This is a genomic window from Alphaproteobacteria bacterium PA2 (assembly GCA_002256425.1).
Taxonomy (GTDB): Bacteria; Pseudomonadota; Alphaproteobacteria; order Caulobacterales; family Caulobacteraceae; genus Phenylobacterium.
Map to the genome: position 1 here is coordinate 843,276 of NKIZ01000001.1, position 228,121 is coordinate 1,071,396.

Here is a 228,121-nt window from a genome sequence, read left to right on the forward strand (position 1 = left end):
GCAAACACACGACTCGCCGTCAGATCTGCGGCGTTGCTGAAGCCAGGTGACGCTCCAGCCCCGCCCGGCGAATGGCTGATCCGCCTTATGCCCAGCGCTTGATGAGTACAAGGGGCGACCAAGGGATCCGAGCCGATGTTTTGCTCAGGACGCCAGGCCCCGGCGCCCTGTCGCAAGGGCCGTTGGCAATTTTTTCAGGCAGGCATTCCGCCTGATACCCCAATCACCTGCCCATGCATGGGTATCCGACCTGCGCCAAAACGAACCTGTTGACCTCAGGCAGACAGGGGCCTCTATTCCGCCCCAAGAAAATACAGGGGGAGAAACCACAATGTTGAACACCATTTCGCGTCATCGCGCCTTGAAGACCGGGGCGAGCCTTGCCGCCCTGGCCATGGCCGCACAAATTCTGCCGGCCACGAGCGCCATGGCTCAAGCCGCGGCAAGCCCATCGGACACCGCCGTTGATGAGGTTGTCATCACCGGAACCCGCCTTCAGCAGAGTGGATTCCAGGCGCCTACGCCGGTGACGGCCACGGCGGCTGAGGACCTCAAGCGCGCAGCTCCGCGCAACCTGGCCGACGCCCTGACACAGTTGCCGACCTTCAATGCCAGCACGCGGTCAGAAAACCCGACGACGGCGGCCACCGGCGGCACCAACGGCCAGAACCTTCTGAACCTGCGCGGTCTGGGTCCCAACCGGAACCTGGTCCTGCTCAATGGCCACCGGCTGGTGGCGACCAATTCGTCGGGATCTGTTGACATCAACATCCTGCCCCAGGGCCTGGTCCAGCGGGTCGATGTCGTGACGGGCGGCGCCTCTGCAGCCTATGGCTCGGACGCCGTGGCCGGGGTCGTCAATTTCGTGCTCGACACCCGCTTTGAAGGCCTCAAGGGCGAAGTTCAGGCAGGGGTTTCAACCTATGGCGACCTGCCCAGCGGACAGGCCAGCCTGACCTTTGGTCGCAGCTTCATGGACGACCGTCTCCACTTCGTGGCCAGCGCCGAAGTCGCCAGCCAGAAGGGTCTCGGCCCGACTGAAGATACTGGCCGCGACTGGTTCGAAAAGGCCGCCGGACAGCTTCCCAACCCGGCAGGCGGCTCGCCCGCAGTCCTGGTGGTGTCTGACATACGTAACGGCGTCGCCACCTATGGCGGCCTCATCACCAACAGCACACTGAGGGGGACCCAGTTCCTGCCCGGTGGCGCGACCTCGACCTTTGTGCCCGGCAGCATTGTGGGAACCACCTTCCAGAGCGGCGGCGACGGCGCCCGGATCAATATCGGCTTCAGTCCCGACCAGTTCCGGGCAAATGCCTTCGGTCACCTGGATTTCGAACTTACCCCCAACGTGAAACTGTTTGCGGAGGGAATGCTTTCGAATTCCCACGTGACGTCAGACAATTTCGTGAACCTGCACACCGGTTCCGCCAGCCAGTTCACGATCTTCCGGGACAATGCCTACCTGCCGGCCGCTGTCCTGGCGCGCATGGTGTCTGGCAATATCCAGTCCTTCACCATGGGGCGTTACGAGCGTGACTTCCCCGTCGTGCAGATTGAAACCATCTCGGACATGAAGCGGTTTTCCTTCGGTTCCGAAGGGAAGATCACTGATGACTGGAAGTTCGACGCCTATGTCACCTATGGCCGCACCGAACAGGAGCTTCGTGAGAACAATCTGACAATCAACCGGCGTCTCTATGCCGCGGCCGACGCCGTGGTGAACCCGGCCAATGGTCAGATTGTCTGCCGGTCCACCCTGTCCGGACTTGATGCAGGCTGCGTGCCCCTCAACCTCTTTGGCGAGGGTTCTCCGAGCGCTGCGGCCATCAGGTATGTGATCGGCGACTCCGTAAAGTACCTTACCCTTGAGCAGACTGTTGCGGCGGTGAACTTCAGCGGAAATCTCGGCGAGACCCTCAATTTCGGAGCCGGCCCGATTGAGGTCGCCTTTGGTGGTGAGTATCGCAAGGAGACTGCTGACCAGACCGTCGACGCCCTGTCGCCCCTGGTCACCGACGTGACAGGCATTCGCGGAGCGCCCGCCTCCCAGCAAGGGCGTCCGGGCTCGTTCAACTTCTTCAATCCCCTGCCCCTGGCCGGCAGTTATGATGTGAAGGAGGCCTATACCGAAGTCGGCGCTCCCCTCCTGAAGGACAGGCCTTTCGTCAAGGAACTGAGCCTGAGCCTTGCGGCCCGCTATGCTGACTACAGCCAGTCCGGAGGCGTCACGACCTGGAAGTATGGCCTCAACTATGCGGTCAATGACCAGATCCGTCTGCGCCTGACAAAGTCCCGGGATATCCGCGGCCCGAACATTCTGGAGCTGTTCAACTCAGCGACCCAGAACAGCAACAACCAGATCTACAAGGGCAAGACGACCCAGGCCCTGACCATTTCGTCGGGCAACCCGGATCTGAAGCCTGAGCGGGCGACCACCCTGACCTATGGGATCGTCTACCGTCCGGATTTCGTGCCCGGCCTTCAGGCCTCCCTCGACTACTATGAGATCTCCATCGAGGACGCGATCGGCAATCTGACCGCCCAGCAGACCCTCGATCAGTGCGCTGCGGGTAACCAGCTGCTGTGCAACCAGTTCTCCGTGACCCCACAGAACACCCTGCTCATCTATACCCGTCAGTTGAACCTTAGCGTTCAGGAGACGGCAGGCTTCGACTTCGAAACAGCCTATCGCCATGAATTCATGGGAGGCGAGGCCTCCATCCGCCTGCTGCTGAACAAGTCCATTCAGGGCATAAGCCAGGCCCCCGGATCACCCCGCAACACGTCTCTGGGGACCGCCAACTTCCCGAAATTGCGGGGCTCACTCCAGGCTCGCTATTCCAAGGACAACTGGTCGGTGTTCGTGCAGCAGCGGTACATTTCCGAGGCCCTGTTCGATCCGGACAAGGTTGAGGGCAAGGATACCAATGACAACCGTTCTCCGGCCATCGGCTATGTCGATGCAACGGCGACCTATCGCCTGAAGCTTATGGGCGGTGACCAGGAAGCTTTCCTGTCGGTGACCAACCTGCTCGACCAGGATCCGCCGGTGGTGACGAGCAACCCCACCAGCTTCTCCTCTCCCACCAGCACCGCCTTTGACCGGACCGGCCGTTACATTTCAACGGGTCTTCGGTTCCGCTTCTGATCGGTCTCAACCAGGCCGGGCCCGGCGTAATGTCCGGGTCCGGTCCAACTTCCCAGCATTGTTCAGGCGCCTCCATGTCAACATCCCTGCCCGTTATGAGACGTGTCCTTGGTATGGTCCTGACAGGGTCGGCCCTGTTGGCCAGTCATGCCATGGCGGCGCCCCTGGTCTGCGAAACAGCAGGGTTCAGCCCGGGTGACGGATTTGAGGTCAGCAAGGGCCCGGAAGACGTAACCCTCCAGTGGAGTGGTGAGGCGGGTCAGACCGGCCGACTGAAGCTGCAGGTCGTCGCCGGAGAGCCGCGAATTGCGGAACTCGCACTCAGGAAGGACGGGGGAGACTGGGTCGTGGTCGGGTCCGACCTGCGTCCCGAATTCAGCGTTGTCAGCGGCGTCCGCCGCATGAGCAACCAACAGCTTCAGCCCCTGCGGGACCTGAAGGTTCCCATCACCCAGGAGGTCCTGGACAAGTATCGCTGGGACCCCTTCTGGGATGCGCCGCTGGATCTCGCGGTCCCGGTTCCAGGCCGGCAGATGAGCGGCAATCCTCCGCCCGGAGCAGGTCTTCCGGGGACAGACCAGGCGGGCCTTCCGCGCTCGGCGCAGGAAATCAAGCGCGCAGCCATCGAGTACCGCATCGAAAACTGTTCTGTCCGCCGTGATGGCGGCCGGATCGTCGCGTCATTTCCTGGCGTAAAACTCGGGGTCTTTGACGGGCGTCTCGAGATCACTGTCTTCAAGGGCACCAATCTGATCCGTCAGGAAGTGATCGCCTCAACCCAGGAAAAATGGGTCGCCTACAAGTTTGATGCGGGTCTCTCCGGATTCCGTTCAGGCCCGGAGGCCTCAGTGACCTGGCGGGACACGGCGGGCGATCAGCAGGCCTATCGGTTTGGCGGGGCGCCAAACAAGGGGCCAGTCGCCCTCGAGGCAGCCAATCGCATCATCGTTGCAGAGCAGGGTGCGAGCGCCATCGCAGCATTTCCCACGCCTCACAAATTCTTCTGGGCGCGGGAGGTGGCGATCAACATGGGCTACAACTGGTACCGCAAGGACAGCGAAGCCAGTTTCAGCATCGGCGTCCGCCAGAACGAACACGAGGATCCAAGCGAGGCCCAGGCCAACTGGGCGCTCTACAGCGCCCGGCCAGGTACGGATCAGCTGATGACGCTCTTTCTCTATCCGAGTCTTGCGGGAGGGCAGGGCGCCAGAGAGGCTGCAATGAGCTTCACCCATGGCGACCGCTACAAGCCGCTGGCGGGCTACCAGGTGATGAACCACCACTATCACATGGATCTCGGGCAGAGGCTCCTGGATGCCGGAAGCCCTGACGAAAAGGTTCCTGATCTGGTCGCCCTCAAGGCCCTGGGGATCAATATCGTCAGCCTGATCGACTCCGTCTTCTTCCAGCCGCCCAATGCCCCGCCGCCGACCGGGCGGGTGCGCCCCGATCAGCTGCCGATCACTGCGTCTTCGATCAAGGGAGCCCAGATCCATTCGGACAAGGACTTCCTCGTCATGGCCAACCAGGAAGTCTATGGCAGCCCTCTGGGCGGGCACACCGACCTGCTCTTCAGCCGTCCGGTTTACTGGGACAGCCGCAAGTCAGGTCAGCCCTTCAAGGAAGCGCATCCGACCTATGGAAACGTCTATCACATTGGCGATGCCGCCGACTTTCTGCAGATGGCCAAGGAACAGGACATACTGATTTCCATGCCCCATCCCCGGACCAAGGGGTCAACGGGGTATCCTGACGCCATCCGGGAAGAGTCCTATTTCAACGACCCCCACTATCACGGGGTCGGTATGCGCTGGGGTATGGGGCTGGATGGCTCCGAAAGGCGTTTGTGCGAACTCAGGTGCTGGCCCCTGCTGGACGATATGAGCAACTGGGCCGTAGACCGTCCAATGCCGCTCAAGTTTGTCACCGCCATTTCCGAGGTCAGGTACATGGCCCCCGGCGATGACATCTATGGCAGCCAGCCTGTGAGTTATCTTCGTTTGCCGACCCTCCCGCCGGCCACTGACCCCAGTCCCGTGATCCAGGCCCTCGCCCGTGGCGACAGCTTCTGGACAACTGGCGAGGTCCTGATCCGGAACCTGGCCTTGCAACCTGCCAAAGGCGGCCAGCAGCTGTCTGCAGAGGTCGAATGGACCTATCCGCTGGAATTCGTCGAAATGGTTTGGGGCGATGGCAAGACGACACGGCGTACGGTCATCCCGACCCGTGATCTGGCGCCCTTCGCCAGCCACAGGTTCGAGTTTCCCATCCCGGCCAAGGGCGCCAAGTGGGTCCGGTTTGCGGCCTGGGACATCGCGTCCAATGGGGCTGTCAGCCAGCCGATGCGTACGGGCGCCATGCCGGGGAAGGCCAAATAAGCCACAGCCCGGCGCCATTGGGGATCTTGTCGAAGGACTGTCGCGCGCGTCGCAAATTGGCAAGGATGATTTCCTAGACGGGTTCTGCGATACGAAAAGGTGTGGAGCCGCCCCGATCTGCGGTTCTGTGGGGCAGTCAGGGAGACCCAGAAATGCGTGGCTTCGATTCCGATCCTTCGGTGGTCGTCAGTGGACCGCTGGGGCAACTGACCCACCGCCGCAATCTTGAACACAGTGCACGACTGGCCAAGCAGTTCTATGCCGTGCGGCCAGGTGTCTGGACCTTCGTGGGCAACGGGCTTTCCAACCAGACATTTGTGGAAGGGCCCGGGGGGATCATCGCTGTCGACACCGGCGAGAGCATCGAGGAGATGCGCGCCGCCCTGGCTGAGTTGCGTCAGCAGACCCAGGCGCCCGTGGTGGCCGTGCTCTATACCCACTTCCACTATATCGGCGGAACACGGGCGATCCTGGATGAGGCTGGCGCCGACATCCCCATTCTTGGTCACGAGCGGATCCCGCTCAATCTTGCCCGCGTCTCGAGCGAAATCGGACCGGCCTATTCCCGTGGCCTGATCCATCAGTTCGGATTGAGGTTGCCCGAGGAGGGGCCCGACGCCCTGGTCAATGAAGGGCTGGGTTCGCACTTCCGCAACCCGGAACACGCCCCGTTTACGCCGGGCTATGTCCCGCCGACGGCGGTCTTCAAGGGCGGCGAGCGGCTGAACCTTGCGGGGTTGACCGTCGAGATCACCCACGCCCCATCCGACGCCGACGACTCCGTCACCTTCTGGTTTCCCGATCTCGACGTTTGCATCCAGAATCTCGTCTGGCCGACCCTGTTCAATATCTTCCCCATTCGCGGCGAGGCCTACCGCGATCCGCAGGTCCTGCTGCAAGGGATCGACCATATTGTCGGCCTCCAACCCGAGCACCTTCTCGGGGCGCATGGCCCGCCGATCTCTGGCAAGGCCCAGACCGTGGCCCGCGCGACAGCCTATCGGGACTCCATCCAGTTCCTCTGGGATCAGACGGTGCGCGGCATGAACAAGGGTCTGACCGCCGATCAGATGGCCCACGCCATCGTCCTGCCCGCCAGTTTCGATGACGACTATCTCACCTCGGAATTCTACGGGGTCGCCGAGCACCATGTGCGGCAGATCGCGGCCGGTGTCAGGGGTTGGTTCGACGATGACACCTCGCGCCTCTTTCCCCTGGAGCCGGTCGAGCGCGCTGGCCGCCTGATCGCCGAACTCGGTGGAGCCGAAGCCGTCCGTGGCAAGGTCACGGCGGCGCGGGCCTCGAACGATCTGCGCTGGGCGCTCGAGCTGGCTTCGTGGCTGAACACCCGGGCCGGCGCCGAGACAGCGGACCGTGAACTGCTTGCGGGCGTGCTGCGCGATCTGGCCAGCCGGACCACCGCCATGAACATCCGCAACTGGTGTCTGACCCGGGCCCGGGACCTTGACGGGTCAACGGACCTGTCCAAGTTGCGCGAGCACAGACTCCGTGCTTCGCAGCTGCTGGGCCAGTCGCCCTTTGAAACCCTTCATCTCCTGCGGGTCCTGCTGGATCCGGAACGGGCCAGCGGAATTGATCTGCATGTCGGGTTCAGGTTCCCCGATGCCGAGGCTGCCGGCCTTCATATCCGCAATTGCGTCTCGGTCGCCACATCGGGCAAGGGTGCGGCTAACACCCTCGAAATCACCTATGCCGATCTTGTCCGTGTACTGACCGGCACTGCGAATCTCTCTGATCTTCTCACCACAGGTGGCGCCAAGGCCGAGGGGGACGCCGAAGGACTGCGGCGCGCCCTGGCGAGCTTTGATGTCCCCGGCCTGCGTTAGTGACAAGGGCCGCTGACTGACTCGACCCTCGACGGGCCGGCCAGCATGGATCGCATCAGCTGCGGGTATAGGTGTTGAACCACTCGATCATCCGGGTCCAGGCCTGGGGAGCGGTCACCTTGTTGTATCGTTCCGGTGTGGCGTCGTTGAAGAAGCCGTGGACGGAATTGGGCCAGAGATGGCCCTCATAGCGGATATTGTTCTTTTTCAATTCGGCTTCCTGCGCCGCATAGCCGGCGGCCAGGGCTGAATCCAGGGCGCCGTGATTGATCAGAATGGCCGCCTTGATCCTGGGAACATCCGCCGCCGGGGTCGCAGAGCCGTAGAACGGCGCCGCCGCGGCCAGGTCTTCGCCGAGGATGGCCGCCAGGGCATTGGATTGTCCGCCCCCAAAGCAGAATCCGGTGGCCGCGATCTTGCCCGTGCAGTCGGGGCGGTCCTTGAGCCACCTCGCCGCAGCGACCAGATCTTCAGTCATCTTCGCCCGGTCGATCTTGGCGAACATCTGGCCCCCCTTGTAGTCGTCACCGGGATAGCCGCCCAGGGAGGTCAGGGTGTCAGGGGCAAAGGCCATGAAATTCTCCAGGGCGAACCGGCGGGCCACATCTTCAGTATGAGGATTCAGGCCCCGGTTTTCATGGATCACGATGACGCCCGGCAGCTTGGCCGGGGTGGCGCTTCGGGTGTCTGCACTGTTGGGACGGACCAGATAGCCGCGAATGGATCCATTTCCATTGGGCGAGGGTATGGTCACATAAGAGGCCTTGATCCGTTCATCGTCCTTCCGGACCTGCTGCCCCAGGGCATAATTGGGCATCAGGGCGTTGATGATCGTCGCTGCCGTAAGTCCGCCAACCGCGTGCTTGCCGACTCCGCTGACAAAGGCGCGACGGCTGATCTCGCCGTGGATGAAGCGGGTGTAGAGATCAACGGCCTCGGCAGGAATTTTGCGGCCTTCGGTCATGGCGTTCTCCCACTACAGCCCGGCCTGATGTCGGGGCCTTCCAGTCCTGCCAAGCTAAGGAAAACGCTAGCCCATTCAAGTGGGTAGTTCCGGAGCAAGGCTTTGGTGGAGTCCTGCGGAAAAGCTGGGCAATTGCGTGCCTTTGTCAGGCGTCACAGTCTCATTCCAAAGCGCCTGGTTTCGCGGAAATCGGCCGGCGCCGTCGATCCTGCCTGGAGACCCCGACAGCGTCGCAATGTATGCTGCCCCATTGCAATCGCCTTGCGATCGTCTCGAAGTCCATTAGGCAAGGCAAGCGGCGCTGCACGGAGGCGGCGCTCTGGATTCAGGAGTGCCCGATCAATGACAAGTTTCCAGGCCGCCTTCGAAGAAGCGCCTCTTGTCGCAATCCTGCGGGGGGTCCGCCCCGATGAAGTGGCGTCCATCGCCGAGGCGCTTTTTGCTGCCGGACTTCGTCTGGTCGAGGTGCCTCTCAATTCCCCCCAACCGCTCGAAAGCATTTCAGCCCTTCGACAGATGGAAGGGCGGATGATCTGGGGCGCGGGTACGGTGCTCACTCCGGATCAGGTTGACGCGGTCGCAGGGGTTGGAGGGCGAATGATCGTCAGTCCGAATACAAGCCCTGCGGTCATACTCCGCACGGTCGAACTGGGTCTGGAGCCACTGCCAGGGTTCGCAACCGCGACCGAAGCCTTCGCCGCCCTTGACGCCGGCGCCAGACGGCTGAAGCTCTTTCCTGCGGCCAGCTATGGTCCTGATCACCTCAAGGCCCTGAAGGCTGTCCTTCCGGTCGAGGCCGAAGTCATTCCTGTTGGAGGAGTGGGGCCAGACCAGATGGCGGCATGGAAGGCGGCGGGCGCCCGGGGTTTCGGTCTCGGGTCGGACCTCTACAAGCCCGGCATGACAGCCGATGAGGTCGGGCGCCGTGCTTCGGCCGCATTGACGGCCCTACGTGCGGCGTAAGAACAATAGCTCAATCGTCCCCGGGAATTTCCAATGCGTTTCAGTATCTCTTTCGCCGCCCTGGCCATGGCGGCCGCCTTGTCCTCCCAGGCCCTGGCGCAGGATGACCTGCCCGAGGGACCAGGCAAGGTCGCCATCCAGGAAGACTGCGCCCAGTGTCATGACCTAGGCACCGCCATTGGCCAGAAACGTTCACCGGACGAATGGGTCGAGGTGGTGGACCGTATGACTGGTTTTGGACTGACCCTCACCGACGCCAGGCGGACCGAGATACTGCAATATCTCAATGCCAATCGCAGTACGGCGCCTGCTGTGGCCGCCCCGCCAGCGACAGGCGGGGCGCATGCCTCCAAAACGCCCTGACCGAATAGTTGGACCTGTTTCTGGAAGGTCCGACCTAGACGCCCACCACCAGGCTGACCGAGGTTGTGGCGCTGCCGCCAACATTGAAGGTGGCGAAATTCCTGGCGCCTTCCACCTGATAGTCGCCGGCATTGCCTGAAACCTGACGCCAGGCGTCCAGGGCCATGCGCACGCCGGTTGCGCCCACCGGATGGCCCAGGCCGATCAGTCCGCCTGACGGATTGACGGGCAGGCGGCCGCCCAGGGCGATGGTGCCGTCTTCAACAGCCCGCCAGCTCTGGCCTGGGGGCGTTATGCCGAAGTGGTCAATGGCCATGTATTCGGTGATCGAGAAGCAGTCGTGCACCTCTACCCCGTCACAGGCATAGATATCCTCCATGCCGGCGCGACCCAGGGCGTCCATCATCGCCTTGCGCACGGTCGGGAAGACATAGGGCTGTCCACGGCTGGCATTCACCTTTGTAGAGTAGAGCAGAGGGGCGGTAGCGTGGCCCCAGCCCTTGATGCGCGGAATGCTCTCCAGCGCAATGCCACGCCGCTTGGCGTACTGCTCTGCCACCTCTCGGGAGGCCAGGAAGATGGCTGCCGCGCCGTCGGTCACCTGACCACAATCGGCCTTGCGCAGGCTGCCCTCGATGTGCGGGTTCAGCTCGTCATTGTCGGTGAAGTGGTCAGGAGTGATCGCCCACTTGCGCGTCTGTGAGTTGGGATTCTTCTTGGCGTTGGCGAAGGCGATTTCGGAAATGCCCCGCAGATGGGCCCGGTCGAGGCCGAAGCGCTCCTCATATTCTTCGGCGACGTTTGAGAACATGTAGGGCCAGAGATAGCGGGCGTCCTGCGCCTCCTGCCCGGCCCAGGCGGCTGATCCCAGATACTCCGCTGCGCGCTGGCCAGGCACATTGCGCATGAGCTCAATGCCCAGCACCAGGGCCAGACCATACCGTCCAGCCTCGATCTCGGCGCTGGCCGCCAGAATGGCGATGCTGCCAGACGCGCAGGCCGCTTCATGGCGCGAGGTCGGAATGCCTGCCATGTCGGGGTGCACATGGCCGAAGAATCCGCCCAGCTGACCCTGACCGGCAAACAGCTCTCCCACGAAATTGCCGACATGGGCGGTCTGGACCTCACGGGGCTCAATTCCCGTAGTGGCAAAGGCCGCCTCGGCGGCGTCGCGGAAAAGCTCGAACATGCCACCGCCTTCGCGCTCGATATTCCGGGCAAAATCGGTCTGGGCGCCGCCCAGAATGAAAACTTCAGCGGCCATGTCAGTCTCCTTTGTCGATCCCCGCCAGGGAGGGCGCATGAACACTGATGCGCATCACCTTGCTGGTCGTTGAGCGCGGCAGGCCTTCGGAATGGAAAGGCCGTCCATGTGGGTGGAAGACTGCCAAATCCTTCGGGGTTTGTCAGGACAAATGTATCGGTCGGCGATCGGCCCCTGCCTTGAGGGCGGCCACCTCAATTCCCGACAAGATCCGCCAAACGGGTCCCCGATAGCCAGGCGGCCTCGACCCGTGGCCCCAGCAGCCAGTCTCCGCAGAGACCCAGGCAGCGCCTGGGGTCCCAAAGGGCGCCAGACCCCTGGGTCCCAGATCTGGCATATCGCCAGCGGTGGGCGCTCTGGGCGATCGGGTGTGCAGGACTGATGGCAAGGGAGTCGAAAAGGGCGCCGAGCAGGGCCGGGATGACCTCTTCAGCCGATGCCTCAAGATGCGTGCGTGACCATGCGGGAGAGGCCTGCAGAACCCAGGCCTCGGGGCCTGTGCGTCCGGGCTTTGACGAATTGCGTGCGGCCCAGACGAGGGGGGAGGCCTCATCACCACGCCAGCAGTCGATCCCTGTTTCCAGCCTTTCGCTGAACGCCGCCATGACGGTCCAGCACGGATCAGTCGGTGTCGCCTCCGCCAAGGCTGAGAAGTCAGGTGAAACCGACGCCGTCAGTTCAGCCGCCTGTTCGGCCGGAAGGGCGACCACGACGGCGGCCACTGCCTGTGAGGCGCCATTTTCCAGCACCACCCGCCACCCCGCTCCGTCGGGCGCCAGTTGCATGACCCTTGCACCCCAATGAACCTCAAATCTTCCCGCCATTTCGCGCAGGGGTGCGTTCATGCCTGGCGTGCCGACAAAGGCGTCTTCTCCGGCCGCAGGCCAGGGTGCAATCAGGCCTGCCCGGATCCAGGCCTCGGCTCTGGCCTGAAAGCCCGGGTCCCGAACGGTGAAATACTGGGCGCCGTGGTCGAAGGCGGCTTCTCCCATCGGAGTCTCTGTCCGGCGAACCGACATCCGGCCGCCGGCGCCGCGCCCCTTGTCGAAAAGCAGGACCTTGTGACCGGATTCCGCCAGGCGTTCGGCGCACGCCAGGCCCGCCATGCCTGCACCTATGATCCCGATATGCATTGGTCTCTACGCCCTGCGACTCACGAACTGTATCGGGCGCCAGTCTAGGTCCACCCGCCTGATCAGGTCTTGATCGGATTTCCGACGACCGTGAATCGAGGGTCTTCAGTCAGGCCTGGGCAGAGCCAGCCATGACCGCTGACGAGGGCTCGGCCTCCTGCCTGCCGGAAACATCAGGGCGCATGGCCTCATCAATGGCCGCGAAAAGCGCGCTGACTTCCAGAGGCTTTGCGACGTGTCCGTCAAAGCCCAGGGCGCCATACTCCGCAACCTGATGGGCCAGGGCGTCTGCAGTAAGGGCGAGAATGGGTGTGCGGGCCCGACCTGTTTTCAGCTCCAGCGCCCGGATCTGCCGGGTTGCTTCGATGCCCCCCATGACGGGCATATTGATATCCATGAGCACAAGGTCCCAGTCCCCGGAGGCGAAGGTTTCGACCGCTTCCATGCCGTTGGACGCCAGGGTGGGGGTAAAGCCGCCATGACCCAGCAGGGTTCTGAGGACAAGCTGGTTTATCTCATTGTCCTCAACGGCGAGGATGCGAGGGGATCTGGAGTTTTCAGCCTGTTCGACAGGTTGAGCGTCATCCGTGATCGCCTCATGCTCTCCCTGAGCCACGGCTCCGGAGGCGCTGACCGGAACGCACGGGATCGACAGGGTGAAGACCGACCCCTCTCCCTGGGTGCTCCGCACGGCAATGTCGCCATCCATCAGCCCTGCCAGCCGGCTGCAGATGGAAAGTCCCAGGCCCGTGCCGCCAAAATTACGGGTCGTAGAGGTTTCAGCCTGGGTAAAGGGCTGGAACAGGGCGCCCAGCCGGTCAGCGGGGATACCGATACCCGTATCGGCCACGCTCAGCCGCAGGGTTCCGTCCTGATAGTCTGACGCCAGGGTAATACTGCCCGCCGGGGAAAATTTGATGGCGTTGGAGATCAGATTGTAGAGGATCTGCCGAAGACGCGTGGGGTCTCCCAGATAGCTGCCAGCCGATCCCTCGCCCAGCTGAACGGCTAGCGTCAGGCCCTTGGCGGTCGCCAGGCGCTCAAATGGCGCAGTCGCGCTTTCCAGAAGGGCCGTGAGATCAAACTCGACAGATTCCAGCGTCAGCATGCCGGCCTCGATCTTGGCCTCATCGAGTATGTCGTTCAGGACCGTCAGCAGGTTGTCCCCGGACTCCTTGATCACATTCAGCCGTGCGCGCTGCTCCTGGGAAAGATCGCCCAGGGTCATGGCCTGCGCCATGCCAAGAATGCCGTTCAGTGGGGTACGGATCTCATGGCTCATGGTCGCCAGGAAGCTCGACTTCGCTTCGCTCGCCAGGCGGGCGGCCTCTGCAGCTCGCGCCAACTCTTCATTGGAACGCATCAGCTTTCGTTCGGTGGCGTTGAGAATGAAGGAATTCAGCAGGATGGTTCCACAGGCCCCCAGGGTCGCCAGGCTCGCGGCCAGGGCGACGAACGGCGTTGCATGCGCCGATAGATAGGAGATCAGCAGGTAGGACAGGGTCGTCAGTTGGGGCAGGATCAGGGTGAGAAACAGCTTGCGGCTGTAGTAGGAACCCAGCGCCGCAAAGAACGACACGGACATCAGGTTCATCACTGCAGCAATATGGGTCACCATCCCGCCCACATTCCACAGCAGGAGGGCATGGGTGATCCAGATCAGCGAAGATGCTAGCGCATTGGCGTAGATGGCCCGGCTGTACCTGAAGTTTCCGGAGGCGAACCGCCTGCACAACCAGTATCCAGCGGCCTCGTTGACAAGCAATGCGGCCAGCCAGGCCACAGCAATCGCGGGCGAGAGGTAGGCGTAGAGGAAACTGGAGATCAGCAGGCCGATCACCGGGCGAACCATCGCCCTGGAGCCTTCTGCCCTTGCATAGTTTGCCAGGCTCTTGCGTTCTTCTGTTTCCAGAGCCCGGTCGAACACAGACAGCTTTGATCCTGGGGCCAGCATCAGGACCCTATACCCACAATAGGTTTGAGGATGTCCTAACCGTCCGACACTGATCAGCCTGGGACAGCTGCGTATTGTGTCAAAACCCGTGACGAAGGCAGGCATAGCGTCGATAGTCACGCGACGCAGGAGCATAAGACATGATGAAACTCTATTCCGGGGACCTGAGCCCCTATTCGGCCCGGGTGCGGATGCAGATCTACGCCAAGGGCCTGACCGACATCAGCATTGAGCGCCCCGCCCACTTCGGAACACCGAAGTTCCGGGAGGAATTTCCCATAGGCCGCATTCCGGTCCTGGATATCGACGGCGACATGATGCCGGAGTCCGAGGTCATCGCCGAATATCTGGAAGAGATGTTTCCCACGCCTTCCATGCTGGGCGCCAGCCCTCGGGAGACCGCCCATATCAGGACCATCGCCCGGGTGGGGGACATCTACATATTGAACAACATGTTCATGCTGTCTGGCCAGTCCCGGGCCGAGACCCGCAACCAGGGGATCATCGACCTGCTGGGTGGGCAGGTGGTGCGCAATATCAAGGCCCTGAACAAGATGATCGGTCAGGATGGCTATGCCTGCTGCGGCCGCCTGACCATGGCTGACTGCGCCCTCGTGCCGGCCCTGTTCATGGTCGAGAACGTCCTGCCTTCCACGGGCATGGAAGACCCTATCCCGAAGGCGGCCAATGTCGCGGCCTACTGGGCTGCGATCCAGCAGAACGAACACGCGGCAAAGACCCTGGTGGAGCTGCACCGGGGTCTCGAAGAGCGGCGGGAGATGATCCGCAACGGCACCTTCGCCAAGATGATGGCCAAGGCCGCCGCGGCCATGGCGGAGGCTGAAAAGGACTGATCCCTCAGGGCGCCTTCGCCAGATCGTCCGACACGGGCAGTACGACTGCCGATGGCGCCTTTGGACTGTGATGAATGCTCTGGGTCGCCTTGCGGTAGTCGCCGGGACGGGCGTTGAAGATGTTGGGCACAAAGGTCTGCGGATTGCGGTCATAGAGCGGGAAGAGGCTGGACTGAACCTGCACCATCAGCCTGTGTCCAGGCAGGACCACATGGTCCACATTGGGCAGGTTGAAGCGGTAGAGCTCGACCTTGCCGGGGGTCAGGGTCTTGGGATCCGACAGGCTGTGCACATAGCGGCCGCGATAGATCTCGATCCCCACCGGCAGTTCATAGCCCGCCATTTGCGGCTTCTCGGTCTGTCCGTTTTCTGGCGAGGTGTTTGGGTAGACATCGATCAGCTTGACCACCCAGTCTGAATCCGTTCCCGAGGTTGCGGCGTAGAGCTCGACCTGCGGCGCGCCCTTGATGTGGACAGGATGGTCCAGGGGGGCGGTCTGATAGGACAGGACGTCCGGACGGTCAGTGACAAACCTCTGATCGCGGACCAGCCAGGTCTTCCACTGATTTCCGTCCTCCATGTCGATCGGCCGGGGCAGGAAGGGCACAGGCTTGGCGGGGTCAGACACATAGTCGTCATGGTCGCTGGCCTGGGCGCCTGGCGCTTCGAAGGAAGCCTTGAACCCATCGTGCAGGTAAAGCCTCACGGGCTTGCCGACCGGCCAGTGGCTTGAGGTTTCCCAGCGGTTGATGCCGGTTGCGTATGTCAGGACCGGCGGGGTGTGCGGGTCGGGGGCGTCCTTGAGATAACGGTCGAAGAAGGGCTTCATGTATCGGACCCGGAATTCCAGGGCCGTATCTCCCGTGAAGGCCAGGGGTCCAAGGCCCATGCCATAATGGTTGACCCCGGAATGCCGCCACGGGCCGATCACCAGGAACACCTTGTCATTGGCCTTGTCCTTGGGCTCCATGGCCCGATAGACCGCAGGGGCGCCATAGCTGTCTTCCTGGTCCCACTGACCCACCACCAGCATGGTCGGGACGGTCAGGGGCTGGTCTGCCATCCACTTGTCCACCGCCTGCAGGGACCAGAAAGACGTATAGGCCGGGTTCTGCAGGAGCTTCTGGTTGGACGGATAGTGTTCGACCCCCCACTTGCGCATGTAGTCGCCGCTCGAGCCGGCCTCCAGGTAACGGGTGTAGTCGTCGCCAACACCGCCGGCGATGTTGGCGCCCTCGGCCTTGGCCGTGCTCTGGCCGACCACAAAGCCGATGGTCGGGTTGCGGAAGGCGCCATTGTGGAAATCGTCATCACCGATCCAGGTGTCGACCATGGGACTCTGCGGCGCCACCGCCTTCAGGGCCGGATGCGGATTGATCGCGGTCATCAGGGTGGTGAACCCAAGGTAGGAAGATCCGACGACGCCCACCTTGCCGTTGGATTCCGGCGTGTTCTTCACCAGCCAGTCTATGGTGTCCCAGGCGTCGGTCGACTCATCAATACCGGTCGAGTTCAGGGGTCCGACAATCGGTCGGGTCATCACGAAGTCGCCCTCGGAGTTATGCAGGCCCCGGATGTCCTGATAGACGCGGATGTAGTTATCTTCGACGAATTCCGTGTCCATGATCGGCAGGATTTCGGTTATGGACTGGCTGGGGGTGCGATGCACCGAGCCCTTGGCGTCATAGGGCGTCCGCGACATCAGGATGGGGGCGCCGGTGGTCCCCTTCTTCATGACAATGACCGTGTAGAGCTTCACCCCGTCGCGCATGGGGATCATCACTTCCCGCTTGATGAAGTCCGCCTCGGGTCTGACCTGTTCGTACTTCGCCACCACATCGGGGGTCATGGGGGTGACGGGCGCAGCCAGGGCGGGGAGGCTGAAGGCCGCACCGGCGAGCAGGGCGATGGCCAGGCGGATCGGGAAATGTGGACGGGTCATGCAGGCGCTCATGCGAGGTCGGGCGGAAGGACCGTTGGCGCAGGCGGGCTGAACCAGTTGGGACCTGGGCGTGTTGAATGCAGGATCATGCGGCGATTGCCGAAAGACCGCAAACTGCCGGGCGGGATCTAGCTGCCCTTGACGGCCTTCTGATCGAGGATCCGGGTCATTTCCCGCCGCTCAATCCGCCACCCGTCCGGTGTCTTGCGGTAGTGGTCCCGATATTCGGCCACCAGCTCCACGCCGCCAGGAGAGATCGGATAGGGGAGGGGCCCCTGGCGGGCGGGGCCATCGACCACGAGGCCGATGCAGAAACCCTCGGCGCGATCGGGGCCCAGGACCGTGACAACCGGGTTCTGCAACATGTGCCGGCGGATCTTTTCCCGTGGAAGCCGCTCGGCGACCTTGCGGATGGCCCCATGCCCCTTCACCTCGAATGAGGGTTCGGTGGTCTGCCCCCAGACGGCGTCTTCTGTGAAGACTTTGACGAAGCTCTCATAGTCCTCGGCATCCAGCGTGACATTGTACCTCGCCATCAGTTTCAGGCAGGCGTGCTCGATCATGAAGGTTTCCAGGTCGGTCATGACTTGTTCTCGATTCCGTCTCGGGCCGCCGCTTCGGCATAGCTGGGATTGCGCGAAGACCTCAGCAGGGGCTCCGGATCGAGGAAGGCGGTGTCCGGGACATCCTGAAACGCCGCAAGCACAGCCCTTTGGCGTTCTTCCACCAGCGGCAGGTATTCCGGATGAGTGATCACGTGAAGCCGGTCCTCGACAATCGCTTCAAGGACCCTCTGTCCGACATCTTCAGCGGGCATGAGGATGACCCCGGCTGGATTGACCACCTTTGCCGGGCGACCCGCTGCCAGGGCGTGGCGGGACTCTGAATTTGCACTGAGACGGCTTTCGACCCCGCCCGGACAAAGTATCGAGACCCCGATGCCCATGGACGCCAGTTCCGCCCGGAGGCTTTCGGACAGCGCGACGACCGCAAACTTCGAAGCCGCGTAGGCGCCAAGGCCGGCGGGGGCGATCAGGCCGGCCATGGACGCCGTATTGACCACGTGACCGGGCCGACCGTCAGCCAGCATGCGGGGAACGATTTCGCGGACCCCCAGGAAGACGCTGGTGGCGTTGGTTTCCATTACCAGACGCCAGGTCGACTCCGACATGTTGATCAGGCCCGGCGCGACCCCTTTTTCCCTTTGCCCCTGTCCGACGCCCGCATTGTTGCAAACGATGTCCAGCCGTCCGAACCGTGCCCAGACCCGATCCGCGGCCTGCTTCCACGAGGATGCGCTTGTGACGTCCAGATGCACGGGAAGGCAGGTGACGCCTTCTGCCTCGAGAGTCCGTTGCGCGGAGTTTAGGGCTTCGGGGTCGATGTCAGCGATGGCGATGGCCAGGCCCTGGCCGCCAAGGGCCCTGGCGATACCGAGGCCAATGCCACTTGCGCCCCCGGTTATCAGGGCGACCTGATCAGACTTCAGCTGCATGCCCTTGCGCTCCACTTCCTGTAACGCGAACGCCAGTGCTGGCTCCGGCCGCGCACTCTATGACCCTTTGACGGGAATCGGGAAGGCGGCGGGGGAGAATATTGATCCAGGGCGGCAGGAGAGATCCTGGCCGACCAGCACCTGTCTGACGGGGTTTCAGGCGATAACCATCCAGCTATAAGTCCACGTTGGCAAAACTGCCGGTGACAGCCTTGAAAGGGAAGGGAAGCATGTCCGGAACCTTGGCCGCAGCGCCCATGATCTCCTTCTTGATCTGGCTTCTCGCCGCAGGCTCAGCCTTCGCGGGTCCGCTCGAAGATGGACGAGCAGCCTGGGCGAAGGCCGACTACGGACGCGCCATGACCCTCCTGCGACCGTTGGCGGACAAGGGTTCGGCCATGGCCCAGGGTCTCGTCGGACGGATGTACGATGATGGCCTGGGCGTGCCTCAGGACAAGGCCAAGGCCGTCGAATACTACGAAAAGGCTGCGGCGCAGGGCGACTCAACCGCAAGAAACAACCTCGGCGTCATGCTTCAGGCGGGTGACGGCGTTCCAGCCGATCCCGTCAGGGCCGCCAACCTCTACGAGGCCGCGGCGGCTTCGGGAAATGCTACGGGTCAGTACAACTTCGGCTGGGCGTTGGTGCACGGCATGGGGCGTACTGCGGACCCTGAGGCAGGTTATCGCTATTACCGGCTCGCGGCGGCGCAGGGCCATGTGGCGGCCGGAGACAGCCTGCCAAACCCTGACCTGCCTGACGGAGATCGCATCTCCCTTTCCGACTTCACGGTGACTGTAGAGCCCGGAAATGGGCAGCCTCTATACAAGCTGACACCCACGCGCACGCTTCCGGACATCCATTTTCCGGGCAAGGCCGATCCGCGCGTCTCCCTGATCCTCGACCTTGGCAAGCCGACAAGGACCATGGGCGATTTCATTGATGTCTATCTCAAGTGGGACGAGCGGCGCCTCCCGACATCCCGGTTGAATTACGCCCTCGTCACCATTGAGGTTGACTGCAACCGTCACAGGTTCCGGGAAACCGTCGTCTACAATCTCTTCAAGGCGTCAGCAGGCGGCGGCGGCGGTATCGGCGCCCCCGACCATCCGGACTGGAGTTGGCCCGCCAAGGGCGGACCTTACGATCTGGCCATGACCAGGGCCTGCCAGTTCAAGGCCTTCATCGGCCCCAACCTGGAAGCCATGGCCGCCAAGCCGGCGCAAGCCCCGGCATCAGAGGTTGGAGAGCCCAAAGACGCCGAGCGTACGAAGCGCTGACCCTGTTCAGCGACATCCCCCTTCGCTAGCGCTGGCCGGGCCATAATAGAGCCCGTTGAACAGGAACCGGAAGGCGGCGTGGGACTGGGCGCGCTGGTTTACCTCCGGTCCCATGAGGACCAGGCGGCCCTTACCGACGCAGGCGTCGACAATGGCGCCGGCGCCTTTCAGCTGTTTCTGGCCGAGGGCCCAGCCGCTCATGAGCGGGTTTTCACTGTCAAAGGACGCGACCACTTTCACGCGGGCCGTCCCGGTCGCCTTGAACACCGGGCTTGAGTCAAAGAACAGGGCCACCTTGTCTGGCGCGCCAAAGGCCAGGGGATTGGCGGTGTCGACACTGGCCTGGACCACAGAGCCTGGAATGTAGAACCGTGTGTTTGGCAGGGCGCGCGTCTTGCCGTCGACGGTCTCGGTCAGGGGATTGGTCAATGGCAGGCCCAGCATTTCAGCCAGGCCTGTGGAGTCCCCCACCGCCAGGACGGTTCCGCCGGCCTTCATGAAGGCGTCCAGTTGAGGCGCCGTCTTCTCGGCCGTGACGGCGCCGAGCAAGGCGCGGTATTGCGGTGGAATGTCCTCGGCCCGGGGCTGTCCGGGACCCCGACGCACGGCCTTCACATTGTGGGCCTCGATGCCGATGCTGTCGGGCAGGATCAGGACGTCAAAGTCCCGGCGCAGGGCTCCCGCGTCCAGACGTTGGGGATAGACGACGGTGTAGGGGAACTCGAACTGCTCCAGCAGCCAGCGGTTCCAGCCGGAGGCCATGCTGCCTCCATAGATATCGGCCAGGGCGATCCTGGGCGCTTTCAGGGCGATCAGCTTGCCAGTCGGCGCCTTGTCGACACCATGTGCCGGGACCCCAAGGCGGGCTGCAGCGGTCTCAACGATCTGCCGGGATTTGGGGCTGGCGGGGATCCAGAGGGCCCCGCGACCCAGGTCCTGGCCGCCTGCGGTCGTCGGACCATCGATCCAGTAGACCGGCAGACCAGCTCTGGTCAGGCGGTTGGTCAGGATGAAGCTGTCATTGATCTGATGGCTGACCAGATAGCCGGCGCCGACATGGCCGACCACGGCTGCAGGGGGCGGGGCGATTTCGTCCGTCACCGGCTGGAAGGGACCAGTAAAGCCCTCGAGGACCCGGTCGAACTTCACGCCCATCTGATAGGCCAGGGTGTAGCCGGTGGTGTCATAGGGCCGGATCGGCGGGCCGCCGGGATATTCGAAATCCTGGGGGTGATCCTGCGGCTCGAACATGTCCAGCACATGGGGCCGATAGGCCTGGGCGGTCAGCACCACATAGGACCCTGCAGGATAGGTCTTGCCCTCAACGGCGAAGCTAGCGGTCGCTTTCTGGACGGTCACTCCGGTCTTGACCAGGGTGTTGAGGAACTTCACCGCCGTAGGGAAGTCCGGCTGATCTGCCGGGAGGATATAGCCCCGGGCGTCGCGCTTGGCCGGATCGCGCAGGACCTGGGCGTAGAGGGCGGGATCTATGCCGCCCTGGGGCGGCGGAGCCTTGCCCTTGGCGGCGACATCCAGGGCCTCGATGTCATGGCTGGTGATGGTCCAGCTGTCGGTTGAACCCCTGGCGATCTGGTTCGCGCCCATCCTGTAGATGTTGAACAGCAGGCGTTCGCGGTTACGGCTGGCATAGTCCAGCAGGCTGCGGTTCATCGACAGGGAGTAGTCGATGGACTGACGGAAGTGCCAGGTCTGCGGTGCGACCGGCAGGGGGATGTCGTTGCGGGGCAGCTGGTTGCGGGCCACCAGGGGCACCGGCATGGGGGTCGGATTGCCGATGATCTCGGTCAGTATGCCGATGGCGTTGTGGAAGTAGGAAATGGTCCGCAGGGAGCCGTTGAACCATGTGGAATAGGTCGCGCCGCTGCGCATGGTCGAACCGGGCTTGCCCTCGGCCACCAGTCGACTGTGCATGGCCGCGCCGGCCTCGCTCAGCTCGGTCATGATCAGGGGATCATAGTTGTAGTTAAACGGGTCGCGGAAGGGCGGCATGAAGACGATCGCGCCCTGGGGCCCGGTCTGGTGGTGGTTGTAGATGATCTGCGGAAACCACTCCCGGAAGTTCACCCGGTTGATGTTGGTGCTTTCCGGCTGGGCCGACATGTAGAAGTCGCGGTTGTTATCGTGGCCGATGTACTTGTGATAGAGGACCGGCGTGTTCGCCAACGGGTTGGGCACGGTCGAAACCCCGCCGACCCGCTTCAGGGGATCGGTGTTGCGCATGTACCAGTTGGCCAGCAGTTCCTGGCCGTCGGGATTGTCCTGGGCGAACAGGATGATGTTGTCGTCGAGGATCCGCATCCATTCCGGATCCGTATCGGTCAGGCCCTTGTAGACGGCGAGCATCAGGGCCTGGGCTGGTTCGACCTCGGAGGCGTGCAGGCCGCCGTCAATCCATACCACCGCCTTGCCCTCCCGCGAGAGTGCGCGGGCCTCGTCTTCGGAAAGCCCTTCGGCCCTGGCCAGTCGCGCGGCAATCGCCTTGTACCGGTCAAGGTTCTTCATGTTCTCCGGCGAGGACACGATCATCATGTACTGGGGGCGGCCTTCGGCGGTCTTGCCGATCTCTACAAGCCGGGCGCGGTCGGACTGGGTGGCCAGGGTCTTCCAGTAGGACTCAAGCTGGCTGTAGGTCGCCAGGAAATAGTCCTCTCCCAGGTCGTGACCCAGGGCCTCCCGTGGGGTGGTGATGTGCGCGGCGGGCTGGGCGGCCAGTGGCGCGGTCTGCAGTGAGAGGGCCGCGATAGCCAGCAGGACAAGGCGCTTGCGCATGAGGGGCTCCGTCGGCTCGGGACGCTGGGTTGAAGTGCAGACCCGACCCTAGCAGCCCCTCCTTCAGTCGGCCATCTTGCAGGCATCCGGGTAATCGCGACCTTCCCGTCAGGGATAGCAGGCCTAGTCTGGAATCAGGGCCAGGCGAGCGCTGCCATATGGTCGATACTGGAGAACCTGTCTTGAACGTGTCCGAAGCCCTGGAGAGTCGCTTTACCTGCCGGGCCTTCCTGCCCGATCCCGTGGCCCCTTCGACAATTGCGGCATTGCTCGAAGCCGCCCGGCGGACGCCCTCCGGCGGAGACCTCCAACCCTGGTGGGTCTGGGCCCTGACCGGAGAAAAGCTGAAGGCGCTGACGTCCATTGCGACGGGGGAAGTTGCGGCCGGAAGGCTACTGGCGGACCCCGTGGAGTACGTGATCTATCCCCCCGAGAAAGAACCCTATTCCGGACGCCGGTTCAGGACGGGCGAGGCCATGTACGAGGCCATTGGTCTTGCCCGGGATGACTGGCAGGGGCGCATGCAGCAGACGTCCCGCAATTTTGAGTTCTTCGGCGCGCCTGTAGGCCTGTTCATCGCCATTGACCGGACCATGCTGCCGCCCCAGTGGGCCGACCTGGGCATGTTTCTCCAGTCCCTCATGCTTCTGGCCCGGGAGCATGGACTGCATACCGCCCCGATCGAAGCCTGGTCTTTCCAGCACAGGACGGTCCGGGACTTCCTGGGCATGCCCGAAGATCTGATCCTCTGGTGCGGCCTGGCGATCGGCCATGCGGACCCCGCAGACCCGATCAATGCCTTTCGCGCCGAGAGGGCTTCGCTGAGCGAATTCGCCTCACTTATTGGGTTCGAATGAGCTGCAATTCACTTATTGACGGTTTATATAATAATGGATCTACTGCCTTCGGTTTCAGGGAGGAAGCCGAATGGACAGGATAAGCGACCCCAATGACGGGGACTGGACCCTTGACCCCGAGGTGCTCGCCCTGCGCGCCCACCTCGAGGCCAATAACGGCATCAAGGGCCTGGATATCCTCGACGCCAGTGATGTCGGCCATGCCCCCGAACTGTTCCTGAGGGACGGGTTTGTGGTCATCGCAAACGCCCTGACCTCCGAGCAGACCGACTTCCTGGCCAAGGGCTGTGATGAGGTGATGGCCGGGATCCTGGCCCTCGACGAAGACCGCAAGGGCAATCGCGGATCGCACCGATATTCCTTTGGCGGCTCCAGCCTGACACGAAGCCAGCTGCATCGCCCGGAGTGGCAGATGCTGCTGGACATTCCGGTGGTGACGCAGGTCGTGACGTCGATCTTCCAGTCTTCGAACTATGTCCTGCGGGCGGCCAGCGGGGACTTCTGCCTGCCTGGCGCCGTGGGCTATCAGCCCCTGCACTCCGACGTCCAGGACTGGCGTGACGACAGCAAGACGCCCTTCAGCGCTTTTCACGATCCCCGGCGGCAGCTGACCATCCGCGATCTGCCCTGTCCCTATGTCTGCGTGAACTTCCTGCCCCAGGACGTCACCCGCCTGAACGGGCCCACCCGCCAGATCCCCGGCACCCAGCATTCCCGCACCCGTATTCCGTCCCTGGACGACGAGCCGGAATGGATGCGCCTCAGCACGGTCTGTCCGGCGCCGGCGGGCGCCATCATGGTCCGGGACGTCCGGGCCTGGCATGGCGGAACCCCCAATATCTCGGACAAGGCCAGATCCATTCCCAATCTGGAATTCTACGCCCCCTGGTTCAGGGAACCCATGGTCCCGGGCATCTCCCATGCCGACTACAGGAAGCTCTCGGATCATGCCCAGCGGCTGGTGCGCCATTGTGTGGCGGACTCCAGCGAAACCCTCCAGACTGGCCCCACCCTGCGCGCGCCGTAGGTCCGGGGAAGGACCCTCATGAAGTATCGTCAACTTGGCCGGTCGGCCCTGAAGGTCAGCGAAGTCTGCCTGGGCACCATGAATTTCGGGCCGCGCACTTCGCGTGAAGACTCCTTCGCCATTCTGGATGCGGCGGTTGGGGCAGGGGTCAATTTCATCGACACCGCCAACCAGTATGGCGGCCATCTGGGTGTCGGGACCACAGAGACCCTGCTTGGAGAATGGCTGGCGCAGGATCGCGCCCGGCGGGACCGGCTGGTCCTGGCCACCAAGGTCCATGAGCCCATGTCCGACGACATCAATGACCGGGGCCTATCGGCGCGCCACATCCAGATGGCCTGCGACGCCAGCCTCAAGCGGCTGCAGGTGGACCACATCGACCTCTACCAGATGCACCACATTGACCGGTCCGCGCCGATGGACGAGATCTGGCAGGCCATGGATCGGCTGAGGGCCCAGGGCAAGATCACCTATGTCGGCTCGAGCAACTTCCCGGGCTGGAAGATCGCCCAGGCCAATGAGCGGGCCATGGCCGCCCGCCAGCTGGGCCTGATCTGCGAGCAGAGCCTGTACAATCTGGTGGAGCGGCGGATCGAGCTTGAGGTCCTGCCGGCCTGTCAGGAATACGGGGTCGGGGTGATCGCCTGGAGCCCCCTGGCCGGTGGGCTGCTGGCTGGACCTTCACAGGATGCTTCCGGGCGTCGCAGTGCGGGAAATATCAGTGAGGCGGCGTCAAAGCGCGCCGGTCAGCTGGCGGCCTATGCAGACCTCTGCAGCAGCCTTGGAAAGTCGCCAAGTCTGGTGGCCATTGCCTGGTTGCTGCACCAGAAAGGCGTGGCCTCGGCCATCATCGGCCCACGGACCCTGGATCAGTTTACATCCCTGCTGGCGGCCCCGGACCTGCAGATGGACCCTGATGTCCTGGGCAGGCTCGACGCCATTTTCCCGGCCTGCGGTCCGGCCCCGGAGGCCTACGCCTGGTGACCTGGACCAGCGGGCTTGTCGACGTCACGGACGGTCAGCTGGCCTTTCACCGGACCGGCGGACCGGGCCCGGTCCTCGTCCTTTCCCATGGCCTCACCGACAATGGCCTGTGCTGGAAGCGCTTTGTTGCGGCGGTGGAGGACCGGTTCGACACCATCATGCTGGACGCCAGGGGCCACGGTCGCAGTTCGAGGATTGCCGATGGCCAATCCTTTGATCCAGCCCGGGACATTGCGGACGCACTTGTCGGTCTGGGGATTTCCGGCGCCATCGTCATGGGTCACTCGGTCGGGGCGCGGGCGACAATGGACATGGCGGCCGCCCGGCCGGATCTTGTTTCAAGGGTCATACTCGAGGATCCGCCCCTCATGCCGCTGCTGGATGGTCCGGCCCAGGAGAAACGCCGCACCGGGTTCCGACGGCAGGTGGATGCCTATGGCCAGATGACGGGGACCGAACTCCTGGCCCTGGGCCGCAAGTCCCATCCGACCTGGGGCGAGGATGAGTTTCCCGCCTGGGCACAGGCCAAGAGCCAGGTCGATCCCAACGCCTTGCCGAACTACCTCATCCCCTGGCGGGACTCCCTTGCGAAGATCCAGGCGCCGACCCTCATCGTTCACGGCGAGGCCGGGATGGGCAGCCTCGTTTCGTCAGACCTTACGCTGGAGGCCAGGGGGCTCAATGCCCTTGTGGTGACGGCTGAGATCGCCGGCGCGGGACACAATACCCGCCGCGAGAATTTTGAAGGCTATCTGGACGCTGTATCGCCGTTTCTGGACGCAGCCTGACTATTCCGACGACGGCTTGCTCGCCACTAGGTCAATGAGGGCTGACATGCCCTCGTGACCGACACCTTCGTGGATGGGTGTGTCGTGGCTCTTCAGGGTGACGATTTCGAAGTCATGGAAGGCCTCCCGAAGCATGGCTTCGGTATAGAGGTGGTCGGGTTGTTGCGGACCGCCTGTGCCATTGGCGATCTGCTCTGGTCTGTATCCCTGCAGGAGCAGCAATCCTCCAGGCTTCAAGGCGACTTTGATGTTCCGGAAGATTTCGGTCCGCAGTTCCGGCGGCGCGAACTGGATGAAGATGGCGACGACGACATCAAAGGCCTCCTGCGGCCATGTCCAATGGGCCAGGTCGACCTGCTCCAGGTCAATTCTGACGCCTCGACTGTCCGCCAGCTTGCGCGCCTTTTCCTGGGCGACTGCAGAGTTGTCTATGGAAAGGACAGAGAGGCCCTGTTCCGCCAGCCAGACGCCATTGCGGCCTTCACCATCGGCCACGGCCAGCGCCCTCTTGCCAACCTTGAGGTAGGAGTTGCACTGGGCGAGGAAGGCATTGGGCTCGACACCAAACAGGTAACCCTCCTGGGCATAGCGCTTGTCCCAGGGGTTCTGATGCTCGCTCATCCGTTCAGCGCCTTCCAGGCTACAAAGGCGGCCACGATCAGCACCAGGCCTGCGAAGGCCCGCCTGGCGAACAGGGTATGGCTCGCCATCAGGCCCGCGCCCCTGACGCCCAGGGCCCCGCCTGCGACCCCGCCGATGATGAAGATCACCGCCACCGGCAGGTTGATCAAGCCCGAAACGCCATAGTTCACCGAGGTTGCAGCGCCGAACAGGGCCACAGAGACCAGGGAGGAAGCCGCCGCATTGGCAAGGGTCATGCCGGTGGCCGCCATGAGACCCGGGACGATCAGGAAGCCGCCGCCAATACCGAAGAATCCGGCCGCCAGACCGGTCAGAACTCCGACCGGCGCCAGCCGCATCATCAGCCGCATGTCGATGTGAACATCGGGATCCCCTTCTGACTTCGGCTTTGCGAACATGGACAGGGCGATCGCCGCCATGGCGAGGGCGAAGAAGACCAGCAGTTTCTGGCCATCAACGCTCTTGGCTATGCTGGACCCGAGAAGGGATCCGACAAGGCCGGCGCTGGCGAAGACAATGGCGCAGGGCCATTTCACCCGGCCATTGCGCCAGTGGCCCACCAGATTCAGGGCGGCGTTCACCGAAACGGCCGCAGCAGAGGTCCCGATGGCCACATGGGGATCGCGGACCCCGACGACATAGAGCAGCAGGGGCGTGGCCAGGACGGAACCTCCACCTCCGAACAGTCCCAGGAGCGCACCCACGAGGGCGCCGCTCAGGAGCGATGAAACGATCATGTAGGTCGTCATGAACTGCCGCCGATCACGCTTGAATATTCATATATTCGCATATATGTTATTTACGCCATCATCAAGCTGAGAGTTTTCCGATGAGTTCCCCCGTCGACAGTGTTGTTTCCCGCGCCAGCGCCCTGATTTCCAATGGGCTGACCGATCCGGGGCAGCGCCCGCTGGTCAAGGCGTTCTTCGATGAAGCGACCTTCACGGTCAGCTATGTGGTCCGGGATCCTGGATCATCGGCCTGCGCCATCATCGACAGTGTTCTGGACTATGACGCTGCTTCAGGACGCACATCCTACAGGTCTGCGGATCAGATCAGCGCCTTCATCAAGGAAGGTAACCTCGATGTGGTCTGGCAACTGGAAACCCATGCCCATGCCGACCACCTGTCAGCAGCGCCCTATCTCCAGAGCGCCCATGGCGGTCGCCTGGCGATTGGCGGCCTGATCACCCGGGTGCAGGAAACCTTCGGGACCCTCTTCAACGCCGGCCCGGACTTCGCCCGCGATGGCAGCCAGTTTGACCACCTGTTTCAGGACGGCGATGCCTTCGGGATTGGCGGCCTGAAGGCCATGGCCCTGCATGTGCCCGGTCATACACCGGCCTGCATGGCCTATGTGATCGGCGATGCGGTCTTTGTTGGCGATACGCTCTTCATGCCTGACTATGGGACCGCCCGCTGCGATTTTCCGGGCGGAAGCGCCAGCACGCTCTTCCAGTCCATTCAGCGCCTTCTCTCACTGCCGCAGCAGGCCCGCGTCTTTCTCTGTCATGACTACAAGGCCGAGGGACGCGACACCTTCGCCTGGGAGACAACAATCGGGGATCAAGCTCGCGACAATGTCCATCTCGCCGCCGGGACCACTGAGGCCGAGTTCGTCGCCCTTCGCCAGGCGCGCGACAGTCAGCTGGGCATGCCCCGTCTCATCATGCCGTCCGTGCAGGTGAACATGCGTGGGGGACACCTGCCAGAGGCGGAAGATAATGGGGTGCGCTATCTGAAGATCCCGCTGAACGCTGTCTGAGTACGGGACAGTCTGGCCTGCGGTGGCATATCGCCAGCCGCAGGCCGGCACTGCTATTTGAAGGCTACACCAGGGGCGATCCCCAGCTTCTTGAAGACGATCGCCGCCGGGCAGAACCCGGTGACTGAGGTCTGGAGCGCATTCAGTCCTGCAAAGATGGTCAGCCCGATCCACCAGGGATGGACATAGTGCGCCAGGGCGACGCCCAACAGGATGACGCATCCCAGGAAGGCAAAGACAGCTCGATCAAGGGTCATTCGGGCATCTCCATATGTGCTGGCGTCAGACGCCTGCGAGGGCCTGGCGCGTCCTGGCGACGATCTGTTGGGTGCTCATCAGGCCAGCCGACCTTGCGATTGGCTTGCCGTCCCGAAAGAGCAGAAGGGCCGGGATTCCAGAGACGCCGAGGTCCGAGGCAGCCTGGGGCTCGGCCTCTGAATTCAGCTTCAGCAGACGGACATCGGGTTCGAGCACCTTCGAAGCAGCAGCGAAGTTGGGGGACATGGCCCGGCATGGGCCGCACCAGGGCGCCCACACGTCCACGAGGACCGCCGCACCCTTTGTGGACGCCCGATGGGCGGCCAGACCCTTGCCGGTGACCTCGACCGGTTGGCCGCTGAAGACCTTTTCCCCGCAGCGACCACACTTGGCGGACAGGGGATCTCTGTCTTCAGGCGACCTGTTCGCCGTACCACAGGCCGGACAGACGAACTGGCGCATGACTACTCCTTGATCTTCCGCAGACCCATGACCTCCAAGGCCAGCTTTTCATAGAAGGGTTCGCTCTCCCCGCGCTTGATCTTGCCCAGGAAGTATTTTTCGAACCCGACCTTGGCCAGGTGGACCCACTTGCCGCTGGCCGACCAGTTGACGTTCCGCGGCGGGATCTGGGGCTGGGCGACAAAGGCGACGCCGCCGTCTCCGAAGTCTGCCAGGCAGAAGGCGTTCCAGGTAGCCTCATGGGTTGGCGCCTTGCCGTCCAAGATTTCACCCATGTTGTGGGCGATGGCGGTCACCATGCTCTCGATCATGAAACCCGTCTTGGGAACTCCGACCGGGACAGCGGTCTTGCCGGTTGGAGCGATCGCTACACAGACGCCGAGACCGAAAACGTTCGGGAAGGTCGGATTGCGCTGGTGTTTGTCGATGATGATGAAGCCACGAGGATTGGTCAGGCCTTCCACACCCCGGACAGCCCCGACGCCGCGAAAGGCCGGGAGCATCATGGAGTAGGCGAAGGGAAGGTCGTGGGTCTGCTTGACCGATCCGTCTTCATTGATTTCCTCGGCATGCATGACGCGGGCCTCGACCGAGGTGACCTTGGCGTTTGTCACCCACTTGATGTGCCGCTCGCGCATCTCGCTTTCGAGCAGGCCCTTGGTGTCGCCAACGCCGTCCAGCCCGAGGTGGCCCACATAGGGCTCAGACGTAACAAAGGTCATGGGCACCTTGTCGCGGATCTTGCGACGCCGAAGCTCGGTGTCGAGGATCATGGCGAATTCATAGGCTGGCCCGAAGCATGAGGCGCCCTGCACAGCGCCCACGACGATTGGGCCGGGAGATTGCACGAATTTGTCGAAAGCGGCCGCCGCAGACTCCGCATGATCCACATGACAGATGGACTGGGTAAAGCCGCCGTTTGGCCCGAGGCCCGGGATTTCATCGAAGGCGAGATCCGGCCCGGTGGCGATGATCAGGTAGTCATAGTCGACGGTCGCGCCATCATTCAGGATCAGCTGGTTCTTGTCGGGGACAACCTGCCTGGCGCCAACTCCGCTGAAGGCGACTCCCCGCTTCTGGAAGACCGGGGGCAGCTTGACCTCGATAGCGTTCCGCTTGCGCCAGTGAACCGCAACCCATGGATTCGAGGGAACAAAGTGAAAGGTGTCACCCTGGGACACGACGCTGACCTCGGCCTTGTCGCCGACAGCGTCCTTGACCTCGAAGGCTGCAATCGCTCCGCCCAGACCAGCGCCCAGGATCACAATTCTTGGCTTCGACATGGCTTGTCTCCTTGCTCGCTGGCCCCGGCCCGACGGGCGGTCTTGCCTGGGGCCCAGATCGGCTAACGCTCCACCGTGCGAAAAGGTCCGATGTCACACCGACATTGCTTGACTTAATATGTGCATACATGAATATACGCAACTATGAAATTAGATGCTCTCGCCATGAAGGCTTCGGCGGATGACGCCTGCGACCTGTTGAAGGCCCTGGCCAACCCGCACAGGCTTATGATCGTCTGCACCCTGATTGAGGGAGAGCAGTCCGTCGGCGCCCTGGCGCAAATGCTGGGGGTACGGGAGACCCTTGCCTCACAGCATCTCGGTCTCTTGCGCCGGGATGGCGTTGTCGCCGCCCGCCGGGACGGCCAGACCATCTATTACGGACTTCAGTGCGGCCAGGCCCGCGCTGTGGTCGAGACCCTTTCAAACCTTTTCTGTGCGGTCCCTGACCTCGCCCAAGCCTGAGGAGCAATCAACATGTTCGGCGCCCCCAAGACCAAGGATCTCACCCCCCAGCAGGTTCAGGCTGGCCTTGATGCAGGACAGATCCTGCTGATCGATGTGCGCGAGCCCGACGAATTCGTCGCCGAACGCATTGCGGGTTCAGTGAACGCGCCCCTGTCGCGGCTCGCGCCGGCAGACCTCCCAAAGGCCGACGGCAAGACCGTTGTCCTGCAATGCGCCGGTGGCAAGCGTTCGGCCATGGCGGTGGAAAAGTGCTGCAAGGCCGGTGAGTTGATCGAGACCCATCTGGCCGGCGGTCTCGCGGCCTGGAAGGCCGCTGGTTTGCCGACGGTCAAGGGCTAGGCGCGGCAAGTCGTAACGGATCGGGGAGAAGCGTCATGGCGTCCAGGCTTGGACTGTTCAGCGCCTTGGGCGCTGTCCTGCTGATCGGCGGCTGTGGCGAGGCCCGCGCTCCTGCGCCTGCAGTAGCAAAGGCCGCGAAGGCAGATCAACTGACTGTCCGCAGCCAACGGGTCGGGGACTACAAGCCCGTGCCCGCCACCCTGACGACCCGGGACATGGCTGAGGCCCGCGCCCGGATCTCCGGGATACTGGTCAGCCTCGATGTGAAGGAGGGGGACCTTGTCCGCCAGGGTCAGGTGATCGCACGGGTCAAGGACGACCATCTGACCCTTCAGACCGGCGCCTTCGACGCGCAGGTCAACGCCGCTGCTGCTGAGGCCGCCCGCGCCCAGGCAGATCTGGCTCGGACCCGCGCCCTGTTCGCTCAGGGCATCTACGCCCAGGCGCGCCTGGACCAGGTGGAAGCCCAGGCCAAGGCCGCCAGCGCCAATCTCGCCTCTGCCCGCGCCCTTCGTGGAGCAAGCGCCGAGCTGGGCGCCCAGGGCGCTGTGCTGGCGCCTGCAGCGGGCAGGGTGCTGGTCGCCGACGTCCCTGTGGGGTCGGTGGTCATGCCGGGGCAATCCCTGGCCAGGATCACCGCCGGTCCCATGATCATCCGGATCGAGCTGCCGGAAGGCCAGGCCCGCGCCCTGAAGGTCGGCGACAGCGTTGAGCTTGAGCCTGAGGACCTCCGCGGTCTGGCCCGGCGTGGCGTCATCATCCAGGTCTATCCGTCCATCACCGGTGGCCAGGTGACCGCCGACGTCAGTGCTGAAGGACTGCCGCAGGACCTCATCGGCCAGCGGGTGCGGACCCGGGTCAAGGTCGGCGCGCGACAGGCGATGGTCATTCCCCGCAAGTATGTGTCGACCCGCTATGGGATCGACTATGCCCGCCTGGTCCGCGCCGACCAATCAGTGTCCGAGACGCCGATACAGACAACGGCCGGACCCACCGATGACACCCTGGAGGTGCTGTCAGGTCTTCGGGCCGGCGACGTCCTGACTCCGGTCGGAGCTGCCAGATGAACCTTGGCCTCTCGGGCCGGCTGACCCGGGCGACCATAGGTTCGCCCCTGACGCCCCTGTTCCTGCTGGCCGCCATTGCTGTCGGCTTGCTTGCCCTGGTCTCGATCCCGCGGGAAGAAGAACCCCAGATCAGCGTGCCCATGGTCGACATCATGGTGGCTGCACCCGGCCTGCGTGCGCCGGACGCAGTTGAACTGGTGGGCAAGCCCCTTGAGACCATCGTCAAGAGCGTGGCGGATGTGGAGCACGTCTACACCTTCGCCGACGACAACCAGGTCATGGTGACCGCCAGGTTCAAGGTCGGCGTCGATCCTGACGCCGCCGCCGTGCGCATCCACGAGAAAATCCGCGCCAACTATGACCGGATACCCGACGGCATTCCCGAGCCCCTGATCCAGACCCGGGGCATCAATGATGTGCCCAGTCTTGTCCTGACCCTGTCCCCCAAGCCCGATGCGGCCGGACAGTGGACCGATCAGGCGCTCTTCGACCTTGCGGGCAAGCTGCGCAACGAGGTGTCCAAGGTCGATGATGTGGGACTGACCTTCCCGGTCGGCGGCCGCCCCCAGGAAATCCGCATAGAACCTGATCCCGCCCGGCTGGCCCAGCACGGGGTGTCCCTGGGCGCCTTGATGGATACGGTCCGTCAGGCCAACCGCGCCTTCCCGGCCGGTCAGGTCCGCAATGGCGGTGAAGCCGTCGATGTCATGGCCGGGCGCACCCTGGCCAGCGCGACCGAGATCGGGCTCATCGCCCTGCCTTCGGTCCGCGGCGAGAGCGTCTACGTCCGCGATGTCGCCAAGGTAATCGAGGCGCCCCGCGAGGATCAGGCGAGGGCCTGGCGTTATGCCCGGGTCGGTCAGGCCTGGAGTGAGACCCCCGCCGTCAGCCTGGCCATCGCCAAGCGCAAGGGCGCCAACGCCGTCGTTGTCTCCCAGGCAGTGCTGGCCCGGGTTGAGGCCCTGAAGGGGTCTCTCCTGCCTGACAGCCTCGACGTAGCCATAACCCGCGACTATGGCGCGACGGCCAATGAGAAGGCCAATGAGCTGCTCTTCCACCTGGGTCTGGCGACCCTCTCCATCGTCGTCCTGATCGGATTCGCCATCGGCTGGCGGGAGGCGGCTGTCACGGCGGTGGTCATTCCCACCACCATCCTCCTGACCCTCTTTGCTTCGAACCTGCTGGGCTACACCATCAACCGGGTCAGCCTGTTCGCCCTGATCTTTTCGATCGGCATCCTGGTGGACGACGCCATTGTGATGATCGAGAACATTGCCCGGCACTGGGCCATGGCCGATAACCGCAGCCGGGTCGACGCCGCTGTCGACGCCGTCGCCGAGGTCGGAAATCCCACCGTTGTCGCCACCCTGACGGTGGTTACGGCCCTGCTGCCCATGCTGTTCGTTTCGGGTCTGATGGGCCCCTACATGGCGCCGATCCCGATCAACGCCTCAGCCGCCATGGTGTTCTCATTCTTCGTCGCCGTGGTTATCGCCCCATGGCTGATGGTCCGCTTCGCCAGAAAGACCCTCAAGGGCGGCGCCAGTCATCATGATGAAGGCAGGCTCGGCGCCATCTACCGCAAGTTGGCGGCAAAGGTTATCGGGACCCGTAAGGCGGCCTGGACCTTCCTGATCGGTGTAGGGGTCGCGACCCTGGTGGCCTGCGCCATGTTCGCCACAAGGACCGTGACGGTGAAACTCCTGCCCTTCGACAACAAGTCCGAGCTGCAGGTGGTGCTCGACATGCCGGAGGGAACCTCGCTGGAAGCGACGCAGAGAGCGCTTTCGGACGCGGCGGTCATGGCCCGATCCCTGCCTGAAGTCACAGCGATCGACGCCTTCGCCGGGACGGCCTCACCCTTCAACTTCAACGGTCTGGTCCGCCACTACTATCAGCGTAACCGGCCGGAGATGGGCGATCTCTCTGTCGGTCTTGCGGCCAAGGATCAGCGCCGCAGATCCAGCCATGCCATAGCTCTCGACCTTCGCAGCAAGCTGGCTGGTGTCGTCCTGCCATCCGGCGCCGCCATCAAGGTGGTTGAGGCGCCTCCCGGCCCGCCGGTCATGGCGACCCTGCTGGCTGAAGTCTACGGACCAGACGCCCCGACCCGCCGCGCCGTGGCTGAACGGGTGAAGGCCGCCTTCCACGCTGTGCCTTACATTGTCGATATCGATGACAGCTATGGCCAGCCCAGGCCGAGCCTGCGCCTGGTTCCCGACCGTGACCGACTGGAAGCCCTGAAGGTCAGTGATCGCGATGTCTATGACTCCATCGCTGTCGCCCTGAACGGCCAGGTCCTGGGCTATGCCCACAGGGGCGCAGGTCGTGATCCCCTGGAAATCTCGGTCAGACTGCCCCAGTCAGCGCGCAGCTGGGGGGAAGGTCTCTCCTCCCTGCCGGTCGCCGTTTCGCAAGGTGGGGGACGTCTGGTCTCCCTCGGCGAGGTCGCAACAGCGACCACCGAGCCCGGCTCCACCCACATCTTCCGACGGGATGGTCGGGACGTCGATATGGTCATGGGCGAACTGGCTGGCGCCTATGAGGCCCCCATCTACGGCATGATGGCTGTCGACAGGATCCTGAAGCAGGCCGACTGGAAGGGCGCCGAAAGGCCGGCCATTCTCATGCACGGCCAGCCGACTGACGAGAGCAAGCCTTCGGTCCTGTGGGACGGCGAATGGGAGATCACCTGGGTGACCTTCCGCGACATGGGCGCCGCCTTCGGCGTGGCGATCCTGGGGATCTATGTCCTGGTGGTGGCCCAGTTCAAAAGCTTCCGCCTGCCCCTGGTGATCCTGACGCCAATCCCCCTTACCCTGGTGGGCATCGTCATTGGTCACATCCTGTTCCAGGCGCCCTTCACGGCCACCTCCATGATCGGCTTCATCGCCCTGGCCGGGATCATTGTGCGAAATTCCATCCTGCTGGTGGACTTCATCCGTCACAGCCAGGGTGACGGCCGCCCCCTGCGCGAAGTCCTGCTGGAGGCCGGGGCCATCCGTTTCAAGCCGATCGTGCTAACCGCCGCCGCCGCCATGATTGGCGCGGCCGTCATCCTCACCGACCCGATCTTTCAGGGTCTGGCGATTTCGCTTCTGTTTGGTCTGGCCTCATCGACCCTGCTGACCGTGCTGGTCATTCCGGCGATCTATGTTGTGCTGCGTGATGACGGCGTGGCCCTGCCGGTCCAGGGGAAGTAGTAGGCCCACGGCAAGGGCCGGCCCCAAATCTTGATCCTCAATGCGTATCTTCTACACTAGGCATATGACCACCATGCTCACCGGGCGCCCGACGCTATCTGAAATGGCCGAGCTGGCGGATAGCGCCAGTTCTGCAGCGCGGCTGCTCAAGCTGCTGGCCAGCGAGCAGAGGCTGCTGCTTCTGTGCCGACTGATCGAGGGTGAAACCTCGGTCGGCGACCTTGCTGAACATGCCAAGCTGGCCCAGTCCGCGGCTTCCCAACACCTTGCCAAGATGCGGGCCGAGGGCCTGGTCGCCACCCGAAGGGAGGCGCAGACCATCTATTATCGCCTGGCTGATCCAGCTGCGGTCCGAGTGCTGGACACACTTTGCGACATCTATCGCAAGAAATAGCGACCCCATGACAGACCTGACCCTGCCCATCCGGGTCGCGGCGCTCTACCGGTTTGCGGCTATTGCCGATTGCGTCGCCCTGCAACAGGACCTGGAGGCTGTCTGCCGTCAGCACGAGGTGCTGGGCACCTTGCTCGTGGCGCCGGAAGGGCTGAATGGCACGATAGCAGGAACGCCGATTGGCGTTGACGCCGTCGTCGCCCACATCAGGCGCCTGCCCGGGTTCGATCGGCTTTCCGTCAAGTTTTCAGGGGCGCAGACCCCGCCTTTCTACCGGATGAAGGTGCGGCTCAAGCGCGAGATCGTCACTATGGGCCAGCCCGATATCGACCCGCTCAAGGATGTCGGCCAGTACGTGGCGCCGGCGGACTGGAACGCCCTGATCAGCGACCCGGACACCATTCTGATCGACACCCGCAACGCCTATGAGGTCAAGGTCGGCGCCTTTGATGGCGCCATTGATCCGCAGACGGATAGTTTCCGTGAATTTCCTGAGTGGTTCCGCGCCCATCGTGAGGAATTGCTGGCCGGCAGGTCATCGCCGAAGGTCGCCATGTACTGCACAGGGGGCATTCGCTGCGAGAAGTCGACGGCCTTCCTGAAGTCCGAGGGCATTGAGGCCGTCTACCATCTGGACGGCGGCATTCTGAAGTACCTCGAGACAACGCCTGAGACGGAAAGCCTGTGGAAGGGCGAGTGCTTCGTCTTTGATCAGCGGGTGTCAGTGGGGCACGGACTTGCCCTCGGGACCCATGGCCTCTGCCATGCCTGCCGAATGCCGGTCAGTCCTGAGGATCGGGCCTCGGCGGTCTATGAGGAGGGTGTCAGTTGCCCCGCCTGCCACGATCAGCGGGATCCCGAGCGGCGGGCCGCCTACAGGGAAAGACAGCATCAGGTGGAGCTCGCCTCCGCCCGTGGTCAGTCTCATATCGGCGCCCGCCTGAAACCGACGGACGAGGCCTAGAGCGCGCTCCCTTTAGACGGAGTCGTCTAAAGGGTAAAATTGCGCTCTGACTCAACAGCTTAGAGCACGCTTGTCGCGATAACCGGGTCCCACTTATCGCGGCGGGCTCTAGCCGACCGCCGCCCGCTTTCCGGTGTCCGTCGGCGTTATCGGAGCGATGGTGTCCCGCTCACCGGGACGTAGCTGCAGGGCATCCCAGCAATCATGCCGCCTGAGGGTGGCCTCCAGGTCCTCAGCGCCGTCCGTAATGGCGTCCGCCAGGGCGACCTTGAGGGCGCCAAGGCACCGCGCCTTGTATGGATTGGTCCGGGCCACAAAGGGCATATGCCGCAGTTCAACGGAAACTGACTTTTCCTCCGCCTCCACACTCCTGGCGTTTGCGGCCAGGTAGGGCAGATAGACCTCGCCGATCAGCTTGAGCAGCCTTTCCACGCCCGGGCCGATGGGCGAGGCGGGGTTCCGCCAGTCGCCCTCAATGCCTGAAGCATCATCCATATCCTGGACCCACTGGAAGGTGCGCACGGCGTCCCGGCGCATGATCGCCGAAGTTGACGGGTCAATGGCGCACTGGAACAGCTGGGCATAGAGCCCGATATCGCCGATGGATGGCCTGCCGCCGAAAAAGAAACGGCTGACCTCCAGCTGGGCTTCAACGGCCTCGAGAACCTCTGGATAGGTGGATCTCAGCAGGGGACGGTTCAATTCGCGGTCCCCAAGGCGGGCAAGGACGCCGGTCTGCCGCGCCCGGAATTTACGGACCACCTCGTCAAATTCCACATTCGGCATGGCGCCCAGCCAGCCCGCCATCTGCCGCCGGGAACAGAAGTCCTGATCAAGTTCCGCGTCCCACCGATAATCAAAGAAGGGCAGGACCAGCCACTCGTCCGCGAAATCCTCGATCAGCAGGGAGAGGAAGCGGTCCCCGGGATTGTCAGGCAGCAGGCTCCGGACGCCGGGATGCCGGGTTTCAAGCGCCAGGATCATGGGTGTCGAGTCCGCCCAGTAGTCGCCTTCCGGAATCTGCATGACTGGAATCATGCCCTTGGCGGCCGCATTCAGTTCGGCGCTTTCGCTCAGGTAACCCTGGGGGACGATCCAGTCGTGGGGAATACGCCGGCACCGCAGGACGGCGCGCATCTTCAGGGAAAAGGGTGATCCCGGCCCGCCCAGCAGGCGGTAGCGGTCATTGGCTTTGTCGGCCATTTCGAACATCTCCCTGGAGCAGGGCCTGACCTCTTGCTCGGCGGCCTCTGCGGTATTTTCGGAAGTGGTTTCCCGAAGATCATCGACTTTGGCAAGGTCCCACTTGAGCCGGCGGGCGACTTGTGGAACTCGGGAGGCCGAACGAAGCCCGGAACAGGATGAAGTGATGGTCAGCGACAGCCAACTCCAGGTCACCCACCTCTCGTGGGGCGTCAAGCAGAGCTTTCGGGGCTATGTGGAAGGCGCTGGCGGTACGATCACCATCGACGGCGGCGTCGAGCGCACTGCCGAAGGCGGCTTCATCTTCCCCGTGGACGAGGCGGCATTGACCCTGAACGCTGAGGGGCAGCTCGAGGGCCGCGCGACCTTCAGGGGCGAAGTCGGCTTCGAGGCCCACGGCGGCATGCTCAACGTCTTCCTGGCTGAACCGATCCTGGAGATCATCAGCGGTGAAGCGAAGATCACGGTCGCTGACACGCCGTCGCGCAAGTATCGCACCGAGGTCGCACGGATGGATCTAACCGCCATGGTCCGGGATGAAGCCGGCGCCCTGACCCTGCCGACCACCCTGTCCATGGACGGCATACAGTGGCTGGGCGATCACTATCCCCTCCGGGCGCCCCTGGACCCGGCGACACTGGCGCTCGGCTAGGCGCCCGGCCGGCGGCGCCTTCATTGCAGGCCGACCGACCTTGTCAGGACGGCAGGGCTGTCTAGAGTCTCCGAAAGTTTTGCGGGGCTCCCATGCGTAAATCCTTCTCCTTCCTGACCGCCGCGTCCATTGCGGCCCTGCTCCTGGCCGCATCGCCGGCCGCCCGCGCGGCGGACCCGGCGCCGGCCTCCGCCATGACCCCGGCCGCGTCCGAGGACGCCCGGTTCACGGCCTTCCTTGACGGGGAGTTCGCCCAGGAGATCCAGCTGCGTCCCCAGCTGGCCACCCGCCTGGGTCTCAAGGACGGTCAGGACAGGCTGGACGATATCAGCGACGCCGGCCTGCTGAAGCGTCTGGCCTGGCGCCGTGGAAGCGTGGCGAAAATGAAGGCGCAGTTTGACCGCTCAAAGCTGTCGGCCACCGCCCAGGCCAATTACGACATCTGGTCCCAGGAACTGGATCGCGCCGAGCTGACCTACAAGTACCGCCGTTATCAGCCGCCCTTCTATTCCTTCCTCTATTCGGTCCATTCCGAGCTGCCGAACTTCCTGATCAACACCCACCTGGTGCAGTCAGCGTCAGACGCCCATGCCTACACCTCCCGCCTGAAGGCCATGCCGGCCGTTCTGGACACCGCCATCGGCCAGAGCCGCCTGGCGACGGCCAAGGGTGTCCACGCGCCGAAGTTCGAGATCGAGCGGGTTATTGCCGGCAGTCAGGTCCTCACCAGCGGGGCGCCCTTCGACAAAGGGCCCGACTCGCCGATCTGGGCCGACATCAAGGGCAAGATCGGCAAGCTGCAGGCGTCCGGCAAGGTTTCGGAGGCAGAAGCCACCGCCCTGCTTGAAGAGGCGCGGCTCGCCCTTCTGGGCGTTTCCCCTGCCTATCAAAGGGTCATCGCCTGGGCCCAGGGCGAACTGCCCCGGGCGCCTTCTGGCCGCACAGGCGCGGTCTCGCTTCCAGGCGGCGCAGCCTGGTATGCGGCGGCTCTGAGACTGAACACCACCACCGACATGACAGCCGCGCAGATCCACCAGGTGGGCCTGGCCGAGGTCACCCGCATCGAGGCGGCCCAGGACGCCCTGGCCCGCCAGGCCGGGTTCAAGGATCGCGAGGCCTATTCCGCAGAGCGGGCCCGGCTCTACCCGCCCACCCTCTGGACCGACCAGGCGCGGGCGGACTATCTCCGCCTCGCCAATGACACCATCGCCCATACCCGGACCCTGCTGCCGCAATGGTTTGGCGAATTGCCCGCCTATCGGATGGAAGTCCTGCGTGAGCCTTCCTTCAGCGAGGTTGCAGGCGGCGCTGCGCACGCCGGCGGGCCCAGCCCCGATGGCGCCCGGCCCGGGCGGGTCTATGTGCACCTGCTCGGCAATACCGACGACCCGGCCGACGTCTACAACCTCATGTGCCATGAGGGCGTTCCGGGCCACGTCATGCAGGGGGACATCCAGGTTCGCCAGAAGGACGCCCCGAAGTTCCGCAAGACCTATGGCTATGTGGCCTACAACGAAGGCTGGGCCCTCTACACCGAAGCCCTCTGCAAGGAGATGGGGGTCTATCCCGACATCGCCGCAGACTTCATGCGCCTGGACGCCGAACTGTTCCGCGGCGCCCGGCTGGTGGTGGACACCGGCATCCACGCCATGGGTTGGACCGAGGATCAGGCGGTCGACTACATGATGAAGACCGGCCGCCGGCCAACGGATCAGGCCCGGTCAGAAGTCCGCCGCTACATCACCCTCCCAGGCCAGGCGACGGGCTACAAGATCGGCATGCTCAAGATCATGGAGCTGCGGAAGAAAGCTGAAGCGGAGCTGGGTCCGAAGTTCGACCTGCGCGGCTTCCATGACCTCGTGGTGGGCGCCGGCTCCATGCCACTTCCGGTGCTGGAGCGCCGGGTGAATGACTGGATCGCTGCGAGGCGATAGTCGGGAAGCCGACAGCCGATCGGCTGGGACAAAGGGGAAACATCGCACAAACCCTTGTGGGCGGCCCGATGTTCTCCACTGTTTCTAGCGGTTGGCGATTCGTTCAGGTTGCTGACTGAAAACCGTCGTTTCCGGGCCTGCCAGGATTGCCGTCATGCACCGCGTCTTTGTTGCAAACGCCAGCTTTGACCGCCTGGACTACTGGCTCCACCATCCCAGGTCAGTGGCGGATCTCGAGGCCATGGGCGAGGCCCTGCGTCCAGGGGTCCGGGTCATCCTGTTCGGGTCAGGGAGCCAGGAGCAGCCTGCCCGACTTGAGTTTCAGGAAGAGGTCAATTGCTGGGTCGCCTATCCCGTTTGACCGGCGCGCGCCCAGGTCCCGGTCTATTTGCGAACCAGCTCCACCATGGCCTTGTCGGCGTCGGCGATCATGGCGTTGACCTCGGCGGCATAGCCCTCGGGGTCCTTGATGTCAGCGAAGAACCGGAACTGGAAGTCGGCGCCAGGATTGAACAGCCCGCCCTGACTGCTTGAGGATCGCAGGCTGAAATGGTCGGTGCCGCCTTCAATGGACTGGGCCAGTCGCACCACGACATCTCCGTCCTTGGCCGGGGCGGGCTTCATATAGGACACCTTCTGCCACTTGGCGTTTCCGTCTGCGGTGCGGAAGCTGATCCGGGTCTGGTCAGCCAGCAGGCCAACCTGGGCCAGGGCCTGACCCTTGGCGTTCTCTTCAATCCTGTAGCCCCCCAGGGTGCGCTTGCGGCTGGTCGCCGTCTCGCCAAGCGTGACCACATAGGTCGCCTTGACCACGTGGGCGTTGAGCGCCTTGGCCAGCTGGACCTCCTGGGAAGGCAGAGCCCAGATCCGTCCGATGGAGACCATGCTTGGGCCGCCGGGGGTGGTGCTGGCGCCACCCATCCGCGACAGATAGCCGATATAGGACTTGGGCTGTTCGAACTGGCTGCCTTCCGCAGCATAGGGCAGGTATGGGGTCAGGGCGGCCGGGCTCACCAGCATGGCGTCCCCCAGGGCGTTTCCGAACTTCGTCGGGTTCGGAAAGCCGGCGGTCTTGGTGATCTGCTGGTAGACCGGGCTGGCGGTGACCTCCCCTTCGCTGAGGACCTCATATCCCGCCGCCGTCAGATCGGCCTTCAGTCGGGAATAGGCCTGCTCGGCGATTTCCTGCTGCATGACGGTGTCCGCAACCGGCATGGCCAGGACGGACTGGGAGGATGTCTTGTCGGCGAACATGCCGCTGCCGCCCTGCTTGGTGGCGGCGACCGAGGACTGGAAGGATACGATGACGCTGGTGATCGCCACCCGGCGATTGGCGCCGAGCCCCGTGACGGCGGAATCCGTAAAGGCGGCCTGGGCCGGGCTTGCGGTCTGCGCCAGGCCTGAAACGGGAAGGCTCGCACAGATCAGAAGGGAGAGGGCGGTCAGCCCCCGACGGGCCTGGGCCGGGAAAATTTTCATGGGTCATGCCTTCTGGAAAGAACGAGCACAAAACCCAAAATGCCAATCGGCTGTCTGATATCGCGGGAAAATCAGCAGGTTGGGGACTGTAGCGTCACCCTAGCCGCTGATCCTCGCCCCCGCATGGCGCAAACGGACTACGGCGACAGCATGCCGCCGCAGTCGGTCTGGTTGCCACTAGCCCTGGAAACGCCGGTTCAGCTTGCGCATGCCGCCGATCCAGCGGCCATAGTCGTTGGTCTTGTTGCGCATATAGTCCAGCACCTCGGGGTGGGGCAGGATCAGGAACTCTTCCTTCTCCAGCGACTTGACCACCACCTCGGCCAGGAAGTCGGGCTCCATCATGCCGTCAATGCTGGCCACCCCATCGGGATTGTTGGCGGTCATGGCCGTGCGAACCGCCTGCGGGCAGAGGACCGACACCTTGATCCCCTGGTCGCCGTGGGTGATGGCCAGCCATTCGGCCAGGCCCACCGCGGCGTGCTTGGTCACCGCATAGGGCGCCGAACCGATCTGCGACAGCAGGCCCGCCGCCGAGGCGGTATTCAGCAGATAGCCGCCGCCCCGGGCCGCCATCAGGGGCACCAGGTAACGGGCGGCCCAGACATGGGCCATGACATTGATGTCCCAGATCCTCTGCCAGTCGGCGTTCGGGGTCTCGGCCCCGCCACCCGTGCCGATCCCGGCGTTTGAGCAGAAAAGGTCGATGGGACCATGGTTGGCCTCCACCGTGTCGATCAGGCCCTTGATGTCGTCCTCGTTCGAGACGTCGACCTTGAAGGCGATCCCGCCCATCCCGGCCGCCGTGGCCTGGGCGCCGGCTTCGTCCCGGTCGGCGCAGACGATCAGCTTGGCGCCTTCCTTGGCAAACCTATGGGCCATGGCGCGGCCGATGCCGCTGGCGGCGCCCGTAATGACGATGATGCGATCCTTGAGGTCCATGGTCCCCTCCCTTTGTGGGTCTGATTGGCTTTGAACCTGTTTAGCGCCAGAAGGCGGGCCCTGTCTGCACCGACCTTGATCCCCGGGACGGGCGAAACCGCCGCCTCAATATTGGGCGCCGGACCCCAGCGGGAGCAGGGCGCCCGGTTTCCGCTGGCGCCCCAACGGGCAGGCCCCTAGCAAGGGTCACCATCCAGACCGGGAGCGCCCTCATCATGCAAAGCCGCCGCAATCTCATCTCCGGCTTCGCGCTGTCAGCGGGTCTTGGCCTCGCCACGGCCCTCAAGCCAAAGCGCGCCGTGGCCCAGGCGGCCACAGGCGGTGGTCAGGCCATGTGGGGCGGGCGGTTCACGGAAAAGCCCGGCGCCCTGATGCAGGAGATCAATGTCTCCATCGATGTGGACCGCCGGTTCTGGCGCCAGGACATCACCGCCTCCCAGGCCCATGCTTCCATGCTGGTGAAGCAGAAGATCATCACCGCCGACGACGGCGAGAAGATCCAGGGCGGCCTGAAAACCATCATAAGCGAGATCGAGGCCGGGACCTTCCCCTTCCGCCGGGAGTTCGAGGATATCCACCTCAATGTCGAGGCAAGGCTGGGCGAGCTGATCGGCCCAGCCTCGGGGCGTCTGCATACCGCCCGCTCGCGCAATGACCAGGTGGCCACCGACTTCAAGCTCTGGGTCCGCGACGCCCTCGATGACATGCAGCTCAAGGTCAAGGACCTGCAGCTGGCCCTGGTCACCCGGGCCGAGCAGCACGCCGACAGCCTCATGCCGGGCTTCACCCACATGCAGCCGGCCCAGCCCATCACCCTGGGCCACCACCTGATGGCCTATGTGGAAATGTTCGCCCGGGATGTCTCGCGCATGGCCGACGCCCGGACCCGGATGAATGAGTGCCCCCTGGGTTCCGCCGCCCTGGCCGGCACCTCATTCCCCATCGACCGGACCATGACCGCCCAGGCCCTGGGCTTCGCCCGCCCCATGGCCAACAGCCTGGACGGGGTGGCCGACCGCGACTTCGCCCTGGAGACCCTGTCCTGCTTCACCCTGTGCGCCGGTCACCTGTCGCGGCTGGCCGAGGAAATGGTCATCTGGTGCAATCCGCAGTTCGGCTTCATCGCCTTATCGGATTCCTATTCCACCGGCTCGTCCATCATGCCGCAGAAGCGCAATCCCGACGCCGCCGAGCTGGTCCGCGCCAAGTCCGGCCCGATCAGCGGCGATTTCCTGGCCCTCAACACCGTGCTCAAGGGCCTGCCTCTGGCCTATGACAAGGACCTTCAGGAGGACAAGCCGCCGGTCTTCCACGCCTTCGACGCCCTGGACCTGGCCATCCGCGCCATGACCGGCATGGTGCTGGACTTCAAGGCCAACACCGCCCGCATGGCCACCGTCGCCGCCGCCGGCTTCTCCACCGCCACCGATCTCGCCGACTGGCTGGTCCAGAACCTGAAGATCCCCTTCAGGGAGGCCCACCATATTGCAGGCGCCGCCGTGAAGCTGGCCGAGAGCAAGGGGGTGGAGTTGTCCCAGCTGACCCTCAAACAGTACCAGGGCCTCAATCCCGGCATCACTGCCGACATCTACCGCGTCCTCACCGCCCGGGCCTCCTGCGAGGCCCGCACCTCCTATGGCGGCTCGGCGCCTTCGCAGGTGCGTCTGCAGATTGCACGGTGGAGGGGGCTGCTGACGGCGAAGGGTTAGCTCTCGGGGGAGTCGTGCTTTTCAGGCCAGGAGGTGGCGTTACGCCGGTAACTCAACTCGATTGTCGGGCGCACTTCACCGGTGTCGATGAAGGCTTCCATGTCGATCACGAGGGCCTTGGCCTTCTCGATCTGGTCGGCGACTGGATCTTCCGGCAGAGGCGGTGGAGGGGGCGGCTTTTCGAGACCGAGCAGTCTCTTCCAGAAGGGTATGTAGGGGACCCTGTAGAAGCGTCCACCCTGCACGATCCCCCGATGTTCTTCCGTGCTGAAATCCTCGATGTAAAATCCGGGCGCGACCCAGACATCAGGTGAGCTGGAATAGTCGAACCAGAATCGGCAGTTGTAGACCCCGATCCTGCGGTAAAAATCGAAGCCGTTACCCGGGCTGTCCGCTGCGAAAACGGTCTGTTCCTTCCAGCCGCGGGCCAGCATGAAGGGGATCAGCTCCTTCTTCATCTCGGCGCGGAGGGAGGCCTTTTTTCCGGTGCGTGGCTTTGGGGTGGCAGTTTTCAAAGTCAGTTGAGTCCATTCCGCCCGGGATTCTCCATCGGGCCGAAATCCGCAGATGGCGACTGACAGATCGAGGGCCAGATCAAACATCCAGTCCACCTCATCAGTTCCTTCCGCCTGCACCTGCTTGGTCAGCTGCGCCTGAAGTTCAGAAAAAGGGTCTGGGGGAAGGCCCTCAACTTCCACGCCCTCGAGATCCACATCGGGATCGTGAACGACTGACCATGATGGCCTTCCATCCTCGTAGCCATGGAGCTGACTGACCATGACTGTTTCGCTCATTTCGCCGCCTATGGCAGAGCGCCCGGCCGACACAGACTTGAGGGCCTGGCTCAGGACAAATGTGCGGTCATTGGCGACGATCACAAACCATCCGTTCGGCAGTTCTGCGCAGGCATAGTCGCCGGTCAGGCAATCGCTGCTGTCTCCGATCTCGGTGAGCCCAAGGGTCTCCAGAACCGCCTCACGGTACTGTCCCTGCAGGGCAATCCAGCTGGCTGATACACCCATCTCTATTTCCTCCGCGGTTGGGGTTTGGCTGTAGGTAGCGTTTGTTCCCGGCCCCTGTGGCTGCGGCCGATCTGGGCCATGTGCAGGCCGAAGGCGGCGCCTAAGTCCTGGGGCAGGAAATGATCGACACGATAGTTTTCGACAGCCCCTGCATATGCCGCCCTCTGACCTGTGCTCAGCCTTGCTGTCGGGCCAAACTTGGCCTCGACGACATTCGCCCTCTGCCCGGCTCTGTCCGTGCTGATATGATCCGGGATGGTACGGCCGCCTGGAACGTCGTGCGGCGCTCTTGCTCCGTCGCCTGTCATGATCCTTTGTCCGCGGGCCCGGCTGCGCAGTTTTGAAAGCTCCTCGCCCAATAGGCCCTTGTCCCGGATGGTCTGGGAGCTTGACCACTTGCGCCCGGCATATCCGCCCAGCGCGCCAAGTGTTCCCCCGACCAGCGCCGCCTCCCGGGCGCGGTCTATGGACTGGGCGGACAGCCGACGATTGAATGTATCCTGGGCAAGCGAGGTCACGCCGCCATCGATCGCGCCTGCCCTGCCGCCCATCCCGGACCTAACTGCGAGCGCTCCGGTCGTTCCGCCAAATGCCGCTCCAGCATAGTCGCCCAGGGAGCCCAGATTGCGGCTTTGCAGGTCCGAAAACGCCTGACCTCCGATCCCGCTCGCCCCGCCGGCCGCACCAATCACAGCCAGCTCCCGCGCGATCAATGGGGCGGCCTCGGTCATCCTGGCCCCCGCCGCAATCAGACCTTCAGCCGGGCCCAGGGCCAGGATTTGGGCCCCGGTTCCTGCAATCTGTCCGGCCGTTCGCGCTGTTCTGAAATGCTGCTCGTCATACCGGTCCCGCGCCCGCTCTGAAGCTTCCCGTTCGCGATAGGCGCGTACCAGATCCTTGCCCTGAATGGCGTCGCCAATTGCGTTCCCGCCCGCCCAGACCTTGTCGCCCAGGCCGAAGGTGAAGGCGTCCTGCGCGCCCCGCGCGCCAGCCAGTGTCTGGTCCAGCACCGCCTGGCCATCAAGGCTTCGCCTACCTCGCACCGACGGGTGACGCTTCGGCCCGTGAACCTGCGTATTACGCGCCAACATCCAGTCGTTGATGTCCGGCCCAGCCCGCTGTTGTCTTCCCCGTTCCGCCATGAATCCCTCTGAACCCTTTACGACGATATCCCCATAGCTCTACCATGAGGCGCATTCGTTGTAAAGAACAAAAAGAGAACGCATAGCCAGCGATTGGCCTAACTCCCCATCCTCCCGATCGCCTCCGCCCTCAACCCCATGAACTGGGCCGCCAGGTCGTGCAGCAGGTAGACCTCCCGCGACCGGGTCCAGGCCTGGCCGGACTGGGGGTCATAGTCGGCGGGCAGGGGGATGTCGGCGGCGACGAAGGCGTCCATGCCGGCGGCCCGGGAGACCTTCACGCAGCGCTTGGCGTGGTCGCGGTGGGCGACGACGGCGACCTTGCCCAGGTCTCCGCCTCCCGCAGCGAGGGCCGCTGCCGCCACTCCGTCCGTACTCAGATAGATCACCTGGCCGTCGGGGCCCAGGACCGGCTCGATGGAGACGGCGTCGGTCAGGCCGTGGCGGGCATTCAGGAAATGGGCCACCTCCCACTGGGCGAAGATGCGCGCTGGACGGATGGCGTGGAATTCGGCCACCGCCCGGGCCAGGGCGGCGTTGACTGGCCCCGGCTCATCCAGCCTGTCCATCAGGGGCGCGTCATTGGGCGGGGCTGGCCCCTGTCTTGGCCGGTTGCCGAAGGCATAGGCGATGATGCTGTCCGCCTCCGCCATGGGGACGATGGGCGGACGCCAGTTGGCGCCCGCCTCCAGCAGATGGGCCGCCATCCGCCCGGCCAGGGCTTCATCGCCCAGTTGATCGGCGAGGATGGCGGCGAGCTGGTCCTGAAGTTCACTCACAGGACGCCTAGAGGGCGAAGGTGAAGCCGCCATTGACCGGATAGACCTGGCCGGTGATCCAGGGCGAGGCATCCGAGGCCAGGAACTGGACCATGTTGGCGATGTCTTCCGGCTGGCCCGGGCGGCGGATGATGTACTTCTCCATCTGGCGCTTCAGGCGCTCCTGATCGCCTTCCAGGGTGCGGCGGACCGCCGGGGTGGCGGTCAGGGCGATGGCGATGCAGTTGGCGGTGATCTGGTGGCGGCCCACGGTGCGGGCCACCGAGCGCATGAAGCCCGCGGCCCCGGCCTTGGAGGCGGCGTAGATCTCCATGCTGGCGTCCCCCCACCGTCCGGCGTCGGAAATGATGGTAATGATCCGGCCGGGCGCCTGGCGCTCGATCATGCCGGGAATGACCGCCGCCGTGCAGTTCATCACCCCATAGAAATTGACGCCGATGAAGCTCTGCCAGACATCGGGTCCGGTTTCCCAGAAGGGCTTGGCCAGTTCCGGCGAGGGATTGGCCCCCGCATTTCCGGCATTGTTGACCAGCACGCCGATAGGCCCCAGGGCGGCCCGGCCCTGGGCCACCATGTCCTTCACGTTGGCCAGGTCGGAAACGTCGGCCTGGATGGCCACGGCCTTGCCCCCGGCGGCGCGGATTTCCTCGGCCACGGCCTCGGCGCGCTCCAGCACATAGTCATTGACCACCACGCCGCCGCTATTCAGGGCCGCGCTCAGCTGCAGGGCCGTCTGACGCCCCACCCCCTGACCGCCGCCGGTCACCAGGGCCACGCGCCCGCCAAGGTCCAGAATGTCCGTCATGTTTCCTCTCCCGTTTTGAGCGCCTCTTTGGGGCTTGAGGAAATCAACGCCGGGCGGGGGGAAGTTGCAAGGGGGCTGGGCCAGAGCCGCACTCAGGCGACGCAGAATTGTCGTCTGTCGTCGGTATTCATTGACCGCCGCGGTCAGGGTCACCACTAATCAGGCCGAGGGCAGGATTTCACACCACACACGGAGGCGACGATGGGCATTTTCAGCTCGATCATGAACAAGATTTTCCACCACAAGGATGAGGCCAAGGCCGCCCCGGCGGCGCCGGTCGCTGAGGCGGCTCCGGTGGCTGCGGCCCCAGCACCGCCCCCCGCGCCGGTGGACGTGGAAGCCGTTCTGACGGCCCTGTCCGCCAGCAAGGGCGGCGGCCTCAACTGGCAGACCTCGATCGTCGACCTGCTGAAGCTGCTCGACCTCGACTCCAGCCTCTCGGCCCGCAAGGAACTGGGTGATGAGCTGAACATCCAGGTGGGCGCTGACGGTTCCGCAGAGCAGAACATCGCCCTGCACAAGGCCGTCATGCAGAAGCTGGCCGAAAACGGCGGCGTGGTTCCAGACAGCCTCAAGGGCTGATGGCCGGCCTCAAGGACAAGCGCGGCTTCATCGACAAGGACCGCCTGGATCTCTCCGAGCGCCAGGCGGTCGAATACTGGATGAAGCGCTGGGGCGTGACCCGCGACCAGCTGACCACGGCCCACCGCAAGGTGGGCCGGATGGTGAAGGATATTGCCGCGGAGCTGGGCAAGAAGCGGTGAGGGGGTTTGTCGGTGGGCCGGGCTTGATCATTCCGGGCCCGGGCGTGAACATCCTCACAAACGGGCTGCGAGGCTTTCGTGCCCAGCCACCCCAACTCCGTAACTCCAGAGAGAGGACGTGAAATGGCCTATATCGATGGTTTCGTGATCGCGGTGCCGACCGCCAACAAACAGAAGTTCATTGACCATGCGGCGATGGCGGACCCCATGTTCATCGAGATGGGTGCGACACAGGTTGTTGAAGCCTGGCAGGATGATGTGAAGGACGGCAAGGTCACCGACTTCCGCCGCGCCGTGCAGGCAAGGGACGACGAGAGCATTGTCTTCTCGTGGATCACCTGGCCCGACAAGGAAACCCGCGACGCCGCCAACGCCAGGATGATGGCGGCGGACTTCAAGGATCCCCGCATGGACCAGGAAGCCAACCCCATGCCCTTTGACGGCATGCGGATGATCTATGGCGGCTTCAGCCCGGTGGTTGAGCTGGGCGGGAAGTGATAGGGCCGGCCATAATGGCGGTTTAGGCTGGTAGGGAGTTGAGGAGATAGTTCAGGAGGTAATGTTGTGTTGTGCCGCCTGGAGGGTGGAATCAAAAGAGCTCCAGAGTTTCGTACACTGACACCGTCATTCCAGGGCAGATCAATATCGTACTGAGTCACTGCAGTTCTGTTTTCACGTTGCGTGTGGGTGGCAAGGTTAAATCCTCTAAGCACAGAGGTTACCATCACTTATCGAATGCCGGGGTTCGCCACCTGTGACGACGCTTTCCAACTACCCTCGCGAGCTTCAGCGCAGGATTCTAAGCGCTTGGCGACCCAGGAGCCCATATTGGCTATTTCGCGATTCTCGGAGCCTAAATCGTCGTGCCCAACACGAGGTTGAGGTGAGGATCAACCTTCCGAAAGAGGCATTTCCAAGCATTACGCAGATCGAAGGCTGGGAAATCGCAAACAGCAAGCCCGAAGATGGAATGCTGTTTCTTCGCCGAAAACAACCACTGACGAATTATGCGCTGCGGCGGCTTTTCCGAGACGCGATAGTGTTCGCCTATTGTCACGAAGGAGGGTTTCACTCGTGGATGCACAAGCCCGACTTGAGCGATTGGGAAAAAGCTAACCGAGAATTACCCTAAACCGGAGTTGCGGTGGCAGTGCATGAAACAGATCAGGCCCATTGGGCCATTTGGCTCCAATGGTATAGGCCGATTTCCGGCGCGGCCGACCAAAACTCTAAGTCGTTGAAAATTAACCTGTTTCACGTGAAACAAAACAGGAACATTCGCGCTAGAACCAGCCCCTGATCCCGACCACCACCCCGGTGCTCGTCACCTCATGCCCGCCCGCCCGGGCGAAGTCGGCGGTGCGGCCATAGGCGCGTTCCCAGGTCACGCCGACATAGGGCGCGAATTCCCGGCGGATTTCGTAGCGCAGGCGCAGGCCCAGTTCGGCCTTGGAGAGGCCAGAGCCGGTCTCCTGCCGGGGCATGTCCCGGGCGGCGAAGTTCAGTTCGGCCCGGGGCTGGAGGATCAGGCGCTGGGTCAGGCGCAGGTCATAGCTGCCCTCGGCCCGGGCCAGCAGGTCGCCCTTGGTGGAAAGATAGAGCCCGCCCTGGGCGTGGATCCAGTAGGGCAGGAGGGTCTCGACGCCCACCGCCGCATAGGTACGGGCCGGGCCGGGGCTGAAGTCCTGACGCAGGCCCGCCTGCAGGTTGGCGTAGGGACCGACGGCGCGGGAATAGAGGGCCTGGACCTCGGCGGCCTCGACGCCGTCCTGGACCCCGCCTTCGCCCTCGGTCTTCACCACCAGCCGGTGGATGTCGCCGCCATACCAGGCCTCGCCTTCCCAGCGATAGCCGTCCTCACCGGAGCGGGCCTGGTATTCGAAGAGGTCGGCGCCGACCCTGGACATGGGCATGCCGCCATGTTCGTAGCGCAGGACCTGCCGGGCCCGGGCCATGGCCTCGGCGCCCCAGGCCAGGTCGGCGGACCTCTGGTTGGCTGGGTCGATGGCGGGGTCGGCTGTGGGCGGCGGACCTTGCGTCTCGGTCGGGGCCGGCATGGCCATGCCCGGCATGTGGTGATGGCTGTGGTCCTGGGCCGCCGCCGGGCTGGCCAGGAGGGCGCCGATCAGGGCGCCTGGCAGGGTGAGGGACAGCCTCATGCGGCGGCCTTCCGCACGGCGAAGACCTGAAACATGCCCGAATGCATGTGATAGGCCATGTGGCAGTGGATGGCCCAGTCGCCGGTCTCGGCCGTGAAGTCAAAGCTCACCTTGCCGCCGGGCAGGACCAGGACGGTGTGCTTGCGCGGATGGCGGCCGTCGGGCCCGAAGGCCAGCTCGAAGAAGTGGCCGTGTAGGTGGATGGGGTGGGCCATCATGGTGTCGTTAATCAGGGTCACCTGCACCCGCTCCCCGGCCTGGAAGGCATAGGGCGGCGGCCCTTCGGCATAGCTCTTGCCGTCAAACCCCCACATGAACCGTTCCATATTGCCGGTCAGGTGGATGTCCAGGGTCCGGGTCGGCGGTCTCGTGTCAGGGTTGGGGTCGCGGGCGACGAGGTCGGTATAGACCAGCACCTTGTGGCCAGCGGTCTCCAGCCCCTGGCCCGGCTCGGCGCTGCGGTCCATGGGCATGGGCGACAGCATCTGGACGCCGGGGCCCATCTTCACGCCAGGCGCGTTGTCGGGATTGCGCATGGACATGTCCATGGTGTGCCCGCCACCCCCATGCATGCCGCCCATATGCATGCCGCTCATGTCCATGCCCATGTCGCGCATGGTTCCCAGGGGCCGCTCGCGCAGGGGCGGGACCTCGGCGGTCATGCCCAGACGCGGCGCCAGGGTGGCGCGGCCCCTGCCGGAACGGTCAACGGCTTCGGAGACCAGGGTATAGGCCTTGTCGTCCATGGGCTGGACGATGACGTCATAGGTCTCGGCATTGGCGATCTGGAATTCGTCCACCTCCACCGGCTCGACATTCTGGCCGTCGGCGGCGACCACAGTCAGTTTCAGTCCGGGGATGCGGACGTTGAAGATGGTCTGGGCCGCGGCGTTGATGAACCTCAGACGCACCCGCTCGCCGGGCTTGAACAGGCCGGTCCAGTTGTCCTTGGGCCCATGGCCGTTGATCAGGAAGGTGAAGACGTTTCCGGTGACGTCGGAAATGTCGGTGGGGTCCATGAGCATCTTGGCCCACTCCCGCCTCTGGGCGAAGGTCTGGTCCTTGCCGCCCAGCAGGCCACCCACGGTCTGCTTCTGGAAATTGAAGAGGCCGCTCTGCTGCTTCATCTTCTGCATCAGGACGTGGGGATGCTGGCGGCTGTAGTCTGACAGCACGACCACATGTTCGCGGTCATAGGCTATGGGGTCAGGCCCAGCCGGGTCGATGATCAGCGGGCCGTAATGGCCCATGGGCTCCTGCATGCCCGAATGGCTGTGATACCAGTAGGTCCCCGACTGGATCAGCGGGAACTCATAGGTGAAGGTCTCGCCCGGTTTGATCCCCGGGAAGGTCAGGCCAGGCACCCCGTCCATCAGGAAGGGGACCAGCAGGCCGTGCCAGTGGATGGAGGTGTCTTCGTCCAGGGTGTTGGTCACCCGGATCCGCGCCGTCTGACCCTCCTTGAAGCGGAGCAGTGGGGCCGGGACCGTGCCGTTCATGGCCACGGCATGGCCAGGCTTGCCGTCGATCTTCACCCGGACATGGCCAACGGAGATATCAATGTCAGGGCCGTTCAGGGTGGTCTGGCCCGGCCCGGCGCCCTCCGTCCCGCTGATCGCCCAGCCGGGCAGGAGGCCGTTGAGGGCGACGCCTCCGGCCAGGACTGCGGAGGCCGAAAGGAAGTTTCGCCTGTCCAGTTTCGAAATCTTGCGGGTCATTGACCGTCTGCCTGTGTCGCCGGAATAGGCGGGTCACGATCTGCGCCTGTCAGGTCGGATCGCAACGAACTCATAATGGGGACGGACATGTGGATCAGCCATCCCCGATCAAGGGCTGGTGGCATTTAAATCTGTATACGAAATCCCCGGCCCGGCGTTACGTCACAGCGATCTCGCAGGGAGAAGAATGTGTCCAGTCCAACTGACCTGCCGCAAGCTGATCCCGTGGCGACCGTGAAGGACCCGGTCTGCGGCATGAACGTCAATCCGCTGACGAGCGCCCACCGGACCACTCACGGCGGCCAGGACTTCTTCTTCTGCTGCGCCGGTTGCAAGACCAAGTTCGAGGCCGATCCCGGCAAGTACCTCAACAAGGTTGAGGCGCCGCCCCCGCCGCCCGCCCCGGCCGGAACCATCTTCACCTGCCCCATGGACCCTGAAATCCGGCAGGAGGGGCCCGGCGCCTGCCCGATCTGCGGCATGGCCCTGGAGCCGGAGCTGGTCACGGCTGAGGCCGGCCCGAACCACGAACTCATCGACATGACCCGGCGGTTCTGGATCGCCCTGGTGCTCACCGCGCCAGTCTTTGTCCTGGAAATGGGCGGTCACCTGACCGGGATCATGGCCTTCATGGGCCGGACCTCGACCCTGGTCCAGATGGCCCTGGCGACCCCGGTGGTCCTCTGGGCGGGCTGGCCCTTCTTCCAGCGGGGCTGGACGTCGATCCGGACCGGCCGGTTCAACATGTTCACCCTGATCGCCATGGGGGTCGGGGTAGCCTGGACCTACAGCATGGTCGCCGTCCTGGCGCCCGGCCTCTTCCCTGCGGCCTTCCGCAATCACGAGGGCGTGGTCCCGGTCTATTTCGAGGCTGCCGCCGTCATCGTCGTCCTGGTCCTGCTGGGCCAGATGCTGGAGCTGCGGGCCCGGGACCAGACCGGCGGCGCCATCCGCGCCCTGCTGAACCTGGCTCCCAAGACCGCCCGGCGTATCCGGGCTGACGGGTCAGATGAGGATGTCGCCCTCGACCAGATCCATGTAGGCGACCGTCTGCGCCTGCGACCGGGGGAGAAGATCCCGGTGGATGGCGAGGTGCTCGAGGGCCGGGTCTCCATCGATGAGTCCCTGGTCACCGGGGAATCCATGCCCGTGACAAGGGAGGTCGGCGGCAAGGTGATCGCCGGCTCGATCAACACGACGGGCTCCTTCATCATGCGGGCCGAGAAGGTCGGCGCCGACACCCTGCTGTCGCGGATCGTCCAGATGGTCGCCGAAGCCCAGCGCAGCCGGGCGCCGATCCAGCGCATGGCTGACCGGGTGGCGGGCTGGTTCGTGCCCTCGGTGGTGGCTGTCGCTTTGGTCGCCTTCGCGGTCTGGGCCCTGGTCGGTCCAGAGCCGCGCTTCACCTACGCCCTGGTGGCCGCCGTCTCGGTCCTGATCATCGCCTGTCCCTGCGCCCTGGGTCTGGCGACGCCCATGTCGATCATGGTCGGGGTCGGTCGCGGCGCCCAGGCCGGGGTGCTGATCAAGTCCGCCGAAGCCCTGGAGCGTCTGGAAAAGATCGACACCCTGGTCATCGACAAGACCGGCACCCTCACCGAAGGCCGCCCGTCGGTGACCGCCCTTCGCCCCATGCCGGGCTTGGACGAGGCGGAACTCCTGCGCCTGGCGGCCAGTCTTGAGCGTGGCAGCGAGCACCCCCTGGCCGAGGCCATACTGCGGGCGGCGAAGGATCGCGGCCTCACCCTGTCAGAGGCTTCAGACTTCAACTCTCCCGTCGGCAAGGGGGTGCTGGGGACAGTTGACGGCAAGGCCATGGTCCTGGGCGGCGCCCGGCTGATGGCCGAGCAGGGGATCGACCTTGGACCCCTGGAAGCCGAGGCCGAAACCCTGCGCCAGGACGGCGCCACGGTGATCTTCGCCACGGTGGACAAAGCCTTGGCCGGCCTGATCGGCATTGCCGACCCCATCAAGGCGACCTCAACGGCGGCGGTGAAGGCGCTCAAGGCAGACGGCATCCGTCTGGTCATGATGACTGGCGACAACCGCACAACGGCCCTTGCGGTCGCCCGACGCCTGGGCATTGACGATGTCGAGGCCGAGGTCCTGCCGGAAGACAAGGCCAGGGTGGTCCAGAAGCTTCGGGCCGAGGGCCGCGCCGTGGCCATGGCCGGCGACGGGGTCAATGACGCCCCGGCCCTGGCCGCCGCCGAGGTCGGGATCGCCATGGGCGCCGGGTCTGACGTGGCCATCGAAAGCGCCGGGGTGACCCTGCTAAAAGGCGATCTGCAGGGCATTGCAAAGGCGCGGCGCCTGTCCCGCGCCGTCATGGCCAATATCCGGCAGAACCTGGTTTTCGCCTTCGTCTACAATCTGGCTGGCGTACCCATTGCAGCGGGGGTTCTCTATCCTGCTTTCCACCTGCTGCTTTCGCCACAGATCGGCGCCGCGGCCATGGCCCTGTCCTCGGTCAGCGTAATCAGCAACGCCCTGCGCCTGCGCTCCGCCGTCCTTTGAGGGCGGTCAGGGCTTCAGGGCGTCCACGTCCAGCAGGTCGTCGAAGAACAGGCTGACCAGGGCCGCCTGGCTGGAAACCCCGGCCTTGGCGTAGACGCGGGTCAGCTGGGCGCGGACCGTGCCTTCGGCCGTGCCGCGGATCGCAGCGATCTCGTTGGCCGTGCAGCCTTTCAAAGCGAAGAGGGCGACGTCGGCCTCGCCGGGGGTCAGGTTCCAGGTGGCGAACTTCTGGCGGACCAGATCGGCCAGGGCGCCGGACGCCACGGCCAGGGCCTCATCCCGGCGCCTGGCCTCGGCCAGAATGACCTTCACCGACAGGGCGCCGAACACCACCCCGGCCAGTAGCGAGAAGGCCACCAGACACTCGATGGCGATGTGCAGGCCAAGCCCGTCGCTGAGGATGTCGCCCACCGCATCGGCCACGAAGAAGACCGCGCCCAGGGCCTGGATCACCACGATGGCGGCGACGGTCAGGGCCCTGCGGCCGCTGTCCTCCAGAACCGGTGGGCGCGGTGGGGTCATGGCTGTTTCGGTTTGCCGCCGGGTATCATGGCAGTGATGATTTCACGTCCGCTGCGCCGTGTCTCGAAGACAACGCCGCCAAGATGCAGGGCGATCAGCAGGTAGAGCAGATAGACCGCCGTTTCGTGGACCTCACCAAGGACGCCGCCTTCTTCTTCCTCGCCTTCGCCCCCTTCGCCTTCCTCACCCTCGCCGGCTTCCTCGCCCCGCGCTTCAGGAGGGGCGAGGGGAGCCTGGCCCTGGCGCGGCGTCATCTCTTCGCTGTGCTCCCGCCGGGCGGTCGGGTCAGCTGGGGGCGGTCCTGACATGGCGATCCCGCTGCCGATGACCACCAGCAGACAGGCCCAGATCGCATAGACCATCAGGGCGCCCAGGGGATTGTGCGACCTGTGCCTGGTCACGTCTCCGCGGCTGATCTCGCCAATATGCCCGATCGCCCGGGACGGACTGGGCGGAAAGGCCGAGAACCGCGCCTCGGCGGGGCCGATGAATCCCCACAGCAGGCGAAGGGCCAGCAGGGCGGCCAGGCCATAGCCGACCCAGATATGCCAGCCAGATCCTTCCTTGGTGACCAGGGCGTTGCCGATCACGGCGACGACTATGCCCCAGTGGGTCAGCTTGACGATGGGATCCCACCGCCGGGGGGTTGGGGCAGAGGGTTGAGCGATTCCAGACATGAGGACTCCTGATCAATGTCAGTCAGACCTGGGACTTGCCCCATGCTTTCTCAATCGGCGAAATGCGGCCTCCCGCCCTGATAAGCATGTGCTTAGGGCAGGGTCCCTGTCTTCGGCACTGCCGGACCCAAATGCGCTCGCCTCGGTGGTGCAGTGGCTTCGCAAAACTGAAACAAAAGTCTCACAATTCTTAGTCCAGATTTGTCTACGCGGGTTCCTTCCGAAGTCTGGGGGTTCCATGAAAATCTGTAAGGCCACTCTGCTGGGCGCGGTCTCCGCCCTCACCCTTTCAACGGTCGCCAACGCCCAGTCTGCGGCGACAGCCAGCGTCGTGGAGGAACTGGTCGTCACGGGCCGTCAGCCCCTGGCCGAAAGCGTCGCCGCCGCACTGGCGACCCAGCGGGCCTCGGACTCCCTGGTCAGCGTCCTTTCAGCTGACTCAGTGGGCAACCTCCCCGACCAGAATGTCGCCTTTGCGGTTGGCCGCCTCCCCGGGGTCGCGGTTCAGCGCGACCAGGGTCAGGCGCGTTACGTGAACCTGCGCGGCGCGCCGGTCTACTGGACCACCCTGTCCTTTGACGGCCTGAGCGTGGTCAGCCCGCAGGGCCGCGACTCGCGCTTCGACAATATTCCTTCGGCCATCGCCAGCCAGATCACGGTTGAAAAGGCCATTACGCCGAACATGGCTGGCGCCTCGGTGGCCGGCAATGTGGACATCCGCACCCGCCGCGCCTTTGATTTCAAAGGCAGGACCTTCACCGGCAAGCTTGGCTATGGCCATGTGGAGCTGGGCGGCGGCAAGGAAATCGACAGCGCCCTGGTCTATTCCGACATCTTCGCCGACGGCAAGTTGGGCATTGTCGCCCAGGGTTCCTATTACAGCCGCGAAATGGCGACGGATAACTGGGAAACCGACCCCTACCTGACCAATACGGTGGATCCGACCAAGCACTTTGCCCGCGAGCATGAGAACAAGCACTACCGCCTGACCCGGGAAAACATCTCCGGATCACTGCGCGCTGACTACATCATTGACGACAACAACAAGCTGTTCGCCAGCTCGATCTACACCCAGTACCACGACGATGAACTGCGCGATAACTTCATCTTCCGGCTGGACCAGGGCACGGACGCGGCTGGCAACAGCTATACCAGCACAGCGTATATCAACGCCAATTCGCCCACCTCCGGCACGTCCTACGGCGCCCGGATCAACGCCCGCATCGACTACCGGGACTCCCTGGAAGAGATGTCGACCACGACCTTTGGCGGCGAGCATGTGATTGCAGGCTGGGACGCATCATGGCGGGCCAATTACACCTATACCTCTGATGGTCGCGACACGCCGGTGACGGCAGCCTTCCAGAGCCCGTCCAGCTTCCTGCTTCGCCCGACCGTGGACTATGATCTGCGCAATGGCGACGTGAACACGGTGAAGTTGTACCAGACCCTTGGCGCGACAGCCGCCCGGGTCCGCGGCGCCCAGGTGACCAATATCGAGGACTTCCAGTTCCCGATGCAGAGCATCGGCAATCTCTACGGCGGTGACATCACCCAGGCCGTCACCCTGAAATTCGACGTCAGCCGTGAAGCCGATTTCATGGGTCATTCGACCAGGTTCGCCTTCGGCTCGCTCTATACGGACCGCAAGAAGAAGTCCCGCGAGAGGTCCTTCACCAAGGCCTATTCCACAGGGACGATCCCGACCTGGGGTCAGTTCGCCACCAACCTCGGTTATCTGGGCACCCAGAACCTGAACTACACCTTCCGCTATACCAACCAGGGCTTCACCACGGACTTCATGAACGCCCTGGTCACGGCCGGGGACGGGGTGCGGAACAATACCGTCGCCAACTATTATCTGGTCAGCGAGGAAATTGTCGCCGCCTACGCCATGGCCACAACGGACTTCGACTGGGGCAATATCGTCTACGGGGTCCGCGCCGAGCAGGTTAAGAATACCGGCCAGGCCTATGTGAACTTCCCGGCGGTAGGCACGACCCCTGCGGCGACCCGTCTGGTCACGTCCAGCAGTGATGACGTGCTGTTCTATCCCAGCGCCCACCTGAACTGGAACATTACCGACAGCGTCAAGGCGCGCTTTGGCCTGACCACTTCGGCCTCACGTCCTGATTTCGACGACCTGCGCCCGAACTTCACCATCAGCGACTCCACCCAGTCGATCTCCGGCGGCAATCCTGACGCCAAGCCAGAGAAGCAGGTGGGCCTGGACGCCTATGTCGAATGGTACATGTCCCGTTCGGGATTCATGTCCGCGGGGGTCTTCTACAAGAAGATCAGCGACGTTCTGGTCAAGCGGTCCAGCCTGTTTGGCCAGACCGAATTGAACCTGCCGGGCCTTGATCGCTCGGGCTATGCATACTCGGCGATCGGCAATGGCGGCGATGGCCATCTGCAGGGCCTGGAACTGGCCTATGTGGGCACGATCGAGCAATTCGCCCAGGACAATAACTGGCCGGAATGGACCGAAGGCTTCGGGGCCAATCTGTCGGCGACCTTCACTTCCTCCGAAGTGGATCTGCCCGCCAATAACGGCGTCGCAGCCCGTACCATCAGCCTGCTAGGCAGCTCGGACAGCGTCTACAATGTACAGGCGACCTACGAGAAATACGGCCTGTCAGTCCGCCTCGCCTATCAGTATCGCACGCCCTGGGGTGAATCGGTGGGCGACTACCGGGTCATCAATGGCGGCGTCTATCCCGTCGACAATGGCGACATCTTCTGGGATGCCGACGAAGAGCTGGACCTGTCCATCCGCTATCAGGTCAATGACAAGCTGGAAGTCTATCTGGACGGAGTGAACCTGACCAACCAGGGCGCCCGCCGCTTTGGCGACCAGAGCCGCTATCCCATCGAGTATGAGAAGTTCGGCAAGCGCTATATCGGCGGCGTCCGCTTCAAGTTCTAGGTCAACCGCCGCCAGAAAGCCTCCCTCGCCGGGCGTGAAGCCGGGCGGGGGAGCTTTGTATTCAGACCACGGAGAACCGCTCATGCTGACCAATCTCCCCGGACGAGTGGCGATCCTGGCCCTGACACTTTCTGTGGCCGCCTGCGCAAGTCTTGATCCCGAGGCCCAGTCGGATTCCGGCAAGCTTCTGGTCGGCGTCGGGACGCCAGTCCCCGCCGCAGGTGAAACCCAGGCTGTCGCCACAGAGCGCGGTGATGCCGCTGATGATCCCGAAATCTGGGTGGACCCCAGGGATCCTCAAAGGGTCGTGATTTTCGGCACTGACAAGCAGGCGGGGCTCTACACCTATGATCTGGCCGGCAAGCCAACCGGTTTCATTCCGGATGGTATGCTCAATAATGTCGATCTGCGCAGCGGTCTGATGACCCATCAGGGTGAGCGGGTGCTGGTGGGGGCGTCTGATCGGGGCCGCTTGGGCGCAGCGCTCTATCTGATGGACCCCGCAACGCTCAAGGTCAGCCCCTGGGGTCTCGCCAAACTGGACCTGGCCGAGCCCTATGGCTTCTGCATGGGCCGGCGAGGGGAGGCCTTCATCGCCATCATCAACGGCACGGACGGTCAGGTCCGTCAGGTCCGCATTTCAGTGGATCCTGCGGGCGCCATGGTCGCGACCGAGGAGCAGCGTTTCGCCCTGGGCAGCCAGACAGAGGGCTGTGTCGTCGATGACCAGAAGGGCGTTCTCTATATCGGCGAGGAGAATGTCGGCGTCTGGCGGTTTGATCTGGACCCGGCCTCAAAGACACCCCGCGTCCTGATCGCTCCAGCGCCGTCTGAAATGCTGAAGCCGGATGTCGAGGGCATCACCCTGCTGCGAGACGCCGGAAAGACCTGGCTCATCGTCTCCAGCCAGGGCGACAGCGCCTTCGCCGTATGGCGGGTAGATGGCGCTGACCCCGTCTATGGCGGCCGCTTTTCGGTGGTGTCCGCCGCCGGTGTCGACGGCGTCACGGGAACGGATGGGGTCGCTGCGGTTGGCGGACCCGTCGGACCCTATCCTGAGGGTCTGGTGGTCATGCAGGACGACATTGATGACGTCGGCGAGGTCGTGACCACCAACCGGATCCGGCAGAACTTCAAGCTGGTCGACTGGCGGTCGGTTAAGCTGGCTCTGAAATTGGATGCCGCACCTTCACATTGAGGCGGAGGATCTCTCAGTTGGCCTGAGGCAGGTCTCCACCTTCGCAGAACGCTGCTGACAGCAGCTCATAGGTCAGGCCCTGCCCTTGCCAGATCTCGCCGAAGTCAACGGTGGCGTCATTGGTGAAGACGGCCAAGGCGCGGCCTTGCCCCGGGGCCAGGATATTTCGCACCTGAATACCGCCGAGATCGCCCCTTCGCTCCACAAGATCAACTGGCCCTGAGCAGCCACGAAGCTCAGCCTGGAAGGCCCAAACGCCGAGGGCCTCATAACCAAGGGTCGGGTCGCCGGTCCAGGCCAGGGCCTTTTCCTGGGCCTTTAGAAGGGTGTCTCCCAAGAGCGCGCGATCAAACCTGACCATATCGGCGGCGCTGCCCTGCATGGCCGCCGATGCGCCGAAGGTTGACGCGTAGATCCGTGGATAGGGTTTCGCCCCGTCATATCCCTTCACCTTTGGTGCGTCCGGCTTGGCGAGACCGACGGATTTGAGACCCAGACCCTGATTTAGTTTCTGTTTCACAAGGGTTTCGAAGTCCTGGCCGGTGACCGCTTCCAGGGCCGCGCCGAGAACCAGATAGTCGCAATTGTTATAGCAGAATTCGCGGTTGGGGTTTGTCTTGCCAGGCCCGCTGCAAAAGCCCTTGGCGGCCATCTGGTCCGTCTTGTCGGTCACGACTCTGAGATGGAAGGCCGGGTCATTCTCTCAATCCGTGAAACGCTTCCTGCCTGGAGGATAAGCGCCTGCTTACGGTCACACCGCGCCCCGTTGCTTTCCGGCCGCGGTCGAACAATGGTCCGCGCCAAAGGAGATCCCATGAAAACCTGCCGTCCTGCCATCACCGCCCTGTGCGTCCTTTCCAGCCTTGTCCTGGCGCCTACCCTGGCCAAGGCCGCGCCGGAAGAGATCCAGGTCTATATGGATGAGCTGGGGCCCAAAGGCGGGTACGGGCTGGACGTCCACATGAATTACACGGCCGACGGCCGCAAGGCGCCGACCTATGGCGGGGAAATGGCCTCGGACAATCGCTGGCGGATCACGCCGGAGTGGGCCTACGGGTTGACCGACAATGTGGAGCTGGGCCTCTACCTGCCCCTGGCCACCATCGACAACAGCGGCAAGCTGGAGCTGGGCGGTGTCAAGGGCCGGATCAAGTACATCGCCCCTCGGGCCGAGGGGCAGAACTGGTTCTGGGGGACCAATTTCGAGATCGGCCGGGTCCGCAAGAGCTATGACATCAATCCCTGGAATGCCGAGCTGAAAGCCATAGCCGGCTATCGCGCCGGCCCCTGGACGGTGGCGGGCAATCTCAACATCGGCTGGATGGTCTCGGGGCCTGACCACACGCCGGTCTCCTACACCCTGGCCACCAAGGTCGCCTATGCGGTCAGCGACAAGACCAGCCTGGGCATCGAAAACTACAACGAATTCGCCGACGCCTCAGGGGTGGGGCGTCTGGGCGACCGCGATCAGCAGGTCTTCGCCGTGATCGACAGGACCATGGGCGACTGGGACCTCAATCTGGGGGTCGGCTATGGCTATGGCGCGCCGGAGGACCGCTGGGTGATCAAGGCGATGGTGGGCGTGCCGTTCGGGAAGTAAGGCGCGGACGGCTTCAGGCGCCCATGGCGTTTGCAGTCAGCCACTCCGCCAGGTCCGCCACAACCTCATCCCGGTTGATCTCGTTCAGCATCTCGTGCCGGCCGCCGGGGTAGACCTTGAAGGTCACGTCCATGCCGGCAGCGCGGTAGTTGTCGATCAGGGGCGTCACGGCGGCCAGGCGGTTGTTGATCGGGTCCTCATCACCCACGAAGACATAGACCGGAAGGCCGGGCTTTACGCCGCTGAGGTCGGGATTGCCCATGGCCTTTGCGGCGACGCTGCGGAACGAGGCCTGGGAAGTCGGCGTAAAGCTGATGCCGCTCAAGGGGTCAGCGATGTACTTGTCCACCTCGGCATCATCCCGGCTCAGCCAGTCATAGTCCGTACGCGGATTGGGGAAGGCGCTATTGGCTGGGCCTTCACGACGGGGGCCGGGGCCAGAGGTGCCCGACAGGACCAGGGCGTCGATCAGGGCATGGTGTTCGGGCAGGAAGGCCTGGGCGAACATGGCGCCCATGGAATGGCCCATGAGGGTGAGGGGAAGGCCGGGGTTCTCAGCTTTGGCAAGCCTGGCCAGGTCGGCCATGTCGCTGACACAGGCCTCTGCGCCGCCTGGCCCGAAGTCGCCGAAATGGCTCATGCCCGAGGTCAGGCCGTGGCCGCGGTGGTCGGCGGCGTAGATCAGGAAGCCGGCCTCCGTCAGGGGCGCAAGACGCTCGCGGTAGCGGCCGGCGTGTTCTCCGGCGCCGTGAGCCAGTTGAAGCAGTGCCCGGGGTCGGGTTTTGCCCCGCCAGACAAAGCCGGCGAGGGGCACGCCGTCGGCGCCATGATAGCGGAACAGGGTCTCGGCGACGGGCATGGACAGTTTCCTCGGGCCAGGGCGGCCTCAGGCTATCTAACGGGGTGATAGCACCCGCGGCAATTGCTCAAGTCCGTTGACAGACCGGGGGTCATGCCCAAGACTTCATCCATATTTTAAGCAGAGTTTGGCGCAGCAAGACGCCGGGTCTGGGGGCGAGGGCCGCCAGCCGCAAATCGGGAAGAAAGCCATGAATATCGCCGTTAAGACGCCGAGTGTAGACATCGCCGCCGAAATCGCCGCGACGCCCCTGGATCAACTGAACCCCGCCCGGGTGGACCGTTTCGCCAACGACACCATCTGGCCGGTCTTCGAGCGCCTGCGCCGGGAAGACCCGGTCCACTTCACCCCCGACAGTGAGTACGGTCCCTACTGGTCGGTGACCAAGTGGAACGACATCATGGCGGTGGACACCAACCATGAGGCCTTCTCTTCCGCTGACGGCATCGGCCTGGCCAATCTGGCCGCCGTGGCCGAGCAGGAAAAGGTCATGGGCGTGCGGCGTCGCGGCGGCGCCGGCTTCATCACCATGGACGAGCCCGAGCACGGTCCGGCCCGCAAGGCGGTCAGCCCCACCGTGGCGCCGAACAACCTGCACAATATGGCCCCCCTGGTCCGTGAGCGGGCCGGCCTCATCCTCGACAGCCTGCCCATCGGCAAGGAATTCGACTGGGTGGATCTGGTGTCCAAGGAACTGACGGCCATGACCCTGGCCACCCTGTTCGACTTCCCCTTTGAGCAGCGCCGCAAGCTGCCCTACTGGTCGGACATGATCATGAACCAGCCTGGCCATGGTCCCGTGGAAACCTGGGAGCAGAAGGGTGCGGCCCTGTTTGAGTGCTTCAACGCCTTCCAGGAGCTGTGGAACCAGAGGGTAAACGCCGAGCCGGCCAACGACCTGATCTCCATGCTGGCCCACAATCCGGCCACCCGGAACATGCCCATGGAGACCTATCAGGGTAATGTCGTCCTGCTGATCGTCGGCGGCAATGACACCACCCGCAACACCATCACCGGTTCGGTCTATAACCTGAACAAGAACCCCGATCAGTACGCCAAGCTGCGGGCCAATCCGGACCTGGTCACCTCCATGGTGTCGGAAACCATCCGCTTCCAGACCCCGCTCGCCCACATGAGCCGGGTCGCGACCCGCGATGTGGAGCTTAACGGCAAGACCATCCGCAAGGGCGACCGGGTCGTCATGTGGTACATTTCCGGCAATCGCGATGAAGAGCACATCGAGAACCCCAACGCCTACATCATCGACCGCGAACGGCCCCGCCAGCACATGTCCTTCGGCTTCGGCGTCCACCGTTGCGTGGGCAACCGGGTGGCCGAACTGCAGCTGACCATCATCTGGGAAGAAATCCTCAAGCGCTTCCCCGAGATCAAGGTGGTCGGCGAGCCGGTCCTGAACTGGTCGCCCTTCGTCCACGGCTTTGAAACCCTGCCGGTGATCATCCCGACCCGGAACTAAGCCGGTTCCCATGGCGGGAATTTCAGATTGATTCCCATGGCGGGAATTGATATCCACAGTCCATGCGGCTGATCGCCCGATCTTCATTGGCGGCGTTCTGGGAGAAGCACCCTTCTTCCAGGGCCTCGCTTGAGCATTGGGTTGCGGTCGTCTCAAGGGCAAGCTGGCGGACAACCGCAGAGGTGCAGGCCGCCTTCTCGAAGGCCCGGGTGCTGAATGGGGAGCGGGTGCGATTTGAAGTGGCCGGGGGCGATTACAGACTGATCGTCGCCTTCAAGTTCGAGGCGCAGATCGCCTTTGTGAAGTTCATCGGCACGCACAGGCAGTACGACGCCATCAATGCGCTGACCGTCAGCATTTTCTGAGGACCAGGAAAATGGACATCTTTCCGATCAGAACCGACGAAGACCATCGCAATGCCGTCCGTGAAATCGAGCAACTCTGGGACGCACAGGAGGGGACGGACGAGTTCAACCGGCTCGACATCATCGCGACCCTTGTCGAGGCCTATGAGGCACGGCGTTGGCCCATCGCCGACCTGGATCCGGTCGACACCATCAAGGCTGAGATGGAGCTGAATGGCCGGACCCTCACCGATCTGACCAAGGTGATCGGCAAGAGTCGCGCGACAGAAATCCTCAAGCGTCAGCGCCCCCTGACCCTCGCCATGATCCGCAAACTCCATGAGGCCTGGCGCATTCCCGCTGACCGATTGGTCGGGGAGTACAAGCTCTCATCCTGAGGCCCATTGTCCCGCCCTATCGCATTGACCTTCAGACCCGGGTCAGTGAGCATGGACCATGGCTGAAATTCCCGTTCGCGACGTCGTTCCCGCCCACCGTTTTGACGAGGCCCGCCTCGCCGCCTGGATGGCGGAGAACGTCGAGGGCTTCAAAGGTCCCTTGAAGGTGCAGCAGTTCCAGGGCGGCGCCTCGAACCCGACCTTCCTTCTGACCGGCGGCGACGGCTGGCTCTACGTCCTGCGCAAGAAGCCGCCGGGCCAGCTGCTGTCCAGCGCCCATCAGGTGGACCGGGAGTATCGCGCCATGAAGGCCCTGGCCGGGCATATTCCCGTGCCGGTCATGCGCGCCCTCTGCACGGACCCCGAGGTCATCGGCACGACCTTCTATGTGATGGACTATCTGGAAGGCCGGATCTTCCGGGACGCCGCCCTGCCGGGTCTTTCGCCTGCCGAGCGTTCAGCCATCTATGACGAGCTGAACGCCACCCTGGCCAAACTCCACGCTGTCGATTTCGAGGCCGCAGGCCTCGGCGACTATGGCCGTCCAGGCAACTATTTCGAACGTCAGGTCGCCCGCTGGACCCGTCAGTACCGGGACGCCGCCTCCGAAACCATTCCGGCCATTGAGGCCCTGATCGCCGAGCTGCCCGGCCGGATCCCGGCCGATCAGTCGGTCAGCATAGCCCACGGCGACTACCGGCTTGAAAACGTCATGTTCCATCCCACCGAGCCGCGCCTGATCGCCGTGCTGGACTGGGAGCTCTCGACCATAGGCCACCCCCTGGTGGACATTGGCTACAACGCCTTCCTCTGGCGGTCCCATTCGCTCAGCTGGGGCAGTCTGGACGGGGTGGACTTCGCCGCCAGCGGCATTCCCACCGAAGAGGACTATGTGGCGGCCTATTGCCGAAGGACGGGTCGGGCAGGGATCGAGGACTGGGCCTTCTACATGACCTTCGGCATCTTCCGTCTGGCTTCCATCAGCCAGGGCGTCTACCGCCGGGTTCTGGCGGGCACAGCCGCCACAGAGGGCCGTGAGGCCGTGAATGGAACCCCGGCCCTGGCCGAGCAGGCCCTGGCGATACTGCGGGGCGGTTGATCCTCCGGCTGGCCTGTCTGCAGGCAACTGAAACTCACTGAGATCGGTTCATCAAACGCTGTGATCGCGGACTGGCATGAGATTGCCGTCTTGACATAGTCCCAAATCGAACTAACTAGTACGAAATCGCACTAGATGGAGATCTGCCATGAACCGCCGCAATTTCATTCGCATCGCCGGGGGCGGAGTGGTTCTGGCCGCAGCAGGCGCCGGGGCCTACGCCTGGGCCGACCGGACGCAATTCACCGTCCCGGATTCAGCAACCGCCGCCTGGCGCACGGCCGGGGACGCCGCGGATCTCAGGCGTCATGTCCTGTCCTTCGCGATCCTCGCCCCGAACCCCCATAACCGGCAGCCCTGGATGGCGGACATCTCAACGCCGGAAGAGATCTCCATCAGCCTCGACACCGCGCGTCTCTTGCCAGCGACCGACCCCTTCGGGCGGCAGATCCTCATGGGACTGGGCGCCTTCCTGGAATTGCTGGCCATGGCGGCGGCGCAGAAGGGCCATCGCGCCGACATTGAAGTCTTCCCTGAAGGCGAGCCAGGCAGGTACCTGGACGGGCGAAGGGTGGCCAGGATCACCCTGGTCCCGGACCCCGCCATCGCCCCCGATCCCCTGTTCAAGCAGGTCCTGAACCGCCGGACCGACCGACGGCCCTATGATCCGGTCCGTCCCGTCGCGGATGCGGAAGTCGCCGCCCTGGCCCAGGCGGCCAGTTCCAGGCCGGTGGCGTTTGGTGTTGAAACAGCAGCCGCCCGCATCTCGAAAATCCGGGACATAGCCCGCCGCGCCTGGGGCCTTGAACTGGCGACGCCGGAAACCATGATGGAGTCCGTGCGCCTGATACGCATCGGCGGACCCGAGATCGACCGTTATCGCGACGGCATATCGATCTCTGACCCGATGCTGGTTACCCTGTCGGCCGCAGGTCTGTTTGACCGGACCAAGCCGCCAGCGCCCGGATCTCCCGCCATGACCACCCAGATCAAGGATTTTGACCAGATCACCGCTTCGACCCCGGCCTATCTTTGGATTGTCACGGACGGCAACCGTCGGGATCAACAGGTCGAGGCCGGTCGCGCCTATGTCCGGGCCAACCTCGCCGCCACCGGACTTGGCCTTTCCATGCAGCCCAACGAACAGTCCCTGCAGGAATATCCGCAGGTGGCCCGCGAGTATAAGGACATCCATGGCCTCCTTGCGCCAAAGGCCGGACACACCGTCCAGATGCTGGCCAGGCTGGGGCGACTTCCCGCAGGAACCGGCGCCCTCGGCCCTGCGCCGCGGCGGGGCATGTCGGCCCTGATTACCCGAACATGATCACCCGGACCTGAGCATGACCGTAGACCGGAACCTGTACTTCGCCCTGATGAACGAAATCGGGATCATCGCCCAGCTGGGTCGAACCCTGATGGAATCCCGTCTGCCGGAAGGGTTGAACCAGCCGCAGTTCTCGGTCCTCAACCATCTGGCGCGCCTGGGCGATGGCCGCACGCCCCTGTCCATGGCCAGGGCCTTCCAGACCCCGAAGACCAGCATGACCCACACCCTGGCCGTTCTGGAGGCCCAGGGTCTGGTGGAGCTGCGGCCCAATCCCAGGGACGGACGCAGCCGCTGCGTCTGGCTGACGGCGAAGGGTCGGGACTGCCGTGATCAGGCCATCGCCAGCCTTGACGCCGACTTCGCCCAGATGGCTACGAGGTTCAGTCCGGACGTCATAACCGGGGCCATGCCCTTCCTGACCGAGCTGCGGAAGTATCTGGACGAAGCCCGGGACAGCTGAGCGGTCGACACGCCCCTTTGATCCGGCTATGCGCGTCCGGCGGACCCGGTTTCCGCCAACAGACGTAGAAAGAAGTTTCAGGGGTTGGATATGCAGTTTGACGACGTGATCCTCGGCCGCCGCAGCATTCGCGGTTACAAGCCTGACCCGGTTCCGCGGGAGCTGATCGAGGAAATCCTCACCCTGGCCACCCGGGCGCCGTCTTCGATGAACACCCAGCCCTGGAACTTCTACGTCATCACCGGCGAGCCCCTCGACCGGATCCGCAAGGGCAATACCGAGCGCAATATCGCCGGGGTTCCGCAATCGCGGGAATTCCGCACCGGCACCGCTTTTGAAGGCAAGCACCGGGACCGCCAGGTGGGCGTGGCCAAGCAGCTGTTCGGCGCCATGGGCATTGCCCGGGACGACAAGGAGGCCCGGACGGACTGGGTCCTGCGCGGCTTCCGCCAGTTCGACGCCCCGGTCTGCATCATTGTCACCTATGACAAGGAACTGAACACCAGCGACGACACCCCCTTCGACTGCGGCGCGGTGACCACCGCCCTGGTCAATGCGGCCTGGAGCCGGGGCCTGGGCGCGGTGATCAACAGCCAGGGCATCATGCAGTCACCCGTCGTGCGCGAGCATGCCGGCATAGCCGACGACCAGGTGATCATGAAGAGCATAGCCCTGGGCTGGCCCGACGAGACCTTCCCGGCCAACGCCGTGGTCTCCGAACGCCGCCCGGTGAAGGAAGCTGCTGTCTTCGTCGGCTTTGACGGCTAGGATATTTTGAGGCCAGATGGGGGTCTCACTTCCCCATCTGGATCCCGCTGTGACTGACCAACCCGTCAAAGGCCCGGCCTCCTACTTCCCCTCCATCGAGAAGAAGTACGGCCAGCCCATCGCTCACTGGAAGGCCCTGGTGCGCAACCGCTATCCAGGCAAGCACATGGAACTGGTCGCCTTCCTGAAGGACGAGCACGGCATGGGCCATGGGCACGCCAATGCGGTGGTCGCGCATACCCTCGGTGAAGACAAGGCCTAGCTTCCTGGCTGCGCTGACATGGAGCAAGTGGCGCAAGGGCCGGTCAGGACCCGCTCTGTGATACCGTTGGCCAGCCGACGGCCGGGTCTGGACCGGGCCTCGCAACCCTCAGTCAGGTAGACCCAGTATGCGGCCACGGCTGCCCAGGCCTCCATCGCGTCGTTTGAGTCGACAGCTCTGGACTGGGCGTGGCGGGCCCTGGATTGGCAGTATGTTGAGGTCGCCATAGGCCAAGGGCGCACGCTTCAGGTTGGTTGTATTTGCGGCAGATCAACTTCCGGGGTCCAGGCCAAGTTGACCTAATGACACTATCCGTGCCACAAAATCCGGCATCGTCGCTTTTCGGGCCTGGAGTTCCATCATGCTGCAGTTGAACCGATGGGCCGGGAGGGTGGCCGTTGGTCTGTTGCTGACCACACTGCCTGGCGCCCCGACCGCGGAACCCACCGCAAAGGCTCCCACCCGACCCAATGTGGTGATGATCCTGGTGGACGACGCGGCGCTGATGGATTTCGGGGCGTTCGGGGGCGAGGCCCGCACGCCAAACATAGACCGGCTGGCCGCCCGCGGCGCCATGTTCACCTCCTACCACACCTCGCCCCTGTGCTCGCCGTCCCGGGCCATGCTGCTGACCGGCGTCGATAATCATCGGGCCGGTGTGGCGACCATCGAAGAGGTTCTCCCGGCATCCCAGCGAGGCAAGCCAGGCTATGGCCTGCACATTGAGCCCGGCGTCCTGACCGTGGCCGATCGGCTGAAGCAGGCCGGCTATCGCACCTTGATGGCTGGCAAGTGGCACCTCGGACATGGCGAAGGGCAGTTACCCAACCACCATGGCTTTGACCGCTCCCTGGCCCTGGACGCGTCGGGCGCCGACAACTATGCGGCCAAGCCCTACATGCCCTACTACGCTGACGCGCCATGGTTCGAGGATGGTGTCCGCGCCAGCATGCCGGCCAACTATTACTCCTCTGACATGCTGGTCGACCGGATGATCAGATACCTGGACGAGAAGCCGGCCGGGTCCCAGCCATTCCTGGCCTATCTGGCGTTTCAGGCTGTGCACATACCGGTTCAGGCGCCGCGTCAGTTCTCCGACCATTATCGCGGGCGCTTCGATGCAGGTTGGGCGGAACTCCGTCGCCAGCGCGCGGTCCGCGCTCGCGAGCTGGGCATTCTGCCGCCCGACGCCAAGGTGCAGGACCTGCCGAAATCCGCCAGGGACTGGGCCAGCCTGTCCGAAGCCGACCGCCGCATCTATGCCCGCAGCATGGAAGTCTATTCCGGCATGCTGGAGGCCATGGACGCCAGCATCGGGCGGCTGATCAGCCATCTCGGGGCGCGGGGAGAGCTTGAGAACACCCTGTTCGTCGTGACCTCGGACAATGGACCAGAACACAATGACCCCGTCCACGCCCCCGGCATGGACCTGTGGATGGCGCAGCATGGCTATGACCGGAAACTGCAGACCCTGGGGGAGCGGGGCAGCCTCAACTATATCGGGCCGGACTGGGCGTCTGCGATCTCTTCCCCCGGGAGTCTGTACAAGTTCTACACCTCCGAAGGCGGCATACATGTGCCATTGATCCTGTCCGGCCCCGGGATTGCCCCGGCCACGCGGGTATCCTCGGCGACCTTCGTGACGGATGTAACGCCCACCATCCTCGATCTTGCCTCAGCACCGCCTGCCCCGGAGAGGGCAGTGTCCCCGGACGGGCGAAGCCTGCGGTCCGTGCTGGCTGACGGCGGGACGGTCGCCCATCCCGCCGACGAGGCGGTGGGCATGGAAGTTTCGGGCAATGCGGCCCTGTTTCGGGGGACCTGGAAGATCGTGCGCAACATGCCGCCGGTTGGCGACGGGCAGTGGCGGTTGTTCGACATGGCCGCCGATCCTGGAGAGACCCATGACCTTTCCAGCGAACAACCCGCGGTATTCAAAACCATGCTGGCTGACTACGCAGCCTATGAACGCCGGGTCGGGGTGCAGCCTCTACCCGAGGGCTACAACTCCATGAAGCAGGTGGCCATCAACGCCATTCAGCGTCAGGTCGGCTTCGCCCTTCCTGCCATCGGGGCCATCATTGCGGGACTCCTGGCCCTGCTTGGCGGCTGGGTCTGGCTCAGGAAAAGGAAGCAGGCGGCGTGACGGATCAGGCCTATGAGCTGCACGGTCTGAAGCTCTCCTACTTCACCGGCAAGCTTGAAGCCTATCTGCGGGCCAAGGGGGTCGAGTTCCGGTTCGTTGAGATGGACACTGCCGACTTCCGGCGATGCGCCAGGGAAACCGGGGTGGCCCAGATGCCGCAACTACGCACCCCGCAAGGCGCGTGGCTCACCGACACCACGGCGATCATCGCCCTGTTCGAGGATCAGGCGGCCGAGCCGAGGTTTCGCCCTTCGACCGCCACAAGCGCCTTCCTGAGCCGTCTGCTCGAAGACGCCTTCGACGAATGGCTCTGGCGTCCGGCGCTCTATTATCGATGGGCGTTCGCGGAAGACTCGCGACTGATGGGCCGCCAGATTGCGCGGACCATGCTGCGCGATCTGCCCATACCCCTGTGGTTCCGAACCCTGGTGATCACAGCGCGGCAGAAGCGGGAATATCTGCGGGCCGACGGCGTCACCCGTGAAAATGCTCCGGCGATTGAACGCCACTATCTGGCGGTGCTGGACATGCTGGAGCCCGTCCTGACTGCGCGGCCCTTCCTGTTTGGGGATCGACCCTGCGAGGCGGATTTCGGTCTGTTCGGCCCGATGTTCCGGCACTTTTCCGATGACCCGACCCCGGCGGCGATCCTGCGTGAGCGGGCGCCACATGTCCTGGCCTGGACGGCGCGACTGTGGGCAGCGACACCGGAGAGTCTGTCCGGCAGCGACAGGGTCGGAGATCCGCCCGCCGACCTTGATCCGCTCCTCCAGAGCATAGCCGAGGACTATCTGCCCTATCTTCAAGCCAATCTGGAGGCGGTCGCCAGCCATGCCCCAAGGGTGAGCTTCGGGAGTTTTGGCGCGCAGTTTGAAATTCCGGCCTCCCCCTATCGGGCGGCCTCCTGGCTGGATCTCCGGCGGCAGTTCTCCGCCCTCTCGCCGGCAGAGCAGACCGCGGTGTCCGCGCGCCTTGGCGGCGGGACCGGCCTGGGCGGCGCCGCGCCCGAGCCGGGTCTGTCGGCGCCCGGGTCAGGTGGCCGGGTCGCGAACCGCCATTGGAGGTGATGGCTGGGCCCGGCCTCTGCGCGGGCTCACTGAGCCGCGAACCGCCATGGCAGGTTTTCGCCGGCATGAAACGGGACGATCTCGGTGGATGAAGCCGCCAGTCGGTCGGGGACCTTCACATCCTGTCTTTCCATGACGACCTGGCCTTCATTCAGGGGAAGGCCGTAGAATTTCGGCCCGTTCTCCGAAGCAAACGCCTCAAGGCGGTCCATCGCCCCTTCTTCCTCGAAGGTCTTTGCATAGCTTTCCATGGCGAAGGGCGCGTTGAACACGCCGGCGCAGCCACAGGCGGCTTCCTTGTCGCCGACCGGGTGTGGCGCAGAGTCCGTACCCAGGAAGAACTTGGCGGATCCTGAGGTCGCGGCCCTGCGCAGGGCCAGTCGATGGGGTTCCCGCTTGGCGATCGGCAGGCAGTAGAAGTGGGGGCGGATGCCGCCCTCAAACATGGCGTTGCGGTTGATCGCCAGATGGTGCGGCGTGATGGTGGCCGCCAGGTTGGGGCCGCTGGCCTCAACGAAGGCCACGGCGTCAGCGGTCGTGATGTGCTCGAACACCACCTTGAGCGCCGGGAAATCTGCGATCAGCTTGCCGAGGATTCGGTCGATGAAAACGGCCTCCCGGTCAAAGATATCAACATGGCTGTCCGTCACCTCGCCATGGATCAGCAGCGGCATGCCGATCCGCTGCATGGTCTCAAGCACCCGATGGATGTTGCGGATATCCGTGACGCCGTGACTGGAATTGGTGGTCGCATGCGCCGGGTAGAGCTTGCAGGCGGTGAAGACGCCTTCGACAAAGCCGCGCTCGACTTCTCCGGCATCCATGGAGTCGGTCAGATAGCAGGTCATGAGCGGCTCGAAGGCGAGGCCCGGCTCAACAGCCGCGAGGATGCGGTCGCGATAGTCCCTGCCGGCCGCGACCGTTGTGATCGGCGCAGGGAGGTTGGGCATGACAATGGCCCGTGCGAACTGCCTGGCGGTATAGTTGACGACGGAGGCCAGCATGGCGCCATCACGGAGGTGCACATGCCAGTCGTCGGGTCGCCGGATCGTCAGACGTCGCCCTGCCGAAAGGTCTGCGCCAGCATCGGCGACCGGACTGTCTGAGATCGTCATGTTTGGTTCCTTGGCAGGCGCGGCTGGCAATCAAGAGGCGACGGGATAGGTCGCTGCGCCCACTTATCTTGTCAACACGTCACCGGAGTTCCGAAATTTTGAGCGGGACGGAATTCGGCGGGTGGGGCATGTCCTCATTGTATATAATTTTTGACATGTAAAAAATATTCGACTAAGACCCCGCACGAAGACAACGGGGTTTCCAATGGCAGTGCGTGAAATTGTAGCCTGGGTAATGGTCGCCCTGTTTGGGGTCGTCGGAGCGTCCTGCCTGATGTCGATCCTGAGCGTCGGCCTTGCGGCAGCGCCCCAGAAGTCGGTGATCTCCGCCGCCCAGTTCACGGTGACAGGCGTGGTCGCTTTAGAGATTGCGCTCGCGATCTTCTTTCCGCGGCAATCTGCAGCGCCGCCGGATGAACGTGAGCGGCTGATCGTCGCCAGGGCTGGCCATTGGGCCGGATTGATCTTCCTGTTCGGCGTCCTGCCCGCACTTGGGCACTATGCGGTGCATGGCAATGGCAACATCATGTTCCATGTGATCGTGATCGCCCTGTTTGTCTCGGGCGTGGCCGAATATGGCGCCCAGATCATCCTCTTCCGGCGATAGGGCTGCCTTGCTTGCTTAAACCTCCACCCATCACCAACCGCGTCCGGGAGCTACGGGAGCAGGCCGGCGGCATGAGCCAGGCCGCATTGGCCGATGCCATCGGTGTGACGCGACAGACCGTGATTGCGATCGAACAGGGACGGTATTCCCCCTCACTTGAGAGCGCTTTCCGGATCTCCCGCGTGTTTGGCGTGGGCGTTGAGGATGTGTTCGGGTGGCAGAGCGACGGGCGTGGCGCGCCTTCAAAGGGGACCATGAAGTCATGACGGTGCATGAGAACGCCCAGCCCGCCCCGCCCCGGAGACCGCGGCGGACCCTGCTGTGGATCAGCCTTACGGCTGTGCTGCTGCTGATCAGCTGGACCGCCCTGGTCGGCCTGGGCCTGCTGCAGGGATGGTCACACAGACCCCTGGCGCCTCGAGGCGACGCGCCTGCCTTCGCGACGGCCGCCCGCGCGCAGATTGACCAGGCAAGAGCAGGCAATGCCGCCTTCGTCCTGATCAAGGAAGGACATGTTGTCGCCGAACACTTCCGGTCAGCTGGCGAGCCGGTTGACCGCGATACCCTCTTTCAGGTGGCGTCCCTCAGCAAGTGGGTGACGGCCTGGGGGGTGATGACCCTGGCGCGGGATGGCCGCATCGACCTGGACGCCCCGATCTCCACCTACATCAAGCGCTGGCGCCTGCCGGACGGACCGTTTGACGAGACCCGGGTCACGGCGCGGCGACTCCTGAGCCATACCGCAGGCCTCACCGACGGTCTGGGTTATGGAGGCTTTCCCCCTGGCCAACCTGTCCAGCGGCTCGAAGAGTCTCTGACGCAGGCCAGTGATGCGTCTCCGGGCGCCGATGGTCGGGTTCGCGTCGGGGCGGAGCCCGGAGAAGACTTCCGCTATTCCGGTGGCGGCTATGCCCTCCTGCAATTGCTGATCGAGGAGGTGTCGGGGGAATCCTTCAACGCCTACATGCAGCGCGCCGTGCTGACCCCCCTTGGGATGACCCGCTCGACCTTTGTCCTGCCCGATGGCGCAACCAACCTTGCGCAGTCCTTCAACCAGAGCGGTGAAGAGGTGGCTCTGGACAGGTTCTCAGCGCCATCGGCGGCCTCGCTCTATACCTCGGCGGCTGACCTGACCCGCTTCCTGCAGGCCAATGTCGCCGGCCCGGGCGGTGCGCTTCCGGGCCGCAGTGTCCTGACGCCCGGGGGTCTGGCCGAAATGCGCCGGCCCCATGCCTACCAGTACGGCGCTGAGATCTGGGGACTCGGAACAATCCTTTATGCGCCAAACAAGGCGGGCGGCTTCGTGGTCGGTCACGACGGCGACAATACCCCGGCCATCAACACCACGGCGCGCATCGACCCTGCGACCGGCGACGGACTGGTCCTGCTTGAAACCGGCAGCCCCCGTCTCGCCACCAGGATCGGCAGCGAGTGGGTGTTCTGGAACACCGGGAATGTCGACATCATGATGGTGTTGGCCGATGCCAAGGGCGCATCCTACCTGCTGATCGCCGGGTGGGTCGCGATCCTCATCGGCGCAATCGGATCCAGCGGCTTTGTCGTGTTTCGACGCAGACAGAGACGTGCTGGTTAATGCGCAAGGAGGGTATACCCAAGGGAGACAGCCGCCCCGGCCCTACTGCTCAATGGGAGGCAAGGTGCGGCCCGCTGCAAGTGTCCAAGCGTCAAGGCAGTTCTGGAGGATCGCAGACAGCGGGCGCTTGGTTCCGTCTGTGAGGGTAACGATCATCTGCTCAGCTCCGTCATAGACGCCCTCGCAGAACTCCCCTCCGCCATACCCTGTTTCCGAGGCGAGCACCGCCTTCTCCGAAACAACCCGGCGAGGATCTTTCCGGGGGTTTAGTTCTATGTGTTTGAGGGCGTTCTCGATATCGTCGAGCAAGTCCAAGTCTGTGCTGAGAGCGTTGCTCCTGAGGCGACGACAATAATGCTCCTGGACCCACCACCGGACGGCTGCGGCTGTGAGTAAGCCCTCAGGGAGCCAAACCGGCCTCTCAAAGTGGACTGCGTCCGTCAGCCGGTGCATCTCCGCCGAGGCTTGTCGGGCCGCTAGCATGGCTGCAGAGCGGGCCACATTGGCTGCATCACCGTTCCCCTGACTGATGGCGACACGGACGGCGCGGTCTGCTGTGAGGAAGGCTCGGAACGTCGGCGTTACGAGGGTGTCGATACGGTCAGTTAGGGTCACTGGTACCTCTCTTAGGGCGGGGGCGGCCCCGGGGGGAAACATGCCAGCGTGAGGTTGATCATACTGTCTCGAAATTTGTGGTGGAAAAACAACCCGCCAACCTCTTGCAGGGGTTGTGATCGACGGCGGCCCTGATGGTGGTCTGCCCACGCGGCATTACTTACCCGGGACGATAAGTCATGTTTGGTTCGCTGCTACCCGGCAGGGGAGAGGGGCCGCCCCGGCGCAATTGATGAATGCCCGGAGCGACCCACTTATCTTCCCGGAGGATAGGACCGGGCAAGCAGTGACAATGCGACAAGGTGTGCCGCTGCATAGAGCAGGTTGGTCAGAGTTTCCAAGGGACGGTCTCAGTTAGGGTGATCACATGGATCGCTGGCGCTTCGCGTTTATCGCGTGGCCGCACACCTCTGTCCGATCAGGAGCCTTCAAAGTCAACGATTCGAACAATGAATACGCGCTAGGTACGAGGCCCGGACACGCCTCTTCCTATTGCACTGAATTATATGGGGAAAACATACTGCTGAAATATTGGCGGAGAGAGAGGGATTCGAACCCTCGTTACGGTTTCCCGTAAACACGCTTTCCAAGCGTGCGCGATCGACCACTCCGCCACCTCTCCGTGGTCCGCATGGGGCGCGCCCTGTGCGGAAGGCGCGCAATATACTCAGGACGGCCGACGGGGCAAGGCGCTATCGGCAATGGGCGCCAACCGATTTGAATTGAAGAGGAAGGTCTAGCGGTTCCGGAGGACGGCGGGCGCCACCACCTGGTCCAGTTCCGAGCAGGCGGCGGTCATGGCCCGGGGCGTCCGGGCGCGGGACAGGGTCTGGTCGAAGGCGCGCAGCCGGGTCTTGAGCCACCGGTCGCTCAGTCGCTCGTCCACAAGGAAGAGCCGGGATCTGGCGGCGCGGACCATGGCCTGGGCGGCGGCATTGTCACCCTGGGCGCTGAGGTTTGCGGCGGTCGCCAGGGCCTGGTCGACATCGGCCAGCAGGTCCTGGGCCGTAATCGGGCGGCTGGCCTGGGCGGGGCAGGCCCGGGGATCCAGGGCCCGGACATAGTCAGCCAGGCCAGAGAGGACTGCGGCGGGCGGGGGACGACCGTCGAACTCCTCTGTCACCAGACCTGCGATGAAGCGCTCCAGATCGCCGCTGGACCGATCCTGGGCCACCTTGAGCCGGGACTTCTCCACGCTGAGGTCGGGAATGGGTTTGGGATTGTCAACGCCATCGCCCCTGTGGCTGGAGAACAGGGATGAGGTGACGTCAGCAGTGCCGGCCGCGCCTGACACCCCTGGGAAGTGGAAGTCGGGATTGCCGCGACCTGCGCGGTGACAGGACTCGCAGGATACCCCGGCCCGGGCCGCCTGACCGCCCAGCAGAAGGGGGTCGCGGAAGGCGGCGCGGCCCACGGCGACCGACAGCCGCCTGGCGGGGTCAGAGGGCCATGCCAGACACTCTGTCGGTTCGCGGCTGAGGACCATGACCCGGTCGGACCCCGGAGCGATCCACCGCTCGGCCCTGAGGGCTGTAGCAGGAAGCTGCGCCCAGGCGAGGCCGCCAAGCCCGGCCAGGATGGCCAGAGCCCCCGAGATCACCCCTGCGGGGCGTGGCCGAGATCGATCCAACGCCGCAGTTCCTCCGCCTCTGCGCAGCCATAGGCGCAGATCTGGTCCAGGCGGGCCAGCATGGCCCGGGCGCCCGCCAGATCTCCGCGTTCGACCTTGAGCTCGCCATAATATTCCGTGGCGCCCCTGTGGCCGGGGGCGATGGAGAGGGCTTGCTTGTAAAAGGACTCGGCCTGATCCAGCGCGCCAAGCTTGCGCCAGGTATAGCCCTGATAGGTCAGGATGTCGGGGTGGGGCCCAAAGGACTGCCGGGCGGCGTCCAGGGCGGTGAGGGCGTCCTGGTATCTGTGTTCATTGATCAGGCTCACCGCCTGGACATAGGCGCGATCGCCGGCCTGGGGCCCCGAGAACAGCATGGGCGCAGCCTGGGCCGAGGGCGCGGCGCCCATGGCGGCCGTCACAGCCTCAACAGCCGCCTTCAGGGCGGCCGCATCTGTGCAGCCGCCACAGGCCTGGGCCTTGCCCTGCAGCCAGGACAGTTCGACCTGGGCCTTGGGATCCTTGAGTTTGCCGAGGGCCACACCCAGACCCCGGTGGGCGTCTATGCTTTCGGGCGCAAACCGGACGGCCTTGTCGAAGCCCCGGCGGGCGCCCTTCCAGTCAGAGAGGTTGCTTCTGGCGGTCGCAAACAGCAGCCAGGCCTCGGGATTATTCGGAACCACCTCCAGGACATGGCTGAAGGCCGAGGAGGCGGCCTTGTAGTTCTGCTGGTTCATGGCCGCCACGCCCTTGGCGTATTCGGCGGCGGGATCATAGGTCGGGGCCGAGGCCGAGGGCATTTCGCCGCCGCCGCCGCCGCCGCCGCCTGAACTCCAGGCGGCGTCTGCGAGGCCCAGGCTCGCGGTTGCACAGATCAAAAGGGCCCAGGCAGGTCTGGCCATGGTCTCTTCTCCCGATTTCCGTGGCCGACTGTAACCGTCGCGGCCGTTGAGCGAAGAAGAGTGACACACAAATTGCGGCTGGTCAGCGGTCTCGTAGGAGATGCAAATGCGACCAATCGCGCCTATCTTCAGTCGCTCATTCAAACGAACAGGTCTTCCCCATGTTCTTCGCCCGCAAGCCCGCCGAACTGCCGACCGCCCAGACCGCCCTGCCGGGGCGGCCAAACCCCCTGCCGACCGCCTCGACCCACTTCGTCAATGGCGCTGCGCTGAAGGGGCCCTATCCCGAGGGATCGGCCATGGCCATGTTCGCCATGGGCTGCTTCTGGGGCGTAGAGCGCAAGTTCTGGAACCTGTCGGGCGTCCATGTGACGGCCGTGGGCTATGCCTCGGGCATTACCCCCAATCCCACCTATGAAGAGGTCTGTTCGGGCCGTACGGGCCACACCGAGGCAGTGCTGGTGGTCTATGACCCCAAGGTCATCACCTATGACGACCTCCTCAAGGCTTTCTGGGAGGGCCATGATCCCACCCAGGGCATGCGCCAGGGCAATGACATCGGCACCCAGTACCGGTCGGGCGTCTATACCTATGACGACGCCCAGGCGGCGGCGGCCAAGGCTTCAGCCCAGGCCTATCAGACGGCCCTTGCCGCACAGGGCTATGGAGACATCACCAGCGAGATCAAACCCGCCCCGGTCTTCTATTTCGCCGAGGACTATCACCAGCAGTACCTGGCCAAGAACCCGGACGGCTATTGCGGGGTCGGCGGCACGGGCGTGACCTGCCCCATCGGCGTTGGCGTCAGGGCCTAGGTTGGACCGGGCCGGAATCGCCAGGGCGGCCTTCGCCCTTCCGCAGGTGACCCATGTGGTCCAGTGGGGGGCGTCGGACGTCTACAAGGTGGGCGGCAAGGTCTTCGCCATTGTCGGCGACGAGTCCATCTCGTTCAAGGTGACAGAGATCGCCTTCATGGTCCTGACCGAGAGCGGGGTGGGTCGTCAGGCGCCCTATTGCGCCAAGGGCCAATGGGCGGCGGTGAGTTACGACGCAGCCGAGGATGCCGATTTCGTGGACTGGCTGGCCACAGCGCACAGTCTGATCGTCGGCAAGCTGACAAAGAAGCTCCGGGCCGAGCTCGGGCTCTAGGCCTTCGGCTGGTCTTCAAGCAGGCGGCGGATGTCGGCCAGGGCCGTTGAGGCCGGTGACTTTCTCTGACGCCAGACCAGTAAGGCCACAGCGCCGGCGGTGACCGCCATGAAGATCGGCGCGCCGAACAGCCAGGCCGCCGCCGCCAGGGCGAAGTAATAGGCCCGTACCCCGCCATTGAAGGCTGACAGGGCCGGGTTCAGCAGGCGGCCGGCGGCGTCGCCATAGGCGTCCCGGGCTTCCTTGGACAGGGTCTCGGGCGCCGCGCCCAGCACGGCCAGACAGTAATTGATCTGGCGGATGGACCAGATGAAGGCCAGCAGGCCCCGGGCCAGACAGATCACCACCAGACCCACCTGCAGCTCGAACAGGGTCCGGGACGAGGTGTGGACGAGGATCAGGCTTGAGGCCGAGGCGAAGCTGCGCTCGCCGCCAAACAGGACGCCGGCCGAGGCTGCAATCAGGATCAGGTTGGACGAGGCGAAGAAGGAGGCCGAGTTCAGGGCGTGGCCCAGCAGCTGGCCATCCATGAGCTTGTTCTCACGATGGGCCATATTGGTCATCCAGTGCAGCCGGACGACGGTCATATCGCTGTTGATGAACCGACCACGGGTCAGCTTGTGCAGGACAGGCTCATAGGCGAACCAGGCGACCAGGAAGAAGGCCAGGGCCGCAAGGTCCAGGTAGCTCAGGGGCAAGGCCATCAGTCTTCGGTGATCAGGCTGTGTCGGTTGGTGTTCTTGAGGGTCAGGGCCACCAGGAAGGCTATGGCCATGACCACCGCCACATAGACGTAGAAGCCGCTCTCCATATTGGCCTGCTTGAATCTCAGGGCGACATACTCGGCCGAACCGCCAAAGACCGAATTGGCCAGGGCATAGGGCAGGGCGACCCCCAGGGCGCGGACATGGGCGGGGAAGAGCTCGGCCTTCAGCACCGCATTCACCGCCGTGTAGCCTGACAGGACAGAGAGCAAGGCCACCACAAGGAAGAAAGCGGCCAGGGCGTCACGGGTCGTCGCGATCTGCGACATGACAGGATAGGTGATCATGGCGCCCACCAGGAAGGCGAAGATCAGGGTTGTCTTGCGTCCGATCTTGTCCGACAGGGCGCCGAACATGGGCTGGAGCAGCATGTAGACCAGCAGGGAGCCGGCGCTGATGGTGGTGGCCTGGTCCTTGGTGAAGCCTGACGTATTGACCAGGAACTTCTGCATGTAGGTCGTGTAGGCATAGAAGGCGAGCGACCCGGCCGAGGTCAGGGCGAAGATGGTCCAGGTCTCTCTCGGGAACTTGGTGAAGAGCAGCATGGCCCGGGACCGCTCGGCGCCCGAGGCCTTGGCCGCCAGGAATGAGGGGCTCTCTTCCAGACCGGAGCGGATGTAGAAGACCACCACCGCCAGCAGGCCGCCAATGGCGAAGGCGATGCGCCAGCCCCAGGCTTCGAGGTCCGCACGGGGCATGATGTTCTGAAGCAGGATCAGGACTCCCAGGGCGGTCAGCTGGCCCATGATCAGGGTCATGAACTGGAAGCTCGACCAGAATCCCCGGCGGGACTTGCCGGCCATTTCCGACATGTAGGTGGCGCTGGCGCCATACTCGCCGCCCAGGGACAGGCCCTGGACCAGACGGGCCGCCACCAGGCAGATGGGCGCCCAGGCGCCCCAGACCGAATAGTCCGGCATGATGGCTATGCTGAAGGATCCGGCGCACATCATGGCGACCGAGAGGGTCAGGGCGGCGCGACGGCCGGCCCGGTCGGCATAGAGTCCGGTCAGCCAGGCGCCCAGAGGCCTTGCCAGGAAGCCCACCCAGAAGACGGCGGCTGTCTGCAGCAGCTGGGCGGTGGTGTCGCCCTTGGGGAAGAAGTGCTTGGCGAAATACAGGGCGAAGGACGAATAGGCGAACCAGTCATACCACTCGACCAGGTTACCTGCTGACCCGCCGAGAATGGCCCGAACCCGGGCCATGGGGGTCAGGCCGGGCCGGAGGGCCTCACCCGAGACTTCGCCGCCTGATTCTGTCGCTGTCACTCTACGTCCCCCGCTAAACTCAAGGGGATGAACCTAGCCCGGCTTTGGCGGCAAGCGAAACCCTAGTCCGCGTAGTCCGCCGAATGCATGTGGGCGTCGGAGTCCTTCACGCCCATCTTGTACATGACGCCGATGAAGGCGCCCTTGATCCTTGGCAGGAGAACCAGGGTGAAGATGGTGAGCGGGATCAGGGTCGCCGGCACGATGATCATGGACGGCGTCTGCCAGATGAAGGGGAAGAACAGCAGGGGCGCCACGACCAGGTGGCCGGTAAGCAGGATGGTGAAATAGGCCGGGCCGTCATCAGCCGGGTACTGGGCCAGGTCCTGATTGCAGCTGGGGCAGTTGGGCGAGACCTTGAGGTACTTCCAGAAGATCTTGCCCTCGCCGCAGCGGGGGCAGGCGCCGCGGAAGCCGCGACCAAGGGCAGTCATCAGGGTGGGGGGATTTGCCATGCCCTTATATGCGCCTTCCATGGGGGTAACGGAAGGGGCCTTGCGGCGGCGCAGGATCGTCTCATAGTTGCTTGAAGCAATCACTGCACGACAGGGAGAGGGTGATCATGTTGGCAGGAAAGGTCACTGCGGCGAATGCCGGGGCCATGGGCTTCGACACCGCCGTGCCGCTTACGGCCAAGACGGCGAAGGCCTATTTCGACAAGGGCTACAGGTTCTGCATCCGATATGTGAGCCGCACCGACAAGAGCCGGGCCGCCAATGACAAAAAAGGGCTGGATGACCTGTCCGAGGCCGAGGGCAATCTGATCCTTGGGGCGGGCCTCGCCCTGATGGTGGTGCAGCATGTGGCCGCCACGGGATGGGTTCCCACCGAGGCCCTGGGGCAGGCCTATGGCGCCAAGGCGGCGGAGTTTTCCCGGGCAGCCGGCCTGCCGCCCGGAGTGAATGTCTGGCTCGACCTGGAAGACATCCCCAAGGGAACGCCCCACGCCGATATCTGCGCCTATTCCAACGCCTGGTTCGCCCAGGTGAAGGCGGCGGGCTATGTTCCAGGGGTCTATGTGGGCTTCAATGTCTGGCTGTCGCCCGATGAGCTGTTCTTCAATCTGACCACCCAGCACTACTGGCGCGCGGATGGCAGGATCCCCGATGTATCCCACCGTGGCTATCAGCTGTTTCAGCATGTGGTGAAGACCGGCCCCAAGACCGAGCTGGACAAGAACGTCGCCATGCCGGATGCCCTGGGCGGATCCGCCATCTGGCTGGCGCCGTGAGGGTCAAACCCTAGGCCGCTGGGCCCCGTGCAGGTCCAGACCTGCGGAAGCGGATGCGGAACGGCAGAAGCACCAGTCCGGCAATGACCGAAATGAGTGTTATCCCCGTTGTCACGATGATCAGGGGATGATTGAAGTTCTCATGGTTGCGCCAGTCCATGATGTGCAGGGCCCACAGGGTGTCATAGGCCCGCCAGAGGTCTGATCGCCGGGCGGTCACAACGCCGGTGTCCTCAGCCACATAGACCGACAGCCCCGCCTTCCTGAACTGGACCCGCCAGGCGGGCAGTGCGCCCTTGTATTCGGCGCTCTCCGCCGTGATCCGCTGAACGCCGATGGGAGGTTCGCCAAGGGTGACGTGATCCCGGGCAATCCTGGCGGCGGTCGCGCCGTCCAGAGGCGAAAGCTTTCGCAGGGTCCCGGCGTCAAACAGGACCGGCGGCCCGTCAGCGAAGTTGGCGAGGATCAGGTCGGCGCCTGCCCGGCGCTCAATCGTGACCTTGACCGGCGGGCGCCCAGAGGCGTCGCGAAGACCTTTGAGATCTCCCACAGCGGCCAGGTCTGGCGCCGCCTCGGCGGCCGGTCGGATCAGGTCCTCGCTGCGGATCTTCTCGATCGGGTAGAGGGTGAAGAACAGACCACTGGCGACCCAGAACAGGATCTGGATTCCCACCAGCAGGGTCAGCCACTTGTGAACCAGGACGGCGAGGCGTTGCAGTCTCATCCCCGGAAGCTCCTAGTCAGCATCCATCTTCAGGGCTGCGATGAAGGCTTCCTGCGGGATTTCCACCTTACCGAACTGGCGCATGCGCTTCTTGCCGGCCTTCTGCTTGTCCAGCAGCTTGCGCTTGCGGCTGGCGTCGCCGCCATAGCACTTGGCGGTGACGTCCTTGCGCAGGGCGCGGATGGTCTCCCGGGCGATGATCCGTCCGCCGATCGCCGCCTGCAGCGGGATCTGGAACATGTGCGGGCTGATCAGGTCCTTCATCTTCTCGACCATGCCCCGGCCGCGGGCCTCGGCGCGGTCGCGGTGGACCAGCATGGACAGGGCGTCCACGGGTTCGGCATTCACCAGGATCTGCATCTTCACCAGATCGCCGACCCGATAACCTTCAATGGCGTAGTCGAAGGAGGCATAGCCCTTGGAAACGCTCTTCAGCCGGTCATAGAAGTCGAACACAACTTCATTGAGCGGGAGGTCATAGACCACCAGGGCCCGGGACCCGACATAGGACAGCTCCCTCTGCTCGCCGCGGCGGTCCTGGCAGAGCTTGATCACCGAGCCGAGATACTCGTCCGGGGTCAGGATGGTGGCCTTGATCCAGGGTTCGGCAATGCTGGCGATCTTGACCGGATCGGGCATGTCGGCGGGATTGTGCAGCTCGACTTCCGAGCCGTCAGTCAGGCCGATCTTGTAGATGACGCTGGGCGCCGTAGCGATCAGGTCGAGATCGAACTCGCGGCTGAGGCGCTCCTGGATGATTTCCAGATGCAGCAACCCCAAGAACCCGCAGCGGAAGCCAAAGCCCAGGGCGGCGCTGGTCTCCATCTCGTATGTGAAGCTGGCGTCGTTGAGGCGCAGGCGGCCGATGGCGGCGCGCAGGTCCTCGAAGTCGGCGGCGTCCACCGGGAAGAGGCCGCAGAACACCACGGACTGGGCCACCCGGAAACCTGTCAGGGCCGACTCGGTCGGCCGCTTTTCCTCGGTGATGGTGTCGCCGACGGCGGCGTCGGCCACCTGCTTGATCTGGGCGGTGATATAGCCGATCTCGCCGGGGCCCAGTTCGGCCACCTCGGTCTGCTTGGGCTTGAAGACGCCGATCCGGTCCACCTGATGGGTGGCGCCAGCGTTCATCATCTTGACCTTCATGCCGGCCTTCAGCACGCCGTCAATGACCCGGACCAGGACGACAACGCCCAGATAGGGGTCGTACCAGGCGTCCACCAGCAGGGCCTTCAGCGGCGCTGCGGCGTCGCCTTTGGGCGGCGGCAGGCGGGTGACCACGGCTTCCAGGACCTCGGCGATGCCTTCGCCGGTCTTGGCCGAACAGAGGACCGCGTCCGAGGCGTCGAGACCGATCACATCCTCGATCTGCTGTCGCACCCGCTCAGGCTCGGCGGCGGGCAGGTCGATCTTGTTTAGGACCGGGACGATCTCGTGATTGTTGTCGATGGCCTGATAGACATTGGCCAGGGTCTGGGCTTCCACCCCCTGGCTGGAGTCCACCACCAGGATCGAGCCCTCGCAGGCCGCCAGTGACCGGCTGACCTCATAGGCGAAGTCCACGTGGCCGGGGGTGTCCATCAGGTTCAGGACATAGGTCTCGCCATCCTTTGCCTTGTAGTCCAGGCGGACGGTCTGGGCCTTGATGGTGATGCCGCGCTCGCGCTCGATGTCCATATTGTCGAGGACCTGCTCGGTCATCTCGCGCTTGGTCAGGCCGCCGGTTTCCTGGATCAGGCGATCGGACAGGGTCGACTTGCCATGGTCGATGTGGGCGACGATGGAGAAATTGCGGATGTGGGACAGGGGCGTGGTCATGCTTTGGGCCGTTTAGCACAAAATGCAGGGTTCGCGAGGGTTCTGCGCCGCCTGACCCGGGTTCCCGGCAAGAAACGTGGTTAATCCGAAATTAAGCTCCCCGCCGCATTCCAGACTCAACGCGGTGTCATGCTGGTGAAACTACGAGAGGAGCCCTTCCATGGATCGTCGCAAACTGGTTGTTTCAGGTCTCGTCGCCCTCGGCGCCGCCGGGGTCGCCCGGGCGCAGCAAGCCGGAGAAGGGCCGCCACCGCCACAGACCAGGCCGGACTATCCCTCGGCCAAAAAGGGCGAGACCTTTTCCAGCGACGAAATCGTCAATGGAGTCTCGGACTTCCTGGGCGTCACGGCCGAAGCGGCAGGCGGGGTCGTCGAGCGGCTCTTCAAGGAAAACGGCCGTCCAAGCGCATACATCGCAGGCCAGGAAGCCTCCGGGGCCATCGCCCTGGGCGCCCGCTATGGCAAGGGCCTGCTCTATCTCAAGAACCAGCAGCCCGTTCCCGTCTTCTGGCAGGGCCCGTCCGTGGGTTGGGACATGGGCGGCAATGCCAGCCGGGCCTTCACCCTCTGCTACAATCTCTGGCAGCCGGAACTGCTGTTCCAGAGGTTCCCGGGCGTCGAAGGGTCAGCCTATCTGGTGGGCGGCCTGGGCGTAAACTATCAGCGCGCCAACGAAATCACCCTGGCGCCGATCCGGGCCGGGGTCGGCCTGCGGCTGGGCGCCAATATCGGCTATCTGTCCTACAGCCGTAAGCGGCACTGGGTGCCCTTGTAGGACCAGCGGACCGTCAGTGCTTGTCGGTCTTGGCCGCCAGCCAGTCCATCAAGGCCAGCATGACGCCGGAACTGACGAAGGTGAAGTGAATCACCACCAGCCAGGTCAGGTGGCGGTCGTCCACGTCATTGCCCTCAGCCAGCTGCATGAAGGCCTTGAGAAGGGCGATGGCTGAAATCGCCGCAATGGAGGCGATCAGCTTCATCTTCAGGCCCGAGAAATCGACTGTCCCCATCCAGCTGGGCCTGTCCTCATCGGCGCCCGTGTCGATCTTCGACACGAAATTCTCGTACCCCGAGAAAATCACGATCAGCAGCAGGTTGCCCGCCAGGGACAGGTCAATGAGGGAAAGCACCATGAGGATGGCGTCCTCAGGGCTCATGGTCATGATATGGGCCAGCTCGTGCACAGCCTCATTGACGAAGACGATGAGCAGGGCGCCAAGGGCGATGACAAGACCCACATAGAAGGGCGCCATCAACCACCGCGACCGGAAGAGCCCGGTCTCGAGCCAAAGCTCCGGCGTTGGCTTCAGGGGCGTGGCGGGCTTCGTCGATTTACTGGTCATGCCCGCAACCCTAGCTTCAAACCCGCCACGCGCAATAGACGGACTAGCTGCGCAGCCGCGCCCCAACGGCCTTGGCAGCCGCGGCCACGACCTTGCCGCTCAGCGTTTCGATGTCCGCCTCGGCGAGGGTCTTGTCCACCGGCTGGATCGTGACCTCCAGGGCCACAGATTTCTGCCCGTCGGGGACACCCTGGCCCTTGTAGACGTCAAATACCCTGACATCGGAAATCAGTGACTTGTCGGCGCCCAGCACAGGACGCACCAGGTCTCCGGCCGGAACGGAGTCATCCACCAGGAAGGCGAAATCCCGGGACAGGGGCATGAGGGTCGAAGGTGAGAAGGCGGGCTTTGTCTTGGTCGACTTGCGCTTGGGCTCAGGCAGGAGGTCGAGATTGATCTCGAAGCCCAGCATGGGGCCGTCGACGTCCAGCAGCTTCAGGGTCGCCGGATGGAGTTCGCCGAACTCTGCAATCACCGTCCTGGGCCCAAGCTGGAGTCGGGCAGAACGCCCAGGGTGCCACCAGGCGGAATTGCTTCCCTGGGCCACCTGCAGTGCTGGGGCGCCAAGTTCCTCCAGCAGGGCCATCAGGTCCGCCTTCAGCTCGAACAGGGGATCACCGCCTGCGCCAGCCCAGCTGCGGGCCGGGTGAGGGGCGACAAGGACCGAAATGGCCGTAACCTGATCGCCTGGCTGGTCGCCCTTGTAAAAGGGACCGATCTCGAACAGGGCCGCATCGGCAAAGCCGCGCCGGGCATTGCGGCCAGCGGCCTCGATCAGATTGGGCAGGATGGACGGGCGCATGCAGTCCAGATCCGAGGCGATCGGATTGGTCAGGACCAGTTCCGGCGCCCCGCCGCCGAAATGGGCGGCTGTGGTCTGCTTGAGGAAGCTCCAGGTGATGGTCTCGGCATAGCCCCGGGCGGCAAGGGCGCGCCGGGCCGTGCGGACCCGACCCTGCCGGATGGTCAGGACGCCGCCAGCCTGGGCGGGAACTTCGGGCAGGGCCGTGGCGGGCAGGGCGTCATAGCCCTGGATCCTGGCGACCTCTTCCACCAGGTCTGCGGGACCTTCGGCGTCACGACGCCAGGACGGCGGGGTAACCTGGTCGCCGGAAATGGAGAAACCCAGCTTGCTCAGGATCTCGTCCGTACGGGAGGCTGGAATGTCCAGGCCCGACAGGCCCTTCACATAGGCCCGGTCAAAGGTAATGGCCGGGGGGTTGGCCGGCGCACTGCCGACCAGGGTCACCTCGGAGGGTTCTCCGCCGCAGATTTCGAGGATCAGTTTCGTGGCCAGTTCCAGACCCGGAACCAGGCCCTGCGGGTCGACTCCCCGTGCGAAGCGATACTGGGCGTCGGAATTCAGCGACAGGCTCCGCCCGGTCTGGGCCGTGCGGATCGGATCGAAGTAGGCGCTTTCCACGAAGACGTCGGTGGTTTCATCCGAACAGCCGGTGGACTCACCGCCAATGACCCCGCCCAGGCCGATGGCGCCTGAACCGTCTGCGATGACGCAGATGTCCGGAGTCATCGCATAGGTCTTGCCGTCAAGGGCCAGGACCGACTCGCCTTCACGACCAAGGCGGGCTTCCAGGACGCCGCCGGAAAGCTTGGCCGCGTCATAGACGTGCAGAGGGCGGGCGCGGTCATAGGTGATCAGGTTGGTGATATCCACCAGGGCGCTGATCGGGCGCAGGCCGATGGAGGTCAGCTTTTGCTGAAGCCAGGCTGGCGAGGGGCCGTTCTTCACATCGCGGATCAGGCGGCCCGAAAAGGCCAGGCAGGCCCCGGACTCATCCAGCTTGATCGTAACGGGATTGGGGTATTTGCCGGGCACAGGTTCAGGCGCGGCGGTCTTCAGATCGCCCAGTCCGGCGGCGGCCAGATCGCGGGCGATGCCGTCAACGCCCAGCCAGTCGGGGCGGTTGGGGGTGACCTCAAAGTCCACCACCGCCTCGAGGCCAAGGGCCTCGGCGGCGGGGGTTCCCACTGCAAGGCTGGCGTCCAGTTCCATGATGCCGTCAGACTCGGACGCGGTCTCCAGCTCGGCGGCTGAGCAGAGCATGCCATTGGACACGACGCCGCGGACCGGTCGGGCCTCGAGGGTCACGCCCGAGCCGGGCACAAAGGCGCCCAGGGGCGCGTAGATGGTGGTCAGGCCCGCCCGGGCGTTTGGGGCGCCGCAGACGATTTCCTTGCGTCCGTCCACCGTGTCCACCTGACAGACCCGCAGGCGGTCGGCATTGGGGTGCTGGACGGCTTCAACGATCTTCGCCACCGAGAAGGCGGCCAGCTTGGCGGCCGGGTTTTCCACGTGCTCGACCTCAAGGCCTGCCATGGTCATGGCTTCCACCACCTGATCGGCGCTGGCGGTGGTGTCGAGGTGTTCCTTGAGCCAGGAGAGGGTGAACTTCATCGGTCTATCCTCAGCTCAGGCCAGTGGCGGGATTGGGGGCTGCGTGGGCGGAGAAGCCGTAATGCTCCAGCCAGCGCACATCGCTGGCGAACATGTCGCGCAGGTCAGGCATGCCGTATTTCAGAACTCCAAGGCGGTCGACGCCACAGCCAAAGGCAAAGCCCTGCCAGACCTCGGGATCCAGACCGCAATTACGCAGGACATTGGGGTGGACCATGCCGCAGCCCAGGATTTCCAGCCAGTCATCCCCCTGACCGATCTTCACCTCTCCGCCGGAGCGGTCGCAGCGGACGTCCATCTCCGCGCTGGGCTCGGTGAAGGGGAAGTGATGGGGCCGGAAGCGGGTGACTACCTCGCTGGTCTCGAAATACCGGGCGATGAAGGTTTCCAGGGTCCATTTCAGGTGTCCCATATGGATGCCCTTGTCGATCACCAGGCCTTCGATCTGGTGGAACATGGGGGTGTGGGTCTGGTCTGAATCCTTGCGGAAGGTCCGTCCCGGGACGATGACCCGGATCGGCGGCTCCTGGCCCCTGGCCACCCAGCCAGGCAGGCTTTCGTTGGCGCCACGGTTCATCACCCGCACCTGGACCGGGCTGGTATGGGTGCGCAGGACCTTGCGCTCGCCATGGGCGTCTTCCGGCAGGAAGAAGGTGTCATGCATTTCCCGGGCTGGGTGCTTGAGCGGGAAATTCAGGGCGGTGAAATTGTTGAAGTCGGTCTCGATGTCCGGGCCTTCCGCCACAGAGAAGCCCATCTCGGCGAAGACGGCGATCATCTCATCCATGACCTGCATGGTCGGGTGGACCGAGCCCTTGCGACGGGGCGGGGCCGGCAGTGACAGATCAACCCGCTCGGCATTGAGCTTGGCGTTGAGTTCGGCGGCGTCCAGATCGGCCTTGCGGGCGGCGAGGGCCGCTTGCACCTGGTCGCGCAGGCCGTTGATCAACGGGCCCTGGACCTTGCGCTCGTCAGGGCTCATCCCGCCAAGGGACTTCAGGAGTTCTGAAATGGAGCCGGACTTGCCGAGGGCGGCGACCCGGACGGCGTCCAGGGACTGGGCGTCAGCGGCCGCGGCGATGGCGGCGGTGATGTCGGCTTGAAGTTTGTCGATCATGATGCAGCGTTCATAGAGATATGGACTGGGTGCGGAAAGAGGACAGCAAAAAGCCCTCCGGCGGTTCCGCCGAAGGGCTTTTGTCGGCTTAGGGAGTCAAGGGACTCCGAAGGCTTCAACCCAGCGCGGCGCGAACCTTGTCAGCGATGGCCTTGAAACCAACCGGGTCAGCGCCCGCGATGTCGGAGAGGACTTTGCGGTCGATTTCGATCCCGGCCAGATCCAGGCCGTGGATAAATCGAGCGTAGGTCATGCCCTCAAGGCGTGCAGCGGCGTTGATGCGCTGGATCCAGAGGGAGCGGAAGTTGCGCTTGCGGACCTTGCGGTCGCGGTAGGCGTACTGTCCGGCCTTGTCCACAGCGGCCTTGGCCGTGCGGATGGTGTTCTTGCGGCGGCCATAGAAGCCCTTGGCCTGCTCAAGAACCTTCTTGTGCTTGGCGTGGGCGGTAACGCCCCGTTTAACGCGTGCCATGTGTCAGGTCTCCGATCAAAGGCCGTAGGGCAGGTAGGTGCGAATGGTCTTCTTGTCAGACTCGTTCATCACCTTCGTGCCGCGGTTTTGGCGGATGTATTTGGCGGAGTGGCTGATCAGGCGGTGGCGCTTGCCGGCCACACCGGCCTTGAGCTTACCCGTAGCCGTGATCTTGAAGCGCTTTTTGGCGCCAGACTTGGTCTTCAGTTTGGGCATTTCACGTCGGAATCTTGCGACCCCGTCCTCTGGTGTATTGATGAACCGCCCTGGCATGCCTTTGGGCCAGACAGTTCCGAAGGGGAGGGCTGTTACGCGAAAGCCCGCAGCAATGCAAGGCTTGGGAGTCTTTTACTGGCCCGTGTCGGCATAGGGATCGGGCCTGGCCGTCGCCCGGCGTGTGGCGGATAGGGCCAGCAGAATGGCTGGCGCGACGACCATGGCGCCCAGGATGAAGGGGCCGTCCCGCACTACGGGCACCACGAGACCTGCAAAAACCGGCCCGACGACCCGGGCCAGGGCGCCGGCGGCGTTGTTCAGGCCAAGGATCTGACCCTGCCTGTGGGGATCCACCGTTCTTGAAATAATGGCCCCGACATTGGGGAAGGCCACGGACTGACCAGCCGCGGTGACGCACATCAGGGCGATAGTCATGGCGCCATTTATCGAAAAGACCTGCAGGGCCGCAGCCAGGGCCGTCAGGGCCATACCTGTCGCCAGCATGGGCCCCTCGCCATAGCGCTCGGAAAGGCGACCGGTCAGCAGGGTCTGGGTGAAGAAGGCCGTGACCCCGGTGAAGGCGAAGCAGACGGCGATATTGCGCGGGCCCCAGTCAAACCTGGCCTGGGACCAGAGGCCGAACTGCGACTCAATGCCGGTGAAGGCAAAGCCCACGAGGAAGGTCAGCAGCATCATGCGGCCGATCACCGGATGGCGGGTGACCTCGCCAATGGCCGACCAGCGGCTGGGGCGATGTGTGATGCCTTCGTCCCGGACCCGGCTTTCCTTGATGAAGATGGTGATGGCCACCACGCACAGGGCCGCCAGGCCGGAGGCGATGAACAGCGGGATCCGGAAGCCAGCGGGGCCCATGCCGGTGTGGGCGAAGAATCCTCCGACGGCCGGACCAATGATCAGGCCGACATTCCAGGCGGCGCCCTGATAGGACATCTGGCGCGCCCGCTTCTCCGGCGGCGTGACGTCAGCGATATAGCCCTGCACTACGGCGCCGTTTCCAGCCGCCAGGCCGCCGAGCAGCCTGATTAAGAAGGCCACCCAGATATTGGGCGCAAAGGCCAGGGCCAGATAGCAGAGGCAGTTGCCGGTAATGGTCGAGATCAGCAGGGGCTTGCGGCCGTACCTGTCAGAAAGACGCCCCCAGAAGGGCTCGCCGAAGAAGGCGCCGACCGAATAGGCGCCAAAGATCAGGCCGATCTGCCAGGGCGCCGCATCGAAGGACTTCGCATAGAAGGGCAGGAGGGGAACAATGATCCCGAAGCCCAGCATGTTGATGAAGATGACCGCAATCAGCGACGCGGCGGCGAACCTTGGCGCGGGCGCATCTGACTGTGAGGACGTGGTCATGCGGGGGGTGATAGGCCCGTGATCTTCGGGGAGCAAGGCCGCGCCGGCCCACAAACAAAAAGAGCGGCCGCCCGGAGGCGACCGCTCAGTCTTGTAGCTCCCGGCGGATGGCCGCCGGGCGAAAGTCCTAGAACTTCTTCTTCAGACCGATCTTCAGGGTCCGGCCAAGGGCATTGCCGATGAAGGGGTCGTAGCTGTACTCGATCCGCGCCTTTGAAGGCTCGCGATCGAGGGCGTTCAGCACCGACGCCGTCAGGGTCATGTCGTTGGGCAGGAGCAGACGATAGGTCAGGTCGTTGGAAATGAAGTGATCCAGTTCCAGACCCAGGGTCGTCAGCTGACAGTTCGTCGCCGTGCCGGCCTTGGCGTTGGCCACGGTGCAGTTGGCGGAAGCGCCGGTCTGAACAGTGGTCGGGCCGCGGTTGTCGGTGGCGCCGTCAACATAGTTGATGGTCCAGCGCAGGTTGTGATTTCCGCGGTTGTAGTCGGCATAGAACTGGCCGCGCCATTTCGGGATGGTGCCCGGCAGGCGGTCGTAGTTGGTGAAGCCGACCGCATCATAGGCCGAAGAAACCGTCACCCCGCCTGCAATGAAGGCGGCCTGCTTGTAGGCCAGGACATAGCTGACATTGGCGCCCAGATTGATGTCGCCTTCATAGACGTCGTCGAACCGGTAGTTGACATCAAGGTCGATGCCGTTGGTTTCGATGGTCGGGCCGTTGGTCGTATCCGAGCGGATGCGGGCGATGTCATTGCCCACGGTGACGCCCTGCACGCAGGCATTGTTGTTGTTGAAGGTGATCAGGCTGCGCAGGCCGCTGGAGCAGTTGACGGTCTGGCTGCCGTTGCCGGTGCCCGCCACGGCGGTGGCCACGATGTTAGCCGGGACCGAGACGATCTGGTCATCCATCTTGATGGACCAGTAGTCGAGGGTCGCGGTCAGGTTCGAGGTCTGGAGAATGCCGCCGAAGCTGTAGGTGACGGCCTTTTCAGGACCGACCGCCGGATTGCCGAAGAAGTCGACCGACTTGAAGTTATTGCCGGCCGCCGTGATGCCCGACAGACCCGTCGTGCCCGTGGGCGCCACGTTCGCCGCCGTCGGACCCCGGAAGGAGGTGCCGATTGAACCGCGGACGGCGAAGGTGTCAGTGGCCTGCCACTTGGCGCGGAATTGCGGATTGGTGGTGGAGCCGGTCTGACCGCCATAGTCCTCGTAGCGCAGGGCCAGCGAGGCGTTCAGCTTGTCCGTGAAGGGCAGGTTCAGTTCGCCGAAGACCGCATAGACGCTCTGTTCCAGGCGCAGGGGAATGTTCTGGCCGAGGAAGATGTAAGGACCGGTCTTGAAGGCGCAGGAGGTGTTACCCACCACAGGGCAGGGGGTGACCTGCGCATTGTAGTAGGGGCTGTCGATCTGCTGGATGAAGGTCACCTTGCGATACTGGGCGCCAGCCGCCCAGCCAATGTCGCCGCCGGGCAGGGTGATGGCGGTCCTGCCGTTCAGGACGGCGTCAACCACGAAGGTGTCCTGCTGGGCGCGGTATTTCTGGCGGTCGAACAGCCAGGCCACCAGTTTGGGATCATTGGCGTTGGCCGAGACATAGCCCGGGTTGGTCTTTCCCAGAGCCGGGTTGTTCGGATAGGCGTTGGAGAAGGGATTGAAGTACTGGCAACCGCCGGCGCCCGGGGTTGACCCGGTGCAGTTGGCGCCGCCCAGACCGTTGAGGGCGTTCTGCAGACGGTCGATCAGGATGTCGGTGGTCTGCTGGTCCTGCCATTCGGCGATGTAGGTGGCGCTGACGTCATATTTGGCGCCGAGAATGCCGGTTTCGCCCTTCAGACCTGCTGACAGGTGAAGTTCCTCGTACTTGCGGCTGCCGCTCTGGCCCCCAAGTCCGCCGGTCGAATTGTTGCCGCCATTACCCAGCGGACGCCAGAGTGTGGCCGTGGCGCTTTTGGCGACGCCGACAAGGGCGGCGTTGCCGGTCTGGGTCAGGAAGGTGTTGAAGCCGGGATTGGTGCCAGCAACGCTGAACACGTTGACACTGCCCGGACCATTGGGGCCGGAAGTTGGCGGATAGCCGGGCGAGAACCGGTAGTCCGGCTGGTTGGACATGGCGTAGAGGGCTTCAGCGTGGAACTTGCCGCTGTCGCCCACATCGGCGTTGAACTCGCCATAGGCCTGATAGAAGTCCTGTTCCTCGACAAGGTTGTCGAAGGGCAGATAGCTGAAGTAGCAGGCTGGCGTCGTGCCGGTGAAGCCGGGCGTGCCCCCGACGGCGGCGCAATTGGCGTCAACGGCAAAGCCGACCGTGGTTCCTGTGCCGCCTGCCGCATTCTTGATGGTCCAGGCGCCGGGATTGCCCAGCACCGACCAGCCGGACGGATTGGACAGATAGGGCTGCAGCACCCAGTCGCGCTCGGTGTTGCTCAGCTGGGAGCGGTGCTGGTAGCCGAGGCTGACCAGCAGGTTCGAGGTGTCGCCGACCCAGCCATAGAGGGCGCTGCCGGTGTAGTCGCCGTTGGAGCCCGGCACCGCGCGGAAGTCAGCCTGCAGTTCAAGGCCTCTGAAATTCTTGCGGGTAATGACATTGGCCACGCCGGCAATGGCGTCAGAGCCATAGGTCGCCGCCGCGCCGTCCTTCAGCACCTCGACCCGGCCGATGGCCGCCTGGGGCAAGAGGTTGGTGTCGGACCGGTAGCCGGTGAACCGCTTGCCGTTCAGCAGGACCAGGGTGCGCTCGGCGCCAAGGCCGCGGATGTTGAATGTGCCGCCGCCATTGCGGCCCTGGGCCGCTGTCGAGAACTGGTTGGAGTCTCCCAGAACCGGGCCGATGATCGGAAGCGACTTGATCACGTCCAGGACAGACGGCGAGCCGCGCTTTTCAAGTTCTTCCTGGCCGATTACGGCAATCGGGATCGCGGTGGTCTTCGGTGTGCCGGCGATCAGCGAGCCGGTGACAACGACTTCTTCAACCGTCGTTGACTTGGTCGCATCGTCCGCAGCCCAGGCTGACGTCGAGGTCAGTGCTGCTAGTGCGACCGCAGCGGCCGACACACCACAATAGAATCTAATCTTGGACATTAGCGTTTCACTCCCAGTGCTTCCTGCTTTTGCAGTTGTTGCGTCTATGAAAAGCAGTCTGTCACCAGTCCGTCATACCGGCGAGTCCTTTTTCCGACGCAATTGACCTGGATCAATGCGCGCGCCTCGACAGCAATTCCGGACATGAAAAAGGCGGCCGGGTCGCCCGCGGCCGCCTGATGCTCTCGAGGTCTTACCCGAAAGAGCTCCCTATTTTGGCGCCAGGATCATGATCATCTGACGGCCTTCCATGCGGGGCTCGTATTCAACCTTGGCCACCGGCTCAAAGTCGGCCTTGACCTGCTGGAGCAGCTTCATGCCCAGTTCCGGGTGAGCCAGTTCGCGACCGCGGAAGCGCAGGGTGACCTTCACCTTGTCGCCTTCTTCGAAGAAGCGGTGCATGGACCGCGCCTTCACCTCGTAATCGTGGGTGTCGATATTCGGCCGCAGCTTGATCTCCTTGATCTCGACGACCTTCTGCCGCTTGCGCGCCTCGTTCTTCTTCTTCTGTTCCTGGAACTTGAACTTGCCATAGTCCAGGATCTTGCAGACCGGCGGATCAGCATTGGGAACGATCTCGACCAGGTCCAGGCCAGCTTCAGCTGCGGCCTCCAGGGCCGAGGACGTCGGCATGACGCCTTGCTTCTCGCCGTGCTGATCGATCAGCAGGACACGGGGGACGCGGATATCTTCATTGATGCGCGGACCGTCTTTGACGGGCGGCGCCTGCATGGGGCGGCGAATAGGCTTTTGCTCCGTGAGCTATTGAAACAGGCATGAGTAGGCGGGCGCACGGCGCACACCTCGGCATGCCGTATATGATCCTACCTTGCCATGGGATCAAGTCGCGGCTGCACCCGCGATCAAAGCATTCGCCGCCTGTGCGACCGCAGCCACAGACAAATCTTCCAGAGATGACGATTGCAGCACCACCACATGCCCCCGCGGCGCTGAAAGCATGGGGTCGGAAGCCTGCGAAAACAGGACGATCGTAGGCGCGCCCGTCGCCGCCGCCAGATGCAGGGGGCCGGTGTCGTTCCCGACGATCAGGGCGGCCTTTGAGCCCATGGAGGCAATGCCGGCGAAGTCGGTGCGGCCGGTCAGGTCCCGGGCCTTGACCTCCATGCGCTGGATCTCACGGCCAATGGCGCTTTCCTGAGGGCCGCCAATGATCAGCACGTCATAGCCGCTGGCGTAGAACGCCTTGGCCAGCTCTCCGAACTTCGCCACCGGCCAGCGCTTGTCCAGCCTGTGGGCCGAGCCGCCCGGGATCAGCATGACATAGGGGCGCGGCGCCACCGAGGTTTCCGGCTGGCGGTTGCGGGCGGTGCGGGCGGCGACCCAGCTGAGATCGGGGCCTGGCGCCGTGCCGGACTCTGTCGGCGCGTCCGGCCAGATCCCGGCTTCCTTCAGTTGGTCGGCATGACGCTCCAGGGTGTGCATGGAATTCCGGCGGCTGTTCCGGTGCGGCAGGCTGCAACCGAAGGCAATGCCGGACCAGGCCGGCGGAAACGGCGCCAGAAGGTGGAATATGCGGGCTGAGGCCGATGAGGTCTGAAGGTCATAGACCCGGTCATAACGCGCCCGCTTGAGCCTGGAGCGAAGCCCCAGCCACTCCCCGAAGGTCTCAGGCTTGCCGTCGGTCTCAACTGCGTTGAAGTAGGGGCTCAGCTTGGCAAGGGCCTCATAGGGCGGCGTGGTCAGCAGGGTGATCTGGGCCTTGGGGTGGGCCTCACGGATCCGCTTCATGGCGGCGAGCGCCAGGACGAAGTCGCCAAGCGCCGACAGCTTGATGACCAGAACCCGCTGGATCTCCCTGGCCGGCCTTGGCACCATCATGCTGCCTTTCGAGCCGCGAGGACGCGATCATAGGCCGCCAGGGTCGCGGCGCACATGGCGTCGTTGGAATAAAGCTGGCGCACCCGGGCGGCGCTTTGCGCGCCCATTTCCGCCAGGCCCCTGGGGCCCATGTCGAGGGCGGTTGTCAGGGCGGCGGTCCAGGCCTCGGGATCATCCGGCGGAACCAGCCATCCGGTCTTGCCCTCGACCACGGTTTCGGTGACGCCCCCATGGGCGGAGGCGATCACGGGCCGGCCCATGGCCTGCGGCTCCACCGCCGCCCGACCAAAGGATTCTGGAACCGAGGTCGGCAAGATGGCCAGGTCCGCGAGCAGGAAGGCTGCGGGCATGTCGGTGCAATGGCCGACCAGCCGGACTTCGTCCATGAGGTCCGCCCTGGCGATCGCCGTTTCCAGCTCCTGACGATAGCCCGACCTGCCCTGATCATCGCCTGCGAACAGGATGACGAAGTCACGGCGGCCTGCGGCTTTCATGCGTGCGGCTGCTTCAATGATGGTCAGATGCCCCTTGATCCTGGTCAGCCGCCCGCCCAGCAGGACCTTGGTCCGCCGATCGTCGGGAGAAAGACCCCAGGCATCCTGCAATTGACGTACCCGCTCTGGCGGGACGGCGGAAGGATCAAACCTTGAGAGGTCCACACCCCGCGGAATGGTGACCACCTTCTCCGGCGCGACCCCATGCTCTGCGAACAGATGATCACGGGTGTAGTCCGAATTGGCGATGACCAGATCGCCCCGGGTCATGACGGCGTTGTACCAGCGTTTGAGCGGATTCTGCGCCTTATAGACGCCATGATAGGTCGCCACGAAAGGAATGCCCGTCCGGCGTGCAGCCCAGAGGGCCGAGAACGCCGGCGCGCGGGACCGGGCATGGATCAGATCCACATGGTTTTCGACAATCAGCTTCGCCAGGCGGCGGCTGTTCTGCAGCAGAATGAAAGGGTTCTTGGCGTGAGCAGGCATCTCGAAGAAACGGGCCCCGTCGGCCTTCAGCCTTTCGGTCATGCGTCCCCCGCGGCTGGCCACCAGAGCCTCGCCGCCGGCCTGAACCAGGGCGCGGGCCACGTCGATCGTGGTCTGCTCCGCGCCGCCGGTCTCGAGCTCGGGCACAACCTGAAGGACCGTGAGTTTTCTGGGATTCGCCACAGGAACTGCATAAAGCACGCGCGGTTTGGGTAAACCCTATCTCGACTTCAGGATGTAGAAGTATTATTCTCTCGACATGCGTGAATCTCAAGGATTTCTGGAGCGCCCGGAGGGGCAGCGCCTCGCCTGGCGAAAGGTTTCCGGCCAAGGCCCGACAGTCGTCTGGCTGGGCGGTTTCCGATCGGACATGACGGGGACCAAGGCTCAGGCCCTCGCAGACTGGGCCCGTGAAAGGAACCGCGCCTTTGTGCGGTTTGACTATTTCGGCCACGGCGAGTCCAGCGGCGACTTTGTGGACGGAACAATTTCCCGGTGGCGGGAAGACGCCCTTGCCGTTCTGGACGAACTCACAACCGGCGATGTGATCCTGGTCGGCTCGTCCATGGGTGGCTGGTTGTCATGTCTTGTCGCCCAGGCCCGCCCGGACCGGGTCAAGGCCCTGCTTCTGGTGGCGCCCGCTGCCGACTTCACCAGCAAGCTCATGGCGCCCGAAATGACCGATGCCAACAGGGCGGAAATGGCGGCCAACGGCGTCTGGTTGCGCCCCTCTGACTATGGGGACCCCTATCCGATTTCCAGAGCCCTGCTGGAGGACGGCGAGACCTGGTCCATACTTCCTGGCCCCCTGCACCTGAATGTCCCCGTCTGGATATTGCAGGGAGGGCAGGACGCCGATGTGCCCTGGCGGCATGCCCTGGCGCTGTCCGAAGCCGTGGTCAGCGAGAATTCGGTCTTCACCCTGATCCGGGACGGGGACCATCGGCTGTCGCGACCCCAGGACATTGCGCGTCTGATCGCAGCGCTCGAGGAACTGCCCTAGCCGCCGGCCGCAAGGATGGCGGTCAGGCCCTCACGATAGGTCGGAAAGGCCGGCCGCCAGCCCAGTTCACCCTTGGCGCGGGCGTTCGAGACCCGCTTGGACTCCCCATAGAAGCGTCGCGCCTGGGGCGTCAGGGTCGAAAGATCCAGCAGCTCTTCCGGCGGCGGTTCCAGACCCAGAAGTCCGGCCGCATAGGTCACCACATCACTGTTGGGCGCCGGCTGGTCGTCGCAGAGATTGTAGATCCCGCCGGCCCGGGGCTGGGCGATGGATGCGGCCAGGCCAGCCGCAAGATCGTCCACATGGATGCGGCTGAAGACCTGTCCGGGCGCGATCAGCCGCCTCGCCCGACCCTCCCGCAGGCGGTCGAGGGTGGACCGGCCCAGACCATAAATGCCGGGCAGGCGATGTATGGTGACGGTCAGGCCCATGCCGCGGCCGACCTCCAGCCAGTCCCGCTCGGCCGCCACCCTTCGGGCGCCTTCCAGGGACTGAGCCGCCAGTTGACTGTCCTCGAACACCCAGCCGCCGCCACGATCGCCATAGACGCCGGTGGTCGACAGATAGCCAAGCCAGTCGGGAAAGCCGCCGGTGCGGGCAAGACTGGGGACAATGACCGGCAGGGCTGGACAGCCCTCCGCATTCGGCGGCGCGGTGACCAGGACGGCGGTCGCCTCGGCAAGGGCTGTGTCGAGGGCCTCGTGGTCGGCGACAGGAACAGGTCGTACGCCATCGTCCAGCAGGGGTTGGGCGCTGGTCCGGAAAGTGGCCGAAACGCTCCAGCCCTTGGGGTGCAGCTGGCGCACAAGCGCCCTTGCCGAAAACCCGTAGCCGAAGATGAACAGCCGCCCGGTCATGCCGGACCGCCCTAGAGCAGACCGGTGATCGCCGCCCGCGCCGCGTCGGCAAGGTCGGGACGTGCCAGGGCGAAGGCGACATTGGCCCTCAGCAGACCGATCTTGTCGCCGCAGTCATAGGTGACGCCGTCATATTCCAGGGCGTGGAAGGTCTGGGTGCCCATCAGCTTGACCATGGAGTCGGTCAGCTGGATCTCACCGCCGGCGCCCTTGCCCTGCTCTGCCAGCAGGGCGAAGATTTCAGGCTGCAACACATAGCGTCCCGAGATCAGCAGGTTCGAGGGCTCAGTTCCCAGAGGCGGCTTTTCCACCATGCCGGTCATGCGGTTGAGGCGTCCTTCGCGGCCGTCCAGGGCGACGATGCCGTACTTGTTGGTCTCGCCTTCAGGCGCAGGCTCTACGGCGATGATATTGCCGCCGACCTTGTCATAGGCCTCGACCACCTGGGCCAGGGCCGAGGTCTTCGCCATCATCAACATGTCGGGCAGGATGACCGCAAAGGGCTCGTCGCCGATAATGTCCCGGGCGCACCAGACGGCGTGGCCAAGGCCCAACGGCGCCATCTGGCGCACAAAGCTCATCTCGCCGGGTTTGGGCAGGTCGCGGGTGACGTCGGCCAGGATGTCGGTCTTGCCCTTGGCCGCCAGCTGGGCCTCAAGCTCGATATGGTGGTCGAAATAGTCCTCGATGGCGCCCTTGCCGCGGCCGGTGACGAATACGAAGTGCTCGATTCCGGCGGCCCGGGCTTCCTCGACCACATAGGACAGGATGGGCCGGTCAACGACGTTCAGCAGCTCCTTGGGCGTGGTCTTGCTGCCGGGCAGGACCCGGGTTCCCAGGCCCGCCACGGGCACGACGGCTTTGCGGACGCGTTTGGTCATTTCCAGCACTCCAGATGCGCGCCCCAACTAGATGAGGTGGACGGCTAAATCTACCGCACTTCGCTGCGCGTCCTATTCAACCGTCACGGACTTGGCGAGGTTCCGAGGTTGGTCGACATCGGCGCCCTTTTGCACGGCCACGTAATAGGCCAGCAACTGGATAGGGGCGGAGAAGACCAGGGGCGAGACCAGGTCATCGCTGGTCGGCGCAATGATCACCTTGATCCCGGGTGGGGCGTGTTTGGCGCCCTGTTCGTCGGTGAACAGGATGATCGGGCCACCCCGGGCCATGACCTCGCTCATGTTCGACATGGTCTTCTCGAACAGGTGGTCGGAGGGCGCGATGACGATAACCGGGGTCGCCTCATCGATCAGGGCGATGGGGCCATGCTTCAGCTCGCCGGCGGCATAGCCCTCGGCGTGGATATAGCTGATTTCCTTGAGCTTGAGGGCGCCTTCCAGGGCCAGGGCCGACATGGCGCCGCGGCCGAAATAGAGAACGTCCCGGGCCTTGGCGAGGTCTGGCGCCAGGGCCTTGATGGCGTCTTCCACCTGGATGGACTGGGCGATCAGGCGGGGGGATTCCAGCAGAAGACCCGTCAGGCGGGCTTCTTCAGCCGCGTCGATATGGCCGCGGGCCGAGGCTGCAGCGACCGCCAGGGCCGACAGGGCGGCGACCTGGCTGGTGAAGGCCTTGGTGGAGGCCACGCCGATTTCCGGACCGGCATGGGTCGGGAAGAGGACATCAGCCTCGCGGGCCATGGTGCTTTCATGGACATTGACCACGGCGGCGGTGGTCAGGCCCTGGGACTTGCACCAGCGCAGGCCTGCCAGGGTGTCGGCAGTTTCCCCCGACTGGGAGATGACAATGGCCAGGGTGCCCGGGATCACCGGCGGCTCGCGGTAGCGGAACTCGGAGGCCACATCGATGTCGACAGGCAAACGGGCCAGGGACTCAAACAGATAGCGGCTGATCAGGCCGGCATAATAGGCCGTGCCGCAGGCAATGATCTGGATCCGGGTGACCTTGCTGAAGTCGACGCCATTGGGGGCGGTCGCCTTGCCGCTGACCGGGTCGAGATAGGCCGACAGGGTGTGCTGGCAAGCGTCGGGCTGGTCATGGATCTCTTTCTCCATGAAGTGCCGGTAATTGCCCTTTTCCACCAGGGCCGCCGAGGCCGAGACGATCTTGAGGGGCCGCTGGACGGGCTTGCCGTCCTTGTCGAAGATCCGCGCCGAGGTGTGGTCGATGGCGACATAATCGCCCTCATCGAGATAGGCGATCCTGTTGGTGAAGGGGCCGACCGCCAGGGCGTCGGATCCCAGGAACATCTCGCCCTGACCATAGCCCACCACCAAGGGGCTGCCGCGCCGGGCGCCCAGGATTATGTCGGTCTCACCCTGGATGAGGACGGCTATGGCGAAGGCGCCAGTAAGCCGGTCGAGGGTGGCCTTCAGGGCGGCGAGGGGCTCCAGGCCGGCCTTGAGTTCGGCGTCCAGCAGCTGGGCGATGACCTCGGTGTCGGTGGCGCTTTCGAAGACCCGGCCCTCGGCCTGCAGGTCGCGCTTCAGTTCGGCGAAGTTCTCGATGATGCCATTGTGCACCAGGGTGACCTGGCCGGCCGATTGCGGGTGTGCGTTGGCTTCGTTCGGCGCGCCATGGGTGGCCCAGCGGGTATGGCCGATGCCGACGGTCGCAGTGAGGGGCGACTCGGCCAGGACAGCCTGCAGGGCGGCGATCTTGCCCTTGGCCCGGCGGCGCTGGACCTGACCGTCGACGACCCCTGCAATGCCTGCAGAATCATAGCCGCGGTATTCCAGTCGCTTCAGACTCTCGAGCAGGCGGTCCTGGACCGGGGATGTCCCGACAATGCCGATAATACCGCACATATTTCGCAGTCCTTTTGCGCAAGCTCGAAGCAGGGGTATGTTTAATGACTGCGCCGCGTTTAACATTGGCAAACGCCGCGTCGACTAAATCTGCGTTTCGGATCGTTTCGATCCGCGGTGGCAATCAGGTGGAGTTACCCAGGGTCCCATGAGCAATCGCGCTTATTTCGGCACGGACGGCATTCGCGGCCAGGCCAATACCCACCCCATGACGGCTGAAGTGGCCCTGCGGGTCGGACTGGCGGCTGGCAAGCTCTTCATGTCCCGGGACGACCGCCGTCACATGGTGGTGATCGGCAAGGACACCCGCCTGTCCGGCTATATGGTCGAGCCAGCCCTGGTGGCCGGTTTCGCCAGCGTGGGCATGGATGTCCGCCTGCTGGGCCCCATGCCGACGCCCGGGGTGGCCATGATGACCCGGTCCCTGCGGGCTGATCTGGGGGTGATGATCTCGGCCTCGCACAACGCCTATACCGACAATGGCATCAAGCTGTTCGGACCCAGCGGCTACAAGCTGTCCGATGAGCGGGAGCTGGAAATCGAGGCCCTGATGGACCAGAGCCTGCAGGAGGGCCTCGCAAGGCCCACCGACCTCGGCCGGGTTTCCCGGGTGGACGACAGCCAGGCCCGCTATGTGGAAATCGCCAAGGCGACCTTCCCTCGACGCCTGAACCTTTCAGGTCTGCGCGTCGTGATCGATTGCGCCAATGGCGCGGCCTACAAGGTGGCGCCGACCGTACTTTATGAATTGGGCGCGGAGGTCATTCCGGTTGGCATTTCCCCCAACGGCATGAACATCAATGAAGAGTGCGGCTCCACCCATCCCGAGGCCATGATCCGGGCGGTGAAGGAGTATCGCGCCGACATTGGCATAGCCCTCGACGGCGATGCCGACCGCCTGGTGATCTGTGACGAGCGCGGCCAGGTGGTCGACGGCGACCAGATCATGGCCCTCATAGCCGGCCATTGGGCCACCAGGGACCGGCTGAACGGCGGCGGCATTGTCGCCACGGTCTATTCAAATCTTGGTCTTGAGCGGTTCATGACCGCCCGCGGCCTGACCCTGGAGCGCACCGCCGTCGGCGACCGTTCCGTCATGAAGCGCATGCGCGAAGGCGGCTTCAATGTGGGCGGCGAGCAGTCGGGCCACATCATCCTGTCGGACTTCTCCACAACGGGTGATGGCCTGCTGGCCGCCCTCCAGGTCCTGACCGTGCTCAAGGAGGGCGACAAGCCCATGAGTGCCCTGGCCCGCCAGTTCGAGCCCGTTCCCCAGAAGATGGAGAATGTCCGCTTCGCCTCGGGCAAGCCCCTGGAAACCGCTCCTGTGAAAGCTGCCATTGCGGCGGCCCAGGAGAAGCTGGGAACCTCGGGGAGGCTGGTGGTCCGGGCTTCGGGAACCGAGCCCCTGATCCGGGTCATGGTCGAGGCCGACGACGAAAAGCTGGTCTCTTCCGTGGTCAAGGAAATCTCGGGCGCCGTGAAAAAGGCGGCGGCCTAGGCGGCCATGGAGATTGTCGCCTTCGACAGTCTCGACGAGAGCCAGCTGGACAAGGCCGCAGACATACTGAGGGCAGCTCTGGACGGTCCCTCATACAAGGGGATCGGCGAGGCCGAAGCGCAGGTCCTGACCTTCCTGCAGCGACCGGAACGGTTTGCCCTGGCGGCCGTTGAATGCGAGCGCGTCCTTGGCTGGGTCGGCGGGGTGAGGGGATACTCCCATGCCCTCGAGCTCCATCCCCTGGTTGTTGATCCGGACCTTCAGAGACAGGGAATCGGCTCGGCCCTTGTGAGCGCCTTGCAGGACCGCGCCATCGCCGAGGGCTTTCTGACCCTGCATCTGGGAACTGACGACTGGGTGGGCGGGACGAGTCTGAGCGGCGCTCCACTGTTTCCCGACGTTCTACAGAAGCTCGGGCAGGTTCAGCCGCAGGGCGATGGGCACGCCTATTTCTTCTATCTGAAGCTGGGCTTTGAACCGGTCGGCGTCCTGCCCGACGCCAATGGCCCGGGCCTACCGGACATTCTCATGGCAAAGCCGCTGGTGGAGATAGCCTCCACAAACTCGTGAGACGCCTGACGCACGAGATATCTTTCCAAACTGTAATAATCGTGTCAGCTTCCCTAAATCGCCCCGCTCGACCGGGTCGAAATGATAAAAAATCGGGAGGTTGATATGACGCATGAGATGGCAAATGTGCGCAGTGTGCAGCACAAGAGCGCAAGCTCCATCGCCTGTCTCGCCTTTGTCGCCCTGATGGCGACGGCGTTCTGGGCTGGCGCCCTCTGGGTTGGAAATATCGTAATGCAGCTCTTCGCCGCCGGTTAGGCCCGGCCGATAGACGCGTATTTGAAGCCCCGGCCGCGAACCTCGGCCGGGTTGTAGATGTTGCGCAGGTCGACCAGGGTCGCCGCGCGCATGGCGCCCTTGACCCTGTCCAGGTCCAGCGCCCGGAACTGATCCCATTCGGTAATGATCACCAGCACGTCGGCGCCGTCGGCGGCTGCGTAGGCGTCGTCCTTGAAGGTGACGGCGGGCAGCATGTGACGGGCCTCGTCCATACCCTCCGGGTCGTAGGCCTGAATACTCGCGCCGGCCGCCTGCAGGGCCGGGATGATGTCCAGGGCCGGGGCGTCGCGCATGTCGTCGGTATTGGGTTTAAAGGTCAGACCCAGAACGCCGACCACCTTGCCCGAAAGGTCACCGTCTGCAGCGCCGGAGACCTTGGTCGCCATGGCCTTCTTGCGGGCGTCGTTGATTTCCACCGTGGTCTCGATCAGCCGGGTCGGACTGCCGGCGTCCCGGGCCGTCCGCACCAGGGCCAGGGTGTCCTTTGGAAAGCATGAGCCGCCATAGCCGGGGCCCGCATTCAGGAACTTGCCGCCGATCCGCTTGTCGAGGCCGATGCCCTTGGCCACCTGCTGGACGTCGGCGCCGACTGCTTCACAGAGATCGGCCATCTCGTTGATGAAGGTGATCTTCAGGGCCAGGAAGGCGTTGGCGGCGTACTTGATCAGCTCGGATGTGCGTCGCGAGGTGAAGACGATGGGCGTCTCGTTCAGATAGAGAGGGCGGTAGAGTTCGGTCATGACCGATCGGGCCCGCTCATCGTCCAGGCCCACGACAACCCGGTCGGGGCGCTTGAAGTCCTCGATGGCCGCGCCTTCCCGAAGGAATTCCGGATTGGACACCACGGCGAACTGGGCGTCCGGGCGCCTAGTCCTGATGATCTTCTCGATTTCGTCGCCCGTGCCCACAGGCACTGTGGACTTGGTGACAATGACCGTGAAGCCGTCGATCAGGTCAGCCACTTCCTCGGCGACCGCATAGACATAGGACAGGTCTGCGTGGCCATCGCCCCGACGCGAAGGGGTTCCGACCGCGATGAAGACGGCTTCTGCATTCTTCACCGCGTCGGCCGCCTCGGTGGTGAAGTGCAGGCGTCCGGCCCTGACATTCTGGGCCACCAGGTTTTCGAGACCTGGCTCAAAGATCGGTATTCCGCCGGACTGCAGACGCTCGATCTTGCGGGCGTCCTTGTCGATGCAGGTGACGGTATGACCGAAGTCTGCAAAGCAGGCTCCGCTCACCAGGCCTACATAGCCCGTTCCGATCATGGCAACTTGCATGGCGATCCCTCAGCTGGTCGCAGGCGTCAGATTTCTTGGTTGTAGGCGCCGACCTGAGGCCGCTTGGCCAGGCGGGGCTTAACTTCCCTGTGGAAGAGGTCGCGCATGTCGTCTTCGGAGCGGGTGCTTTCGACAACGACAACGATCTCGGGTTTGTTGGACGAGGCGCGGACCAGGACCCATGAGCCGTCTTCCAGGGCGACCCGGACGCCATTGACCGTGATGACCTCGGAAATCTTCCGGCCGAGAATGGTTCCGCCAGCCTTGGCCAGGGCCTCGTACTCTTCGACTACCCCCTGGACGACGCCGTACTTCTGATCGTCGGGGCAGTGTGGGGACATGGTCAGGGATGTGTAAGCCACTGGCAGGGCGGCCTTGAGGTCGGCCAGGGTCTTGCCGGGATTGCGGTCCAGCATGGCCAGCACCGCCGCCGCCGCCGTCAGGCCGCAGTCATAGCCGCGGCCGAAAGGAGCGTTGAAGAAGAAGTGGCCCGACTTCTCGAACCCGGCCAGGGCGCCGATCTCGGCGGTCTTGCGCTTGATATAACTGTGCCCGGTCTTCCAGTAGACGGTCTTGGCGCCATTGGCCTTCAGCACCGGATCGGTGGCGAACAGGCCGGTGGACTTCACATCGACAATGAAGGTCGCGTCCTTGTTCAGGTCCGACAGGTCCCGGGCCAGCATGAGGCCGATCTTGTCGGCGAAAATCTCCTCGCCGGTATTGTCCACCACGCCGCAGCGGTCGCCGTCGCCGTCAAAGCCCAGGGCCAGGTCGGCGCCGTGCTCTTTCACGGCCTTGGCCATTTCGTGCAGCATTTCGTGGTCTTCGGGGTTGGGATTATAGCGCGGGAAGGTCCAGTCGAGATCGCAGTCCATCTCGATCACCTCGGCCACCCCCATCCGGCGCAGGGCGTCGGGGGCGAAGGCGCCCGCCGTGCCGTTCCCGCAGGCGCAGACCACCTTCAGGGGCCGCTTCAGGGCGATCTTGGCGCCGACGTCGGCGATATAGCGCTCAGCAACACCATCCACGTGGGTCAGGCTGCCGCCCGGGCGGACGGTCCATTTGCCGCCGAGGACGATATCCTTAAGCCGGCCCATCTCGTCGGGGCCGAAGGTCAGGGGCTTCTGGGCGCCCATCTTTACACCGGTCCAACCGTTCTCGTTGTGGCTGGCGGTGACCATGGCCACACAGGGGGCGTCCAGGTCGAACTGGGCGAAATAGGCGGTGGGCGAAAGGGCAAGGCCGATATCCAGCACTTCACAGCCTGAGGCCACCAGGCCGATGGTCAGGGCCTGCTTGATGGACAGGGAATAGGAGCGGAAGTCGTGGCCGACCACGATGCGCTTCTGGCCAAGTTCCTGGATGTAGGTTCCCAGGCCCAGGCCCAGGGCTTCAACGCCAAGCAGGTTGATCTCGGCGCCGAACAGCCAGCGGGCGTCGTATTCCCGGAAGCCTGTGGCCTTCACCAGGGGATAGTTCTCGAAGTCCGGCGTCTGTATCGCCAGTTCGGCGCGGGGGGCGGAAAGCATGGACACTCCGTGGGAAGGACGAATCAACTTGGCCGACCGTCCTCTACAGACGATCCGGGCACAGAAATATGTCGGTTTTACATGACCCCTGCGCGCAGCAGGTCGTGAACGTGCAGTATGCCGACGGGGTTCCCCTCATCGACCACAAACAGCATATGAACGCTGGGGGGCGGATCGGCCATCATGGCCAGGGCTTCAGAAGCCAGCTGCCGGGGCGAGACGATCTTGTTCGGGCCTGGAGTCATCACTTCGCCGGCGGTCCGCGACATCAGGCCGTCCATGTGACGGCGCAGGTCGCCGTCGGTGATGACGCCGATCAGGCGTCCGTCCGGCCCCTGAACGCCAACAATGCCGAAGCGCTTCTCTGTCATGACCAGCAGGGCCTGGGACATGGGCGCGTCCGGACCGATCAGCGGAAGTTCGTCAGCGCCGTGCATCAGGTCGCCGACTGTGCGGAGCATGGCGCCCAGCTTGCCGCCGGGGTGGAAGGTCTTGAAGTCCTTGGCGGTAAAACCGCGCCTTTCCAGCAGGGCGACGGCCAGGGCGTCGCCCAGGGCGATCTGCAGGGTGGTCGAGGTGGTGGGCGCATTGACGTCGCCCGTGGCTTCGGCCGCTTCGGCCAGCAGGAGCTGGATGTCAGCCGCCCGGCCCAGGGCGCTGTCGGCCGATGCTGTCAGGGCGATCACCGGGATCTGGAACCGCTTGGCATAGGCCAGGATATCGGCCAGTTCCCGCACTTCACCGGACTTGGACAGGGCCAGGACCACATCGTCCTGTCCGATCATGCCCAGATCGCCATGGCTGGCCTCATTGGCGTGGACAAAGTGGGCGGGGGCGCCGGTAGAGGCGAAGGTCGCGGCGATCTTGCGCGCCACATGCCCGGACTTGCCAACACCAGTGCAGATGATCCGGCCCCTGGCCCCTGCCAGGACGTCAACGGCCTGGGCAAAGGCTTCACCCAGGGCGCTCGCCTGGAGTTGCAGGGCGTCGGCCTCGGCGGCCAGCACCCGGCGTCCGACGGCTATGGCGTCGAAGTCGCTCATTGGGTGGGGGCCAGGGTCTGCGCCTGCAGATCGATCAGGGCCTGCTTGGCCCGAGCCGCCCGCTCATTGGCTTCCGTCGACTCCTTGGCCATGGCGGCCTTCATCTCAGGAGTCTGCTGCACAGGCGTGTGACCAAAGGGGCCGGGCGAGCGATCGCCAAGGCCCTGCGGCCAGACCATGGCGAGGCTGACCAATCCGATGGTCAGGGCGATCAGGGCCGGGAGAAAGAGTCGATCCAACATGTCGAGGCCGATATAGCCTTTGCGGGGCTTCAGGGCCAGTCGCCCGAAGTCGCGCGGACTTGACGTCTTGTCGCGAGGGTCCTAGCCCGGCCCCGACAAAAGGAGTTCGTCCCTTGCCCACCCTGATCCTGCTGCGCCATGGCCAGAGCCGTTGGAACCTCGAAGACAAGTTCACCGGTTGGGTGGATGTGGACCTTACCCCCGAAGGGGAGGCCCAGGCGCGCAAGGGTGGCGAACTGATTGCGGCGGCGGGCATCCAGATCGACCGTGCCTTTACCTCCGTCCTGACCCGGGCCATCCGCACCCTCTGGCTGGCCCTGACGGCGGCTGGCCAGGTCTATATCCCGGAGACCAAGGACTGGCGTCTGAACGAGCGGCACTATGGCGGCCTGACCGGCCTCAACAAGACCGAGACGGCGGCCAAGCACGGCGCTGACCAGGTGAAGGTCTGGCGCCGGTCCTATGACATTCCGCCGCCGCCCATGGCTGCGGACAGCGAATACGACTTCAGCAAGGATCGCCGCTATGCCGGCGCCGTCCTGCCGGTGACCGAGAGCCTGAAGACCACCCTGGAGCGGGTCGAACCCTATTGGAACGCCGAGATCGCCCCGAAGCTGGCGGCGGGCGAAACCGTCCTCGTGGCCGCTCACGGCAATTCCCTGCGGGCCATCGTCAAGCTGCTCTACAGCATTGCCGACGACGCCATTGTCGGGGTCGAGATCCCGACGGGTAACCCGCTGGTGATCGATCTGGACGCCGGTCTGAAGCCCGTGGCGGCGCGCTATCTTGATGCAGACCGGGCCGAGGCCCTGCCCGCGATCTAGTCCTCGATGGCCCGGGCGATCTGGGCGTCGGACCTGCGCAGCATGAGCATCAGTCCGACCGCCAGCAGGGCAGGCAGGGCGGCCCAGGTAAACCCCAGGGCGGCGAAGGTGGTGGCGAGGCCGATCAGGGCCGCCACGGAGGCCTCCGCCAGGGTCGCGAACCAGGATGACCCCTTGCGCCGACGGAAGTCCTTCCGCTTGCTCGGCTTCTGGTACCAGATATTGATCAGGCCGCAGGTGATGCAGGCCGCAAGGCATCCGATCATGGCGAAGGATCCCGCCACCGGCGAAATCCACACCAGATAGCCCAGCAAGGGGGCAAGGAAGACCAGCAGGGGCAGGTAGGCCGCCGCCAGCTTGGCCCGCCGGAAGACACCCTGGTTTGTCGGTGATCCAGCCAGGAGGTCGTGGGCCTCCTCCGCAGAAATCGTGATCCAGGCCAGTGTGCCCGCAACCTGTCCGGCCATGAAGGCCAGACCGCCCGCGCCTGCGGCCAGGGCAAGGCTGTCAACGCCCCGGGCGCTGCGGATCACGATGATGGCCAGGGGGATCACATAGAGGGTGCGCAGCAGGACGTTGGACACCAGGGCGGCGTCGCGCCAGAGCAAACGCACCTCCTTGCGGAAGGTCGCCCGGAAGGCGCTGGTTTCCCATCGGGCCGCGCGGGCCTTGTTGGGGGCGTTGGCCGTGTCCGCGCCACTGGCCGTGGCGGCGTCCGCGGCGAACCGTGCGCCAAGCCAGGAACTGACCCCGAAGAACAGGATGAGCGCCCCCAGTATGTATCCCAGCAGGACCAGAGGCTCGCCCAGCATGGCCCGCAGGGGAATGTCTGCGCCCGGTGGGAGTTTGAAGGATTCATCCAGGGCCAGTTCCTTGGCCTGGGCCCAGATGCCGTGCGCCTCGGTCCTGCCGAAGAAGGTGTTGATCTGGCTGGCCAGGAAGAAGCCGGCGCCGATGATGGCCGCCATGAACTGTGCGACGGCGCGGGTATGGCGGGCGCCGATCAACCGGAAGAGAAAGGTGCACAGCGCCAGACCAAGGGCCGCAGCCCCCAGGGCGGTTGCGGCCAGGACCAGATAGAAGGACAGCCAGGCCGGATGGCCGATCAGGGCGATGGGGACCAGCAGGGGAGTCGCCATGAGGGCGAAGGTCAGGAAGACCGTCACGGCCAGCGCCATGAATCGCGCGGCCAGGGTCTTCTGCGGTGAGATCGGCGCCGTGAACATCAGATCCAGGTCGCCGCGCTGATAGAGGCTCTCGGTCGCTGAAGACAGGGTCTGCGACACCATCAGACTGGCCACCGCCAGCATGCCGAGATCCGTGATGATGATGTTCAGACGCGAAATCGGCGGCTGATAGTGTTTCAGGGCAAAGCCCAGGGGAACGCCGACAAACAGGGCCAGGAGGCCAATCACCAGGCCTGCAATGACCAGTCCCTGCACCCCGCCGCCGCTGCGGGCGGCAACGGCGCGCCAGGACAGACGCAGTTCATGGAACAGCAGGCCAGCTGTCGTGCCCCTCAGGATCCGTGCGACGCCGCCGCCCTGAGACCTCAAGTGCTGAGGTTCCCTTGGTTGCCGGTGAGTTCCAGGAAGACGTCTTCCAGGGTGCCGCCCTGACCGGCTGTCCTGGCGCGAAGCTCGTCCAGTGTGCCTTCGGCCAGCAGCTTGCCGCCCTGGATGATGCCGATCCGGTCGGCCATGCGCTCGGCGACCTCCAGTATGTGGGTGGTCAGTATGACGGTGGCGCCGGCGGCGACCCTGGCCTGCAGCAGGTCCTTGACCTGACGGGCGACGGCGGCGTCCAGGCCGGTGAGGGGCTCATCGAGGATCAGCAGCTTGGGGTCGTGGATCAGGGCGCCCGCCAGGGCGGCCTTCTGCTGCATGCCCCGGGAAAATCCCTCGCACCGGCGATTGCGATCCTCCCAGAGGCCAAGGGTTCGCAGGAGGTCTTCAGCCCGGCTCGCTGCAAGGGCCGGCGGGACACTCCAGAGGCCGGCGACGAACTCCAGATATTCCAGCGGGGTCAGGCGGTCATAGAGCATGGGCTCGTCAGGAGCCCAGGCAATGACCCGCTTGGCGGCCAGGGGGTCCTTGAGGACATCAATGCCGAAGACCGAGATTGATCCGGAGTCCGGCGCCAACAGTCCGGCGACCATGCGCAGGGTTGTGGTCTTGCCGGCGCCATTGGGGCCCAGCAGGGCGTAGAGTTCCCCGGTCCTGACCACCAGATCCAGGCCGCGCACAGCCGGAGTCTTGAAGCTCTTGTTCAGGTCGCGAACGACCAGGGCATCCACCATTGCAGCCTCTTTGACATTCTTGTCCGAGGCGAACCTGTCGACCCGTCTTCCGGTCATAGCGGCTAATTCTTGACGCAGGCTTGCCAGACCCTGCGGGGGAGGGCGACAAAGAGCCATGGTCAGCGACATTCAAGCCATGCGCCGGGCAATCGAACTGGCGCGCACCCATCTGGGCCAGACGGCGGAAAATCCCTCTGTCGGATGCGTGATCGTCCGTGACGGCGCCATTGTCGGCGAAGGCGTTACCGGAACCGGGGGCCGGCCACATGCCGAGGAACAGGCCCTGGATCAGGCTGGCGACAGGGCCCGGGGCGCCAGGGCCTTTGTCACCCTGGAACCTTGCGCCCACAGGACAACCGGCCGGGTGGCCTGTGCGGACAGACTGGTTTCCGCAGGGGTCCTGGAAGTGGTCGTCGCCTGCCCTGACGCCTCGGTGCATGCGGATGGTCAGGGTCAGGCCAGGCTTGGATCAGCCGGCATTCCTGTCCTGACCGGGCTTCTCGCCGACGAAGCCAGCTTCCTCTATGCCGACTACCGTCCCGCCTGAGGACCTGTTCAGACCCGCGACCAGTCCATGATCCAGTTCTGCGACCAGGTCTTTCCGCCGTCGGTCGAGGTCGCCTGACGCCAACGACAGGTGGTCGTCGAAATCCTGTCCCAGACACCCACCGCCTTGATCGGCTTTCCGTCCATCACATCGTCCGAGACGAAGATTCCTGCGCCGTCTTCGAAGCTCCCGGTCTGGCCTGGCGTTGACAGGACGCCGCTGCGGGCATTGACCCAGAAGTCCGACCAGACCCCGGCCTCCAGATCCAGCAGGCGCAGACCCATGCCGCCAAACTTGCGGACCGGAATGCGCAGATCCTCAACACTGCCCAGTCCGCCCATGATGGCGTTGACCGTCGCTTCGCCGGGAAAGGTCGTCCAGATCCCGTCGCGGATCTGCCGGTTGTGGATGCGCCATTCGCCGGTGAGGAAGTTGAAATCCCCCGGTTTGCCTCGGGTCGGCTTGGCCGGGAGGGCCGGAATGGGGTCGAGGATGAAGTCCTGCCCTGCAGCGGCGATCGGTAGAAATGCAGCTGCGCCGGCTGCAGCGCCCCCATTGATAAGGCGGCGGCGATCTTCATCCATGGTTGGCTCCATTTGATCCGGTGCGCGAATGTGTTCCTGGACTTCGGCCTATCCGCGTAATGCTGACATCAAACGTCAGGTATTTGGCATAGGGTGGAAAAATGCGCGCCAGCCGACTCCTGACCATCCTCATGCGCCTTCAGCTTCGCGGCAGGATCAGCGCCGTGGATCTGGCGCGTGATCTCGAAGTCTCGGTCCGTACCATCTACCGGGACGTCGACCAGTTGAGCGCAGCGGGGGTTCCGGTCTTTTCAGAGCGAGGCCGGAATGGTGGTTTTGAACTGCATGAGGGCTATCGGACCCGGCTCACCGGCCTGACGGAGTCAGAGGCCGAGGCTCTGTTGCTGGCGGGAATTGGCGCGGCGGCGGCAGATCTCGGGATCGGCGAGGCCGCGGCCAGCGCTCAGCTGAAGATGCTGGCCAGCCTGCCGCCGGCTCTTGGCGCCAGCGCACTCAGGGTCGGCACGCGATTTCACCTGGATCCTGATCCCTGGTACAACGGGGGGCAGCTTCTTGAGCACCTTCCATCGCTTGCGAATGCCGTCTGGAAAGACCGAAGGGTTTGTTTCACCTACGAAAGCTGGACTGGCGAGGTCGAGCGTCTCGCCGACCCATGGGGGTTGGTGTTGAAAGGTGGCGCCTGGTACCTGGTCGCGGCCATCAAGGGCGCGCCGCGCACCTACCGGGTTTCCAATATCCGGGCCCTTGAAATCCTGGAGGAAAGCTTTCAGCGGCCAGCGGATTTTGACCTTAAGCACTACTGGTCTGGGTGGGCGCGCGATTTTGAGACCCGCCTCCTGGCAGGACGCGCCACTGTTCAGGTATCTCCCAGAGGCCTGAAGCTGCTCGGGGATGTTGCGCCCCTGCTGGCCGCATCCATCAGCAAATCCTCGAGCCCATGCGAGCCGCCTGGCTGGGTCGAGGCAGAGATACCTGTAGAAGCAGAAGACTACACAGCTCGCCTGCTCTTGAGGCTTGGTCGTGATGTGCTGGTCCGCTCACCGCAATCCCTCCGCATGACTATTGCGCAGGAGGCTGAAGCGGTTGCGCAGTTGTATGCCAGGGACAACCTGGAGGATCGTTGAAAGGTAGTCCCTGCGCCCGTGGGGCCCCATATGCTTTCCGCGAGATTTACTCTTCCTGTGGGGAAAAGCGAAACCCTGTGATGGCATTTTCCGCAACCGGCCGGGCTGCGTCTTCGACGTGGCGACGTGCCCGGAAGTTTGGTTGCAAGGCTTTCCCGAAATGTCCCTCTCCCTGGCGTCCCCGCGCGCTGTCGAAAAGCTGGATCAAGCTGCCGTCGACGAGATCTGCGCGCGGCATGAACGCATGTGCGCCGCCCGGCCCGGAGGCATTCGGGCCAACTTTGCGTGGAAGGACCTGTCGGACACCGACCTTCGCGGTCGCAACCTCACGGATGCTGATCTGACGGGCGCAATTCTGAAGGGCTGCCTGCTGCAGGGCGCCCGGCTCGAGCACGCCATACTCTACGGGTGTGATCTGAATGGCGCCCATCTCAGCGGCGCTCTCCTGAAGCGGGCGGACCTGCGCTCGGCCAATCTCAGTCTGGCCAACCTGGCTGGGGCTGACCTTTTTGAAGCCGACCTCCGGCCAGGAGCTGTCCTGTCCGGAGAAGGGTCCAAGAGCCTGCGCCTCTATGATCCCAAAGCCGAGGAAGCCGGAACGAGGATCGCCGTATTCGCCGGCGCCAACCTGCAGGGCAGCCGTCTCTCAGGGGCGGTCAGTGTCGCCGCCGATTTCAGCAATGCGCTCATGCGCGAAGCCAAGCTGGTGAAAGCCAATTTCCAGCGCACCTCCATGGTTGGCGCAGACATGACAGGCGCTGATCTTTCCCATGTCGACTTCGAAGGCGCTGATCTCAGCGGGGCGGTGCTGTTTGGCGCCGAGACAAGATCCTGGAATGTCCGCAGCGCAAACCTGTCGGGCGCCCTGCAGAACTCCCAGCAGATTGATCCTGCCGCCCGGGACGCCTGGACCGCCATGATGACGGCCCATGCCCAGTGGTGCGAGACCGGTGGGAAACGGGGCAGGCCGGCCATTCTCAATCACGCCAATCTCAACGGCCTGGGCTCGATCTCCGATCAGAACCTGACGGCGGTGTCCGCCAAGGGCGCGGTGTTCTCCGGCCTCGACATGCGAGGGGCCCAACTGCAGGGCGCCAACCTTGAGGGCGCCGATCTTCGCGGCTGCAATCTGCAGAAGGCCGATCTGCGCGGCGCCAGGCTTGCGGGCGCGAAGCTCTCCGGCGCTGACCTGAGGCATGCCGCCCTCGGCCCCCTCTATCTCTCGGGAGGGCGGGTCATTGCCTGCGACCTGTCGGGCGCAAACCTGCGACATGCAGACCTGTCCTTCGCTGACCTGCGTCACGCCAAGCTCCTGGGCGCAGAATTGTCCAGGGCGGATTTTACGGGAGCAGACCTGACCAAGGCGGAACTGGCTGGCGCGGCCCGGCAAGGCGCCAAGGGGCTCAGGGTCTAGAAGCTCCTCCTGAACAAAAAAGGGCCGACGCTACGCAGCGCCGACCCTTTCAGAGACCGCCCAGAGGGGGAGGCTAGGCGGTCTTCAAATACGCCGTCAGGCGGCCTTTTCACCTTCAATCAAGGTGGCGGAGGCCGGGGTTGTAACGATGTCGATCCGGCGCGGCTTGAGCGCCTCGGGGAGTTCGCGCTTCAGATTTACCGACAGCAGGCCGTCGGCAAGCCCGGCGTCGGTCACCACAACGTAGTCCGCCAGCTGGAAGCGGCGCTCGAAGTCGCGCTCGGCCAGTCCGCGATGCAGGAAGCGCCTTTGCTCGTCATTGGCCGCCTTGCGACCCTGGACGGTGAGCAGGTTCTCCTTGACCTCGATGTTCAGTTCTTCGGGCTTGAAGCCGGCGACGGCCAGCTCAATCCGGTAAGCGTTCTCGTCGGTCCGCTCGATATTGTAGGGCGGGTAGCCGGAAGCTGAGTCCGCCGTGGCGGTTTCAAGTTGCTGTGCCAGGCGATCAAAGCCGACGACGGAGCGATAGAGTGGGGAAAAGTCGATCGTACGCATCTTGGGTAACATCCTTCTTTACCAAGCAAGGTTGAATGCGAAACGGTCGCGAGCCGAAGCCTCGCGGGGTCTCGGAAGGCCCGGAATTCCAGCGCCTTCGGAGTAGAGATGGGCGAGGCGTCCACGGTTTCAAGGGCGCCGGGAGACCGATTTTTGACCCGGTCGCCGCATCGCGCTAGGCCAGATCCCACCATGCGGAACGACCGGTCCATTTCCCGAAGGATGTTGCTCACTGCCGGGCTGGCTCTGGCGGCCTGCGCGCCGGGGCGGACATCCGTGCGACACCCCATGACCCTTACCCAGGCCATTTCCGGCAACTGGCGCACCGCCGCCGACCAGGCCCGCGATATCTGGCGTCACCCGCTGGAGAGCCTGCAGTTCTGGGATCTGAAGTCGGACGCCACTGTCGTGGAATTCTGGCCAGGAGCAGGCTGGTACACCGAGATCCTCGCGCCCTACCTTGCTGCAAACGGAGGCAAGCTCTATGCCGCCGACCTCCAGACCGACAATCCTGACGACCCGGCCGCCGGCCAGATCGTGAACGCCTATCTGCAGAAACTCAGGCGAAATCCTGACCTTTATGGCGATGTGGAGATTACGACCTTTGGCGCCACCAGCGGTCCCGTGGCGCCGCCCGGCTCCGCTGACCTGGCCCTCTTCCTGCGCAATCTGCACAACTGGATGGCGGCCGGAATCGCCGAAAAGGCTTTCCACGACGCCTTTGAAGCCCTGAAGCCTGGCGGGGTCCTGGGGGTTGAAGAACACCGGGCCGTTCCTGGATCGACCCCGGACATTCTGGCGTCGGACGGCTATGTCCTGCAGTCCCTTGTGGTGCAGATGGGGCAGGAGGCGGGTTTCCTGTTTGAGACCGCCAGCGAGATCAACGCCAATCCCCTCGACACCAAGGATCATCCTTTCGGCGTCTGGACCCTGCCGCCTGTCCGAAGGACCTCCTTGCGGGGTCAGCCTGCCGATCCGACCTTCGACCGGGCCAGGTATGATGCGATTGGCGAGAGCGACCGCATGACATTGCGCTTCCGCAAGCCCGGGTGACCCAGGGGCGGCGTTTACAAGCGCGGCAGGTCAGGCGACATTGGCCCAGCACGAGCGGCGGGGACCCATGGCGAGCCTGGAAGAATTGACGGCCAAGATTGCAGGGGTCCTGGGACCAGACTCGGGCCTTGGCAAGTCCTTCAAGATCGACCTGAAGGGCGAAGGCTTCATCCACATCAGCGAGACCGGCGTCACCAATGACGACCTGCCAGCCGATCTGACCGTCAAGGTCAGCCGAAGGGATCTGGAGGCCATGGGCAAGGGCCAGCTCAATCCCATGACTGCCGTCATAACCGGACGCCTCCAGGTGTCGGACATGTCCCTGGCCATGTCGCTTCAGCCTCAGATGCAGGCCCTCTTCGCCAAACTGGCATAGGAATTCGAACATGTTGCTCGCTCCCCTGGTCTCCATCCCCCAATCGCCAATCCCCCCAGGCGGCGGCGCTGAATGGGTTTCCGGCAATGGTGGCGCCCAGCTTCGGGCGGCCCTCTTCACCCCGAAGGGCAAGGCCCGAGGTTCGGTGGTGCTGTCCACCGGGCGGACCGAGGCGATTGAAAAGTATTTCGAGGTCATCACCGACCTGCTGAACCGCGGGTTTGTTGTCCTGTGCCAGGAGTGGCGGGGCCAGGGCCTGTCCCATCGTGACCTTCCCGACCGGCTCAAGGGTCACGCCAAGGGCGTACAGCCCTATGTGGATGACTATGCAGCCATTCTGGCGGCATTCGAGGCCCGTTTGCCCAAGCCCTGGCTGGCCATCGGCCATTCCATGGGCGGCTGCCTGACCCTGATGGCCCTGGCCAGGGGGCAGTCGCCCAGGTTCGCCGGCGCCGTATTGTGCGCGCCCATGCTGGGGGTTCGCGCTCCGCCCATGGCGCGGCTCCTGGTCGCGGTAAACATGCTGCTGGGCAAGGGATCCGAATATGCCCGCCAGCCAGTGGGCAATCCCTATGAGGAAGCCTTCGAAGGCAATGTCCTGACCCATGATCCCGTCCGGTTCGCCCGGGGGCGGGCCTTGATCGCCGCCAATAACGACCTGGCGCTTTCGGCGCCCACCTGGGGGTGGATGGATTTCGCCCTCACTGCGACCCGTTATCTGGGCGTGAAATCCAATCTGCAGGGGGTGAAGATCCCGGTGGTGATCGTTTCGGCGGCGGACGACAAGCTGGTGACCGACACCGCCCAGCGTCAGGCCGCGGCGGATCTGCCCGATGGCAAGTTCGTCAGCGTCGCAGGCGCCGAGCATGAAATCCTCATGGAGACCGATGACCTGCGCGACCAGTTCTGGAGGGCGTTTGATGCGCTCGCGGACCTGGTGGCGCCAAAGCCCGCGGTGGCGGCTCCGAAGGCGGAAGCCAGGCCTGCTGCGGTCAAGTCGCCTGCAAAGCCGAAGTCTGTCGCAAAGGCGGCTCCCAAGCCCAAGGCTGAAGCAGCTCCAACGTCAAAGGCCAAGGCGGCTCCCAAGGCTGCGGTCAAGAAGCCCGCAGCCAAGGCGGCGCCGAAGAAAAAGGCCTAGTGGGCGGCAGGCCCGACCAGGGCCAGGGCGGCTTCCAGGCAGCGGCGGTCGCCGGCTATGGCGACCTGGCCGCCGTACTGGCCAACCGGCGCGCCCCGCCAGTCCGTCACCATGCCGCCAGCGCCCTCCATCAAGGGGATGGCGCTTTCAATATCCCATGACTTGAGGCCGGCTTCGAGGACAAGGTCCAGGGTCCCGGCCGCCACCATGGCGTAGGCATAGGCGTCGCAGCCGAACCTCGCCAGTCGAGCGGCCGCGCGCACCTGCTTCCAGACCTCCAGTTCCGGCGGCTTGAAGCATCCGTCCGGGTCGGTGGTGGCGATGACGGCTGACTTCAGCCCATCGCAGGCCCGGACCTTGAGGGGCCGGACGCCATCTCTGGACACCATGCGGGAACCGCCAGCATGGCCGATATAGATCTCGCCGATATAGGGCTGGCCAATGGAGCCAAGGACGGGTTTTCCCTCGTGCCGCAGACCGATCAGGGTGGTCCAGACCGGCAGGCCGGCGATGAAGGCCCGGGTGCCGTCAATGGGATCGAGGACCCAGACGAACTCGGCGTCCGGCCTGTCCTCGCCATACTCCTCGCCAATGACTCCATGCTCGGGAAAGCGCTGGGAGATCACCTTGCGGATGGCGGCTTCGGCGCCCTTGTCGGCGACCGTCACCGGATCAAACCATCCTGCATGCCCCTTGTCCTCCAGGCCGTGATCGGCGCGGAACAGGGGAGCAATGACCTCTGCCGAAGCGGCGTTCAGGTCGAGTAGCAGGTCATCAAGGACCGCGAGGCGCTGGGGCGTGAGCATGTCCTGCTCTACCGCGTCGCGCCCCGGAAGTGAAACCCCCCGCCGTTACAGCGGGGGCTCCGACGGTCTAGGCGGCTTCCTGGTCGCCGTTCAGGGACTTGGCCAGATCCAGCAGCCGGCGGCGGGGACGCTCGCCCAGCTGGTAGTAGGCGCGGATCAGATCCAGGGTTTCCTTGCGGGCGAACATTTCGCCATTGCCTTCGGTCTCGCCGTTGTTCTCGCGGTTGGCGGCTTCTGACAGACCGTCATAGAAATAGCCGACCGGAACCTCGAGGGCTTCGGAGAGCTGCCACAGCCGCGCTGCGGAAATGCGGTTGGCGCCGCACTCATACTTCTGGATCTGCTGGAAGCGGACGCCGCAGGCGCAGGCCAGTTGTTGCTGGGTCAGGCCCAGGAGTCGACGACGACGACGCAGGCGCTTGCCCAGGTGGAGATCGATATTGCTGCCGGTGGAGTCCATGACGGCCCCTCTGTCTTGGTTGCACCGCCTGTCTCAAAGTGAGACGGGCTGCCCTCAAATTGGCAAGTCGCGCGCCAAGCGAGCCCGGTTCGCGTTGCGCGACAGGCCCCTGGCCGGTTAGGACTGCGTTATGACCACGGCCAAACCATCACTGGCGCAGGACCTTGTCTGGCGGCTCGAGGCCCTGGCCTATGACGCGGTCACAGGCCTTGCGCGCCTGTTTCCGATTGATGGGGTCTCTGACTTCGGAGCTTGGCTTTTCAAGGGGTTAGGTCCGCTGACCAGCACTCACCGGGTGGTGATGGCCAACCTGCGGATCGCCTTTCCGGACGCCCCTGACGCAGAGATCCACCGCCTGGCCATGGAGAGCTGGGCCGAGACCGGTCGGGTGGCGCTGGAGTTCCCCATCCTCGACAAGATCATCGCCGATCCCACACGGGTGGAAGTGGTCAATGGGGAAAGGCTGGCCGAAATCGCCCGGGAAGGGCAGGCGGTCGTATTCATTTCCGGACACTTTTCCTCGATGGAGGTCATGCCGGCTGCCATCGTTCAGGCCGGCATCACCTGCCACATCACCTATCGCGCGATGAACAATCCCCATGTGGACGCCAGCTTCCGCCGCAGCCGCTTCCGGTATGGCGTGCGCCTGTTTGCGCCCAAGGGCGGCGAAAGCGCCCGGGAATTGATCAGGGCCCTGGGTCGGGGCGAGTGCGCGGCCCTGATGAATGACCAGAAGTTCAATGGCGGGGTCGCCGCACCACTGTTCGGCGTGACCTGCTATACGGCGCCGGGCCCCAGCAGCTTCGCCCTGCGTTACAATATCCCGCTGCAACCCATGTCGGTCCAGCGCACGCACAAGGCCAGGTTCAAGGTCGTGGTCCACGACGCCATCCACCTGCAGAATACCGGCGACCGCAATGCCGACATCGCCGCCGGGGTGGGCAAGGTGAACGCCTTTATCGAGGATCGGGTAAGGGCGCGGCCGGCCGAATGGTTCTGGGTCCACAAGCGCTGGCCCAACGAACACTACAGGAAGCCCAGGGGCTAGGCGGCCTTCACGCCCACCATAAGCATGGGGTCGAGATTTCGACCATGCCACTTCATGCGCCAGCAGAGATGGGGCCCGGTCGCCCGGCCTTCCTTGCCAACGGCGCCGATCACCTGGCCCTGGGTCACGACGTCGCCCTTCTTCACCAGCACCTTCGACTGATGCAGGTAGGCCGTGATCAGGCCCTGTCCGTGGTCCAGCAGGGTCAGGCCGCCTTCGAAGTGCAGCCCGGTTTCAGCAAAGGCCACCAGGGCGCCTGCGGGGGCATGGATGGGCGTTCCCGCTGGCGCAGCCATGTCGTCGCCATAGTGCGGCCGCTTGGGCACGCCGTTCAGAACGCGCTGGCCGCCAAATCGTCCCGACAGGCGGAATTTCTTCAAGGGGAGAATGAAGCCTGTTCGGAAATCCTGACGGTCTGCCCGGCTGGAAAAGCCAATGGACTTGCGCGCCGTTTCAGCTGCTATCCGGGCAAGCAGGGCCTCACCCTGGGGATTGACCTGGTCTTCAGCCAGGCCGCTGATCTTCTGGATGTCGAATACGCCCGGCGCGATGTGCGACACATGTTCGGCGGCGCCTTCGGGCGCTACGGCGCGTATTGTGGCTTTCGGTTCAGCGTCACGGTCAAAGCCGACAATGAACAGCCCCTCCGCCGACGCCTGGCCTTCATAGACCCCATCCACAAAAATCCTCGCCCGGGGCCGTGTACGGCCGATCAGGGCGCCGCCCTGCTGCGAGCGGCCGGTGAGCTCCAGGGGAATATCCGCACGCGCCGGCCCCGCAAGGCCCAGGGCGCCAAGGCCGACAAGGGCCTGCCTGCGGGTGGAGGTCAGGGGTTCTTCTCCTGCCAGCGGGCGAGGGACTCTGCCGGGCCTGCATAGGCCTCCTGCAGGGGTGCGCTCCAGTAGCGCAGGGCCTCAAGCGGGATTTTGACGCCTGAAACAGCGCAGAGCACATACTTGCCGTTCTTCAGGACGACAAATTCGCCATCGCCATAGTGCAGGCTGGCAATGTCGGCGGCGTTCGGAAGATCACGATCAATAGCGTTCATGGCGCACACATTAGCCCAAGCCGGGCGATCAGAACAGATCGCCCTGGTTCGGCGGCGTTGGGGTTGGACGGATGGGCTTCACCGGCCGTGGCGGCGTCTTCGGCGCAGGAACCTCAGCGCCCCCGGCGCCATCAATGATGGCGTTGCGATCCACATCAGCGAAGACCAGACGCACCGCCTCGCCTGCTGAAAGGCCTGCCCCTTCCCGGACGAGCCCGCCATCCAGCCTGTGCACCCGGGCGAAGCCGCGCTTGAGTGGCGCGCTGGGGTCCACGGACAGATGAAGCTTTGACAGGCTGACCAGTCTCTCCCGGGCCCGGTCGACGGCCCGGGTCATGGCCGGTTGCAGGCGCGCAGTCAGCCGGGACAGACGGTCCTGATGAACCGTCTGCGGTCGCTGGAGCATGGCGGGATTGAGGCGTGACCCGACCCGCACCAGACTGGTCCGGTGAACGGCGACATTGCGCTCCAGGGCCGCACCCAGGCGGCTCTTCGCCAGGGTGAAGCGCTGGTCGGCCAGTTCGAGCTGGTCAGGAACTCGTGCCAGACTGCGTCCCAGGGTTTCGATTCGGCCCCGACGATCTTCCACCAGCCGCCCGCCTGCGCGGTGCAGACGTCCCGTGAGATCGGAAATGCCGGCCCGCAGTTCTGACAGGACCGGCGTCGCCATCTCAGCGGCGGCTGTCGGAGTCGGCGCCCTGCGATCTGAAACGAAGTCAATCAGGGTGGTGTCGGTCTCGTGGCCGACAGCCGAGATCAGCGGGATCTCCGAGGCCGCCACGCAGCGGGCCAGGGCCTCGTCATTAAAGGCCCAAAGATCTTCAACCGAACCGCCGCCCCGGGCGACGATCAGGATGTCGGGGCGGGGAACGGGGCCGCCGGGGGCCAAGCCGTTGAAACCTTCGATCGCCGCGCGGACCTGGGCTGATGCAGCGTCTCCCTGGACCACAACCGGCCAGACAATCACATGGCAGGGCCAGCGGTCGCGGATGCGGTGAAGAATGTCCCGGATGACCGCGCCCGTTGGGCTTGTAATGACGCCCACCACAGAGGGCATGGCGGGCAGGGCCTGCTTGCGGGCGCTGTCGAACAGGCCCTCGCTCTGCAGGCGGGCCTTCAACCGCTCCAGCTGGGCCAGCAGGGCGCCAACCCCAGCGGCCTCCATGGTCTCGATGACGATCTGGTAGCGGGATCCGGCGGGAAAGGTGGTGATCTTGCCGGTGACGATCACTTCAAGGCCCTGTTCAGGGCGGACCGAAAGGGCGCGGACGGACCCCTTCCACACCACGCCGTCTATCGAGGCGCGTTCGTCCTTGAGGGTCAGATAGACATGACCATTGCCGTGGAAGGTGACCTTGGACAGCTCGCCGCGCAGGCGGACAAAGCCGTAGGATTCCTCGAGAGTCCGTTTGAGCGCGAAAGCCAGTTCCGAGACGGAATAGGCCTTGGCGTTTGAATCAGACTCGATGGGAAGATCGCTCATCAGAGAAAGGTAGCGGGGGCTGGGCGAAAACCCAAACCCCCACTACCCCATCCCCAACGGATTTAGATGTAGCGGCGCAGGGAGCGGGCCAACTCGTTGGCGCCCGACTTCTTCTTGGTCTGCGCGGGCTGATAAGCGACCCGGGCGTGCTCGACGCAATAGGGACCATCGCTCTGGCGACGACCGCAGAAGGTGAAGCCGTCGCTGGACGGGTCGCCGATCGGCCACTTGCACATGTGGGCGCCCAGGGTCAGCACGGTGGCCGAGCCCGGCGCTTCGTCCACATAACGGACCGGCGCAGGCATGGGCGGCGCCAGGGTCATGGCGGCGGGTTCGGCGATCCGACGGGGTGCGGCCGGCTGGGCCACGGGACGGGCCGGACGCGGCGCCTTGAACACCGGGCGGGCGGGCTTGGAAGGCGCGGCGCGACCCGAGAGGCCCAGACGATGGACCTTGCCGATCACGGCGTTACGGGTGACCCCGCCCAGTTGTTTTGCGATCTGACTGGCGGACAAGCCGTCCTGCCAGAGCTTTTTCAGCATTTCGACGCGTTCGTCCGTCCAGCCCATGGCTCGCTCCACCGCTTTTTAGGATCCATATGGCGCCCCTGCGCACCCCCTGGATCAATATCTGGTGGCCGTTCCCAACTCCGGCCCCCCTTAACTACCAGATACCGTATACCTTTCGTTAATCACCACAATAGGCGCCTTGGGCTCCATCCACAGAAACTAGATGTTGATTCGGCCCTGGCGGGCCTTGCGCATCAGGCTGGGGGGAGGCAAATCAGATCCATGACCGACATCACCCCCGCCGCCGCAGTCATTCCGCCGCAACCCCGGGACTATCACGGGGTGAACTGGGCGGGCTTCCGCACCCTCTATCGGCGCGAAGTCATGCGCTTCTGGAAGGTGGGCATGCAGACCCTGGCGGCGCCTGTGGTCACCTCCCTGCTCTACATGATGGTCTTTGTGGTCGCCGCCCAGGGGGCGCGACCGCCGGTCCATGGCGTAGAATTCGGAACCTTCGTGGCGCCGGGCCTGATCATGATGTCCATACTGAATAACTCTTTCGCCAATTCGTCTTCCAGCCTGCTGCAGGCCAAGATGAATGGGCTGATCGGTGACTTCCTGACTCCGCCCCTGACCCCGCCCGAGCACGTGGCGGCCTTCGCCCTTGGCGCCGCGACCCGGGGGATACTGGTGGGCTCAGTGACCTGGTTGGCGGTGGCGCCCTTCACCCACCTGCCCATCACACATCCCTGGGCCGTGCTCTATTTCGGGCTGGGCGCCGCGACCATACTGGGTCTGCTGGGCATCATGGCCGGTCTGTGGAGCGAGAAGTTCGACAATATGGCGGTGGTCACCAACTTCATCGTCATGCCCATGACCTTTCTGTCCGGAACATTCTATCTTGTAGAGCGCCTGCCAGAGCCCTTCAGGTCGGCCAGCCACTTCAATCCGTTTTTCTATCTGATTGACGGTTTCCGCTACGGCTTCATCGGCCACGCGGAGGGCTCACTTTTTGTCGGCGTCGCCATGACCGCAGGTTTGATCGTGGCCTTCACCAGCATCTGCCTGTGGATGTTCGAGACCGGCTACAAGATAAAGTCTTGATGACAGCCCCTCGTCTTTGTTGACAGAGGGGTTGCTTGAGACGAAAACGCCAAGCCTTCCAGTCCCCGTCGCCCTGCGGCGGGGACGCTTGATTTCGGAGGGTTACTCCCGTGACTGAAAAGACCGCTTCGGCGCCCGTTCCTGACGACCACATCATGGGCGTGTACAGCCGCACCCCGCTGGCGTTCGAACGAGGCGAAGGCGCGCGCCTTTTCACTGTGGACGGTGAGGAATACCTCGACTGCATGGCGGGCATCGCCGTGAACGCCCTGGGGCATGCCAATCCCAAACTGGTTCAGGCCGTGAAGGACCAGGCTGAAAAGCTCTGGCACGTGTCGAACATCTTCACGATCCCCGGCCAGGAAAAGCTGGCCAAGGTGCTGACCGACGCGACCTTCGCCGACGTTGTCTTCTTCGGCAATTCCGGGGCGGAGGCCGTTGAGTGCGCCATCAAGACGGCGCGCAAGTATCACTGGTCCAAGGGTCAGCCCGAGCGCATTGACATCATCGGCTTCGAGGGCTCCTTCCACGGACGGACCCTGGCGGCGGTGAACGCCTCGGGCAATGCGTCCTACCTTGAGGGCTTCGGGCCCAAAATGCCGGGCTTCATCCAGCTGCCCTATGGCGACCATGAGGCCCTCAAGGCGGCCATTGGCCCGACCACGGCGGCGATCATCATCGAGCCTGTGCAAGGGGAAGGCGGGGCCCGCGCCCTGCCCGACGCCTGCATGCGCGGCCTGCGTCAGCTGTGCGATGAAACCGGCGTCCTGCTGATCCTCGATGAGATACAGTGCGGCCTTGGCCGGACCGGCAAGCTCTTTGCCTATGAATGGGCCGGGGTGGAGCCGGACATCATGACTGTGGCCAAGGCCCTGGGCGGCGGCTTCCCGGTCGGCGCATGTCTTGCGACTGCAGAGGCGGCGTCCGGCATGAGCGTCGGCTCCCACGGGTCGACCTATGGCGGAAACCCCCTGGCCATGGCTGTGGGGCTTGCCGCCATGGAGCAGCTGAACTCCCCGGAGCTCCTCGCCCATGTGAACGAGGTCTCGGGCTATTTCCGCCAGCAGTTCGCCGGCCTGCAGGAACGCTTCCCGGACGTTGTCCAGGATGTCCGCGGCCGCGGCATGCTGATCGGTCTGAAACTGGGCACGCCCAACCGCGAGTTCATGCAGCATGCCCGTGACCAGCACCTGCTGCTGGCCGGCGGCGGCGACAACTGCGTACGCCTTCTCCCGCCGCTTACCCTCACCCTCGACGAGGCCCGTGACGCCGTCAGCCGGATCGAGCGCGCCTGCGAAGCCGCCCGCGCCGCAGCCAAGGCCGCCTGATTATCCATCCCAGGTCCCGGCGCAAGCCGGGACTTCCAGATCCGAATGAACGATCCCGCCCTTGCCGGGCTTTCCTGCGGCAGGCGGTGAATGGAGGGTTTTCATGACCCAGCCCGTGAGACATTTCCTCGATCTCTGGCGCCATGACGGGGCGACCCTGCGCGCCATTCTGGATGACGCCCACGCCCGCAAGGCCGCCCGAAAGGGCTGGACCCAGGGCAGGGTAGATCCCGATGCGCCGGCCCGGGACCGCACCCTGGCCATGATCTTCGAGAAGAACTCCACCCGGACCCGGTTCTCCTTCGATGCGGCCATGCGCCAGCTGGGTGGAGATGTGATCATCTCCACAGCCTCGGACATGCAGTTGGGGCGTGGTGAGACCATCGAGGATACCGCCCGGGTCCTGTCGCGCATGGTCGACGCCATCATGTTGCGCGCAAACCATCACGACGATGTGGAGCGCCTCGCCTATGGCTCCACCGTTCCGGTGATCAACGGCCTGTCTGACAAGGGGCATCCCTGCCAGATCATCGCCGACATCATGACCTTCGAGGAGCACAGGGGCCCGATCAGTGGCAAGACCCTGGCCTGGGTGGGCGACGGCAACAATGTCTGCGCCAGCTTCATCCATGCTGCACCCAAGCTGGGCTTCCGGTTCAATATCGCGGCGCCGGCGCTCTACTTCCCGGACCTGATGGATCTGGCCCGCGCCAGCGAGCAGCAAGGTAGGGTTCATACGACCCATGATCCCCGGGAAGCCGTCGAAGGCGCCGACTGCGTCATCGCCGACACCTGGGTTTCCATGGGCGATGTGGATCATGACCAGCGCATGGAGGCCCTCGAGCCCTACCAGGTAAACAGCGGTCTCATGGGACTGGCGGCGAAGGACAGCGTCTTTCTCCACTGCCTGCCGGCCCACCGCGGCGAAGAGGTGACGGATGACGTCATCGACGGTCCGCAGAGCCTGATCTGGGACGAGGCGGAAAACCGTATCCACGCCCAGAAGTCGATCCTGGCTTGGTGTTTCGGCGCATTCTGACCGGAAAATGCTGCGCAGCAATTGGTGCAGCATAATCCGTATCAGGATGAAAATCCCGGCTGGCTGAACTTTCTTTGGCGCCATCCCTTGAAGGCGAAACCTTCCTTCCCATTTCTGGTGCGCGGGCCGGGCCCCTCTGGCGCGTCGTCAACATGGCGATGCGTGATGTCGGACCGCCAGGGATGTATCGGGCCTTACAATCCCAAGGGCCTGACCTCCCTGTCATCAGAGGCGGCCCGGAATACGATCACCAGCCGCCTCAAGTTGATACTTGAGGAGCTTGAATGCCAAATCGCAACCATCGCTATCGCCCCGACTTCCGCAGCCTCCTGAAAGAGGCCTGGACACCCGGAGACGCGATCCAGTTTGACGCCATCATCGGGGCCTGCGCCCTGGTGGCCCACGCAGACGGCTGGGTGACCGTGGAGGAGCGGCGCAAGCTTACCGAGCGATTCTGCGCCATTGAGGATCTGGCGATTTTCGGGCCCGATGAAGCCCTGGACGCCTTCGACCAGCTGATCGACCTGTTCGATCGCGACGCCGAACTTGCCCGCAGCGACGCCGAGGCGGCGGTGGCCAAGCTTCGCAGCCATCCGCTCGCCGCCAGACGTCTGGTCGCCACAGCCTGTGGCGTGGCGGCCGCGGACGGAGGTTTCGATGAGGCCGAGAGGGACATTGTCCTGCGTCTCTGCAAGATCCTCAACGTGCCGCCGGTGGAGTTCGAGCTCATTCCTACGGCAGGCTAGGCGCCAACCGACGGGGCCATAGTTTCTCTCCCTTTCTCTGGCGTGGATTTGTCCTAGTCTGCCTGCCAGAGGAAAAATCCAGGGGGAGACAAGGCTATGGCGAGCGGACGGGTGGCGGGCAAGACCGCCCTGGTGACAGGCGGCGCTTCAGGGCTGGGCGCGGAGTCCGCCAGGCGATTGGCGCGGGAAGGGGCCAGTGTTGTCCTGACCGATCTGGCGGAGGACGCAGGTCAGGATCTGGCCGACGAAATCCTGGCCAATGGCGGGAAGGCCCTGTTCCTCCGTCATGACGTGACCTCGGAAGGCGACTGGGAGTCCGTCGTCGCCCGCACAATGGAGACCTTCGGCCGTCTCGACATCCTGGTGAACAATGCCGGTATAGCCATCACCGGGCTGGAATTGATGACCCACAGCCTGGAGGGCTGGCGCAAGACCCTGGCGGTCAATCTGGATGGGGTCTTCCTGGGCCTCCGCTATTGCGGACCGGCTATAGCTGCAGGCCAGAGGGGCGGTTCCGTGATCAATCTCTCCTCGATTATGGGCAAGGTCGCCAGCCCCGGTGCGGCCGCCTATTGCGCGTCCAAGGGCGGGGTCCTGATGCTGACCAAGGCCGCGGCCCTGGAATGGGCGCCCCTGGGCATCCGGGTGAATTCCATCCATCCCGGCTTCATTGATACGCCCCTGGTGTCCGGCATCCTGCGAAACGCCGAAAACGCCAATGAGCGGCGCGAAATGCTGATCAACCGTCACCCCATTGGCCGGCTGGGCGTCCCCCGGGAGATCGCCGACGCCGTGGTCTTCCTGGCCAGCGATGAGTCCAGCTTCATGACCGGCGGCGAAATGGTGATCGACGGCGGCTATACGGCCCAGTGAAACTCTAGAAGCCCCGGGCTTCCAGCCAGGAGATCACAGCCGTGCAGGCCTTGGGCAGCAGGTCACGGCGGTCGACGTAATAGTGGTCGGCCCCCTCGATGTGCACCAGGGTCTTGTCCTGCGAAGCGACGGCGTCGAACAGGCGCTGGGCGTGGCTGGGTGTGCAGGCCAGGTCGGCGGTATTGTTGATCACCAGGACCGGGCAGGACATGTTCGCCCCATTGACCAGGCCATTGGCCCGGCTCTCATCATAGCTCCACTGGGACAGCCAGGACCTCAGGGTCGAGAAGCGCCCCAGACCCACCGGCCCGTCATTGACGATCCGCGGATCGCCCAGATAGCAGGTCCCGGGCTTGCGGTCGGAAGGGTCCTGGGTCGGGTCCATCCAGCGCACGTCTGACATGGTGCCATAGGTCACGAAACAGCGCTCGGCGTCCGGGTCCGGCCCGGCCTGGATCTGCGCCAGCTCGGCCTTCACCCGGGCCGTGATGCGGCGGTTGCGGTCAATCTGGGCCTGTCGGAAACGGGCGACAAAGGCGTCGGAATAAGGGGGTTGGTTGGGACAGGCGGGATCGTAGATGTTCAGCTCCAGGTCCCGCTCGAAGGGCCGGTCCTCGTCCAGGATCGACGGGTCCAGCCATTCGGTCATGGTGACCGACCGGCTGATGTGGGCGGCCAGCAACATGACCGCGTCGGCGGGGATCAGACCCGCCGCCGTCAGGTCGACCTCGTCCCCCGCCGGGGTGGTCTTCAGGGTCGGGCGCTCCGCCTGATCCTGATAGAACAGGGACAGGGATCCGCCGCCGGACCAGCCCCCCAATATGACCTTCTCATAGCCAAACCGGGTCTTCAGATCGGCAATGCAGGCGCCCAGATCAAGGACGCACTTCTCCATGATCAGGGCGGTGTCATTCCCCCGATAGCGCGGGTTGCAATAGATGACATGGCGGCCCGCATGGGCCAGGGCCGAGACCAGGGGCAGGAAGGATCCACCGCCCACCGGGTGGCTGAACAGGATGACGCTCTTTGACTCCACGTCGTCGGGCCGGATGCGCATGCACTCGACGAAGACCTGGCCCGAGGGTCCGCCATAGACCTCTTTCAGCCGGGTGTTGTCGGCATGTACAAAGCCATAGGGCTCGCGCACCACGCTCATCGGCATTCCTCCCCTGAAGGTTATTGGCGCCAAGACTCAGGCATATGCCGCCGGCCGTCCAGAGGCTATTGTCACCGTCAAAGACAGGGGAGGAACCATGAGCCAGCATCCCACCGGCATCCATCACCTGGCCTTCATGGCCGGGGATATCAAGAAGCATATCGACTTCTTCTCGCAGGTCATGGGCTGCCCGTTGGTCGCCCTGTTCGACATGCACGGCGTGCCCGGCGGCCTCCACGCCTTCCTGCGCATGAATGACCACAGCTATTTCTCTATCGTCCAGCTGCCCAAGGTCGACGACATCCCCATCGAGGTGGGCGTGACCCATGCGGGCACCGGCGCCGGCGTCAGCGCGCCGGGCACCCTGCAGCATCTGGCCTTCCGGGCTGACACCGAGGCCGACCTGATCGCCCTGCGCGACCGCATCCGCAGCCATGGGGTCAATGTCATCGGCCCCATCGATCACGGCATGTGCAAGTCGATCTATTTTGCGGGGCCCGACCAGATGACCCTGGAGGTGGCGACGCCTGGAACCCTCATGGACCCTGCCCACTGGGTCGACCCGGCCGTCCTGGCCAAGGCCGGGATTTCCGACGCTGAGGCCGAACGGTTCAAGGCGCCCATGGCCTATACAGGCCCAAGCCCCGTGCCCCAGCCGCCCTATGATCCCGCCATGCCGCACATGGCCTATCCGCCCAAGGCCTATGAGCAGATCCTGGCGACGCCGGACGCGGTGGTTCTGGCGGCGGGCTCCTTTACCGACCCGCCGGTTCCCTAGAGCGCGTTCCCTTTAGACGGAACCGTCTAAAGGGTAAAACTGCGCTCTTATCCAAACAAGTAGAGCACGCTCGTCGCGATAACCGGTTCCCACTTATCGCGGCGTGCTCTAGGTCCGCGGCTGCAGGCCCTGCTGGCCCAGCCGCCAGCGGAACTGGTCATAGCGGTCCTGGCCGAAGAAGGGCTCGCCATTGAAGGCGATCATCGGCACGCCATAGTGGCCGGCCTTGCGCTGGTCGACCTGGTTGACCTCGATGATCTGGTGCAGGCGATCGGCGTCTGAATCGACCGCGTTGAAGATGTCAGCGGGGTCGAGACCGGCCCGGCGGATGGCGTCAGCGATATGATCGCCCTCATGCCAGTTGTCGATCGAGCCGCCCCAGATCATGGCGCTGATCTCGTTCAGGAAGGCCAGGCCCTTGCCCCGCTCGGTCGCCGCTACGCCCATGCGGGTCAGGCGGTGGATGTGCGGCTGGTCCTTGGGATAGGTCCGGGTCTCGCGGTCCATATAGACCGGATCCGGCCGCGGCCAGCGGAAGGGCAGGCCCAGGAATTCCGCCTCCCGGTGGATGTCGGCCTGGAAGTAGCTGAACCACAGGGGATCGCGGGTCTCGAAGAATTCCGGCGTCCGCACCGCCAGGGGATAGACCGGCCTCACATTGCAGACCACGTCGAACTCGGCCTCCAGGGCCACCAGCCGCGGGGTGATCATGTAGGAATAGGGCGAGCGGAAGGACCAGTAGAGGTCATAGGTCAGGGTCATTGGCGCGCTCCGGCTTGGGCTCTCGATCAGATTGTGACATAAGGCGCGTCACAATCAATCGGGAGCCTTCACCATGGGCCGGACAATCATTCGCGGACTGGTCGGAATTGCCGGCCTGCTGGGCCTTCTGGTCGCAACCAGACTGCTGCTGCAACCCGAAGCCACGGGTCTGAAGCTGGGCCTGACGCCTGTAGGCTCCCTTGGCCTCGCGACCATTCGCGCCGACGTTGCCGGCTTCTTCGCCGTGACGGGCGGGCTCTCACTGTTCGCCGCCTGGAAGAATGACCGGGCCCTGATCCTGGCGCCATTGCTCCTGATCGCCGCCGCCCTCGCGGGACGCTGCCTCAACCTGGCCGTCCAGGGGGTCAGTCCGGAGCTTGTACCTCCGATGGTGATCGAGGCGGCCCTGCTTGTCCTGCTGGCGTTTGGTCGGAGGAGTTTGGGCACTAGGGGCTAGGTCTGACCTTCGATGGCCGGCCCTGTCTGCCCGTGCGGACTTCTAATTCGTACAGTGTCGCCGTAATTTCGACGACCATCTTAGCAACGCGGCTCACGTAGGGGCGGTTCGGAGAGCGATCAACTACGGTGTTTAGTCCGCAAGATGCAGGATCTGCGTAGACGCCTTTTCACCGAGAAAATCCCGCAGTGATCCTTCTGCCGCAGGGCCTCCACTTTGTGCCAGCGTCGCGATGGCTTGGCCGCAAAGAACCTCCCAAGGCTTGTTGGTCATTTCGCTTACGAGAATATTCCGAATTTCTTTCAGATCGTGGCCTTTGCGATCGAACCCGCCTTCGATGAAAGCCTGCATATGGGCGTGGTATTTATGGCCTGTTTTAGACTCGCACCAGTTGCGCACTTTCTCCTGAAGAGTCGGCCAATCTGTATCAGCCAGCGCCAAAGCTTCATCGCTCAGCATCAGGTTTTCGGCGGCACGGCACCCGAGGCGCATTCGAATAATGTGTCCAAGGTCATCAATGGCTTCAGGTTGCAAGTCGCGGTCCCGAAGAGAGTATCCCTTCGCGTCGTCGTAGACGGCATCGATTAGCCCATTCACCTCGCTTTCAAATTGGGCGAACTGATTGATGCTGCTAGCGACACACGGAAATACGCGAACGCGTCCCCCGCTCGACCGAATTGCCTGCTGCCACACCCGTTCATCGTCTTCCCCTTCGATGATTAGAATGGGTGCCTGGTTGAATACGTTCGACAGTGGGTGTGCGCCAAAGATTGGCAGAATTTCACGGTCGACGGTCGTAACAGGTCTGAACGTGAGCGCGGAAATGTCCTTCCGCTTAAAAGCCATTCGTGTTTCAGGATCTGTGGCTAGGCCTGCGAGAAGTGGTGTGCTGTGTGTCGCCACGACGAGTGTGATGGGTTGATCAGCGAGCGCCTCGATCATGAAGCGCGTCAGACGATCCTGTAGATCGGGGTGAAGATGGACATCGGGCTCATCCATCAAGAGCACGTTTTCTTTCCCTGCTTGCGCTTCGCTCACGAAAGATAGGATTTCAATTCCGAGCGAGATTAGTTCGGACTCACCGCTGCTTATGTCAGTCGCCTGCGCTTCAGCGCCGGTTTCGCGGACGATAATCTTAAAGGCTTTAGTTGGATCAAGCTCAATCTGAACGCGATCCAAGAGGACGTTCAACTTTTCCAGAACCACTCCGAATCTTGGCTTCGTACGGTCCTCATCGATTTCACGAAGCTTCAGAAGTTCCAGCCGCCGGAACAGCACTGCGCTCTGCTCTCGGAAATTGGAGGACTGATTCTGCCGCCTGTTCTCTTCCATCCACCTTGGATTGTGGCGGAGGCTTACTTCGATGTTGGGCTCATATTGGAGCACGCCCCCGCGCTCCGGGCTAATGTAGCGTACCTTCCCAATCCCTTCACCGAGATCACTTGAGATTTCGATCTTCTTGAGCAGGAAGCTCTTTCCGCACCCATTCTTTCCCAGAATGACGTTCTTTTTCGCGAGGTCGATGAGCTGAAATTCGCCAGCGCGCAGGTTCATGGTTTCATTCTACCTTAAATCATCAGCTGAGCTACAGCCGTACTAACCAGCTAAATCGCGTTCATTCTCCACTGGCTAGAGATCAGGTGTAAGCACTGTTCTGACCCCACCTAGCGGGATTGTTCGGATGTATGGATGGTACAGGCCCTGACTGCGGCGGGCTTAGTTCCATGATGATGTCATCTGACGATGCTATGATGGAGGTCCATGGGGTCCGCCGGTTTGGAGTTTTTACCGGGGTTACGGTGACACTGTATGGAATAGGATGCTGACCTTAGGACCTATCTGCAAAGTGCGTATCTCTGCTCCACTGACTCTCACAGCATCCCCGCCCTTCGCCCGCAGGACACTTGGATCCCGCCCCTAGTACTGCCCGTACTTGATCTCCGCCGATCCCACCGGCAGTTCCACCGTCATGCCGTCCTTTGACAGTTTCCAGGGGGCGAAGCCGACGGCGTCCACGCCCTTGGTGAAGCTGGCCTCGGTGAAGAAGGGCAGGCCAGCCTGGGTCAGGTGATAGAGGACCAGGGCCTTGACCCCGGCGTCCTTCGCGGTCTCGGCAGCCTCCACCGGGGTGGTGTGATAGGTCAGGGTGTCGTCCATGATCGAGCTCATCCGGCCCTGACCGGCGCCTGCCAGGGCGCGGACCATCATCCGGGTCATGTCTGAGTTCTGGGCTTCGTGGATCAGGACATCGGCGCCCTTGGACGCTTCGGCCAGCTGGGGCCACTTCTTCGTGTCGCCGCTGATCACCACCGAGCGGCCCTTGTAGTCGAACCGGTAGCCAAAGGCCGGCGAGACCGGGCTGTGTTCCACGGCGATGGCCGTCACGGTCAGGTCGCCATCGGTCCAGGCGACCTTGGAGCGCACCTTGCCCGAAGCCTGGTCTCCGGGAATGCTGATGACCTTGGGCGCCAGCAGGCCAAAGGCCACCGGCAGCTTCACTCCGTCATGCTCGTGGTGGGCGATGCGGAAGCCGTGGTCCCGGGCATAGGCCTGGTTGATCCCGGCGGCCAGTTTGTCCACCCCGGCGGGGCCGACCACGGACATGGCGACGGAACGACCGGCCACCCAGCTGTTATTGTTGAACTCCCCCAGATCGCCGATGTGATCGGAGTGCAGGTGGGTGATGAAGACCGCCTTGGCGGTCGCCGCAGGCAGCCGATAGAGGCCGATGTTTTCCGCAGACTCCGGTCCGACGTCCACGAGGTAGAGGGAGCCGCCAGCCTGGATGGCGACACAGGGCTTGGCGCGGTCCCTGACCGGCAGGGGTCCCGAGGTGCCGCAGAAGGTCACCTTCAGGCTGTCGGGCGCGGTCTGGGCCAGGCCCGAGGATGCGGCGGCCATGGTGAGCGCAAAGGTAAGGCCAGCGGCGATGCGGGGCAGGGTCGTCATGGTCATCTCCCAGGTGGGTCCGAAACGACCCTGATTGTGGGAGGGAGCCTGAAGTATTGGCACGATCAGTGCAACAATAATCTAGGGTCGGGCGACAACCTTGCGGGCGGCCTGCAGGCCTGCCATCGGGCTGGTGAGGGGCGGGGGCTGCACCTGCACCTTGTCAGCGGCTCCCGCCATGGAGGCCTGGGCCAGGGCGACGCTGGTGACGCCATCCTTCCGGGCCCGGTCTGCGGCAGCGGCGATGGTGTCTTCGTAGTTGTCCAGCTGGCCCGCCTTGAACATGTCCCAGGCGCCGTCGACCCACCAGATGTCGATCTCGGCGCCCGTCCTTGTGGCGGCGGTCCTGAAGAGGTCGCCTGTCGCCTGGAGCGTTGAGGGGGCTGCGCAGATCACTACAACCCGGCCGCCACCCTTCACGGCAAGGTCAGCCAGGGCGCTGTCGGCCCGGAACTGGTTTGGCGCCTCGGCGGGTATGGCCGGGCCCAGGGTCGAGCAGGTCAGCAGAACCGAAGGGGCGGTTTCGCCCAGGTCGCAAAGGGCCCGGCGGGTGAGGTCAATCACGGCCGGGGTCAGCTCTCCCGCAGACTCCGCCGCCGCCAGCAGATCGGGCCGGACAAGGTGTGAAAGGGCGCCTTCCGGCCAGCCCAGCTTCACCCGCGCCGCCTCGAAGACGGCGACATTGCTTTCGGCTGTATGGAGGCAGGCGATCTGGACCATCGGGTGAACCGCGATGCTGCGTGTGGACCAAGGCGCCACGCCCCGCGTTTCTACCGAAGACAGGTTAAACAATGGTCGGTAGAAGTGTCCCGAAATGGCCCTGGCGGCTGAAAATCATTGGGAGAGACACTATGAGCGGCAATATCGAAAGCACGGGCCTGCAACTCCGGTCCCTGATCAAGGCCAGCGGCGAGCTGGAACTGTCCCTGCAGCGCGTGCCGGTTGCCGAGCCGGGCCCCGATGAAGTCGTCGTCCGCATCGAAGCCTCGCCGATCAATCCGTCGGATCTGGGCCTCCTGGTCGGCGCTGCTGACATGAGCACCGCAAAGTCCACAGGCTCGGGCGAATCCACCGTCGTCACCGCTGGCGTGCCGCCCCAGTTCATGCGGGCCATGGCTGGCCGGGTCGATGAATCCATGCCCGTGGGCAATGAAGGCGGCGGCGTGGTCATCGCGGCCGGCAGTTCGCCCGCTGCCCAGGCCCTGATGGGCAAGACGGTCGGCGTTCTGGGCGGCGCCATGTACGCCCAGTACCGCACCCTGCGGGCCTCTGACTGCCTGGTCATGCACGACGGCGTCACCCCGATGGAAGCGGCCTCCTGCTTCGTCAATCCGCTGACCGCCCTCGGCATGGTCGAGACCATGCGTCGGGAAAACCACAAGGCCCTGGTCCACACTGCGGCCGCCTCGAACCTTGGCCAGATGCTCAACAAGATCTGCCTCATGGACGGGGTCGATCTGGTGAACATCGTCCGCAATGACGCCCAGGCCGACATCCTGCGGAAGATCGGCGCCAAGCACATTGTCGACTCCAGCTCGGCCACCTTCATGGAAGACCTGACCAAGGCCCTGGTGGAAGCCGGCGCCACCCTGGCCTTCGACGCCATCGGCGGCGGCAAGCTGGCCGGCCAGATCCTCACCTGCATGGAAGCGGCCGCCAACCAGACCGCCACGGTCTACAGCCGCTATGGCTCGAGCACCTACAAGCAGGTCTACATCTATGGCGGCCTCAACACCGGCCCGACCGAGCTCAACCGCAGCTTCGGCATGATGTGGGGCCTGGGCGGCTGGCTGCTGACCCCCTTCCTGATGAAGATCGGCGCAGAAGCCGCCGGCGCACTGCGCGCCCGGGTCGCCGCCGAGATCAAGACCACCTTCGCCAGCCACTACACCCAGGTGGTCTCCCTTCAGGGCGCCTTGGATCTGGACGCCATCGCCGCCTACAACCGCAAGGCCACAGGCGAGAAGTTCCTGATCAACCCCAGCCTCTAAGGGAACTCCAGACCGCGCCCATGAGCGATCAGTTTGACTATATCGTCGTGGGCGCGGGTTCGGCCGGGTGCGTCCTGGCCAACCGGCTGTCGGAAGACCCGAGCAATAATGTCCTGGTCCTGGAGGCCGGGGGCAATGACGACTGGATCTGGTTCCACATTCCCGTGGGCTACCTGTTCTCCATCGGCAATCCCCGGGCCGACTGGATGTTCCAGACGGAAGCCACACCGGGCCTGGGCGGCCGCAGCCTGAACTATCCCCGGGGCAAGGTCCTGGGCGGCTGTTCGGCCATCAACGCCATGATCTACATGCGCGGCCAGGCGGCGGACTATGAGGCCTGGCGCCAGATAGGCCTCACGGGCTGGGGCTGGGGCGATGTCCTGCCCCTGTTCCTCGACCAGGAAGACCATGTCTCCCCGCCCGATGACCTGCACCGCCAGGGGGGCGAGTGGCGGGTCGACCATCCCCGGATGAGGTGGAAGGTGCTGGACGCCTTTGGCGAGGCCGCCTCCCAGGCCGGCATCCCCCTGGTCCCCGACTTCAATGGCGGCGACAATTTCGGGGCCGGCTATTTCCAGGTGAACCAGAAGAACGGCCGCCGGTGGAGCGCCGCCAGCGCCTTCCTCAAGCCCGTCCTATACCGCCAGAACCTGCAGGTGGAGACCGGCGTCAAGGTCAACGAGATCCTCATCGAGAATGGCCGGGCCGTGGGCGTCGCCTGGCTGAAGGACGGCGAGCGGTTCGAAGCCTACTGCAATGCCGAGGTGGTGCTGGCCGCCGGCGCCGTGGGCACCCCCAACCTGCTGGAGCTGTCAGGCATAGGCGACGCCCGCCGCCTGACCTCCCTGGGCCTGATCTGCAAGGTCCATGCTCCGGGGGTGGGCGAGAACCTGCAGGATCACCTGCAGATCCGGCCCTATTACAAGGTCAGCGGCGTGCCGACCATGAACGCCCTCTACGCCTCCTGGTGGCGGCGGCCCCTGATGGCCCTGGAATACGCCGCCCTGCGCCGGGGGCCCATGTCCATGGCGCCCTCCCAGTTCGGCGCCTTCGCCTATTCCTCGGCCGAGTTCGAGACCCCCAACCTGCAGTTCCACGTCCAGCCCCTGTCCCTGGACAAGTTCGGCGACGACCTGCACCCCTTCCCGGCCATTACGGTCAGCGTCTGCAATCTGCGCCCCACCAGCCGGGGCTCGATCCACATCGGCTCGGCCGACCCCTTCGCCGCCCCGCGCATCCAGCCCAACTATCTTTCGACCCCCCAGGACGAGAAAGTGGCGGTGGACTCCCTGAAACTGGTCCGCAAGATCGTGGCCCAGGCGCCCCTCCAGGCCTTCAAGCCCCAGGAGCACCGCCCGGGGCCGGAGGCCCGCACCGACGCCGACCTGCTGGCCGCCGCCCGGGCCCTGGGCACCACCATCTTCCACCCGGTGGGCACGGCCAGGATGGGCCGGGCCGACGACTCCATGGCGGTGGTCGACGCCCAGCTGCGGGTGCGGGGGGTCAAGGGCCTGCGCATTGCCGACGCCTCGGTCATGCCGACCATCACCTCCGGCAATACCAACTCGCCCACCATGATGATCGCCGAAAAGGCCGCACGCATGATGCTGGCCGCCCGCTGAGAATTCTGCGATGAGGGCGTGTCCCGGCGGAACCGCGCCGAGTCCCCTCAGGAGAGGCCCATGAAGCCGCCCCCCAAGCGCCTGTCCGACCTCAAGGGCGGAACCCCCCAGGCCTCCAAGACCTTCGCCCCGCCCACCCCCAAGGTCTCCCGCCAGACCAAGGCCAAGGTGCTGACGCCTGCGGAGAAGGCGGCATTTCTGGCGTCGCGGCCGGATTTGAAATCCTGAGTGCAGACGGTGCGATACTATATCGGCATCATCCATAAGGATGAGGGCAGCGACTTCGGGATCTCATTTCCCGATTTCCCGGGCTGCATTTCCGCCGGCTCTGATCTGTCGGAACTTGCGGTGATGGGGCAGGAAGCCCTGCGGGGCCACATCACCCTCATGGCGGATGAGGGCCTGCCCATTCCCGAACCGTCTTCCATGGACGTTGTCATGGGACACCCGGACAATCGGGTTGGAACCCCAGTTCTCATTCCAGCGCCGTAGATTTTCTCAAAAGCCGCGGGGGGCGAACAGCACCATCCCCTAGGATGCCTTGAATTCGACCGAAGCCGACGCACAGCACTATGCGCGGTCGAAATTCGGGGTGAAGGCGGCGCGGCAATTTATTGCGACGCAGGGATAGGTGATATTAATTTCACCTAAGATGATACTAATCAATTTCCATACAGTGTAGAGTTCTTGGGTATGGCATCTTGAATATATAGCGAAAGAACAAGGACATTAATATGTACATTACCCCAGATAGCGCAAGAACTTTTCCTTGGTCACTATTTGGAGACACTTCCTGCATCACCACCTCGGCCTCGGAAATCAAATATATAATCCCCGTCGCGGCAAGAATTAGTCCCAAAACTAAAATAATATTCGAGAATACAATCATTGCAGTAGTTCTAGAAATCTTGGGAGGCTTATCTTTGCCTATAAAAGACATGTCCCTAATCTGTGAGAAGTGTAAATCTAATGGGCTTGAAATATTTCTAATTCTCTTCATTCCCTTTATTGTTCCCAACAAGGGAATATTACTACGCTGATCTGTATGAAGTAATTCTATTACGACACCTTCATTCTTGGCCAAATATTCGAATGAAACGTATGCCAAGTCGAGTGATTTTTCAGAACTCGATATATTGGCGTCATTTACTTCGTTGCTATATTTAATAATTGCAGTATTCAATATTTTTTCGCCACTCTCCATTTCAAACCTTAGTTTCGAAAGTTGAGCAACATCTCCGCGATTGATTACTGTATTTCCGCTGTTCCAAATAACAGCTATGGTTCTAGTCAGTCGTGGTATCTCGACGCCATCGTATAGAACGCTTAAATCACTTGAGATTTGTCCTAGATGAGAGCCAATAATCCTATTGGATTTCTGATAACAACTAAGTGCAATCTTCCCGCGGCCTAATGCAAAATAAATTCCCGAAATAAAAACCGCCGCAATCAAAGAAATAAGGAACAATACAATGGCAAGCTTGTCAGAATTGCTAAAAGCGCCAAAATATTCGATCATTTTTTCCACGTTGATGATAAAATCTTGAGGACAACAAGGTAGGCAAACTAGGTAGCGTGCTGTCAGTTTGGATCAGAGCAGCGCCCACGGGGAATCCTCCCACATCAAGCTTACAAAGAATAGAGTGTCAGGTCCAGTATTTCACCGATACTGACGGGGCTGTTGAAAACCATACGACTCAGTTGGCAGGTCCAGCATTCATTAGTTTTGTCGGCTTGTGACACCATCTGCGACGTCGCAGCGGGTCCCGTAAAGCCTCACTGCGCCCCTGACCTTTACCCGCCCGCAAAATTGCCAATCTCGACGGAGCGATCGGAAAAGGTCGCCGTAATGTGCAGCTCGCCGCCCATGGCGGCGATGAGGTCGCGCAGGGTGCTGACCTTCATGTCCGGGCGGCGGACCAGTTTCGAGATGGCCGGTTGCTGAACCTCCAGAAGGCTGGCCAGTTCCTCCTGGCTGATGCCAAGGCCTTCCCGCAATTGTTCCAGGCTGACCACTTCGGCCCCAAGCTCCGCCTTGCGGGCCAGGTTTGCGGCGAGCCGTTCGGGGCTCCAGCCCTTCTTGAGGTTGGAGAACGGCTGATGACCACTCATTTCATCAATCCTTCCTGTCTCAATTCCTGCAGATGCACATCGTAGAGGTCGTCTGCGACCGGGATCAGGCCGGAAATCCGGTGACAGTTCCAGCATTCCCCAACACCTGATACGGCCGCCGATACCTGCACGCATCCAGGGCATTGAACTCGACCAGTCGTCCGTGCTGCAAGAGACCTATCCCGCCTTCCGCGGCCGTCCACCCTTGGCGCCGTTGGCGCGGGCGGCTTGGGACTTGGCCGCGGAGCGGGTCTGGCCTGCCCGGCGGGCCATGTAGCTGCGGCCGCCGAAGAGACCCATCATCAGCCCAGGGATGGAGATGTCCACGTCAGGACCCTCCCAGTGGAGGCCATAGCCATCTCCCAGCACCTCAATAGCGCCGATGTCAGCGTCGGTGGCGCCTTCCAGCCCCTGAACCAACTTGGGCGGAAAGGCAAAGGTGCAACCATTGGTCAGGTCAACCACCACCCGACCAACTTGAGGGTCATAGTGGGCGCGGATGGCCCTGGGCTCGGTCCGTGCGGCTTGGCGGCCCCGGGCTTCGGCGGCGGCGAGAATGGACCTCCGGCGTTCGAGCAGACCTGCATCACCCATGGGTGAACGTCCTCCGATGAATCTATCGCCTTGTATCTATAGCTGTTTCACGTGAAACAAAACAAGAACAAAATGATCTGACCCGGGAGCGAGCACACCGCCTCACGTCGACTGCGTCGTATCCGGCAAACCCAAAATCCGCTTCGAAATGATGTTGTTCTGGATCTCGGATGAGCCGCCATAGATGGACATGGCCTTGCCGCTGAGCCAGCCGCGGACGGCTTCGATTTCTTCCTTTTCGAAGGCGTCGCCTTCCCAGCCCAGGCCCTGACCGCCCATGATTTCCAGGGTCAGTTCGGCGCGGGTTTGCGAGACATTGGTGGCGCTGTTCTTCAGGACCGAGGCGGCGTTGCCGGGGCTGGAATTGCCTTTGGCTTCGGCCACGGCGCGGGCCAGGGTCAGGCCGTGGATCTTCGCATCCATCAGGTGCTGGGTCAGGCGGGTGCGCAGGTCGGCGTCGGCAATGCGGCCGGCCTCATCGACGCCCACATACTTGCGGGCAATGTCCTGCAGCGGGGTGGACTTGCCGCCCATGGAGACGCCGGTCTGGCTGGCGCGCTCGTGCTGCAGCAGGCGCTTGCCCACGGTCCAGCCATGGTTGATCTCGCCCAGCAGGGCGTCCTTGGTGGCGGTGGCTTCGGTGAAGAAGGTTTCGCAGAAGGGCGAGGCGCCGGCGATCAGCTTGATCGGCCGGGTTTCGATGGCGTCCTGATGCATGTCGATCAGGATGAAGCTGATGCCCTCATGCTTCTTGGCGGAGGGATCGGTGCGGACCAGGGCGCCGCACCAGTCGGAATACTGGGCGCCCGAGGTCCAGATCTTCTGGCCGTCAATCTGCCAGTGATCGCCCATGTCGACGCAGCGCATCTGCAGGGAGGCCAGGTCTGACCCGGCGCCCGGCTCGGAATAGCCGACGCACCAGCGCACCTCGCCGCGGCAGATGGGCGGGATGTGCTTCTGCTTCTGCTCTTCAGTGCCGTAATCCATGATGGTCGGACCGATCATGGTCACGCCCATGCCGGCCATCAGCGGGTTAAAGGCGCCGATGGCGGCCATTTCCTGCTGCAGGACCCGGGCCTGGGCCTGGGAGAGACCACCGCCGCCATACTGGGCCGGCCAGGTGGGGGTGCCCCAGCCCTTGGCGCCCATGGCGGCCTTCCACTTGCCCACATCGCCGGTGGGGGCGGGGCCGTCCATCAGGGCCAGGGCCAGACCCTGCTTGCTGCGCAGGCTTTCGGGGAAGTTGGCTTCCAGCCAGTCGCGGGCTTCCTTGCGGAAGGTTTCCAGTTCAACGTCGCCGCCAAAATCCGCCATGTGGGTCTCTCCGGTCGTCTCGAATGGGTCGTTGGTCGATACAATAGGGCTCGCAGCCGCGGCCACAAGCCCGACGCTAGGTCAGGTCAGGCCAGAATTCGTGCTTCCCGGCCGCCCCGGACCAGGGTTCCCGGCAGGGCGCCGGTGAATTCCCCGTCGTCAAAGGTCACCTCGCCCGACTTCAGCGTATAGCGATAGCCCTCCACCCGCTGGACCAGGCGCTTGCCCCCGGCCGGCAGGTCGTGGACCGCCTCGGGCCGGAACAGGCGCAGGCGATCGAAGTCGATGATGTTGATGTCGGCCAGCATGCCAGGCTTCAGCTCGCCACGGTCATTGAGGCCATAGGCTTTTGCCGTGTCGCTGGTCAGCTTGCGCACCAGGAATTCCAGGGGGAAACGCTCGCCCTTGACCCGGTCCCGGGCCCAGTAGGTGAGGATGAAGGTGGGCATGCCGGCGTCGGCTATGACCCCGCAGTGGGCGCCGCCATCCGACAGGCCAAACAGCACATTGGGGTGCTGCATGTTCTTGCGGAAGAAGTCGAAGTTGTAGGTGTTGTAGCCACCGAGCGGTTGGTAAAACAGCTCCTTGCCGTCCTCGCGGATCAACAGGTCGTACATCATCTCCAGCGGGGTGATCCCGGCGGCGGCGGCCATGCCCGAGACGCTGGCCTCGCGGTCGGGCTCATAGTTCGGATTGTCCCCCAGGGGGAAGATGCGGAACAGGAATTCCGTCATGTCCGAGCCCATGATGGCCGAGCGGATCATGCTGTCTTCGCCCAGGATGGCGGCGCGGATGTCGGGGCGCTTCATGGCCGCGACCCGGCCTTCGAGATCCAGGGGGGCGACGGCCTTGGCATAGGTCGGGTGGCCGACAAAGACGTGGAAGTTGGACTGCAGACCGTGCAGGACCCCGGTGGGGCGACCGGCGATCTGGGGCCGGATGTCCATGCCCTGGAGCCGGGACTCCTCGGCGATGTTGTACATCTTGTTGCCTTCATAGGCGCCGGCCGAGGTGGCGACCAGGGTGACGGGCAGGCCGGTCTCCTGGGCGAAGGCCTTGACCCAGGACCACTCGTCGTCGTCGCCCAGATGGTCGGACACCATCTCGAAGACGCCGTGGCTGAGGCCCTTCATGGCCAGGCCCAGGGCCAGCATTTCGTCGGACCCGGCGAAGGTGCCCGGGACGTGGATCCCCTGCTTGTCCTTGTGCAGCAGGGTGCGGGAGGTGGAGAAGCCGAGCGCCCCGGCCATGACGCCCTCTCGGACATGCTCGGCCATTTCGGCGATCTCGTCGGCATTGGGGGCGTAGTCGGTATTGCAGCGGTCGCCCAGGACATAGGCCCGCACCGCGCCGTGGGGCACGTGGACGCCGACGTCGATGGCCCGCTTCTTGGACTCCAGGGCGTCGAGATATTCGGGGAACCGCTCCCACTGCCAGTCAATGCCCTCGGCCAGGGCGGCGCCGGGAATGTCCTCGACCCCTTCCATCAGCTCGATGAGGAAGTTGTGGTCCTGGGGGCGGACGGGGGCGAAGCCGACCCCGCAATTGCCCATGATGGCTGTGGTCACGCCATGCCAGCTGGAGGGGGCCAGCAAGGGATCCCAGGTGGCCTGACCGTCATAGTGGGTGTGGATGTCCACCCAGCCCGGCGTGACCACCATGCCCTTGGCGTCGATCTCCTTGCGGGCCGATCCCGTGACCTTACCGACCTGGACGATCCGGTCGCCGTCGATGGCGATGTCGCCCAGGACCGGCGGGGCGCCGGTGCCGTCAACGAGGGTTCCGTTGCGGATGATGAGATCGTGCATGCTGGCCTCCCGGGGGATCTTTATTTTGGGGCCATTGTTGATCGACTGGCGCGGAACGCAAGCGGTTATGCGCTGGGGCGTTCTCCCACCACCGAGACCCGCCAGCCGTGACGGCTTAAGGGGAAATAGTCCCACAGGGCGTGGTGCTGGGTGCAGCGGTTGTCCCACATGACCATGGAGTTTGGAGTCCACCGCATGCGGCAGGTGATGGCTGGGGTGATCTCGACGATCCGGAACAGCATTTCCAGGATGTCGGCGCTCTCCTGCCGGGTCAGCTGGACGATGTGCGAGGTGAAGCCGCGATTGACGAACAGCACCTTCTTTCCGGTTTCAGGATGGCGGACCACCACCGGGTGCTCGTGGCGCTCGAAGGGGGTGTCAGGCTTGTAGCCATAGGCGCCGGTATAGGGCAGGGCGCCGTCATGGATGGCGGTCAGGCCCTCGAGGAAGGCCTTCATCGGATCCGACAGCAGGTCATAGGCCAGGTACATGTTGGCGAAGAGGGTGTCGCCGCCCAGGCCGATCTCGGGAATGGTGTCGATGTGCAGCATGGAGATCTTGGGCGGCTCGAGGTCGCAGCTGACATCGGTGTGCCAGGCCTCGCCGGCCACATACTTCGACGCCTGGGTCGCCTTGACCTCCAGGCGCTCGTGCTCGCCCTGGCCTTCGGTGCGGATGACCTGCAGGGCGTGGACGTGAAGCTTGCCAAACCGGCGGCCGAAATCCTTGTGCTGGTCGGCGGTCAGGTTCTGGTCGCGGAAGATGACCACCGAATGCTCGAGGAAGGCCCGGTGGATCTCGTCAAACTGATGGTTGGAAAGGTCCCTGGACAGGTCGATGCCGCTGATTTCTGCGCCGATCAGGGGCGAGATCGGCGTGACCTTGATGGTCTCATATGAGGTCGAGGGTTTGGTGACGCGCGCTTCGATCGCGCTCAGGGCCTGTTTGTGCATGGGATCCTCCCGCCATGTTTTCCAACACTTGGCGGCGGGAGGGCCCCGAATGCAAGACCGGAGTCAGAGGGATTTGGAGTGCCGACCGCCCTCCGGCGCGAAATAGACGTCGAACAGTGCGCAGATGGTGCGGACCACCAGCTTGCCGGCCTCCGTCACAATCAGGCGGTCGCCCTCCATGGTCAGCAGGCCGTCGGCCGCAAGGTCCTCAAGGCCGGGGCGGGTATTGGCCAGGTCGGCCAGATCGCGGCCATGGCGGGCGCAGACCTCCGCCAGATCCACAGCGAAATCGCACATCAGCTTCTCGATGATCTCGCCCCGGAACCTGTCGTCGTCGGTCAGGGCGACGCCCCGGGCGATGGGCAGTTCGCCCCTGTCGATGGCCGCCCGCCAGCCCAGCTCCGCCGTGACGTTCTGGGTGAAGCCCTGGGGCAGGGCGCCGATGGCCGAAGCGCCGAGGCCCAGCAGGACCCTGGCTTCGTCGGTGGTATAGCCCTGGAAGTTGCGGTGCATCCGCCCCTGAGCCTGGGCCCTGCTGAGGGTGTCATCGGGCAGGGCGAAGTGGTCGAGGCCGATGCGGACATAGCCCTCCGACACCAGAAGTTCGGCGGCGGCTTCGCTCTGGTCAAGGCGCTCGGCGGCGCCGGGCAGATCCTCGTCCTTGATCAGCTGCTGGTGGGATTTCATCCAGGGCACGTGGGCATAGCCGAACAGGGCCAGGCGCTCGGGCCGGACGGTGAGGATCTCGCGGACAGTGTCCAGGGTATTGGCCACGGTCTGTCTGGGCAGGCCGTACATCAGGTCCATGTTGATCGAGCCGACCCCGAACTCCCGCAGCCAGCCGACGCAGTTGGCGATGTGGCTGAAGTGCTCCACCCGGTTGACTGCGGCCTGGACCTCGGGCGCCAGGTTCTGGACGCCGAGACTGGCCCGGTTCAGGCCATTGGCGGCGGCGGCCTGCACCCAGTCGCGGGTCAGGATTTCCGGGTCCAGCTCGGCGGCGATCTCGGCGTCGGGGCTGAAGTCGAAGGTCTGCCTGAGCGTCCCGAAGATCAGGTCCAGCTCGTCCGGGGTCAGCATGTTGGGTGTACCCCCGCCCAGATGGACGGCATCCACCTTCATCCGACCGGGCAGTGCGGCCGCCAGCATGGCGTTCTCCCGCATCAGATAGGTCACATAGTCCCTCACCGGCTCGTGGCGGTTCACCGCCCGGGTGTTGCAGCCGCAGTACCAGCAGAGCCGCGAGCAGAAGGGGATATGCAGGTAGAGGGACACGGCTTCTTCCGGCGACAGCCCACCCAGCCAGTCCTGATAGGCCTGGGCATTCACATCGGGGGTGAACTGAACAGCGGTGGGGTAGCTGGTGTATCGCGGCGCGCGGCCGTCATATTTCGCGATCAGGGCGGCGCGGGACAGGATCTGGGGTGTGGCCAGAGCAGTAGTTTGAAGCGCAGGCATTTGGGGGGAGACCTCCGGGTAGGGAGGTCTTTTCCGTCAGCTTTCAAAGGTCGGCCCTGACCTGGATCAAAGCTTCTGGCGTTGGGCCCGGCGCAGGAAATAGACCATCGACAGGGCCGTGAAGACGACGCCGATCACGCTGACGGCATAGGCGCCCAGGGAGAAGGCCTGCAGCCAGTCCAGCTCCGGCGCGCCGAAGTTTCGCCAGAACAGCAGACCCACGGTGCCGAAATAGCCTGCCGCGTCCGCCACATAGATCAGGAAGGCCGCCGTCGCGATCTGACCGCTATAGGCCACCAGCCGGTCGAACAGCATGGCGTTGAAGGGGGTGTAGCCCATGTAGAGCCCCGCGCCGTTCAGGATCATCCAGGCCAGGGGTGAGATCAGGTGCGCCTGGAAGGCCAGGGTCGACAGGCCGACAATGGCGCAGCCGGCCATGATGACCCCGTGCATGGCCAGCAGGGCCTTGAGGTTGTCCTTCACCGTCATCAGGGCCGCCAAAACCCCCAGGGCGACCACGGCGACCGGCAGTTCGCTGGCGCTGAAGACGGACGAGGCTTCGCCGAAGCCCAGGGCCTTCCAGATCTCGGCGGCGAAATTGTCCCGGAAGTCCCGGAAGGCGCTGAGCAGGACATATCCGATCACCAGCATGATGATGCCGGGGGCGAAGGTGCGGAGGAAGGCCAGGCGTTCCGGTCCCGTCATGGGCGCCCGGCGGACCCGCTCGGCTTCGTCCTCGGCGGAGGGCGGCGGCATCTGTTCCAGCGCCCAGACCGACAGGAGCAGAAGTGGGATGAACAGGGCGCCCGTCACAGCCGGCATCCAGAAGACGTCCACATGCTGGACCTGCATCAGCCACTTGCCCACCGACTTCACCAGCCCCGAGGAGACGATGAAGCTGGCGCACAGAATGGCGCCCAGGGCCTCGGATACCCGACGACCTTCCATATAGCCGAAGACCAGACCCCAGATCATGCCGAGCGGCAGGCCGTTCAGGAACAGGGCGGCCACATTCCAGGGGGCGGGGATCAGGGGGAAGATCAGCAGGGCCAGCCAGGCGACGCCGATCAGGGCTAGGATCGCCAGACCCCGTCGACCTGACCCGATCTCGGAAACCACCTTGACCCCGATCAGCTTGGACAGGGCGTATCCGGCCACCTGGGCGATCACCAGGGCGACCTTGTAGTCCAGGAGGAAGGTCCAGCCGTCCACGTTCTCGAAGGTCGCCGCCGAGAACGGCTTGCGGAAGGCGTACATGGAGAAATAGGCACTGAAGCCGGCGAGACCGGCGAACAGGGTGAAGACCGCCGGGTGCGCATTGGAGAGCCTGGCTTTAAGTCCGGTCATGGATTTGTTGCTCTCGGCGGTTATGTTTGCGTCGTTAGCGGTCGCATGTGTCGGCGCAGTGACGACGACTATGGCGACCCTCCCGGGTCCTGCCAATTCTGAGAGAGGAACAAGCCCCTTGGGTCAAGGCGCTTCGGAACGGTTTGACCTTGCAGTGGTCGGCGCCGGCATAGTTGGCCTCGGCTGCGCCCTGGCGGCCGCAAGGCGTGGCAAGCGCGTTGTGGTCATTGACCGGGACGCCCAGGCCAATGGCGCCTCGGTGCGCAATTTCGGCTTCATCACCGTGACGGGTCAGGCCGCGGGCCAAATGTGGTCCCTGGCGCGGCGTTCGGCCTTGCTCTGGGCGGAGCTTGCCGACCAGGCGTCCATTCCGGTCCTGCACCGGGGCATGGCCCTGGCCGTGCGGCGGCCGGAGTCCGTGGCGGTGCTGGAGGCCTTCCTGAAGACCGACATGGCTGACGGTTGCGAATTGCTGGGTCCGGCGCAGCTTGCAACTGCCCGGCCGGAGCTTGCAGGCGCCGGGCATCTGGCCGCCCTGAAAAGCCCCCACGAGTTGAGGGTCGAGTCCCGGCAGGCCATTCCGCGCATGGCTGAGTGGCTGGAGCAGGCCCACGGCGTGACCTTCCGGCGTCTGACCACTGTGCTGGGAGTCGAGACCGGGAAGGTCCTGACGACCGCCGGGGTCATAGAGGCAGACGCCATTGTGGTCTGCCCCGGGGATGATCTGACCAGCCTGTTTCCCGACCGACTGGCCGCCAATGGGGTGACGCGCTGCAAGCTGCAGATGCTGCGCCTGGCCTCCCCCGGCTTCACCCTGGCGGGCGGGGTGATGAGCGATCTCGGACTTGTCCGATATTCCGGTTATGCGGACCTGCCCGAAGCCGCCGCCCTGAAGGCGCGCCTTGAGAAGGAGCAGGCAGGGCATCTGGCCAATGGCGTCCATCTCATCGTCGTCCAGAGCGCGGATGGCAGTCTGGTGGTCGGAGACAGCCACCACTATGGCGCGACGCCGGACCCCTTCTCGCACCAGGGGGTCGATGACCTGATCCTCGACGAATACGCCGCCGTGTTCGGCGGGCGTGCGCCTCCGGTTGTCGAGCGCTGGGTCGGAACCTATGCCTATGCCAAGGCCTGTGACGTGGTCATTGATGACCCGGCTCCGGGCGTTCGGCTTGTCACCGTGACCACAGGCGCCGGCGCCTCGGTCGGTCTCGCCCTTGGCGAAGACGTCATCTCAGATCTCCTCTAGGAACAGCCAATGGCCCTGCCCAAGCTTTCAGACTTTGACCTGGTCATTTTCGACTGGGCGGGAACCATGGTGGACCACGGCTGCTGCGCACCCGTGGAGGCCTTGCTGGAAGCCTTTGACCGTCACGGCGTGACGATCTCCGAGGCCGCCGCCCGGGCCGACATGGGCATGGCCAAGGTCGACCATGTGCGGGCCCTGCTGGCCCGTCCTGAGGTGAATGAGGCCTGGAGCGCCGCGCGGGGCGGGGCGCCGGGCGAGGCCGACATCATCTCGATCATGGCCGACCTCACCCCCCTCATGCTCGAGGCCGCGGCAAAGGCCTCTGAATTGATCGCCGGAGCGGCGGAAACCGCGTCGGCGCTGAAGTCAGCGGGGCTGAAGGTCGCATCCTCAACCGGCTATACCCGCGAAATGATGCAGGCCGTGGTCGCGGCGGCGGCGGCGCAGGGCTACGCCCCCGATCATCTCATGTGCTCGGGCGAAACCCCGCAGGGTCGGCCCAGCCCGCTGATGATCTACAGGGCCTGCGCAGACCTGGGGGTCTGGCCCCTGTCCCGGGTCATCAAGGTTGATGACGCCGAAGCCGGTATCGCCGAAGGGCGAGCCGCCGGCTGTTTCACCATCGGTCTCGCGGCGTCCGGGAATGGGATGGGGCTGAGCCGGGAGGGACTGCTCGGCCTGTCGCCAGAGGCCCGTGAAGCTGGCCTCAAGCGGGTCACTGACAGTCTGTTGGCGTCCGGCGCTGACATGGTGATCGACTCGGTCGCCGACCTTCTGCCCGTCATGAACGGTCAGCTGGCCCCTCGCGCCCTCAGGGCTTGAGGTCCACCGGGATCTCGACGGTCCCGGCGTTGATGGTGGTGCGGTCCGTGGCGCTGACCCGGACCCGATAGGTCCCGGGCGTCTGGGCGGGGAACTGTCCCGCGAACTTACTGGTCTTGCCGGTAAAGGTCAGGGGCGCTGTCGCCAGCACCTTGCCGCCGCGGATCAGGGTGGCTTCGACCGAATAGTTGGCGGCGTCCCAGATGCCGCCGGTGTCGATGGGGCAGCCACACATCAGGGTGACGCTGGCCGATATGGCCAAAGCCCCGTCAGCGGCTTTTGCCGCCCTGGGCTCGACCACAAGGCCAGGAAAGATCAGGACCCAGCCGTCCCCTGAAATGTCGCGTCCGGGATAGACCCAGGTGGCAGCGGAGACGTGGATCACGGAGTCCGGACGACCCATGGGCCCGGCAGCGTCGGCGCGGACCAGGGTGGGCGCGTTGATGTCGATGACGGCGTCGAACCCTGCGGTCTGGGCGTCCGCCAGCCCGCCGCTGCGGCTGTGGGGCGCCTTCATGATCCTGCCAGTGTCGCCGGTTCCGCCAGTTGTCCTTCCCTTGGCCAGGATCTTGCCGGTCCTGACATCGGTCAGGGTGATGTCTGCGCCGCCCGTGTGGTCGCCAATGAACTTGGCGTCGAGGGCCTGGGCCCGGACCATCACATGGGTCGGCTGGGCCAGGGCTGGGAGCCCGATCAGGCCCAGGCAAAACGTGAAGACGGCGACTTTCATGGTCCTGATCCTGTTTGCTGCAGGAGAGTCTCGCCCAGCCCGGCAATCCTGTCCATCAGGCTGTCGATTTCACGCGGGCGTCACACCGACCTCACAGATTCCGGTCTGCCGGGCATTAAACCCCTCCCGAACCAGGGGGCCAGACATGTCAGTTGTGACCATTCAGATCGCGTGTGATCGACCGTTCTTTGCGTCCATTGGCGATGTTGTCCTCGATGGCCGGTCCGGGAACCAGGCCCTGGACCTGGCGTCCGGCCCCCATGAATTGATCTGGGCTGTGGTCGGAGGAACAGGCGGCGCCTTCAAGGCCACTATCCAGGAAGGGGCAAGAACGGTGTGCTCGATTGCCGACTGGAAGATACCGGTTGGCGGTGGGTGGTGTGGCGACCTGGCGGCTTTCTGCATCTAGTTTTCCATGGACCGACCCTGTCGAACAAAGACGGACCGGTACTCGCGTAACGGATGGCCCACGTGAAAATTGTAACCTCAGAGGCGAGTGCGATTTACGCCTGCGACAAATGCGCGCAGCATCCCGTTAACCCTGGGCGGCGTGAATCGCTGGGGAGGAAAAGAAGCGAGCGTACCGGATATGGCGACCTCATCACCAGATACGACCCTGTGCCCGATCGCGCTCGTGCAGCGTATTCTTGGCGAGCGCTGGACCCTGCAGATACTCAACGAGATCTTCACAGCGCGGGGCCGGTTCGACGAGATGGAAGCGCAACTTGGCGTCACCTCGATCATGCTCAATGAGCGACTTCGCAAGCTTGTGACCGAGGGCCTCGTCGAGCGGCAGCTCTATAATCCACGCCCGGCGCGCTTCGAGTTTGTCCTGACTGAAAAGGGCAGGGCCCTGTTTCCCGTCATGATCGCGATCAGGGATTGGGGTGAGACCTGGTGCAAGCCAGATCATCAGCACCAAGCTTTGGAATATCGGCATGCAGCTTGCGGCGAAGTTGCTGGCTATGGTCCAACCTGCAAGGGCTGTGGAGAAGCCTTTGACGGTCATTCGGTGAGCGTTGAGTTCCTGCCTGCCTATGCTGCGGAGCGCGCACTTCGCCAGGAGGCCTTCAAGGAAAGACGCCACGCCAAGCACCCTCTGAAGCGACCCCCAAAGGCGGTGTAAGCCCCAGCCTTCGCCCAACCTTGCCAGGCCCGGACACCACGCATAGGGCTGCCCGGCGTCCGCCGCGCCCTGCAAGGCCCCGGGCCAGTAGGCGGCGCGCGACGGCCAGGTGAACCCTGCCGGGTCAAGGCTTTCCATTGCGGGGCGCCCCTTGATGGTGTTGAGCGTGGACAGAAATCTGGATTGACGCAGGCCATGACCGACCAGTCACCGCGATACGCCCATTTGATGAGCGCGAACTGTTCAGCAGTTCTCGAGCTGTCGGACACCGAGGCGCCGCTCTGGCGTTATTGGGGGCCGCGCCTGCCGGAAGATGCTGTTCCGGGTTTCGGGCTGCGGGCAGGGCGGGCGACGCCCACCTTCTCCCTGGAAAACGACTTTCCTCTCAGCCTCTTTCCGACATTCGGCGTGGGCTGGTACGGGACATCGGCCCTGCTTGCCCACCGGGACGGCCAGGATTTTGCCCAGGCGATCACGGCGTGCGAGGTCACCTGGACAGACCCGGGGTGCGCCCTGCTTGTCAGATTGACCGACAGCGTCGCCGGTCTGCTGGTCGAGATTGACCTGGCGCTGGAGTCCGCCTCCGACGTTCTCACGGTCTCCACCCGGCTGACCAATACCGGAGCTGGCGCTCTTGATGTGCAGTGGCTGGCCGCCGCTGTTCTGCCCCTGCCGGCGCAGGTGGCGAAGGTCCGGCACTATGGGGGTCGGCACAACGCCGAATTCCTGCTGCAGGAAGAAGCCCTCGCCCGCGGGATATGGCGTCGGGAGAACCGGCGCGGCCTGACTTCACACGACGCTTTTCCGGGCGCGGTCGCCGTCACCCAAGGCGCAGGCGCCCATGCGGGGCTCGCCTTTGGCGCCCAGCTCGCCTGGTCCGGCAATCATGCCCAGGTCATTGAGTGGCTGGAGGACGGTCGCTTCCAGTGGCAACTGGGGGAATGGCTGGCGCCCGGCGAGGTGCGCCTGGCGCAAGGCGAGCAGATCGTGTCCCCGCAGGTCCTGGCGACCTGTTCCACCGGCGGACTGAACGGTGTTGCCTCTGGCTTCCACAAGGCCATTCGAGCCCGACTTTCCTGGCCGGGCGGCGTCATGAGCCCCCGCCCCGTGGGATTGAACACCTGGGAGGGGGTCTATTTCGACCTGGTTCCAATTGCCCTTGAGGACATGGCGGAGGCTGCGGCAGGGGCTGGAATCGAGCGGTTCATCCTGGATGACGGCTGGTTCCAGGGGCGACGGAGCGACAGGGCGGGACTGGGCGACTGGTGGACAGACGCGGAGGTCTTCCCTGAGGGACTTGGCCCCCTGGCCCGGCGGGTCAACGACCTGGGCATGTCCTTTGGTCTCTGGGTCGAGCCGGAAATGGTCAATCCTGACAGCGATCTCTTCCGCGCGAATCCTGACTGGGCGCTGCAGATCGCTGGCCGCCCCCTGCTGACGGCGCGCAATCAGCTGGTCCTTGACCTCACACGGCCAGAGGTCGCGGACTATCTGCTTGAAAAGATCGGCGCCCTGCTGGACAGCCTGCCGATCGCCTATCTGAAGTGGGATCACAATCGCGATCTGACCACGGCCGGATCTGCGGGGCGGGCCGCCTATCGCCGGCAGACCCTTGCCGCCTATGACCTGATGGCCAGGATCCGTGAAGGGTGGCCGCAGGTCGAGATCGAGGCCTGCGCCGGCGGTGGCGGCCGGATTGACGCCGGAGTACTGCAACATACCCACCGGGTATGGACCAGCGACTGTATTGACGCCGTATCCCGGGTCGCCATCCAGCGTGGCTTCCTGCAGTTCTTCCCGCCGGAAATCATGGGATCCCATGTGGGCGCGGCGCAGGCGCACACGACGGGGAGAAGTCAGACCCTCGATTTCCGTGCTGCTGTCGCCCTGCCGGGGCATTTCGGCGTCGAACTGGATCCGCGGCGCCTGGATGGAGCGGAGAACACCCAGCTGAAGGGGTGGATCGATCTCTACAAGTCCCTTCGCGGCCAGCTTCATCAGGGACAGGTCTGGCTGGGAGAAGGCCAGGACTCCGTGGTCTGGCAGGCTCATGGCGCGGTGGATGATCTGTTGCTGTTTGTCTATCGCATGGGCCCCATGACGCAGAAGTGGCCGACAGATCTGGCCTTGCCCATGGTCGCCCAGGATCGCGTCTACCGGATCGAGGAAGTCCGACCCCGGCCTGGTTCGGGCCAGGCCGCCGCCCCCGTCTTTCTGGAGTACCGCGGCGACGGCGTGGATATCCACGGGGCATGGCTGGCGAACCACGGAATGCCGGTCCCACCGCGCAAGGCCGAGACCTGTCTGATCTACCGGATCACAGCGGACGGCCGGGCCGGGTAGGGCGCCTTTTCTGCGTCCAGGGCGAGGGCGAGGCCTGCCAGCAGGCCCAGGCGCTTGCCCAGCATGGGGGGAACAATCACATCCTCTGAACGCCCCTTGAAGTACCCGCCGCCTAGTCTGGTTGCGGCCTGACGCACCTGGGCCAGGAGGCCCGGGGTTTCCATGACACCGCCACCCATGATGATCCTGCCGGGTTCCAGCATCGCCTGGAGAGCGATTGTCAGGTGGGCCAGATACCAGGCGATGATGTCGTGGGCAGGATGATCCGGCGGGAGATCTGACAACTCACAGCCCCACCTCGCCTGTATGGCCGGCCCGCTGGCCAGGCCTTCGTGGCAGTCGCCATGGAAGGGGCAGACCCCGGAAAAGTGCAGATCATCAGCGTGTCTGGGTGGTCTGAAATGGCCGATTTCAGGATGGCTCAGGCCCTGTAAGGGCGCGCCATCCACCATGACGCCACCGCCTATTCCTGTGCCAATGGTCAGATAGGCGCTGATCTTCTGATCCCGCCCGGCGCCCCAGAGCGCCTCGGCCCGTGCGGCTCCGTTTACGTCTGTGTCAAAACCAACTGGAAGGCCGAAAGCCCGGACAAACCTCCCGGCAAGGTCAGTGTGGCTCCAGCCGTCTTTCGGGGTCGAGGTGATATATCCCCAGCTTGCTGATGCCGGATCAAGTTCAACCGGGCCAAAGCTCGCCACCCCCAGGGCCGTCAGAGGCCCAAGGCGGTCCTGCGCCCGCTCAAGCCAGTCCACACAGGCCCTGAGAGTCTCTTCAGGCGTCGTCGTTCCGATGCGCGCCTCTGCAAGGACATCGCCCTGGCCATTGACCACGCCAATGACAAACTTTGTCCCGCCCGCTTCGATGCAGCCATAGATCGGGGAGGCCTCGGCCCGCTCCACCTGCGGCTACTTGACCCGGCGGGCCCGGATTGCCCTCTGGCCGTCGAGATTGATGAAATAGCTGCCCATGGACGCCTTGCGGATATCGGCCCGCGAGCCCTTCTTCGGACCCTTCCAGACCTGTTCGTCATCGGTCTGTTCCCAGGTCGAGGCATTGTCCATTTCAAGGATCCAGCGCCCCGAGCCCGTCTGGTAGGCCCGCTCGACGACGACCGTGATCTTGTCGATCACTTCGGGCTTCTCGCCCCGGTCGAAAACTGAAAGCGCTGACAGGTCAAAGCCAAAGGCCTGGCGCTTCGCATTGCGCACCTGTTCCTTGGAAATCACGATCACATCTTCCGCCGCGCCGACAGGACTTTCCGAGCCCTTGCTGTCCGCCAGAAGGGCTGAAACCGCAGCGTCATAGCAGGCCAGCCTCGCCTGGCTGTCAGCCACCCCATGGCAGGCGATCACCTTCTGCAGGGCGGTGGTCGCCGATGTTGCGGCAGGACTGGCGGCGAAGGCCCCCAGCGAGATTGCAACGGCTGCGCCAAGGGTCAGGGCGATCTTCGGTTTGGTCGACATGGGTTTCTCTGGCGACAGGCTTTTGTGATCCCACCTTACACCCGAAACCAGACCCCGCCAGCCGCGACCCAAATGGTGACATGTGACCAAAATGCGACAGAAAGGCGGCAACCTGCTTACGCTTCGGTAATGATAGTTGCCCGACCCGTGTCTCTTCCCTAGACGTGATCGATCTATGTCGCGGTGCGGCATGTGACACGTTTTGGCTGCAGGGCGCGCCCCATCGGGATCTGCGCATGCTGGAGGATGAAATCTTGAACATGAATAAGACGCGTGAACGCCTTCTGGCGACGTCTGTCCTGACCGGTCTGGCGATGTTCGCCGTGATGCCGGCTACCGCTTTTGCAGCCGAAAAGGGCTCCGCTGAAGTCGAAGAAGTCATTGTTACCGGCTCGCGCATCGCCCGCCAGGACTATCGCTCCAACACCCCGATCGTGACGGTTGGTGCTGAAGCCCTGAAGAATTCCGGCGTGGTGACGGTCGAAACCCTTCTGAACGAACTGCCCCAGTTCGTTCCGTCCGTGACCTCCACCTCCAACAACCCCGGTGGTAACGGCCAGGCGCAAGTCGAACTGCGCGGCCTCGGCACCAACCGCACCCTGGTCCTGATGGATGGCCGCCGCATCCCGCCGTCCAACTCTGACGGCACGGTCGACCTGAACACCATTCCTCCGGGTCTGGTTGAGAGCGTCGAAGTCGTGACCGGCGGTGAATCCTCCACCTACGGTTCGGACGCCATCGCCGGCGTCGTCAACTTCCGCCTGAAGAAGCATTTCAACGGCATTGAAGTCGACACCCAGTACGGCATCACCAACCGCCACGACGGCGAGTCCGAAAACGTCAGCATCCTGATGGGCGGCGACTTCAATGAAGGCGCCGGCAATGCCGTGATGTCGCTGGGCTTCTCCAACCGCGGCAACGTGCTGAACGGCTCCCGTCCGTTCTCGGCCGTGTCTGGCCCGTCCTCGACGACGCCAATGGGCGCCTATGACACCATCGCCACCAACGCCCCGACCCAGGCCGCCATGGACGCGGTCTTCGCGAAGTACGGCAAGGCCGCTGGTTCGGTCAGCCGCACCACCACCCGTCTCGGTTTCAACAATGACGGAAGCCTGTTCCAGAACGGCATCAACTATAAGGGCCCGACCGGCGTCGACTTCGACACCATTCCGGTCACCGGCAACTACAACACCGGCGCCCTGAACAACCTGGTTGTGCCGCTTGAGCGTTACAACGCCTTCGCACGGGTCGAGCATGACCTGCTCGACACCATGAAGGCCTACGCCCAGTTCAACTATGTCAGCTACCAGTCCGGCGCCCTTCTGGCTCCGTCTCCGGCAGCCGGCAACCCGGCGACCGGCAATACCGGCTTCCTGGTCCCCTACAACAACCCCTTCGTCCCGGGTGACCTGCAGACCCTGCTGGCCTCCCGTGCGAACCCGACCGCGCCCTTCCTGTTCCGGAAGCGCTTCTCGGAAGTCGGCGGCCGTCGTTCGGTCAGCGACTACACCGTCACCCAGATGTTGATTGGCGTGAGGGGCAAGATTGCCGGTGACTGGACCTGGGACGCCTACATGGCTGATGGCCGTGAGCGTCGTCTGGAAACCCAGTACGGCAACATCTCCCACGCGGCAGTCCGCACCCTGCTGGAAGCTGCTGATGGCGGTAAGTCCATCTGCGCCGGCGGTTACAACCCCTTCGGCACCAATCCGATCTCGGCCGCTTGCGCCACCTACATCAGCCGGGTGACCAAGAACTCGACCAGCTTCAACCAGCGTCTGGCCGAAATCAGCGCCACGGGTTCGCTGTTTGAGCTTCCGGCTGGCGTCATGAAGGCCGCCGTCGGCGCCGACTACATCCGCAACGCCTATAACTTCGTTCCGGACTCGGTCCTCTCGACCCGCGACACCGTGACCACGCCGATCGCCCAGGACTCACCGGGCGTCGTGGGCTTCAACGCCCAGAACGCCCTGCGCGGTTCAACCGACGTCTATGAAATCTTCGGCGAAGTGGACGTTCCTGTCCTGAAGGACCTGCCGCTGATCCAGTCGGCAAGCCTGAACCTGAAGTACCGCTATTCGGACTACAACACGATTGGCGGCGTCTCGACCTTCAGCGCCAATGGCCACTGGCAGATTGTGGACGCCCTGGCGGCCCGCGGCGGCTTCTCCAAGGCCATCCGCGCCCCGAGCGTTGGCGAACTCTACGCCCCGCAGGGCCAGAGCTTCCCGACCATCGGTCCGGCAGGCGGCGTCGGCTCCGGCGACCCCTGCGATGTCAAGGGCGCCTATCGCAAGGGCGCCAATGCGGCGGCCGTGCGGGCCCTGTGCCTGGCTCAAGGCGTGCCGTCGGTCATCATCGACAGCTTCACCTATGCCAACAACCAGGTTCAATCGACCACCGGCGGCAATCCCGACCTGATCCAGGAAACGGCTGACTCCGTGACCTTCGGTCTGGTCTATCAGCCGCGCTTCGAGGCTCCGATCCTCGAGCGTCTGTCGGCTTCGGTGGACTACTACCACATCAAGATCCAGGACGCGGTCGGCACCATCAACGCCGCCACCTCCCTGGCCTATTGCTTCAACAACCCGCTGGGCACGGCTTCGAACCCGACTTTCTCGGCTTCGAACCTGTTCTGTCAGCTGCTGCGCCGCGACCCGGCGACTGGTGAAATTTCTGACGCCAAGTCGACCAACGCCAACCTCGGCTCCTATGAAACCGACGGCATCGACTTCCAGATCGACTGGGGCTTCGGTCTTGGCGCCATCGGTCTCAGCGATGACTACGGCCGCATTGCGACCAATGTCTCGGGTAGCTACCTGCTGAACTTCGATGTCCAGAACATCCCCGGCGGTAACATCGACAAGCGCGCCGGCACCGTTGGTAACACCCTTGGCTCCAACTACAGCCGCTGGAAGGCGATGACCAACGTCCGTTGGTCGGTCGCAGACTACTCCTTCGGCGCGCGCTGGCGTCTGATTGGCAAGGTCGATGACTTCTTTGCCAGTGGTCAGGCTGCGCCGAACTACAGCTATTACGACATCGACGGCAGCTGGAAGATCAACGACATGTTCGAAGTCCGCGCGGGCGTGAACAATATCGGCGACAAGCTGCCTCCGATCTACACCTCGCAGATCGCAGCCAACACCGACCCGTCGACCTATGACGTGCTGGGTCGTCGTTACTTCGTGGGTCTGAAGGCCCGCTTCTAGGTCCCAGACCTGATCCAGATTGGCCGCGGGATGCTGGACCTATCCAGTCATCCCGCGGCCTTTTTGATTCCGGGTCGGTCCGTGTGATTTGAGGGCGTGACGGCCTAGGTGGGGACCACGTCAAAGGCCATGGTCAGGCGCCGGTCATCTGTCTGGAACGGTATGACCCCATGCCAGGCATAGGATGGAAACAGCACCAGTCGTCCGGGCCGGGGCTCGACATGCATCACCGCCGGGCAGGGTGGGTTCAAGGCCAGGGGCGGCTCGCCAATGGCCAGCCAGCCCTGCCGGTCCGGAGCGCCCGCTGACACGGCTGGTGTCGCCACATAGAAGACCGAGGAGATCCAGCCCTCGATGTGCATGTGGGGGGCGTGCGATCCGCCCTGGCGCAGCAGGACCGACCAGGCGCCCTGAAACTTCCAGTCCCTGGTCTTGCGCATCCTCAGGGGATCGCCGCCTGGGGGCAGGTCCTTCAGGAATGTGTTGATTGCGGTGGTGAACAGGTCGAAGGCGGCCTTGATGGCGCGATCATCGGACCCCTTCAGGAAGTGCGATAGCTGACTACCCCCGCGGACGCTCTGGTTGGCGGGCTCCCGCTGATACTTGTGCTGAGCCGTCAGGGCCTGATCCAGGTCGGCCAGAAACGCTGCCATGTCCGGCCATCCCGGCGGCGTCTCGAAGTCGAAGACCCGGACCAGGGCGTCATAGGCGCAGATCTGGTCATACAGGGGATCCCCGATCTGGCGCGCGGCGACAGAGGCCCAGGCCCAAAGGGACTGGTTGTTCGGCGCAGCCTCCAGTCCCTTGCGAGCCCTGGCCAGTGCGTCCTGGGGCCGACCCAGGGCCAGGTCTACAATAGCGGCCTGGTTTAACACCGCCGGCGAAGCGGGCGCATGGCCCAGCGCCTGGCGGATCAATATGTCGGCGTCGCCCAGCTTCTTGCCCTCTACTGCGGCCTGAGCCGCAGCAAGCAGGGTCTGGACATTGTCCGGCGCCATCCGCAGGGCCTGGATCAGCAGATCCCAGGCAAGGTCGGCCCGTCCCGCAGTCCGCGCCAGGTCGGCCCGGCCCAACAGGATCGGAACCGGCTGGGCGCCTGCTTTGGCGATCTCCAGCAGCACGGCGTCAGCCTGGGTCAGATCGCCGGTGCGCATCCAGACCAGATTGGCCGCCTCAATGCCCCAGGCCACTTCCCCTGGGCGCCTGCGGATCAATCGAAGGTAGGCCTGCTCTCCCTCATCCAGGCGGCCGGCCGCAACCAGGGCGCGGGCATAGACCAGCCAGGTTTCCGGAGCATCCAGGCCCAGTTCAAAGGCCGTCTCGGCTGCCCGCACCGCTTCGTCAGCCTTCCCCAGGTCGCCCAGGGTGGCCGCCAGATTGTGCCAGCCGATCCGCCCCATAGGAAAACGGCGGACGGCTTCCCGGTCAATCGGCAGGGCTTCATCCCGCCGCCCCATGGCCTTCAGGGCCGAGGCATGCAGGGCGAAGGCGCGAGGGTCGGCGTCCGCCCGACGAATGAGGGACCTGGTGACGGCCAGGGCGTCCTTAGCCTTCCCTGCAGCCAGAAGGCCCGCCGCCCTGTCCAGGTCCGCCTTGCTCATGGTCGTGATTTGGCGCCAATAGTCATGGAGGATTTGTCGCGCCAAACACCTTCGCAGGCAATGCGGACCATGCCCAAAGTTCAGGGACACAATGACTGAGCCGTCGCCCTTCTGGAGGCCTCTGGATGAGGACGCCCTGACGCGGCGATTCCAGGAGACAGGCCGCCTCCATATCCCGGACTTTCTCAAGCCGGATCTGGCCGGGGCGCTGCATGAGGTCCTTGCAGCGGACATGAGCTGGGCCAGGACCTTCACGGTCAATGGCAAGAGCTATGACATCGATCTGGCGGCGCAGGCCCAGACGCCGGACGCCGTTCTTTCCCAGGTCGCAGAGGCTGTCGCCGAGGGTGGTCGCACGGGATTTGCCTATGACTTCGAACTCTGGCGGATCAGCGATGAAGTTGAAGCCGGTCGCAGGCCGACTGACTCCCGGTCACAGCTTGCAGACCTTTATGCCCTGCTCAACAGCGAGGTCTTTCTCGCGCTCATGCGTCGGCTGACCGGCCTGGAGTCAGCCGCTTACTGCGATGCCCAGGCCACCCGCTATCGCGCCGGACACTTCCTCACCGCCCATGATGATGAGGTGGAAGGCAAGAACCGGCTGTGCGCCATGGTGCTGGGTCTGACGCCGGTATGGCGGACAGAGTGGGGCGGCCTCCTGTTGTTCCATGACCGTGCGGGTCACGTGCTGGAAGGATATACGCCCAGCTTCAACGCCCTGAACCTGTTCCGTGTTCCGCAGCTCCACAGCGTCAGCCAGGTGGCCGGTTTTGTTACCGCTGACCGGCTCTCGGTCACGGGTTGGGTCCGTTCAAGCCGTCCGGAGGGCGACCTGGCCTAGACGCTGAGGCTGACGAGAGACCCGAGGGTCTGGGGCTGCGCAGTCCCGGGTGAGGGCTGTGGATCCTGCAGATTGCCGCCGAACCTGACCGCTGGCCCATGGGAATCCTTTGAGTTCAACCCAAACGGGCCGTCCTGGGGATGGGCCGGATCAATGTGCTTCTTGGCCATGTCGACTTCCGTACAATTGCGGCAGGAATAGCCGTTGACCGTGACCGGGTTTGCATAGTCGCTGCTGATCGCCATGGCGGGGTCCTTCACTGGTGCCTGAGGGAGTACGGCGTCCACACCATTTTGGTTACATTGGGTTTCAATCTTGTTTCGGCTTTTGAAATTCAGCGCACGGTCACCCTTGCCGCCCCGTTAGCCATAGGCCAAGGTCACTTCGCGCGGATGTTCTTTGGGGGAACGATGCGCCGATGGAGATCGGTCCGTTTTGACCTCTCTGTTGAGTGTCACAGTCTCTGATTGTGTTAATGGTGCGCCGTGGGGCAGGGTCAGACGAGCATGGCGGGGCAAGGAGCCAGGTTCAGGCTCAGCTTATTGGGAAGCTTCGGGCTTTACGATCCTTCGGGAGCACGGGTCGAGATCCCGAGTCGGAAGTCTGTCGCCTTGCTGGGTCTGCTGGCGACGAGCCGGGACGGCGCGAGATCGCGTACCTTCCTGCAGGACATGCTCTGGGGTTCGCGCAGTCCCGAGCAGGCTCAGGCCAGCCTTCGCCGGGAACTTTCAAACCTGAGGCAATGGGTGAACAAGCCGGGCGCGGACCTTGTCCTGACCCAGCACAGTCGGGTGAGCCTGGCCCTGGACGCCCTGGACATAGACATCCTGAATCTCGACCAGCTTGCGGCGTCTCTCCCCAAGGATGCGGCGTTTCTGGAGGGTGTGGATCTTCACGCCGAGGATGCCTTCGAGGACTGGCTGCGTGACCAGCGCGCCCAGTACCGCGAGGCCATCGCCAATGCAAAGTCCTCGCCGCCCAGGGGTGTCGCCGAGGCTCCAAGGTCCGATGAAGGCTTCTTCGGGCGGCCCTTCCTTGCGGTCCTGCCCTTCGCCAACCTCACCGACAACCCCTCCAATACCTATCTCGCGGAGGGCCTGGCGGAGGAGTTGATTGAACACCTGTCCCGGCTCCGGTGGATTCCGATCATCTCCAGGGCGGCCAGCTTCGCCTATTCCACAAACAACTCGACCCTTGCTGAAATCGGCGAGGCCCTTGGGGCCCGTTATGTGGTGGAAGGACGCCTGCGGTCGCAGGGCGCTTCCCTGAACCTGACCACAAGTATTTCTGAGGCAGTCAACGGGCAGGCGATCTGGACCTGGCGGACTGACCTTCCGGCTGAACTGTCCTCGGAGGACCTGGAGCGGGTCCTCACCGCCATTGTCGGCGCCCTTTCAAGCTCCGTCGATGATGCGGAAATGACCCGGGCCGTCGCACGCCCGGAGAGCAATCCCCAGGTGACAAACCTCATCTGGCGCGCCCGTTGGCACCACAACCGCTATACCCCTGAAGACGGCGAAATCGCGGGTCGACTGCTCAACGAAGCCCTCGCCCTGGCGCCCAACTCGCCCGAGGCCATTCTGCAGCTGGCCTTCTTCCGGCAGCGTCAGCTGTGGTTGGCGCGGGCCGATCGGACCGAAGTCATAGAACTGCGGCGTCTCGCTCAACGCGCCATTTCGGCGGACTATCTGGATGGCCGCGGCTACATGATCGCCGGCATAGCCGAGCTGTGGCTGAAGCATACCTCGGCGGCCGTAGGCCTGTTGAAACAGGCCATCTCGCTCAATCCCAGTCTGGCCTATGCCTATTCCCAGCTGGGGGCGGCCTATTATCTGAGTGGTGATCCGGAGCAGGCTGTCGGCATGCTCTCAGAAGCCCTGCGGCTCAATATGGGCGAGGAGTATTCCTATTACCTGCTCGGCGAGCTGGCCATGTGTCACGCCATGCTCGGATCCTGGGACGCAGCCATCGATCTGGCCGAGAAGTCCTTGCTGCGACGCCCGGCCTACTGGTATGCCCACATCTCTAAAGTGCGTGCGCTAATTGGTCGCGGGGAGCGGGAGTCCGCGGCGATTGCCCTGGCTGCGCTGAAAGAGTCAAATCCGAGGTTCAAGCTCAAGCATCTGGATTGGGTGCCATTCGTAGATCAGTCATGGCCGGACCAATTGAAGCTGATCCTGGGTGAGATCGACGTAACGCTGGTGACGCCTTCTCCTTGAAGAGAGTCTGACTCATGCCAGGCTTCAAAGGAAAAGGCCTGAAATGAGTGGGGAAGACTTTGGTTGCGAAATACTATGCAGGTATCCAATCTGCACAAGGTCAGGATCAATACCTGCCTGATGAGGCCTTCCCTGATTTTGATTTTGAACGCATGGCGCCAAAAGGCGTCTTCAACCAGTTCAAGTCTGACCTGATCCGCAAGGGTATCCCTCTGGTCGTTGCTGTCGGACGGCGTATCTCGCCGGTCCTGAAGATTGACGGCATGTACTGGATCACACGCAAGGAGGATGTCCGCCAGGCCCTCGACAATCCGGATTTCCTGGAAGTGCCCTACGGCCCGGAAATGAAGGAGCTGTCCCATAGCGCAGACGGCAAGGCGGCGACCTTTGTCCTGGGACTTGAGGGGCCAGATCAGGCCCGACAGAATGCCATCATCAGACGGATTGTCCTGCGCGAGGACCTGGACCTCGCCCGACGCCAGAGCCGCGCCTTTTCAGAGTCGCTTCTGGATGGGGCGGCCGGTCGTATCGACGTCATCACGGACTTCATCTTCCGCGTGCCGACCGAGATCTGCCGCCGCTATTTCGGGTTGGAGTTTCCCAATCCCAACCGGTTCGCCGAGTGGTCTGTCGCGGTGTCCGCACTGCTCTTCGCCGACCCGACCGGAGACCCCATCAAGCGCCAGCTGGCGCGGGCGGGCGCCTTGCGTTTGTCCCGGATCATCGACGTGGCCATCGACAAGGCCGACGATGAGATAGGGCAGGCGCCTTCGTCTGGCGAAACGCCCTTCAATGAGCTGACCCTGGTTCAGCGACTGGTCTGGCTGAGGAAGCGGGAGCCCGCTCTGGGTCTGGAGCGCGAGGAAATCCGGGCGATTATTCTGGGTCTGGTGGTGGGCTTCATCCCGACCAACGGGCTTGGCGCCGCCAACATGCTTGAGGAGGTCCTTGGCCGTTCCTCCACCACCCGGGACGCCCGCCTCGCGGCGAAGGCGCAGGATGACGGGACCCGGATGCGGGACCTGCTTCTCGAGGCCGGGCGGCGCAATCCCGCCCTTGCCCCTGGCCAGTGGCGGTATGCCCGCAAGGCGACCGTCGTCGGCAAGGGCAAATGGTACCAGAAGACCATTCCCCAGGGCGCCACGGTCATGGTCTCGACCATGTCAGCCCTGGCGGACCGACCCTCCAGCCCCCGCAAGCCCGAGGACTTCGAACTGATCTTCGGCCACGGGGTTCACCAGTGCCTGGGCCAGCACCTGGCCATGGCCATCATCACCGAGATGTTCCTCGCCCTCTTCGCCCGGGACGGTCTGCTGCCTGCTCCCGACGGAACCGGCGCCCTGCGCAGGGTGGGCTATTTTCCGCGGTCCATGGACATGGTCTATGCCAGTGCGCGCAGCACCCAGGACATGATCCAGGTCTGCATCCCGATCACGGCTGACCTCAAACGCAGCGATATCGAGACCCGGCTCAAGGCTCTGGGCAACCCTGCCCGACCTGACATTGCCAGCAGCCTTGCGGCTGCCGGAATTGTCCATTTCGCCTCGGCGTCGGTTTGGGGTGAGGGTGGTGAACCGCCCCTGACCCTGCTGCTGGAATTCAATGTGGACGGTACCCGCGCTTCAGCCTTCCCGATCCTTGCGCGACATGTGGATGTCTGGCTGCAGCCCTTGCTTCAATGGCTGCGTCCAGGGGACGGGCGATCGATCGAGGATGTCCTCCGGGCCCATACGCTACAGCTGCATACCGGGCCCTGGGGCGCCACGGGCATCAACTTCATGGGTTCGCAGGAGCGCAGTGTCGCCGGAACGGCTGACCAGCAGCGGTTGAGGGCGGCGGCTGAGGCGGCCCTTGATCGACTGGGCGACAGGTTTGGCGCCAGGCCCCTGGAAGTGCTCGCCGCGGTGCGCGCCCATCTCCGGACCGATCCGGCGAATCTGGCCCTCGACGCCCTGACGGTTCAGCCCAGTCGGGGCGATCTGGCCATTTCCACCTGGCGCAAGCCCAGGACCTTCTGGGAGCCCTTGCCCAAGGTCCTGCAGGGCGGGCTTGGCCTTCAGCTGGTGACAGGATTTCTTGCAAGTTTCATCCTGGTCGCAGGCGTGCTCCATTTTGCCCTGGGGGCAGGGACCGGATCTGGCGCCCTGGCCCACTGGGCCGTCGTCACTGTCCTGGGCCTCGTCTTGACCGCTTCACTCTGGGCCGGGACAGCCTTCGCCGCCTACCGGATCTTCCTTGCTGAAGAGGACAGGGAAGAACCCGATGATCAGGCGCCTGATCCGGAGAGGGTCAAGACGATCATCGCCCGGGAAAATGCACCGGGCTACCAGCAGAACCACATCATAGCCGTTACGCCCCTGAAGCGGGGCCTGATCCGGCGGTTCGCCTTCGCCTTCGCCATGTGGGGCATAGCCCAGAGCCTGATCTGGTTCCGACCGGGTTTTGTCCTGACCATGGGGACCATCCACTTCGCCAAATGGTTCCGCATGCCGGGCAGCCGGACCATGGTCTTCCAGTCCAATTATGATGGAAGCTGGGAAAGTTATCTCGAGGACTTCATCACCCGCGCCCACGCCGGCCAGACCGCGGCCTGGAGCAATGGCGTAGGCTTCCCCAGGTCCAAGGGCCTGATCGGAGACGGCGCCGCCGACGGTGAGCGCTTCAAGCGCTGGGTGCGTCGCCAGCAGATCCCGACGGACTTCTGGTATTGCCGGTTCCCCGAACTCACCGGCGACGTCATGCGGGCCAACATGCTGATCCAGCGGGGCCTGGCCTCGGCCTATGACGACACTGCGGCGCGTTCCTGGCTGGATCTGTTTGGTTCAGGCCAGTCACAGGTCGGAGAAATCGAGGCGCCGGAGGTTCAGTCCCTGCTGTTCCGCGGCATGCGCCGGGCCATCTTCAGCGCCTGCATTCCCTTCACCCTGCCGGCCGATCCGGCAAGGCGCGGCGCCTGGCTGCAATCAATCCAGTCGCAGATTTCCTATGGAAAGTTCCCCGACAAGGACAAGGCCCTGTTCATGGCCCTGTCGGCCAAGGGCCTCAAGGCCTTCGACACCGCCTTCGGTCCGCCCATCCACCTGCTGAAGGAGTTTCCCGAGGCTTTCGTTCACGGCATGGTCAGTCGCGGGCCCATTCTCGGCGACGCTGCGCCGGCTGATCCAGCAGAGCCTTGGCTCTGGGCGGATGGCGTGTCGGAGGGTCTGAAGTCGGAGCTGGTCTGCGACGGGGTGCTGATGACCTATGCGGCGTCGCCTGAGGCCCTCGACAGCCAGATCGCCGAGCTCATGGCAGGCCTTAGCCAGGCGGATGGCAACTGTGTCCATACGCCGATCAGGACGGTTACCCTCGACGAGAAGGGCGATGTCGTCACCCTGGACAGTCCCAATGCCAATGGACCCAGCACCGGCTACGAGCACTTCGGATTTCGGGATGGCATTTCAGGTCCGACCCTCAAGGGCGTGTCGCCCTCCGCGCCGGCTTCGGATGATCTGGGCGTGGTCGAGCCCGGGGAATTCATCTTCGGCTATCCCAACAACCAGGGCCACATGCCCCCCTGCCTCAAGACGCCTGCGGAAAGCGATGTGGGCGGTAATCTGCCTGTCCCCAGCGATACCCGGGCCTTCGGCTATCCGGACATCAATCTGCCGGCCCTGCAGGGCGAGTTCCGCGACTTCGGCCGCAATGGCGCCTTCCTGGTCATCCGCCAGCTGGAGCAGGACGCCGCAGGCTTCGCCACCATGACCGCTGAGAAGGCGCAGGACCTGAATGCAAGGGTCGGTGAGGCGAAGCTTTCGCAGATTGTCGGCGACAAGGTGACCGACGAGTGGGTGGCTGCAAAGTTGATGGGGCGGTGGCGCGACGGTCGCCCCCTGATCGGCAACCCGACCTACGCCGTCACCCGGTCATCTGACGAAGCCGCCAATGACTTCCTCTATGGCCGGGATGATCCCCAGGGGCATGCCTGTCCCATGGGCGCCCATATCCGCCGGGCCAATCCCCGGGACAGTTTGACTCCCAATGATCCCATGGAGCAGGTCATCACCCGGCGGCACGCCCTCATGCGACGGGGCAGGACCTATTTCTATGACGAGGCCACCGGGACCTACCCAACTGACAAGCCGGCCGCGAAGGCGAAGAAGGGCCTGCTGTTCGTCGCCCTGTGTGTGGACCTCGAGCGGCAGTTCGAAATGATGCAGCAGACCTGGCTGGGCTTTCCGTCCTTCCACAGCCTGGTCAATGAGGTCGATCCCATCGCCACCCGGTCAGGCCGACAGCTGGCGGAGCGCAACTTCACCATTCCTACGGCCGCCGGACCCCTGACCCTGCGCAACATGCAGAGCTTCATCACCATGAAGGGCGGCGGCTACTTCTTCCTGCCCAGCAGGTCGGCAGTGGCCTATTTGCGCGATCTCTGCCGGATCAGGTAGGGAACCGCGCTTGCCGGGCCGTCTGTGCGATCTGACAGTTCCAGCCACATATCGTGGGCGGCGGCAGGGGGGATCCAGAGGCTGTGGCTTCCGCAGGCCGGGGCCGTCACGACTTCCACGTGATTGGCCGTGAGCACAGCGCGGGCCGCCTGCAGATCCCGCACCGCCACCGTCAGGCCGATGATCGACCGTTCAGGCGCGCGTGATACGCCCCGCGCGACGAGGACCTGTTCACCTTCCATGGACAGCCGGAACACAGCAGCCTTCCGGTCAAAGGGCGAACAGCGGCTGAGCCCGGCTGGCCTGACGCCGAGGGTTGAAAGAAGTGTGAGGTCCGGGGCGTTTCCGGAAAGCCATACGCCTGCAAGCCGGTAGGCCGTGTTGGGATGGTTCCAGTAGATGGGGCCGTCCGTCGGCGACCTTTGGCGACTTCCGAAAAACAGCCGACTGGCGGCAGGGCCTTGCTGGACCGTAACCACGCCGCCCTCATTTTCAGCCTTGAGCCCTTGCCCCTTGAGGATGGCGGTCAGCCCTTGCAGGTCTGGGCTGAACAGGCTCCAGAAGGCCGGACCATCCCCACCCTTAAGCCATTCGGCGTATTCCCTTGCAAGGTCGTCGCCGGGGTTTGAGGCCGTGATCAGTTCAATCCCGCCGCCATTGGGGAACTTTACATGGCGGTTCCCGAGCCCGTTGGTGTGGGGCCGTCCGGGCTTGAGAACAAAGCCGAGCCTGCCGAAGTCCGCCGCAGCCTGGTCCAGGTCAGCCACCGCCACCGGTACATGGTCCAGGCCCTGGACTGTAGGCCCCGCGACCGAGGTCGTCGCTGTGCTCATTGCCAGAACTGCAAGGATGGCGATCATTGTCGGCGACCTCGATGCAGGGTCGGTCTAGCTTATGTCCAGGCCCTCGAACCGGCCATTGTTCCGCCAGTCTTCGATGTAACGGAAATAGGCTGTGGCGCCGGCGGGATAGCCCACGGCGTATTTGGCGGCGGGGCCTGGGTCCTGGCCTTCATTGTTGTAATAGCCGGGGGTGCAGTCCGGGGCGCCTAGCATGCGGCCAGGCCCGCTGATCAGCAGCTCCACCCAGGCGTCCTGGGCCTCCTGGGTGACTTCCACAGTCTTCGCCCCCACGGCCTCGGCGTGCTTGACGATGGTGGCGATGGTCAGGCCGGAGTCCGTCAGATTGTGCGGCACATTGGAGATCAGGTTTGCACCCTGGGTCGGCTGGACGATGAAGGCATTGGGGAAGCCGTGGATGTGCAGGCCATGCTTTGTCCGCATGCCCTCCGCCCAGGCTTCCGACAGCTTCAGGCCATTGCGTCCGGTCAGGTCGAAGCCCGCCCGCCGCTTATGCTCTGTCCCGACCTCGAAGCCCGACGCGTAGATGATGCAGTCGACCTCATATTCCTGGCCGGCGACCACAAAGCCTTTTTCGGTGATCTTCTCGACGCCCTGGCCGTCCGTGTCGATCAGGTGGGTAGAGGGGGTGTTGAAGGCCTGAAGATAGGTGTCGTGGAAGCAGGGGCGCTTGCAGAGCTGGCGATACCAGGCCTTCAGCTTCTGCGCCGTCTCATGGTCGCCGACGATCTGGTCCACCCGTGACCGGATCTCCTCCATCTTTTCGAAGTCGGAGTCCTCATAGGCCGCCAGCATGTTCCGGGGCGTCATTTCGCTGGGCGGCAGCTGCATGATCTTGCTGCGTATGCGGCGGGAGAGATCGGTCCAGCCGTCCTGGACGAGGTCCTCCTCGGCCAGGTTGCCGCCAGCCTGGTTGGCGGTGAAGTTTTCCAGCCAGCGCTTCTGCCAGCCCGGGGTGGCGATGGTCGAGAACCATTCCGGATCGATGGGAACATTGGCCCTGACGTCGATGGACGAGGGTGTCCGCTGGACCACGTAGAGGGTCCCGCAGGCCTTGGCCAAGTGGGGCACGGCCTGGACCGAAGTCGCGCCAGTGCCGATGATCGCGACCCGCTTGCCGGCCAGGTTGGCCATCAGGCCACCCTTGGGATCGCCCCCCGTATAGGCGTAGTCCCAGCGGCTGGTGTGGAAGGAATGGCCCTTGAAGTCCTCAATGCCCGGAATGCCCGGCAGTTTGGGAACGTGAAGGGGGCCAGTGCCCATGCCCAGATAGTCAGCGGTGAACCGGTCGCCCCGGTCGGTTTCGATCACCCAGCATTTGCCGGCGTCGTCCCAGGTGAGGTCCTTCACCTGGGTGTGGAACAGGGCGTTGTCGTAGAGGTCGAACTGCTTGCCGATCCTCTGGCACTGCTCGAGGATTTCCGGGGCGTGGGCGTATTTCTCGGTTGGCATGTGCCCCGTCTCTTCGAGCAGGGGCATGTAGATCATCGAGGCCGTATCGCACTGGGCGCCGGGATATCGGTTCCAGTACCAGGTCCCGCCGAAGTCGCCGCCCTTCTCGATGATCCGGACGTCAGTGATCCCGGCTTCCTTCAGCCGGGCGCCTGTGACCAGGCCGGCAAAGCCGCCGCCGATGAAGGCGAACTTCACATGGTCGGTCTTCGGTTCGCGTTCGACCCGGGGGGTGTAGGGGTCTTCCAGATAGTGGGAAAGGCGGCCCTTCAGTTCCAGATACTGGTTGTTGCCGTCTGCCCGAAGTCGCTTGTCACGCTCGGCAATATACCTGGCCAGCAGGGCCTGCTTATCGATCGGCGGCTTTGGGGCTGAAGTGGTCTGGGTCATGACAGGCGGCCTCTGGAATAGGGTCGTTCAAATATGACGAACCTTATGGGAAGCCCGGGCGGGGCGCTACATCCAGAGTTGGCCGCCCACATACGAAAACGCCCGGCCTTTCGACCGGGCGTCAGCAAGCTTTGGTGACGTCGCCAACCTAGGCGGCGACGGCCTTGACCAGGCTCTTGTTCAGTATGGTGATGGCGGCGTCGCGGTCGATCCGCTCGATGGCGGCGACTTCGCGGGCCATGCGATCCAGGGCCGACTCGTAAAGCTGGCGTTCGGAATAGGACTGCTCCGGCTGGTTTTCAGCGCGGTGCAGGTCGCGAACGACCTCGGCGATGGAGATCAGGTCGCCGGAATTGATCTTGGCTTCGTACTCCTGGGCCCGGCGGGACCACATGGTGCGCTTCACCCGGGCGCGGCCCTTGAGGGTGGTCAGGGCCTGGGAGACCACATTGCCTTCGGCCAGTGAGCGCAGGCCCGAAACCCGCGCCTTGGCGGTAGGGACCCGCAGGGTCATTTTCTCATGGTCGAAAGTGATGACATAGACTTCCAGATCATAGCCGGCGACGGTTTGCGTTTCGACGCCTTGCACACGACCGACGCCATGGGCCGGATAGACCACGTGATCGCCAACCGAGAATTCCAGACCGCTCTTGCTCATCAGTTTCAGTCCTTTCGACCTTGCCCGACCCGACGGCAGCTTGAAGAAGAAGTTTCTGGCTACAGAGACAGATCATCCCCACCGCAAAAACGGGCGGTTCTGAACGTCTTTGGAGCTGGCTAAACCTTCGAAGACACCCTTCGCCTTTATGAGGCGCTCATCGGCCGGTTACGGCACTTTTGCACAAACGACTCCGACCGCGTGATGGCTGTCGGCAAGTCAGGGGCGTATCTAGCATAAAATTCAGCGGAAAGAAAGGCTTGCCCCCGGAGGTTGCAGGTCTGTGCTCTAGCTTCCCTTGCCAGGCTTCTCGCTGAAGTACTTCTCGAACTTGCCGGTTTCACGCTCGAAGTCGGTCCGGTCTTCCGGGGGTTCGCCCTTGACCGTGATGTTGGGCCAGACCTTGGCGTAGTCGGAATTGATGCGCAGCCACTTACCGTCCGCCTCATCTTCCGTGTCAGGCTTGATTGCGTCCACCGGGCATTCCGGCTCGCAGACGCCGCAGTCAATGCACTCATCGGGATTGATGACGAGGAAGTTTTCGCCTTCGTAGAAGCAGTCCACGGGACACACCTCCACGCAGTCCATGAACTTACATTTGATGCAGGCGTCCATGACGATGTAGGTCATCGCGGCGTCCTCAGCCAATTCCAATCCGGGCGCGGTTTTTCGGGGTCAGGGCTGCAGTTGTCAATGCTGCGGTGCAAGGTTTGGTCCCAGCTTATCTGTAAGCCCTGATAGGTCCGCGATGATTTCCGCCCTGATCCGACGTCCCAGCACCCAGATGGAAGGTGGAGAACGGACCCACCTCGGCCGTGCCCCCATCGATCCGGACCTCGCCCGTCAACAGCATGAGGCCTACGCAGCGGCCCTTGGGGCGGCGGGTCTGAGGGTGGTTGTTCTGGAAGCCGATGACGGCCTCGCAGACTGCGCCTTCGTGGAGGACATGGCCGTGATCCTGCCCGAGGTTTCAGTCCTGCTTCGCCCCGGGGCGCCGTCGCGGCGGGGTGAGCAGGCGGCAGTGGCCGCCGCACTGCCCGATGACCGCCCTGCTTTGACCCTTCCAGCCGGCCGCATGGACGGCGGAGACGTGCTGGTGGTGGGCCGGAAGATCTTTGTGGGCCAGTCCACCCGGACTGACCGTGATGGCCTCGCGGCCCTGGACGCGCTCGTTCAGCCCTTTGGCTATCGCGTCGAGGGGGTTCCCGTGCCCGGCGCCCTGCATCTGAAGACGGCGGTCACGGCCCTGAACCAAGAGACCCTGCTGCTCAACCCGCACTGGATTGATGAGACCGCCTTTTCCGCCTTCCGCCGCCTGAAAGTCGATCCTTCCGAACCCTTCGGCGCAAACACCCTGACCCTCGCCGGACGGACCCTGGCTCAGGCCTCGACCCCCGCGACCCGGGCCGTGCTTGAGGCCGCCGGCTTTCCGACCCTTGCCCTGGATATCAGCGAGTTCGCCAAGGCCGAGGCCGGGCTGACCTGCCTTTCGCTCATTGTCCCGGCGAGAGGCTGATCACGGTCTCGGTGACCTTCTCCACGGCCTTGCGTGAATAGGTCAGCGGCACGTACTGGCCGGTCACCCACAGGGGGAAGAGGTCGCGGAAGTGCTTGCTGTCGGGATTGCCCGATTGACCGGGGGTATTGATGGTCCGGCTCGCGTCCCAGTTCCCCACATCCAGCACCATCCGGAATGAGGCGCCCGCCGTGACCCTGAAGTCGTTGGCCCGCCATGTGGCGGCCATGGGCGAGAGGCTGGTTCCAGCCATGGGTGATGGTCCGGCCTTGAGGGCGGCCTTCTGGTCGTCGGAGGCCAGGGGTGAAAGGGCGTGGCTGAATTCGGCCTGGTGCAGGCGTCCCCAGGCCCAGGTTTTGGGATCGGGACCCAGCTTCTGGCCCACTTCGTCTACGGCCGCCGCGAGACTTGAGAGGAGGACCTCGTCCCTGGCTTTCGGGGTCAATCCGTCGTCGGGCGTTTCGAGATACTCCATGACCGCCGCCAGATCGCCGCCACCCAACAGGGTGTGGGCGGCCTCAGGGGCCGTGGCGCGCACCAGAGCCTTGCCCAGATGCTTGCCGGTCCAGGTCTCGAAGACGGCGGCGGCGGCGCTGTCTGTCGTGGTCGCGCCCTTCCAGTCCTTCAACAGGGCCAGGCCGAGGGCTGCCTTGGCATCCTGGCTCGAGAGCGGCGCCAGCAGGGCGATCAGGCGGCGGGAGGTGACGTCTACCGGGTCGGTCTGCAGGGCCATGGCGTCGGCGACGCTGACCTTGGCCTTGCCGCCCAGGACCTCGTTGATCCGGGTGATGCGGGCATTGTTGGACCACTCGAACCCGACCTTGCGCTCGGCAACCGGATAGCCTTCCGGCAGGTTCAGGGCGTTGGCGCTGGCGATCCAGCCGGATTTCGGGTCGACGTCGCTGGGCAGTTCGTCGAGGCTGAGGGCGCCCTGCCACTCATAGCGCCCATCGCCTGGGACAGGCAGGAGGCCATCCCAGTTGGCTCGCCTTGGCACCCGCCCCGCTGCGACCCAGCCGATCTGTCCCGAGGTGTCCGCATAGACCTGATTTTCCGACGGCGCGCCCCACTTGGCCAGGGACTGCTTGAAGTCGGGCCAGTTGGTGGCGGTCATATAGCCGGTGGAGCCGAAATAGGCGCTGGTTCCCGGCTGGGACCAGACCGTGCGCACGGCGAAGGCCCGGTTCTTGTCGGCATCAGCGAAGACGACCGGTCCGTGCTTCGTGAATTTCAGGGTGACCTGACGGTCGGACTGGCCCTTCACCGCGACCGTCTCTGTGACGGTGGTCATCCGCTCCCAGCCCTGACCATGGCGATAGAGGTCGGGGTCCTTGGGGTCGGTCTCGTAGACATAGAGGTCTTCCTGGTCAGCCGGGAAGATGGTCAGGCCAAAGGCCGCCTTGTCATTGTGGCCGATGGAGACGCCGGGCAGGGCGGGCTCGCCGGCGCCTATGACGGAAAGGCCCGGAGCCTCCAGGTGGACGATGTAGCGCAGGGAGGGGGCCCCATGCTCCCGGTGCGGGTCATTGGCCAGGATCGGGCGGCCTGTGGTGGTGTGGCTGGGGGCGATGGTCCAGTTGTTGGAGCCCACGGCGTCGGGCGGCACATCCAGGACGGCGAGCCCGGCGGTCTTGGGCGAGAACCTCACGCCGCTGGTGGCGAGATCATAGTCGGCCAGAACACCCGCCGGCACGTCGCAGGGATCAAGGCCTTCCGGCACCTTGGTGGTCCAGGCCGGCTCCAGCAGTTTCAACAGGCGGGCAGCGGGCAGACCGGCCTCGCAGGCGATCCGGGCCCGGGAAACTTCCAGCCCGACATTGCGGGTCAGGCCGTGGCTGCGGATTCGCACCACATCGTCGGCGGTCCATTGGCCGGGCTTGCTGCCCGCCAGCTTGAACTCCGGCGGAAGGGGGCGCTTGCCGCTGTTGATCTCGGCCACATAGGCGTTGACCCCAGCCACCCAGGCTTCGGAGTTTGATTTCGCGCCGGGGCCATAGGCGCCCCATTCTGCGTCCATGTCGCCACGATAGAGGAAGAGCCGGGCCGCCCTGTCCTGGGCGGCGTAGGCGGGACCAAAATCCTCGGCCAGACGACCCAGCCCGCGCTTGCGCCAGAGGTCGATCTGCCAGAGCCGGTCCCGGGCGGCGTTGTATCCCTGCAGGAAGAAGGCGTCGCGCACGCTGGCGGCGTAGATGTGGGGAATGCCCCACTTGTCGATGCGGATTTCGGCGGGCGCCTTGAGGCCGACGACAGTCTGGGAGACCTGGGCGGGAGCGGCCTGCGCGCTGGTCGCCGCCAGGAGGGCCAGGAGTGTGAGTCTGCGGCGCATGGGAACCTCTCGATCTGAGAGTCCACGCTAGGCCCGGATCCGGACGGCGACAACGCAGAACTCCCCCGGCGTGCGCGCCGGGGGAGAAGTCGGGTTCCTAGCGGGGCGTGGCGCCCGACAGGAAGTCCATCTTGCCAAGCGGCGCGCCCTTGGAGCGCATCAGGGCATAGGCGGTGACCACGTGGAACATGAAGTTCGGCAGGGCGAACTGCAGCAGGAAGGTCTGGCCGGTGAAGGTCAGGGTCTGGCCCGGGAACTTCAATTCGATGACGGCGTCTTCCCTGCCGTTCACCTGCTCCGGCTTGATGGTTTCCAGGAAGGCGATGGTCTTGGCCAGGCGTTCCTTGAGCTCCGGGAAGGTGGTTTCCACATCGGGGAAGCTCGGGGCTTCGATCCCGGCCAGCCGGGCGCCGCCGCCCTTTGCGCCGTCGCTGGCGATCTGGATCTGGCGGGTGAGGGGATGCATGTCCTCGATCAGCCGGGCGTCGGTGAAGGTGGACAGGCCCATACCGTTGGCCGCTGCGTGGGCCTCGGACTTGTCGAGGAAGGTCGAGAGATTGCGCAGGAAATGCAGGAAGACGGGAATGGAAGCGTCATAAAGGGACAGGGACACGGAAAACTCCTTTGGATGGTGCGGTCGAGATAGGCGCACCCGGCGGTCTACGCCATGGGTGAGTCCGCAATTCCGCCCGAACAGTCACCCTCGCCCCGCGCCGCCCGGTCATGCCAGGCCTGGTTCCGGGCCTCGACGGTCCGCCGCCACCTGGCCCGCAGGACGGCGGGGCGTTCCGGATAGCGGTCTTCCAGGAACTCGGCGTCCTCGACCCGGTCGGTCCGGAAGCTTCGGAAGTCGCTTCTCAGCTCGCACCAGCCCACCAGCATGCGGGTGGTGTCCTGATAGCCGATGGTGACCGGCCAGATGGTGCGCTCCGTCACCTGACCCTTTTCGTCCCGATAGGTCAGGGCGATCTTGCGGCCCGCATGGATGTGCGCCCGGGTGCAGGCCATATCCAGAGTGTCGACAGCTGACTTCCAGGCCGGTGTGGCCCCGGAGGCGGGCTCCAGCACATAGGGGCGAAGCCGCTCGGGGACGGCGGCGCCGATCTTGGCGATCAGGTCCTTGGCGGCCCGGGCCAGGGCAGGATCGGCCCGGCTGGCCACCCACTGGGCGCCCAGGACCGCCGCCTCGATCTCGTCGGGGGTCAGCATCAGGGGCGGCAGGTCATAGCCGTTGTCGAGGATGTAGCCGATGCCAGCCTCGCCCCGGATCGGCACCCTCTGGGCCATCAGGTCGGCGATGTCGCGATAGACTGTGCGCTTGGAGGTCTCCAGCTCCAGGGCCATGGCGTCGGCCGTGATCGGCCGGCGGGATCGACGGAGGATCTGGATGATCTGGAACAGGCGGTCGGCGCGTCTCATGGCCAGACGGTATCAGAGGCCATGGCCACCGTCATGTCAGCAGTCTGGCAGCTAGTTCTCTTCCCTGGGCAAGGGATGCTCGGTGGTTCCGAGGGCGTCGGCCAGCCGCATCTTGGCCGAGCCGGGCCGCAGGGGCTTCTGCTGGCTCTCGTCCGGGGTCCAGCCTGTGAGAGTGAGGATCTCGAAGGTCGCCGGAATGCGGCCATCGGCCTCGGCGAAGTTCTGGACATAGAGCTCGAAGGCCCGGCCCAGGACCTGGCGGGTCAGGGGCTTGGGATGGCGCTCGGCCAGGACGCTGGTCTCTCCCATGGCCCGCAGGTCGGCCAGCAGTTTCAGGGGATGGGCATAGCGGACCGTGACCCGGTCCACATCGGCGACAGGCAGGGCGAAGCCCGCCCTCTGCAACAGACTGGCGGCGTCGGAAGCGTCGGCGAAGGGCGAAACCCGGGGGCCGGCCCCCCCGGTGATTTCCAGCTCGGCGTCGAACAGGCACTGGCGAAGTTCGTTCAGGGTGGCGCCGCCGAACAGGGAGCCCAGGAACAGGCCGTCGGGCTTCAGGGCCCGGCGGATCTGGATCAGGGCGCCGATCACATCATTGGTCCAGTGCAGGGCCAGGGTCGAGACCACCAAGTCCAGCTTGCCAAAGCCGAAGGGCAGCTGCTCCTCATCGGCCACCAGATGCGGCCCGGCGCGGCCCGCCAGCATGGCGCCCGACAGGTCGGTCTCGATCAGCAAGCCCACCCGGGAGGCGGCGTCGCTCAACTTGAGGGCGGCGGCGAAGGCGCCATTCCTCGCCCCCAGGTCGACGGCGACCGGAAACTCGCGCAGTATGGCTTCCAGGCGGACCACAGCGTCCTCTGCGGCCCTGGCTTTCAGGAAATCCGCGCCGGCATAGGTCGGGGCGGCGCGATCCAGGCGGGCGCGGAGCAGCTTGCGGTCAAAGATCAGGGGCGGGGCGGACATGGGTCTGCAGGATGACGTGTTCCGGGGCGGCTGGGAAGCTGTGGGACCTGGGCCAGGAATGTATCTGTGGGCATAGCCTTGTTGAGTGAGGGTAACAGGATGCAACGGAGCTCGGGCATAAAGATCAACGGATGGGTAGCGATCCTTCTTGCGCCCGTCCTCATTCCGATCGCGCTGATTTCGAACCTTTGGCCAGGTTCAAGGAAAGCCAACCGAACCGTCGATGAAGTTGCAGGCTTCCTACGCGACTTCATCGAGGAAACAGCAGGAGATTGGGATTGGGACGAGTTTGAGTGCGTCGAGATTGCCGACCCAGAGCTGGAAAAAATCCGCAAGCGGGCTGTGCGCGCAGGGCCTCCAAATCCAGACCTCAACCAGCTTCGAGCACTGCTTGCTGAGGTCGAGGCCATCGCCAGAACTCGGCAGGACGTTTAGTCAGTGCGTATCGCGACAGACAATGGATCCGTTGGGCCCACTCGGGAGCAGAATTGGGCCGTAAGGCGCGTTGCGGACCACTTGCTTGATTTGATCTTCCCACCCCAAACCCTGGAAGGCGGTCCTGCAGTTCAATCCTCGGGCCTGTCTGCCGAAGCCTGGAGCCGCATCACATTCCTAGACGATCCGGTCTGTGACGGATGTGGAACGCCCTTTGAGTTCGAGGCCGGCCCCGGCATTCGCTGCGCCGCCTGTGAGGCGAAACCCCGCGCTTTCCATCGAGCCCGGGCGGCCTGCCTCTATGACGAAAACTCCCGGGGTCCGATCCTGCAGTTCAAGCACGCCGACCGCACAGACCTTGGTCCGCTCTTCGCCCGCTGGCTGGCGCGGTCGGCCCGGGACCTGCTGGCCGAGGCCGACTGCGTGGCGCCGGTTCCCCTGCATCCGACCAGACTGTTCCGCCGCAAGTACAATCAGGCCGCCGAGATCGCCCGCCCCCTGTCGCGGCTGGCCGGTCTGACCTATCTGCCTGACGCCCTGGTCCGTCGTCGGGCCACGGAGACTCAAGGGGGCAAGTCGGGCTCCGGGCGGCGGCGCAATGTGGCCGCGGCCTTCGAGGTTCCCGCCCGCAAGGCCCGACTGGTGGCCGGACGGAAGATCGTGCTGATTGACGATGTCATGACCACAGGCGCCACTTTGGAGGGCTGCGCCCGGGCGCTCTTGAAGGCGGGAGCGGATCAGGTGAACGTGGCTGTCGTTTCGAGGGTGAAAGACGCCGCAATCGGCCCCATATAGGATGGGTTAACCCGCTACAGAGTCTGAATGAGCCATGGCCCAGGTCACCATCTACACCAAACCCTTCTGCCCCTTCTGCATCCGCGCCGTGTCGCTGTTGGAGAAGAAGGGCGTCGCCTTTGACGAGATCTCCGCCGCCTTTGACGCCGAAAAGAAGGCCGAGATGCTGGAGCGGTCTGGCGGCCGCGCCACCTATCCGCAGATCTTCATCGGCGAGACCCATGTGGGCGGTTGCGATGACATGATGGCCCTGGAACAGGCCGGCAAGCTCGATCCCCTGCTCGCGGCCTGATGACCGCCCTTCGCGTCGGCCTGGTCCAGACCCGCACGCCGTCCACGGCGGCGGCGGGGCTTGCCCACCTCGAGCCCCTGATCCGCGAGGCTGCGGGGCAGGGCGCCAGTTTCATCGTGACGCCAGAGGGCTCGAACCTTCTGGAGAAGAACCGCGACAAGCTCCTGCCGCGGCTTTCTACCCCCGAACATGACCCTGTGGTTCAGGGCTGTCGGGCCCTGGCCCGGGAGCTGGGCGTCAGCCTGCTGATCGGCTCGGCCCTGGTCCTGCGTGAGGATGGCAAGGCCGCCAACCGCTCCTTCGTGATTTCGCCCCAGGGCGAGATCACGGCGACCTATGACAAGCTGCACATGTTCGATGTGGACCTGCCCACCGGCGAGACCGCCCGGGAGAGCGAGGCCTATGAGCCGGGCGACCGCGCCGTGACGGCGATGGCCGGCGAGGCGAAGCTTGGCTTGACCATCTGCTATGACATGCGCTTTCCGGCCGTCTATCGCGCCCTGGCCGTGGCCGGCGCCGAGGTCATGACCGTTCCCGCCGCCTTCACCCGACCCACCGGTCAGGCCCACTGGGAAATCCTCCTGCGTGCGCGGGCCATCGAGACCGGCAGCTTCGTGCTCGCCGCCGCCCAGGGCGGCTTCCACGAGGATGGCCGGGGCACCTGGGGCCACACCCTGGCCATCGGCCCCTGGGGCGAGATCCTGGGCCAGCTGGACCATGATGAGCCCGGCGTGCTGGTGGTCGATCTGGATCTGGCCGCCGTGGCCAAGGCCCGCGCCGCCATTCCGGCCCTGGCCAACGCACGACCCTTCGCCCCGCCACAGGCCCTGGCATGATCAAATACGCCCTGGCCTGCGAGGCGGGCCATGAGTTCGAGGGCTGGTTCGGGGCCTCGGCCGACTTTGACGATCAGCAGGCGAGGGGTCTCCTCGAATGCCCCGTCTGCGCCACGAAATCCGTGCGCAAGCAGATCATGGCGCCTGCCGTGGCCGGCACGAAGAACCGCAGTCTTGAGGGCTCGCCCGAGACCCGCGCCATGCTGGCCGACGCCATGAGCCAGGTCCGCAAACACGTGGAAGACAATTTCGACTATGTGGGCGACAGCTTCGCCAGGGAGGCCCGCGCTATCCACGAGGGCAAGTCCGAAGAAAGGGCGATATACGGCGAGGCCACGCCGCAAGAGGTCAAGAAGCTGACCGATGACGGCGTGCCGGTCGCGCCCCTGCCGGGCGAACCGGGAAAGCCTGACAAGCTGAACTAGGCAGATGAGCCGATAGACCTGATATCGAAGTCCCGTTCGCCGCCGCTTGGCGAAAGGCTGCTTGCGGGCCTGCGGCCAGGGCGACCGTTTCCAGCCTGTTGCTGACCTGAATTTGGTCGGTGTTGGACAACCGAGAGCAGGTCCCCGGCCTCTAGAATTGATTATCTCCTTCTAGACCATAATCATGTCCGCTAGCTTATCGCGGAAGCCGTTGCGGTTCTGTGTTGCGGCTTTTGTGCTGCATCTAGGAAAAATTTGGGGCGTGCGATGGTTCAAGATAAAGAAACCGATGAAGACAATGATGAAACTGTCGAACTTGTCCGTTCGATCAATTTAGACCCCAACCGGTTGTGTACCCACGCTCTCTATCGTTTTGTTCACGACTACCGTGAGACTGTCCGTTTCTTTTTCTTCACTGTTACGCTAGCCACTAGATCTGACAAGATGCGTCTCATTGCCTCCAAGGCCCTTGCGGAGGTCGGAGCGAAGCCAGAGCACATTGAGGTCTATGATGAAGTGCAGGCCAACCCGTCTCCTGTTTTCGACCAGCTCAAAAAGTATGGAAGCATACAGTCTCAAAACTTAGTATTGAGAGCAACCAATGCATTTCTACTTTACTATTCTGAAATCATCCAGGCAGCTATTTTTAAAAGGCCGGAAATTCTCAAGAGTAAACAAACCATCCGCTGGGATGAATTGCTCGGCTTCACTCGCTTCGACGATGTGGTTCGCTATCTAATCGACAAGAAAGTGAATGAACTTTCATATGCTGGTCTTGGGCAAATGGAAGAATTCATGTTTGAGCGGCTTGGCCTTGCTGGTTCCATCACAGATGAGCAGCGAGCATTAACTGCCATTCTCGTCGAAATAAGGAACATTTACACCCACAATCGGGGAGTGGTGAATGGTATATTCTTAGCTCGCGTTGAAAATCACATGGGGTTTCATTTTGTCGATGGAAAGTACTTCCATGTGGACCTCGATATGTTCTCGCGGCTGAGCGGCAACTGCCTCGAAGTAGCATACGCGATTGACGAGGCGGTCGCGAAGAAATTCGGGTTGAAGCGCAAGCGATATGTAGCGTGGCGCGGCCCCAAGAAGAAAGGCGGGAGTTGATCTGCTCACGCCTGAACGTACATGCGGTAGTTGCTGCTGTGGAACCAACGTCCGCCATCCCACTTCGAGGAGCCTCGGTAACTCGCCTTGCGCCCAGGGATCAGACGGCGACTCCTGGACCTGGGTGACGCTCCTGATCGGACGGCCAAATCCCTCCCGCTATCGCCCCGTAAACACCGGCTCCCGCTTCTCCAGGAAGCTGCGAACCCCCTCCCGGTGATCCTCTGTGGCGAAGAGCTTGTAGATCACTTCGATCGCCCAGCCGCCCACCTCCCGCGGATCGCCATAGGCGGTCTTGCGCAGGCCTTCCTTCATATAGCGCAGGGCGAGGGGCGAGTTGACGGCGATGCGTCGGGCCATGGCCATGGCTGTCGGCATCAGATCATCATGGGCCGTCACCTGGGTGACGAGGCCGATCCGCAGGGCCTCGGCGGCGTCTATGGCGTCGCCGGTGAAGAGCAGTTCCGCCGCCTTTGCCGGGCCGACAATGGCCGGCAGGCGCAGCAGGCCGCCGACATCGCAGATCAGGGCGCGTTTGATGAAGAGTTCGGCGAAACGGGCCCGCTCTGACGCGATCCGGATGTCGGCATAGAGGGCCAGCTCCATGCCCCAGCCGACGGCGGCGCCGTTGACCGCCGCAATCACCGGCTTTTCGCATTCGAGGGCCGCCATGGCCGCCGGGGTCGGCGGCTGGCGCACGGCCGGCGGTCGCGGCCTGGCAGGCTCGCCGGTCATCATCTCCTTGACGTCCTCGCCCGAGCAGAAGGCCGGATCCGATCCGGTGACCACGCAGCAGCGGACCTCTGGGTCCTGACTTGCGACGCGGAAGGCCCTCTCGATCTCGGCATAGGCCAGGGGATTGAGGGCGTTGCGCCGATCGGGGCGGTTCAGGGTGATGGTGGCGATATGGTCCGCCACTTCATAGAGCAGGGTCGAAAATTCAGGCGTCTGGGTCATCTGAGGCTCCGCTTCAGAGGCATGTTGGGCCAAGAAATCTGCTCCCGGCAATCATCTTGTTTGCCAGCCTGTTGGGGTGGGTCTATCCAAAACGCTCACGACCCATCCCGATCAGGATTTCAAGATCATGCGCCTCCAACTGCTGGCCTCCGCTTCCATCCTTGCAGCCATGACCCTGGCGGGCGGCGCCAATGCCGAGCCGCGCCCGGACCAGCTGGCGTTCCGCGAGCTCTACAAGGAGATGGTGGAGACCAATACGACCCTGTCCGTCGGCAGCTGCACCCTGGCGGCAGAGAAGATGGCGGCGCGGCTCAAGGCCGCCGGCTATGCCGACAGCGAGGTGGAAGTGATCGTGCCGCCAGAGCATCCAAAGTGGGGCGCCCTGATCGCCAATCTGAAAGGGTCGGACGCCAAGCTGAAGCCCATCATGCTGCTGGCCCACCTTGATGTGGTCGAAGCCAATCGCGCCGACTGGGTCCGCGATCCCTTCACCCTGATCGAGGAGGGCGGCTATTTCTACGCCCGGGGTTCCAGCGACGATAAGGGCATGGCCGCGATCTTCACGGACTCCATGATCCGCTACAAGACCGAAGGCTTCAAACCCCGCCGCGGCCTCAAGCTGGCCCTGACCTGCGGCGAGGAAACCTCCGACACCTTTGACGGCGTCGAATGGCTATTGAAGCAACGTCCCGAGACCATGAGCGCCGAGTTCGCCCTCAATGAAGGCGCTGGCGGCCGTCTGAACGAGAAGGGCGAGCGCCAGTTCTTAGGCATTCAGGCCGGTGAGAAGGTCTATCAGGACTTCACCCTGGTCACGACCAATCCCGGTGGGCACTCCTCGCGCCCCATCAGGGACAATGCGATCTATCACCTGTCGGGCGTCATTTCCCGTCTGGGGGCCTATGACTTCCCCATCGCCATCAATGAGGCCACCCGCAATCACTTCGCCAAGATGGGCCCGATCGAGGGCGGCGAGAGCGGCGCGGCCATGAGCGCCGTCGCCAAGGACCCGACCGATGCTGCGGCCATTGCAACCGTCGCCCGGGACGCCAGCCGCAATTCCATGATGCGCACCACCTGCGTGGCGACCATGGTCAATGCCGGACATGCGCCCAACGCCCTGCCGCAGCGGGCCCAGGCCAATGTGAACTGCCGGATCCTGCCTGGTGAAACCATCGAGTCGGTCCGCCAGCAACTGATCAAGGTCTTCGCCAATGACAAGGTCAGCGTCACCCCGGTGGGCGTGCCCAGCCCGGTCTCGCCGCCGCCGCCCCTGACCAGGACCATTGTCGCCCCCATTGAAAAGGTGTCGGCCAAGATGTGGCCCGGGGTGCCCCTGGTGCCCGCCATGTCCACCGGCGCGACCGACGGCCGCTTCACCAACGCCGCCGGAATCCCGACCTATGGCCTTTCCGGCATCTTCGGCGATCCGGATGGCGGCGGGGTGCATGGCCTGAACGAGCGGATCCGGGTCCAGTCCCTCTATGAGGGCCGCGATTTCCTCCACGAGGTGGTGAAGATCTACGCGACGCAGAAGTAGGAAGCGGCCGCCCTTGCGGTCCTGAAGAAAGCTGGCATTCATCTTGCCAATTGAATCAGGCGGGGCGGACATGACCAAAGGCGCGGCGAAGATCGGCAGGACCCTCGCGGACTCCACCCCCTACTGGCCTGAGCCTGTCCGGGCACCCAAGGGTGCGCCGAACATTCTGGTGGTCCTGTTTGACGATGTCGGGTTTTCGGATTTCGGCTGTTATGGCTCGCCGATCCGGACCCCAACCATCGACGCCCTGGCTGCAGACGGTCTGCGCTATACCAGCTTCCACACCACGGCCATGTGCTCGACCACCCGAGCGGCCCTGCTGACCGGCCGCAACCACCATTCGGTGGGCATGGGCTGTCTGGCCAATTTCGACAGCGGCTTTCCCGGCTATCGCGGCAAGCTGTCCCGGGAGGCCGGGACCCTTCCGGAAATGCTCAAGCCGCATGGCTATCGCAGTTATATGGTCGGCAAGTGGCATGCGACGCCCCTGACCGAATCCGGACCTACCGGACCCTTCGACGGCTGGCCCCTGGGGCGCGGTTTTGACCGGTTCTACGGCTTCATGGACGCCGAGACCGACCAGTACGCCCCGGAGCTGGTGCGGGACAATACGCCCATCAACCCGCCGGGCGGCTATGGCGACGGCTATCACCTGACCGCCGATCTGGTGGACCAGTCCATCCGCTTCATCGCCGACCATACGGCCGATGCGCCCCATACGCCCTGGCTGCTCTGGCTGGCCCTGGGCGCCTGCCACGCCCCGCACCAGGCGCCCAAGGACCTGATCCACAGCTATGATGCTGTCTTCGCAAAGGGCTGGGACGCTGAGCGCGAGGCGCGGCTCGCCCGTCAGAAGGCCTTGGGCATTGTCCCGCCGGAAACCGTCCTGCCGCCGCGCAATGACGGCGTCCGCAGCTGGGATGAATACTCCCCCGATGAGCAGAGGCTCTTCACCCGTCTGCAGAGCGCCTATGCCGGCATGCTCGACCATGCCGACCAGCACATTGCCCGCCTGATCGACTTCCTCGACAGGGCCGACATCCGCGACGACACCCTGATCCTGATCCTGTCAGACAATGGCGCCAGTCAGGAGGGCGGTCCCCTGGGCATGGTCAACGCCATGGGGCCTTACAATATGAAGGCCGAGCCCATGGCTGAGAAGCTGGCGCGGATCGACGACATTGGCGGGCCAGACACCCATTCCAACTTCCCGCAGGGCTGGGCCATGGCCTCGAATACGCCCCTGCGCCGCTACAAGCAGAACACCCACGGCGGCGGCATCCGCGACCCCCTGGTGATCTCGTGGCGCAACGGGATCAAGGCCCGGGGCGAGCTGCGCCACGCCTTCGCCCACGCCACCGACTTCACCCCGACCATTCTCGACATTCTGGGTCTGGACATTCCCCAGAGCATTGGGGGCGTCCCGCAGATGCCGTTGGAGGGGCAGAGCTTCAAGGCGTCCTTCACCGACCCGGCGGCCAGCCACAGGACCCGGCCCCAGTACTTCGAAATGTTCGGCCATCGCGGCCTCTGGAAGGATGGCTGGAAAGCCGTGTCCTTCCACCCGCCGGGCCTGCCTTTCGACAAGGATGTCTGGGAACTCTACCACCTCGACGCCGACTTCTCGGAGGTCGAGAATCTGGCCGAGACCCGCAAGGACAAGCTGGATGAACTGGTGGCGGCCTGGTGGTCCGAGGCCGAGCGCTGCAATGTCCTGCCCCTGGACGACCGGTTCGGGCCCCGCTTCGCCGAGAACGCCCTGCGTTATCATGGCGACCGCAAACGCTTCGTCTTCCACAAGGGCATGGGCCACCTGCCCACTGATGTCGCCCCCGATGTCCGCAGCCGGTCCTACCGCATCGAGGCCGAGGCCTTCGTGCCGCCGGAAGGGGCTGAGGGCGTCCTGCTGTCCCATGGCGACGCCACCTGCGGCTACAGCTTCTACCTCCAGGATGGACGGCTGAACTATACGATCAATGTAGGCGGCGCCCTGGTGACGGCGACCTCTGAGGCGCCGGTTCCGGCCGGCCATCACCGACTGTCAGTGGGTGTCCGTCAGGACAGTGATGGTCGCAGCTTCACCCTGGCCGTCGACGGGAAGAAGGCCGGTGAGGTCCGCACCCATCTGGGCTTCGCCAACTTCATCTCCTGGTCGGGCCTGGACATTGGTCTGGACCGCGGCAGTCCGGTCGCCGGATACGAGGCGCCCTTCGTCTTCACCGGTAAGCTGTCGCGGGTCGTGGTCACCATGGATGATGACCAGGTGCTCGATGGCGAGGGCATAGGCGCGGCGGAAATGGCCCGTCAGTAGTGTCCCCGATCTGATCGGGAACAAGTTCTGCTCGGCGAGGCTTGTGTGGCGTAGGAGCCACACTACATCGGGGTGACGGGGATTGCGCTTTCTCAAGGCGATCTTCGAACTTCCGCCTTACGAGGGGACTCATGAATATCGATCTCTATTCCGACCGCGCCAAACAGGCGGTCCAGTCGGCCCAGAGCCTTGCCCTGGCCCGTCGTCACCAACAACTGGCGCCTGAACACCTGCTCAAGGTCCTGCTTGAGGAAAAGGACGGCCTCAGCCGCACCCTGATCCAGAGCGCCGGCGGACGTCCCGCCGAGGCTGACGCCGCCGTTGACGTCCTGCTGGGCAAGCGCCCCAAGGTGGAGGGCGGCTCTGGCCAGCTCTACATGTCCGGCGAAGTAGCCCGGATTTTCGCCGAGGCCGAGAGCGGCGCCAAGGATGCCGGCGACGCCTTTGTCACCACCGAACGCCTGCTGATCGCGACGGCCAGGGAAGGCGGCGATGTCGCCAAACTGCTGAAGGACGCGGGCGTCACCGCCGAAGGTCTGGAAGAGGCCGCAAAGGCTGTGCGCAAGGGCAAGACGGCAGACACCGCCAATGCCGAAGAGGGCTATGATGCGCTCAAGCGCTATGCCCGAGACCTGACCCAGGCGGCCAGGGACGGCAAGCTCGACCCTGTCATCGGCCGGGATGAGGAAATCCGCCGGACCATCCAGGTCCTCAGCCGTCGGACCAAGAACAATCCCGTCCTGATCGGTGAACCCGGTGTCGGCAAGACGGCGATCGTCGAGGGCCTGGCCCTGCGCATCGTCAATGGCGACGTGCCTGAAAGTCTGAAGGACAAGCAGCTCCAGGCCCTGGACATGGGCTCGCTGATCGCCGGCGCCAAGTATCGCGGAGAGTTCGAAGAGCGGCTGAAGGCCGTGCTGAACGAGGTCACCCAGGCCGAGGGCTCGATCATCCTGTTCATCGACGAGATGCACACCCTGGTGGGCGCGGGCAAGACCGAGGGGGCGATGGACGCCTCCAACCTGCTGAAACCCGCTCTGGCCCGTGGAGAGCTGCACTGCGTTGGCGCGACCACCCTGGAAGAGTACCGCAAGCACGTGGAGAAGGACGCGGCCCTGGCCCGTCGCTTCCAGCCCGTGTTTGTCAGTGAGCCCACCGTCGAGGACACGGTGTCGATCCTGCGTGGCCTGAAAGAGAAATACGAGGTGCACCACGGGGTGCGTATTCTCGACAGCGCCATTGTCGCCGCCGCCACCCTGTCGAACCGCTACATCGCCGACCGCTTCCTGCCCGACAAGGCCATCGACCTGATCGACGAGGCCGGCAGCCGGGTGCGCATGGCCGTGGATTCCAAGCCCGAGGAGCTGGACGAAATCGACCGGCGGGTCGTCCAGCTGAAGATCGAGCGCGAAGCCCTGACCCGGGAAAGCGACGCCGCCTCGAAGCAGAGGCTGGAAAAGCTGGAGGACGAACTGGCCGACCTTGAGGCCCAGTCCGAGGACATGACGGTCCGCTGGAAGGCGGAGAAGGACAAGGTCTCTTCCGCCGCCCAGGTACGCGAAGCCATTGACCGCCTGCGCGCCGAACTGGTGGCCGCCCAGCGCCGTGGGGACCTGCAGCGGGCCTCAGAGATCGCCTATGGCGAAATCCCGCCGCTGGAGAAGCAGCTGGCTGACGCCGAAGCCAAGGCGGCCGAGGACCAGGTCAGCCCTGAAGTGGTCGACGCCGAGCAGATCGCCGCGGTGGTCTCCCGCTGGACCGGCATTCCGGTGGACAAGATGCTGGAAAGCGAGCGGGAAAAGCTGCTGGCCATGGAGGACGCCCTGCGCGGTCGCGTGGTGGGCCAGGAAGAGGCCCTTGTCGCCGTCTCCGACGCGGTTCGCCGCGCCCGGGCTGGCCTGCAGGATCCCAACCGGCCCATCGGCTCCTTCCTGTTCCTGGGCCCGACCGGTGTCGGCAAGACCGAGCTGACCAAGGCCCTGGCGGCCTTCATGTTTGACGACGAGGCCGCAATCACCCGGCTGGACATGAGCGAGTACATAGAGAAGCACTCGGTCAGCCGCATGATCGGGGCCCCCCCTGGCTATGTGGGCTATGACGAGGGCGGCGCCCTGACCGAAGCGGTTCGGCGCAGGCCCTATCAGGTGGTCCTGTTCGACGAGGTCGAGAAGGCTCACCCTGATGTGTTCAATGTCCTGCTCCAGGTGCTGGATGACGGCCGCCTGACCGACGGTCAGGGTCGGACTGTCGACTTCCGCAATACCCTGCTGATCATGACCTCGAACCTTGGGTCAGAGTTCCTGGCCAGCCAGGCCGATGGCGATGATGTGGAAGAGGTGCGCGGCGAGGTCATGGACGTGGTCCGTCGCCACTTCCGCCCGGAATTCCTGAACCGGGTGGATGAGATCATCCTCTTCAAGCGTCTGGGCCGGTCCGAAATGGACAATATCGTCGGCATCCAGCTGCAGCGGGTGGAGAAGATGCTGGCTGACCGCCGCATGGCGATCAGCCTGGATCCCGCCGCCCGCCATTGGCTGGCGGAGCGGGGTTACGACCCGGTCTATGGCGCAAGGCCGCTGAAGCGGGTGATCCAGAAGGAGCTGGTGGACCCCATCGCCAGGAAGCTTCTGGCCGGCGACCTGATGGACGGGTCGGTGATTGAGGTGTCAGCCGGCGCGGGTGGCCTGGAAATCGGCAAGGCCCTGGTTCACTAGGAATGCAAAAGGGGGCGGGCCGGTCCCGCCCCTGAATCCTACAGTTCGACCAGAACGATCCGTCCGCCGCGGACCTCTACCCGCTTCATGATGGCCATGTCGGTTCCCTTGCCGCCCAGGGGCTTGGCCACCAGGATCACGAACCAGGCGCCATTGGGCAGGTTGGAGAATGAGAACCGGTCGGCGCCATCACAGGTCGAGCGGCGTATGAAGGCGGAATAGTCGCCGCTGGGCGCCGTCGGCGTGCGGGCGCGAACCTGATCCACCGGCAAGGCCGAAGCCACGGGCGAATTATAGAGGATGGTCATCCTGCGGCGGGACCACAGGGTTTCCGGGGTCAGGATGACGCCAGCGCCCTTGCAGGTATACTTCACGCCCGCTGCGCTGAACCCCACATGGCCATCTATTCCGCCCTTGCCGACGGCTGTTGACCAGGCGAAATCCTGGGCCCGGAAGACTTCCGCCGATGGCGGTGCGCTGGCCGGATCGCGGCCTGGCGGTTGCGGGCCGAGGGTCGGTCCTGCAGCGCAGGCGGACAGCGCCAGAAGGGCGCCGGTGATCAGGAGATGGCGAAGTTTCATCATGCGCACAGAATAGGCGCCGACTGCCTCATCCGCCAAGCCTTCGTTAAGGTTAGTCGTCGCCCCTGACCTTGCCGCGGAGGGCCTTGACCCCGCCGCGCTTGACCTTGCCTTCCAGCCTGCGGGTCTTGGAGGCCAGGGTCGGGCGGGTTCGTTTTCGGGGTGGCGGCGGTGGTTCGGCCGCCTTGCGGATCAGTTCCAGCAGGCGATCCAGGGCGTCGGCGCGATTCCGTTCCTGGGTCCTGTGGGTCATGGCGACGAGGACCAGGATTCCGTCCTGGGTCAGTCTGCGGCCCGCCAGTTTCATGAGGCGGATGGCGACATCATTGGGCAGGGACGGGGACCGCCGGACGTCAAACCGAAGCTCGACCGCTGTCGACACCTTGTTGACGTTCTGACCGCCGGGGCCAGCAGCACGTATGAACCGCTCGCTGATCTCGTCGTCTGCCAGGACAATGCCGGGAGTAACCTCGATCATGGACGACGCGGGGGCCTGAACTGCAATCGCGCCGTGAGTGTGACGCGGCCGGAGTCTCCGCCTATTTGGTTTCGGTGTCGAGTTTCCCGAACCGGGCCTCGAACTCGCCGATCAGTCCCTTTGCCAGCAGGCTCGCCTGATCCACCCAGGCATCCCGGTCGATGCGGCCCCGGAAGGCGCCGAGATGATCGTCTACCCGGGCGATTTCCGCCTCACCCCAGGCCGCGATCTGGTCGAACCGCACAACACCGATATCGTTCAGGACAGCGTTCAACTTGGGGCCAATGCCCTTGATCTGCAGCAAGTCGTCGGCAGCGCCGACCGCAGCAGGGATGCCGATAGCGGTAAGCCTGGGCGCTTTCGGCTGGGGGCTCTCGACCAGCGGCGCCGCGGCTACGGGCGCGACCTCAACGGCCTTGGGAGTTTGCGCCGGCGCCGATGGTGGGGCAGACGCAAAGGCCTGTGGCGCTGCCGAATGGGATTCAGGAACGGGAGTCGACGCGTTGATTTCCGGGGCCTTCGGCTTCTGTGCCCAGACCCACCAGCCCGTGACCAACCCGATCAGGAAGGGGAGGGTGAGCCAGAACAGGCCACCGATTGTGCAGTTCCACATGGCAGGATTTCCTATCGGCTCAGTCTCTGCCAGCCCGGCCCCAGCCCCAGGCCAGCCAGGCGATCAGCAGCCCGGCGCCAAAGGCGAAAAGGGAAGGAATGAAGGAGGTCAGGAATGAGGTGAACATCGAGAAGGTTCCTGAGGACTAGGAGTTCGACGAGGCTGCAAAGGTCGCCATGTCCTTGGCGACAGCCGTCTTGCCGATCACGCAGGCGCGGCCAAAGCCCATGGGGCCATAGAGCATCATGGCGGCGGCCAGGGTGACCCCCAGGCCGATGAAGATCTTGGAACTGGCCGTCATCTCGGTTTCAACCTTGTGTCATCCGGCGCACATTATCGCCGAAGGGTGTGAGAATGCCCAAGCTCACGGAGCTCTGCGAGCGGATTCAAGCAGGGCGCTTAAAAGTCGCAGCCCGATTCAGCCTAGGATGGCGCCGCCTCGCCCTGGCAGGCCGGGCACAGGCCGTGAGCTTCCAGAGTGACAGAGCGCAGGGCATAGCCGGCCATGTCTACCGATGACAGACGATCCAGCAGGTCCGGATCGAATTCCTGGGCGGCCCCGCAGCAATCGCAGATCAGAAAGGCCGCCTTGTGGCTTTGGGCATCATGCCTGCAGGGGACATAGGCGTTGAGGCTTTCGATCCTGTGGGCAAACCCCATGCGCTCAAGGAATTCCAGGGCGCGATAGACGGTAGGCGGTTTGGCGGGCTCGCCCTGCCGCCCGAACGCCGCGATCAGGTCATAGGCTTTCAGCGGGGCGTCGGACTGTAGCAGGAGTTCAAGCACACGACGCCGGGGAGGGGTCAGCCGCTCCTGGGTGGACTGGCATCTGGTTTCGGCATCGGCGAGCGCAAGACCAAGCGAGTCGCCCTCCAGGCCCGGATGGGCGCCTATGGAATGATGACAATCTGCGCTCATTCTCAACAGGTAACTGTCTCCGCCTCCGACTTCAAGGAGGCCGCTTGACAGCCCGTTATGTTATCTCATAACAGAGGACGTTATATTGTAACATTAACTGTGCTGACAAGGTTCTGGAATGATGCGTCGTGATCTCCTGTCGGCGACGGCTGTCGTCGCGCTCCTGGCGTCCGGTTCAGCCTACGCCGCCGATGCCCCCCCTGAGGATGGCAAGGTGATCGCTGAAGTCATCGTGACCGGTGCGCCCTATGTGATCTCCCTGGACTCCGCCACGACCAATGTCGACGTGGTCAAGCGTGAAGACCTGGACACAGCGGTTCCGGCAGGGATCGGCGATGTGCTGAGCGGCCTGCCGGGTGTGCGGTCCAGCGCCTTCGGACCGGGCGCCAGCCGGCCTGTCATTCGTGGCCTGTCAGGTCCCCGGGTCATGGTCCTGACCAATGGCGTCGGTATGATCGACGCCTCGGCCCTGTCGCCGGACCACAGTGTCGCGACCGATCCCCAGGAAGCAGAGCGGATTGAAGTCCTGCGGGGGCCATCTGCCCTCGCCTATGGCGGATCGGCCATTGGCGGCGTGGTCAACATTACGGACAACCGGATTTCGAATGTCACGGTCGATGGCCTGCACGGCCGGGTACTGGGTTCGGTCTCCAGTGTGGATGACGGAAAAAGCGGATCTGCGGAACTGCGTTATGGCGCCGGGAACTGGGTCGTCACCCTGGATGGGCTGAAGCGGAAGAGCAGTGACTATACCATTCCAATGGAAGCCATCTCCTCGCGCCTGGCGGCGGACGAGGGACTTCCAGCTCCCCAGGCCGTAGAGAGCAAGGTCGTCAATACCGCCGTTGAACTCACATCCTATGGAGCAGGCCTGTCCTATGTCGGCGCTAACGGCTTTGTCGGCATGTCGGTCAAGAAGCTCGAGACCCTCTACGGGGTGCCCAGCGATGAACCCGATCCCATCTCCATTGACCTCAGCCAGACCCGGATCGATTTCCGCGCAGGCCTGAACGGAGATTTCGGTCCCTTTGATCGTATCAAGCTGACCGCCGGTCATGCTGACTATGAACATGTGGAGCTTGAGGCTGGGACGCCCGGCACCCGGTTCCTTTCCGATGGCTGGGAGGGCCGCGCCGAGTTTGTGCAGCCGGATCGAGACGGATGGCAGGGCGCCGTAGGCGTGCAGGCGCTCCTTCGGAACTTCGACGCCATCGGAGCGGAAGTGTTCGTCCCCAAGACCAGAATTACTGAACAGGGAATCTTCGCCCTTCAGCGGCTCGACAAGGAGGCCTGGGGTGTCGAGGGCGGACTTCGTCTGGATCGTCGCGAGCTGGACAGCGTCCCGGGCAAGCGGGACTTTACCAACGTCTCAGCCTCTGCAGCAGCCTTCATCCGTCCGGCCGATGGCTGGTTCCTCGCCCTCAGCCTGGCCCGGGCCAGTCGTGCGCCCAGCGAGCAGGAACTGTTCGCCAATGGCGCCCACCCCGCCGAAGGGGTTTTCGAAATTGGCGACGGCAAGCTGGACGCCGAGATTTCCAATTCGGTGGATGCGACAATCCATTACTCAACCGGCCCCGTCGCCATCGATCTGCATGCCTTCGTCGTGTCCTATGATGGATTCATCGACCTGAAGGGAACGGGACTTGACGATCCGGACTCCGGCTTCCCGATCTACCGGTTCACCCAGAGCAAGGCCGACTTCCACGGCGCTGAACTGGAAGCGTCCTATGAGCTGCTGGATACTGCAGACACCCACGCCGAAGTGAAGCTGTCCGGGGACACTGTCCGCGGCGAAACCGGTGGCGGTCCCGCACCCCGCACCCCGCCCTGGTCACTCGCCCTGGGTCTGGAAGGCCGTCATGGTCCATGGAGCGGAAACGTAGAAGTGCGGCAGGTCGCCAAGCAGACCCGCCTGGCCGCTTTTGAGCGCGCAACGGACGGCTACACCCTTGTGAATGCGCAGATGATCTACCGCCCGAGCGAGCTGTCAGGCTTCAAGATCTTCGTGGACGGACACAACCTGACCAATCAGGAAGTGCGCGAGCACGTATCCTTCCTGAAGGACATAGCACCGCTTCCGGGCCGCAGCCTGCGGCTCGGAATTGGATACAGCTTCTAGAGCCCGCCGCGATAAGTGGGAACCGGTTATCGCGACAAGCGGGCTCTAAGCCTTTGAATCAGAGCGCAGTTTTACCCTTTAGACGATTCCGTCTAAAGGGAACGCGCTCTAGAGCCCGCCGCGATAAGTGGGAACCGGTTATCGCGACAAGCGTGCTCTAAACCTTTGAGTCAGAGCGCAGTTTTACCCTTTAGACGGTTCCGTCTAAAGGGAACGCGCTCTAAAAGGCCTAGCCCTCTTCGCCGCCGCCTTCGAAGCTGCGCGGTGCGCGGCGACGACGGGCGGGCTTGGCGGCTTCTTCTCCGGCGTCAGCCACGGGGGCGGCTTCGGCCTTGGGGGCGCGGGACCGGGGCGCCTTCAGGAAGGCCGGCGCGTGGCTCTCACCGCCGTCATCGTCCCGCAGGACGGGTGAACTCTTTTCCTCAGTGGCCACCATGGGAGCGGCCTTGGGCTCGATCACCGCCAGGGGATCGCGCTCGGGGCGATCTTCACGGGGCTCGCGTTCACGCCAGCGATCACGGCGACCGCCTTCAGGGCGATCATTGCGCGGTCTGTCTTCCCGAGGCGGGCGGTCCTCACGGGGCCGTTCATCGCGGGGGCGTTCGTCACGTGGCCTGTCATCGCGTGGCCGCTCTTCACGGGGCCTGTCTTCACGGGGCCGCTCGTCGCGGGGACGGTCATCCCTCGGGCGGTCGCCGCGATCTTCGCGGGGCGGGCGGTCTTCCCGGGGGCGGTCGTCCCGCCAGCGGTCGTCACGATCGCGATAGCGCGGGCGGTCTCCACGGTCTTCCCTCGGCCGATCGTCCCTGGGACGGTCATCGCGCCAGCCATTGCGGTCACGGGCTTCGGTTTCGCCTTCACCGGCTTCAGCTGCATCGCCATTGGCGGCGGCTTCAGCGTCAGCAAGGGCGGCAGCCTGGGCGCCGCTCTCGTCTTCGAAGTCGATGTCGAAACCGGACACGAACTGGTCGCGGCCGAGAATTTCGCTGGCCGGACGGGTGGGCTGCATGGCCCGGACCACCCGGAAATAGTGCTCGGCGTGCTGGAGGTAGTTTTCCGCCAGGACCCGGTCACCGGCCGTCGTCGCATCCCGCGCCAGCTGCTGGTACTTTTCAAAAACGTGCTGGGCGTTCCCGCGAACCTTGATGTTCTCGGGTCCGTTGGATTCAAACGCACGGTTGGCGTTTTGTTGTTGAGGCTTGCCGCCGTTGTTCGCGCCGCCGTTACGATTGCGGCCACGCTGGCGCTTCATACCTTTGAAGTCTCTCATTCGTCCTCGCGCCGACCGTCTGGGCTCTGGGAGCCTTGATGCGGTCGGTGTATCCTTTCGCCTTGGTCCTGGGCCTGGGCCCGGAAAACTCAGTTGATGCTTAGGTGTTCCTCGTCTTCCACCCCGACTTGGGGCTCGCGCCACACGGCGCGCCTGTCGGAGCGGTCCAGGCTTTCCAGATTGGAGGCCGAACCTGAAGCACCGACGTATGAGGTGGAGACAGAACCCTGCTCTAGCGATTCACCGTGAAGTTTCCAAGGCCTTTTTCATTCCGACCACCACACGGTCATGCATGGCGAGGTCAGGGATGGTCCAGACATCTTCGGCGCCTGCCGCATTGAAAAGGGCCTCGACGGCGTCCTTCTGGTCGTAACCGATCTCGACGGCGAACAGTCCGCCCGGTTTCAGCACCCTGAGGATCTCCGGGGCGAGGACGCGGTAGTGATCCAGGCCGTCCGGGCCGCCATCGAGGGCGAGACGGGGTTCGTGGTCCTTGACCTCGGGCTCGAGAGTCTCGATCACGTCGCTCGCGATATACGGCGGGTTGGAAACCACCACGTCATAATTGTTCTCGCCCAGGCCGCTGGTCCAGTCGCCACGCAGCAGGGCCACCTTGCCGGCCAGACCCAGATGGGCGGCATTGTCACGGGCCACAGCAAGGGCTTCCTCCGAGAGGTCGACTCCAAGCCCCTTCGCCGCGGGTCGCTCGGCCAGGATGGACAGCAGGATGGCGCCGGATCCGACACCCAGATCCAGGATTGTGAAGGGCGTCCGCTCGGGCATCTTCTTCAGGACGTAGTCGACGACGACTTCGGTATCCGGACGCGGGGTCAGGACATGGGAATTCACCGACAGCATGATCTTCCAGAAGCCCTTGCGGCCCAGAATGTGGCTGACCGGCTCCCGGCGCTCCCGACGACTGAGATAGTCCTCGAGGGTCGCTTCCTGTTCGGGGGTCAGGGCGCGGTAGGGATCGCCGACAATGTCAGCCCGCGTCGCATCGGCCGCGGCCTCTACCAACAGGCGGGAGTCGATCACCGGGCCGTTCAGGCCCGCCGCCTGCAACCGCGCCTTTGCCGATTGCCAGGCGCTGAGCAGGGTGTGGGTCATTTCCGCTCCTGCGGCGCAGTACAGGCATCGCCCAGGCTGACCCGGCCGCCATCGGTGACGTGCACATAGATCCCACAGTTCATGTGGCCGTAGTTATCGAACAGGGCCTTGACCAGATCCATGTCCCGCTCGCCGGTGACTGGGTCCACGTGGGTGGCGATGCAGCGCTTGATCGGCTTGTAGACCCTTGCCCGGGCGAAGCCGACCATCAGGTCGCGGTCTTCCCAGGCGTCTTCGGCCCAGGCCGGCCAGCCCTCGACATAGATGTTGGCGCGGAACCGCAGGGGGTCGATCTCGCGGCCGAGCTTTGACTCAAGGTCCCGTACGCTGGCGAGGTTCAGGATGGAGACGTGACCCAGGGGGTGATCCATGAACCTGTGGTCGGGCGCCTGGACGACCTTCAGATCCGGATGGGCGTCGCTGCCGAGCAGGCCCTTGAGCCAGTGGGTGAAGCCTTCCTGTCCCTCTGATGCGTTCAGGTCGCCGGCAAAGTCGGGTTGCCCGGGCGCCCTGGCTGAAAGGGTTCCGCTGGCTTCGTCATAGGCCGTGGTCGCCAGGGCGACCTGGGGCAGGGCGGCCAGGACCGTAAACTTCATCTTGGTCACCCAGGCAGGCGCGGCCGGGTCAAACCCCGAGGGTCCGTTCTCCACGGCAAACATCCGGTCGCAGGGAAACTCCTTGCCCACCATCAGATCGGCATGGGTCAGGCGCTCGGGCGTGAAGCCCTTCACGGGGTGGCGGTAGAGAGCTGCGACATGTGCATCCATGGGCTTTGGTTGCCGCAATTGCCGCCGTCTTGCAAGGAACCGCAGGCATTAACGACGCTGTCACCTCCGCCTCCTAACCTTGGCCCATGACCGCTCCGCCCTATGTCTTCTATGACGAGCGCCGCTATCTCATGGGGCTGGACGGCCTGCGCGCCCTGTCTGTCCTGCTGGTCATAGTCGGTCATTTCGGATTTGACCGGATGGTGCCCGGCGGCCTGGGCGTCACCACCTTCTTCTTCATCAGCGGATTCCTCATCACCACCCTGCTGCGCAGCGAGCAGGCGGCGGCGGGCCAGGTCCAGCTTGGCAATTTCTATATCCGACGCTTCCTGCGCCTGGCGCCCGAGCTCTATGCCTTCCTGCTGATCACAATCCTTGCCGGACGCTTCTACGGCATGGACTCGCCCCTGCCGCAGATCGCTGCGGGCTTCGCCTTCTTCACCAACTATCTGAATATCGCCCAGGCGCCCCTGGCCATCGCCCCGCACTGGCCCCAGCTCTGGTCCCTGGCGGTGGAAGAGCACTTCTATCTGACCTTCCCCCTGCTGCTGGTCTTCTGTCGCAATCAGCCAAACCGCCTGCTGGCGCTCCTGGGGCTGGTCTGTGTCGCCGTCCCGGCCTGGCGCATCCTCGCCTATGTCAGCGGCGCGCCGGATCTCTATGCCGATCAGGCGTCGGAGTGCAGGATCGACTCCATGGCCTGGGGCTGCCTGATGTCCATTGTCTTCGAGCGCTTTGGCCATCGCCTCAAGACTGCCCCCCGCGCCGCCGCCTTTGGTCTTGTCCTGAGCGGGGTGCTGATGCTGGCGACACTGGTCTATCGCGATCCGGCCTACCGCGAGACCATCAGGTTCTCCCTGCAGGGTATCGCCCTCGCCCTGGGCTTCTGGGGCCTGTTCTTCTGCCCCCTGGGTCAGACCCTGCGACGCCTGATGGAGTTTGCGCCTGTGCGCTGGATGGGGCGCAGATCCTATGCCGCCTACCTGTGGAACACAGAGCTGCACCATGTCTTCGCCCATCTGAACGGTGGCCCGGCCTCTGAACTGCCCCTGGCGCAAAGGGCGGTGGTCGCGCTCCTGGCCATCCCCGCCACCTTCGCCCTCTCGGAGGCCTCCCACCGCCTGTTCCTGCAGCCCCTTGGCGGGCTGAGGCGACGGTTCGAACTCAAGGCTTAGGAGGACGGGCAGGTGAAACCCTGCTACCAACCTGACATCGTCCTGCGGACGTCAAAGGGCTGGGCCTGACCCAGAGCCGAAAGGCGCACCAGGAGACCGGCATGGCCAAGGGTCAGAAGAAGTCCAACAAGGAAGTCCGCAAGCCGAAGACGGCCAAGGTGAAGGCCACAACCGAGACCAAGTCCTTCCTGACGCCGATTACGAAGAAGTAGTCGGCGCCGGGCAAGCGGGCCAATGCCAGAAGCAACAGACCAATCTTCTGAGGGGTTTTCACTGCGGGGGTTGCCCACTGTGCGAATTCCGGCGAGGTAGCTGCAACCCCTTGCTTACCACCCAGGCTGGCGCCTCCGTGGCCACTTTGATGGACTTTTGAGATGGCATGGTCAGCAACGGCGCCGCTGCTTCTTGTCTCCTGCGCCATATTCGTCCTGTTGCTCGCGGCACTTGAACTTGGCTATCGCATTCCCGTCGCAAGGCGTCGCAAGGATTCCGAGGGCCTGCAAAGCCCGGACTACCTGCTTTCAGCCGTTCTGGGTCTCCTGGCGCTTCTGCTTGGCTTCACCTTCTCACTGGCCCTTGAACGGTATGAATCCCGCCGTGACCTGGTCATGGCTGAAGCAAACGCCATCGGCACCAGTCTTCTGCGCGCAGACCTCCTGCAGGAGCCGCTGAGGTCTGATCTCGTGACCGCTCTGGGCCAGTATGTTGAGGCGCGGATATCCTGGTCCCTGCTGGAATCCCATTCAGACAGTGTTGAGGGAACCGCGTCCCTGCAGAGGCGCATCTGGACCATGACAGGTCAGGCCCTTCGCTCGGACCCCGAGCCCCAGATCACCCGTGGACTGATGGAGTCCCTGAACGAAAGTTTCGATCTCGCGGCGACCAGGGCGGAAACCAGACGCACCCATCTGCCCGAGCGCCTGCTGGGCATGCTCCTGCTCTACGTCGTCCTATCGGCCGTAATGCTGGGATATGTCCTGGAATCCGGCGGTCAGAGACACCGGGGGCCAGCGACCGTGCTCCTGATACTGCTGACAATTGCGATCACGCTGATACTTGACGTTGATCGGCCGCTGAGTGGCGGCATCAGGGTCTCGCAGCAACCGATGTTGGATCTCAGGGCTTCATTGCCTGCAATCGCGGCATCGACAGATCCCGCCATCACCCGGAAGTAGTCAGGCCTGTCCCTGGCGTCCGGCCCGCTGGGGCAGGATGAAGAGCAGGGTGATGATGGCGAGGGCCAGGGCTGCGGAGGCTGCCGGTCGGCTGAGGGCCAGGCCGCCATGGTCCAGAGGTTTGTCCAGCCAGTCGCCGACAGCAGCGCCCAGGGGACGGGTCAGGACAAAGGCCGCCCAGAACAGGGCGATCCGACTGATCGATGTCCGGTAGTAGAGCCCCGCCACGACAGCCAGCAAGCCTGCAAACACCGCCGCTGCGCCCAGATAGCCCAGGCCGCCGGTATCGGCTGTCCAGTCGCCCAGGGCTGTGCCGAGGGTCTGGGAAAGGGTGATGGTCACCCAGTAGAACCGTTCGGCGGCTGGAGCGTGGATGTCGTCAGCGGATATCGCCCCCAGCTTCCAGCGCCAGATCGCAAGTGAAAGCATGACGCCCGCTGCAAGGATCAGGGAGCCACCGAGATAGCCCACCCCCATCGACCGGGTGGCGAAGTCCGCCAGGGTCGTACCTGCCGTCGTCGAGGCGATGATGGTCGCCCAGTAAAGAGTCGGCCTGAACCGATCCGAGGCTATCTGCCAGAGGGCCAGGACCACCAGCAGGGACAGGAAGATCCCCGTGCTCAGCAGATAGCCAAGGTTGAGGGACATGCTGAGGGTGTCGCCCGCCGTCTCGCCCAGGGTGGTCGCCAGGACCTTGATCGCCCAGAAGCCCAGGGTGACGGCCGGGACCTTGCTGAGGGCGGAACGGGCGGCTTCGTCAGACATGGACTTCATCCCGGGCGTCTTCACTGAAGGAAGTTCAAATCCGTTGCGGGAGGTCAGCGACCCTACCCGAACTCGTCCTCGAGCGCCGAAAGCCTCGCCGCCTGATCTTCCGCGATCAGGGGGTTGATCACGTCGTCGAGGGACTCGCCCTCCATCACCTTGGCCAGGTTGTAGAGGGTCAGGTTGATGCGGTGGTCGGTGACGCGGCCCTGCGGGAAGTTGTAGGTGCGGATACGCTCTGAGCGGTCGCCGGAACCCACCTGGCTCTTGCGGGCGTCGGCGCGGGCGGTGTCGAGGGCCTCGCGCTTCTGGTCATAGAGCCTGGCCTGCAGGACCTTCATGGCGCGGGCGCGGTTCTGGTGCTGGGACTTTTCCGAGCTGGTCACCACAATGCCGGTGGGCAGGTGGGTGATGCGCACGGCGGAGTCGGTCTTGTTCACGTGCTGGCCGCCGGCGCCGGATGAGCGATAGGTGTCGATCCGCAGGTCGGAGTCATTGATGACAATGTCCACGTCCTCCACTTCGGGCAGGACAGCGACCGTGGCGGCCGAGGTGTGGATGCGGCCGCCAGCTTCGGTCTCGGGAACCCGCTGAACCCGGTGGACGCCGCTCTCGAACTTCATCCGGCCGAAGACGCCGTCGCCGGTGATGGCGGCGATGATTTCCTTGTAGCCGCCCATTTCGCCTTCGGAGACCGAGTCGATTTCCACCCGCCAGCCGTGGGTCGAGGCATAGCGCTGGTACATGCGGAACAGGTCGCCGGCGAACAGGGCGGCTTCGTCGCCGCCGGTTCCGGCCCGCACTTCCAGAATGGCCGAGGCGTTCTCGTCCTTGTCCTTGGGCGCCAGCAGCAGGGCGACCTCGCGCTCAAGCTCGGGTAGGCGGGTGTTCAGGGCGTCGAGTTCGTCCCGTGCGAGTTCCGCCATGTCCGGGTCACCGGAGGCGAGCATTTCCTCAAGCTCGGGCGCCTCGTCCCTGGCCCGGGCCAGAGTCAGTACAGCGTCGGCCACGGGCTTGAGCTCGGCATGTTCCTTGGAGAGGCGCACGATCTCGGGTCCGTCTGTCGCGGCGCCCATGCGGGCTTCGATCTCGCGGAAGCGGTCGAGGACCTGATCGAGACGGGCTTGGGGCAGACGCACGGTGTGATAACTCGTTCAAACGGGAGGCCGCCTTCTACTCCGCCCCGCCCGGTCTGCCAATGTCAGGAGGCCAGTCACCGCAATCCAGGCCAGCCAACCAGCAAGGCGCTTTAGGTCTGATCCCCCGGGTGTCGACCTACCGACCGCGCATGTCTCTTGGCATGGTTACCTCAGGGTTTACCAAACATGGGAATTTCGTTTTACAAAACAATATGTTGACTACCTTCCGTTAAGTCGTTCGTGGTTACATGACACCAACTGCCTCCTCCCCAGGCCAGGTAAATGCCGTCTAGACCGTCTGATGCAACGCTCCGGTTTCTCCTCCTCCTCCTGGTGGGGCTGGCGGGGGCTGTGCTGCTTGTGTCTTCCTTTGTGAGCATTGCCGGCCGGGCTGACCAGCAGGCCGTTGCCCGCGAAGAGCAACTGGTTTCCCACGGGATCGAAGGATGGATCCGGGACCAGGAAACCCGCATCGAAGGCCAGGTCAACTGGGACGATGCGCTCCTGAACCTCGGGGTCCAGTATGATCCCTCCTGGGCGAGCGCCAATATCGGCCAGTTCTTCTACAACTCCCTGAAACTGGAGCGGGCAGTGATCCTGGACAGCCAGGATCGACCGCTCTACGCCATGGTCAAGGGCCACGATGTTTCGACCCGGTTCTACAACCGGTTCGCCGGCGATATCCGGCCCCTGATCGACCATGTCCGGGCCGAAGAAGCTGCACGGCAACTGCCTCTTGCGCAGAAGCCCTACGAGCGGATCATTTCCCATCCGATCCAGCAGAGCGCCATAGCCCTGCTGGATGGCAAGCCGATCCTGGTGACCGTCAGTCTGGTGCAGCCCGACTTTGGACGGGCAACCCTAAAAGGTCCGGCGCCCATCATCGTGGCGGCCGAAGATCTCGACGAAAATTTCATCAAGGCGTTCAGCGACCGCTTCCTGCTGACCGGACTGCACATACCGATCATCAATCTGCATCTGGACGAGCCAAAGGAAGGGCATTTCCTGCTGAAGGATGGTCATGCCCGTGATGTGGCGCGACTGGACTGGACGCCGTTGACCCCCGGCCGCCAGATGCTGGCCAATACCGTGCCGCCGGTTCTGGCTGTTCTGGTGCTTCTGGCGCTTTGCGCCATTCAGCTTCTGCTCAAGACCCACCGGGCTTCCCAGGCCCTGGTCGCTAGCGAATCCCGCGCCCTGCATATGGCCTTCCATGACGCCCTGACGGGCCTGCCGAACCGGACCATGTTCAACGACCGTGTCGCCCAGGCCCTTGCCCACCAGAGACGGGATGGCCCGATCGTTGGCGTGCTGTCCCTGGATCTTGATCGCTTCAAGGACGTCAATGACACCTTCGGTCACCAGGCCGGAGATGATCTCATCGCCGCCGTCGCCTCGCGCATCGGCCCCCTATGCCGCGTGACGGATACGGTTATCCGTCTGGGTGGAGACGAGTTTGCGATCCTGCAAGTCGGCGCCTCCGCTAACAGTATCGCCATCCTTGCCGACAGGGTCATTGACGCAATTTCGCAGCCTTTTGATCTGGATGCAGGACGCGTGTTTGTCGGCGCTTCGGTGGGGGCGACCCTGATCAGCGACCCGACCTGTGAAGTGGGTGAAATCCTGCGCCAGGCGGACCTGGCCATGTATCGCGCCAAGGCCAATGGCCGGGGCCGCTATGCCTTCTATGAGCCCGAGATGGATCAGGCGCTGAAGCAGCGCCGGGCCCTGGAAGCCGATCTGCGCGCCGCTCTGGCCAGTGAGAGCCTCACCATGGTCTACCAGCCCCAGGCTGACGGGGCCGGCCGTGTGGTCGGGGTTGAGGCCCTGGTACGCTGGACCCACCCGGAGCGGGGCCCGATCTCCCCTGGCCTGTTTGTACCCATTGCCGAGGAGTGCGGTCTCATAGAGCGCCTTGGCGATTTCACAATGCGTCAGGCCTTCGAAGACAGCCGGCGCTGGCCGGGGTTGAGTGTCGCCGTCAACGTTTCGGCCGTCCAGCTGCGGGACCAGGCCTTCCTTGGCAAGATCACCCAGATGGTGAAGGACGCCGGGGCAAACCCCAATCAGATCGAACTGGAAATCACCGAGGGTGTCCTGCTGGTTGACGACGAGATCGTTCACCGCACCCTTGCCGGACTGCGGGGCATGGGTTTCTCCCTGGCCCTGGATGATTTCGGCACCGGCTATTCCAGCCTTGCCTATCTGCGGCGTTATCCGATCGACAAGATCAAGATTGACCGGTCCTTCGTGATCAATCTTGGGGTTGAAAAGGACGCCGAGGCCCTGGTTGGCGCCATTGTCAAAATGGCCCGCGCCCTGGATCTCGATGTCATTGCTGAAGGCGTGGAGACCGACACCCAGCGTGATGGTCTGCGTCGCGCGGGATGCGGCAATATTCAGGGCTTCCTGTTCTCCCGCCCGATCCACTCCGACGATGTCGCCGCTCTTCTGGCCGAACGCGCGCCGACCGTGGGCTGGCGGCGCGCCGGTTAAGGTTGCTGCTTCTTTTGAGGGGTGAATCCCACTCGCGGCAGGGGCGTAGTCGGTTTTAACCTTTGATCGATGGCCCTAGGGTCCCGCCCATGCCGTCGATCCTCGACCCCCAGAACAGACGCCCGCGCCGACGTCCACAACATGTGGACCCGTTGGTGGCGGAGATTTGTGAAGTCCTGCTGCGTCTGGGCGGCAGCGCGCCCCGGGAGCAGGTCATCGCATCCCTGGGAGAGAACCGCGCCGCGCCGGTGGACAACACCCTTCGCGCCCGGGCTGTCGCTGTCTTCGACGCCCATTCCAGTCCTGAAGCCCTGACGACCAATGTCCAGCCTCTGTTCCGCCGGCCATTTGGACCTGGCAAGCACCGCTGGGCGCTGACAGCTGAGGCGGAAGCCTTCCTGAGGGCTGGGGCAGCCCGTCGGGCGCGCCTGTCCGGCGTGGTTCTGGATTCCTGAGCCTGAAACGAAAACGGCGGACCGACCCTTCCGGATCGACCCGCCGCAGATCGTAACGCTGGTGAGCGCGTGGCTTAGATGCGCACGCCCGAGAGCGGAGCATTGCCGAAAGCGCCCAGCTTCACATTGCCGCTGAGGGTGTCGCCGCTGACGGTCGCGGAGAATTCCAGGGTCATGGGCATGGGCGAGGTGATCGCCGCTGACCAGGTCAGGGTGTCGCCGTCGACCTTGCCTTCGACAGATTGCTCACCCATCGGACCCTTGGTCGAACCGGTGAAGGTGTCGCCATTGGTGGTCAGGGTCGCTTCGATGGTCTGAGCGCCCATGGGGGAGTTGATGGTGATCTTCCAGTTGCCGTCTGCGGACATTGTGTCCTCCGTGATTGATGCCGGCACCTAAGCAATCTCGGGGGTGTTCCGCAAGGGGTGACGCCTACGTCATTTTTGCGTCACAGGCCTATGACTGGGTGGAGAGTTCCCTGGCCCTGGCTTCCACCAGTTCGACGATGTGATCGACCATGTGGTCGTTGTCCATCTTGTGGTCGGGCTTTCCGGCCATGTAGACCATTCCTGATCCCTTGCCCCCGCCCGTAAACCCGAGATCGGTCATCAGGGCTTCTCCGGGTCCATTCACCACGCACCCTATGATCGACAGGCTCATGGGCGTGGAAATGTGCGCCAGCCTCTGCTCCAGAGCCTCGACCGTCTGGATGACATTGAAGCCCTGACGGGCGCAGGACGGGCAGGCGATGATATTGACCCCACGGTGGCGCAGGCCCAGCGACTTCAGCATGTCGAAGCCGACCTTGATCTCTTCGACCGGGTCCGCCGCCAGGCTGACCCTGATGGTGTCGCCTATTCCGGCCCAGAGTAGATTGCCCATGCCGATGGAGGACTTCACGGTCCCGACCCGGGTTCCGCCAGCCTCGGTCACGCCCACGTGCAGGGGGCAGTCAATGGCCTCGGCCAGCATCTGATAGGCCGCCACGGTCATGAAGATGTCCGAGGCCTTCACGCTGATCTTGAACTCGTGAAAGTCGTGGTCCTGCAGGATCCGGGCATGATCCAGAGCGCTCTCCACCATGGCCTGGGGGCAGGGCTCGCCGTACTTCTCCAGAAGGTGGGGTTCGAGGGAGCCGGCATTGACGCCGATCCGCATGGAGCAGCCATAATCCCGCGCGGCCTGGATGACATCGCGCACCCGGTCAGGGCGGCCGATATTGCCGGGATTGATCCGCAGGCAGGCCGCGCCAGCCTTGGCGGCTTCGATCCCGCGCTTGTAGTGGAAATGGATGTCCGCGACGATCGGGACCTTGGCGGCCTTCACAATGGTCGGCAGGGCTGCCGTGGAGGCCTCGTCCGGGCAGGAAACCCTGACGATGTCGGCGCCGGCCTCTTCCAGCCGGCGGACCTGGTCAATGGTCGCCCCGGCGTCAGAGGTCAGGGTATTGGTCATGGACTGGACCGTGATCGGCGCATCGCCGCCCACCTCGACATTGCCGACGCGGATCTTGCGGGACACGCGCCGTTCGATGGCGCGCCAGGGACGAATGTGGGTGTGATCGTGTGCGGTCATGACAGGCTATATCTAGGGGCTCGGCGCCAGTTGGGCCACTGAACTCTTGCCGACGGGAACGGCGCCGCGACTTTCATCGGCTACAAATATCTGAAGTGCGCCGGCGTCGAAAGCTTCCAGGGTGAGGCCTTTGACATTGGGAACCCGATAGGCCTGCCCAACCGCCAGCTGTCTTGCGAAATAGGTTGCGCCGTCTGGCCCCCTGACAATCAGCGAGGCCGACTTTCTGGCCTGGACGATGACCCGGGATTCTGCGGCCGTCGCACCGAGTATGGGACCCTTGGCTTCGAACCGTGGATTCATCTGTGGGACTACAGGATCTGCCGGCGGTTCGCTCGCCTCAGGAGAATTCGCATCGCTCATGGCCTTTGCCAGACCCGGAGTCTCGTAGGGCGCGGGCGCCGTGGACTCCACTGGTGCGGGCAGGGGCGCCCCCAGCTCGACAAAGCCCTTGGTCACCACTGGCGTCGCTGCTGCAATAGCCCTCGCGGGCGCCGAGGGTGGAGGCGGCGCATCCTCCATGGCGGTGCGCTGGGCGATGTTCCAGGCGACAATGCCTGCGACCAGGATGATGGCGGCGACCACAATCGCGCCGATGCGCCGGTCGGAATTGTCGACCCCGATCGGCGCCGCGAGACCTTCATTGAGCAGGGGATCGTCCGCCCGGAACCGCTCGACGGCGGCTTCGCCATCCAGTCCCAGGGCCTGGGCGTAGGCGCGGACATAGCCGACCGTAAAGGGCCGCGAGGGTAGCTGATCGAGGCGGAAGTTCTCTATGGCCGCCAGATACGCCCCCCGGACCCGGGTCGTTTCGGCCAGCTGGTCCAGGGAGAGGCCCCTGTAGAGCCGAATGGCCTTGAGCGCCGCCCCGACATTGGGGCCGGTCATCAGGGTCGGTCCCGAAGGCGTGTCTGTCCCGGCTTGGCTCGTCACGGCGGTGCTAGATGGCGAGGTAGAGTTTGCGGGCGAGGGTTTCGACCTCATTGCGGATCGAACCGGCCGTGCTGCGCAGCAGGGCGGTTACCCCTCGGCGTGCGGCCTCACGATCGCAGGAAAGGACCATCTGCTTGACGGGTCCAATGCCGGCGGGCGGCATGGAGAGGCCCTCGAAGCCCAGGGCGACCAGGACAAAGGCCTCCAGCGGCCGTCCGGCCATTTCCCCGCACACCGAGACCGGGGTTCCGGTTTCCGCGCAGGCCTTCTGAATCGTTTCCAGAGCCCGCAGGGCGGGGGGCGACAGGAAGTCATAACGATCCGACACCCGGGGATTACCCCGGTCCGCCGCGAACATGTACTGCATCAGGTCATTGGTCCCGACGCTGACAAAATCCGTCATCGGCAGAAGGGCGTCCAGGTGCCAGACCAGGGACGGCGCTTCGATCATCGCGCCGACATCGAGGCGCAGGGGAGCGGGTCGCCCGCGCTTCTGGGCCCAGGCCACCTCGTGGTCAACGAGGGCCCTGGCGGCCCTGAACTCATCAACACTGGCCACAAGCGGGAACATGATCTTCAGGGCACGGCCCTTCGAGGCGGCGATCAGCGCCCGCAACTGGAGGCGCAGGAGGGCCGGTCGATCCAGGCCCATACGAATGGCGCGCCAGCCCAGGGCCGGGTTGTCCTCCCGCTCGGCTTCAAGATAGGGCAGCACCTTGTCGCCACCGAGGTCGAGGGTGCGGAAAGTCACCGGGCGGTCGCCGGCGGCGTCCATGACCCGCTCATAGAGGGCGGCCTGGGCGTTGAACCTGGGCATTTCCTCGGCCACCATGAACTGGAATTCCGTGCGGAACAGGCCGATGCCCTCGGCGCCGGTCTCGTCCAGAATGTCCAGATCCACGTCGAGGCCGGCGTTCATCAACAGGCTGATCTTCGCGCCGTCGCGGGTGAAGGCCGGGGTGTCGCGCAGCTTGGCGAACTCGGCGCGTCTCTGCTGGCGGACTTCGATCCGCGCCTGCAGGGCCTTGATGACGTCCGGACGCGGCCGCAGATAGGCTTCGCCGGTTTCGGCGTCGACAATGACAGGGTCGCCCTCCGAGACCCTGTCGCGCAGGCCGGCCAGGCGGCCGACGCAGGGAATGTCCAGGGCCCGGGCCACAATCGCCGCATGGCTGGCGGCCGAGCCTTCTTCCAGCAAGAGCCCCTTCAACCGGGTGCGGTCGTATTCCAGCAGGTCGGCAGGCCCCAGATTGCGGGCGATCAGGATCGCGTTCTCGGGCAGGTCCCGCTTCTTGCCACCTTCGCCGGACAGGTGGCGGAGCAGTCGGTCGGCCAGATCCTCAAAGTCATGCAGGCGTTCGCGGAGATAGGGATCCCGGGCCTGGCCCAGTCGCGCCCTGTGTTCGGAGCGGACCCGCTCGACAGCCGCCTCAGCCGTCAGGCCATTGCGCACCGCGTCCTCAAGACTGCGGTTCCAGCCGCGGTCGTGGGCGAACATGCGGTAGGTTTCCAGCACCTCGTAGCTGGCTTCCACCAGACCGTGCTGGCCTTCGAGCATGAAGTCGATCTGGGCCTGAAGCTCGGAAATGGCGGTCTTCAGGCGGGCGTCTTCCGCTCCAACATCCTCGGCCAGCAACTGGCTGGGGGCGACAGGGGGTTCGTGCAGGACGGCGACGCCCAGGGCCAGACCATCGGCGAACCGTGCGCCCTTCAGGCGCTCAGGCTTCTGCGGAACCAGATCAATGCCGCTGAGCGGGCCGGCCTGGGCGATTTCGCCGCCCACCACCATTTCCGCCAGGACCATGGCGACGATCTGCAGATCCTCGACGTCATCGTCGGAATAGACACGCTCGGTGCGGTTCTGGACAACCAGGACGCCGATCGCCCGCCCGCCGCGCAGCAGGGGCACGCCCATGAAGGCGTGGAACGGATCTTCGCCGGTTTCCGGCCGGTAGGAGAAGGCCGGATGGTTGGGGGCGTCGGACAGGTTGAGGGGGCGACCCAGCCGCATGATTTCGCCCACAAGGCCTTCGCCGGGCTTCATCCGCGTGACGTGGACGGCGTTGGGATCCAGACCCTGGGTGGCGAACAGTTCCATGTCGCCGATCGCCCGGCGCATGTAGAGCGAGCAGACCTCGGCCACCATGGACTGGGCGATGATCCGCACCACCATATCCAGACGCGCCTGAGCCGGCCCGCCTGAGGCCAAAGCCTCACGGATCTGTCTCAACAGGCTTCGCTGCCCGCGAATTCCGGCTGTGGGCGACGGCATCAAGACCGTGGTCTCCTCTCCTTGCGGCAGGTTTAGCAGGTTTGACGGCGGAGGCGGATACGGAAAAGCAGGCCTGACCGCCAGATTTCGCAGACTGCACCCCATCGGGGCGCCTGCCCGTCTCTGAATTTCTTTGATCCCGCGCCATTCCCCCGGCCATAGTCGCTCCAATGACAAGTGGGGGAAGCTGACATGTTGCGCAGATACGGGTTGATGGGACTGGGGTTGCTGCTGGTGCTCGCCGGCTCGATCCTCGCCTGGGCCATACAAACCTCCGGCGGGGTCAAGGTTTCCGATGTCCGCTTCCCGGGGCCGAAAGGCGTGGTCATGTCGGGCCTGCTTTACACGCCGCGGGGGGTGGACGCCGCCCACCCGGCGCCGGCAGTGCTGGTCAGTCACGGCTACATCAACACCCGTGAAATGCAGAGCCCCTTCGCCATCGAGCTGTCCCGTCGCGGCTTTGTGGTTCTGGCCATGGACATGACCGGGCACGGCTATTCCACCGGCAATGTCGGCGCCAACGGGTTTGGAGGCCCTGCGGCCCTGGCCTATCTCCAGTCGGTTCCCGGGGTGGACCGGAACAATATCGGCCTGGAAGGGCACAGCCTTGGCGGCGCCCCAGTCTACATGGCGGCCATCTCCCAACCGCAGGGTTACAAGGCCACTGTCCTTGAAGGGTCTTCACCAGGACTCCTCGGGCCCTCGGTCCCCGTAAACACGCAACTTCCCCGCAACCTCGCCCTGGTTTTCGGCCAGTTTGACGAATTTGCCGGCCTGATGTGGAAGACCCCAAAGGGTTCGGACATCGCCGGAACGCCAGGCATCCAGAAGCTGTTCGGCACGGACAAACCCGTGATCGAGGGCAAGGTCTATGGCGATGTCGCCGCCGGGACCGCACGCGTGCTTTACAATCCGCCGATCACCCATCCCTGGGAACACTTCTCGAAGGCGGGGGTCGGCCGGGCTGTCGACTGGTTCCAGAATACGCTATCCGGCGCGGCCTCTCCCAGGGATCCATCAGACCAGATCTGGATCTGGAAGGAGGTCGGTACCCTGACCGCTTTCGTCGGCTTCGTGATCCTGATGCTGGGAACCTTTCAGGTCCTGTCCCAGCCTGTGGTCGAAGGCTTCAACGCTCTTGAGGAACCCGCAGGTGGAAAGCCTGGCCCCTCGCGCTGGCTGGGCCTGGCGGTCACCGCCGCCCTGCCGGCCCTGACCTTCTTCCCCTTCATGAAGCTGGGGGGGCTGTTTGTCCCCATGCGTCTGTTTCCGCAGTACATCCATAACCAGCTGGTGGTCTGGGCCCTGCTCAATGCCGTCCTGGCGGTAGTGGTTTCCGTGGTCCTGCGGACAGGGAAGTCGAAGGCGCCTTTGGCCTGGCTGCGGGATGGCTGGTTCGCAGGCCTTACGGTTGGTGTCGGCTACCTGTCCCTCGTTCTGGCTGATCTGGTTTTCAAGGTCGACTTCCGCTTCTGGGTTCTGGGTCTCAAGCCCCTGGACGGGGCGCATTTCGGCATGTTCCTGGCTTATCTGGTCCCCTGGCTGGTCTATTTCTGGGTGACGATCCGCGCACTTACGGCAGTCCTTCCGCCCCGCTCCGAAGGCGCTGCGGCCCAGTATGGCTATGCGATTGTCGCCATGGCCGGCGGCTTCGCGGTCCTGTTGCTGATCCAGTACGGGACCCTGTTCGCCACCGGCATGCTGCTGACGCCGACCGAACCCCTCAACATCATTGTCGCCATCCAGTTCGTGCCCCTGATGACGTCCCTGGCGGTCGTCACGGTCTTCACCTGGCGGCGGACGCGGTCCCATCTGGCCGCCACACTGATCTGCGCCCTGATTGTGTCCTGGTATGTAGCTGGCGGCACCGCGGTTCACTGGTCGAAGGACTTTCCCATGGCCATCCCCGGCGCGGCCAAGGCCAGGACCTGATGGCCAAGGAGGGCGGCTGGGCCGATGTCCTGGGCGAGGGGCGGCTTCCGCTCTTTGTCCTCATCTGCCTGGGGGTCTGGCTGAATGCTGCTGACAGTCTGGTCACGGCGACCATCATGCCCAGTGTTGGCAAGGCGCTTGGCGGTTATGCGTTCTTTGGCTGGGCGACGGCGGGCTATCTGCTGGGGGCGGTTCTGGCCGGCGCCAGCGCAGGGGTCCTGGCGCACCGGTTCGGGCTGCGACGGGCGACGGCGGCGTCAGCCATGCTGTACGCCCTTGGCTGTGTGTTGAGCGCGGCGGGGCCGAACATTGCGACCTTTCTGGCCGGCCGCCTGCTTCAGGGGATCGGTGGGGGTTGGGTCGTCGGTTTCTGCTCCGTCGCCATCGGTCTGATGTTTCCCGGCCGCACCCTGCCGAGGGTCTATGCGGCCATCACTTCCGTCTGGGGTGTCGCCAGCCTGCTGGGTCCCCTGATTGGCGGCGTCTTCGCCGACGCGGGCGTCTGGCGCTGGGTCTTCTGGAGCTTCGCGATCCAGGCGGTTGCCGTCGCCTGTGCGGCCATGAGCATGCTGCCGAAGGGCGATGACGGAAATGCGCAACACAAGATCGCCTGGGGTACGCTCGGCCTGATCGCTCTTGGCGTGGCCGCAATCGCCATGGCTGATATCGCCGGCAGCCCTGCGCTTTCCCTTGGCCTGGTCCTCGCTGGACTTGGATTGATGGTCCTGGCGGTCAAGCACGATGGCCGCCAGTCTGTGCGACTTCTGCCCATCTCCGCGGGAGACATGCGATCTGTTCCGGGGTCCGGCTTTGTGGCCATGTTCCTGATCACCTGCGCCTCAATGGGGTATTCCGTCTACGGTCCGGCGATCCTGCAGACCCTTGCCGGACTGAGCGCCTTGACGGCCGGCTATGTCATTGCCCTAGAGGCGGTCGCCTGGACCCTGGCCGGATTGATGGTTGCACACCTCACAGGGGTCTGGCCGGGTCGGATGATCAGACTTGGGGTCGCCGTGGCTGCTTTGGGGGTGGGGATCAGCGCCCTGGTATTTCCGACTGGATCCGTTGTCGGGGCAGGCATTGCGGGCATAATTCTGGGCGGCGGATTTGGCCTGTCATCGGCCTTCATGAGCCAACGCCTGTTAGGCGCATTGCCCGAGGATGAGCGCGGTATTGGCGCCGCCGCGGGATCAACTGTCCGACAGACCGGCAATGCTGCTGGCGCCGCCATGGCTGCTGCGGTTGCAAACCTGTCAGGCTTCGCTCACGGATTTACGGCTGAAGGCGCCAGGGCCGCGGGATTCTGGGTGTTCATTGCCGCGCTTCCTGTGGCGCTCGCCGCAGTCCTGGCCGCCTGGCGTCTGGGGCAGGACAGGCCAGCGACCTAGAGCGCGTTTGTCGCGAAAACCGGTTCCCACTTACCGCGGCATGCTCTGGAGCGGGAACTGCGCCTTCACTACGGCGTCGATCCGGGCCTTGGCGGCCTCCGAGGGCTGGGGGCCGTCCCCAAGGGACGCCGGAATGCCGGACTCGATCACCTCGAGCACGACCACATCAGGATGAAACCGGTTGATCAGGTCCTCGCGCCAGGTCCCATCCTGATTGTGCGTCAGGATCAGCCGGCTGAAATGGCTGTAAAGAAATGGAACCAGGGCGTTGGAGAATGAATCCCGGCTCATCATCAGGACGGGCTTTCCGGCCTGACCTGTGTCGACCACCTGTGGCCCGGTCCAGCTACGGTTCTCGCCCAGAAAAATGGTGTTCAGCCGCCCTTCCGCCTGCTTGTCGCTATGGTCCTGGTAGGTCAGTTTCACGAAGCTGGAGACACCCAGCATCATGGCCAGATCCCGCGGACCCCAAAGGGCGACAGGATTGGCCTGAAAGTCGGAAAGGGGCCGAGGGTCTTCGCCGACCCCCATCGCCTTCAGCCGGTTCATCATGCCCACATAGCCGTAGTGCGCGCCCAGCCCGGTCCAGTGCGTGTCGTGCCGGCTGAACAGACCCGGAGATGACTTCGCCGGTTCCTGCAGGAAGTCATACAGATAGAGGATGTCGCCCGCCTGGGCGGCTCTGGCCATGCCCGGCAGGACCATGGCGGGCCTCTGGGCGCTGGCCTTGAACCAGTAAGGCGCCAACTGCGGATAGAGGGCTTCCTTCTGTGGTGGGCTGACCACCAGATACTTGATGCCGCGCTGCTGGAGGTACTCTGTCCGACCTGCGAGATGATACATGGCCTCCCGGGCGGTGGGCGCGCCCAGGGGCGGATCATTCCGGATTTCCCCGAGATGAGTGTCGTTGTCGTAGAACAACCACCCGTCTCTTCCGACGATCACCTTCCCGGAGCCCGACACGCCAAAGGGCATGCGCGCTGCGTTCAGCCAGCCGATGAGATAGGGGCGCGCAGGGAAGCGATCTGCGACATAGGCGTTCAGCTCATTGCGATAGTCCTCAAGATCGCCGGGGCCTCTGATCGGCGCGGGCAGGGTCGCCAGGACGCGCTGCTCGTCCAATTCCGGCGCGACCGCAATTTTCGGCAGGAGAAAGCCGCCCGCCAGGGTCAGGACCGTCAGTCCAATCAGCGCCCGCCAATGCCAGGTGTGGGACGAGACCATGTCAGAACCTGAAATAGAGGAAGGGATTGAGCGAGCTGTTGACCAGGTGGGCCACGCTCAGGATGAGGCCCGGGATCAGGACAAGGACCGGCAGTATGTGCGCTGCACGGGTGTCTTCAACAGCCGCACCTGAGTCGGCCCGCGGCGCCTTAAGGCGATCAAGGAGGGCGGGAAGGGTTGGAAATGCCAGGATCACGCCCAGGAAAAGGGCGGTTGTCACTTCAGCATTGAGCAGGACCAGGACGTCGACTTCCCCTTGCCACAGAGCCTTCGGCGCGAACATGGCGGCCAGGTACTGTCCGGCGGCGGGAAGGTCGGGAGCGCGGAAAATGACCCAACCGACCATGACCGCGAGTAGGGCGTAGGCGTGGCGCACCACCCTTGGCAAGGCGGTCAGAATGCGGGCCAGGCCGAAGCGCTCCAGCATGAGGAAGGTCCCGTGATAGAGGCCCCACACCACAAAGCTCCAGGCCGCGCCGTGCCATAGACCGGTCAACAGGAAGACGATCAGCAGGTTGCGGACCGTGGCTGCCAGCCCACCCCTGTTGCCGCCCAGGGGAATGTAGACATAGTCCCGGAACCACGATGAGAGCGAAATGTGCCACCGCCGCCAGAAGTCGGTGATCGAGGCCGCTGCATAGGGGTAGTTGAAGTTCTTCGGATAGGTGAAGCCCAGCATGAAGGCCAGGCCGATGGCCATGTTGGAATAGCCGCAGAAGTCGAAATAGATCTGCAGGGTATAGGCCAGGGCCCCCAGCCAGGCGCTGCCGCCATCCAGGGTGGCGGCGCCGAAGGCATAGTCCGCCAGGGGCGCCACCTGGTTGGCCACCAGCACCTTCTGGCAAAGCCCGATAATGAAGTACTGGATTCCAAGTCCCACATGGGTCGACTTGCGGCGGTCCGCATGCATTTCGTCGACAATGTCGGCGTATCTGACGATCGGCCCGGCGATCAGGTGCGGGAACATCAGGATGTAGGCTGAGAACCTGATCAGGTCCTTCTCGGCCCTCACCTGGCCCCGGGCGACATCCACCAGGTAGCTGACCAGCTGGAAGGTGAAGAAGGAAATGCCCAGGGGCAGGGCCAGGGTAACCTCGGGCAGGGGAGATCCCGGCAGCAGGGCGTCGAGGTTGTGAGCCAGGAAGCCTGCATACTTGAAGATGCCCAGAACGCCGAAATCAATGGCCACTGTCGCTGCGACCAGGGCGGTGCGGCGACCTCCGGTCGATAGGCGGTCTATGCCGATCGCCGCCAGATAGTTCAGTAATATCAACCCGCCGAGCAGGAAGATGTATGGGCCTTCTCCCCAGACATAGAAGGCCACACTGCCAACCAGAAGGGCGCCTGTCCGCCAGCCGGCCAGGTAGTAGCCCAGCAGGAAGACCGGCAGGAAATAGAAGATGAAGATGATGGAGCTAAAGACCATGCCTGCGCCGCCGTCCCCCTGATCCAGCCGGGTATCCCGGCGCCGCCAAGTCTTGGCAGGGCTCCGCGCCTTTGGCTAGTCGAACACCTCCGCCGAATTGAAGGCTAGAGTTGGTCCAGGCCATAGGCGGCGTGCAGGGCGCGGACCGCCAGTTCCGTATAGGCCGCGTCGATCAGCACGCTGATCTTGATCTCCGAGGTGGAGATGACCTGGATGTTGACGCCCTTTTCGGCCAGGGCGCCGAACATGGTCTTGGCCACGCCGGTATGGCTGCGCATGCCGACGCCGATCACCGAAACCTTCGATACGTCCTCGTTCACCTGGACGTCGTCAAAGCCGATCCGGGGCTGGGCGGCGCGGATGATTTCGACCGTCCGGGCGGCGTCACGCTTGCCGACGGTGAATTCCATATTGGCCGTGTCCGCAGTGCGCGCGTGGCTCTGGACGATCATGTCCACATTGACGTTTGCGTCAGCCAGGGCGCCGAAGATTTCCGACGACACGCCGGGATGGTCGGGCAGGCCGAACAGGCTGATCTTGGCCTCATCGCGGCTGTAGGCGACGCCGCTGACAATCCGCTTTTCCATGATCTCTTCCTCGTCGCACACAACGGTGCCTTGGCCGGGCGCTTCGCCTGGCTCGACAAAACTGGACAATACCCGCACCGGCACATTCTTCGCCATGGCCAGTTCGACCGAGCGGGTCTGCAGGACCTTGGCCCCTAGGGACGCCATTTCCAGCATCTCTTCATAAGAGATCTTGGACAACTTCCGCGCCTTGGACTCGATGCGGGGATCGGTGGTGTAGACGCCGTCGACGTCCGTATAGATGTCGCAGCGGATGGCTTTCACCGCAGCGGCGATGGCGACTGCGCTGGTGTCGGATCCGCCACGGCCCAGGGTGGCGATGCGGCCATCCCGTGTGACGCCCTGGAAGCCGGCGATCACGGCGATCTCGCCCGTATCCATGGCGGCTGTCAGCTTGTCGGCCTCAACATCATCAATGCGGGAGCGGCCATGGGCGTCGTCGGCGATGATCGGGATCTGCCAGCCCATCCAGGACCTGGCAGGCAGGCCCATGTTGCGCAGGGTCATGGCCAGCAGGCCGGCGGTCACCTGTTCACCGGAGGCTACAACGACATCGTATTCATCGTCAGAAGGCGGCAGCCCCTGGGCGGCGGGGCCGGCGCCATCAGTCCAGGCCACCAGTTCATTGGTCTTGCCCGCCATGGCCGACACGACGACAGCAACCTTGTGGCCAGCGGCGACTTCGGCCGCGACCAGGCGTCCGACCCTGCGGATGCGTTCCAGGTCGGCCACCGAGGTGCCGCCGAATTTCATTACGAGCCGAGACATGGCTTTTGGCGACAGCTCCTTGGTCGCGGGGGAGGGGGCGTCATAAACGGACAGACGGCGGTCGGCAACGCTTCCCCTTCGCGTTCGGGCTGCAAAGCGCTAAAAGGGGGGCATGACGACAATCGTTTCCAGTGTTGACCCGGCCGAAGTCGAGCGCTTTTCAAGAATTGCAGCCGAGTGGTGGGACCCCAAGGGCAAGTTCGCGCCCCTGCACAAGTTCAACCCGGTTAGGCTGGGCTTCATCAGAGATCAGGCCCTTGTCCGCTTTGGGCGCGACGGGTCCGACCGCAGGCCCTTCGAGGGCCTCAAACTGCTCGATATCGGTTGCGGCGGCGGCTTGCTGTCGGAACCCATGAGCCGGCTGGGTTTCGATGTGACCGGGGTCGACGCCTCTGAGCGCAATATCGGTACTGCCAGCGCCCATGCGGCCCAGGTGGGCGCAAAGGTCACCTATCTCTGCTCTACGGCTGAACAGCTAGAGGCGGATGGCGCTGGTCCCTATGACGTCATCCTGAACATGGAAGTGATCGAGCACGTGGCCGATCCCGCCGCCTACCTCCGGACCTGCGGCCGCCTGCTGGCCCCGGGCGGCATCATGATTGTCGCCACGCTCAACCGTACGCTCAAGGCCCTGGCCCTGGCCAAGATCGGCGCAGAATACGTGCTGAGATGGCTGCCGGCGGGGACCCATGACTGGTCCAAGTTCCTCAAACCTTCGGAACTGCGGGGTTTCATGACCGGTGAACCCCTGGCCATTCAAGGCCCCTTCGGGGTTGTCTTCGACCCCTTGACTGGCCGCTGGTCGCAATCGATGGACTGCGACATCAACTACATGATGACGATGACGCGGGACGCGGCGTAAAGAGCCCCCGCAAAAGGATTCCGAAGAATGCCGTCCCTACGGGTGATCAGCCACGCCTTCCGCGCCTGGCGCCGCAATATGAGATGGGCCAAGCATGAGCCCGAAACGCCCTATCTGGCGGACCTGCTCTCCGGCTCTCCGGTCTGTCTGCATGTGGGCGCCAGCGATGGCCGCCACTCCTATGTGATGACCCAGGTAGCGCCGTCGGCCCAGATTCACGCCTTTGAACCCTCGGGCTTCACCTTCGAAGTGCTGAAACTGTGCCTCGCCTGGCACGGCATTGCCCGGCAGGTGCGGCCCATCCACGCCGCTGTCTCTGATGCGCCGGGGGAAATGCTTCTGGTGACGCCCAAGAAGACCTCCGGACGGATGGGGCGCGCCTATGCCTTCGTCGCCGATGCGGCGCCCGAAGGTAAGGTTCGTCCTGACCTGGAGGACACGGGCGTCGAGGTCCAGCCGACCCCGGTGGTCACCCTGGACGAGTACTGCAGGTCGCAGGGGATCACCCGGGTCGACTTCATCCGGATGGACATCGAGGGCGCTGAGCAGAAGGCGCTGAAGGGCGCCGAAGGCATTCTCGACCGCGACAAGCCCCATGTCCTGATCGAGATCCATCCGGCCATGCTGACCGAGCGGTTCGGTGGCTCGGCCGAGGCGGTCGTCGACATTTTCCGGTCCCGGGGATATCGCATGTTCGCCCTGAACGGCGATCGTCTGGAAGAGCGGACCACGGTCCTGCCGGGCGCAGACTGGAAAGACTACTTCTTCGTCCATCCCACCCGGGCGCCCCGTCTGCCTGACGGGGTCTTCAAAGCGCGCATGGCGGCCTGAGGCTGTCCTAATCCATGGTCAAGGCCCGTCCCTACTATGCTTCGGGCGCGGCCTCGTCGCGCTATTACGACCTTGTAGCGTCGGCAGATCGGTCCATTGCGAACGATGTCGCCCTCTTTGGTCAGCTGGCGCCTGCGGAAGGGCGCATTCTGGAACTGGGCTCTGGCACGGGTAGGGTGACCTCCGCCCTGGCTGCTCAGGGGTTTTCCGTCCTGGGCGTCGAGATCGCCCCTTCCATGCTGTCCCAGGCCCAGGCCGCGCGCGCCAGGGCCCCTGAAGGGGTACAGGCCCGCCTTCGGTATGTTCTTGGCGACATGACGTCCCTGACGCTTGGCGAGACGTTCGATGCCGTCATCTGTCCCTTTTATGGCCTGGCCCATATTCCCCGGGGCGCAGCATGGCAGAACACATTCAACGGGGTCTTCAAGCACCTGCGCCCCGGCGGGCTTGCCGGGTTTCACATGCCTGACGCCAGCAAGATGGCCCTGCCGCCGCCGCCGCCCAATGTTCCGGTCTTTCAGCAGGCAACCGCTGACGGCGCCAGCCTGACCCTCTATGTGCTGGAACATACCTTCCGGCAGGGCCTCGATCGCATGGACATTACCCTGGATTATGTGGTCTCAGGTCCCCAGGGCGTTCTGCACAATCCAGAACGGCTGACCTATTATGCGGGAGATCCGGACCCCTTCGCCATCAAGGCCGGGCTCATCCTTGATCGCCCGCCCGTGGCCCTGGCAGAGCAGGGTCAGGTCCATATCTACCGGCGCCCTTAGCCCGGGAAGGACTTCAGCCCCTAGTCCTGAATGAACTCCCAAACTAGACTTCCCGACAAAATGGCGTCGGGAGTTGAAACATTATGCAGGCCCTGATGATGGAGCGGGCGCTCAGCCTGCCTTCGATCCTGGAATATGCGGCCCGGTATCACGGAGACCGCGAGGTGGTGGTCCGGACCGTCGAGGGCCCGATCTTCCGGTACGACTATGCCCGCGCCCTCGAACGGGCCAAGCGCATGGCCAACGCCCTGACAGCCCTGGGCGTCAAGCCTGGAGACCGGGTGGCGACCCTTGCCTGGTCCACCCACCGGCATTTCGAGCTCTATTACGCGGTCACCGGCATGGGCGCGATCCTGCACACCATCAATCCGCGGCTTCACCCCGATCAGGTGGCCTGGGTCGCCAATCACGCAGAAGACGCCATCCTGCTGTTCGACATCACTTTTGGCGAACTCGTCCGGGACATTGCGCCCCAGCTTCAGACCGTCAAAACCCTCGTGGCCATGACCGACCGGGAACATCTGCCGCCGGAAGCGCCGGATGGAACCCTGGTCTATGAAGAGCTGATCGCGTCGCATTCCGCCGACTATGTCTGGCCCGATATCGACGAGCGTCAGGCTTCGGGACTCTGCTACACCTCCGGGACGACCGGTAATCCCAAGGGGGTGCTGTATTCGCACAGGTCCACGGTCCTGCACGCCATGGCCCTGGTCCAGCCGGACTGCTTTGATCTGGGGGCGACCTCAGCGGTCCTGCCCTGCGCCCAGATGTATCACGCCAACGCCTGGTGCACGCCCTATGCAGCGCCCCTGGTTGGGGCCAAGCTGATCCTGCCCGGACGCAATCTGGATGGCCCGTCCATCTGCGAGTTGGCGGTCGCCGAGAAGCCGACCTTCCTGCTTGGGGTGCCCACCATCTGGGTGGGCGTCCTCGACCATCTGGACCAGATCGGTGAGAAACTGACCTCGGTGAAGACCCTGGCGGTTGGTGGTTCGGCCCCGACCGCCTCGCTCATCAGCCGGGTCCAGGATATGCTGGGCGCCGATGTTCGCCAGATCTGGGGCATGACCGAGACCAGCCCCATGGGGGTGATCAATACGCCTCTATCAAAGCATGAGGGCGAGGACGCCGCCGCCGCCTTGGCCCGCAAGCAGAAGCAGGGCCGTGGCGGCTGGGGCGTCGAAATGCGCATCATGGGCGACGACGGGACGATCCAGCCGAGGGATGGCAAGAGCTCCGGCGCCCTGCAGGTTCGCGGCCCCTGGGTGTCGTCGGCCTATTTCAAGAATGAAGGCGCCGACGTCTTCCTGCCGGACGGCTGGTTTGACACCGGAGATATCGCGACCCTGGACGGGGAAGGCTATCTGCGCCTCACGGACCGGGCCAAGGACGTGATCAAGTCAGGCGGGGAGTGGATCTCAACCCTGGATCTGGAGGACGCTGTGTCCTCCCATCCTGCCGTGGCCATGGCCGCCGCCATCGGCATACCCCACCCCAAATGGGATGAGCGGCCGCTGCTGCTGGTGGTCCTGCGCCCGAACCATACGGCCGATCCTGAGGAACTGAAGATCCACGTCTCGACCAGGGTGGCCAAGTGGTGGACGCCAGACGAGGTGAGGATCGTCGAATCCCTGCCCATCGGTCCCACCGGCAAGGTGCTGAAGCGCGAACTGCGAAATCAGGTGACCTCTTAGCGGTACGGAACGGAAAGGCTCTAGCGCGCTTCACCTGAACGGCGATAAGCTATCGACTTGAGATGCCCGGGATAGAGCCCGGCTTTTGAAACCCGTCCGAAACCGGGCGACATGGGGAGACGAAACATGAAGGCCGCCGTATTGCGCGAAGTGGGCAAGCCGCTTCAGATCGAAGACGTCCAGATCAACAAGCCCGGCCCGCATGAGGTCCTGATCCGCACCGTGGCCGCTGGCCTGTGCCACTCCGACCTGCACTTCATGGAAGGGTCCTATCCCCATCCGCTTCCCGCGGTCCTGGGCCATGAAAGCGCCGGCATTGTCGAAGCTGTCGGCTCCGAAGTCCGGACCGTGAAGGTCGGCGACCATGTCATCACCTGCCTGTCGGCCTATTGCGGCCACTGCGACCAGTGCCTCACCGGCCACCTGTCGCTGTGCGTTTCGCCGGAAACCAAGCGAGACGCCGACGAGGAGCCGCGCCTCAGCCAGGGCGGCCGTCCCCTGCCGCAGTTCCTGAACCTGTCTTCCTTCGCCGAATACATGCTGATCCACGAGCATGCCTGCGTGTCGATCCGTAAGGACATGCCCCTCGATCGCGCCGCCCTGATCGGTTGCTCGGTCATGACCGGCGTCGGCGCCGCCATCCACACCTCCAGCGTCCGTCCGGGCGAAACCGTTGTCGTCATCGGCTGCGGCGGGGTTGGTCTGTCGGCCATCAATGGCGCGTCCATCGCCGGGGCCGGCCGGATCATCGCCGTCGACATGGTCTCTTCCAAGGGCAACCTGGCCCGCGAGTTCGGCGCCACCGACTTCATCGACGCCTCCCAGACCGACGCGGTCAAGGAAGTGCTGGAAATGACCAAGGGCGGCGTTCACCACTCCTTCGAGGCCATCGGCCTGTCGAAGACGGCGGAGCAGGCCTTCAACATGCTGCGTCGCGGCGGCACCGCCAACATCATCGGCATGATCCCGATCGGTCAGTCCATCACCCTGCCGGGCGCCGCCTTCCTGGGCGAAAAGAAGCTGCAGGGCTCGATGATGGGCTCCAACCGCTTCCCCGTCGACATGCCCCGGCTGGTCGACTTCTACATGAACGGCAAGCTCAAGCTGGACCAGATGATCTCCCAGCGCATCAAGCTGGAGCAGGTCAATGAAGGCTTCGCCGACATGAAGCGCGGCGAACTGGCCCGTTCGGTCATCATGTTCGACTGATCGAAGTTGTCAGATTGAAATCAGGGCTCCGCTGCAAGGCGGAGCCCTTTTTCGTTGGGCGCTGTCAGCGTCTGAGGGCGACGACGGGCTCTGTGCTCGCCACCTGCCGTGGCGTCTCCCGCGAGAGGTCTACAGACCCTCGTACAAGCATTCGGTCGATCCGGACCTTTTCGGCCCGGAAGGCGTCAAGGTCGGCGCCCGCCAGGGTCACGCCCTGGGGAACCCGGGCGCTGACCGGATTGACCCGCGCTCCATCCTGCCAGATCTCGTAGTGAAGGTGGGGTCCGGTCGACAACCCCGTGGTCCCCACATAGGCCACGACCTGGCCCTGCCGGACGGTCTGGCCCGGCGCAATCCCCGGAGCGAACTTCAGCAGGTGGGCATAGCCGGTGGCCCAGTTCTCGGGGTGGCGGATCTTGAGCCAGTTGCCATAGCCGCCCCAGCGGCCAGCGGTTTCCACCACGCCATCCCCGGCTGCGAGCACCGGGGTGCCGACACCGACGCCGAAATCTATGCCCTGGTGCATGCGGTTGAAGCCAAGGACCGGGTGTCGGCGCATGCCGAAGCCCGAGGTCATTTCCCCACTGGCCACCGGCGTGCGCAGCAGGAAGCCGCGAATGTTCTCGCCATTGGCGTCGAAGTATTCGGCCTTGCCGGCGCGCTCGAACCGATAGAACCGGATGCCCTTGATGGCGGCGTAGAGCAGATCGCCGGTCTGAACCGTCCTGCCGCTGTCAGTGACGGCGCGGTCATAGATCAGGTCGATCTTGTCCCCCAGCTTCAGGTCCCGGTCGAAGTCGACCTTGTGCCCGAACAGTTTGACCATCTGCTGGATGATGGCTGGCCCCGCGCCCAGTTCGGCGGCTGTTTCGGAAAGGGAGCCGTCCAGGGCGCCCGATGCGACCGTGCGCTCGGCCCGGATGTTTTCCGAAATCTCCCGCAGGCGCATGGCGCCATCAAAGGTCCGCGTGACGGCCAGGGTTGATGCGGGACTGGTGCGAAGGGACAGGCCGATGAGGCGCAGGTTTTCCTCGCCGCCCCGCCGCCGGGCGACCGCCGCATCAAGGGTGAAGCCGGGACTTATACTGGTGACGTCGATCGCGCCTGCCAGGGTGTTGATGAGTTCGCGGGCGTCATCGGGGCCTATGCCGGCGCGCAGTATGGCGCCCTGGAGGGTCTCGCCGACTGCGACCTGGATTTCGAGATGTTCCGGACGGCCAAAGCCGGGAAGGGCTTCCGCCTCGGTAAACGCCTTGTGCTGGAGGGCGTTGATTTCGGTCTGATTAAGCGGCGGGGCCAGTCTTGCCACGGCGTGCGCGCCATAGGCTGTAACACCCCATCCAGCCGCCACCAGACCCGCCGTCGCCAGGGTCAGGCGAGCGAGAAGTCTGGAGGGCGGTCGTCTGGGATCGAACTCGGCCATGAACCGGGAGAATCGATCTGTTCGCTAGATCAGGTCAAGTACGCGCTCGACAGGCCGACAAAGGGCGACGCCCTTCGCCGTGGCGACAATGGGGCGGTTGACCAGAACCGGGTCGGCGACCATGGCATTCAGGAGTGTCGCCTCGGTCACTGAGGGGTCTGTCAGCCCAAGCGCCTCGGCCTGGGTGCCGCGCACCCGCAGCAGGTCCTGCAGGGAGCCGCCGCTCCGCGCCGCCAGATCCTTGAGAAGGGCCTCGGACCAGCCGGCCTTCAGATACTCGACCACTACGGGTTCGACGCCCCTTTCCCGCAGGAGGGAGAGGGTATTTCGCGAGGTCCCGCAATTGGGGTTGTGATAGATGATGACGTCGGCCATGGCGCTTCCTACCAGCTGAACTTCCTGGATCCCAGGACCAGTGTGGAGTCCGAAAGGTCAAAGGGCATGGTCTTTTCGTCCCTGGCTGGCAAGGGCGCAGCGCCAGTCGGCCAACCCTCGCGGGTCGTCGCAAACTTCACTTGCAGTCCGCCTGGCCCCACGGGCTTGAAGGTCATGACCAGGCCCTTCGGCATGGCTGTGAGACGTATCCTTGTGGCCTGGCCGGGCTTGTCCAGCACCTTCATGGGAGTTCCGTTCAGGGCGGTGGCCTGGATGATTGTGTCGGCCGTCAGCTCCAGGGAGATATTCCGGGCGCCGGCTGGCGGCGTGACGGTCAGGGCGAAGCTGCCATCCTTCAGATCCTGAAGGATGAAATCAGGCGCTGTCGCTGCGATGGGTGGCGCCGTCGCGATCCACTCCATGCCCCTTCCGAAGGTCGGCACGTCGGATCGAACGGGCGGCCGCCCGTAGGTCTGCAGCGCCCTTGCCGTCCAGGGGTCAAGCTTCGAGACCGGTGAAGCCAGGTAGGCCTTGCCCGTGTCGGTATCCTGCACATACGAAATCATGGTCGCCTGGGGGTGGCGGGCCGACCATGGCGGGTCGAACCGCACCAGCAGGGTGACGGCCAGACCGGCCATAAACAGGCCCAGGCCCGCCCATTCAGGCGCCCTGTCATCATCCTGCACCAGGGGCCAGATCAGCAGCCCGCACAGCCATGCGAAGATGGCCAGAAGCTCCACCATGTCCAGACCCTGGAATACACCGTGGGCGAGCCCCAACAACCAGGCCAGTCCCCCTGCCGCCGCCAGGGCGTGCGGCACGGTCATCCAGGCGCTGCGGCGATATCCCATCCCGCTGATTGCGCCGAGAGCCGCGGCCAGGGCCAGGGGCCAGGCGATCAGGAAGGCTGTGGGCGGCGCTACGATCTGGCCGACAGTCGCCGCCAGCAGGGCTGTACCTAGGACCCCGGTCCATGCGCCCGTAATGCCGGCCGGGCGACCCATGGAGATGAGGGCGACCATGCCGCCGGCTATGCCAAGTCCCAGTCCGACTGGATCGAAGCCAAAGGCGCAGGACATGATCCCGGCCGTCGCCGCCAATGCAGCCGCCGTGAAGCGTGAGCGGCCGGACGCGGTCGCATTGGCGGTGTAAATCACCATGGCGACACCCAGCAGGGCCAGGGCGATCTCCCAGCGATTGACCTGCGCCAGCAATTGCCGCTGTTCGAAGAACCCCAGGTCGACGCCCGTCATCTTGCGCGCCAGGTGCAGGACGGCGGCGCCGGTCAGCAGCAGATAGACGGCGCCGCCTGCGCCACGGGCTGCCTCCGACCAGCGGAAGACTCCCGCCCGCTGGGCGGTATGCACCCCAAGGGCGATCCAGGCGGCGATCGCGGCCAGCAGCGCCCATCCGGCGATCTGCGGATAGGCGAATATGTGCGAGCCAAAGGTGTTGGCGTAAACGAGGTTGGGGCTCTTGCCAGGCAGTTCCGCCGAGAAGGCCAGATCCCTGGCCGCCGCATAGGCCTGATCGCCCATGTGCTGAAGGCTGCCCTGATCCAGGTTGTCACTGGTGGATGTGGCCGAGTGATAGTCGAACTGACGGCCGATGAAGGCGAAGTTCAACCCGGTAATCCCCTCGGCCTTCGAGACCGTGAAGTCGGTGTCATTGGGCATGTGTTCATAGAGGAATACCGCCAGGGATGACGAGGACGGTCGTACGGCGGTCCGGGCGAAGCGCTTGATGACCTCGCCATTCTCGCCGCCGGTCTGGAACATCTGGGCCGCGCCGCCGCCGCCCCGTGTTTCCATGTTGATGATGAAGCCAATGCGCCTGGACAGGGGATGTTCGGGGAAGAAGGCCGCCGCGCCCAGGAGCCCGGCTTCCTCGCCGTCGGTGATCAGCAGGATCACGTCCCGCTCGGGCACACCCTGGGCCTTGAGCAGACGCATGATTTCCAGCGCGGCTGAAACGCCAGCGGCATCGTCGGCCGCCCCCGGGGAGCCGGGCACGCTGTCATAGTGGGCCATGAGGGCCAGGGCCGGCGCCGTGCGTGACTTGCCCGGCAGGACCCCGATGATGTTTTCAACGTGGCCGCCCGTAACGAAAGGGGTCTCCGCCCGATCCACCTTGCGCAGGACATCGGCGCTCTGGATCTCAGGGTTCAGGCCAAGGGCGGACATCCTCTGGACGAGATAGTCGCGAACCTGGGCGTTGGCCGCAGACCCGATCGGATGCGGTGTCCGTGCCATGACCCGGTTGTCGACCATGGCCCGGCCGGCGGCGAAGACGCTGGGCGAAGCGCTGGCAGGAAGGGGTTGAGGTGTCTGGGCCGTCCACCACGCAAAGGCGAACGCGCCGATCAAGGCCAGGGCCAATGCCAGGGTTCTGTTCACGCTTGTCGCCTCCCGAAGGTCTTGCGGGGGAAGTTATCTCTTTCGCAGCCCCTGAACAGAGGGTAGGCGCATTTGCAGGTGGGTCCCTGCAGGGCTGACGTTAGGCTTGCGTAAGGGTCAGTCCCCTTGCCCGGGCCTCTGACCCTGAAAAATAGACCACTCCATCGCCCCAGTCGTGGACTACAGCCCCACTCGGCGGCGGGGCGCCTTCGCCACAGAGGAAGGACAGTTCCTTCGATGTCAGCACGCCCCACCGCGCCAGGGCCTGATCTGGCGTCGGGTCCGGCCTGGCGTCTGCGGTCGCGCCGGGAAGGGCGGCTTCAAGCCCGGCGACATACTCATCGTAGTCCACCCAGCCCGCCACCGTGTGATCGCCCCCTGGACCCCTGAAGATCAGGGTCGGAAGCGCATACCGGTCATGGCCCTCGGAGTGCTTGAGTTCACCATTCATCGGACTGTCGTGCTTGAGATTGCGCACATAGTCATTGGGCTGGCGGGTTTCGCTCCAGTCGGCCTTGTAGGCTGCGGCCACCTCCGGGCGTGCTTGATCTAGACGCCAGCGGGCGTGATCCAGTCCGGGCACGCCG

General features: G+C 64.1%; 207 protein-coding genes and 1 tRNA gene (1 of these 208 running past the window's edge). 98 read left to right on the forward strand and 110 right to left on the reverse strand.

Annotation, left to right across the window (positions count from 1 at the left end; all coding sequences use genetic code 11):
• Positions 1–331: 331 nt before the first annotated feature.
• The 3 genes from CFE28_04115 (at position 332) to CFE28_04125 (ending at position 7,376) form a co-directional block, all read left to right on the forward strand.
• Positions 332–3,151: a hypothetical protein gene (locus CFE28_04115; GenBank protein ID OYU69258.1), complete on the forward strand. Its 2,820-nt coding sequence runs from the start codon at positions 332–334 to the stop codon at positions 3,149–3,151.
• A gap of 113 nt (positions 3,152–3,264) precedes the next feature.
• Entirely contained in the window at positions 3,265–5,529 is a 2,265-nt protein-coding gene (locus CFE28_04120; protein ID OYU69259.1) for a hypothetical protein, read from the forward strand.
• Between the two features lie 152 nt (positions 5,530–5,681).
• Positions 5,682–7,376, forward strand: coding sequence for a hypothetical protein (locus CFE28_04125; protein ID OYU69260.1), 1,695 nt, complete (start codon positions 5,682–5,684; stop codon positions 7,374–7,376).
• A 55-nt stretch (positions 7,377–7,431) separates the two neighbouring features.
• Here CFE28_04125 and CFE28_04130 read toward each other — a convergent pair whose 3' ends face one another.
• Positions 7,432–8,340 (reverse strand): carboxymethylenebutenolidase, encoded by a 909-nt coding sequence (locus tag CFE28_04130; GenBank protein ID OYU69261.1) that lies wholly within the window; start codon positions 8,338–8,340, stop codon positions 7,432–7,434.
• A gap of 342 nt (positions 8,341–8,682) precedes the next feature.
• Here CFE28_04130 and CFE28_04135 point away from each other — a divergent pair, with 342 nt between their 5' ends.
• Positions 8,683–9,303, forward strand: a complete 621-nt coding sequence (locus CFE28_04135; protein ID OYU69262.1) for a 2-dehydro-3-deoxy-6-phosphogalactonate aldolase — start codon at positions 8,683–8,685, stop codon at positions 9,301–9,303.
• A gap of 33 nt (positions 9,304–9,336) precedes the next feature.
• The gene (locus CFE28_04140) at positions 9,337–9,666 is read left to right on the forward strand and encodes a hypothetical protein (protein OYU69263.1); all 330 of its coding nucleotides are present in this window, start codon (positions 9,337–9,339) and stop codon (positions 9,664–9,666) included.
• A 34-nt stretch (positions 9,667–9,700) separates the two neighbouring features.
• On the opposite strand, the gene CFE28_04145 is transcribed toward CFE28_04140, so the two are convergent.
• From CFE28_04145 to CFE28_04155, 3 genes are all read right to left on the reverse strand, one after another.
• Positions 9,701–10,930 (reverse strand): acetyl-CoA acetyltransferase, encoded by a 1,230-nt coding sequence (locus CFE28_04145; GenBank protein OYU69264.1) that lies wholly within the window; start codon positions 10,928–10,930, stop codon positions 9,701–9,703.
• 194 nt (positions 10,931–11,124) lie between these two features.
• On the reverse strand, positions 11,125–12,063 hold the full coding sequence (locus CFE28_04150; GenBank protein OYU69265.1) for an NAD/FAD-dependent oxidoreductase: 939 nt from the start codon (positions 12,061–12,063) through the stop codon (positions 11,125–11,127).
• 109 nt (positions 12,064–12,172) lie between these two features.
• On the reverse strand, positions 12,173–14,152 hold the full coding sequence (locus tag CFE28_04155) for a hybrid sensor histidine kinase/response regulator (protein ID OYU69266.1): 1,980 nt from the start codon (positions 14,150–14,152) through the stop codon (positions 12,173–12,175).
• A gap of 8 nt (positions 14,153–14,160) precedes the next feature.
• Here CFE28_04155 and CFE28_04160 point away from each other — a divergent pair, with 8 nt between their 5' ends.
• Positions 14,161–14,871, forward strand: a complete 711-nt coding sequence (locus tag CFE28_04160) for a glutathione S-transferase (protein ID OYU71544.1) — start codon at positions 14,161–14,163, stop codon at positions 14,869–14,871.
• Between the two features lie 4 nt (positions 14,872–14,875).
• Here CFE28_04160 and CFE28_04165 read toward each other — a convergent pair whose 3' ends face one another.
• From CFE28_04165 to CFE28_04175, 3 genes are all read right to left on the reverse strand, one after another.
• Complete coding sequence (locus CFE28_04165) at positions 14,876–16,813, reverse strand: glutaryl-7-ACA acylase (GenBank protein ID OYU71545.1); 1,938 nt, start codon at positions 16,811–16,813, stop codon at positions 14,876–14,878.
• Between the two features lie 128 nt (positions 16,814–16,941).
• Complete coding sequence (locus CFE28_04170; protein OYU69267.1) at positions 16,942–17,397, reverse strand: hypothetical protein; 456 nt, start codon at positions 17,395–17,397, stop codon at positions 16,942–16,944.
• Positions 17,394–18,308 (reverse strand): short-chain dehydrogenase, encoded by a 915-nt coding sequence (locus tag CFE28_04175; protein ID OYU69268.1) that lies wholly within the window; start codon positions 18,306–18,308, stop codon positions 17,394–17,396. Before CFE28_04175 ends, CFE28_04170 begins: the two co-directional genes overlap by 4 nt.
• A 230-nt stretch (positions 18,309–18,538) precedes the next feature.
• Between CFE28_04175 and CFE28_04180 the strand changes: the two genes are divergently transcribed.
• On the forward strand, positions 18,539–19,588 hold the full coding sequence (locus CFE28_04180) for a hypothetical protein (GenBank protein ID OYU69269.1): 1,050 nt from the start codon (positions 18,539–18,541) through the stop codon (positions 19,586–19,588).
• Positions 19,589–19,594: 6 nt separating this feature from the next.
• Here CFE28_04180 and CFE28_04185 read toward each other — a convergent pair whose 3' ends face one another.
• Positions 19,595–22,378, reverse strand: coding sequence for a peptidase (locus tag CFE28_04185; protein ID OYU69270.1), 2,784 nt, complete (start codon positions 22,376–22,378; stop codon positions 19,595–19,597).
• Positions 22,379–22,560: 182 nt separating this feature from the next.
• Here CFE28_04185 and CFE28_04190 point away from each other — a divergent pair, with 182 nt between their 5' ends.
• The 4 genes from CFE28_04190 (at position 22,561) to CFE28_04205 (ending at position 26,034) form a co-directional block, all read left to right on the forward strand.
• Positions 22,561–23,235, forward strand: coding sequence for a nitroreductase family protein (locus CFE28_04190; protein OYU71546.1), 675 nt, complete (start codon positions 22,561–22,563; stop codon positions 23,233–23,235).
• A gap of 70 nt (positions 23,236–23,305) precedes the next feature.
• Complete coding sequence (locus CFE28_04195) at positions 23,306–24,262, forward strand: hypothetical protein (GenBank protein OYU69271.1); 957 nt, start codon at positions 23,306–23,308, stop codon at positions 24,260–24,262.
• An 18-nt stretch (positions 24,263–24,280) separates the two neighbouring features.
• Positions 24,281–25,246: an aldo/keto reductase gene (locus tag CFE28_04200; GenBank protein OYU69272.1), complete on the forward strand. Its 966-nt coding sequence runs from the start codon at positions 24,281–24,283 to the stop codon at positions 25,244–25,246.
• A complete protein-coding gene (locus tag CFE28_04205) occupies positions 25,213–26,034 on the forward strand; it encodes a hypothetical protein (GenBank protein OYU69273.1) in 822 nt (273 codons plus the stop codon). Before CFE28_04200 ends, CFE28_04205 begins: the two co-directional genes overlap by 34 nt.
• Here the strand turns inward: CFE28_04205 and CFE28_04210 are convergent, their stop codons facing one another.
• On the reverse strand, positions 26,035–26,655 hold the full coding sequence (locus tag CFE28_04210; GenBank protein OYU69274.1) for an SAM-dependent methyltransferase: 621 nt from the start codon (positions 26,653–26,655) through the stop codon (positions 26,035–26,037). It lies immediately after the preceding gene.
• The gene (locus tag CFE28_04215; GenBank protein OYU69275.1) at positions 26,652–27,425 is read right to left on the reverse strand and encodes a hypothetical protein; all 774 of its coding nucleotides are present in this window, start codon (positions 27,423–27,425) and stop codon (positions 26,652–26,654) included. The genes CFE28_04210 and CFE28_04215 overlap by 4 nt, the downstream gene beginning before the upstream one ends.
• 80 nt (positions 27,426–27,505) lie before the next feature.
• On the opposite strand from CFE28_04215, the gene CFE28_04220 reads away from it, so the two are divergent.
• On the forward strand, positions 27,506–28,441 hold the full coding sequence (locus CFE28_04220) for an MBL fold metallo-hydrolase (protein OYU69276.1): 936 nt from the start codon (positions 27,506–27,508) through the stop codon (positions 28,439–28,441).
• Positions 28,442–28,494: 53 nt separating this feature from the next.
• Here the strand turns inward: CFE28_04220 and CFE28_04225 are convergent, their stop codons facing one another.
• The 3 genes from CFE28_04225 to CFE28_04235 are packed head-to-tail and all read right to left on the reverse strand — an operon-like array spanning position 28,495 to position 30,444.
• Positions 28,495–28,698: a sulfurtransferase gene (locus tag CFE28_04225; GenBank protein OYU69277.1), complete on the reverse strand. Its 204-nt coding sequence runs from the start codon at positions 28,696–28,698 to the stop codon at positions 28,495–28,497.
• Between the two features lie 25 nt (positions 28,699–28,723).
• Positions 28,724–29,161: a thiol reductase thioredoxin gene (locus CFE28_04230; protein OYU69278.1), complete on the reverse strand. Its 438-nt coding sequence runs from the start codon at positions 29,159–29,161 to the stop codon at positions 28,724–28,726.
• A gap of 2 nt (positions 29,162–29,163) precedes the next feature.
• Complete coding sequence (locus tag CFE28_04235) at positions 29,164–30,444, reverse strand: pyridine nucleotide-disulfide oxidoreductase (GenBank protein ID OYU69279.1); 1,281 nt, start codon at positions 30,442–30,444, stop codon at positions 29,164–29,166.
• A gap of 144 nt (positions 30,445–30,588) precedes the next feature.
• Here CFE28_04235 and CFE28_04240 point away from each other — a divergent pair, with 144 nt between their 5' ends.
• From CFE28_04240 to CFE28_04265, 6 genes are read left to right on the forward strand one after another with little or no spacing between them, the layout of a single operon-like run.
• On the forward strand, positions 30,589–30,909 hold the full coding sequence (locus CFE28_04240; protein OYU69280.1) for a transcriptional regulator: 321 nt from the start codon (positions 30,589–30,591) through the stop codon (positions 30,907–30,909).
• 12 nt (positions 30,910–30,921) lie between these two features.
• Positions 30,922–31,251 carry a sulfurtransferase gene (locus CFE28_04245; GenBank protein ID OYU69281.1) on the forward strand — a complete coding sequence of 110 codons (330 nt, stop codon included), beginning with the start codon at positions 30,922–30,924 and terminating at the stop codon, positions 31,249–31,251.
• A gap of 35 nt (positions 31,252–31,286) precedes the next feature.
• A complete protein-coding gene (locus tag CFE28_04250; protein OYU69282.1) occupies positions 31,287–32,318 on the forward strand; it encodes an efflux transporter periplasmic adaptor subunit in 1,032 nt (343 codons plus the stop codon).
• Positions 32,315–35,521 carry a multidrug transporter AcrB gene (locus CFE28_04255; protein ID OYU69283.1) on the forward strand — a complete coding sequence of 1,069 codons (3,207 nt, stop codon included), beginning with the start codon at positions 32,315–32,317 and terminating at the stop codon, positions 35,519–35,521. The genes CFE28_04250 and CFE28_04255 overlap by 4 nt, the downstream gene beginning before the upstream one ends.
• Before the next feature lie 40 nt (positions 35,522–35,561).
• Complete coding sequence (locus CFE28_04260) at positions 35,562–35,915, forward strand: transcriptional regulator (GenBank protein ID OYU69284.1); 354 nt, start codon at positions 35,562–35,564, stop codon at positions 35,913–35,915.
• 7 nt (positions 35,916–35,922) lie between these two features.
• On the forward strand, positions 35,923–36,879 hold the full coding sequence (locus CFE28_04265) for a hypothetical protein (protein ID OYU69285.1): 957 nt from the start codon (positions 35,923–35,925) through the stop codon (positions 36,877–36,879).
• 108 nt (positions 36,880–36,987) lie between these two features.
• Here the strand turns inward: CFE28_04265 and CFE28_04270 are convergent, their stop codons facing one another.
• A complete protein-coding gene (locus tag CFE28_04270; protein OYU69286.1) occupies positions 36,988–38,091 on the reverse strand; it encodes a glutathione S-transferase in 1,104 nt (367 codons plus the stop codon).
• Positions 38,092–38,248: 157 nt separating this feature from the next.
• Between CFE28_04270 and CFE28_04275 the strand changes: the two genes are divergently transcribed.
• The 3 genes from CFE28_04275 to CFE28_04285 all read left to right on the forward strand — a co-directional run bounded on the left by CFE28_04275 (position 38,249) and on the right by CFE28_04285 (position 41,029).
• Positions 38,249–38,734, forward strand: a complete 486-nt coding sequence (locus tag CFE28_04275; GenBank protein OYU69287.1) for a hypothetical protein — start codon at positions 38,249–38,251, stop codon at positions 38,732–38,734.
• Positions 38,735–38,826: 92 nt separating this feature from the next.
• Positions 38,827–40,668, forward strand: coding sequence for a DUF885 domain-containing protein (locus CFE28_04280; GenBank protein OYU69288.1), 1,842 nt, complete (start codon positions 38,827–38,829; stop codon positions 40,666–40,668).
• Positions 40,669–40,822: 154 nt separating this feature from the next.
• Positions 40,823–41,029 carry a hypothetical protein gene (locus CFE28_04285; protein OYU69289.1) on the forward strand — a complete coding sequence of 69 codons (207 nt, stop codon included), beginning with the start codon at positions 40,823–40,825 and terminating at the stop codon, positions 41,027–41,029.
• Between the two features lie 23 nt (positions 41,030–41,052).
• Here CFE28_04285 and CFE28_04290 read toward each other — a convergent pair whose 3' ends face one another.
• Together CFE28_04290 and CFE28_04295 are read right to left on the reverse strand one after the other, a co-directional pair.
• Positions 41,053–42,147 carry a hypothetical protein gene (locus tag CFE28_04290; protein OYU69290.1) on the reverse strand — a complete coding sequence of 365 codons (1,095 nt, stop codon included), beginning with the start codon at positions 42,145–42,147 and terminating at the stop codon, positions 41,053–41,055.
• Positions 42,148–42,324: 177 nt separating this feature from the next.
• The gene (locus tag CFE28_04295; protein ID OYU69291.1) at positions 42,325–43,089 is read right to left on the reverse strand and encodes a short-chain dehydrogenase; all 765 of its coding nucleotides are present in this window, start codon (positions 43,087–43,089) and stop codon (positions 42,325–42,327) included.
• A 332-nt stretch (positions 43,090–43,421) separates the two neighbouring features.
• Here CFE28_04295 and argH point away from each other — a divergent pair, with 332 nt between their 5' ends.
• Positions 43,422–44,798 (forward strand): argininosuccinate lyase, encoded by a 1,377-nt coding sequence (gene argH, locus CFE28_04300; protein OYU71547.1) that lies wholly within the window; start codon positions 43,422–43,424, stop codon positions 44,796–44,798.
• Here argH and CFE28_04305 read toward each other — a convergent pair.
• The 4 genes from CFE28_04305 to CFE28_04320 all read right to left on the reverse strand — a co-directional run bounded on the left by CFE28_04305 (position 44,795) and on the right by CFE28_04320 (position 48,546).
• Complete coding sequence (locus CFE28_04305) at positions 44,795–45,820, reverse strand: hypothetical protein (protein ID OYU69292.1); 1,026 nt, start codon at positions 45,818–45,820, stop codon at positions 44,795–44,797. The two genes, argH and CFE28_04305, sit on opposite strands and share 4 nt — an antisense overlap.
• A 2-nt stretch (positions 45,821–45,822) precedes the next feature.
• Positions 45,823–46,830 carry a hypothetical protein gene (locus tag CFE28_04310; GenBank protein ID OYU69293.1) on the reverse strand — a complete coding sequence of 336 codons (1,008 nt, stop codon included), beginning with the start codon at positions 46,828–46,830 and terminating at the stop codon, positions 45,823–45,825.
• 230 nt (positions 46,831–47,060) lie between these two features.
• Complete coding sequence (locus tag CFE28_04315) at positions 47,061–47,741, reverse strand: hypothetical protein (protein OYU69294.1); 681 nt, start codon at positions 47,739–47,741, stop codon at positions 47,061–47,063.
• 7 nt (positions 47,742–47,748) lie between these two features.
• Positions 47,749–48,546, reverse strand: a complete 798-nt coding sequence (locus CFE28_04320) for an oxidoreductase (GenBank protein OYU69295.1) — start codon at positions 48,544–48,546, stop codon at positions 47,749–47,751.
• Between the two features lie 201 nt (positions 48,547–48,747).
• Between CFE28_04320 and CFE28_04325 the strand changes: the two genes are divergently transcribed.
• The 3 genes from CFE28_04325 to CFE28_04335 all read left to right on the forward strand — a co-directional run bounded on the left by CFE28_04325 (position 48,748) and on the right by CFE28_04335 (position 49,808).
• Entirely contained in the window at positions 48,748–49,128 is a 381-nt protein-coding gene (locus CFE28_04325) for a hypothetical protein (GenBank protein OYU69296.1), read from the forward strand.
• Complete coding sequence (locus CFE28_04330) at positions 49,128–49,310, forward strand: DUF3606 domain-containing protein (GenBank protein OYU69297.1); 183 nt, start codon at positions 49,128–49,130, stop codon at positions 49,308–49,310. The genes CFE28_04325 and CFE28_04330 overlap by 1 nt, the downstream gene beginning before the upstream one ends.
• 123 nt (positions 49,311–49,433) lie before the next feature.
• On the forward strand, positions 49,434–49,808 hold the full coding sequence (locus tag CFE28_04335; protein OYU69298.1) for an RNA signal recognition particle: 375 nt from the start codon (positions 49,434–49,436) through the stop codon (positions 49,806–49,808).
• A 785-nt stretch (positions 49,809–50,593) separates the two neighbouring features.
• Here CFE28_04335 and CFE28_04340 read toward each other — a convergent pair.
• Complete coding sequence (locus tag CFE28_04340) at positions 50,594–51,469, reverse strand: copper resistance protein CopB (protein ID OYU69299.1); 876 nt, start codon at positions 51,467–51,469, stop codon at positions 50,594–50,596.
• Entirely contained in the window at positions 51,466–53,187 is a 1,722-nt protein-coding gene (locus CFE28_04345) for a copper-binding protein (GenBank protein OYU69300.1), read from the reverse strand. The genes CFE28_04340 and CFE28_04345 overlap by 4 nt, the downstream gene beginning before the upstream one ends.
• Before the next feature lie 255 nt (positions 53,188–53,442).
• Between CFE28_04345 and CFE28_04350 the strand changes: the two genes are divergently transcribed.
• Positions 53,443–55,704, forward strand: a complete 2,262-nt coding sequence (locus CFE28_04350) for a copper-translocating P-type ATPase (GenBank protein OYU69301.1) — start codon at positions 53,443–53,445, stop codon at positions 55,702–55,704.
• 6 nt (positions 55,705–55,710) lie between these two features.
• On the opposite strand, the gene CFE28_04355 is transcribed toward CFE28_04350, so the two are convergent.
• Both CFE28_04355 and CFE28_04360 read right to left on the reverse strand, forming a co-directional pair.
• Positions 55,711–56,226 carry a LuxR family transcriptional regulator gene (locus CFE28_04355; protein OYU69302.1) on the reverse strand — a complete coding sequence of 172 codons (516 nt, stop codon included), beginning with the start codon at positions 56,224–56,226 and terminating at the stop codon, positions 55,711–55,713.
• Positions 56,223–56,903, reverse strand: coding sequence for a cytochrome B (locus CFE28_04360; protein ID OYU69303.1), 681 nt, complete (start codon positions 56,901–56,903; stop codon positions 56,223–56,225). The genes CFE28_04355 and CFE28_04360 overlap by 4 nt, the downstream gene beginning before the upstream one ends.
• Positions 56,904–57,141: 238 nt before the next feature.
• Between CFE28_04360 and CFE28_04365 the strand changes: the two genes are divergently transcribed.
• Both CFE28_04365 and CFE28_04370 read left to right on the forward strand, forming a co-directional pair.
• Positions 57,142–59,832 (forward strand): TonB-dependent receptor, encoded by a 2,691-nt coding sequence (locus CFE28_04365; protein ID OYU69304.1) that lies wholly within the window; start codon positions 57,142–57,144, stop codon positions 59,830–59,832.
• An 82-nt stretch (positions 59,833–59,914) separates the two neighbouring features.
• Positions 59,915–61,030, forward strand: a complete 1,116-nt coding sequence (locus CFE28_04370) for a 3-phytase (protein ID OYU69305.1) — start codon at positions 59,915–59,917, stop codon at positions 61,028–61,030.
• A gap of 13 nt (positions 61,031–61,043) precedes the next feature.
• On the opposite strand, the gene CFE28_04375 is transcribed toward CFE28_04370, so the two are convergent.
• Positions 61,044–61,703: a hypothetical protein gene (locus CFE28_04375; GenBank protein OYU69306.1), complete on the reverse strand. Its 660-nt coding sequence runs from the start codon at positions 61,701–61,703 to the stop codon at positions 61,044–61,046.
• A gap of 117 nt (positions 61,704–61,820) precedes the next feature.
• On the opposite strand from CFE28_04375, the gene CFE28_04380 reads away from it, so the two are divergent.
• Complete coding sequence (locus CFE28_04380; protein OYU69307.1) at positions 61,821–62,630, forward strand: hypothetical protein; 810 nt, start codon at positions 61,821–61,823, stop codon at positions 62,628–62,630.
• Positions 62,631–62,643: 13 nt separating this feature from the next.
• On the opposite strand, the gene CFE28_04385 is transcribed toward CFE28_04380, so the two are convergent.
• Positions 62,644–63,489 carry an alpha/beta hydrolase gene (locus CFE28_04385; protein OYU69308.1) on the reverse strand — a complete coding sequence of 282 codons (846 nt, stop codon included), beginning with the start codon at positions 63,487–63,489 and terminating at the stop codon, positions 62,644–62,646.
• 190 nt (positions 63,490–63,679) lie between these two features.
• On the opposite strand from CFE28_04385, the gene CFE28_04390 reads away from it, so the two are divergent.
• The 10 genes from CFE28_04390 (at position 63,680) to CFE28_04435 (ending at position 72,837) form a co-directional block, all read left to right on the forward strand.
• Complete coding sequence (locus CFE28_04390; protein ID OYU69309.1) at positions 63,680–64,966, forward strand: cytochrome P450; 1,287 nt, start codon at positions 63,680–63,682, stop codon at positions 64,964–64,966.
• A gap of 62 nt (positions 64,967–65,028) precedes the next feature.
• Complete coding sequence (locus CFE28_04395) at positions 65,029–65,331, forward strand: hypothetical protein (GenBank protein ID OYU69310.1); 303 nt, start codon at positions 65,029–65,031, stop codon at positions 65,329–65,331.
• Positions 65,332–65,342: 11 nt separating this feature from the next.
• A complete protein-coding gene (locus CFE28_04400) occupies positions 65,343–65,708 on the forward strand; it encodes a transcriptional regulator (GenBank protein OYU69311.1) in 366 nt (121 codons plus the stop codon).
• Between the two features lie 58 nt (positions 65,709–65,766).
• On the forward strand, positions 65,767–66,807 hold the full coding sequence (locus CFE28_04405) for a phosphotransferase family protein (protein OYU69312.1): 1,041 nt from the start codon (positions 65,767–65,769) through the stop codon (positions 66,805–66,807).
• A gap of 148 nt (positions 66,808–66,955) precedes the next feature.
• Positions 66,956–68,131 (forward strand): twin-arginine translocation pathway signal protein, encoded by a 1,176-nt coding sequence (locus CFE28_04410; protein ID OYU69313.1) that lies wholly within the window; start codon positions 66,956–66,958, stop codon positions 68,129–68,131.
• Positions 68,132–68,147: 16 nt separating this feature from the next.
• A complete protein-coding gene (locus CFE28_04415) occupies positions 68,148–68,594 on the forward strand; it encodes a MarR family transcriptional regulator (GenBank protein OYU69314.1) in 447 nt (148 codons plus the stop codon).
• Positions 68,595–68,684: 90 nt separating this feature from the next.
• The gene (locus CFE28_04420; protein ID OYU69315.1) at positions 68,685–69,362 is read left to right on the forward strand and encodes a nitroreductase; all 678 of its coding nucleotides are present in this window, start codon (positions 68,685–68,687) and stop codon (positions 69,360–69,362) included.
• Between the two features lie 49 nt (positions 69,363–69,411).
• Entirely contained in the window at positions 69,412–69,624 is a 213-nt protein-coding gene (locus CFE28_04425) for a hypothetical protein (GenBank protein OYU71548.1), read from the forward strand.
• Between the two features lie 361 nt (positions 69,625–69,985).
• Positions 69,986–71,770, forward strand: a complete 1,785-nt coding sequence (locus CFE28_04430; GenBank protein ID OYU69316.1) for an arylsulfatase — start codon at positions 69,986–69,988, stop codon at positions 71,768–71,770.
• Entirely contained in the window at positions 71,767–72,837 is a 1,071-nt protein-coding gene (locus tag CFE28_04435; protein ID OYU69317.1) for a glutathione S-transferase, read from the forward strand. The genes CFE28_04430 and CFE28_04435 overlap by 4 nt, the downstream gene beginning before the upstream one ends.
• Positions 72,838–72,863: 26 nt before the next feature.
• Here the strand turns inward: CFE28_04435 and CFE28_04440 are convergent, their stop codons facing one another.
• Complete coding sequence (locus CFE28_04440; GenBank protein ID OYU69318.1) at positions 72,864–73,952, reverse strand: dihydroorotase; 1,089 nt, start codon at positions 73,950–73,952, stop codon at positions 72,864–72,866.
• A gap of 235 nt (positions 73,953–74,187) precedes the next feature.
• On the opposite strand from CFE28_04440, the gene CFE28_04445 reads away from it, so the two are divergent.
• From CFE28_04445 to CFE28_04455, 3 genes are read left to right on the forward strand one after another with little or no spacing between them, the layout of a single operon-like run.
• Positions 74,188–74,559 (forward strand): hypothetical protein, encoded by a 372-nt coding sequence (locus CFE28_04445; GenBank protein OYU69319.1) that lies wholly within the window; start codon positions 74,188–74,190, stop codon positions 74,557–74,559.
• A gap of 11 nt (positions 74,560–74,570) precedes the next feature.
• Positions 74,571–74,825, forward strand: a complete 255-nt coding sequence (locus CFE28_04450) for a transcriptional regulator (protein OYU69320.1) — start codon at positions 74,571–74,573, stop codon at positions 74,823–74,825.
• Between the two features lie 53 nt (positions 74,826–74,878).
• Entirely contained in the window at positions 74,879–76,153 is a 1,275-nt protein-coding gene (locus CFE28_04455) for a serine hydrolase (GenBank protein ID OYU71549.1), read from the forward strand.
• A gap of 42 nt (positions 76,154–76,195) precedes the next feature.
• On the opposite strand, the gene CFE28_04460 is transcribed toward CFE28_04455, so the two are convergent.
• From CFE28_04460 to CFE28_04475, 4 genes are all read right to left on the reverse strand, one after another.
• Positions 76,196–76,810, reverse strand: a complete 615-nt coding sequence (locus CFE28_04460; protein OYU69321.1) for a hypothetical protein — start codon at positions 76,808–76,810, stop codon at positions 76,196–76,198.
• Between the two features lie 490 nt (positions 76,811–77,300).
• A tRNA-Ser gene (locus CFE28_04465) sits at positions 77,301–77,390 on the reverse strand.
• Between the two features lie 114 nt (positions 77,391–77,504).
• Positions 77,505–78,368, reverse strand: coding sequence for a hypothetical protein (locus tag CFE28_04470; protein OYU69322.1), 864 nt, complete (start codon positions 78,366–78,368; stop codon positions 77,505–77,507).
• Positions 78,365–79,279: a hypothetical protein gene (locus tag CFE28_04475; GenBank protein ID OYU69323.1), complete on the reverse strand. Its 915-nt coding sequence runs from the start codon at positions 79,277–79,279 to the stop codon at positions 78,365–78,367. The genes CFE28_04470 and CFE28_04475 overlap by 4 nt, the downstream gene beginning before the upstream one ends.
• A 161-nt stretch (positions 79,280–79,440) precedes the next feature.
• Between CFE28_04475 and CFE28_04480 the strand changes: the two genes are divergently transcribed.
• Positions 79,441–80,094, forward strand: coding sequence for a peptide-methionine (S)-S-oxide reductase (locus CFE28_04480; protein OYU69324.1), 654 nt, complete (start codon positions 79,441–79,443; stop codon positions 80,092–80,094).
• 1 nt (position 80,095) lies between these two features.
• Entirely contained in the window at positions 80,096–80,428 is a 333-nt protein-coding gene (locus tag CFE28_04485) for a hypothetical protein (protein OYU69325.1), read from the forward strand.
• On the opposite strand, the gene CFE28_04490 is transcribed toward CFE28_04485, so the two are convergent.
• From CFE28_04490 to CFE28_04500, 3 genes are all read right to left on the reverse strand, one after another.
• Positions 80,425–81,126: a hypothetical protein gene (locus CFE28_04490; GenBank protein OYU71551.1), complete on the reverse strand. Its 702-nt coding sequence runs from the start codon at positions 81,124–81,126 to the stop codon at positions 80,425–80,427. The genes CFE28_04485 and CFE28_04490 overlap by 4 nt on opposite strands.
• A 5-nt stretch (positions 81,127–81,131) precedes the next feature.
• On the reverse strand, positions 81,132–82,397 hold the full coding sequence (locus CFE28_04495; protein OYU71550.1) for an alpha-ketoglutarate permease: 1,266 nt from the start codon (positions 82,395–82,397) through the stop codon (positions 81,132–81,134).
• 125 nt (positions 82,398–82,522) lie between these two features.
• A complete protein-coding gene (locus CFE28_04500; GenBank protein ID OYU69326.1) occupies positions 82,523–82,936 on the reverse strand; it encodes a hypothetical protein in 414 nt (137 codons plus the stop codon).
• 86 nt (positions 82,937–83,022) lie between these two features.
• Here CFE28_04500 and CFE28_04505 point away from each other — a divergent pair, with 86 nt between their 5' ends.
• The gene (locus CFE28_04505; GenBank protein ID OYU69327.1) at positions 83,023–83,691 is read left to right on the forward strand and encodes a hypothetical protein; all 669 of its coding nucleotides are present in this window, start codon (positions 83,023–83,025) and stop codon (positions 83,689–83,691) included.
• Positions 83,692–83,701: 10 nt separating this feature from the next.
• On the opposite strand, the gene CFE28_04510 is transcribed toward CFE28_04505, so the two are convergent.
• Positions 83,702–84,415, reverse strand: a complete 714-nt coding sequence (locus CFE28_04510; protein OYU69328.1) for a hypothetical protein — start codon at positions 84,413–84,415, stop codon at positions 83,702–83,704.
• Between the two features lie 12 nt (positions 84,416–84,427).
• Complete coding sequence (locus tag CFE28_04515; GenBank protein OYU69329.1) at positions 84,428–86,233, reverse strand: elongation factor 4; 1,806 nt, start codon at positions 86,231–86,233, stop codon at positions 84,428–84,430.
• A gap of 160 nt (positions 86,234–86,393) precedes the next feature.
• On the opposite strand from CFE28_04515, the gene CFE28_04520 reads away from it, so the two are divergent.
• Positions 86,394–87,008 (forward strand): hypothetical protein, encoded by a 615-nt coding sequence (locus CFE28_04520; GenBank protein ID OYU69330.1) that lies wholly within the window; start codon positions 86,394–86,396, stop codon positions 87,006–87,008.
• A gap of 13 nt (positions 87,009–87,021) precedes the next feature.
• Here the strand turns inward: CFE28_04520 and CFE28_04525 are convergent, their stop codons facing one another.
• The 10 genes from CFE28_04525 to CFE28_04570 form a co-directional block, all read right to left on the reverse strand.
• A complete protein-coding gene (locus CFE28_04525; protein ID OYU69331.1) occupies positions 87,022–87,576 on the reverse strand; it encodes a hypothetical protein in 555 nt (184 codons plus the stop codon).
• A 43-nt stretch (positions 87,577–87,619) separates the two neighbouring features.
• Positions 87,620–89,992 (reverse strand): phenylalanine--tRNA ligase subunit beta, encoded by a 2,373-nt coding sequence (locus CFE28_04530; protein ID OYU69332.1) that lies wholly within the window; start codon positions 89,990–89,992, stop codon positions 87,620–87,622.
• A 10-nt stretch (positions 89,993–90,002) separates the two neighbouring features.
• Positions 90,003–91,109 carry a phenylalanine--tRNA ligase subunit alpha gene (locus tag CFE28_04535; GenBank protein ID OYU69333.1) on the reverse strand — a complete coding sequence of 369 codons (1,107 nt, stop codon included), beginning with the start codon at positions 91,107–91,109 and terminating at the stop codon, positions 90,003–90,005.
• A 115-nt stretch (positions 91,110–91,224) separates the two neighbouring features.
• Positions 91,225–91,581, reverse strand: coding sequence for a 50S ribosomal protein L20 (locus tag CFE28_04540; GenBank protein ID OYU69334.1), 357 nt, complete (start codon positions 91,579–91,581; stop codon positions 91,225–91,227).
• Between the two features lie 15 nt (positions 91,582–91,596).
• On the reverse strand, positions 91,597–91,797 hold the full coding sequence (locus CFE28_04545) for a 50S ribosomal protein L35 (GenBank protein ID OYU69335.1): 201 nt from the start codon (positions 91,795–91,797) through the stop codon (positions 91,597–91,599).
• A 132-nt stretch (positions 91,798–91,929) separates the two neighbouring features.
• The gene (locus CFE28_04550) at positions 91,930–93,162 is read right to left on the reverse strand and encodes an MFS transporter (protein OYU69336.1); all 1,233 of its coding nucleotides are present in this window, start codon (positions 93,160–93,162) and stop codon (positions 91,930–91,932) included.
• Between the two features lie 127 nt (positions 93,163–93,289).
• On the reverse strand, positions 93,290–96,244 hold the full coding sequence (locus tag CFE28_04555) for a TonB-dependent receptor (protein ID OYU69337.1): 2,955 nt from the start codon (positions 96,242–96,244) through the stop codon (positions 93,290–93,292).
• Between the two features lie 210 nt (positions 96,245–96,454).
• Positions 96,455–96,976, reverse strand: coding sequence for a translation initiation factor IF-3 (locus tag CFE28_04560; GenBank protein OYU69338.1), 522 nt, complete (start codon positions 96,974–96,976; stop codon positions 96,455–96,457).
• Between the two features lie 108 nt (positions 96,977–97,084).
• Positions 97,085–98,080: an ADP-heptose--LPS heptosyltransferase gene (locus CFE28_04565; protein ID OYU71552.1), complete on the reverse strand. Its 996-nt coding sequence runs from the start codon at positions 98,078–98,080 to the stop codon at positions 97,085–97,087.
• Complete coding sequence (locus tag CFE28_04570; GenBank protein ID OYU71553.1) at positions 98,080–99,249, reverse strand: glycosyl transferase; 1,170 nt, start codon at positions 99,247–99,249, stop codon at positions 98,080–98,082. Before CFE28_04570 ends, CFE28_04565 begins: the two co-directional genes overlap by 1 nt.
• A gap of 76 nt (positions 99,250–99,325) precedes the next feature.
• Between CFE28_04570 and CFE28_04575 the strand changes: the two genes are divergently transcribed.
• A complete protein-coding gene (locus CFE28_04575) occupies positions 99,326–100,069 on the forward strand; it encodes an alpha/beta hydrolase (GenBank protein ID OYU69339.1) in 744 nt (247 codons plus the stop codon).
• Here the strand turns inward: CFE28_04575 and CFE28_04580 are convergent.
• From CFE28_04580 to glmS, 3 genes are all read right to left on the reverse strand, one after another.
• Complete coding sequence (locus CFE28_04580) at positions 100,066–100,926, reverse strand: NAD(P)-dependent oxidoreductase (protein ID OYU69340.1); 861 nt, start codon at positions 100,924–100,926, stop codon at positions 100,066–100,068. The genes CFE28_04575 and CFE28_04580 overlap by 4 nt on opposite strands.
• An 11-nt stretch (positions 100,927–100,937) precedes the next feature.
• The gene (locus tag CFE28_04585; GenBank protein OYU69341.1) at positions 100,938–101,807 is read right to left on the reverse strand and encodes a UTP--glucose-1-phosphate uridylyltransferase; all 870 of its coding nucleotides are present in this window, start codon (positions 101,805–101,807) and stop codon (positions 100,938–100,940) included.
• A gap of 72 nt (positions 101,808–101,879) precedes the next feature.
• Positions 101,880–103,697 (reverse strand): glutamine--fructose-6-phosphate transaminase (isomerizing), encoded by a 1,818-nt coding sequence (gene glmS, locus CFE28_04590; protein OYU69342.1) that lies wholly within the window; start codon positions 103,695–103,697, stop codon positions 101,880–101,882.
• A 148-nt stretch (positions 103,698–103,845) separates the two neighbouring features.
• Between glmS and CFE28_04595 the strand changes: the two genes are divergently transcribed.
• Both CFE28_04595 and CFE28_04600 read left to right on the forward strand, forming a co-directional pair.
• The gene (locus CFE28_04595) at positions 103,846–105,198 is read left to right on the forward strand and encodes a phosphoglucosamine mutase (GenBank protein ID OYU69343.1); all 1,353 of its coding nucleotides are present in this window, start codon (positions 103,846–103,848) and stop codon (positions 105,196–105,198) included.
• A 6-nt stretch (positions 105,199–105,204) separates the two neighbouring features.
• Positions 105,205–105,768, forward strand: a complete 564-nt coding sequence (locus tag CFE28_04600) for an N-acetyltransferase (protein OYU69344.1) — start codon at positions 105,205–105,207, stop codon at positions 105,766–105,768.
• Positions 105,769–106,022: 254 nt separating this feature from the next.
• On the opposite strand, the gene CFE28_04605 is transcribed toward CFE28_04600, so the two are convergent.
• From CFE28_04605 to CFE28_04620, 4 genes are all read right to left on the reverse strand, one after another.
• Positions 106,023–107,327, reverse strand: a complete 1,305-nt coding sequence (locus CFE28_04605; GenBank protein OYU69345.1) for a UDP-glucose 6-dehydrogenase — start codon at positions 107,325–107,327, stop codon at positions 106,023–106,025.
• Positions 107,328–107,353: 26 nt separating this feature from the next.
• Entirely contained in the window at positions 107,354–108,856 is a 1,503-nt protein-coding gene (locus CFE28_04610) for a phosphomannomutase/phosphoglucomutase (GenBank protein ID OYU69346.1), read from the reverse strand.
• 77 nt (positions 108,857–108,933) lie between these two features.
• Positions 108,934–109,899 carry a KpsF/GutQ family sugar-phosphate isomerase gene (locus tag CFE28_04615; protein ID OYU69347.1) on the reverse strand — a complete coding sequence of 322 codons (966 nt, stop codon included), beginning with the start codon at positions 109,897–109,899 and terminating at the stop codon, positions 108,934–108,936.
• Positions 109,896–110,141 (reverse strand): hypothetical protein, encoded by a 246-nt coding sequence (locus CFE28_04620; GenBank protein OYU69348.1) that lies wholly within the window; start codon positions 110,139–110,141, stop codon positions 109,896–109,898. Before CFE28_04620 ends, CFE28_04615 begins: the two co-directional genes overlap by 4 nt.
• Positions 110,142–110,254: 113 nt before the next feature.
• Between CFE28_04620 and gpmA the strand changes: the two genes are divergently transcribed.
• Positions 110,255–110,965: a phosphoglyceromutase gene (gpmA, locus tag CFE28_04625; protein OYU69349.1), complete on the forward strand. Its 711-nt coding sequence runs from the start codon at positions 110,255–110,257 to the stop codon at positions 110,963–110,965.
• Here the strand turns inward: gpmA and CFE28_04630 are convergent.
• Complete coding sequence (locus CFE28_04630) at positions 110,962–112,521, reverse strand: hypothetical protein (GenBank protein OYU69350.1); 1,560 nt, start codon at positions 112,519–112,521, stop codon at positions 110,962–110,964. The genes gpmA and CFE28_04630 overlap by 4 nt on opposite strands.
• Positions 112,518–113,264, reverse strand: coding sequence for an ABC transporter (locus tag CFE28_04635; GenBank protein OYU71554.1), 747 nt, complete (start codon positions 113,262–113,264; stop codon positions 112,518–112,520). The genes CFE28_04630 and CFE28_04635 overlap by 4 nt, the downstream gene beginning before the upstream one ends.
• A gap of 136 nt (positions 113,265–113,400) precedes the next feature.
• Here CFE28_04635 and CFE28_04640 point away from each other — a divergent pair, with 136 nt between their 5' ends.
• Positions 113,401–113,811: a riboflavin biosynthesis protein RibD gene (locus CFE28_04640; GenBank protein ID OYU71555.1), complete on the forward strand. Its 411-nt coding sequence runs from the start codon at positions 113,401–113,403 to the stop codon at positions 113,809–113,811.
• Between the two features lie 8 nt (positions 113,812–113,819).
• On the opposite strand, the gene CFE28_04645 is transcribed toward CFE28_04640, so the two are convergent.
• Entirely contained in the window at positions 113,820–114,395 is a 576-nt protein-coding gene (locus tag CFE28_04645) for a hypothetical protein (GenBank protein OYU69351.1), read from the reverse strand.
• Between the two features lie 101 nt (positions 114,396–114,496).
• On the opposite strand from CFE28_04645, the gene CFE28_04650 reads away from it, so the two are divergent.
• Both CFE28_04650 and CFE28_04655 read left to right on the forward strand, forming a co-directional pair.
• Positions 114,497–115,480: a transcriptional regulator gene (locus CFE28_04650; GenBank protein ID OYU69352.1), complete on the forward strand. Its 984-nt coding sequence runs from the start codon at positions 114,497–114,499 to the stop codon at positions 115,478–115,480.
• A gap of 160 nt (positions 115,481–115,640) precedes the next feature.
• On the forward strand, positions 115,641–116,894 hold the full coding sequence (locus tag CFE28_04655; GenBank protein ID OYU69353.1) for a hypothetical protein: 1,254 nt from the start codon (positions 115,641–115,643) through the stop codon (positions 116,892–116,894).
• Between the two features lie 96 nt (positions 116,895–116,990).
• Here CFE28_04655 and CFE28_04660 read toward each other — a convergent pair whose 3' ends face one another.
• Positions 116,991–117,449, reverse strand: a complete 459-nt coding sequence (locus CFE28_04660) for a heat-shock protein (protein ID OYU69354.1) — start codon at positions 117,447–117,449, stop codon at positions 116,991–116,993.
• Between the two features lie 192 nt (positions 117,450–117,641).
• On the opposite strand from CFE28_04660, the gene CFE28_04665 reads away from it, so the two are divergent.
• From CFE28_04665 to CFE28_04675, 3 genes are all read left to right on the forward strand, one after another.
• On the forward strand, positions 117,642–118,502 hold the full coding sequence (locus CFE28_04665; protein OYU69355.1) for a methyltransferase: 861 nt from the start codon (positions 117,642–117,644) through the stop codon (positions 118,500–118,502).
• Positions 118,503–118,569: 67 nt separating this feature from the next.
• A complete protein-coding gene (locus CFE28_04670; GenBank protein ID OYU69356.1) occupies positions 118,570–118,878 on the forward strand; it encodes a sterol-binding protein in 309 nt (102 codons plus the stop codon).
• 10 nt (positions 118,879–118,888) lie between these two features.
• Positions 118,889–120,016, forward strand: coding sequence for a lysophospholipase (locus tag CFE28_04675; GenBank protein OYU69357.1), 1,128 nt, complete (start codon positions 118,889–118,891; stop codon positions 120,014–120,016).
• Here the strand turns inward: CFE28_04675 and hisN are convergent.
• Together hisN and CFE28_04685 are read right to left on the reverse strand one after the other, a co-directional pair.
• A complete protein-coding gene (gene hisN / locus CFE28_04680; GenBank protein OYU69358.1) occupies positions 120,013–120,822 on the reverse strand; it encodes a histidinol-phosphatase in 810 nt (269 codons plus the stop codon). The two genes, CFE28_04675 and hisN, sit on opposite strands and share 4 nt — an antisense overlap.
• Positions 120,823–120,889: 67 nt before the next feature.
• Positions 120,890–121,282 carry a transcriptional regulator gene (locus CFE28_04685; GenBank protein OYU69359.1) on the reverse strand — a complete coding sequence of 131 codons (393 nt, stop codon included), beginning with the start codon at positions 121,280–121,282 and terminating at the stop codon, positions 120,890–120,892.
• A gap of 130 nt (positions 121,283–121,412) precedes the next feature.
• Between CFE28_04685 and CFE28_04690 the strand changes: the two genes are divergently transcribed.
• Positions 121,413–122,330 carry a lipid A biosynthesis acyltransferase gene (locus CFE28_04690; GenBank protein ID OYU69360.1) on the forward strand — a complete coding sequence of 306 codons (918 nt, stop codon included), beginning with the start codon at positions 121,413–121,415 and terminating at the stop codon, positions 122,328–122,330.
• Here CFE28_04690 and CFE28_04695 read toward each other — a convergent pair.
• The 4 genes from CFE28_04695 to CFE28_04710 all read right to left on the reverse strand — a co-directional run bounded on the left by CFE28_04695 (position 122,327) and on the right by CFE28_04710 (position 125,430).
• Positions 122,327–123,118 carry a peptidase M24 gene (locus tag CFE28_04695; GenBank protein ID OYU69361.1) on the reverse strand — a complete coding sequence of 264 codons (792 nt, stop codon included), beginning with the start codon at positions 123,116–123,118 and terminating at the stop codon, positions 122,327–122,329. The two genes, CFE28_04690 and CFE28_04695, sit on opposite strands and share 4 nt — an antisense overlap.
• A 38-nt stretch (positions 123,119–123,156) precedes the next feature.
• The gene (locus CFE28_04700; GenBank protein OYU69362.1) at positions 123,157–123,378 is read right to left on the reverse strand and encodes a hypothetical protein; all 222 of its coding nucleotides are present in this window, start codon (positions 123,376–123,378) and stop codon (positions 123,157–123,159) included.
• A gap of 28 nt (positions 123,379–123,406) precedes the next feature.
• The gene (locus tag CFE28_04705; protein ID OYU69363.1) at positions 123,407–124,861 is read right to left on the reverse strand and encodes an exodeoxyribonuclease VII large subunit; all 1,455 of its coding nucleotides are present in this window, start codon (positions 124,859–124,861) and stop codon (positions 123,407–123,409) included.
• A 62-nt stretch (positions 124,862–124,923) separates the two neighbouring features.
• On the reverse strand, positions 124,924–125,430 hold the full coding sequence (locus CFE28_04710; GenBank protein OYU69364.1) for a GcrA cell cycle regulator: 507 nt from the start codon (positions 125,428–125,430) through the stop codon (positions 124,924–124,926).
• A gap of 222 nt (positions 125,431–125,652) precedes the next feature.
• Here CFE28_04710 and CFE28_04715 point away from each other — a divergent pair, with 222 nt between their 5' ends.
• From CFE28_04715 to CFE28_04735, 5 genes are all read left to right on the forward strand, one after another.
• Entirely contained in the window at positions 125,653–126,474 is an 822-nt protein-coding gene (locus tag CFE28_04715; protein OYU69365.1) for a multidrug ABC transporter permease, read from the forward strand.
• 155 nt (positions 126,475–126,629) lie between these two features.
• A complete protein-coding gene (locus CFE28_04720) occupies positions 126,630–127,802 on the forward strand; it encodes an acetylornithine transaminase (GenBank protein OYU71556.1) in 1,173 nt (390 codons plus the stop codon).
• A gap of 103 nt (positions 127,803–127,905) precedes the next feature.
• Positions 127,906–128,841, forward strand: a complete 936-nt coding sequence (gene argF / locus CFE28_04725; GenBank protein OYU69366.1) for an ornithine carbamoyltransferase — start codon at positions 127,906–127,908, stop codon at positions 128,839–128,841.
• A gap of 284 nt (positions 128,842–129,125) precedes the next feature.
• Positions 129,126–129,587: a tellurite resistance terb gene (locus tag CFE28_04730; protein OYU69367.1), complete on the forward strand. Its 462-nt coding sequence runs from the start codon at positions 129,126–129,128 to the stop codon at positions 129,585–129,587.
• 96 nt (positions 129,588–129,683) lie between these two features.
• Positions 129,684–130,460, forward strand: a complete 777-nt coding sequence (locus tag CFE28_04735; protein OYU69368.1) for a short-chain dehydrogenase — start codon at positions 129,684–129,686, stop codon at positions 130,458–130,460.
• A gap of 4 nt (positions 130,461–130,464) precedes the next feature.
• On the opposite strand, the gene CFE28_04740 is transcribed toward CFE28_04735, so the two are convergent.
• A complete protein-coding gene (locus CFE28_04740) occupies positions 130,465–131,616 on the reverse strand; it encodes an alpha/beta hydrolase (protein ID OYU71557.1) in 1,152 nt (383 codons plus the stop codon).
• A gap of 97 nt (positions 131,617–131,713) precedes the next feature.
• On the opposite strand from CFE28_04740, the gene CFE28_04745 reads away from it, so the two are divergent.
• Positions 131,714–132,394 carry a glyoxalase gene (locus CFE28_04745; protein OYU69369.1) on the forward strand — a complete coding sequence of 227 codons (681 nt, stop codon included), beginning with the start codon at positions 131,714–131,716 and terminating at the stop codon, positions 132,392–132,394.
• 108 nt (positions 132,395–132,502) lie between these two features.
• Here the strand turns inward: CFE28_04745 and CFE28_04750 are convergent, their stop codons facing one another.
• Positions 132,503–133,156 carry a disulfide bond formation protein DsbA gene (locus CFE28_04750; protein OYU69370.1) on the reverse strand — a complete coding sequence of 218 codons (654 nt, stop codon included), beginning with the start codon at positions 133,154–133,156 and terminating at the stop codon, positions 132,503–132,505.
• A 73-nt stretch (positions 133,157–133,229) separates the two neighbouring features.
• Between CFE28_04750 and CFE28_04755 the strand changes: the two genes are divergently transcribed.
• The gene (locus tag CFE28_04755; GenBank protein OYU69371.1) at positions 133,230–133,613 is read left to right on the forward strand and encodes a hypothetical protein; all 384 of its coding nucleotides are present in this window, start codon (positions 133,230–133,232) and stop codon (positions 133,611–133,613) included.
• Between the two features lie 132 nt (positions 133,614–133,745).
• Here the strand turns inward: CFE28_04755 and CFE28_04760 are convergent, their stop codons facing one another.
• The 3 genes from CFE28_04760 to CFE28_04770 all read right to left on the reverse strand — a co-directional run bounded on the left by CFE28_04760 (position 133,746) and on the right by CFE28_04770 (position 137,282).
• Positions 133,746–135,167: a hypothetical protein gene (locus CFE28_04760; protein OYU69372.1), complete on the reverse strand. Its 1,422-nt coding sequence runs from the start codon at positions 135,165–135,167 to the stop codon at positions 133,746–133,748.
• A gap of 363 nt (positions 135,168–135,530) precedes the next feature.
• Positions 135,531–136,568: an MBL fold metallo-hydrolase gene (locus tag CFE28_04765; GenBank protein ID OYU69373.1), complete on the reverse strand. Its 1,038-nt coding sequence runs from the start codon at positions 136,566–136,568 to the stop codon at positions 135,531–135,533.
• Positions 136,569–136,643: 75 nt separating this feature from the next.
• Complete coding sequence (locus tag CFE28_04770) at positions 136,644–137,282, reverse strand: Asp/Glu racemase (GenBank protein OYU69374.1); 639 nt, start codon at positions 137,280–137,282, stop codon at positions 136,644–136,646.
• Between the two features lie 143 nt (positions 137,283–137,425).
• Here CFE28_04770 and CFE28_04775 point away from each other — a divergent pair, with 143 nt between their 5' ends.
• From CFE28_04775 to CFE28_04785, 3 genes are all read left to right on the forward strand, one after another.
• Positions 137,426–138,553, forward strand: coding sequence for an NADH oxidase (locus CFE28_04775; GenBank protein OYU71558.1), 1,128 nt, complete (start codon positions 137,426–137,428; stop codon positions 138,551–138,553).
• Positions 138,554–138,573: 20 nt separating this feature from the next.
• Positions 138,574–140,175, forward strand: coding sequence for a choline dehydrogenase (locus CFE28_04780; GenBank protein ID OYU69375.1), 1,602 nt, complete (start codon positions 138,574–138,576; stop codon positions 140,173–140,175).
• Positions 140,176–140,403: 228 nt separating this feature from the next.
• Entirely contained in the window at positions 140,404–140,667 is a 264-nt protein-coding gene (locus CFE28_04785; GenBank protein OYU69376.1) for a hypothetical protein, read from the forward strand.
• 166 nt (positions 140,668–140,833) lie between these two features.
• Here CFE28_04785 and CFE28_04790 read toward each other — a convergent pair whose 3' ends face one another.
• From CFE28_04790 to CFE28_04825, 8 genes are all read right to left on the reverse strand, one after another.
• Positions 140,834–141,064: a hypothetical protein gene (locus CFE28_04790; GenBank protein ID OYU69377.1), complete on the reverse strand. Its 231-nt coding sequence runs from the start codon at positions 141,062–141,064 to the stop codon at positions 140,834–140,836.
• A gap of 905 nt (positions 141,065–141,969) precedes the next feature.
• Positions 141,970–142,287, reverse strand: coding sequence for a transcriptional regulator (locus CFE28_04795; GenBank protein ID OYU69378.1), 318 nt, complete (start codon positions 142,285–142,287; stop codon positions 141,970–141,972).
• 177 nt (positions 142,288–142,464) lie between these two features.
• Positions 142,465–142,881: a hypothetical protein gene (locus CFE28_04800; protein ID OYU69379.1), complete on the reverse strand. Its 417-nt coding sequence runs from the start codon at positions 142,879–142,881 to the stop codon at positions 142,465–142,467.
• Between the two features lie 102 nt (positions 142,882–142,983).
• Positions 142,984–144,195 carry an acyl-CoA dehydrogenase gene (locus CFE28_04805; GenBank protein ID OYU69380.1) on the reverse strand — a complete coding sequence of 404 codons (1,212 nt, stop codon included), beginning with the start codon at positions 144,193–144,195 and terminating at the stop codon, positions 142,984–142,986.
• 86 nt (positions 144,196–144,281) lie between these two features.
• On the reverse strand, positions 144,282–146,003 hold the full coding sequence (locus CFE28_04810) for an amidohydrolase (protein ID OYU69381.1): 1,722 nt from the start codon (positions 146,001–146,003) through the stop codon (positions 144,282–144,284).
• A 65-nt stretch (positions 146,004–146,068) separates the two neighbouring features.
• On the reverse strand, positions 146,069–146,956 hold the full coding sequence (locus tag CFE28_04815) for a taurine dioxygenase (GenBank protein ID OYU69382.1): 888 nt from the start codon (positions 146,954–146,956) through the stop codon (positions 146,069–146,071).
• Positions 146,957–147,019: 63 nt separating this feature from the next.
• A complete protein-coding gene (gene hemN, locus CFE28_04820; protein OYU69383.1) occupies positions 147,020–148,414 on the reverse strand; it encodes an oxygen-independent coproporphyrinogen III oxidase in 1,395 nt (464 codons plus the stop codon).
• Between the two features lie 66 nt (positions 148,415–148,480).
• Complete coding sequence (locus CFE28_04825) at positions 148,481–149,761, reverse strand: hypothetical protein (protein ID OYU69384.1); 1,281 nt, start codon at positions 149,759–149,761, stop codon at positions 148,481–148,483.
• Between the two features lie 70 nt (positions 149,762–149,831).
• Between CFE28_04825 and CFE28_04830 the strand changes: the two genes are divergently transcribed.
• A complete protein-coding gene (locus tag CFE28_04830; protein ID OYU69385.1) occupies positions 149,832–151,010 on the forward strand; it encodes a TIGR03364 family FAD-dependent oxidoreductase in 1,179 nt (392 codons plus the stop codon).
• A gap of 9 nt (positions 151,011–151,019) precedes the next feature.
• Positions 151,020–151,832 carry a phosphonoacetaldehyde hydrolase gene (locus CFE28_04835; protein ID OYU69386.1) on the forward strand — a complete coding sequence of 271 codons (813 nt, stop codon included), beginning with the start codon at positions 151,020–151,022 and terminating at the stop codon, positions 151,830–151,832.
• On the opposite strand, the gene CFE28_04840 is transcribed toward CFE28_04835, so the two are convergent.
• Positions 151,822–152,562 carry a hypothetical protein gene (locus tag CFE28_04840; GenBank protein OYU69387.1) on the reverse strand — a complete coding sequence of 247 codons (741 nt, stop codon included), beginning with the start codon at positions 152,560–152,562 and terminating at the stop codon, positions 151,822–151,824. The two genes, CFE28_04835 and CFE28_04840, sit on opposite strands and share 11 nt — an antisense overlap.
• Before the next feature lie 589 nt (positions 152,563–153,151).
• On the opposite strand from CFE28_04840, the gene CFE28_04845 reads away from it, so the two are divergent.
• Complete coding sequence (locus CFE28_04845) at positions 153,152–153,688, forward strand: transcriptional regulator (GenBank protein ID OYU69388.1); 537 nt, start codon at positions 153,152–153,154, stop codon at positions 153,686–153,688.
• A gap of 195 nt (positions 153,689–153,883) precedes the next feature.
• On the forward strand, positions 153,884–156,031 hold the full coding sequence (locus CFE28_04850; protein OYU71559.1) for an alpha-galactosidase: 2,148 nt from the start codon (positions 153,884–153,886) through the stop codon (positions 156,029–156,031).
• Here the strand turns inward: CFE28_04850 and CFE28_04855 are convergent.
• On the reverse strand, positions 155,998–156,906 hold the full coding sequence (locus CFE28_04855) for a fructokinase (GenBank protein ID OYU71560.1): 909 nt from the start codon (positions 156,904–156,906) through the stop codon (positions 155,998–156,000). The two genes, CFE28_04850 and CFE28_04855, sit on opposite strands and share 34 nt — an antisense overlap.
• A 30-nt stretch (positions 156,907–156,936) precedes the next feature.
• Entirely contained in the window at positions 156,937–157,494 is a 558-nt protein-coding gene (locus CFE28_04860) for a hypothetical protein (GenBank protein OYU69389.1), read from the reverse strand.
• 260 nt (positions 157,495–157,754) lie between these two features.
• Here CFE28_04860 and CFE28_04865 point away from each other — a divergent pair, with 260 nt between their 5' ends.
• Entirely contained in the window at positions 157,755–160,706 is a 2,952-nt protein-coding gene (locus CFE28_04865) for a TonB-dependent receptor (GenBank protein OYU71561.1), read from the forward strand.
• A gap of 104 nt (positions 160,707–160,810) precedes the next feature.
• Here the strand turns inward: CFE28_04865 and CFE28_04870 are convergent, their stop codons facing one another.
• Positions 160,811–162,568 carry a hypothetical protein gene (locus CFE28_04870; protein OYU69390.1) on the reverse strand — a complete coding sequence of 586 codons (1,758 nt, stop codon included), beginning with the start codon at positions 162,566–162,568 and terminating at the stop codon, positions 160,811–160,813.
• Here CFE28_04870 and CFE28_04875 point away from each other — a divergent pair.
• On the forward strand, positions 162,399–163,148 hold the full coding sequence (locus CFE28_04875) for a hypothetical protein (protein ID OYU71562.1): 750 nt from the start codon (positions 162,399–162,401) through the stop codon (positions 163,146–163,148). The genes CFE28_04870 and CFE28_04875 overlap by 170 nt on opposite strands.
• Here CFE28_04875 and CFE28_04880 read toward each other — a convergent pair.
• Positions 163,145–163,393, reverse strand: coding sequence for a hypothetical protein (locus tag CFE28_04880; protein OYU69391.1), 249 nt, complete (start codon positions 163,391–163,393; stop codon positions 163,145–163,147). The two genes, CFE28_04875 and CFE28_04880, sit on opposite strands and share 4 nt — an antisense overlap.
• A gap of 366 nt (positions 163,394–163,759) precedes the next feature.
• Here CFE28_04880 and CFE28_04885 point away from each other — a divergent pair, with 366 nt between their 5' ends.
• Together CFE28_04885 and CFE28_04890 are read left to right on the forward strand one after the other, a co-directional pair.
• Positions 163,760–165,367: a hypothetical protein gene (locus tag CFE28_04885; protein ID OYU69392.1), complete on the forward strand. Its 1,608-nt coding sequence runs from the start codon at positions 163,760–163,762 to the stop codon at positions 165,365–165,367.
• Between the two features lie 152 nt (positions 165,368–165,519).
• Positions 165,520–169,797 carry a cytochrome gene (locus tag CFE28_04890; protein OYU69393.1) on the forward strand — a complete coding sequence of 1,426 codons (4,278 nt, stop codon included), beginning with the start codon at positions 165,520–165,522 and terminating at the stop codon, positions 169,795–169,797.
• Here the strand turns inward: CFE28_04890 and CFE28_04895 are convergent.
• The 4 genes from CFE28_04895 to CFE28_04910 form a co-directional block, all read right to left on the reverse strand.
• Positions 169,767–170,657, reverse strand: coding sequence for a hypothetical protein (locus tag CFE28_04895; protein OYU69394.1), 891 nt, complete (start codon positions 170,655–170,657; stop codon positions 169,767–169,769). The genes CFE28_04890 and CFE28_04895 overlap by 31 nt on opposite strands.
• A 27-nt stretch (positions 170,658–170,684) precedes the next feature.
• Positions 170,685–172,499 carry a monooxygenase gene (locus CFE28_04900; protein ID OYU69395.1) on the reverse strand — a complete coding sequence of 605 codons (1,815 nt, stop codon included), beginning with the start codon at positions 172,497–172,499 and terminating at the stop codon, positions 170,685–170,687.
• A 148-nt stretch (positions 172,500–172,647) separates the two neighbouring features.
• Complete coding sequence (locus CFE28_04905; GenBank protein ID OYU69396.1) at positions 172,648–173,157, reverse strand: CarD family transcriptional regulator; 510 nt, start codon at positions 173,155–173,157, stop codon at positions 172,648–172,650.
• Positions 173,158–173,445: 288 nt separating this feature from the next.
• A complete protein-coding gene (locus tag CFE28_04910) occupies positions 173,446–173,787 on the reverse strand; it encodes a ferredoxin (GenBank protein OYU69397.1) in 342 nt (113 codons plus the stop codon).
• Between the two features lie 118 nt (positions 173,788–173,905).
• On the opposite strand from CFE28_04910, the gene CFE28_04915 reads away from it, so the two are divergent.
• On the forward strand, positions 173,906–174,673 hold the full coding sequence (locus CFE28_04915) for a dimethylargininase (protein ID OYU69398.1): 768 nt from the start codon (positions 173,906–173,908) through the stop codon (positions 174,671–174,673).
• Here the strand turns inward: CFE28_04915 and CFE28_04920 are convergent.
• From CFE28_04920 to CFE28_04935, 4 genes are all read right to left on the reverse strand, one after another.
• Complete coding sequence (locus CFE28_04920; protein OYU69399.1) at positions 174,651–177,002, reverse strand: penicillin acylase family protein; 2,352 nt, start codon at positions 177,000–177,002, stop codon at positions 174,651–174,653. The two genes, CFE28_04915 and CFE28_04920, sit on opposite strands and share 23 nt — an antisense overlap.
• A 97-nt stretch (positions 177,003–177,099) precedes the next feature.
• Positions 177,100–177,615 (reverse strand): hypothetical protein, encoded by a 516-nt coding sequence (locus tag CFE28_04925; GenBank protein OYU69400.1) that lies wholly within the window; start codon positions 177,613–177,615, stop codon positions 177,100–177,102.
• A gap of 47 nt (positions 177,616–177,662) precedes the next feature.
• Positions 177,663–178,421, reverse strand: a complete 759-nt coding sequence (locus CFE28_04930) for a transcriptional regulator (GenBank protein OYU69401.1) — start codon at positions 178,419–178,421, stop codon at positions 177,663–177,665.
• A gap of 51 nt (positions 178,422–178,472) precedes the next feature.
• Positions 178,473–179,384: an SAM-dependent methyltransferase gene (locus CFE28_04935; protein OYU69402.1), complete on the reverse strand. Its 912-nt coding sequence runs from the start codon at positions 179,382–179,384 to the stop codon at positions 178,473–178,475.
• Positions 179,385–179,483: 99 nt separating this feature from the next.
• Between CFE28_04935 and CFE28_04940 the strand changes: the two genes are divergently transcribed.
• The 6 genes from CFE28_04940 to CFE28_04965 all read left to right on the forward strand — a co-directional run bounded on the left by CFE28_04940 (position 179,484) and on the right by CFE28_04965 (position 183,283).
• On the forward strand, positions 179,484–179,819 hold the full coding sequence (locus CFE28_04940) for a hypothetical protein (GenBank protein ID OYU69403.1): 336 nt from the start codon (positions 179,484–179,486) through the stop codon (positions 179,817–179,819).
• A gap of 144 nt (positions 179,820–179,963) precedes the next feature.
• Positions 179,964–180,614, forward strand: a complete 651-nt coding sequence (locus tag CFE28_04945; protein OYU71563.1) for an amidophosphoribosyltransferase — start codon at positions 179,964–179,966, stop codon at positions 180,612–180,614.
• A gap of 34 nt (positions 180,615–180,648) precedes the next feature.
• A complete protein-coding gene (gene grxC, locus CFE28_04950) occupies positions 180,649–180,906 on the forward strand; it encodes a glutaredoxin 3 (GenBank protein OYU69404.1) in 258 nt (85 codons plus the stop codon).
• Positions 180,906–181,742 (forward strand): amidohydrolase, encoded by an 837-nt coding sequence (locus tag CFE28_04955; protein OYU69405.1) that lies wholly within the window; start codon positions 180,906–180,908, stop codon positions 181,740–181,742. Before grxC ends, CFE28_04955 begins: the two co-directional genes overlap by 1 nt.
• Positions 181,739–182,167 carry a hypothetical protein gene (locus CFE28_04960; GenBank protein OYU69406.1) on the forward strand — a complete coding sequence of 143 codons (429 nt, stop codon included), beginning with the start codon at positions 181,739–181,741 and terminating at the stop codon, positions 182,165–182,167. The genes CFE28_04955 and CFE28_04960 overlap by 4 nt, the downstream gene beginning before the upstream one ends.
• Before the next feature lie 267 nt (positions 182,168–182,434).
• Entirely contained in the window at positions 182,435–183,283 is an 849-nt protein-coding gene (locus tag CFE28_04965; protein OYU69407.1) for a hypothetical protein, read from the forward strand.
• Between the two features lie 159 nt (positions 183,284–183,442).
• Here CFE28_04965 and CFE28_04970 read toward each other — a convergent pair whose 3' ends face one another.
• Positions 183,443–184,240 carry an enoyl-CoA hydratase gene (locus tag CFE28_04970; protein ID OYU69408.1) on the reverse strand — a complete coding sequence of 266 codons (798 nt, stop codon included), beginning with the start codon at positions 184,238–184,240 and terminating at the stop codon, positions 183,443–183,445.
• Positions 184,241–184,367: 127 nt separating this feature from the next.
• On the opposite strand from CFE28_04970, the gene CFE28_04975 reads away from it, so the two are divergent.
• The 3 genes from CFE28_04975 (at position 184,368) to clpB (ending at position 190,805) form a co-directional block, all read left to right on the forward strand.
• Positions 184,368–185,780 carry a peptidase M20 gene (locus tag CFE28_04975; GenBank protein OYU69409.1) on the forward strand — a complete coding sequence of 471 codons (1,413 nt, stop codon included), beginning with the start codon at positions 184,368–184,370 and terminating at the stop codon, positions 185,778–185,780.
• 70 nt (positions 185,781–185,850) lie between these two features.
• Positions 185,851–188,091 carry an arylsulfatase gene (locus tag CFE28_04980; protein OYU69410.1) on the forward strand — a complete coding sequence of 747 codons (2,241 nt, stop codon included), beginning with the start codon at positions 185,851–185,853 and terminating at the stop codon, positions 188,089–188,091.
• Positions 188,092–188,222: 131 nt separating this feature from the next.
• Complete coding sequence (gene clpB, locus CFE28_04985; GenBank protein OYU69411.1) at positions 188,223–190,805, forward strand: ATP-dependent chaperone ClpB; 2,583 nt, start codon at positions 188,223–188,225, stop codon at positions 190,803–190,805.
• Positions 190,806–190,843: 38 nt separating this feature from the next.
• Here the strand turns inward: clpB and CFE28_04990 are convergent, their stop codons facing one another.
• From CFE28_04990 to CFE28_05005, 4 genes are all read right to left on the reverse strand, one after another.
• Complete coding sequence (locus tag CFE28_04990; protein ID OYU69412.1) at positions 190,844–191,425, reverse strand: hypothetical protein; 582 nt, start codon at positions 191,423–191,425, stop codon at positions 190,844–190,846.
• Positions 191,426–191,438: 13 nt separating this feature from the next.
• Positions 191,439–191,864 carry an aminoacyl-tRNA hydrolase gene (locus CFE28_04995; GenBank protein OYU69413.1) on the reverse strand — a complete coding sequence of 142 codons (426 nt, stop codon included), beginning with the start codon at positions 191,862–191,864 and terminating at the stop codon, positions 191,439–191,441.
• A gap of 61 nt (positions 191,865–191,925) precedes the next feature.
• Complete coding sequence (locus tag CFE28_05000) at positions 191,926–192,477, reverse strand: hypothetical protein (GenBank protein ID OYU69414.1); 552 nt, start codon at positions 192,475–192,477, stop codon at positions 191,926–191,928.
• A 423-nt stretch (positions 192,478–192,900) separates the two neighbouring features.
• Positions 192,901–193,395 (reverse strand): Fur family transcriptional regulator, encoded by a 495-nt coding sequence (locus tag CFE28_05005; GenBank protein ID OYU69415.1) that lies wholly within the window; start codon positions 193,393–193,395, stop codon positions 192,901–192,903.
• 118 nt (positions 193,396–193,513) lie between these two features.
• Here CFE28_05005 and CFE28_05010 point away from each other — a divergent pair, with 118 nt between their 5' ends.
• The gene (locus CFE28_05010) at positions 193,514–195,514 is read left to right on the forward strand and encodes a TonB-dependent receptor (GenBank protein ID OYU69416.1); all 2,001 of its coding nucleotides are present in this window, start codon (positions 193,514–193,516) and stop codon (positions 195,512–195,514) included.
• 229 nt (positions 195,515–195,743) lie between these two features.
• Here CFE28_05010 and CFE28_05015 read toward each other — a convergent pair whose 3' ends face one another.
• The 3 genes from CFE28_05015 to CFE28_05025 form a co-directional block, all read right to left on the reverse strand.
• Complete coding sequence (locus CFE28_05015; protein ID OYU69417.1) at positions 195,744–196,784, reverse strand: hypothetical protein; 1,041 nt, start codon at positions 196,782–196,784, stop codon at positions 195,744–195,746.
• A gap of 240 nt (positions 196,785–197,024) precedes the next feature.
• Positions 197,025–197,894, reverse strand: a complete 870-nt coding sequence (gene prmC, locus CFE28_05020) for a protein-(glutamine-N5) methyltransferase, release factor-specific (GenBank protein OYU69418.1) — start codon at positions 197,892–197,894, stop codon at positions 197,025–197,027.
• Positions 197,891–198,661 carry an MOSC domain-containing protein gene (locus tag CFE28_05025; protein OYU69419.1) on the reverse strand — a complete coding sequence of 257 codons (771 nt, stop codon included), beginning with the start codon at positions 198,659–198,661 and terminating at the stop codon, positions 197,891–197,893. Before CFE28_05025 ends, prmC begins: the two co-directional genes overlap by 4 nt.
• A gap of 86 nt (positions 198,662–198,747) precedes the next feature.
• Between CFE28_05025 and CFE28_05030 the strand changes: the two genes are divergently transcribed.
• From CFE28_05030 to CFE28_05040, 3 genes are all read left to right on the forward strand, one after another.
• Positions 198,748–199,836 carry an acyltransferase gene (locus CFE28_05030; GenBank protein ID OYU69420.1) on the forward strand — a complete coding sequence of 363 codons (1,089 nt, stop codon included), beginning with the start codon at positions 198,748–198,750 and terminating at the stop codon, positions 199,834–199,836.
• 101 nt (positions 199,837–199,937) lie between these two features.
• The gene (locus tag CFE28_05035; GenBank protein ID OYU69421.1) at positions 199,938–200,048 is read left to right on the forward strand and encodes a hypothetical protein; all 111 of its coding nucleotides are present in this window, start codon (positions 199,938–199,940) and stop codon (positions 200,046–200,048) included.
• Between the two features lie 162 nt (positions 200,049–200,210).
• Positions 200,211–201,011 (forward strand): hypothetical protein, encoded by an 801-nt coding sequence (locus tag CFE28_05040; protein OYU69422.1) that lies wholly within the window; start codon positions 200,211–200,213, stop codon positions 201,009–201,011.
• Here the strand turns inward: CFE28_05040 and CFE28_05045 are convergent, their stop codons facing one another.
• Positions 201,012–201,776, reverse strand: a complete 765-nt coding sequence (locus CFE28_05045) for a hypothetical protein (protein ID OYU71564.1) — start codon at positions 201,774–201,776, stop codon at positions 201,012–201,014.
• A gap of 62 nt (positions 201,777–201,838) precedes the next feature.
• The gene (locus CFE28_05050) at positions 201,839–202,915 is read right to left on the reverse strand and encodes a peptide chain release factor 1 (GenBank protein ID OYU69423.1); all 1,077 of its coding nucleotides are present in this window, start codon (positions 202,913–202,915) and stop codon (positions 201,839–201,841) included.
• 282 nt (positions 202,916–203,197) lie between these two features.
• Here CFE28_05050 and CFE28_05055 point away from each other — a divergent pair, with 282 nt between their 5' ends.
• Both CFE28_05055 and CFE28_05060 read left to right on the forward strand, forming a co-directional pair.
• Positions 203,198–205,411 (forward strand): bifunctional diguanylate cyclase/phosphodiesterase, encoded by a 2,214-nt coding sequence (locus tag CFE28_05055; GenBank protein ID OYU69424.1) that lies wholly within the window; start codon positions 203,198–203,200, stop codon positions 205,409–205,411.
• A gap of 152 nt (positions 205,412–205,563) precedes the next feature.
• Complete coding sequence (locus CFE28_05060) at positions 205,564–205,866, forward strand: hypothetical protein (protein ID OYU69425.1); 303 nt, start codon at positions 205,564–205,566, stop codon at positions 205,864–205,866.
• A gap of 74 nt (positions 205,867–205,940) precedes the next feature.
• Here CFE28_05060 and CFE28_05065 read toward each other — a convergent pair whose 3' ends face one another.
• The 4 genes from CFE28_05065 to ptsP all read right to left on the reverse strand — a co-directional run bounded on the left by CFE28_05065 (position 205,941) and on the right by ptsP (position 210,646).
• The gene (locus CFE28_05065) at positions 205,941–206,234 is read right to left on the reverse strand and encodes a hypothetical protein (protein OYU69426.1); all 294 of its coding nucleotides are present in this window, start codon (positions 206,232–206,234) and stop codon (positions 205,941–205,943) included.
• An 88-nt stretch (positions 206,235–206,322) separates the two neighbouring features.
• The gene (locus CFE28_05070) at positions 206,323–207,441 is read right to left on the reverse strand and encodes a 4-hydroxy-3-methylbut-2-en-1-yl diphosphate synthase (GenBank protein ID OYU69427.1); all 1,119 of its coding nucleotides are present in this window, start codon (positions 207,439–207,441) and stop codon (positions 206,323–206,325) included.
• 12 nt (positions 207,442–207,453) lie between these two features.
• Complete coding sequence (locus CFE28_05075) at positions 207,454–208,425, reverse strand: cell division protein FtsQ (GenBank protein ID OYU69428.1); 972 nt, start codon at positions 208,423–208,425, stop codon at positions 207,454–207,456.
• Positions 208,382–210,646, reverse strand: coding sequence for a phosphoenolpyruvate--protein phosphotransferase (gene ptsP / locus CFE28_05080; GenBank protein ID OYU69429.1), 2,265 nt, complete (start codon positions 210,644–210,646; stop codon positions 208,382–208,384). The genes CFE28_05075 and ptsP overlap by 44 nt, the downstream gene beginning before the upstream one ends.
• Before the next feature lie 192 nt (positions 210,647–210,838).
• Between ptsP and CFE28_05085 the strand changes: the two genes are divergently transcribed.
• Positions 210,839–212,578, forward strand: coding sequence for an alpha/beta hydrolase (locus tag CFE28_05085; protein OYU69430.1), 1,740 nt, complete (start codon positions 210,839–210,841; stop codon positions 212,576–212,578).
• Entirely contained in the window at positions 212,578–213,966 is a 1,389-nt protein-coding gene (locus CFE28_05090) for an MFS transporter (GenBank protein ID OYU69431.1), read from the forward strand. Before CFE28_05085 ends, CFE28_05090 begins: the two co-directional genes overlap by 1 nt.
• 30 nt (positions 213,967–213,996) lie before the next feature.
• On the opposite strand, the gene CFE28_05095 is transcribed toward CFE28_05090, so the two are convergent.
• The 3 genes from CFE28_05095 to CFE28_05105 form a co-directional block, all read right to left on the reverse strand.
• Entirely contained in the window at positions 213,997–215,190 is a 1,194-nt protein-coding gene (locus tag CFE28_05095; protein ID OYU69432.1) for a hypothetical protein, read from the reverse strand.
• Between the two features lies 1 nt (position 215,191).
• Positions 215,192–216,616, reverse strand: a complete 1,425-nt coding sequence (locus tag CFE28_05100; GenBank protein OYU69433.1) for a hypothetical protein — start codon at positions 216,614–216,616, stop codon at positions 215,192–215,194.
• Positions 216,617–216,720: 104 nt separating this feature from the next.
• Entirely contained in the window at positions 216,721–217,971 is a 1,251-nt protein-coding gene (locus CFE28_05105; GenBank protein OYU69434.1) for an aspartate kinase, read from the reverse strand.
• 112 nt (positions 217,972–218,083) lie between these two features.
• Between CFE28_05105 and CFE28_05110 the strand changes: the two genes are divergently transcribed.
• The 5 genes from CFE28_05110 (at position 218,084) to CFE28_05130 (ending at position 223,340) form a co-directional block, all read left to right on the forward strand.
• Positions 218,084–218,833 (forward strand): bifunctional 3-demethylubiquinol 3-O-methyltransferase/2-polyprenyl-6-hydroxyphenol methylase, encoded by a 750-nt coding sequence (locus tag CFE28_05110; protein OYU69435.1) that lies wholly within the window; start codon positions 218,084–218,086, stop codon positions 218,831–218,833.
• A gap of 27 nt (positions 218,834–218,860) precedes the next feature.
• On the forward strand, positions 218,861–219,664 hold the full coding sequence (locus CFE28_05115; GenBank protein ID OYU69436.1) for a hypothetical protein: 804 nt from the start codon (positions 218,861–218,863) through the stop codon (positions 219,662–219,664).
• Positions 219,665–219,678: 14 nt separating this feature from the next.
• Complete coding sequence (locus tag CFE28_05120) at positions 219,679–220,437, forward strand: hypothetical protein (GenBank protein OYU69437.1); 759 nt, start codon at positions 219,679–219,681, stop codon at positions 220,435–220,437.
• An 83-nt stretch (positions 220,438–220,520) separates the two neighbouring features.
• The gene (locus CFE28_05125; GenBank protein ID OYU69438.1) at positions 220,521–222,131 is read left to right on the forward strand and encodes a long-chain fatty acid--CoA ligase; all 1,611 of its coding nucleotides are present in this window, start codon (positions 220,521–220,523) and stop codon (positions 222,129–222,131) included.
• A 126-nt stretch (positions 222,132–222,257) separates the two neighbouring features.
• Positions 222,258–223,340 (forward strand): alcohol dehydrogenase, encoded by a 1,083-nt coding sequence (locus CFE28_05130; protein OYU69439.1) that lies wholly within the window; start codon positions 222,258–222,260, stop codon positions 223,338–223,340.
• A 64-nt stretch (positions 223,341–223,404) separates the two neighbouring features.
• Here CFE28_05130 and CFE28_05135 read toward each other — a convergent pair whose 3' ends face one another.
• The 4 genes from CFE28_05135 to CFE28_05150 form a co-directional block, all read right to left on the reverse strand.
• Complete coding sequence (locus CFE28_05135; protein OYU69440.1) at positions 223,405–224,763, reverse strand: peptidase M24; 1,359 nt, start codon at positions 224,761–224,763, stop codon at positions 223,405–223,407.
• 24 nt (positions 224,764–224,787) lie between these two features.
• The gene (arsC, locus tag CFE28_05140; protein OYU69441.1) at positions 224,788–225,138 is read right to left on the reverse strand and encodes an arsenate reductase (glutaredoxin); all 351 of its coding nucleotides are present in this window, start codon (positions 225,136–225,138) and stop codon (positions 224,788–224,790) included.
• An 8-nt stretch (positions 225,139–225,146) separates the two neighbouring features.
• Positions 225,147–227,516, reverse strand: coding sequence for a peptidase M20 (locus CFE28_05145; GenBank protein OYU69442.1), 2,370 nt, complete (start codon positions 227,514–227,516; stop codon positions 225,147–225,149).
• Positions 227,517–227,634: 118 nt separating this feature from the next.
• On the reverse strand, positions 227,635–228,121 hold the 3' portion of the coding sequence (locus tag CFE28_05150) for a hypothetical protein (GenBank protein ID OYU69443.1). The gene runs 410 nt beyond the window's last position; only the last 487 of its 897 coding nucleotides appear in the window; its start codon lies off the right edge, out of view; it ends in the stop codon at positions 227,635–227,637.

What these genes read in the sequence shown, in the direction of transcription:
- CFE28_04115 (OYU69258.1), top strand. Translation starts at nt 332, where the DNA reads ATGTTGAACACCATTTCGCGTCATCGCGCCTTGAAGACCGGGGCGAGC.
- CFE28_04120 (OYU69259.1), top strand. Translation starts at nt 3,265, where the DNA reads ATGGTCCTGACAGGGTCGGCCCTGTTGGCCAGTCATGCCATGGCGGCG.
- CFE28_04125 (OYU69260.1), top strand. Translation starts at nt 5,682, where the DNA reads ATGCGTGGCTTCGATTCCGATCCTTCGGTGGTCGTCAGTGGACCGCTG.
- CFE28_04130 (OYU69261.1), bottom strand. Translation starts at nt 8,340, where the DNA reads ATGACCGAAGGCCGCAAAATTCCTGCCGAGGCCGTTGATCTCTACACC.
- CFE28_04135 (OYU69262.1), top strand. Translation starts at nt 8,683, where the DNA reads ATGACAAGTTTCCAGGCCGCCTTCGAAGAAGCGCCTCTTGTCGCAATC.
- CFE28_04140 (OYU69263.1), top strand. Translation starts at nt 9,337, where the DNA reads ATGCGTTTCAGTATCTCTTTCGCCGCCCTGGCCATGGCGGCCGCCTTG.
- CFE28_04145 (OYU69264.1), bottom strand. Translation starts at nt 10,930, where the DNA reads ATGGCCGCTGAAGTTTTCATTCTGGGCGGCGCCCAGACCGATTTTGCC.
- CFE28_04150 (OYU69265.1), bottom strand. Translation starts at nt 12,063, where the DNA reads ATGCATATCGGGATCATAGGTGCAGGCATGGCGGGCCTGGCGTGCGCC.
- CFE28_04155 (OYU69266.1), bottom strand. Translation starts at nt 14,152, where the DNA reads ATGCTCCTGCGTCGCGTGACTATCGACGCTATGCCTGCCTTCGTCACG.
- CFE28_04160 (OYU71544.1), top strand. Translation starts at nt 14,161, where the DNA reads ATGAAACTCTATTCCGGGGACCTGAGCCCCTATTCGGCCCGGGTGCGG.
- CFE28_04165 (OYU71545.1), bottom strand. Translation starts at nt 16,813, where the DNA reads ATGACCCGTCCACATTTCCCGATCCGCCTGGCCATCGCCCTGCTCGCC.
- CFE28_04170 (OYU69267.1), bottom strand. Translation starts at nt 17,397, where the DNA reads ATGACCGACCTGGAAACCTTCATGATCGAGCACGCCTGCCTGAAACTG.
- CFE28_04175 (OYU69268.1), bottom strand. Translation starts at nt 18,308, where the DNA reads ATGCAGCTGAAGTCTGATCAGGTCGCCCTGATAACCGGGGGCGCAAGT.
- CFE28_04180 (OYU69269.1), top strand. Translation starts at nt 18,539, where the DNA reads ATGTCCGGAACCTTGGCCGCAGCGCCCATGATCTCCTTCTTGATCTGG.
- CFE28_04185 (OYU69270.1), bottom strand. Translation starts at nt 22,378, where the DNA reads ATGCGCAAGCGCCTTGTCCTGCTGGCTATCGCGGCCCTCTCACTGCAG.
- CFE28_04195 (OYU69271.1), top strand. Translation starts at nt 23,306, where the DNA reads ATGGACAGGATAAGCGACCCCAATGACGGGGACTGGACCCTTGACCCC.
- CFE28_04200 (OYU69272.1), top strand. Translation starts at nt 24,281, where the DNA reads ATGAAGTATCGTCAACTTGGCCGGTCGGCCCTGAAGGTCAGCGAAGTC.
- CFE28_04210 (OYU69274.1), bottom strand. Translation starts at nt 26,655, where the DNA reads ATGAGCGAGCATCAGAACCCCTGGGACAAGCGCTATGCCCAGGAGGGT.
- CFE28_04215 (OYU69275.1), bottom strand. Translation starts at nt 27,425, where the DNA reads ATGACGACCTACATGATCGTTTCATCGCTCCTGAGCGGCGCCCTCGTG.
- CFE28_04220 (OYU69276.1), top strand. Translation starts at nt 27,506, where the DNA reads ATGAGTTCCCCCGTCGACAGTGTTGTTTCCCGCGCCAGCGCCCTGATT.
- CFE28_04225 (OYU69277.1), bottom strand. Translation starts at nt 28,698, where the DNA reads ATGACCCTTGATCGAGCTGTCTTTGCCTTCCTGGGATGCGTCATCCTG.
- CFE28_04230 (OYU69278.1), bottom strand. Translation starts at nt 29,161, where the DNA reads ATGCGCCAGTTCGTCTGTCCGGCCTGTGGTACGGCGAACAGGTCGCCT.
- CFE28_04235 (OYU69279.1), bottom strand. Translation starts at nt 30,444, where the DNA reads ATGTCGAAGCCAAGAATTGTGATCCTGGGCGCTGGTCTGGGCGGAGCG.
- CFE28_04240 (OYU69280.1), top strand. Translation starts at nt 30,589, where the DNA reads ATGAAATTAGATGCTCTCGCCATGAAGGCTTCGGCGGATGACGCCTGC.
- CFE28_04245 (OYU69281.1), top strand. Translation starts at nt 30,922, where the DNA reads ATGTTCGGCGCCCCCAAGACCAAGGATCTCACCCCCCAGCAGGTTCAG.
- CFE28_04250 (OYU69282.1), top strand. Translation starts at nt 31,287, where the DNA reads ATGGCGTCCAGGCTTGGACTGTTCAGCGCCTTGGGCGCTGTCCTGCTG.
- CFE28_04255 (OYU69283.1), top strand. Translation starts at nt 32,315, where the DNA reads ATGAACCTTGGCCTCTCGGGCCGGCTGACCCGGGCGACCATAGGTTCG.
- CFE28_04260 (OYU69284.1), top strand. Translation starts at nt 35,562, where the DNA reads ATGCGTATCTTCTACACTAGGCATATGACCACCATGCTCACCGGGCGC.
- CFE28_04265 (OYU69285.1), top strand. Translation starts at nt 35,923, where the DNA reads ATGACAGACCTGACCCTGCCCATCCGGGTCGCGGCGCTCTACCGGTTT.
- CFE28_04270 (OYU69286.1), bottom strand. Translation starts at nt 38,091, where the DNA reads ATGTTCGAAATGGCCGACAAAGCCAATGACCGCTACCGCCTGCTGGGC.
- CFE28_04275 (OYU69287.1), top strand. Translation starts at nt 38,249, where the DNA reads ATGGTCAGCGACAGCCAACTCCAGGTCACCCACCTCTCGTGGGGCGTC.
- CFE28_04280 (OYU69288.1), top strand. Translation starts at nt 38,827, where the DNA reads ATGCGTAAATCCTTCTCCTTCCTGACCGCCGCGTCCATTGCGGCCCTG.
- CFE28_04285 (OYU69289.1), top strand. Translation starts at nt 40,823, where the DNA reads ATGCACCGCGTCTTTGTTGCAAACGCCAGCTTTGACCGCCTGGACTAC.
- CFE28_04290 (OYU69290.1), bottom strand. Translation starts at nt 42,147, where the DNA reads ATGAAAATTTTCCCGGCCCAGGCCCGTCGGGGGCTGACCGCCCTCTCC.
- CFE28_04295 (OYU69291.1), bottom strand. Translation starts at nt 43,089, where the DNA reads ATGGACCTCAAGGATCGCATCATCGTCATTACGGGCGCCGCCAGCGGC.
- argH (OYU71547.1), top strand. Translation starts at nt 43,422, where the DNA reads ATGTGGGGCGGGCGGTTCACGGAAAAGCCCGGCGCCCTGATGCAGGAG.
- CFE28_04305 (OYU69292.1), bottom strand. Translation starts at nt 45,820, where the DNA reads ATGGGTGTATCAGCCAGCTGGATTGCCCTGCAGGGACAGTACCGTGAG.
- CFE28_04320 (OYU69295.1), bottom strand. Translation starts at nt 48,546, where the DNA reads ATGACGGACATTCTGGACCTTGGCGGGCGCGTGGCCCTGGTGACCGGC.
- CFE28_04325 (OYU69296.1), top strand. Translation starts at nt 48,748, where the DNA reads ATGGGCATTTTCAGCTCGATCATGAACAAGATTTTCCACCACAAGGAT.
- CFE28_04330 (OYU69297.1), top strand. Translation starts at nt 49,128, where the DNA reads ATGGCCGGCCTCAAGGACAAGCGCGGCTTCATCGACAAGGACCGCCTG.
- CFE28_04335 (OYU69298.1), top strand. Translation starts at nt 49,434, where the DNA reads ATGGCCTATATCGATGGTTTCGTGATCGCGGTGCCGACCGCCAACAAA.
- CFE28_04340 (OYU69299.1), bottom strand. Translation starts at nt 51,469, where the DNA reads ATGAGGCTGTCCCTCACCCTGCCAGGCGCCCTGATCGGCGCCCTCCTG.
- CFE28_04345 (OYU69300.1), bottom strand. Translation starts at nt 53,187, where the DNA reads ATGACCCGCAAGATTTCGAAACTGGACAGGCGAAACTTCCTTTCGGCC.
- CFE28_04350 (OYU69301.1), top strand. Translation starts at nt 53,443, where the DNA reads ATGAACGTCAATCCGCTGACGAGCGCCCACCGGACCACTCACGGCGGC.
- CFE28_04355 (OYU69302.1), bottom strand. Translation starts at nt 56,226, where the DNA reads ATGACCCCACCGCGCCCACCGGTTCTGGAGGACAGCGGCCGCAGGGCC.
- CFE28_04360 (OYU69303.1), bottom strand. Translation starts at nt 56,903, where the DNA reads ATGTCTGGAATCGCTCAACCCTCTGCCCCAACCCCCCGGCGGTGGGAT.
- CFE28_04365 (OYU69304.1), top strand. Translation starts at nt 57,142, where the DNA reads ATGAAAATCTGTAAGGCCACTCTGCTGGGCGCGGTCTCCGCCCTCACC.
- CFE28_04370 (OYU69305.1), top strand. Translation starts at nt 59,915, where the DNA reads ATGCTGACCAATCTCCCCGGACGAGTGGCGATCCTGGCCCTGACACTT.
- CFE28_04380 (OYU69307.1), top strand. Translation starts at nt 61,821, where the DNA reads ATGGTCCGCGCCAAAGGAGATCCCATGAAAACCTGCCGTCCTGCCATC.
- CFE28_04385 (OYU69308.1), bottom strand. Translation starts at nt 63,489, where the DNA reads ATGCCCGTCGCCGAGACCCTGTTCCGCTATCATGGCGCCGACGGCGTG.
- CFE28_04390 (OYU69309.1), top strand. Translation starts at nt 63,680, where the DNA reads ATGAATATCGCCGTTAAGACGCCGAGTGTAGACATCGCCGCCGAAATC.
- CFE28_04395 (OYU69310.1), top strand. Translation starts at nt 65,029, where the DNA reads ATGCGGCTGATCGCCCGATCTTCATTGGCGGCGTTCTGGGAGAAGCAC.
- CFE28_04400 (OYU69311.1), top strand. Translation starts at nt 65,343, where the DNA reads ATGGACATCTTTCCGATCAGAACCGACGAAGACCATCGCAATGCCGTC.
- CFE28_04405 (OYU69312.1), top strand. Translation starts at nt 65,767, where the DNA reads ATGGCTGAAATTCCCGTTCGCGACGTCGTTCCCGCCCACCGTTTTGAC.
- CFE28_04410 (OYU69313.1), top strand. Translation starts at nt 66,956, where the DNA reads ATGAACCGCCGCAATTTCATTCGCATCGCCGGGGGCGGAGTGGTTCTG.
- CFE28_04415 (OYU69314.1), top strand. Translation starts at nt 68,148, where the DNA reads ATGACCGTAGACCGGAACCTGTACTTCGCCCTGATGAACGAAATCGGG.
- CFE28_04420 (OYU69315.1), top strand. Translation starts at nt 68,685, where the DNA reads ATGCAGTTTGACGACGTGATCCTCGGCCGCCGCAGCATTCGCGGTTAC.
- CFE28_04430 (OYU69316.1), top strand. Translation starts at nt 69,986, where the DNA reads ATGCTGCAGTTGAACCGATGGGCCGGGAGGGTGGCCGTTGGTCTGTTG.
- CFE28_04440 (OYU69318.1), bottom strand. Translation starts at nt 73,952, where the DNA reads ATGACGATCTCAGACAGTCCGGTCGCCGATGCTGGCGCAGACCTTTCG.
- CFE28_04445 (OYU69319.1), top strand. Translation starts at nt 74,188, where the DNA reads ATGGTCGCCCTGTTTGGGGTCGTCGGAGCGTCCTGCCTGATGTCGATC.
- CFE28_04460 (OYU69321.1), bottom strand. Translation starts at nt 76,810, where the DNA reads ATGTTTCCCCCCGGGGCCGCCCCCGCCCTAAGAGAGGTACCAGTGACC.
- CFE28_04475 (OYU69323.1), bottom strand. Translation starts at nt 79,279, where the DNA reads ATGGCCAGACCTGCCTGGGCCCTTTTGATCTGTGCAACCGCGAGCCTG.
- CFE28_04480 (OYU69324.1), top strand. Translation starts at nt 79,441, where the DNA reads ATGTTCTTCGCCCGCAAGCCCGCCGAACTGCCGACCGCCCAGACCGCC.
- CFE28_04495 (OYU71550.1), bottom strand. Translation starts at nt 82,397, where the DNA reads ATGGCCCGGGTTCGGGCCATTCTCGGCGGGTCAGCAGGTAACCTGGTC.
- CFE28_04500 (OYU69326.1), bottom strand. Translation starts at nt 82,936, where the DNA reads ATGGAAGGCGCATATAAGGGCATGGCAAATCCCCCCACCCTGATGACT.
- CFE28_04505 (OYU69327.1), top strand. Translation starts at nt 83,023, where the DNA reads ATGTTGGCAGGAAAGGTCACTGCGGCGAATGCCGGGGCCATGGGCTTC.
- CFE28_04510 (OYU69328.1), bottom strand. Translation starts at nt 84,415, where the DNA reads ATGAGACTGCAACGCCTCGCCGTCCTGGTTCACAAGTGGCTGACCCTG.
- CFE28_04515 (OYU69329.1), bottom strand. Translation starts at nt 86,233, where the DNA reads ATGACCACGCCCCTGTCCCACATCCGCAATTTCTCCATCGTCGCCCAC.
- CFE28_04520 (OYU69330.1), top strand. Translation starts at nt 86,394, where the DNA reads ATGGATCGTCGCAAACTGGTTGTTTCAGGTCTCGTCGCCCTCGGCGCC.
- CFE28_04525 (OYU69331.1), bottom strand. Translation starts at nt 87,576, where the DNA reads ATGACCAGTAAATCGACGAAGCCCGCCACGCCCCTGAAGCCAACGCCG.
- CFE28_04530 (OYU69332.1), bottom strand. Translation starts at nt 89,992, where the DNA reads ATGAAGTTCACCCTCTCCTGGCTCAAGGAACACCTCGACACCACCGCC.
- CFE28_04535 (OYU69333.1), bottom strand. Translation starts at nt 91,109, where the DNA reads ATGATCGACAAACTTCAAGCCGACATCACCGCCGCCATCGCCGCGGCC.
- CFE28_04540 (OYU69334.1), bottom strand. Translation starts at nt 91,581, where the DNA reads ATGGCACGCGTTAAACGGGGCGTTACCGCCCACGCCAAGCACAAGAAG.
- CFE28_04545 (OYU69335.1), bottom strand. Translation starts at nt 91,797, where the DNA reads ATGCCCAAACTGAAGACCAAGTCTGGCGCCAAAAAGCGCTTCAAGATC.
- CFE28_04550 (OYU69336.1), bottom strand. Translation starts at nt 93,162, where the DNA reads ATGACCACGTCCTCACAGTCAGATGCGCCCGCGCCAAGGTTCGCCGCC.
- CFE28_04555 (OYU69337.1), bottom strand. Translation starts at nt 96,244, where the DNA reads ATGTCCAAGATTAGATTCTATTGTGGTGTGTCGGCCGCTGCGGTCGCA.
- CFE28_04560 (OYU69338.1), bottom strand. Translation starts at nt 96,976, where the DNA reads ATGCAGGCGCCGCCCGTCAAAGACGGTCCGCGCATCAATGAAGATATC.
- CFE28_04565 (OYU71552.1), bottom strand. Translation starts at nt 98,080, where the DNA reads ATGGTGCCAAGGCCGGCCAGGGAGATCCAGCGGGTTCTGGTCATCAAG.
- CFE28_04575 (OYU69339.1), top strand. Translation starts at nt 99,326, where the DNA reads ATGCGTGAATCTCAAGGATTTCTGGAGCGCCCGGAGGGGCAGCGCCTC.
- CFE28_04580 (OYU69340.1), bottom strand. Translation starts at nt 100,926, where the DNA reads ATGACCGGGCGGCTGTTCATCTTCGGCTACGGGTTTTCGGCAAGGGCG.
- CFE28_04585 (OYU69341.1), bottom strand. Translation starts at nt 101,807, where the DNA reads ATGACCAAACGCGTCCGCAAAGCCGTCGTGCCCGTGGCGGGCCTGGGA.
- glmS (OYU69342.1), bottom strand. Translation starts at nt 103,697, where the DNA reads ATGTGCGGTATTATCGGCATTGTCGGGACATCCCCGGTCCAGGACCGC.
- CFE28_04595 (OYU69343.1), top strand. Translation starts at nt 103,846, where the DNA reads ATGAGCAATCGCGCTTATTTCGGCACGGACGGCATTCGCGGCCAGGCC.
- CFE28_04600 (OYU69344.1), top strand. Translation starts at nt 105,205, where the DNA reads ATGGAGATTGTCGCCTTCGACAGTCTCGACGAGAGCCAGCTGGACAAG.
- CFE28_04605 (OYU69345.1), bottom strand. Translation starts at nt 107,327, where the DNA reads ATGCAAGTTGCCATGATCGGAACGGGCTATGTAGGCCTGGTGAGCGGA.
- CFE28_04610 (OYU69346.1), bottom strand. Translation starts at nt 108,856, where the DNA reads ATGCTTTCCGCCCCCCGCGCCGAACTGGCGATACAGACGCCGGACTTC.
- CFE28_04615 (OYU69347.1), bottom strand. Translation starts at nt 109,899, where the DNA reads ATGAGCGACTTCGACGCCATAGCCGTCGGACGCCGGGTGCTGGCCGCC.
- CFE28_04620 (OYU69348.1), bottom strand. Translation starts at nt 110,141, where the DNA reads ATGTTGGATCGACTCTTTCTCCCGGCCCTGATCGCCCTGACCATCGGA.
- CFE28_04635 (OYU71554.1), bottom strand. Translation starts at nt 113,264, where the DNA reads ATGGTGGATGCCCTGGTCGTTCGCGACCTGAACAAGAGCTTCAAGACT.
- CFE28_04640 (OYU71555.1), top strand. Translation starts at nt 113,401, where the DNA reads ATGCGCCGGGCAATCGAACTGGCGCGCACCCATCTGGGCCAGACGGCG.
- CFE28_04645 (OYU69351.1), bottom strand. Translation starts at nt 114,395, where the DNA reads ATGGATGAAGATCGCCGCCGCCTTATCAATGGGGGCGCTGCAGCCGGC.
- CFE28_04650 (OYU69352.1), top strand. Translation starts at nt 114,497, where the DNA reads ATGCGCGCCAGCCGACTCCTGACCATCCTCATGCGCCTTCAGCTTCGC.
- CFE28_04655 (OYU69353.1), top strand. Translation starts at nt 115,641, where the DNA reads ATGTCCCTCTCCCTGGCGTCCCCGCGCGCTGTCGAAAAGCTGGATCAA.
- CFE28_04660 (OYU69354.1), bottom strand. Translation starts at nt 117,449, where the DNA reads ATGCGTACGATCGACTTTTCCCCACTCTATCGCTCCGTCGTCGGCTTT.
- CFE28_04665 (OYU69355.1), top strand. Translation starts at nt 117,642, where the DNA reads ATGCGGAACGACCGGTCCATTTCCCGAAGGATGTTGCTCACTGCCGGG.
- CFE28_04670 (OYU69356.1), top strand. Translation starts at nt 118,570, where the DNA reads ATGGCGAGCCTGGAAGAATTGACGGCCAAGATTGCAGGGGTCCTGGGA.
- CFE28_04675 (OYU69357.1), top strand. Translation starts at nt 118,889, where the DNA reads ATGTTGCTCGCTCCCCTGGTCTCCATCCCCCAATCGCCAATCCCCCCA.
- hisN (OYU69358.1), bottom strand. Translation starts at nt 120,822, where the DNA reads ATGCTCACGCCCCAGCGCCTCGCGGTCCTTGATGACCTGCTACTCGAC.
- CFE28_04685 (OYU69359.1), bottom strand. Translation starts at nt 121,282, where the DNA reads ATGGACTCCACCGGCAGCAATATCGATCTCCACCTGGGCAAGCGCCTG.
- CFE28_04690 (OYU69360.1), top strand. Translation starts at nt 121,413, where the DNA reads ATGACCACGGCCAAACCATCACTGGCGCAGGACCTTGTCTGGCGGCTC.
- CFE28_04700 (OYU69362.1), bottom strand. Translation starts at nt 123,378, where the DNA reads ATGAACGCTATTGATCGTGATCTTCCGAACGCCGCCGACATTGCCAGC.
- CFE28_04705 (OYU69363.1), bottom strand. Translation starts at nt 124,861, where the DNA reads ATGAGCGATCTTCCCATCGAGTCTGATTCAAACGCCAAGGCCTATTCC.
- CFE28_04710 (OYU69364.1), bottom strand. Translation starts at nt 125,430, where the DNA reads ATGGGCTGGACGGACGAACGCGTCGAAATGCTGAAAAAGCTCTGGCAG.
- CFE28_04715 (OYU69365.1), top strand. Translation starts at nt 125,653, where the DNA reads ATGACCGACATCACCCCCGCCGCCGCAGTCATTCCGCCGCAACCCCGG.
- CFE28_04720 (OYU71556.1), top strand. Translation starts at nt 126,630, where the DNA reads ATGGGCGTGTACAGCCGCACCCCGCTGGCGTTCGAACGAGGCGAAGGC.
- argF (OYU69366.1), top strand. Translation starts at nt 127,906, where the DNA reads ATGACCCAGCCCGTGAGACATTTCCTCGATCTCTGGCGCCATGACGGG.
- CFE28_04730 (OYU69367.1), top strand. Translation starts at nt 129,126, where the DNA reads ATGCCAAATCGCAACCATCGCTATCGCCCCGACTTCCGCAGCCTCCTG.
- CFE28_04735 (OYU69368.1), top strand. Translation starts at nt 129,684, where the DNA reads ATGGCGAGCGGACGGGTGGCGGGCAAGACCGCCCTGGTGACAGGCGGC.
- CFE28_04740 (OYU71557.1), bottom strand. Translation starts at nt 131,616, where the DNA reads ATGAGCGTGGTGCGCGAGCCCTATGGCTTTGTACATGCCGACAACACC.
- CFE28_04745 (OYU69369.1), top strand. Translation starts at nt 131,714, where the DNA reads ATGAGCCAGCATCCCACCGGCATCCATCACCTGGCCTTCATGGCCGGG.
- CFE28_04750 (OYU69370.1), bottom strand. Translation starts at nt 133,156, where the DNA reads ATGACCCTGACCTATGACCTCTACTGGTCCTTCCGCTCGCCCTATTCC.
- CFE28_04755 (OYU69371.1), top strand. Translation starts at nt 133,230, where the DNA reads ATGGGCCGGACAATCATTCGCGGACTGGTCGGAATTGCCGGCCTGCTG.
- CFE28_04760 (OYU69372.1), bottom strand. Translation starts at nt 135,167, where the DNA reads ATGAACCTGCGCGCTGGCGAATTTCAGCTCATCGACCTCGCGAAAAAG.
- CFE28_04765 (OYU69373.1), bottom strand. Translation starts at nt 136,568, where the DNA reads ATGACCATGACGACCCTGCCCCGCATCGCCGCTGGCCTTACCTTTGCG.
- CFE28_04770 (OYU69374.1), bottom strand. Translation starts at nt 137,282, where the DNA reads ATGGTCCAGATCGCCTGCCTCCATACAGCCGAAAGCAATGTCGCCGTC.
- CFE28_04780 (OYU69375.1), top strand. Translation starts at nt 138,574, where the DNA reads ATGAGCGATCAGTTTGACTATATCGTCGTGGGCGCGGGTTCGGCCGGG.
- CFE28_04790 (OYU69377.1), bottom strand. Translation starts at nt 141,064, where the DNA reads ATGATTGTATTCTCGAATATTATTTTAGTTTTGGGACTAATTCTTGCC.
- CFE28_04795 (OYU69378.1), bottom strand. Translation starts at nt 142,287, where the DNA reads ATGAGTGGTCATCAGCCGTTCTCCAACCTCAAGAAGGGCTGGAGCCCC.
- CFE28_04800 (OYU69379.1), bottom strand. Translation starts at nt 142,881, where the DNA reads ATGGGTGATGCAGGTCTGCTCGAACGCCGGAGGTCCATTCTCGCCGCC.
- CFE28_04805 (OYU69380.1), bottom strand. Translation starts at nt 144,195, where the DNA reads ATGGCGGATTTTGGCGGCGACGTTGAACTGGAAACCTTCCGCAAGGAA.
- CFE28_04810 (OYU69381.1), bottom strand. Translation starts at nt 146,003, where the DNA reads ATGCACGATCTCATCATCCGCAACGGAACCCTCGTTGACGGCACCGGC.
- CFE28_04815 (OYU69382.1), bottom strand. Translation starts at nt 146,956, where the DNA reads ATGCACAAACAGGCCCTGAGCGCGATCGAAGCGCGCGTCACCAAACCC.
- hemN (OYU69383.1), bottom strand. Translation starts at nt 148,414, where the DNA reads ATGCCTGCGCTTCAAACTACTGCTCTGGCCACACCCCAGATCCTGTCC.
- CFE28_04825 (OYU69384.1), bottom strand. Translation starts at nt 149,761, where the DNA reads ATGACCGGACTTAAAGCCAGGCTCTCCAATGCGCACCCGGCGGTCTTC.
- CFE28_04830 (OYU69385.1), top strand. Translation starts at nt 149,832, where the DNA reads ATGGCGACCCTCCCGGGTCCTGCCAATTCTGAGAGAGGAACAAGCCCC.
- CFE28_04835 (OYU69386.1), top strand. Translation starts at nt 151,020, where the DNA reads ATGGCCCTGCCCAAGCTTTCAGACTTTGACCTGGTCATTTTCGACTGG.
- CFE28_04840 (OYU69387.1), bottom strand. Translation starts at nt 152,562, where the DNA reads ATGAAAGTCGCCGTCTTCACGTTTTGCCTGGGCCTGATCGGGCTCCCA.
- CFE28_04845 (OYU69388.1), top strand. Translation starts at nt 153,152, where the DNA reads ATGGCGACCTCATCACCAGATACGACCCTGTGCCCGATCGCGCTCGTG.
- CFE28_04850 (OYU71559.1), top strand. Translation starts at nt 153,884, where the DNA reads ATGACCGACCAGTCACCGCGATACGCCCATTTGATGAGCGCGAACTGT.
- CFE28_04860 (OYU69389.1), bottom strand. Translation starts at nt 157,494, where the DNA reads ATGTCGACCAAACCGAAGATCGCCCTGACCCTTGGCGCAGCCGTTGCA.
- CFE28_04865 (OYU71561.1), top strand. Translation starts at nt 157,755, where the DNA reads ATGAATAAGACGCGTGAACGCCTTCTGGCGACGTCTGTCCTGACCGGT.
- CFE28_04875 (OYU71562.1), top strand. Translation starts at nt 162,399, where the DNA reads ATGACTGAGCCGTCGCCCTTCTGGAGGCCTCTGGATGAGGACGCCCTG.
- CFE28_04880 (OYU69391.1), bottom strand. Translation starts at nt 163,393, where the DNA reads ATGGCGATCAGCAGCGACTATGCAAACCCGGTCACGGTCAACGGCTAT.
- CFE28_04890 (OYU69393.1), top strand. Translation starts at nt 165,520, where the DNA reads ATGGCGCCAAAAGGCGTCTTCAACCAGTTCAAGTCTGACCTGATCCGC.
- CFE28_04895 (OYU69394.1), bottom strand. Translation starts at nt 170,657, where the DNA reads ATGATCGCCATCCTTGCAGTTCTGGCAATGAGCACAGCGACGACCTCG.
- CFE28_04900 (OYU69395.1), bottom strand. Translation starts at nt 172,499, where the DNA reads ATGACCCAGACCACTTCAGCCCCAAAGCCGCCGATCGATAAGCAGGCC.
- CFE28_04905 (OYU69396.1), bottom strand. Translation starts at nt 173,157, where the DNA reads ATGAGCAAGAGCGGTCTGGAATTCTCGGTTGGCGATCACGTGGTCTAT.
- CFE28_04910 (OYU69397.1), bottom strand. Translation starts at nt 173,787, where the DNA reads ATGACCTACATCGTCATGGACGCCTGCATCAAATGTAAGTTCATGGAC.
- CFE28_04915 (OYU69398.1), top strand. Translation starts at nt 173,906, where the DNA reads ATGATTTCCGCCCTGATCCGACGTCCCAGCACCCAGATGGAAGGTGGA.
- CFE28_04920 (OYU69399.1), bottom strand. Translation starts at nt 177,002, where the DNA reads ATGCGCCGCAGACTCACACTCCTGGCCCTCCTGGCGGCGACCAGCGCG.
- CFE28_04930 (OYU69401.1), bottom strand. Translation starts at nt 178,421, where the DNA reads ATGAGACGCGCCGACCGCCTGTTCCAGATCATCCAGATCCTCCGTCGA.
- CFE28_04935 (OYU69402.1), bottom strand. Translation starts at nt 179,384, where the DNA reads ATGTCCGCCCCGCCCCTGATCTTTGACCGCAAGCTGCTCCGCGCCCGC.
- CFE28_04940 (OYU69403.1), top strand. Translation starts at nt 179,484, where the DNA reads ATGCAACGGAGCTCGGGCATAAAGATCAACGGATGGGTAGCGATCCTT.
- grxC (OYU69404.1), top strand. Translation starts at nt 180,649, where the DNA reads ATGGCCCAGGTCACCATCTACACCAAACCCTTCTGCCCCTTCTGCATC.
- CFE28_04955 (OYU69405.1), top strand. Translation starts at nt 180,906, where the DNA reads ATGACCGCCCTTCGCGTCGGCCTGGTCCAGACCCGCACGCCGTCCACG.
- CFE28_04960 (OYU69406.1), top strand. Translation starts at nt 181,739, where the DNA reads ATGATCAAATACGCCCTGGCCTGCGAGGCGGGCCATGAGTTCGAGGGC.
- CFE28_04965 (OYU69407.1), top strand. Translation starts at nt 182,435, where the DNA reads ATGGTTCAAGATAAAGAAACCGATGAAGACAATGATGAAACTGTCGAA.
- CFE28_04970 (OYU69408.1), bottom strand. Translation starts at nt 184,240, where the DNA reads ATGACCCAGACGCCTGAATTTTCGACCCTGCTCTATGAAGTGGCGGAC.
- CFE28_04975 (OYU69409.1), top strand. Translation starts at nt 184,368, where the DNA reads ATGCGCCTCCAACTGCTGGCCTCCGCTTCCATCCTTGCAGCCATGACC.
- CFE28_04980 (OYU69410.1), top strand. Translation starts at nt 185,851, where the DNA reads ATGACCAAAGGCGCGGCGAAGATCGGCAGGACCCTCGCGGACTCCACC.
- clpB (OYU69411.1), top strand. Translation starts at nt 188,223, where the DNA reads ATGAATATCGATCTCTATTCCGACCGCGCCAAACAGGCGGTCCAGTCG.
- CFE28_04995 (OYU69413.1), bottom strand. Translation starts at nt 191,864, where the DNA reads ATGATCGAGGTTACTCCCGGCATTGTCCTGGCAGACGACGAGATCAGC.
- CFE28_05000 (OYU69414.1), bottom strand. Translation starts at nt 192,477, where the DNA reads ATGTGGAACTGCACAATCGGTGGCCTGTTCTGGCTCACCCTCCCCTTC.
- CFE28_05005 (OYU69415.1), bottom strand. Translation starts at nt 193,395, where the DNA reads ATGAGCGCAGATTGTCATCATTCCATAGGCGCCCATCCGGGCCTGGAG.
- CFE28_05010 (OYU69416.1), top strand. Translation starts at nt 193,514, where the DNA reads ATGATGCGTCGTGATCTCCTGTCGGCGACGGCTGTCGTCGCGCTCCTG.
- CFE28_05015 (OYU69417.1), bottom strand. Translation starts at nt 196,784, where the DNA reads ATGAGAGACTTCAAAGGTATGAAGCGCCAGCGTGGCCGCAATCGTAAC.
- prmC (OYU69418.1), bottom strand. Translation starts at nt 197,894, where the DNA reads ATGACCCACACCCTGCTCAGCGCCTGGCAATCGGCAAAGGCGCGGTTG.
- CFE28_05025 (OYU69419.1), bottom strand. Translation starts at nt 198,661, where the DNA reads ATGGATGCACATGTCGCAGCTCTCTACCGCCACCCCGTGAAGGGCTTC.
- CFE28_05030 (OYU69420.1), top strand. Translation starts at nt 198,748, where the DNA reads ATGACCGCTCCGCCCTATGTCTTCTATGACGAGCGCCGCTATCTCATG.
- CFE28_05035 (OYU69421.1), top strand. Translation starts at nt 199,938, where the DNA reads ATGGCCAAGGGTCAGAAGAAGTCCAACAAGGAAGTCCGCAAGCCGAAG.
- CFE28_05040 (OYU69422.1), top strand. Translation starts at nt 200,211, where the DNA reads ATGGCATGGTCAGCAACGGCGCCGCTGCTTCTTGTCTCCTGCGCCATA.
- CFE28_05045 (OYU71564.1), bottom strand. Translation starts at nt 201,776, where the DNA reads ATGTCTGACGAAGCCGCCCGTTCCGCCCTCAGCAAGGTCCCGGCCGTC.
- CFE28_05055 (OYU69424.1), top strand. Translation starts at nt 203,198, where the DNA reads ATGCCGTCTAGACCGTCTGATGCAACGCTCCGGTTTCTCCTCCTCCTC.
- CFE28_05065 (OYU69426.1), bottom strand. Translation starts at nt 206,234, where the DNA reads ATGTCCGCAGACGGCAACTGGAAGATCACCATCAACTCCCCCATGGGC.
- CFE28_05070 (OYU69427.1), bottom strand. Translation starts at nt 207,441, where the DNA reads ATGACCGCACACGATCACACCCACATTCGTCCCTGGCGCGCCATCGAA.
- CFE28_05075 (OYU69428.1), bottom strand. Translation starts at nt 208,425, where the DNA reads ATGAGGTCGAAACCCTCGCCCGCAAACTCTACCTCGCCATCTAGCACC.
- ptsP (OYU69429.1), bottom strand. Translation starts at nt 210,646, where the DNA reads ATGCCGTCGCCCACAGCCGGAATTCGCGGGCAGCGAAGCCTGTTGAGA.
- CFE28_05085 (OYU69430.1), top strand. Translation starts at nt 210,839, where the DNA reads ATGTTGCGCAGATACGGGTTGATGGGACTGGGGTTGCTGCTGGTGCTC.
- CFE28_05090 (OYU69431.1), top strand. Translation starts at nt 212,578, where the DNA reads ATGGCCAAGGAGGGCGGCTGGGCCGATGTCCTGGGCGAGGGGCGGCTT.
- CFE28_05095 (OYU69432.1), bottom strand. Translation starts at nt 215,190, where the DNA reads ATGGTCTCGTCCCACACCTGGCATTGGCGGGCGCTGATTGGACTGACG.
- CFE28_05100 (OYU69433.1), bottom strand. Translation starts at nt 216,616, where the DNA reads ATGGTCTTTAGCTCCATCATCTTCATCTTCTATTTCCTGCCGGTCTTC.
- CFE28_05105 (OYU69434.1), bottom strand. Translation starts at nt 217,971, where the DNA reads ATGTCTCGGCTCGTAATGAAATTCGGCGGCACCTCGGTGGCCGACCTG.
- CFE28_05110 (OYU69435.1), top strand. Translation starts at nt 218,084, where the DNA reads ATGACGACAATCGTTTCCAGTGTTGACCCGGCCGAAGTCGAGCGCTTT.
- CFE28_05115 (OYU69436.1), top strand. Translation starts at nt 218,861, where the DNA reads ATGCCGTCCCTACGGGTGATCAGCCACGCCTTCCGCGCCTGGCGCCGC.
- CFE28_05120 (OYU69437.1), top strand. Translation starts at nt 219,679, where the DNA reads ATGGTCAAGGCCCGTCCCTACTATGCTTCGGGCGCGGCCTCGTCGCGC.
- CFE28_05125 (OYU69438.1), top strand. Translation starts at nt 220,521, where the DNA reads ATGCAGGCCCTGATGATGGAGCGGGCGCTCAGCCTGCCTTCGATCCTG.
- CFE28_05130 (OYU69439.1), top strand. Translation starts at nt 222,258, where the DNA reads ATGAAGGCCGCCGTATTGCGCGAAGTGGGCAAGCCGCTTCAGATCGAA.
- CFE28_05135 (OYU69440.1), bottom strand. Translation starts at nt 224,763, where the DNA reads ATGGCCGAGTTCGATCCCAGACGACCGCCCTCCAGACTTCTCGCTCGC.
- arsC (OYU69441.1), bottom strand. Translation starts at nt 225,138, where the DNA reads ATGGCCGACGTCATCATCTATCACAACCCCAATTGCGGGACCTCGCGA.